The organism is Tardiphaga sp. OK245 (genome assembly GCF_900108575.1).
In the GTDB taxonomy this organism is placed as follows: Bacteria; Pseudomonadota; Alphaproteobacteria; order Rhizobiales; family Xanthobacteraceae; genus Tardiphaga; species Tardiphaga robiniae.
On record NZ_FNWZ01000001.1, the window covers coordinates 860,311 to 1,090,996 of the forward strand.

The 230,686-nt window shown below is 61.2% G+C and carries 211 protein-coding genes, 3 tRNA genes and 1 pseudogene (2 of these 215 running past the window's edge); 72 read left to right on the top strand and 143 right to left on the bottom strand.

The window, feature by feature from the left end; translation table 11 throughout:
* Positions 1-678, bottom strand: the 5' portion of a protein-coding gene (locus BLW80_RS03930; protein WP_170849567.1) for a xanthine dehydrogenase family protein molybdopterin-binding subunit. Its footprint begins 1,497 nt before the window's first position; only the first 678 of its 2,175 coding nucleotides appear in the window; its start codon is at positions 676-678; its stop codon lies off the left edge, out of view.
* Positions 679-689: 11 nt separating this feature from the next.
* Positions 690-1,139, bottom strand: coding sequence for a (2Fe-2S)-binding protein (locus BLW80_RS03935; RefSeq protein ID WP_093756882.1), 450 nt, complete (start codon positions 1,137-1,139; stop codon positions 690-692).
* A 385-nt stretch (positions 1,140-1,524) separates the two neighbouring features.
* Here BLW80_RS03935 and BLW80_RS03940 point away from each other — a divergent pair, with 385 nt between their 5' ends.
* On the top strand, positions 1,525-3,024 hold the full coding sequence (locus BLW80_RS03940; protein WP_093756883.1) for an ATP-binding protein: 1,500 nt from the start codon (positions 1,525-1,527) through the stop codon (positions 3,022-3,024).
* Between the two features lie 7 nt (positions 3,025-3,031).
* Here the strand turns inward: BLW80_RS03940 and BLW80_RS03945 are convergent, their stop codons facing one another.
* Positions 3,032-4,471 carry a helix-turn-helix domain-containing protein gene (locus BLW80_RS03945; RefSeq protein ID WP_093756884.1) on the bottom strand — a complete coding sequence of 480 codons (1,440 nt, stop codon included), beginning with the start codon at positions 4,469-4,471 and terminating at the stop codon, positions 3,032-3,034.
* A 146-nt stretch (positions 4,472-4,617) separates the two neighbouring features.
* Here BLW80_RS03945 and BLW80_RS03950 point away from each other — a divergent pair, with 146 nt between their 5' ends.
* Entirely contained in the window at positions 4,618-6,255 is a 1,638-nt protein-coding gene (locus tag BLW80_RS03950) for an isocitrate lyase (protein WP_093756885.1), read from the top strand.
* A gap of 127 nt (positions 6,256-6,382) precedes the next feature.
* Here BLW80_RS03950 and BLW80_RS03955 read toward each other — a convergent pair whose 3' ends face one another.
* The 10 genes from BLW80_RS03955 to BLW80_RS04000 form a co-directional block, all read right to left on the bottom strand.
* Positions 6,383-6,670 carry a YciI family protein gene (locus tag BLW80_RS03955; protein ID WP_089265505.1) on the bottom strand — a complete coding sequence of 96 codons (288 nt, stop codon included), beginning with the start codon at positions 6,668-6,670 and terminating at the stop codon, positions 6,383-6,385.
* A gap of 65 nt (positions 6,671-6,735) precedes the next feature.
* Positions 6,736-7,707 (bottom strand): sugar ABC transporter substrate-binding protein, encoded by a 972-nt coding sequence (locus BLW80_RS03960; RefSeq protein WP_093756886.1) that lies wholly within the window; start codon positions 7,705-7,707, stop codon positions 6,736-6,738.
* Positions 7,708-7,743: 36 nt separating this feature from the next.
* The gene (locus BLW80_RS03965; protein ID WP_093756887.1) at positions 7,744-8,718 is read right to left on the bottom strand and encodes an ABC transporter permease; all 975 of its coding nucleotides are present in this window, start codon (positions 8,716-8,718) and stop codon (positions 7,744-7,746) included.
* Positions 8,715-9,665 (bottom strand): ABC transporter permease, encoded by a 951-nt coding sequence (locus BLW80_RS03970; RefSeq protein WP_093756888.1) that lies wholly within the window; start codon positions 9,663-9,665, stop codon positions 8,715-8,717. The genes BLW80_RS03965 and BLW80_RS03970 overlap by 4 nt, the downstream gene beginning before the upstream one ends.
* Positions 9,658-11,196 carry a sugar ABC transporter ATP-binding protein gene (locus BLW80_RS03975; RefSeq protein ID WP_093756889.1) on the bottom strand — a complete coding sequence of 513 codons (1,539 nt, stop codon included), beginning with the start codon at positions 11,194-11,196 and terminating at the stop codon, positions 9,658-9,660. Before BLW80_RS03975 ends, BLW80_RS03970 begins: the two co-directional genes overlap by 8 nt.
* Entirely contained in the window at positions 11,193-12,593 is a 1,401-nt protein-coding gene (locus tag BLW80_RS03980) for an FAD-linked oxidase C-terminal domain-containing protein (protein WP_093756890.1), read from the bottom strand. The genes BLW80_RS03975 and BLW80_RS03980 overlap by 4 nt, the downstream gene beginning before the upstream one ends.
* Before the next feature lie 59 nt (positions 12,594-12,652).
* On the bottom strand, positions 12,653-13,537 hold the full coding sequence (locus BLW80_RS03985; RefSeq protein ID WP_093756891.1) for an intradiol ring-cleavage dioxygenase: 885 nt from the start codon (positions 13,535-13,537) through the stop codon (positions 12,653-12,655).
* Between the two features lie 9 nt (positions 13,538-13,546).
* Positions 13,547-14,464, bottom strand: a complete 918-nt coding sequence (locus BLW80_RS03990; protein WP_093756892.1) for an NAD(P)-dependent oxidoreductase — start codon at positions 14,462-14,464, stop codon at positions 13,547-13,549.
* The gene (locus BLW80_RS03995) at positions 14,461-15,828 is read right to left on the bottom strand and encodes an amidohydrolase family protein (RefSeq protein WP_093756893.1); all 1,368 of its coding nucleotides are present in this window, start codon (positions 15,826-15,828) and stop codon (positions 14,461-14,463) included. Before BLW80_RS03995 ends, BLW80_RS03990 begins: the two co-directional genes overlap by 4 nt.
* Positions 15,825-16,904 carry a maleylacetate reductase gene (locus tag BLW80_RS04000; protein WP_093756894.1) on the bottom strand — a complete coding sequence of 360 codons (1,080 nt, stop codon included), beginning with the start codon at positions 16,902-16,904 and terminating at the stop codon, positions 15,825-15,827. The genes BLW80_RS03995 and BLW80_RS04000 overlap by 4 nt, the downstream gene beginning before the upstream one ends.
* 190 nt (positions 16,905-17,094) lie before the next feature.
* Between BLW80_RS04000 and BLW80_RS04005 the strand changes: the two genes are divergently transcribed.
* Entirely contained in the window at positions 17,095-18,237 is a 1,143-nt protein-coding gene (locus BLW80_RS04005) for a LacI family DNA-binding transcriptional regulator (RefSeq protein ID WP_093756895.1), read from the top strand.
* A 99-nt stretch (positions 18,238-18,336) separates the two neighbouring features.
* On the opposite strand, the gene BLW80_RS04010 is transcribed toward BLW80_RS04005, so the two are convergent.
* Entirely contained in the window at positions 18,337-18,855 is a 519-nt protein-coding gene (locus BLW80_RS04010; RefSeq protein ID WP_093756896.1) for a MarR family winged helix-turn-helix transcriptional regulator, read from the bottom strand.
* Positions 18,856-19,018: 163 nt separating this feature from the next.
* Here BLW80_RS04010 and BLW80_RS04015 point away from each other — a divergent pair, with 163 nt between their 5' ends.
* The 5 genes from BLW80_RS04015 to BLW80_RS04035 are packed head-to-tail and all read left to right on the top strand — an operon-like array spanning position 19,019 to position 24,091.
* A complete protein-coding gene (locus BLW80_RS04015) occupies positions 19,019-19,483 on the top strand; it encodes a RidA family protein (RefSeq protein WP_158550404.1) in 465 nt (154 codons plus the stop codon).
* Between the two features lie 56 nt (positions 19,484-19,539).
* Positions 19,540-21,111 (top strand): sugar ABC transporter ATP-binding protein, encoded by a 1,572-nt coding sequence (locus BLW80_RS04020; protein ID WP_093757337.1) that lies wholly within the window; start codon positions 19,540-19,542, stop codon positions 21,109-21,111.
* Entirely contained in the window at positions 21,108-22,085 is a 978-nt protein-coding gene (locus tag BLW80_RS04025) for an ABC transporter permease (protein ID WP_093756897.1), read from the top strand. The genes BLW80_RS04020 and BLW80_RS04025 overlap by 4 nt, the downstream gene beginning before the upstream one ends.
* A complete protein-coding gene (locus tag BLW80_RS04030; protein ID WP_093756898.1) occupies positions 22,082-23,062 on the top strand; it encodes an ABC transporter permease in 981 nt (326 codons plus the stop codon). Before BLW80_RS04025 ends, BLW80_RS04030 begins: the two co-directional genes overlap by 4 nt.
* A gap of 54 nt (positions 23,063-23,116) precedes the next feature.
* Complete coding sequence (locus tag BLW80_RS04035; protein WP_093756899.1) at positions 23,117-24,091, top strand: sugar ABC transporter substrate-binding protein; 975 nt, start codon at positions 23,117-23,119, stop codon at positions 24,089-24,091.
* A 45-nt stretch (positions 24,092-24,136) separates the two neighbouring features.
* Here BLW80_RS04035 and BLW80_RS04040 read toward each other — a convergent pair whose 3' ends face one another.
* Genes BLW80_RS04040 through BLW80_RS04065 form a run of 6 tightly spaced genes read right to left on the bottom strand, consistent with a single transcriptional unit; the run spans position 24,137 to position 29,083 of the window.
* Positions 24,137-25,105, bottom strand: a complete 969-nt coding sequence (locus BLW80_RS04040) for a Bug family tripartite tricarboxylate transporter substrate binding protein (RefSeq protein WP_170849568.1) — start codon at positions 25,103-25,105, stop codon at positions 24,137-24,139.
* Positions 25,106-25,139: 34 nt separating this feature from the next.
* Positions 25,140-25,490: a cupin domain-containing protein gene (locus BLW80_RS04045; protein ID WP_093756901.1), complete on the bottom strand. Its 351-nt coding sequence runs from the start codon at positions 25,488-25,490 to the stop codon at positions 25,140-25,142.
* Between the two features lie 4 nt (positions 25,491-25,494).
* A complete protein-coding gene (locus BLW80_RS04050; RefSeq protein ID WP_093756902.1) occupies positions 25,495-26,514 on the bottom strand; it encodes a quinone oxidoreductase family protein in 1,020 nt (339 codons plus the stop codon).
* 20 nt (positions 26,515-26,534) lie between these two features.
* Positions 26,535-27,419 (bottom strand): beta-keto acid cleavage family enzyme, encoded by an 885-nt coding sequence (locus BLW80_RS04055; protein ID WP_093757338.1) that lies wholly within the window; start codon positions 27,417-27,419, stop codon positions 26,535-26,537.
* Positions 27,420-27,438: 19 nt separating this feature from the next.
* Positions 27,439-28,185: an SDR family NAD(P)-dependent oxidoreductase gene (locus tag BLW80_RS04060; RefSeq protein WP_093756903.1), complete on the bottom strand. Its 747-nt coding sequence runs from the start codon at positions 28,183-28,185 to the stop codon at positions 27,439-27,441.
* Positions 28,186-28,192: 7 nt separating this feature from the next.
* Positions 28,193-29,083, bottom strand: a complete 891-nt coding sequence (locus BLW80_RS04065) for a dioxygenase family protein (protein WP_093756904.1) — start codon at positions 29,081-29,083, stop codon at positions 28,193-28,195.
* Between the two features lie 116 nt (positions 29,084-29,199).
* On the opposite strand from BLW80_RS04065, the gene BLW80_RS04070 reads away from it, so the two are divergent.
* Together BLW80_RS04070 and BLW80_RS30180 are read left to right on the top strand one after the other, a co-directional pair.
* Positions 29,200-30,219, top strand: coding sequence for a LacI family DNA-binding transcriptional regulator (locus tag BLW80_RS04070; protein ID WP_093756905.1), 1,020 nt, complete (start codon positions 29,200-29,202; stop codon positions 30,217-30,219).
* 288 nt (positions 30,220-30,507) lie between these two features.
* Positions 30,508-30,681 carry a hypothetical protein gene (locus BLW80_RS30180; RefSeq protein ID WP_170849569.1) on the top strand — a complete coding sequence of 58 codons (174 nt, stop codon included), beginning with the start codon at positions 30,508-30,510 and terminating at the stop codon, positions 30,679-30,681.
* 393 nt (positions 30,682-31,074) lie between these two features.
* On the opposite strand, the gene kce is transcribed toward BLW80_RS30180, so the two are convergent.
* The 5 genes from kce to BLW80_RS04105 all read right to left on the bottom strand — a co-directional run bounded on the left by kce (position 31,075) and on the right by BLW80_RS04105 (position 37,776).
* Complete coding sequence (gene kce / locus BLW80_RS04085) at positions 31,075-31,998, bottom strand: 3,5-dioxohexanoate:acetyl-CoA acetone transferase (protein WP_068734883.1); 924 nt, start codon at positions 31,996-31,998, stop codon at positions 31,075-31,077.
* A 35-nt stretch (positions 31,999-32,033) separates the two neighbouring features.
* A complete protein-coding gene (locus BLW80_RS04090; RefSeq protein WP_093756908.1) occupies positions 32,034-32,981 on the bottom strand; it encodes a 3-hydroxyacyl-CoA dehydrogenase in 948 nt (315 codons plus the stop codon).
* A gap of 8 nt (positions 32,982-32,989) precedes the next feature.
* Positions 32,990-35,509, bottom strand: a complete 2,520-nt coding sequence (locus BLW80_RS04095) for a branched-chain amino acid ABC transporter ATP-binding protein/permease (protein WP_093756909.1) — start codon at positions 35,507-35,509, stop codon at positions 32,990-32,992.
* A 10-nt stretch (positions 35,510-35,519) separates the two neighbouring features.
* A complete protein-coding gene (locus tag BLW80_RS04100; protein WP_068734877.1) occupies positions 35,520-36,398 on the bottom strand; it encodes a branched-chain amino acid ABC transporter permease in 879 nt (292 codons plus the stop codon).
* A gap of 121 nt (positions 36,399-36,519) precedes the next feature.
* The gene (locus BLW80_RS04105) at positions 36,520-37,776 is read right to left on the bottom strand and encodes an ABC transporter substrate-binding protein (protein WP_093756910.1); all 1,257 of its coding nucleotides are present in this window, start codon (positions 37,774-37,776) and stop codon (positions 36,520-36,522) included.
* Between the two features lie 181 nt (positions 37,777-37,957).
* Between BLW80_RS04105 and BLW80_RS04110 the strand changes: the two genes are divergently transcribed.
* Positions 37,958-38,656: a GntR family transcriptional regulator gene (locus BLW80_RS04110; RefSeq protein WP_093756911.1), complete on the top strand. Its 699-nt coding sequence runs from the start codon at positions 37,958-37,960 to the stop codon at positions 38,654-38,656.
* Positions 38,657-38,681: 25 nt separating this feature from the next.
* Complete coding sequence (locus BLW80_RS04115) at positions 38,682-39,458, top strand: SDR family oxidoreductase (protein ID WP_093756912.1); 777 nt, start codon at positions 38,682-38,684, stop codon at positions 39,456-39,458.
* Between the two features lie 318 nt (positions 39,459-39,776).
* Here the strand turns inward: BLW80_RS04115 and BLW80_RS30895 are convergent, their stop codons facing one another.
* Positions 39,777-39,905 carry a hypothetical protein gene (locus tag BLW80_RS30895; protein WP_256461248.1) on the bottom strand — a complete coding sequence of 43 codons (129 nt, stop codon included), beginning with the start codon at positions 39,903-39,905 and terminating at the stop codon, positions 39,777-39,779.
* Positions 39,906-40,201: 296 nt separating this feature from the next.
* Between BLW80_RS30895 and BLW80_RS04125 the strand changes: the two genes are divergently transcribed.
* The 3 genes from BLW80_RS04125 (at position 40,202) to BLW80_RS30185 (ending at position 44,104) form a co-directional block, all read left to right on the top strand.
* Positions 40,202-42,478, top strand: a complete 2,277-nt coding sequence (locus tag BLW80_RS04125; protein WP_093756913.1) for a glycosyltransferase family 4 protein — start codon at positions 40,202-40,204, stop codon at positions 42,476-42,478.
* A 42-nt stretch (positions 42,479-42,520) separates the two neighbouring features.
* Positions 42,521-43,816: a glycoside hydrolase family 130 protein gene (locus tag BLW80_RS04130; RefSeq protein ID WP_093756914.1), complete on the top strand. Its 1,296-nt coding sequence runs from the start codon at positions 42,521-42,523 to the stop codon at positions 43,814-43,816.
* 111 nt (positions 43,817-43,927) lie between these two features.
* Positions 43,928-44,104 (top strand): hypothetical protein, encoded by a 177-nt coding sequence (locus BLW80_RS30185; protein WP_158596714.1) that lies wholly within the window; start codon positions 43,928-43,930, stop codon positions 44,102-44,104.
* Positions 44,105-44,287: 183 nt separating this feature from the next.
* Here BLW80_RS30185 and BLW80_RS04135 read toward each other — a convergent pair whose 3' ends face one another.
* Positions 44,288-44,491: a cold-shock protein gene (locus BLW80_RS04135; RefSeq protein WP_068734860.1), complete on the bottom strand. Its 204-nt coding sequence runs from the start codon at positions 44,489-44,491 to the stop codon at positions 44,288-44,290.
* 231 nt (positions 44,492-44,722) lie between these two features.
* On the opposite strand from BLW80_RS04135, the gene BLW80_RS30900 reads away from it, so the two are divergent.
* Positions 44,723-44,854, top strand: a complete 132-nt coding sequence (locus BLW80_RS30900) for a hypothetical protein (RefSeq protein ID WP_256461247.1) — start codon at positions 44,723-44,725, stop codon at positions 44,852-44,854.
* 185 nt (positions 44,855-45,039) lie between these two features.
* Complete coding sequence (locus BLW80_RS04140) at positions 45,040-45,228, top strand: hypothetical protein (RefSeq protein WP_093756915.1); 189 nt, start codon at positions 45,040-45,042, stop codon at positions 45,226-45,228.
* 23 nt (positions 45,229-45,251) lie between these two features.
* Here BLW80_RS04140 and BLW80_RS04145 read toward each other — a convergent pair whose 3' ends face one another.
* Both BLW80_RS04145 and BLW80_RS04150 read right to left on the bottom strand, forming a co-directional pair.
* On the bottom strand, positions 45,252-45,458 hold the full coding sequence (locus tag BLW80_RS04145) for a hypothetical protein (protein ID WP_089266057.1): 207 nt from the start codon (positions 45,456-45,458) through the stop codon (positions 45,252-45,254).
* Positions 45,455-45,793 (bottom strand): hypothetical protein, encoded by a 339-nt coding sequence (locus BLW80_RS04150; protein WP_068734854.1) that lies wholly within the window; start codon positions 45,791-45,793, stop codon positions 45,455-45,457. Before BLW80_RS04150 ends, BLW80_RS04145 begins: the two co-directional genes overlap by 4 nt.
* 539 nt (positions 45,794-46,332) lie before the next feature.
* Between BLW80_RS04150 and BLW80_RS29770 the strand changes: the two genes are divergently transcribed.
* The 6 genes from BLW80_RS29770 (at position 46,333) to BLW80_RS04180 (ending at position 50,436) form a co-directional block, all read left to right on the top strand.
* A complete protein-coding gene (locus BLW80_RS29770; RefSeq protein ID WP_139285776.1) occupies positions 46,333-46,548 on the top strand; it encodes a hypothetical protein in 216 nt (71 codons plus the stop codon).
* 838 nt (positions 46,549-47,386) lie between these two features.
* On the top strand, positions 47,387-47,626 hold the full coding sequence (locus BLW80_RS04160) for a hypothetical protein (protein WP_093756916.1): 240 nt from the start codon (positions 47,387-47,389) through the stop codon (positions 47,624-47,626).
* 379 nt (positions 47,627-48,005) lie between these two features.
* The gene (locus BLW80_RS30190; protein ID WP_158596715.1) at positions 48,006-48,152 is read left to right on the top strand and encodes a hypothetical protein; all 147 of its coding nucleotides are present in this window, start codon (positions 48,006-48,008) and stop codon (positions 48,150-48,152) included.
* A 633-nt stretch (positions 48,153-48,785) separates the two neighbouring features.
* Positions 48,786-49,721 (top strand): glycosyltransferase family 4 protein, encoded by a 936-nt coding sequence (locus tag BLW80_RS04170; RefSeq protein WP_210185295.1) that lies wholly within the window; start codon positions 48,786-48,788, stop codon positions 49,719-49,721.
* Between the two features lie 130 nt (positions 49,722-49,851).
* Entirely contained in the window at positions 49,852-50,082 is a 231-nt protein-coding gene (locus tag BLW80_RS04175; RefSeq protein WP_089266274.1) for a hypothetical protein, read from the top strand.
* Positions 50,083-50,175: 93 nt separating this feature from the next.
* Positions 50,176-50,436 carry a hypothetical protein gene (locus tag BLW80_RS04180; protein WP_089266051.1) on the top strand — a complete coding sequence of 87 codons (261 nt, stop codon included), beginning with the start codon at positions 50,176-50,178 and terminating at the stop codon, positions 50,434-50,436.
* A gap of 259 nt (positions 50,437-50,695) precedes the next feature.
* Here the strand turns inward: BLW80_RS04180 and BLW80_RS04185 are convergent, their stop codons facing one another.
* Complete coding sequence (locus tag BLW80_RS04185) at positions 50,696-51,658, bottom strand: Bug family tripartite tricarboxylate transporter substrate binding protein (protein WP_093756918.1); 963 nt, start codon at positions 51,656-51,658, stop codon at positions 50,696-50,698.
* Positions 51,659-51,867: 209 nt separating this feature from the next.
* Between BLW80_RS04185 and BLW80_RS04190 the strand changes: the two genes are divergently transcribed.
* The 3 genes from BLW80_RS04190 to BLW80_RS04200 all read left to right on the top strand — a co-directional run bounded on the left by BLW80_RS04190 (position 51,868) and on the right by BLW80_RS04200 (position 54,968).
* Entirely contained in the window at positions 51,868-52,779 is a 912-nt protein-coding gene (locus BLW80_RS04190) for a LysR substrate-binding domain-containing protein (protein WP_093756919.1), read from the top strand.
* A gap of 102 nt (positions 52,780-52,881) precedes the next feature.
* The gene (locus BLW80_RS04195) at positions 52,882-54,048 is read left to right on the top strand and encodes a CaiB/BaiF CoA transferase family protein (RefSeq protein WP_093756920.1); all 1,167 of its coding nucleotides are present in this window, start codon (positions 52,882-52,884) and stop codon (positions 54,046-54,048) included.
* Positions 54,045-54,968 (top strand): HpcH/HpaI aldolase/citrate lyase family protein, encoded by a 924-nt coding sequence (locus tag BLW80_RS04200; RefSeq protein ID WP_093756921.1) that lies wholly within the window; start codon positions 54,045-54,047, stop codon positions 54,966-54,968. The genes BLW80_RS04195 and BLW80_RS04200 overlap by 4 nt, the downstream gene beginning before the upstream one ends.
* A gap of 261 nt (positions 54,969-55,229) precedes the next feature.
* Here BLW80_RS04200 and BLW80_RS04205 read toward each other — a convergent pair whose 3' ends face one another.
* The 3 genes from BLW80_RS04205 to BLW80_RS04215 all read right to left on the bottom strand — a co-directional run bounded on the left by BLW80_RS04205 (position 55,230) and on the right by BLW80_RS04215 (position 63,321).
* Positions 55,230-55,412: a helix-turn-helix domain-containing protein gene (locus tag BLW80_RS04205; RefSeq protein WP_093756922.1), complete on the bottom strand. Its 183-nt coding sequence runs from the start codon at positions 55,410-55,412 to the stop codon at positions 55,230-55,232.
* 72 nt (positions 55,413-55,484) lie between these two features.
* On the bottom strand, positions 55,485-62,600 hold the full coding sequence (locus BLW80_RS04210) for an MBG domain-containing protein (RefSeq protein WP_093756923.1): 7,116 nt from the start codon (positions 62,598-62,600) through the stop codon (positions 55,485-55,487).
* A 67-nt stretch (positions 62,601-62,667) separates the two neighbouring features.
* Positions 62,668-63,321, bottom strand: a complete 654-nt coding sequence (locus BLW80_RS04215) for a hypothetical protein (protein ID WP_093756924.1) — start codon at positions 63,319-63,321, stop codon at positions 62,668-62,670.
* A gap of 513 nt (positions 63,322-63,834) precedes the next feature.
* Between BLW80_RS04215 and BLW80_RS04220 the strand changes: the two genes are divergently transcribed.
* Positions 63,835-65,418 (top strand): ShlB/FhaC/HecB family hemolysin secretion/activation protein, encoded by a 1,584-nt coding sequence (locus BLW80_RS04220; RefSeq protein WP_170849570.1) that lies wholly within the window; start codon positions 63,835-63,837, stop codon positions 65,416-65,418.
* Between the two features lie 77 nt (positions 65,419-65,495).
* Entirely contained in the window at positions 65,496-66,236 is a 741-nt protein-coding gene (locus BLW80_RS04225) for a response regulator transcription factor (RefSeq protein ID WP_093756926.1), read from the top strand.
* Here BLW80_RS04225 and BLW80_RS04230 read toward each other — a convergent pair.
* From BLW80_RS04230 to BLW80_RS04240, 3 genes are all read right to left on the bottom strand, one after another.
* Entirely contained in the window at positions 66,233-68,926 is a 2,694-nt protein-coding gene (locus BLW80_RS04230; RefSeq protein ID WP_093756927.1) for a hybrid sensor histidine kinase/response regulator, read from the bottom strand. The genes BLW80_RS04225 and BLW80_RS04230 overlap by 4 nt on opposite strands.
* A complete protein-coding gene (locus BLW80_RS04235; protein WP_093756928.1) occupies positions 68,923-69,951 on the bottom strand; it encodes an ABC transporter substrate-binding protein in 1,029 nt (342 codons plus the stop codon). Before BLW80_RS04235 ends, BLW80_RS04230 begins: the two co-directional genes overlap by 4 nt.
* 1,289 nt (positions 69,952-71,240) lie before the next feature.
* Complete coding sequence (locus BLW80_RS04240) at positions 71,241-71,714, bottom strand: MarR family winged helix-turn-helix transcriptional regulator (protein WP_093757339.1); 474 nt, start codon at positions 71,712-71,714, stop codon at positions 71,241-71,243.
* 164 nt (positions 71,715-71,878) lie between these two features.
* On the opposite strand from BLW80_RS04240, the gene BLW80_RS04245 reads away from it, so the two are divergent.
* A complete protein-coding gene (locus BLW80_RS04245) occupies positions 71,879-73,831 on the top strand; it encodes an FAD-binding monooxygenase (protein WP_093756929.1) in 1,953 nt (650 codons plus the stop codon).
* A gap of 381 nt (positions 73,832-74,212) precedes the next feature.
* Here the strand turns inward: BLW80_RS04245 and BLW80_RS04250 are convergent, their stop codons facing one another.
* The 9 genes and pseudogenes from BLW80_RS04250 to BLW80_RS04290 all read right to left on the bottom strand — a co-directional run bounded on the left by BLW80_RS04250 (position 74,213) and on the right by BLW80_RS04290 (position 83,225).
* The gene (locus BLW80_RS04250) at positions 74,213-74,983 is read right to left on the bottom strand and encodes a LamB/YcsF family protein (protein WP_093756930.1); all 771 of its coding nucleotides are present in this window, start codon (positions 74,981-74,983) and stop codon (positions 74,213-74,215) included.
* Between the two features lie 172 nt (positions 74,984-75,155).
* Positions 75,156-76,361, bottom strand: a pseudogene (locus BLW80_RS04255) (ABC transporter substrate-binding protein).
* A gap of 126 nt (positions 76,362-76,487) precedes the next feature.
* Positions 76,488-77,417, bottom strand: a complete 930-nt coding sequence (locus tag BLW80_RS04260; RefSeq protein ID WP_093756931.1) for a dihydrodipicolinate synthase family protein — start codon at positions 77,415-77,417, stop codon at positions 76,488-76,490.
* A 36-nt stretch (positions 77,418-77,453) separates the two neighbouring features.
* Positions 77,454-78,626 carry a M24 family metallopeptidase gene (locus BLW80_RS04265; protein WP_093756932.1) on the bottom strand — a complete coding sequence of 391 codons (1,173 nt, stop codon included), beginning with the start codon at positions 78,624-78,626 and terminating at the stop codon, positions 77,454-77,456.
* Positions 78,619-79,719 carry a mandelate racemase/muconate lactonizing enzyme family protein gene (locus BLW80_RS04270; RefSeq protein WP_093756933.1) on the bottom strand — a complete coding sequence of 367 codons (1,101 nt, stop codon included), beginning with the start codon at positions 79,717-79,719 and terminating at the stop codon, positions 78,619-78,621. The genes BLW80_RS04265 and BLW80_RS04270 overlap by 8 nt, the downstream gene beginning before the upstream one ends.
* Before the next feature lie 4 nt (positions 79,720-79,723).
* Entirely contained in the window at positions 79,724-80,887 is a 1,164-nt protein-coding gene (locus BLW80_RS04275; protein WP_093756934.1) for a M20 family metallopeptidase, read from the bottom strand.
* A 22-nt stretch (positions 80,888-80,909) separates the two neighbouring features.
* Positions 80,910-81,650, bottom strand: coding sequence for an amino acid ABC transporter ATP-binding protein (locus BLW80_RS04280; protein WP_093756935.1), 741 nt, complete (start codon positions 81,648-81,650; stop codon positions 80,910-80,912).
* A 9-nt stretch (positions 81,651-81,659) separates the two neighbouring features.
* Positions 81,660-82,385 carry an amino acid ABC transporter permease gene (locus BLW80_RS04285; RefSeq protein WP_093756936.1) on the bottom strand — a complete coding sequence of 242 codons (726 nt, stop codon included), beginning with the start codon at positions 82,383-82,385 and terminating at the stop codon, positions 81,660-81,662.
* A 12-nt stretch (positions 82,386-82,397) separates the two neighbouring features.
* Entirely contained in the window at positions 82,398-83,225 is an 828-nt protein-coding gene (locus tag BLW80_RS04290; protein ID WP_244527941.1) for an ABC transporter substrate-binding protein, read from the bottom strand.
* A gap of 195 nt (positions 83,226-83,420) precedes the next feature.
* Between BLW80_RS04290 and BLW80_RS04295 the strand changes: the two genes are divergently transcribed.
* Positions 83,421-84,320 (top strand): GntR family transcriptional regulator, encoded by a 900-nt coding sequence (locus BLW80_RS04295; RefSeq protein WP_093756937.1) that lies wholly within the window; start codon positions 83,421-83,423, stop codon positions 84,318-84,320.
* A gap of 341 nt (positions 84,321-84,661) precedes the next feature.
* Here BLW80_RS04295 and BLW80_RS04300 read toward each other — a convergent pair whose 3' ends face one another.
* From BLW80_RS04300 to BLW80_RS04320, 5 genes are all read right to left on the bottom strand, one after another.
* Positions 84,662-85,366, bottom strand: a complete 705-nt coding sequence (locus BLW80_RS04300; RefSeq protein ID WP_093757341.1) for an ABC transporter ATP-binding protein — start codon at positions 85,364-85,366, stop codon at positions 84,662-84,664.
* Positions 85,359-86,141, bottom strand: a complete 783-nt coding sequence (locus tag BLW80_RS04305) for an ABC transporter ATP-binding protein (RefSeq protein ID WP_093756938.1) — start codon at positions 86,139-86,141, stop codon at positions 85,359-85,361. Before BLW80_RS04305 ends, BLW80_RS04300 begins: the two co-directional genes overlap by 8 nt.
* The gene (locus BLW80_RS04310) at positions 86,138-87,082 is read right to left on the bottom strand and encodes a branched-chain amino acid ABC transporter permease (protein WP_093756939.1); all 945 of its coding nucleotides are present in this window, start codon (positions 87,080-87,082) and stop codon (positions 86,138-86,140) included. The genes BLW80_RS04305 and BLW80_RS04310 overlap by 4 nt, the downstream gene beginning before the upstream one ends.
* A gap of 3 nt (positions 87,083-87,085) precedes the next feature.
* Positions 87,086-87,958 (bottom strand): branched-chain amino acid ABC transporter permease, encoded by an 873-nt coding sequence (locus BLW80_RS04315; protein ID WP_068734804.1) that lies wholly within the window; start codon positions 87,956-87,958, stop codon positions 87,086-87,088.
* Between the two features lie 106 nt (positions 87,959-88,064).
* Entirely contained in the window at positions 88,065-89,246 is a 1,182-nt protein-coding gene (locus tag BLW80_RS04320; RefSeq protein ID WP_093756940.1) for an ABC transporter substrate-binding protein, read from the bottom strand.
* Positions 89,247-89,447: 201 nt separating this feature from the next.
* Here BLW80_RS04320 and paaG point away from each other — a divergent pair, with 201 nt between their 5' ends.
* The 8 genes from paaG to BLW80_RS04360 all read left to right on the top strand — a co-directional run bounded on the left by paaG (position 89,448) and on the right by BLW80_RS04360 (position 96,905).
* Positions 89,448-90,239, top strand: a complete 792-nt coding sequence (paaG, locus tag BLW80_RS04325) for a 2-(1,2-epoxy-1,2-dihydrophenyl)acetyl-CoA isomerase PaaG (RefSeq protein WP_093756941.1) — start codon at positions 89,448-89,450, stop codon at positions 90,237-90,239.
* Complete coding sequence (gene paaI / locus BLW80_RS04330) at positions 90,239-90,709, top strand: hydroxyphenylacetyl-CoA thioesterase PaaI (RefSeq protein ID WP_093756942.1); 471 nt, start codon at positions 90,239-90,241, stop codon at positions 90,707-90,709. Before paaG ends, paaI begins: the two co-directional genes overlap by 1 nt.
* Positions 90,710-90,731: 22 nt before the next feature.
* Complete coding sequence (gene paaK / locus BLW80_RS04335) at positions 90,732-92,066, top strand: phenylacetate--CoA ligase PaaK (protein ID WP_093756943.1); 1,335 nt, start codon at positions 90,732-90,734, stop codon at positions 92,064-92,066.
* Positions 92,067-92,089: 23 nt separating this feature from the next.
* The gene (locus BLW80_RS04340) at positions 92,090-92,725 is read left to right on the top strand and encodes a TetR/AcrR family transcriptional regulator (protein ID WP_093756944.1); all 636 of its coding nucleotides are present in this window, start codon (positions 92,090-92,092) and stop codon (positions 92,723-92,725) included.
* Positions 92,726-92,767: 42 nt separating this feature from the next.
* Complete coding sequence (gene paaZ, locus BLW80_RS04345; protein ID WP_093756945.1) at positions 92,768-94,795, top strand: phenylacetic acid degradation bifunctional protein PaaZ; 2,028 nt, start codon at positions 92,768-92,770, stop codon at positions 94,793-94,795.
* 66 nt (positions 94,796-94,861) lie between these two features.
* Complete coding sequence (locus tag BLW80_RS04350) at positions 94,862-95,173, top strand: EthD family reductase (RefSeq protein WP_093756946.1); 312 nt, start codon at positions 94,862-94,864, stop codon at positions 95,171-95,173.
* 36 nt (positions 95,174-95,209) lie between these two features.
* The gene (locus tag BLW80_RS04355; protein WP_093757342.1) at positions 95,210-96,448 is read left to right on the top strand and encodes a cytochrome P450; all 1,239 of its coding nucleotides are present in this window, start codon (positions 95,210-95,212) and stop codon (positions 96,446-96,448) included.
* A gap of 31 nt (positions 96,449-96,479) precedes the next feature.
* Positions 96,480-96,905, top strand: coding sequence for a PaaI family thioesterase (locus BLW80_RS04360; protein ID WP_093757343.1), 426 nt, complete (start codon positions 96,480-96,482; stop codon positions 96,903-96,905).
* Here BLW80_RS04360 and paaE read toward each other — a convergent pair whose 3' ends face one another.
* The 6 genes from paaE to paaX form a co-directional block, all read right to left on the bottom strand.
* Positions 96,906-97,985 carry a 1,2-phenylacetyl-CoA epoxidase subunit PaaE gene (gene paaE / locus BLW80_RS04365; protein ID WP_093756947.1) on the bottom strand — a complete coding sequence of 360 codons (1,080 nt, stop codon included), beginning with the start codon at positions 97,983-97,985 and terminating at the stop codon, positions 96,906-96,908. It lies immediately after the preceding gene.
* 12 nt (positions 97,986-97,997) lie between these two features.
* Entirely contained in the window at positions 97,998-98,498 is a 501-nt protein-coding gene (gene paaD / locus BLW80_RS04370) for a 1,2-phenylacetyl-CoA epoxidase subunit PaaD (RefSeq protein ID WP_502688584.1), read from the bottom strand.
* A complete protein-coding gene (gene paaC, locus BLW80_RS30680; RefSeq protein WP_244527945.1) occupies positions 98,495-99,271 on the bottom strand; it encodes a 1,2-phenylacetyl-CoA epoxidase subunit PaaC in 777 nt (258 codons plus the stop codon). Before paaC ends, paaD begins: the two co-directional genes overlap by 4 nt.
* A gap of 79 nt (positions 99,272-99,350) precedes the next feature.
* The gene (paaB, locus tag BLW80_RS04380; protein WP_089265549.1) at positions 99,351-99,638 is read right to left on the bottom strand and encodes a 1,2-phenylacetyl-CoA epoxidase subunit PaaB; all 288 of its coding nucleotides are present in this window, start codon (positions 99,636-99,638) and stop codon (positions 99,351-99,353) included.
* Between the two features lie 17 nt (positions 99,639-99,655).
* Entirely contained in the window at positions 99,656-100,648 is a 993-nt protein-coding gene (gene paaA / locus BLW80_RS04385; protein WP_093756950.1) for a 1,2-phenylacetyl-CoA epoxidase subunit PaaA, read from the bottom strand.
* A gap of 75 nt (positions 100,649-100,723) precedes the next feature.
* Positions 100,724-101,596, bottom strand: coding sequence for a phenylacetic acid degradation operon negative regulatory protein PaaX (paaX, locus tag BLW80_RS04390; RefSeq protein ID WP_093756951.1), 873 nt, complete (start codon positions 101,594-101,596; stop codon positions 100,724-100,726).
* Positions 101,597-102,457: 861 nt separating this feature from the next.
* On the opposite strand from paaX, the gene BLW80_RS04395 reads away from it, so the two are divergent.
* The gene (locus BLW80_RS04395; RefSeq protein WP_093756952.1) at positions 102,458-103,108 is read left to right on the top strand and encodes an HAD family hydrolase; all 651 of its coding nucleotides are present in this window, start codon (positions 102,458-102,460) and stop codon (positions 103,106-103,108) included.
* 626 nt (positions 103,109-103,734) lie between these two features.
* Here BLW80_RS04395 and BLW80_RS04405 read toward each other — a convergent pair.
* From BLW80_RS04405 to BLW80_RS04450, 10 genes are all read right to left on the bottom strand, one after another.
* A tRNA-Phe gene (locus BLW80_RS04405) sits at positions 103,735-103,810 on the bottom strand.
* Between the two features lie 158 nt (positions 103,811-103,968).
* Positions 103,969-104,133: a DNA gyrase inhibitor YacG gene (gene yacG / locus BLW80_RS04410; RefSeq protein WP_439059750.1), complete on the bottom strand. Its 165-nt coding sequence runs from the start codon at positions 104,131-104,133 to the stop codon at positions 103,969-103,971.
* Between the two features lies 1 nt (position 104,134).
* Positions 104,135-104,758, bottom strand: a complete 624-nt coding sequence (locus BLW80_RS04415) for a Maf-like protein (RefSeq protein WP_093756955.1) — start codon at positions 104,756-104,758, stop codon at positions 104,135-104,137.
* A gap of 74 nt (positions 104,759-104,832) precedes the next feature.
* Entirely contained in the window at positions 104,833-105,300 is a 468-nt protein-coding gene (locus BLW80_RS04420; protein WP_068734774.1) for an arsenate-mycothiol transferase ArsC, read from the bottom strand.
* 74 nt (positions 105,301-105,374) lie between these two features.
* A complete protein-coding gene (locus tag BLW80_RS04425; protein WP_089266102.1) occupies positions 105,375-105,872 on the bottom strand; it encodes a UPF0262 family protein in 498 nt (165 codons plus the stop codon).
* A complete protein-coding gene (gene hisD, locus BLW80_RS04430; protein WP_093756956.1) occupies positions 105,869-107,164 on the bottom strand; it encodes a histidinol dehydrogenase in 1,296 nt (431 codons plus the stop codon). Before hisD ends, BLW80_RS04425 begins: the two co-directional genes overlap by 4 nt.
* Before the next feature lie 103 nt (positions 107,165-107,267).
* On the bottom strand, positions 107,268-107,714 hold the full coding sequence (locus tag BLW80_RS04435; protein ID WP_089266100.1) for a DUF2948 family protein: 447 nt from the start codon (positions 107,712-107,714) through the stop codon (positions 107,268-107,270).
* 21 nt (positions 107,715-107,735) lie between these two features.
* Positions 107,736-109,025, bottom strand: a complete 1,290-nt coding sequence (murA, locus tag BLW80_RS04440; RefSeq protein WP_093756957.1) for a UDP-N-acetylglucosamine 1-carboxyvinyltransferase — start codon at positions 109,023-109,025, stop codon at positions 107,736-107,738.
* A gap of 126 nt (positions 109,026-109,151) precedes the next feature.
* Positions 109,152-109,817: a Rossmann-fold NAD(P)-binding domain-containing protein gene (locus tag BLW80_RS04445; protein WP_093756958.1), complete on the bottom strand. Its 666-nt coding sequence runs from the start codon at positions 109,815-109,817 to the stop codon at positions 109,152-109,154.
* A 42-nt stretch (positions 109,818-109,859) separates the two neighbouring features.
* Positions 109,860-110,795 carry an SDR family oxidoreductase gene (locus tag BLW80_RS04450; protein WP_093756959.1) on the bottom strand — a complete coding sequence of 312 codons (936 nt, stop codon included), beginning with the start codon at positions 110,793-110,795 and terminating at the stop codon, positions 109,860-109,862.
* A gap of 101 nt (positions 110,796-110,896) precedes the next feature.
* Here BLW80_RS04450 and BLW80_RS04455 point away from each other — a divergent pair, with 101 nt between their 5' ends.
* Positions 110,897-111,568, top strand: a complete 672-nt coding sequence (locus BLW80_RS04455; protein WP_244527947.1) for a TetR/AcrR family transcriptional regulator — start codon at positions 110,897-110,899, stop codon at positions 111,566-111,568.
* A gap of 31 nt (positions 111,569-111,599) precedes the next feature.
* Here the strand turns inward: BLW80_RS04455 and BLW80_RS04460 are convergent, their stop codons facing one another.
* The 4 genes from BLW80_RS04460 to BLW80_RS30685 form a co-directional block, all read right to left on the bottom strand.
* Positions 111,600-112,106 carry a hypothetical protein gene (locus tag BLW80_RS04460; protein ID WP_093756961.1) on the bottom strand — a complete coding sequence of 169 codons (507 nt, stop codon included), beginning with the start codon at positions 112,104-112,106 and terminating at the stop codon, positions 111,600-111,602.
* A gap of 158 nt (positions 112,107-112,264) precedes the next feature.
* Positions 112,265-112,573 (bottom strand): UBP-type zinc finger domain-containing protein, encoded by a 309-nt coding sequence (locus BLW80_RS04465; protein ID WP_093756962.1) that lies wholly within the window; start codon positions 112,571-112,573, stop codon positions 112,265-112,267.
* 20 nt (positions 112,574-112,593) lie between these two features.
* Positions 112,594-114,303 (bottom strand): FAD-dependent oxidoreductase, encoded by a 1,710-nt coding sequence (locus tag BLW80_RS04470; protein WP_093756963.1) that lies wholly within the window; start codon positions 114,301-114,303, stop codon positions 112,594-112,596.
* A 35-nt stretch (positions 114,304-114,338) separates the two neighbouring features.
* Entirely contained in the window at positions 114,339-114,704 is a 366-nt protein-coding gene (locus BLW80_RS30685; protein ID WP_093756964.1) for a hypothetical protein, read from the bottom strand.
* Positions 114,705-114,885: 181 nt separating this feature from the next.
* Here BLW80_RS30685 and BLW80_RS04480 point away from each other — a divergent pair.
* Positions 114,886-114,960 (top strand) — tRNA-Thr (locus BLW80_RS04480).
* Between the two features lie 399 nt (positions 114,961-115,359).
* On the opposite strand, the gene BLW80_RS04485 is transcribed toward BLW80_RS04480, so the two are convergent.
* The 20 genes from BLW80_RS04485 to BLW80_RS04580 form a co-directional block, all read right to left on the bottom strand.
* On the bottom strand, positions 115,360-115,875 hold the full coding sequence (locus BLW80_RS04485; RefSeq protein ID WP_089266090.1) for an Lrp/AsnC family transcriptional regulator: 516 nt from the start codon (positions 115,873-115,875) through the stop codon (positions 115,360-115,362).
* Positions 115,876-116,100: 225 nt separating this feature from the next.
* On the bottom strand, positions 116,101-116,862 hold the full coding sequence (locus BLW80_RS04490) for an SDR family NAD(P)-dependent oxidoreductase (protein WP_093756965.1): 762 nt from the start codon (positions 116,860-116,862) through the stop codon (positions 116,101-116,103).
* Positions 116,859-118,367, bottom strand: coding sequence for a class I adenylate-forming enzyme family protein (locus BLW80_RS04495; RefSeq protein WP_093756966.1), 1,509 nt, complete (start codon positions 118,365-118,367; stop codon positions 116,859-116,861). The genes BLW80_RS04490 and BLW80_RS04495 overlap by 4 nt, the downstream gene beginning before the upstream one ends.
* A gap of 24 nt (positions 118,368-118,391) precedes the next feature.
* Positions 118,392-119,381 (bottom strand): ABC transporter ATP-binding protein, encoded by a 990-nt coding sequence (locus BLW80_RS04500; protein ID WP_093756967.1) that lies wholly within the window; start codon positions 119,379-119,381, stop codon positions 118,392-118,394.
* Positions 119,359-120,387: an ABC transporter ATP-binding protein gene (locus BLW80_RS04505; RefSeq protein ID WP_093756968.1), complete on the bottom strand. Its 1,029-nt coding sequence runs from the start codon at positions 120,385-120,387 to the stop codon at positions 119,359-119,361. The genes BLW80_RS04500 and BLW80_RS04505 overlap by 23 nt, the downstream gene beginning before the upstream one ends.
* A gap of 1 nt (position 120,388) precedes the next feature.
* Complete coding sequence (locus tag BLW80_RS04510; RefSeq protein ID WP_093756969.1) at positions 120,389-121,234, bottom strand: ABC transporter permease; 846 nt, start codon at positions 121,232-121,234, stop codon at positions 120,389-120,391.
* Positions 121,235-121,237: 3 nt separating this feature from the next.
* Complete coding sequence (locus BLW80_RS04515; protein WP_093756970.1) at positions 121,238-122,206, bottom strand: ABC transporter permease; 969 nt, start codon at positions 122,204-122,206, stop codon at positions 121,238-121,240.
* Between the two features lie 14 nt (positions 122,207-122,220).
* The gene (locus tag BLW80_RS04520; RefSeq protein ID WP_244527949.1) at positions 122,221-123,795 is read right to left on the bottom strand and encodes an ABC transporter substrate-binding protein; all 1,575 of its coding nucleotides are present in this window, start codon (positions 123,793-123,795) and stop codon (positions 122,221-122,223) included.
* 90 nt (positions 123,796-123,885) lie between these two features.
* A complete protein-coding gene (locus tag BLW80_RS04525) occupies positions 123,886-124,320 on the bottom strand; it encodes a PaaI family thioesterase (RefSeq protein WP_093756972.1) in 435 nt (144 codons plus the stop codon).
* On the bottom strand, positions 124,317-125,330 hold the full coding sequence (locus BLW80_RS04530) for a quinone oxidoreductase family protein (protein WP_093756973.1): 1,014 nt from the start codon (positions 125,328-125,330) through the stop codon (positions 124,317-124,319). The genes BLW80_RS04525 and BLW80_RS04530 overlap by 4 nt, the downstream gene beginning before the upstream one ends.
* Before the next feature lie 21 nt (positions 125,331-125,351).
* Positions 125,352-126,473 (bottom strand): M14 family metallopeptidase, encoded by a 1,122-nt coding sequence (locus BLW80_RS04535; protein WP_093756974.1) that lies wholly within the window; start codon positions 126,471-126,473, stop codon positions 125,352-125,354.
* Entirely contained in the window at positions 126,473-127,333 is an 861-nt protein-coding gene (locus tag BLW80_RS04540) for a VOC family protein (RefSeq protein ID WP_093756975.1), read from the bottom strand. The genes BLW80_RS04535 and BLW80_RS04540 overlap by 1 nt, the downstream gene beginning before the upstream one ends.
* Before the next feature lie 75 nt (positions 127,334-127,408).
* Positions 127,409-128,128, bottom strand: coding sequence for an aspartate/glutamate racemase family protein (locus tag BLW80_RS04545; protein ID WP_089266079.1), 720 nt, complete (start codon positions 128,126-128,128; stop codon positions 127,409-127,411).
* A 619-nt stretch (positions 128,129-128,747) separates the two neighbouring features.
* Complete coding sequence (locus tag BLW80_RS04550; protein WP_093756976.1) at positions 128,748-130,637, bottom strand: feruloyl-CoA synthase; 1,890 nt, start codon at positions 130,635-130,637, stop codon at positions 128,748-128,750.
* A gap of 88 nt (positions 130,638-130,725) precedes the next feature.
* Positions 130,726-131,919: a benzoyl-CoA 2,3-epoxidase subunit BoxA gene (gene boxA, locus BLW80_RS04555; RefSeq protein WP_093757344.1), complete on the bottom strand. Its 1,194-nt coding sequence runs from the start codon at positions 131,917-131,919 to the stop codon at positions 130,726-130,728.
* Between the two features lie 76 nt (positions 131,920-131,995).
* Positions 131,996-133,441: a benzoyl-CoA 2,3-epoxidase subunit BoxB gene (gene boxB, locus BLW80_RS04560; protein WP_093756977.1), complete on the bottom strand. Its 1,446-nt coding sequence runs from the start codon at positions 133,439-133,441 to the stop codon at positions 131,996-131,998.
* 104 nt (positions 133,442-133,545) lie between these two features.
* Positions 133,546-135,234, bottom strand: coding sequence for a 2,3-epoxybenzoyl-CoA dihydrolase (gene boxC, locus BLW80_RS04565; protein ID WP_093756978.1), 1,689 nt, complete (start codon positions 135,232-135,234; stop codon positions 133,546-133,548).
* 111 nt (positions 135,235-135,345) lie between these two features.
* A complete protein-coding gene (locus BLW80_RS04570) occupies positions 135,346-135,840 on the bottom strand; it encodes a DUF309 domain-containing protein (protein WP_244527950.1) in 495 nt (164 codons plus the stop codon).
* Positions 135,841-135,852: 12 nt separating this feature from the next.
* Positions 135,853-136,671, bottom strand: coding sequence for an alpha/beta fold hydrolase (locus BLW80_RS04575; protein WP_093757345.1), 819 nt, complete (start codon positions 136,669-136,671; stop codon positions 135,853-135,855).
* A 21-nt stretch (positions 136,672-136,692) separates the two neighbouring features.
* Positions 136,693-138,243, bottom strand: coding sequence for a benzoate-CoA ligase family protein (locus BLW80_RS04580; protein WP_093756980.1), 1,551 nt, complete (start codon positions 138,241-138,243; stop codon positions 136,693-136,695).
* Between the two features lie 158 nt (positions 138,244-138,401).
* Between BLW80_RS04580 and BLW80_RS04585 the strand changes: the two genes are divergently transcribed.
* Entirely contained in the window at positions 138,402-139,313 is a 912-nt protein-coding gene (locus BLW80_RS04585; protein ID WP_093756981.1) for a helix-turn-helix transcriptional regulator, read from the top strand.
* Positions 139,310-139,783 (top strand): hypothetical protein, encoded by a 474-nt coding sequence (locus BLW80_RS04590; protein ID WP_093756982.1) that lies wholly within the window; start codon positions 139,310-139,312, stop codon positions 139,781-139,783. Before BLW80_RS04585 ends, BLW80_RS04590 begins: the two co-directional genes overlap by 4 nt.
* 4 nt (positions 139,784-139,787) lie before the next feature.
* Here BLW80_RS04590 and BLW80_RS04595 read toward each other — a convergent pair whose 3' ends face one another.
* The 6 genes from BLW80_RS04595 to BLW80_RS04620 form a co-directional block, all read right to left on the bottom strand.
* The gene (locus BLW80_RS04595) at positions 139,788-140,498 is read right to left on the bottom strand and encodes an ABC transporter ATP-binding protein (protein ID WP_093756983.1); all 711 of its coding nucleotides are present in this window, start codon (positions 140,496-140,498) and stop codon (positions 139,788-139,790) included.
* Positions 140,495-141,253 carry an ABC transporter ATP-binding protein gene (locus tag BLW80_RS04600; protein ID WP_093756984.1) on the bottom strand — a complete coding sequence of 253 codons (759 nt, stop codon included), beginning with the start codon at positions 141,251-141,253 and terminating at the stop codon, positions 140,495-140,497. The genes BLW80_RS04595 and BLW80_RS04600 overlap by 4 nt, the downstream gene beginning before the upstream one ends.
* Positions 141,246-142,250: a branched-chain amino acid ABC transporter permease gene (locus BLW80_RS04605; RefSeq protein ID WP_093756985.1), complete on the bottom strand. Its 1,005-nt coding sequence runs from the start codon at positions 142,248-142,250 to the stop codon at positions 141,246-141,248. Before BLW80_RS04605 ends, BLW80_RS04600 begins: the two co-directional genes overlap by 8 nt.
* Position 142,251: 1 nt before the next feature.
* Positions 142,252-143,124, bottom strand: a complete 873-nt coding sequence (locus BLW80_RS04610) for a branched-chain amino acid ABC transporter permease (RefSeq protein WP_093756986.1) — start codon at positions 143,122-143,124, stop codon at positions 142,252-142,254.
* 155 nt (positions 143,125-143,279) lie between these two features.
* The gene (locus BLW80_RS04615) at positions 143,280-144,488 is read right to left on the bottom strand and encodes an ABC transporter substrate-binding protein (protein WP_093756987.1); all 1,209 of its coding nucleotides are present in this window, start codon (positions 144,486-144,488) and stop codon (positions 143,280-143,282) included.
* A 183-nt stretch (positions 144,489-144,671) separates the two neighbouring features.
* On the bottom strand, positions 144,672-145,892 hold the full coding sequence (locus BLW80_RS04620; RefSeq protein ID WP_170849571.1) for a LysR family transcriptional regulator: 1,221 nt from the start codon (positions 145,890-145,892) through the stop codon (positions 144,672-144,674).
* A gap of 166 nt (positions 145,893-146,058) precedes the next feature.
* Between BLW80_RS04620 and BLW80_RS04625 the strand changes: the two genes are divergently transcribed.
* The 8 genes from BLW80_RS04625 (at position 146,059) to BLW80_RS04660 (ending at position 153,676) form a co-directional block, all read left to right on the top strand.
* Positions 146,059-146,892: a transporter substrate-binding domain-containing protein gene (locus BLW80_RS04625; protein ID WP_089266066.1), complete on the top strand. Its 834-nt coding sequence runs from the start codon at positions 146,059-146,061 to the stop codon at positions 146,890-146,892.
* On the top strand, positions 146,889-147,650 hold the full coding sequence (locus BLW80_RS04630; protein ID WP_093756989.1) for an amino acid ABC transporter ATP-binding protein: 762 nt from the start codon (positions 146,889-146,891) through the stop codon (positions 147,648-147,650). The genes BLW80_RS04625 and BLW80_RS04630 overlap by 4 nt, the downstream gene beginning before the upstream one ends.
* A gap of 3 nt (positions 147,651-147,653) precedes the next feature.
* The gene (locus tag BLW80_RS04635; protein WP_199711958.1) at positions 147,654-148,355 is read left to right on the top strand and encodes an amino acid ABC transporter permease; all 702 of its coding nucleotides are present in this window, start codon (positions 147,654-147,656) and stop codon (positions 148,353-148,355) included.
* Positions 148,355-149,014, top strand: a complete 660-nt coding sequence (locus BLW80_RS04640; RefSeq protein WP_093756990.1) for an amino acid ABC transporter permease — start codon at positions 148,355-148,357, stop codon at positions 149,012-149,014. The genes BLW80_RS04635 and BLW80_RS04640 overlap by 1 nt, the downstream gene beginning before the upstream one ends.
* A gap of 64 nt (positions 149,015-149,078) precedes the next feature.
* Positions 149,079-150,458, top strand: coding sequence for a hydantoin-5-propionate amidohydrolase (gene ertD / locus BLW80_RS04645; protein ID WP_093756991.1), 1,380 nt, complete (start codon positions 149,079-149,081; stop codon positions 150,456-150,458).
* A gap of 64 nt (positions 150,459-150,522) precedes the next feature.
* On the top strand, positions 150,523-151,611 hold the full coding sequence (ertC, locus tag BLW80_RS04650; RefSeq protein ID WP_093756992.1) for a thiohydantoin desulfurase: 1,089 nt from the start codon (positions 150,523-150,525) through the stop codon (positions 151,609-151,611).
* Between the two features lie 19 nt (positions 151,612-151,630).
* On the top strand, positions 151,631-153,289 hold the full coding sequence (ertB, locus tag BLW80_RS04655; protein WP_093756993.1) for a thiourocanate hydratase: 1,659 nt from the start codon (positions 151,631-151,633) through the stop codon (positions 153,287-153,289).
* A 312-nt stretch (positions 153,290-153,601) separates the two neighbouring features.
* Positions 153,602-153,676: transfer RNA gene (locus BLW80_RS04660), tRNA-Gln, on the top strand.
* Between the two features lie 346 nt (positions 153,677-154,022).
* Here the strand turns inward: BLW80_RS04660 and BLW80_RS04665 are convergent.
* From BLW80_RS04665 to BLW80_RS04740, 17 genes are all read right to left on the bottom strand, one after another.
* Positions 154,023-154,853, bottom strand: coding sequence for an acetyl-CoA acetyltransferase (locus BLW80_RS04665; RefSeq protein ID WP_210185297.1), 831 nt, complete (start codon positions 154,851-154,853; stop codon positions 154,023-154,025).
* The gene (locus BLW80_RS30575; RefSeq protein ID WP_210185298.1) at positions 154,847-155,170 is read right to left on the bottom strand and encodes a thiolase family protein; all 324 of its coding nucleotides are present in this window, start codon (positions 155,168-155,170) and stop codon (positions 154,847-154,849) included. Before BLW80_RS30575 ends, BLW80_RS04665 begins: the two co-directional genes overlap by 7 nt.
* The gene (locus BLW80_RS04670) at positions 155,167-155,589 is read right to left on the bottom strand and encodes a Zn-ribbon domain-containing OB-fold protein (protein WP_093756994.1); all 423 of its coding nucleotides are present in this window, start codon (positions 155,587-155,589) and stop codon (positions 155,167-155,169) included. Before BLW80_RS04670 ends, BLW80_RS30575 begins: the two co-directional genes overlap by 4 nt.
* A complete protein-coding gene (locus tag BLW80_RS04675; RefSeq protein ID WP_093756995.1) occupies positions 155,586-157,238 on the bottom strand; it encodes a long-chain-fatty-acid--CoA ligase in 1,653 nt (550 codons plus the stop codon). The genes BLW80_RS04670 and BLW80_RS04675 overlap by 4 nt, the downstream gene beginning before the upstream one ends.
* A gap of 35 nt (positions 157,239-157,273) precedes the next feature.
* The gene (locus BLW80_RS04680) at positions 157,274-157,639 is read right to left on the bottom strand and encodes a nuclear transport factor 2 family protein (RefSeq protein WP_139285777.1); all 366 of its coding nucleotides are present in this window, start codon (positions 157,637-157,639) and stop codon (positions 157,274-157,276) included.
* A gap of 23 nt (positions 157,640-157,662) precedes the next feature.
* Positions 157,663-158,976: an aminotransferase class III-fold pyridoxal phosphate-dependent enzyme gene (locus BLW80_RS04685; protein WP_093756997.1), complete on the bottom strand. Its 1,314-nt coding sequence runs from the start codon at positions 158,974-158,976 to the stop codon at positions 157,663-157,665.
* Positions 158,977-159,007: 31 nt separating this feature from the next.
* Positions 159,008-160,579, bottom strand: coding sequence for a hydantoinase B/oxoprolinase family protein (locus BLW80_RS04690; RefSeq protein WP_170849572.1), 1,572 nt, complete (start codon positions 160,577-160,579; stop codon positions 159,008-159,010).
* Entirely contained in the window at positions 160,576-162,576 is a 2,001-nt protein-coding gene (locus BLW80_RS04695; RefSeq protein ID WP_244527951.1) for a hydantoinase/oxoprolinase family protein, read from the bottom strand. Before BLW80_RS04695 ends, BLW80_RS04690 begins: the two co-directional genes overlap by 4 nt.
* 74 nt (positions 162,577-162,650) lie before the next feature.
* Positions 162,651-164,258, bottom strand: a complete 1,608-nt coding sequence (locus tag BLW80_RS04700) for an ABC transporter substrate-binding protein (protein ID WP_093757346.1) — start codon at positions 164,256-164,258, stop codon at positions 162,651-162,653.
* Positions 164,259-164,604: 346 nt separating this feature from the next.
* Positions 164,605-166,080 carry a MocR-like pyridoxine biosynthesis transcription factor PdxR gene (pdxR, locus tag BLW80_RS04705; protein WP_244527953.1) on the bottom strand — a complete coding sequence of 492 codons (1,476 nt, stop codon included), beginning with the start codon at positions 166,078-166,080 and terminating at the stop codon, positions 164,605-164,607.
* A gap of 302 nt (positions 166,081-166,382) precedes the next feature.
* The gene (locus BLW80_RS04710; RefSeq protein WP_093757001.1) at positions 166,383-167,084 is read right to left on the bottom strand and encodes an ABC transporter ATP-binding protein; all 702 of its coding nucleotides are present in this window, start codon (positions 167,082-167,084) and stop codon (positions 166,383-166,385) included.
* Positions 167,077-167,811 (bottom strand): ABC transporter ATP-binding protein, encoded by a 735-nt coding sequence (locus BLW80_RS04715; protein ID WP_093757002.1) that lies wholly within the window; start codon positions 167,809-167,811, stop codon positions 167,077-167,079. The genes BLW80_RS04710 and BLW80_RS04715 overlap by 8 nt, the downstream gene beginning before the upstream one ends.
* Before the next feature lie 2 nt (positions 167,812-167,813).
* Entirely contained in the window at positions 167,814-168,836 is a 1,023-nt protein-coding gene (locus tag BLW80_RS04720) for a branched-chain amino acid ABC transporter permease (protein WP_244528005.1), read from the bottom strand.
* Between the two features lie 80 nt (positions 168,837-168,916).
* Positions 168,917-170,137 (bottom strand): substrate-binding protein, encoded by a 1,221-nt coding sequence (locus BLW80_RS04725; RefSeq protein WP_093757004.1) that lies wholly within the window; start codon positions 170,135-170,137, stop codon positions 168,917-168,919.
* A 4-nt stretch (positions 170,138-170,141) separates the two neighbouring features.
* Positions 170,142-170,999 (bottom strand): branched-chain amino acid ABC transporter permease, encoded by an 858-nt coding sequence (locus BLW80_RS04730; protein ID WP_092149600.1) that lies wholly within the window; start codon positions 170,997-170,999, stop codon positions 170,142-170,144.
* Between the two features lie 35 nt (positions 171,000-171,034).
* Positions 171,035-172,549: an amidase gene (locus BLW80_RS04735; RefSeq protein ID WP_093757005.1), complete on the bottom strand. Its 1,515-nt coding sequence runs from the start codon at positions 172,547-172,549 to the stop codon at positions 171,035-171,037.
* 169 nt (positions 172,550-172,718) lie between these two features.
* Entirely contained in the window at positions 172,719-173,900 is a 1,182-nt protein-coding gene (locus BLW80_RS04740) for a substrate-binding domain-containing protein (protein WP_093757006.1), read from the bottom strand.
* Between the two features lie 173 nt (positions 173,901-174,073).
* Here BLW80_RS04740 and BLW80_RS04745 point away from each other — a divergent pair, with 173 nt between their 5' ends.
* A complete protein-coding gene (locus BLW80_RS04745) occupies positions 174,074-174,511 on the top strand; it encodes a MarR family winged helix-turn-helix transcriptional regulator (protein ID WP_170849573.1) in 438 nt (145 codons plus the stop codon).
* Positions 174,512-174,533: 22 nt separating this feature from the next.
* Here the strand turns inward: BLW80_RS04745 and BLW80_RS04750 are convergent, their stop codons facing one another.
* The 5 genes from BLW80_RS04750 to BLW80_RS04770 all read right to left on the bottom strand — a co-directional run bounded on the left by BLW80_RS04750 (position 174,534) and on the right by BLW80_RS04770 (position 181,241).
* Complete coding sequence (locus tag BLW80_RS04750) at positions 174,534-174,920, bottom strand: RidA family protein (protein ID WP_093757008.1); 387 nt, start codon at positions 174,918-174,920, stop codon at positions 174,534-174,536.
* A gap of 18 nt (positions 174,921-174,938) precedes the next feature.
* The gene (locus BLW80_RS04755) at positions 174,939-177,299 is read right to left on the bottom strand and encodes an acetamidase/formamidase family protein (RefSeq protein WP_093757009.1); all 2,361 of its coding nucleotides are present in this window, start codon (positions 177,297-177,299) and stop codon (positions 174,939-174,941) included.
* Between the two features lie 128 nt (positions 177,300-177,427).
* The gene (locus BLW80_RS04760; protein ID WP_093757010.1) at positions 177,428-178,669 is read right to left on the bottom strand and encodes an acetamidase/formamidase family protein; all 1,242 of its coding nucleotides are present in this window, start codon (positions 178,667-178,669) and stop codon (positions 177,428-177,430) included.
* Between the two features lie 45 nt (positions 178,670-178,714).
* Positions 178,715-180,325 (bottom strand): amino acid ABC transporter permease/ATP-binding protein, encoded by a 1,611-nt coding sequence (locus BLW80_RS04765; RefSeq protein ID WP_093757011.1) that lies wholly within the window; start codon positions 180,323-180,325, stop codon positions 178,715-178,717.
* Positions 180,326-180,374: 49 nt separating this feature from the next.
* Entirely contained in the window at positions 180,375-181,241 is an 867-nt protein-coding gene (locus BLW80_RS04770) for an ABC transporter substrate-binding protein (RefSeq protein ID WP_244527955.1), read from the bottom strand.
* 606 nt (positions 181,242-181,847) lie between these two features.
* On the opposite strand from BLW80_RS04770, the gene BLW80_RS04775 reads away from it, so the two are divergent.
* Positions 181,848-182,381 (top strand): flavin reductase family protein, encoded by a 534-nt coding sequence (locus BLW80_RS04775; RefSeq protein WP_093757013.1) that lies wholly within the window; start codon positions 181,848-181,850, stop codon positions 182,379-182,381.
* Between the two features lie 219 nt (positions 182,382-182,600).
* Here BLW80_RS04775 and BLW80_RS04780 read toward each other — a convergent pair whose 3' ends face one another.
* The 11 genes from BLW80_RS04780 to xoxF5 all read right to left on the bottom strand — a co-directional run bounded on the left by BLW80_RS04780 (position 182,601) and on the right by xoxF5 (position 196,413).
* Entirely contained in the window at positions 182,601-183,878 is a 1,278-nt protein-coding gene (locus tag BLW80_RS04780; RefSeq protein WP_093757014.1) for a flavin-containing monooxygenase, read from the bottom strand.
* A gap of 167 nt (positions 183,879-184,045) precedes the next feature.
* A complete protein-coding gene (locus tag BLW80_RS04785) occupies positions 184,046-184,792 on the bottom strand; it encodes a class II aldolase and adducin N-terminal domain-containing protein (RefSeq protein WP_068734603.1) in 747 nt (248 codons plus the stop codon).
* A 340-nt stretch (positions 184,793-185,132) separates the two neighbouring features.
* Positions 185,133-186,086 carry a LysR substrate-binding domain-containing protein gene (locus tag BLW80_RS04790; protein WP_093757016.1) on the bottom strand — a complete coding sequence of 318 codons (954 nt, stop codon included), beginning with the start codon at positions 186,084-186,086 and terminating at the stop codon, positions 185,133-185,135.
* Between the two features lie 136 nt (positions 186,087-186,222).
* Positions 186,223-187,767, bottom strand: a complete 1,545-nt coding sequence (locus BLW80_RS04795) for an ABC transporter permease subunit (protein ID WP_283805478.1) — start codon at positions 187,765-187,767, stop codon at positions 186,223-186,225.
* Positions 187,768-188,011: 244 nt separating this feature from the next.
* On the bottom strand, positions 188,012-189,346 hold the full coding sequence (locus tag BLW80_RS04800) for an LLM class flavin-dependent oxidoreductase (RefSeq protein WP_093757018.1): 1,335 nt from the start codon (positions 189,344-189,346) through the stop codon (positions 188,012-188,014).
* A gap of 56 nt (positions 189,347-189,402) precedes the next feature.
* The gene (locus tag BLW80_RS04805; RefSeq protein ID WP_093757019.1) at positions 189,403-190,467 is read right to left on the bottom strand and encodes an ABC transporter substrate-binding protein; all 1,065 of its coding nucleotides are present in this window, start codon (positions 190,465-190,467) and stop codon (positions 189,403-189,405) included.
* A gap of 54 nt (positions 190,468-190,521) precedes the next feature.
* Positions 190,522-191,604 (bottom strand): ABC transporter ATP-binding protein, encoded by a 1,083-nt coding sequence (locus BLW80_RS04810; RefSeq protein WP_093757020.1) that lies wholly within the window; start codon positions 191,602-191,604, stop codon positions 190,522-190,524.
* A gap of 557 nt (positions 191,605-192,161) precedes the next feature.
* Positions 192,162-192,725: an S-(hydroxymethyl)glutathione synthase gene (gfa, locus tag BLW80_RS04815; RefSeq protein WP_093757021.1), complete on the bottom strand. Its 564-nt coding sequence runs from the start codon at positions 192,723-192,725 to the stop codon at positions 192,162-192,164.
* A gap of 76 nt (positions 192,726-192,801) precedes the next feature.
* Positions 192,802-193,911: an S-(hydroxymethyl)glutathione dehydrogenase/class III alcohol dehydrogenase gene (locus BLW80_RS04820; protein WP_093757022.1), complete on the bottom strand. Its 1,110-nt coding sequence runs from the start codon at positions 193,909-193,911 to the stop codon at positions 192,802-192,804.
* 97 nt (positions 193,912-194,008) lie between these two features.
* The gene (locus BLW80_RS04825) at positions 194,009-194,500 is read right to left on the bottom strand and encodes a c-type cytochrome, methanol metabolism-related (protein ID WP_244528008.1); all 492 of its coding nucleotides are present in this window, start codon (positions 194,498-194,500) and stop codon (positions 194,009-194,011) included.
* A 107-nt stretch (positions 194,501-194,607) separates the two neighbouring features.
* Positions 194,608-196,413: a lanthanide-dependent methanol dehydrogenase XoxF5 gene (gene xoxF5 / locus BLW80_RS04830; RefSeq protein ID WP_093757023.1), complete on the bottom strand. Its 1,806-nt coding sequence runs from the start codon at positions 196,411-196,413 to the stop codon at positions 194,608-194,610.
* A gap of 444 nt (positions 196,414-196,857) precedes the next feature.
* Between xoxF5 and BLW80_RS04835 the strand changes: the two genes are divergently transcribed.
* Both BLW80_RS04835 and pqqA read left to right on the top strand, forming a co-directional pair.
* Entirely contained in the window at positions 196,858-197,835 is a 978-nt protein-coding gene (locus BLW80_RS04835) for a helix-turn-helix domain-containing protein (protein ID WP_170849575.1), read from the top strand.
* A 120-nt stretch (positions 197,836-197,955) separates the two neighbouring features.
* Positions 197,956-198,036 (top strand): pyrroloquinoline quinone precursor peptide PqqA, encoded by an 81-nt coding sequence (pqqA, locus tag BLW80_RS04840; RefSeq protein ID WP_081421972.1) that lies wholly within the window; start codon positions 197,956-197,958, stop codon positions 198,034-198,036.
* Positions 198,037-198,123: 87 nt separating this feature from the next.
* On the opposite strand, the gene BLW80_RS04845 is transcribed toward pqqA, so the two are convergent.
* On the bottom strand, positions 198,124-198,432 hold the full coding sequence (locus BLW80_RS04845) for an EthD family reductase (protein ID WP_089266006.1): 309 nt from the start codon (positions 198,430-198,432) through the stop codon (positions 198,124-198,126).
* 175 nt (positions 198,433-198,607) lie between these two features.
* On the opposite strand from BLW80_RS04845, the gene BLW80_RS04850 reads away from it, so the two are divergent.
* Together BLW80_RS04850 and BLW80_RS04855 are read left to right on the top strand one after the other, a co-directional pair.
* Positions 198,608-199,480: a DUF6662 family protein gene (locus BLW80_RS04850; protein WP_093757024.1), complete on the top strand. Its 873-nt coding sequence runs from the start codon at positions 198,608-198,610 to the stop codon at positions 199,478-199,480.
* Positions 199,481-199,559: 79 nt separating this feature from the next.
* Positions 199,560-199,769 (top strand): hypothetical protein, encoded by a 210-nt coding sequence (locus tag BLW80_RS04855; RefSeq protein WP_068734580.1) that lies wholly within the window; start codon positions 199,560-199,562, stop codon positions 199,767-199,769.
* 3 nt (positions 199,770-199,772) lie between these two features.
* Here the strand turns inward: BLW80_RS04855 and BLW80_RS30195 are convergent, their stop codons facing one another.
* Complete coding sequence (locus BLW80_RS30195; protein WP_093757025.1) at positions 199,773-200,129, bottom strand: hypothetical protein; 357 nt, start codon at positions 200,127-200,129, stop codon at positions 199,773-199,775.
* A 103-nt stretch (positions 200,130-200,232) separates the two neighbouring features.
* On the opposite strand from BLW80_RS30195, the gene BLW80_RS04865 reads away from it, so the two are divergent.
* Positions 200,233-200,574 carry a hypothetical protein gene (locus tag BLW80_RS04865; protein ID WP_093757026.1) on the top strand — a complete coding sequence of 114 codons (342 nt, stop codon included), beginning with the start codon at positions 200,233-200,235 and terminating at the stop codon, positions 200,572-200,574.
* Positions 200,575-200,600: 26 nt separating this feature from the next.
* Here the strand turns inward: BLW80_RS04865 and BLW80_RS04870 are convergent, their stop codons facing one another.
* Complete coding sequence (locus BLW80_RS04870) at positions 200,601-201,431, bottom strand: quinoprotein dehydrogenase-associated SoxYZ-like carrier (protein ID WP_093757027.1); 831 nt, start codon at positions 201,429-201,431, stop codon at positions 200,601-200,603.
* Between the two features lie 55 nt (positions 201,432-201,486).
* Positions 201,487-202,413: a quinoprotein relay system zinc metallohydrolase 2 gene (locus BLW80_RS04875; protein WP_093757348.1), complete on the bottom strand. Its 927-nt coding sequence runs from the start codon at positions 202,411-202,413 to the stop codon at positions 201,487-201,489.
* 156 nt (positions 202,414-202,569) lie between these two features.
* Here BLW80_RS04875 and BLW80_RS04880 point away from each other — a divergent pair, with 156 nt between their 5' ends.
* Both BLW80_RS04880 and BLW80_RS04885 read left to right on the top strand, forming a co-directional pair.
* The gene (locus BLW80_RS04880; RefSeq protein ID WP_093757028.1) at positions 202,570-203,466 is read left to right on the top strand and encodes a substrate-binding domain-containing protein; all 897 of its coding nucleotides are present in this window, start codon (positions 202,570-202,572) and stop codon (positions 203,464-203,466) included.
* 2 nt (positions 203,467-203,468) lie between these two features.
* Complete coding sequence (locus tag BLW80_RS04885; RefSeq protein ID WP_093757029.1) at positions 203,469-204,023, top strand: PQQ-dependent catabolism-associated CXXCW motif protein; 555 nt, start codon at positions 203,469-203,471, stop codon at positions 204,021-204,023.
* Between the two features lie 127 nt (positions 204,024-204,150).
* Here the strand turns inward: BLW80_RS04885 and BLW80_RS04890 are convergent, their stop codons facing one another.
* Positions 204,151-204,894: a class I SAM-dependent methyltransferase gene (locus tag BLW80_RS04890; RefSeq protein ID WP_093757030.1), complete on the bottom strand. Its 744-nt coding sequence runs from the start codon at positions 204,892-204,894 to the stop codon at positions 204,151-204,153.
* 226 nt (positions 204,895-205,120) lie between these two features.
* On the opposite strand from BLW80_RS04890, the gene BLW80_RS04895 reads away from it, so the two are divergent.
* Complete coding sequence (locus BLW80_RS04895; RefSeq protein ID WP_093757031.1) at positions 205,121-205,564, top strand: GNAT family N-acetyltransferase; 444 nt, start codon at positions 205,121-205,123, stop codon at positions 205,562-205,564.
* A 263-nt stretch (positions 205,565-205,827) separates the two neighbouring features.
* Positions 205,828-206,328 (top strand): GrpB family protein, encoded by a 501-nt coding sequence (locus BLW80_RS04900; protein WP_093757349.1) that lies wholly within the window; start codon positions 205,828-205,830, stop codon positions 206,326-206,328.
* Between the two features lie 142 nt (positions 206,329-206,470).
* Here BLW80_RS04900 and BLW80_RS04905 read toward each other — a convergent pair whose 3' ends face one another.
* Genes BLW80_RS04905 through BLW80_RS04925 form a run of 5 tightly spaced genes read right to left on the bottom strand, consistent with a single transcriptional unit; the run spans position 206,471 to position 210,909 of the window.
* On the bottom strand, positions 206,471-207,079 hold the full coding sequence (locus BLW80_RS04905; protein ID WP_093757032.1) for a hypothetical protein: 609 nt from the start codon (positions 207,077-207,079) through the stop codon (positions 206,471-206,473).
* Entirely contained in the window at positions 207,076-207,924 is an 849-nt protein-coding gene (locus BLW80_RS04910) for a lanthanide ABC transporter permease protein PedC (RefSeq protein ID WP_093757033.1), read from the bottom strand. The genes BLW80_RS04905 and BLW80_RS04910 overlap by 4 nt, the downstream gene beginning before the upstream one ends.
* On the bottom strand, positions 207,921-208,742 hold the full coding sequence (locus BLW80_RS04915) for a lanthanide ABC transporter ATP-binding protein PedB/LutE (RefSeq protein ID WP_093757034.1): 822 nt from the start codon (positions 208,740-208,742) through the stop codon (positions 207,921-207,923). The genes BLW80_RS04910 and BLW80_RS04915 overlap by 4 nt, the downstream gene beginning before the upstream one ends.
* The gene (locus BLW80_RS04920) at positions 208,739-209,731 is read right to left on the bottom strand and encodes a YVTN family beta-propeller repeat protein (protein WP_139285778.1); all 993 of its coding nucleotides are present in this window, start codon (positions 209,729-209,731) and stop codon (positions 208,739-208,741) included. The genes BLW80_RS04915 and BLW80_RS04920 overlap by 4 nt, the downstream gene beginning before the upstream one ends.
* A complete protein-coding gene (locus BLW80_RS04925) occupies positions 209,728-210,909 on the bottom strand; it encodes a lanthanide ABC transporter ABC transporter substrate-binding protein PedA1 (RefSeq protein WP_093757035.1) in 1,182 nt (393 codons plus the stop codon). The genes BLW80_RS04920 and BLW80_RS04925 overlap by 4 nt, the downstream gene beginning before the upstream one ends.
* Positions 210,910-211,039: 130 nt before the next feature.
* On the opposite strand from BLW80_RS04925, the gene BLW80_RS04930 reads away from it, so the two are divergent.
* Positions 211,040-211,552 (top strand): DUF3280 domain-containing protein, encoded by a 513-nt coding sequence (locus BLW80_RS04930; RefSeq protein ID WP_410001845.1) that lies wholly within the window; start codon positions 211,040-211,042, stop codon positions 211,550-211,552.
* 13 nt (positions 211,553-211,565) lie between these two features.
* On the opposite strand, the gene fghA is transcribed toward BLW80_RS04930, so the two are convergent.
* Positions 211,566-212,411 (bottom strand): S-formylglutathione hydrolase, encoded by an 846-nt coding sequence (fghA, locus tag BLW80_RS04935; RefSeq protein ID WP_093757036.1) that lies wholly within the window; start codon positions 212,409-212,411, stop codon positions 211,566-211,568.
* 71 nt (positions 212,412-212,482) lie between these two features.
* Complete coding sequence (locus BLW80_RS04940) at positions 212,483-213,103, bottom strand: response regulator transcription factor (RefSeq protein ID WP_068734560.1); 621 nt, start codon at positions 213,101-213,103, stop codon at positions 212,483-212,485.
* Positions 213,104-213,304: 201 nt separating this feature from the next.
* Here BLW80_RS04940 and BLW80_RS04945 point away from each other — a divergent pair, with 201 nt between their 5' ends.
* The gene (locus tag BLW80_RS04945; RefSeq protein WP_093757350.1) at positions 213,305-214,726 is read left to right on the top strand and encodes a histidine kinase; all 1,422 of its coding nucleotides are present in this window, start codon (positions 213,305-213,307) and stop codon (positions 214,724-214,726) included.
* Positions 214,727-214,832: 106 nt separating this feature from the next.
* On the top strand, positions 214,833-217,250 hold the full coding sequence (locus BLW80_RS04950; RefSeq protein ID WP_093757037.1) for a TonB-dependent receptor: 2,418 nt from the start codon (positions 214,833-214,835) through the stop codon (positions 217,248-217,250).
* Positions 217,251-217,263: 13 nt separating this feature from the next.
* On the opposite strand, the gene BLW80_RS04955 is transcribed toward BLW80_RS04950, so the two are convergent.
* Positions 217,264-217,647: a YkvA family protein gene (locus BLW80_RS04955; RefSeq protein ID WP_093757038.1), complete on the bottom strand. Its 384-nt coding sequence runs from the start codon at positions 217,645-217,647 to the stop codon at positions 217,264-217,266.
* Positions 217,648-217,864: 217 nt separating this feature from the next.
* Here BLW80_RS04955 and BLW80_RS04960 point away from each other — a divergent pair, with 217 nt between their 5' ends.
* The 3 genes from BLW80_RS04960 (at position 217,865) to BLW80_RS04970 (ending at position 222,437) form a co-directional block, all read left to right on the top strand.
* The gene (locus BLW80_RS04960) at positions 217,865-219,640 is read left to right on the top strand and encodes an acyl-CoA dehydrogenase family protein (RefSeq protein ID WP_093757039.1); all 1,776 of its coding nucleotides are present in this window, start codon (positions 217,865-217,867) and stop codon (positions 219,638-219,640) included.
* Between the two features lie 107 nt (positions 219,641-219,747).
* Positions 219,748-220,509, top strand: coding sequence for a crotonase/enoyl-CoA hydratase family protein (locus BLW80_RS04965; RefSeq protein ID WP_093757040.1), 762 nt, complete (start codon positions 219,748-219,750; stop codon positions 220,507-220,509).
* 158 nt (positions 220,510-220,667) lie between these two features.
* A complete protein-coding gene (locus tag BLW80_RS04970; protein ID WP_093757351.1) occupies positions 220,668-222,437 on the top strand; it encodes a bifunctional metallophosphatase/5'-nucleotidase in 1,770 nt (589 codons plus the stop codon).
* Between the two features lie 1,061 nt (positions 222,438-223,498).
* Here BLW80_RS04970 and BLW80_RS04975 read toward each other — a convergent pair.
* Positions 223,499-225,574 (bottom strand): putative bifunctional diguanylate cyclase/phosphodiesterase, encoded by a 2,076-nt coding sequence (locus BLW80_RS04975; protein ID WP_093757352.1) that lies wholly within the window; start codon positions 225,572-225,574, stop codon positions 223,499-223,501.
* 309 nt (positions 225,575-225,883) lie between these two features.
* Between BLW80_RS04975 and BLW80_RS04980 the strand changes: the two genes are divergently transcribed.
* The 4 genes from BLW80_RS04980 to dxs form a co-directional block, all read left to right on the top strand.
* Positions 225,884-226,819, top strand: a complete 936-nt coding sequence (locus tag BLW80_RS04980) for a histone deacetylase family protein (protein WP_093757041.1) — start codon at positions 225,884-225,886, stop codon at positions 226,817-226,819.
* Between the two features lie 92 nt (positions 226,820-226,911).
* Positions 226,912-227,163 carry an exodeoxyribonuclease VII small subunit gene (locus BLW80_RS04985; protein ID WP_089265989.1) on the top strand — a complete coding sequence of 84 codons (252 nt, stop codon included), beginning with the start codon at positions 226,912-226,914 and terminating at the stop codon, positions 227,161-227,163.
* Positions 227,164-227,218: 55 nt separating this feature from the next.
* A complete protein-coding gene (locus BLW80_RS04990) occupies positions 227,219-228,571 on the top strand; it encodes an alpha/beta hydrolase (RefSeq protein WP_170849576.1) in 1,353 nt (450 codons plus the stop codon).
* A gap of 343 nt (positions 228,572-228,914) precedes the next feature.
* Positions 228,915-230,686 carry the 5' portion of a 1-deoxy-D-xylulose-5-phosphate synthase gene (gene dxs / locus BLW80_RS04995; protein WP_089265987.1) on the top strand. Its footprint extends 154 nt past the window's final position, so 1,772 of the gene's 1,926 nt are visible here — the first part of the coding sequence; it begins with the start codon at positions 228,915-228,917; its stop codon lies beyond the right edge, outside the window.

Genomic DNA, 230,686 nt, shown 5'->3' on the forward strand with positions numbered 1-230,686 from the left:
CGCGGCATTCAGCATTCCCGGCAGCTTGATATCGGCGCCGTAGACCATCTTGCCGTTGGTTTTCTCGACCGTATCGAGCCGCTTCAGCGGTTTGCCGGCGATGGTCCAGTCCTTGGGATCCTTCAGCTTGACGTCGGTCGGCGGCTGCAGCTTAGCAGCCGCTTCCGCGACCTTGCCGTAGGTGATGGTGCGCCCCGACGGGACATGGGTGATGACGCCCTTGCTGGTGGCACATTCCGACACGGGCGCGGCCCACTCATCGGCTGCCGCCTGGATCAGCATCAGGCGCGCAGCCGCGCCGCCTTTGCGGACGTAATCATGCGAAGTGCGAACGCCGCGGCTGCCGCCGGTGGAAAAGTCCCCCCAGACGCGCTTGCGTGCGACACTTTGCCCGGGCGTAGGATATTCCGTCGTCACCTTGGACCAGTCGCATTCAAGTTCTTCTGCGACCAATTGCGCCAGACCCGTGAGCGTTCCCTGCCCCATCTCGGACCGCGCGATACGCACGACAACGGTCTCATCAGGCCGGATCACCACCCAGGCATTGACCTCAGGCGTACCATCGGCCGCATAGACTGCGGTCGGCCCGCCAAAGGGAATACCGAGCGCGAGGCCGCTGCCGATAGCAGCAGTTCCCAGGACAAACGAACGGCGATTGAGTTGCGGAGCATGACCCATGACCATCTTCCTCAAGCGCTTGCAGCGGCGTGAATCGCTTCACGGACCTGCTGGAACGTGCCGCAACGGCAGATATTGGTGATGGCGAGGTCGATATCCTCATCGGTCGGCTGCGGCACTGTCTCCAGCAGCGCTGCAACTGCCATGATCATGCCGCTCTGGCAGTAACCACATTGCGGCACATCATGATCGATCCAGGCCTGCTGCACCTTGTGCACGGCCCCCTCTGACGCAAGGCCCTCGATCGTCGTAATCTGCTTTCCGATCGCCTCACTGAGCGCCATGCTGCAGGAACGGACCTGCTGGCCATCGACATGAACGGTGCAGGCGCCGCATTGGGCGACGCCACATCCGTATTTTGTCCCTGTCAGCCCGGCATTTTCGCGGATCGCCCATAGCAACGGCGTGTCCGGTTCTGCATCGATCTCGTAGGTTCGTCCATTGATCGTGAGGCTTGCCATCGCATTTCCCCGGGTCGTGGCGCATATCGCCGTTGCAGCAACCCTCCCCTGAAACTGGAAGAATTCCAAATCAAATGTTTGGTGACTGCGGCGCCCGAAGATTCCAGCGATGTCCCTGCCTTGCTGACGTCACAGTTACGTCACGCGGGATTTTCTGTTTGCTGACGCTCTATCACCGCGGGTCGAACACAACGCGATCATGCAAGGAAACCGCCTGAGATTGCCATTGGCAAAACCGGGCACCGCCGTGTGCAGAACATCGCCGATTCGCTGTCGCGATTTACTTGGTGAGAGTTGCGCGGAACACGGGATGATAGCCGTGCGCCGCTCGACGCGCTGTGGCCGGGTTGGTAAGCCCTCTCTACAAGGAGACCTGAGTCGAGACATGACCGTTGCGATCGAGATGGGGCATACGACGTCAGGCGCCCCGGCGGCTCTGGACCTTGAGGAACTGCTGGCGACGCGTCTGCTCGTACAGGGCAATTCGGGTTCCGGAAAATCGCATCTGCTGCGCCGGCTGCTCGAACAGAGCGCCCCATGGGTGCAACAAACCATCATCGACCCTGAAGGCGATTTCGTCTCGCTGGCGGAGCGATTCGGTCATCTGGTGATCGATGCCGAGGCGCATACCGAACGCGGGTTGCAGGTCGCCGGCGAGCGCGCGCGCATGCACCGCGTCTCCACAGTGCTCAATCTCGAAGGGCTGGATGCCGAGAATCAAATGCGCCGCGCCGCCGCCTTTCTGGGCGGGCTGTTCGACGCGCCTCGCGACCATTGGTATCCGATGCTCGTGGTGGTGGACGAGGCACAGCTGTTCGCCCCGGCCGTTGCCGGCGAGGTGTCCGACGAAGCGCGCAAACTATCGCTCGGCGCCATGACCAACCTGATGTGCCGCGGCCGCAAACGTGGCCTTGCCGGCGTCATCGCGACACAGCGACTGGCGAAGCTCGCCAAGAACGTCGCGGCCGAAGCGTCGAATTTCCTGATGGGTCGCACCTTCCTCGATATCGATATGGCACGCGCCGCCGATCTTCTCGGCATGGAGCGACGGCAGGCCGAATCCTTCCGCGACCTCGAGCGCGGCCAGTTCATGGCGTTGGGTCCCGCCCTCTCCCGTCGTCCGCTGGGCCTGCGCATCGGCGTCACCGAAACAAGTCCGCGCAATGCGACCCCACGCCTGATGCCGCTGCCGGAAGCGACACTCGACGACGTCCGCGCCACGATTCTCGCAGCGCCCCCGCCGGAGCCGGTCCGGCCGCAGCGCCGCGCACCGTCATCGCCGGATCTGCTTGGCCAGCTCATGGCGGCGAAGTCCGCAGCGCTGGAAATTCGGCCGGACGTGGCGGAGACGCCGATCAGCGCCGAGGAATTGGCCGCGCGGCGAGAGCGCGTCGACCGCGTGTTGCAGGCCTTGATGGCCGAGCCCGATGCAGGCTTCCGGGTGGTTGGCGTGCTCTATCAGGAATTCGTGGTCCGCTGCCGCATCGAGGGGCTTGGCGCTGCCGTGCCGGACCTCGACGACTTCCGCCGCATGCTGACGCGCGCCCGCGCCGGGCTCGGCTCCGACATGACCAATGATGACGGGTGGCAGGACGTCTCGGTCCGCGCCTCGATCCTGCCTGAAGATATGCAGGGCGTTTTCATGATGATCGCCCGCGCCGCCAAGGAAGGCTGGCCCTGCCCGAGCAATGCCGCGATCGCCCGCGCCTACGGCTCGCATTCGCTACGCCGCGCACAGCGCCTGCTGAACTATATCGAGGAGCAAGGCCTCATCGTCTGCCAGCTCGATGGCGCCGGTCGGCGCATCGTGACGCTCGTCGAACTGGCCTGGGCTACGGCACCCGGCGATCCCAATGCCGAGGAAGCTGCGGCCGAGCAGGCCTGAGCCCGCATTAGTCAGCCGAGAATCCAAACGGAACGTTCAGCGTCCTGAAATCATCGGGCAGCAGTTCGCGCCCGATCGGAAGCGCCGAGCGCGCAGCACATCTTGGACGATGACAGACACGGCATGCGACGCCGATCGGCGTGGGAGCATCCGCACGCGGTGCCGACGCATCGCGCGTATAGATCAACTGGCCGGCATGTTCGGCTGCGCAACCGATCGCGATGGCGCGCTCGACGCGTTGTGCGCCGTAACCACCACCGCCAGCCGTGACGGTGCGGGCAATCGAAAAGAAGCGCTGGCCATCCGGCAATTCCAGCCACTGCGTGACGATCTGGCGCGGCGTTTTGAAAACGTCGTGCACCGACCACAACGGGCACGCACCGCCGTGCTTCGCGAACGGAAAGCCTGCACCGTCGAGCAGTTTGGAAATATTGCCGGCGGGATCGACGCGGATGAGAAAGAACGGGACTTTCTCGGCGCCCGGCCGCTGCAAGGTCGTGATGCGATGCGCGGTCTGTTCGAAGCTGGCACCGAATTGGCGCGCCAGTGCTTCGAGATCGTAGCGACGGGTCTCGGCGGCGCGCGCGAAAGCCGCATAGGGCATGATCAGCGCCGCAGCGGCGTAACCCGCGAGCGCCCGGCGCGCCAGCAGTTCAGCGCTCTTGGTGGTGAACTGGCCGTCTTCGAGCGCGGTGCCGATCTCGTTTTCCATTTCGAGATAGGCGAGTTGCTGCGCCAACTGGAAATGGAGGCTTGCGGTATCGAGCGAATCCTCAAGTAGCAATTGCTTGCGATGCAGATCCAGTCGCCTGACCGAGCCGAGCATGACGTCCGGCGGTAGATAGCGCACTTGCAGCTTATGCCGGGTCTTGAGACGCTCGACGAAACCGCTCGGCCCCGACGTCGCCTGCACAAGACGTTCGGCCACGTCGTCGATCACAGCGAAATTGTTGCGGCGAGCTGCCAGAAACCGCCTGACCTCGGCCACGGGATCGTTGGCATCATAGCCCTCGCTATCCGAAGACGACGCGCCACCGGTGAGCGCCGGTGCGCGCCGATCCGCCAGCGCGAGCTGCTCCTCGCGATAGGCGGTGTAGAGCCGCAGGAACGCCTCGGCCATGCCGGGATAGCTCACCGCGAGATCGCTGATTTCGAGCGCGGGGATATCGATGTCCGAGAACATCGGCTCTTTCAGGATCGACTGCATCCGCGCCGTATTGTCGGCACCGCCATCGCCAGCCAGATCGGCGAGATCGATCGTGTAGGTGCGCGCCAACCGAAGCAGCATGTCGGCCGTCATCGGCCGCTGGTTGCGCTCCAGCAAAGCGACATAAGGGGCCGAAATTTCCAGATCGGCCGCCATATCGGCCTGGGTCAGGCCCAGATCGCGCCGAAGCCGCCGGATTCGCGGCCCCATGAACACCGAACGACCTGCCGAGGCGGCCATCGCACACTCCAATACCTTGTAACTACTTTACAGCCTTACACGTTCAGTTTGTAAAGTATGACAAGTTATCTGCGTTCCGTCTAGCGGCTGGCGATCCCGCGATTACAACCAAGGACAGGTTTTCGTCAGCCAAAGGGATCGAGACAATGAACTTCCAGCCACGCGGGATCAGCAACCAGACCATCCTCGGCACCGGCTCCTATCGGAGCGAAGTCGAGGCGGCGTCGGCGCTGCTCAAGACCAAGGACACCTGGAACGGCGTGACCGCCGAAGCGGTCGCACGCATGCGCCTGCAGAACCGCTTCAAGACCGGTCTCGACGTTGCACGCTACACGGCATCGCTGATGCGTGCCGACATGGCCGCCTATGATGCAGACACCACCAAGTACACCCAGTCGCTCGGCTGCTGGCACGGCTTTATCGCGCAGCAGAAGCTGATCTCGGTCAAGAAGCATTTCGGCACCACCGACCGCACCTACCTGTACCTCTCGGGCTGGATGATCGCGGCGCTGCGCTCGGAATTCGGCCCGCTGCCGGATCAGTCGATGCACGAGAAGACTTCGGTCCCGGCTCTGATCGAGGAGCTCTACACCTTCCTTCGTCAGGCTGACTCGCGCGAGCTCAACGACATCTTCCGCAGCCTCGACGCCGCTCGTAAGGCTGGCGACAAGGCAAAGGAAGAAGAACTGATCAACAAGATCGACAACTTCCAGACCCACGTCGTTCCCGTCATCGCCGATATCGATGCCGGCTTCGGCAACGCGGAAGCGACCTATCTGCTCGCCAAGAAGATGATCGAAGCCGGCGCCTGTGCGCTGCAGATCGAGAACCAGGTCTCGGACGAGAAGCAGTGCGGCCATCAGGACGGCAAGGTCACCGTGCCGCATGAAGTCTTCCTCGCGAAGATCCGCGCCTGCCGTCACGCCTTCCTCGAAATGGGCGTCGAAGACGGCATCATCGTCACCCGCACCGACTCGCTCGGCGCTGGCCTGACGCAGCAGATCGCTGTCAGCCACAAGCCGGGTGACATCGGCGACCAGTACAACAGCTTCCTGGATTGCGAAGAAATCGATGCTTCAAAGATCGGCAACGGCGACGTCGTCATTACGCGTAATGGAAAGCTGATGCGCCCGAAGCGTTTGGCCAGCAACCTGTACCAGTTCCGCGAAGGCACCGGTCAGGACCGCTGCGTCCTCGACTGCATCACCTCGCTGCAGAACGGCGCCGACCTGCTGTGGATCGAAACCGAGAAGCCGAACATCGAGCAGATCGCCAAGATGGTTGATCGCGTTCGTGAGGTGATCCCGAATGCGAAGCTAGCCTACAACAACTCGCCGTCGTTCAACTGGACGCTGAACTTCCGTTGGCAGGTCTATGACGCGATGAAGGAAGCCGGCAAGGATGTCAGCAAGTACAACCGCGCCGAGCTGATGAAGGTGGAATACGACAGTACGCCGCTGGCGGTCGAAGCCGACGAGCTGATCCGGACGTTCCAGGCTGATTCAGCCAAGCGCGCCGGCATCTTCCATCACCTGATCACGCTGCCGACCTATCACACGGCTGCGCTGTCCACCGACAACCTCGCCAGGGAGTATTTCGGCGAACAGGGCATGCTGGGCTACGTCAAGAACGTCCAGCGCGCGGAAATCCGTCAAGGCATCGCCTGCGCGAAGCATCAGAACATGGCTGGTTCGGACATCGGCGACGAGCACAAGGAATACTTCGCCGGTGAAGCAGCCCTGAAGGCGGGCGGCGCGCACAACACGATGAACCAGTTCGGCTAATCGTTACGGTTCAGCTCATCGTAAAACCAGCCCGGGGTCCCATCAGACCCCGGGCTGATGTCGTTGTCGGTGTACAAATGCCGAACGACTGCCTCACCGACAGGCAGGGCGCCGGCCTCCATTCCGGTTATCCCTGTCGGCGCAGGAAGCCGGTAATCGTGACCGTCTGCCAGATGCCGGCGGCAAAGAACGGATCGGCATGATGAAATCTTTCGACCGCCGCGCGGTCGGCGGCCTCGACGAGAAACAGACTGCCAATCATGGTCTGGCCGTCATCGGCTGTCAGCGGACCGGACATCACGATCGTCACGTCATAGGCCGAGGTGTCGGACAAAAAGGCCTTGTGAGCCTCGTAGTGAGACAAGCGTTTGTCGAGCGCCCCGGCATGATCGACGGCATGGATGGCAAACAGCATGCGTAGCTCCTGGAAGACAGAAGACGGCCGCCGACCTGCGGCGACCGTCCTGATGGCAACAGATGTTATTTGGTGCCGAGCTTAGCAGCCTCGTCCCAGCTCGGGCAGGTCCGCGATTCCAGCGGCACGTCGTAGGGCTGATAGTTCTCCTTGCCGATCACCGTGGGCTTGAGAACGATCTCGGTGATCACCGGCTCGTTGCGCAGCGAACGAATGGCGATCATCATGCCGAGGCATCCCTGCATGAAGCCATTGTAGTCGCCGCTCGCCAGCAACTTCCCGGACTTGATCGCGTCGATTGCCTCCTTGGTGCCATTGACGCCGATGACCTGGGCTTTGCGATTGGCACCATCGAGCGCCTCGATCGCACCGATCGCCATCGCATCATTGGCAGCCAACACACCGTCGATCTGAGTATTCGACTGCATGAGATTCTCCATGACCTGAAGCGCCTGCAGCCGTTGATAGTTGCCGGGTTGCGACGCAAGCAGCTTGGCTCCCGGGTTTTCCTTCAGGGCGTCGTTGAAGCCGCGGACGCGGTCGATGCTCGTCAAGGATCCTTTGACGCCCTCAATGATCACGAAATTGCCCTTGCCGCCCAGCGTCTTCAGCAGATAGCGCCCGGTCTCCAAACCCAGACTGTAGTCATCGGCGCCGACAAAGGCGACAAACTTGCCACCGGCGGAACGATCGGTCACGTTGACCACCGGGACCTTTGCGTCATTGATCTTCTCGACGCCGGGGACCATCGCCTTGTAGTCGACCGGGATGAAGACGATCGCAGACGGCTTCTTCACCACCACATCCTCAATCTGGCTGAGCTGCTCCGGGATGCTGTCCGGCTTTGTCGGAATATAATGCAGCGTCTTTGCCTTCATCGCCTTGGCGGCTGCGTCAGACCCGACTCGCACGGTCTGGAAGTACGGATTGGTCTGGTTTTTTGTAAACACCGCGATCGTCTCGCCGTCGGCGAACGCGTGGGATGAGAGTGATGTCGTCAGAAGCAGTGCAGCAAGCGCGCCATAGGCTTTCTTCATAGTCGTTCCCTCCGTTTGTTTTTTAAGGTCGAACACTTACGCCGCACGGCGCCGTGTTTTCATATCCAGCCATACTGCCAGAATGACGATGACGCCTGTCACCAGTGGCTGCCAACTCGCGTTGACCGACAACAGGTTCATGCCATTGAGGACCAGGGTCAAAATGAGTGCGCCGACGAACGTGCCAAACACCGTTCCGAGACCACCAAACAGCGAGGTGCCCCCGATCAGAACCGCCGCGATCGCCGGCAGTGTCAGGCTTTCGCCGATGTCGGCTTCGGCAGAGTTCAATCGCGCAAGAAAGATGATCGAGGCGAGCCCGGCCATTGCGCCGGACACTGTGTAGACCAGCAGGAGTCGGCGAGCGACGGGAATACCCGACAACCGCGCCGCAACCGGGTTGGCGCCGATGGCGTAGATTTCCTGTCCCCATGTGGTGCGCTGCGCGAAAATGGTTCCGATGGCGAGGAAGACCAGCAACAGATAGACCGGGATCGGAAGACCGAGAAAATAGCCACTGCCGATCTGGCGAAAGCCAGCCGGGAAGCCGTGCATGGTCTCTCCGCCCATGTACCAGTAGGTGATGCCGTGCAGCACCCACAGCATCCCGTAGGTCGCAATGAAGGATGGGATTCGAAGCGCCGTCACCATCACGCCGTTCAGCATCCCGACCGCGCCACCGACGCCGATGCCTGTCAGTACCCCCAAGGTCGGCGAGCCCGTCTGATGAATCACCGTCCCCGCAATACAGGCGGAAATAGCAACATTGGCACCAATCGAAAGGTCGAGGCCACCTGTCAGCACCACCAGCGTCAGACCCGACGCAATGAAGAACAGCAGACTCGCCTGACGCAGGACGTTGAGGATGTTGCCGAGACTGAGGAACGAGTTGGTCAGGATGGTCAGCGCCGCACAGATCAGAAACGCGGCGAGCAGGCGATAGAACACCTGGATCATCTCGTCGGAAAGCAACATTCTGCCGCCTGTGATCGGCTTTGAGATATCGGTCATGATCGGCTCCGCAATCCATCGACGAACAAGGCTGCAATTACCAGCAAGCCGACGCTTGCCACCTGGATCGAAGACGGCAGCGCCAGCAGATTCAATCCGTTGCGCAGCACACCCACGGTGACCACACCGAGCAAGGTGCCGAGCAGCCAACCATTGCCGCGCTCGAACGACGTGCCGCCGACGGCAACCGCTGCAATGGCATCGAACTCAAGACCGAGGCCAGCGGTCGGATGCCCAGAGTTCATGCGCGCGGTCATCAGGAGACCAGCCAGACCGACCATGGCGCCGCCGAGCGCGTAGACGAGGATCAGCAAGCGACGTGCCGAGATACCGGCGAATTTCAGCGCTTCACGGTTGCCGCCGAGCGCGAAAATGTAAGTCCCGAAACGCGTGTGGTAGAGCAATCCGTGGAAGGCAAGGTAGCTTCCCAGTCCCAGCACGATCGGAAGCGGAACGCCGCCGAGCGTCCCGGAATAGACGCCACGAACGGCGGCCGGCATGCCGACAACGCTCTGGCCATCGCTGACGATCAGCGAGAGCCCCTGCGCCATCCCGAGTGTGCCCAGCGTGGCGACAAAAGGGGGAATGCCGACAACGGCCACCAGCCAGCCGTTGATCGTCCCGAACACGATTCCGACGACCAGAGCCGCAAGCAGGCCGAGCAGCAACGAGCCTGTGGCCAAAGCGACGATGGCGACGATCAGCGAGGTCAGCGTCAAGACGGCGCCCATCGACAGGTCGAGACCTTCAGTCATGATGATCAGCGTCATCGGCAGCGCCAGCATCAGCAGGATCGTCGATTGGACGAGCACGTTGGAAATATTCGGCACCGTCAGGAAGCCGGGCGTCATCAGGCTGAAGACAACACATAGCAGCACCAGCATGACGGCAACGCCGGGAATCCGCTGAAGCGGATTGGTGTTCAATACCATCGCTTGTTCACGCATGATGCATCCCCAGCTTCACGATGTTTTCCTCACTCAGTTCGTGGCGAGCCAATTCACCCGCGATCCGCCCGTCGCACATGACATAGGCGCGATCGCAGACGTGGCAGATTTCCGCCTGCTCCGACGAGATCATCAGCGCAGCGGCACCATCCGCGACCAGTCGGTCGATGAGCGCAAAGATCTCGGCTTTCGCTCCGACATCGATGCCGCGTGTCGGTTCGTCGAAGATGAACAGCTTGGCGCCAGCGGCCAGCCATTTGCCGATGACGACTTTCTGCTGGTTGCCACCGGATAGAAGGCCGACGGCCTGCTTGTCCGATGGGGTCGCGATCCTCAACTGCCGGATCAGATCATTGGCAACCTGCCTGGATTTCCCCTGATCGAAGAAGCCACGCGGAAAGATCTTGCGTAGCGCGGAAACGATCAGGTTGTCTCCGACAGAGCGGATCAGAGCCAGACCTTCTGCCTTGCGGCTTTCCGGAATCAGCGCGAGCCCCAGTCTGGCCGCTTCGTCCGGACCACCGGACTTCTCCTGGCCGTTGAACAGGATATGTCCCGCGGTCGCCTTGTCGGCCCCGAAAATGGCCCGTACCACTTCCGTGCGCCCCGAGCCGACCAGCCCACACAGCCCGACGATCTCGCCTTGCCGCACCACCAGGTCGATGCCCGCAATGCCCGAGGCAGAGTAGAGACCCTTCACCTCGAGCATGACCTTGCCAGGGGCCTCAGCGAAATTCCGTGGATAGCTCATGTCGACGCTGCGACCGACCATCATCCGGACCAGATCGTCCGACGACACGGCCCCGGGTTGCACCTCATCGATACGGCGCCCATCGCGCAGCACCGTGATGCGGTCGCCGAGCGAGAACACCTCCGCCATCCGGTGCGAGATGTAGATGATGGCAACGCCATCCGCCTTGAGCCGCGCGATCAGTGCAAACAGCAATTCTGTCTCGCGATCGGACAGCGCCGCCGTCGGCTCATCCATCACGAGAATTCGCGCGTTCTGGCTGATGGCCTTTGCAATCTCCACCATCTGCTGCTGGGCGACGCCCAGCTTCTCGATCCGGATCGCCGGATCGATGTCGAATCCAATTGAAGCCAGCACACGCCTGGCATCGGCCAGAATTTTCTTGCGATCGATCGTGCCGGGAACACGTCCTGCTGGCTCCCGTCCGAGGAAGATGTTCTGCGCGATGTCGAGATAGGGGACGAGCGAAAATTCCTGGAAGATGACGGCGATGCCGAGCTTCTGCGCATCGGCTGGCGACGCGATCTCGACTGTTTCGCCGTTGTAGTGGAACGAGCCGCTATCGGCGCGATAGGCCCCGCACAGCACTTTCATCAGGCTCGATTTGCCTGCTCCGTTCTCGCCAAGCAGCATGTGCACCTCGCCTGGCCAGACCGAGAACGACACATCGTCGAGTGCCTTCACTCCCGGGAATTCCTTGGAGATGCCGCGCAGTTCGAACAGCGGCGGCGCTGCTTGAACGATCGACACGGCCGCCTTGGACTGAGCGAGCTGCGTCATGTCAGCACCGGTGCATTGGGCAAGAAGATCTTGCCGGGGTTCATCATGCCTTTCGGATCGATCGACGCCTTGATGCCACGCATGATATCGACGGCGTCGCCGAGCTCGTCCTGGAGGAATCCGATCTTGCCGGTGCCGATGCCGTGCTCGCCGGTGCAGGTGCCCTCCATCGCGATCGCCCTCGCCACCAACCGCGCGTGCAGCGCCTTGGCGCGCGCGACTTCGTCGGCATTATCCTGGTCGATCAGGATCAGCAGATGGAAATTCCCGTCGCCGACATGGCCCACCACAGGCGCGATCAGTCCGTTGGCATCGATGTCCCGGCGCGTTTCGGTCAGACATTCCGTCAGCCGTGAGATCGGCACGCAGACATCCGTAATCATGGCCTTGGCGCCCGGCTTCAGGCTGAGACCCGCATAAAGCGTGTTGTCGCGGGCATGCCACAGCTTCGTCCGGTCTTCCGCCGCACGCGCCCATTGGAAGCCCTGGCCGTCATGTTCGGCGGCGATCGCCTCCGCCAGTTCGGCCTGCTCCGCGACACTCGCCTCGGTGCCGTGGAATTCAAAGAACAGCGTCGGCGCCTCGCGATAGCCAAGTTTGGAATAACCATTGATGCCGCGCATCATGACTTCATCCAGCAGTTCCATCCGCGCGACCGGAATGCCCGATTGGATCACTTCAATCGCGGCACCGATCGCCTGATCGAGCCGCCCGAAATTGCAGACCGCGGACGAGATCGCCTGCGGCCATGGATGCAATTTCAACGTAATTTCGGTGATCACGCCAAGGGTTCCCTCGGCTCCGACGAACAGCCGGGTAAGATCGTAACCGGCTGACGACTTGCGGGCGCGCTGGCTGGTGCGGATCACCCGCCCATCGGGCAGCACGACTTCGAGCGCAAGCACATTGTCCTTCATGGTGCCGTAGCGGACGGCCATAGTTCCGGACGCGCGCGTCGAGCTCATGCCGCCGATCGACGCATCGGCGCCGGGATCGATCGGAAAGAACAATCCGGTGTCGCGCAGATGCGCGTTGAGCTGCTTGCGGGTGATGCCAGGCTGCACGACGACGTCGAGGTCCTTGTCATGCACCCGGAGCACGCGGTTCATCCGCGCAAAATCGATACAGACGCCGCCAGCCACCGATGCTGCATTACCTTCGAGTGAAGTACCCGCGCCGAATGGAACGACCGGCATGCCGAGTTCGCCGCAGAGCTTCACGATCTCAGCGACTTCCTGCGTGGTCTCCGGAAACACCACGACATCCGGTGGACGACTGGCGTGATAGGCCTCGCTGCGGCCGTGATCATCGAGCACGCCGCGCGCGATCGTCGCGCGCGCCCCAATGATCTCGTTCAGACGGACCACGGCCGTCTCGGCGCTCACTGGCGCTCCCATAGCATCCTCCCCTTCCATATCAGCGCTCAGGCTCTGCGGCCCTTGATGCGCATTGTTAGCTAGACAGCATGCGCCTTATTGGCGTCTGGCTTCAAACCGAAATCGTAATTCAAATGATAGTAAGGCGTGTTCTGCATGCGCCCATCGGGAGCTTCGCCGGCATCTTTCCGGACGAATTCGCGAATGAGCGTATCTTTGACGCCGAAGACGACGTCGGAGTCGAGATACTTGTCGCCCGCAACGAACACATGTGTCACCAGTTGCTCAAAGCCAGGTGCCGAGATCATGAAGTGAACATGGGCAGGTCGCCACGGATGACGCCCCTGAGCCGTGAGCATATCGCCGACCGGCCCGTCATGCGGGATCGGATAGGCCGCTGGCTTGATCGACCAAAAGCGGAAACGGCCCTCGGTATCGGCATGAAACCGCGCGCGCATTGCAAGATCGCCGATCTTGTCGAGCTGCTGAACATCGTAATACCCGTCGTCGTCGGAGTGCCAGACGTCGATTGTCGCATTTGCGATCGGCTTACCATCCGGCGTCGAGACCGATCCCGTCACGATCATCAGATCGCCCTCCATGCCACCGGAGATGTCTTCGCCAAGCTTCTTCTCCGGGGCCGCCTGGACGAAGAACGGCCCGAGCACGGTCGTGTCCGTCACACCTTTTTCGGCACCATGATTGATAGCGTCGACCAGCATCGACACTCCGAGCGTATCCGAAAGCAGGATGAACTCCTGGCGCTTATCGTCGCACATGTGACCGGTACGCGTCAGGAATTCGATGCCCTGCTCCCATTCCCTCTGGGTTGGCCGAATCTCCCGGACGAAGGCATGCAGATGGCGCACCAGCGCCTCGCTGATCTGCCTGATCCGCGGCTGGCCGGCATCCGTGATGCGATCCAGCACGGCGTCGGTGATGGTGTTCTCGTTGAAATTCCGCATGGCCTCCCCTCACCCAAGCTTCGGCTCGCCGAGACCCGACAGTCGCTCGACGTGGCGCACGGTGGCGATGAAATCGGATTCGCCATCTCCTTGCGCAACAAGCGATCCGTAGATTTCTCGCACCTGCGCTGCGAGTTGCAGCGGCACGCCGACGTGATGGCCGGCCCCGATGATGAGGTCGAGATCCTTGGCCATCTGCCGGCACGAGAAAGTGGACTCGAAGTTGCGCGTGGCCAGTGGCGGCGTCTTGTACTTGACCATCGGCGAGGCGACCGCACTATCATCCAGGACCTTGAGGATATCCGGCCAGGAGATGCCGCCCTTGCGTGCCAGCGCGAGACTTTCGGCCATCATTCCGGCAGACACCGCGATCATCAGATTGACCGCGAGCTTGGCAAATCGCGCCTCTTCAGCCACGCCGAGATAGGTTTGCGCGCGGGTGAACGTCGCCAGCACCGGCTGAACCGCATCGAACGCATCGCGCGGCCCCGACACGAAGCAGGTCAGCGCGCCGGTATGCGCGATCGCTGCATTGCCGGACACCGGCGCGCGCAGATAGGCCACGCCGCTCGCCTCTGCCGCAACACCAACTTCAGCCGATACTTCGGCGCTGACCGTGCTCGTCTCGATCAGAACCGCACCACGTGTCAGCTTGTTCAGCAGGCCGTCTGGTCCGAGCACCACGGAACGCAGCGCCGCATCGTCGGGCAGCGATGTGAAGATGATGGCGTGGTTTGCAGCGGCGCCTGCGGCCGAGTTGGCCGTCTGAAGCCCAAGCTGCTGTGCCAACACCAAGCGCTGTTGGCCCGGGTCGTAACCGGTGACGCGGATACCGGCCTCCACCATACGGCCTGCGATCGGCAAGCCCATCTTGCCAACGCCGATCCAGGCCACGGCCTGAGCTTGATCTCTCGACGGGGTTGTCATGCCGCTTTCTCCTGACGTTCGATCTCGGAGACGATGCGCATGCCTGATCGCTCGAGTTCATTCTTTTTGTGGTCGATGTTCTCCGCCAGCAGGCGTCCGCCTCGCTTGCGCCAGATGCCATCGATCATGACCGCCTCGATATTGGTGATGCTGGACTGCATCAGGACCGTGGAAACCGGATCATGGACCGGCCAGAGATTCAGGTCCGTGGCATTAATGACGACCAGATCCGCCTTCTTGCCCGGCGTGAGCGAGCCGATGCTGTCTTCGCGCCCGAGCATGCGGGCGCCCTCGATGGTGATCCAGCGCAAGGCCTCGCGTGTCGTGATTGTCGTCACCGCTGGAATGGCACCCGTGGCCTGCCGGCTCTCGGCATTGTCCAGCGCGCGCTGCATCGACAGTGCGATGCGACCGACGTTGAACATGTCGCCCGGCAGCACGGATTCCAGATCGACCCCGAGCGATGGCCGCGATCCCAGCTTCAACAGCCGCCCGGTGATCGGGTAGCCGTGGCCCTGATTCATTTCATTTTCCGGCGTGACCGAGAACGACACGCCGAGATCGACAAGCTGACGCAGCAGATCGTCGGGAAGATCGTTGCCGTGCACGATGTTGATGCCGGGACCGACGAGGCCGGCTGCAATCAGTCTCGCCCAGCCACCCGGCGTCTTGGCCGGGCCTCCGCCCTGATGCATCGAGGCAATCAGATCGAACTCACGCGCCAATTCGAAATCATGGATGGCAACATCCATGGTCGAATAATGAGGACCAAGAATCGCAAGCCCGAGGGTGACGCGGTCGCTGCGGTTAGACAGCGCCCCTGCCAGGAAGCGCTCGACCTCACGGCGCGGATGCGGAACCTCGGAGAAGTGCGGCTGCCCCGGCGCCGCCTCCGGTTTCGGCGAGCCGTGGAAGAAGGCGGCACGGATGCCGCTCTCTTTCAGCGCTGCGACGGCGCTATCACTGTGCGCAGGCGTTGGATTGTTGTGACACCAATCAACCAGCGTGGTGGTGCCACAATTGATCTGGTTCAGCGCGCCCATCAGCGTGCCGATATGAATATCCTCGGGACGAAAGACCGTGGCCAGTCCCGCATGCATCCGGCGGAAATATTCGGGAAGCGTCCAGTTCGCGGAGAAGCCGCGCAAGGCGGTCTGCCACGTATGCATATGCGCGTTGACAAGGCCCGGAATGACGATGCGGCCACGACCATCGACGATCTCCGCGTCACCGGCATCGAGGCCCGGCCGGATGTCGACGATGCGATCGCCATCAACCAGCAGGTCGGCTTGCGCGAGATCGCCGATCGTGTCGTCCATTGTCAGGATCGTGGCGGACTTGATGAGCGTGCGTGTCGCCGTCATCGCAACGCCTCCGCTACGACCGGAGGTTCGCCCGCCCAGGCCCGCGCGATCAGATCGCGGATGGCATCGCGTTCCAGCGGCCGCGGGTTCCAGTAGGCATTGCTGACGGCAAGGTCGGCGGCGCGTTCTATGCCGTCCTTCGGCATTCCCAGATCGCGCAGCGCGACTTTGGCGCCAAGTCCCTGCGTAAGATCGAACAGTCCCTGCGCGGCCTGTCCGGCGCCAAGCGCGCGCGCGACGCGAGCCGCCGCAACCGGCACGGCGGGAGCATTATAGGCCATCGCATGCGGCAGGATCACCGTGTGGGTTTCGGCATGTGGCAAATTGAACGTACCGCCCAGCGTATGGCAGAGCTTGTGGTGCAGCCCCATGCCGACGGCGCCGAGACAGGCGCCGCACAACCAGGCAGCGCGCAGGGCATCATCGCGTGCCGCCGCGTTGTCCTCGCCAGCCGCAAGCTTCGGCAGCGCGCCAGCGAACAGGCGAATGCCCTCTTCCGCCATCAACGACACGACCGGATTGGCATCGCGCGCATAGAGCGCTTCGACAGCGTGAGCGATTGCATTGACGCCCGATGTCACGGCAAATGCAGGCGGCAATGTGCGTGTCAGGTCGACGTCGTAGATGACCGTTTCGGGGAGTATCTTCGGGCTCGATTGCGTGGTCTTCAGTCCCTCGCGGGTCTCACCCAGGATCGGCGTCATTTCGGACCCGGCATAGCTGGTCGGTACGACGATTTGCGGCAGGTCGGTCCGTAGCGCGATCGCCTTGCCTAGCCCGATGGTCGAACCACCGCCCACCGCGACGATGCCGTCGGCCTGCAGAGCCTTGAACTGCTGCATCGCAAGTTCGGTCACATCAACCGGCGTATGCATCACCGCTCCGGCATAGACGCCCGCCGCTCTGTCACCGATCAGGGCGGCAATCTGCTCGCCGTGAGATTTCTGCTGGTCTGTCGTCAGAACGAGTGCGCGCTTAACGCCGAGTCGGTCGAGCTCGGCGGCCAGATCTGCCAGCCGTCCCGAGCCGAAGACGACCCGCATGGGCACCGCCTGATAGACGAAGCTCTCCATCATTCCATCCCTGATCGTCGACGCCGTTAGGGCGCTTCTGCTGCATTGCACCAAGGCATGCAGCGGATTTTCGCTACCATCATTCCCGTGCACACGTTTGTCAAGAAACTCTGCACACGTTTGTCAATTTGTGCAAAATGAGGCATTCTCACGTGATCGTTAGCGGATACGACGACGCGCGCGAGCAGGCTGGATGGCGATGCCCAAAAAAACCAAGAACACCAAGAAGACGTCACCCGCGCTTCAGGAGCGGTCGTCGCGTAAGACAATCATTGATGTCGCGAAGTGTGCTGGCGTCCATTGGTCAACGGTGTCGCGCGGGCTCAATCCCGAGAAGCGCCACCTGATCTCCCCAGAAATGATCGAGCGCGTCGAAGCTTGCGCAAAGAAGCTGGGATATCGGGCCAACGCCATGGCATCGGCGCTTCGGACCCAGCGATCTCGCACCGTCGGCGTCATCGTTTCAAATCTGGGTGACCCCGTGCATCCGCCGATTGTCCGCGCGATCGAAGACAGTTTCGCCGAGATTGGATACGTCACCATTGTCGGCAACACCGACAACCATCCGCTCAGGCAGGCCGCGCTGATCGATCGTTTCATCCAGCAAGGCGTCGAGGGGCTGATCGTCGCGACCTTCGAGCGAAACGATCCCGGCATCGCAGCCTGCGTCGAGGCGAATATTCCGGTCGTCGCGGTGTTTCGCGATCCTGAAAGCGAATTCATTCCGAGCGTCCGGGTCGACGACGCGAAGGCAATGGAACTGGCGGTTCATCATCTCGCCGAGTGTGGGCACAGGCAAATTGCTCATGTCGGCGGCCCGCAAAATGTGTCGACGGGTTACCACCGCTATCGCGGCTTCCGGCGCGCTTGCAAAGCCCTGGCTCAAGACGGAGTTGCGCCCACTGCCGTCTTCGGTGAGGCCTTTACGGTCGAGGAAGGCGAGTTCGCTTGCGAGCGTTTGCTGACGGAGAACCCCAATATTACGGCGATTGTGGCTGGCAACGACATGCTGGCCGTAGGCTGCCTTCGACACCTGAGAAACAAAGGCATTTCATGTCCCGGCAACATCTCGCTGGTCGGCATGAACGACATGCTGTTCATGGATGCGATAGCACCGGCGCTGACGACCATCAGTACACCGACTGCGGAACTGGGAACGCAGGCGTCTCACATCCTTATTGCGATGATCAAGGGAACGCCGGTTCAAAACGATCGGATCGTACTGAAGCCGGTTTTGCTTGCGCGCGATTCTGTCGCCGCGATCAAGCTGCCGACCAGGACACGTTCATCAGATCTTTCTGACACCACCAAAAGAGAAGTCAGAATACGGCACTGACAAAGCTAAGCCAAACCTGACGCACGCTGCGGCGGTGGCATGGAAAAGTGTCGGCGACTGATCCGAATTTGCTGACAGCGGGGCGTTCAAAGCGATCCGTTACAGATCTGGCTTCTCGACCGAAATCAGAAGTTTCCGCAGCAGCCGCGTGAGCGTTTGACGTTCGTTGGCTGTCAGCACCTCGTCGACCGACCGGGACAGCTTGAAGTGCTGGGCAATCGCCTTGTCGACGGAATTGCGCCCCTTGGCCGTAAGCGTGATCCGCGCGCCGCGGCCATCTTCAGGATCCTGGCGCCTGACGATGAAGCCGTCCTGCTCGGCACGCCGCAGCCGCGCGGTGAGCCCGCCCGACGACAGCAGGCACTCCGCATAGAGGTCAGTCGGTCGAACACCGATACTGCTATCGGCCTCGCGGCGGTAGATCGTCAGAAGCAGGTCGAACAATTCCCAATTGAAGCCCTGCTCCTCGAGTGCGGGCTCGATGGCGCTGCGCATATGCACGGACAGCCGGACAATCCGGCCGACGACGTCGAGGTGACCGGCGTCGAGGTCGGGCCGCCGCCGGCTCCAGCCGGCAATGATCTCATCAATCGAATCGGTAGTCATGCTGATCAGCATATAGGCACGGGGCACCGAATATATGCAAATTCATCTATCTTTCTGCAAAGATATTTTATCTTGACTCAAAGATAGTTTGACTTCACGCTTCGTGACGGGTTGATCGGATGCCCCTCGCGAGAAGGTCACGAGGTTACCAACGCCCGCCATCGAGGAAATGATCATGACAGCCAAGCCGGCCTTTGCGACCTCGCCCACCAATCCGCACGTCAAGGAAATCCAGACGATGCCGGAGCGGAAGCCGGACATGCCTTATGCGCCAGCGATCCGTGTCGAAGTGCCCTGCGGCATGCTTTTCATTTCCGGAGCAACGCCCTCGCCGCTCTATCACAAGCATCCCCATGTTCTGGAGGAGCACGATCATCCGAATTCGATCGAGGACCAGACCCACCGCGCCATGCAGACGATCCAGTCGATCCTGGATCACGAAGGGCTGACCTGGACCGACATCGTCAAGGTGACGAAGTACCTGACCGACATCCGGGACCAGGACGGTATGGTGAAGGTGATGAAGGAATATTTCGGCGACTGGACGCCGGCCAGCACCACCATCTGCATCAACCAGCTCTCGACCCAGGGCGCCCGTGTCGAGCTCGACATGATCGCCGCCATTCCCGTGCAAAAATAGACCGGATGTGACCTCCCGCCGGCCCCGGGTCATCGGGCCGAACGAGGCCGACAATGATGCACGGCACTGAAAATCAAAATGAGCAAGGGGACCGCACGCTGCACGCCCCAAAGGGGTCTGCGCCGCGGGCGACCGGAAGCGAAGCCGATGCGCCGCTGCTGCGTCTGGTCGGTATCGACAAATCCTTTCCCGGCGTGCATGCGCTCAAGAACGTATCGCTCGACGTCTATGCCGGTGAGGTCCATGTCATCCTCGGCCAGAATGGTGCGGGAAAGTCGACGCTGATCAAGACGCTGTACGGCGCCTATGCGGCCGATCGCGGCTATATCGAGATCGAGGGCCGGCGAGTCGCCGTCGCCCGCCCGGCCGATGCCAGCGCGCTTGGTATCGCCGTCATCTTCCAGGAATTCTCGCTGATCCCGTATCTGGACATCGCGCAGAACATCTTTCTCGGTCGCGAAGCCGCATTCAGTCGCTTCGGCCTCGTCGATTCCGCGGCCATGCATGCAGCCGCACGCACCATCCTCGACGATCTCGGCCTCGACTACGACACCCACGCATACGCCGCCGATCTCGGCGTAGCCCAGCAGCAGATGGTGGAGATCGCCAAGGCGCTTTCGCAGAACGCGCGGGTGCTCGTGATGGACGAGCCGACAGCGGCGATCTCCGAGCGTGAATCAGATCGCCTGTTTCAAACCATCGCGCGATTGACGGAAAAGCGCGTCGCCATCGTCTACATCTCCCATCGTATGAAGGAGGTGCAGATGCTCGGCGATCGCATCACCATCCTGCGCGACGGGGCCGTCGTGACCAGCGTGCTGCGCGATCAGAAAAGCCAGGCCGAGATGGTCGGCGCGATGATCGGACGGCCATCGGGATCGCAACTCGCACGGACGCCGCGCCCGCCCGGCGAGCCTGTCCTGCTCGCCAGGGATGTGAACACGGCCAAACTGTCGGACATCTCCATCGAAATTCTCGCCGGCGAGGTGGTGGGGCTTGCCGGCCTCGTCGGGTCCGGCCGGACTGAAGTGGTCCGCGCCTTGTTCGGCGCGGATCCAATCGCCAGCGGCGAGATCGCTCTGTTCGGATCGCGCGCGCCGGCCACACTGGACAGACGGGTGCGTGCGGGCATGGCCCTGCTCCCTGAAGATCGCAAACGGGAGGGATTGGCGCTGCCACTCGATGTCCGCGACAATGCGACGGTCGCCTCGTTGTGGCGCAGCTTCGCCTCCGGCTGGTTCTCACCGGCCAAAGCCGAGCGAGACACACGCGGGCTGATCGCACAGCTCGGCATTGCCGCCCATGGCACGCGCCAGAACGTCCACACCCTCAGCGGCGGCAATCAGCAGAAGGTCGTGCTGGCCAAATGGCTGGCCGCGGGAGCCAAACTGTTTCTGCTGGACGAACCGACGCGCGGTGTTGATGTCGGCGCCAAGGCCGAAATCTATCGCCTGATCGATCAACTGGTCGATGGCGGGGCCGGTGTTGTCGTCATCAGTTCGGAACTGCCGGAGCTCGTTCAGCTCTGCGACCGCGCTTATGTCATGCGCGACCATCGCATCGTCGGGCATCTCGCCGGCGACCAGCTAACCGAGCGGGCCATCCTCGAACTGGCGGTGCATCAATGAGCGTGACGATCCAGCTGCAGCGCAGGTCCGGCATCGGCCAGTTCCTCAGCGCAATCCCCGGCGCCGGCCTCCTGCTGATCCTGATGCTGGTGCTGTTCACGATCGTCAATCCGAGATTCGTGTCCCAGACCAACCTCATCAATGTTGGCTTGCAGACCTCGCTACTGCTGATGCTCGCCCTGCCGATGACGCTCATCATTATGACCGAGGGCCTCGACCTGTCGGCCGGAGCTCTGCTCGGGCTGAGCGGCGTCATCGTCGCCGAGGCGCTTCTTGCCGGATGGGGCGTGCTCGCCGCTTGTACGGCGACGCTGGCGGTGAGCATTGCATTCGGGGCCCTCAACGGCATCCTAATCGCCTATCTGTCGCTCCCTGCCTTTGTTGTCACCCTCGGCACCATGGGGCTGATGCAGGGGATTGCGCTGGTGCTCACCAATGGAGATCCGGTCGGCGGTTTCACGCCTGCCATCGAAACCTTCTATCGCTCCCAGCTTTGGTTCATTCCGACGCCGATCGCGATCGCGGCCGCCCTTTATGCCGCGCTGTGGCTACTGCTCTATCGCACTCGGCTCGGCAACTACGTGATCGCCATCGGCGGCAACAAGGACGCGCTGCGTCTCGCCGGCATTCGCGCCAATCTCGTGCACCTCGCCGTCTATGTGCTCGGCAGCACGATCATCGGCCTTTCGGCGGTGTTGCTGATCGGACGCACCAATTCAGCGCATCCGACCGTCGGCATCGGCATGGAGTTCGAGGCGATCGCCGCAGTCGTGCTCGGCGGCACCTCCTTCGAAAAAGGACAGGGCTGGCTGTTCGGTGCCGTGCTCGGCGCGCTTGCCATCACCGTGCTGCGCAATGGACTCAACATTCTGTCCATCGACTCGTCGCTGCAGGTCGTGTGCATCGGCATCCTGCTCATCCTCGCGTTGCTGATCGACCAGGCGCGCAAGCAATTCGTGAGGCGTACGGCATGACGATCCCCGCAACGCTCGATATCCGCCCATCGTCCCTGTCGCCCGACGCTGCGGCCCTGCTCGGCCGGTTCGTGCTGATCGTTCTGATCGCCGGCGCATTGACCGCGGTGGATCCGGGATTCGCGTCGGTGAGCAATCTGCTGAATATGCTGCGGCAGGCGAGCCTGCTGTTTCTCGTCGCGTCCGGCCTCACACTCGTCATCATCGGCGGTGGGCTCGATCTGTCGGTGGGCGCCAATCTGACGCTGTCGGCCTGTCTCGCCGCAGCCGCGATCAAGACCACCGGCAATCCGTGGTACGGCGTTGCGGTCGCCATCGGCGCCGGCACGCTGATCGGTTACGCTAACGGGCTGATGATCAACCGCCTGCAGTTACCGCCTTTCCTTGCGACTTTCGGCATGCTGTGGGTGGCGCAGGGCATCGCCTACTGGTTCATGGCCGGGCAGACGATCTACGGCATGCCGATGTCGTTTCGCTATTTCGGCACCGGCTTCTTCCTCGGCGTTCCGCTGCCGATCTGGATCACGCTTGTGGTCTGTCTCGCCTGCAGCATCCTCCTGCACCGCACGACCTTCGGCCGCGAGGCGTATTTCATGGGCGCCAACCAGACCGCCGCGCTGCTGTCCGGCGTCCCGGTCGAGCGTCGTCGGCTGCTGCTCTATGTGCTCAGCGGCTTGACGGCGGGCATCGCGTCTCTCGTCTATCTCGCACGCCTCAATGCCGCCGAGCCCGGAATCGGCGAGCCGTTGCTGCTTCCTGCTATCGCCGCAGTTCTGGTCGGCGGCACATCCTTGTTCGGTGGCAACGGCAACATCGTCGGCACCGTGCTTGGCGCCATCCTGCTCACCATCATCGTCAACGGCCTCAATCTGCTGAATGTTGCAGCGACCTGGCATCCCTTCGTCAACGGCGCCGTCGTCCTGGTCGCCATCATTGCGGATCTCGTCATCAGCCGACGCCGATCAGGGAGCGGATAGACCCGGCATCACCAGTTCACCACAGTCTCGTCATTCACAACCAGAGGGGCCATCATGCGAACCACCAGATCTATCCGATGCGTTCTTGCCGCCGTCATATGCGGCACCCTGTTCAATTCGGCGGTGCGCGCCGATGGCGAAGTGATTGCAGCCTTCACGAAGAACCAGGTGGACCCGCATTTCGAGGGTGTGCGCGCCGGCGTCGCGCAGATGGCGGAGAAAATGCGCGCGACGGTCAAATATTACACGCCGACCAAGCCGAACAATATCACCGAAGGCATGTCGCAGCTCGAAGACGTCGGCGTGACCAAGCCCAATCTGATGCTGTTCATGCCAATCGACGCCAAGGCGCAATTGCCAACGATCAAGCGCCTGATCGAGTCCGGCCTGCCGATCATCAACTACAACGACCGCGGCGGCGACGCCCCCTATCTCTCCTTTGTCGGTCAGGACGATTACAAGCTCGGCTATGACATCGCCAAGACCCTGTTCGACCATCTCGGCGGCAAGGGCAATGTGGTGATCCTCGAAGGCGTCAAGGGCTCCACGACGGGTGACGAGCGCAAGCGCGGCTTCGACGCTGCGGCCAAGGACTATCCGAATATCAAAGTACTGGCCTCGCAGCCCGCCAACTTCCAGCGCCTGCTCGGCATGCAGACGATGGAGAACCTGATCCAGCAGTTCAGCACCATCGACGGCGTGATCGCCGCTGCCGACGCGTCCGCGCTCGGCGCGATCGAGGCGCTCAATGCCGCCGGCCGCAAGAACGTTGCTGTGGTTTCGATCAACGGCGTGCCGGAAGCAGTTGAAGCCGTGAAGGCGGGCAGCCTGCTGGCGATCGCCGAATTCGACGGCTTCAAGATCGGCTGCGTCGCCACCGCGGTCGGCCTGAATGCCATTCGCGGCCAGAGTGCGCCGAAGCAGATCACGATCCCCGGTGCGATCATCACCAAGGCCAATTATGCGCCCTGGCTCATCCCCTACAAGGACCGGACTTGCCCGACGCCGGACGCGTATATCGCGAAGTAGCGCTAACGGGCCTGCAGACGCGTCGCGTGCTGCAGGCCTGCCTTCCTACTTGGCCGCCCCGTCCGTCGACATCGCGATGAGCTTGCCATAACGCTCCGCATCGCTGCGCAATTCGGCCTCGAACGCTTCCGGCGTCGAGCTGGCGATGTCGGCGCCCTGCGCGGCGAACTGCTTGATCAGGGCCGGATCGCTGAGCGCCTCGGCGAGATCGCGCGCGATCTGGCTGACGATGGGCTTCGGCACCGCCGCGGCGGCGAGCATGCCGAACCAGCTATCGTAGGTGAATTCGGGGAGCCCTGCCTCGGCGAAGGTTGGTACATCAGGCAGTTGCGCCATGCGGCTCTTGCCGGTGACTGCCAGTGCGCGCAACTTTCCCGACTGGATCAGGTCGCCACCGACGCCGAAGAAAGTGAAGGCAACCGAGGTGTCGCCGCGCATGATGCTGATCTGGGATTCCGGCAGTCCGCGATGCGGAATCAGCACCATCTTGGTCTGCGTGAGATGCCTGAACAGTTCGGCGGCGATACCGGTGGAACTACCGACGCCGGCAGAGCTGTAGCTCAGCGAATCCGGCTTGGCCCTTGCCGCAGCGATCAGTTCGGCCAGCGTCTTGAACGGCGCATCCGGCGGCACGATCAGGATGGACGGCGTCGATCCGACGCGGCTGATCGCAGCGAAATCCTTGATCGGATCGAAGTTGAGGTTCTTGTTGACCACGCCGATCACGCTGTGGCCGTTTGAGGTCAGCATGATCTGCGAGCCATCGGTCGGGCCTTTGGCGACACTGCTGACACCGGCGATGCCGGGCCTGTTCTCGACGATGACTTGCTGCTTCCACTTCGCAGCAAGCTTCTCGGCCACCGAACGGGCAAGGATGTCGGTGAGGCTGCCACCCGAAAACGGCACGATAATACGCACGAGCTGGTTCGGATAAGTCTGTGCAAAGGCTCCGCTGCCCATCAGCGCCGCAGTCGCGGCGAGGCCGGAGCCAATCATGAAGTGTCGGCGATCCATCATTTTCTCCCTTAAAAAACCAAGTGCCGGGCTTTCAGCCTCTGGCGGTGTTGGGCAGCGGCATTGCAAGCAACACCACCGCCGGTCGTTTCGTCTCGTTGCGCAGCGCGCGCGTCTCGTTGGGCGCGATGCGGCAGGAATCCCAGATGCCGAGGGAGGCGATGCCATCCGGCGTCTCGAAGGTTACTTCGCCTTCGAGGACGACATAGAACTTCTCCTCCGGCGAGGCCGAGGGCGTAATGCCGCCGCCCGGCAGAATCTGGCTCATGCCGAGCCACATCACATCGCCCGGCCCGGCGTCGCGGCCCTGCAGGCGGAACATCCGCATGTCATTGTGGCCGGGGGCTTCGTAGCGCGGGGCATCGTTCAGGCGGACGACATGCATGACTTCACCCGTTCGGCTGAAAAACGAGACGGTCGCGCGAAGAGCCGAGCACGGCGACATAGGCCTCTGCGGCGCGCTCCAGCGGGTAGATCGCATCCGGCTTGATCGGAAACGGCTTCAACGCGCCGCTGGCGAAACCCGGCACCAATTCGCGCAGGATCTCGCCGGCTTCCGGCGATGACAGCGACAGCGAGTCGACACCAAAGAAGGTGTGCTTGCCGCGATAGAAGGCGAAGATATCGAACGGCACGGTGGCCTTGGTGGAGGCAATAAAGATCTGGCGGCCGAGATGCGCGAGCGATTTCGTGCCGGCGTCGTAATAGGGCTCGCCGACGGTATTGTAGACGATGTCCGCGCCCTTGCCGCCGGTGAGTTCGCGCACGGTCGCGGCGACGTCATTGCGGCTGGAATCGACGACGGTCACCTCGCCATGGGCATGGCCGGCATATAGCTCGTCCTTGCGGACGACGCCGATCACGCGGGCGCCCTGCCATGATGCGATCTGCGTCGCCGCCTGACCCACCTTGCCGTTCAGGCCGAGGATCAACACCGTCTCGCCGGGTCTCGGCATGCCGCTGCGGCGAAAGCCTTCCTGCGCGGTGACAAAGGGCACGCCGACGCCGGCCGCCTCCGCGAGGCTGATATTGATCGGCTTCTCGACCAGCGCAGACGCTTCGACCACCAGATGCGTGGCATGGGTGCCATCGCGACCGATCCCGAGTTGGCCGGACGAGCCGAACACGTCCTTGCCGATCAGGTCGGCCGGTCCGTCGATCACGACGCCGGCGAAGTCCCGACCAGGCGTACGCGGAAATACCGCATGCGGCATCAGACCGAGCGTCGCCTTGGCGTCCGACGGATTGATCGCGGCGGCCCTTATCTCGACCAGCGCATCGCCTGGCCTGGCGCAGGCGAGTGTGCGTTGCTCGATGCCGAGCGCCACATTCTCGATGCGATCAGCCTTGGCGGCCACCCGCAGGCATTTTGCGGTGACGCTGGAGGAAGTCTTGGCGGCTGCAGTCATTTCAGTCCTCGAATGCTGTGTTATGCGGCGCCCGGCAAATCGAACAGCGCGCGTGCTTCAGCAGGCGTCGCGATCTGCGCGCCGAGTTCTTCGATGATGCGGCGTGCCTTGTCCACCATCACGGCGTTCGACGGCGCCAGGACGCCGCGGCCGAGCATCACCGCATCTTCCAGACCGGTGCGGGCATGACCGCCGGCGAGCACCGATTGCGCCACCATGGGAAATGTGGAGCGGCCGATGCCGATGGCCGTGAAATGCGCATCCCGCGGCAGCAGACCGCGCGCATACAGCACCGTTTCCGGCGACGGCTGGAAGCCATATTTGACGCCCATCACGAAGGACGTGAGCGCCGGGCCGCTGAGTGTACCGTCGGCGAGGAGATCGTGCAGCAGCGCGATATCGCCGGAATCGAACAGTTCGATCTCGGGTTTCACGCCGGCCTCGCGGATGACCTTGGCCATGCGGCGCACATTGCCGGGCGTGTTGATCACCACCTGCCCGCCGGAATTCATGGTGTTGAGATCGAGCGTGCAGATGTCGGGCTTCAACGCCGTGATATGGGCGACGCGTTCTTCCGGGTTCATCAGCGTGGTGCCGGCGGCGGCGACCTTGGGATCGTTCTGCGAAGGCACGAAGCGACCGCCGGGCCCGGTGGTGATGTTCAGGATCAGGTTGCGATTGCGCGCGCGAATGCGTCCGACGACGTCCTGATAATATTCGAGCTTCATCGACGGCGCGCCGGTGCCGGGCTCGCGCACATGGATATGCGCGACTGCCGCGCCGGCTTCTGCGGCACCGAGGCAGGCGTCGGCGATTTCTTCCGGCGTGATTGGCAGATGCGGGGTCTGGTCCGGCCGCGTCAGATTGCCGGTGACGGCGCAAGTGATGACGATCTTGTCGAGCATCGGGCGCATCAATCTCTCCTTATAACGCTCGGCCGCCGTCAACGACGATCAGCGAGCCGGTGGAATAGGTCAGGTGGGTGGCGCAGGCCGCGATTGCGCGGCCGACATCCTCGGCCGTCGCAACACGCTTGAGCGGAATGGTCCCCGCGACCTTTTCAAGCGCGGCCGCATCACGGCCCGGCACAAAGTCAGTGGCCACCACGCCCGGCGACACCGCCATCACGCGCACTGCCGGCGCCAACGCCCGCGCGAGCGACTTGGTCATGGTGTCGATGCCGGCCTTGATCGCCGCATAAGCCAGATTGGAGCCGACGCCATTCAGCCCCGCAATCGAGGAAACGTTGACGATAAGCCCGTCGCCGCTCGCCTTGAGCAGCGGTGCGAAAGCGCGGATAGCCGCGAACTGGCCGCGCCAGTTCACCTTGAACATGTCGTCGATGAACTCGTCGGTCAGCGCGTCGAGATCGCCGATCGGGATCGGCTTCGTGTAGCCGGCGGTGTTGACGAGAATATCGCAGCGGCCGAACGCTCGCTCCACCTCGCCGGCAAGCGCCGTCAGCGTTGCGCTATCTTCAATTACCGCGCGTCTGGCGAGATGGCCTTCGCCCGGAAGGCCGGCCAGCAACACGTTGGCGGCTGCCTCGCCGGAGCGCCAGGTCACGACGACACGCACGCCTTCGGCGGCCAAGGCTTGCGCGGCCGCGGCCCCGATGCCGCCCGAACCGCCGATCACCACGGCTACCTTGTTCGCGAGAATATCCGACATCGACAGCTCACTTGATGGGAGGATGCGGGAGCACGGCTTCGCCGGGCTCCATGACGAATGTGTAGTTGAGGCTGAACCATTCGTCAGCGACATCTGGCGCTGGCGGCGCGCCTTCGCCCTTGCGGAAATCGCCGATCAGCGCGCGCGTCACGCCGAATACGACGTCGCTCTCCAGATGTTCGTCGTCATCGACAAAGATCTGCGTGATCAGCGTCTTGAAGCCTGGCTTGAAGGCAAGCACATGCAGATGCGCCGGCCGGAACGGATGCCGGCGCTGCGCGGCCAGCATCTCCCCGGTCGGACCATGGGTCGGCACCGGATAGCCAGCAGGCTTGACCGAGCGGAACACGAAGCGGCCATTCGCATCGGTCTCAAACACGCCGCGCAAATTCATGTCAGCCTGACCCGCGTCCTGGTTTTCGTACATTCCCGATGGCGAGGCCTGCCAGACATCAACGCTGACACCCGAGAGCGGCGCTCCCAGTGCGTCGGTGATGCGGCAATCGACGAACAGTGGTGCACCGGGCGTCGGCGAACGCAAGATCGAGGCACCATTCTCCACGCGCGGAGCGTTCGCCCGCCAGAACGGCCCGAGCAACGCTGCGGCGGTCTCGCTCGCGCCATCCTGGCCGTTGTTCAACAGGCAGACCAATGTCGAGAGCCCGACTGCATCGCTGAACAACACGCCCTCGTTATGGGTGTCGTTTGTCGCCTGGCCGATGCGGTTCAGGAAATCGATAGCAAACTCGAATTCCGCCTCGGTCAGCCGAACCTCGCGGGCAAATTCGTGCAGATGACGAACGAAAGCGGCCATGACCGTGCGCAACCGCTCGTTCGGCGCACCGCTCATCGCGGCAAGCACAACGTCGGTCACATCCTCCTGACGCGTGATGATCATCGACACTCCCTCACATTGCGAATTTTTGGCTGTCCACGTTGCGCAATCGATTGCACATGTAGTGCAATCGATTGCGCAAGTCAACCGCACCAGCTAGTTTGGAGATCGTGGCAGGGATGACGACAATCAAAGACGTGGCGCGCGAGGTGGGAGTGCACCCCTCCACCGTGTCGCGCGCGCTCGACCCTGCCCGCCGCGGACGGATCGGCGAGCCGGTCGTGCGCCGGATTCTGGAAGCAGCGGAGCGGCTGGGTTACCGCCCGGACACGGTGGCCGCGAGTCTGCGCAGTGGCCGTTCGAACATGGTCGGCATCATCGTCCCGGACATCGCGAACCCGGTCTTCTCGCCGATTATCGGCGGCCTCGAAGACGTGCTATCGGCGCGCGGCTACGCGCTGATTGTCGCCGACCCGCAACCGCAACGGACGGGCACCGACGACATCGTTCAACGGCTCGTGGCGCGCCGCGTGGATGGCCTCGTGCTGGCGAATGTCGCGCTCAAGGATAATTCGATCGAGCGTTGTCTGAGTTGGAAAGTCCCTGTCGTGCTTGTCAATCGCGCGGAGGCTGAGGCGCGTGTGCCTTCGGTGGTCTCGGACGATGTGGCCGGCATGCGGCTCGCGGTTGCGCATCTTCTCGAACTTGGACATCGCCACATCCTCCACCTCGCCGGCCCGCAAATGCTATCGACCGGATCGCTTCGCCGCCGCGGTTTCTTGGAGGCAATGCACGAAGCCGGTTTCGCGCCGGCCGACAATGATATCGAAGAGGCTGAAGCATTCACGCGCGAGGCAGGACGCGCTGCCGCACTCAGACTGCTCGCACGACAGCCTGAGGCCACCGCCATCGTCGCAGCCAACGATCTCCTCGCGCTCGGCATCTATGAAGCGTTGCGCGAAACGGGCCGGCGATGTCCGGAAGATCTGTCAGTGATCGGTCACAACGACATGCCGCTGGTGGATCTGGTGGATCCGCCGCTGTCCACGATCCGCATCAGCCACCGCGAGATGGGTGAACAGACCGGCCAACTCCTGCTCGACCTGATCGAAGGCGTCCGCGGCGATGCGCCTTATGTCGTCACAGCGCCCCTGCTCGTCGTGCGCCGCTCGACACAGCCACCAAGGATCTCGCGATAAGCCAGCGTTGGATCTGATTAATTGAGCCAGCGTGATTCTGGTTTGCCCCTCGCTTTGAACCAACGGCGGACTCGCATACCGGCAAACCCCTCCGACTTTCCTTATCAATTCGGCCAAATCCAGAAGCGGCTACGCCCAAAAGATAACAAGCGAGTGATCAGACCGGAGCGAGTTGCATGACAGATCTGACGTCATATGAGATGCATTGAACATTCATCTGCAGTAATGCGGCGCTATTCCACATTTCGTATGAAGAAGCTGGGCGGTTCCCACGCTAGGGAACGTAAAATGCCTGATGTTTCTCGCCGCGCTCAACTTATCCTGTTGAAAAACGATCTGCACATCATGCGAGGCCGGGCCCAACGCCTGGATCTAAGCGATGTAGCCTTGTTGATCTCAGAAGCTGTTCAGTTGCTCTCCAATCAGCCGGAGATTTCTAAATCTGACCAGCCGCGCGCCTAACCGCATTGTTTGTCATCGGCGCGCTCGGTTGCCAGGACAAACATACCGACAGCCGCTGCGGTCACCAAAAACGGCATAATGATAAGGGCCATTGACGCCTCCTTGTCGAAGTTGATCTTCGAACATGACGCAGCATCTCTTATGCGGCTCGCTACTTCCCTAAAGCGGATGGTGAACAGAACCATACGGAGAGATTTGGTTGAGAAATGCCAAATTCATGAATGATAAAGTATGCGATCCGCGCAACATCCAACGCGCCAAATGTCCGCCTTGCGCCAGGAGCGGTAACGCATCACGTCGACTTTGTGTCAGAAGCGGGCATTCGCCAGCAGGGTTCCCCCAAAGCAGAGCAGGCGGACATCTCTTGCACTGTCCGCCTCCTCCAGGGATAGCTTAGACCTCCAGCTTGTCTCCACCCTTCAGATCAAGCATCTCGCGCGCTTCATCCGGGGTCGCGATCTCAAGACCCAAGCCTTCGACGATCTTGCGCGCGAGCGTGACCTGCTCGGCATTCGAGGAGGCCATGCGACCTGGCGCCGCCCACAGCGAATCTTCCAGACCGACGCGGATATTGCCACCCATGGCCGCGGCCATCGCCGCGATCGGCAGCTGATTGCGACCGGCGCCGAGCACCGACCAGACATACTTGTCGCCGAACAACCGATCCGCCGTGCGCTTCATGTGCAGCACATCTTCGGGATGTGCACCTGTACCGCCCTGCAAACCGAACACCGTCTGGATGAACAGCGGCGGCTTCACCAGCCCCTGTTCGAGGAAGTAGGCCAGATTATAGAGATGCGCAGTGTCGTAACATTCGAACTCGAAGCGCGTGCCCGTCTCCGCCAGCGTCTTCAGCACATACTCAATGTCCTGGAATGTATTGCGGAACACGATGTCCTTGTTCTGCAGGTGCTTCAATTCCCAATCATGTTCGAACTTCTTGAAGCGGTTCAGCATCCCGAAGAACCCGAAATTCATTGAGCCCATGTTGAGCGACGCCACTTCCGGCTTGTAGACCGCGGCAGGCCGTACGCGTTCATCCACCGTCATGGTGGGCGCGCCGCCGGTGGTCAGATTGATCACCGCATTGGTGCGCTGCTTGATGATCTTCAGGAACGGCGCAAAGGCTTCGGGACTTTGATCGGGTTGCCCGGTCTTCGGGTTGCGCGCATGCAGATGCACGATGGCGGCGCCGGCTTCCGCCGCATCCACGGCGGCGTCGGCGATTTCCTGCGGCGTCACCGGCAATGCCTTGGACATTGAGGGCGTATGAATAGCGCCCGTCACGGCGCAGGTAATGATGACTTTGCGGCTCATGTCAGTCTCCGTCTTGCTGTTAAGAGATGGTGTAGTCAGGATTTTTCGCCCTGCGCGGCCTTGTGGGCCGCGAGCGCAGCGAGGCGTTCGTTTCGTTGCTGTGTGAGCGCCGCAATTCGGTCGGGCGACGGCTGATGCGGCCAGGCCGCTATCACCCGGTCGACATTCGGGCTTTGATAAACCTCCGGCCCTGCCGATGCAGCGGCCAGCTCCTTGTAGAAACCGGTGTAGCGCGCGCAGTAATCGGGGATGCCGCCGGGCGCATTGAGCTCGATGGTCTCCAGCGGGCCCAGAAACGACCAGCGCAGGCCAAGGCCATCCTTCACGGTGTGATCGAGATCCTCCGCGGAGACATAACCTTCGCCGACCAGACGGAACGCTTCCGCCAGCAGCGCGCCCTGCAGCCGATTGAGGATAAAACCGTTGATCTCGCGGTTGACGGTCACGGGGACCTGCCCAATCTCGCGATAGATCTCACGCGCGCGGTCGATAGTCTCCTGCGAGGTCCAGGATGCGCCGCATAGTTCGACCAGCGGCACCAGATGCGGCGGGTTGACGGGATGACCGACGAGGCAGCGCGCCCGCCCCGGAAGCGCTTCCGTGAAGCGAGAGGCGACGATTGCCGAGGTGGATGATGCGAGCAGTGCATCCGGAGGCGCAAGACGATCCAGCTCGGAAAAGATGGCGATCTTCTGATCGACGTTCTCCGGGCCATTCTCCTGTACGAAGGAAACGTTCTTCACCGCATCGGCCAGACTTTCCGCTATCGAGATGCGCGCGGCGGCGCCGTCGGGGTCATTGGCAAGTCCGTGGCGGGCGAGCGCATGCAGTTCATCGCGAATAAGCCCGGGCGCAGCATCCAGCGTCGGGCGATGCGGATCTGTCAGCCGCACGGTCCATCCAGCGCGCGCGAAAATCGCGGCCCAGGCGCGTCCGATCAAGCCAACGCCGACGATCGCTACATGTCGATTGTTCAGTGTCATTGATGTTCTCACAGCCACAGCACCTTGCGGCGCAGATCGAGATCGTCACGCAGGGCCTTCGACGGCCCCTGATGAATGACCTTGCCCCGTTCCAGCGCCACCGTCGAATCGGACAAAGCCAAAGCCAGATCGAGATTATGGTCGACGATGATGATGGCAATTTCCTTGCGAAGCCGGTCAAAGGTTTCAAACAACTGCTCCACGACCGCGGGCGCCAATCCTTCGAATGGCTCATCCAGCAACAAGACGCGGACGTCGCCCGACAATGCGCGCGCCACGGCTACCATCTGCTGCTCGCCGCCTGACAGATAATCGGCAGGACTGTCGAGACGCTCACGAATGCGGGGGAAATAGTCGTAGATGCGCTCGCGGGTCCAATGCACACCATTGCCAGTCTGCCGCTTGAGACCACCAAGTTCGAGATTCTGCTCGACGGTCATGCCTGCGAACAAGGCGCGTCCCTGTGGTACGTAGCCGATGCCGAGCCGCGCAGCTTCCGCAGACGACAGGCCGATCAACTCGCTGCCTGCCAGTTGAATAGAGCCATTCGATGCCGGCGCGATCCCGATCAACGACTTGAGCAGGGTCGATTTACCCGCGCCATTGCGCCCGAGCAGTGCGATGATCTCGTTCTCGTGCAGGGTAAAATTGACGTCGTTGAGAATATGGCTCTTGCCATAGAACGTATCGACATTCTTCACCGTCAACAGCGGCTTCGCCCCCGCCGCGGTCTCGCGCGGACGCGCAGCCACAGCCGTCGTACCCGACCCGATATAGACTTCCTGCACCTTCGGGCTGGACCGCGCCTCTTCGACGGAGCCATCCAGCAATACGCGCCCCTCATTCATAACGGTGACGTGGTCGGCCAGCTGGAACACCCGATCGATGTCATGCTCGACCAGCAGAACCGGCAAATCGGTCGAGATGCGCTTGATAATCGCGCCGATACGTTCACGTTCGGCAGCAGCGAGGCCTGCAAGCGGTTCGTCAAGCAACAGGACGCGCGGCGCTGTAGCCAGCGCGACGCCCATATCGAGCAGGCGTTGGCCGCCGTAAGACAGCATGCCTGCCTCTGCCTTCTCGATTCCAGCGAGGCCGAGATAGCGGATCACCGCATCGGTCTCCGCGTTGATTGCGCTAATCGATAGCGCGTTGGTCACGGGATCGAAGCGCCGCGGATGCCGTGCTTGCACCGCGAGGCGGATATTTTCGCCAACACTGAGCGCGGGAAACAGGTTGGTAATCTGGAACGAACGCCCAATGCCGGCCCTTGCAATATCTTCCGGTGTATGGCCTGCGATAGGCATGCCCATCAGCGAAACGCTTCCCTGATCCGGCTTGTACATACCCGACAGCAAATTGAACGCCGTGGTCTTGCCGGCACCGTTCGGACCGATCAGCGCATGCAGCGTGCGATCGGCGATGGCGATATCGACGCCCTGCACGGCCTTGATGCCACCGAAACTTTTCACGATATGGCTGGCAGCGAGTACCGCTCCGTCGACTGACGACTTCGGTCGCAAAAACTCCGGCAGTGGTAGCACTTCGATGCGCCGCGCCGACATTGCCGCGTCTTCTTCCAATTTCTTGCGGAATGGCGCGATCAGCCGCTCGCCCATACCGATTAGGCCGGTAGGCGAGAAGATGATGAAGCCAACGAAAACCAGACCGAACCAGAACAACCAGTTCTCGGAATAGATGCCGAGAAACTCACGAAACAGAATGAAAAACAGCGCACCGAGCGCCGGCCCGAGGAAACTGCGCATGCCGCCGATCACGACCATGGCCAGAAGCTCGCCAGAGAACGCCACCGAAATGGGATCCGCCGACGTCATACGGTTCTTGTAGAGCAGCAGAATGCCGGCCAGCCCGGTGATGGTAGCCGACAGCACGAAGGCGGCGAGCTTGTAGCGATTGGTGGGATAGCCGAGGAAGCGCGCGCGCTGTTCGTTCTCGCGGATCGCCACCAGCACCGAACCGACCGTGGAATTGTGGAAGCGCCACAGCAGGATCAGCACGAGAAACGCGATCAGCGCCACGAACCAATAATAGGTCGCACCCGCATCGAGGTCGAAGCCGAGCAGCATCGGCCGGGTGATGCCGCCAAGGCCGTTCTCGCCACCGGTGACGTCAGTCCAGCGGAACGAAACGCTGTAGAGCATGGCCGCGAGCGCTAGCGTCAGCAGCGAGAAATACACGCCGCGGCGGCGCAGGATCAGGTAGCCGAAGGCAGCCGCCGTGATGGCCACCACGACAAGCGCAAGCAGCGTCGGCCCGACGAATGAATTCGGCATCCAGTTGCGCTGGATCAGCGCTGCAGCATAGGCGGCAAGGCCGAACCAGGCGCCATGACCGAACGAGACGAGACCGGTGTGCCCCACCAGGATATTCAAGGCCATGCAGGCCAGTGCGAAGACGACGATCTCCGTCGCCGACGTCACGGTCAATCCGAGCGCCAGCAAGATCGGCGGCAGGATGAGCAAGCCGACGCCCGCGATCAGCAATGGAACGGGAAGACGATTCAACATTGGCATCGCCTTACTCGAACCGCATGATGCGTTCGCCGAACAAGCCGCGCGGCCGGAACAGCAGCACCAGAAGCATCAACAAATAGATCGCCGCCGTGGACGCCGCCGAATAGCCGATGCCGACCATGACGCCCTTGACCAATCCGACCAGCAGCGCAGCGATTACCACGCCCCAGAACGAGCCGAGGCCACCGATCACGACCACCACGAAGGCGGGGGTGATGATCTCCTGCCCCATCGCCGGATGGATCGAATAGATCGGCGCCAGCAACACGCCCGCGAGTCCCGCCAGACCAATACCCAGCGCAGCCACCACCGACATGTAAGGTTGTAGCGAGATGCCGAGCGCTCCGACCATGTCCGGATTTTGCACGCCGGCCCGGACCACGCGGCCGAATGAGGTCTTCTGCAGCAGCACCCAGAGCCCGACCACACAGGCCACGGCAATGCCGAGCAGCACCACGCGATAGAACGAATAGATGAAACTTCCGATCGCGACCTGACCTCGCAGCGCTGGCGGGATCGAATAGGACAAAGGCGGCGCGCCGAAGATCATGCGCAAGGCCTGCTCGGCGACCATCGCGAGCCCGAAAGTCAGCAGCAGCGAGAGAATGGGATCTGACCGATAGAAGCGCCGGAACAACGTCCGCTCGATGACAACACCGAGCAGCGCAACAACAACGGGCGCTACGACGAATGCACCGCCGAAGCCGAGATAGGGCGAAATAACAAGGGTAAGATAGGCGCCGATCGCATAGAACGCGCCATGCGCGAGATTCACGATGCCGCCGAGCGAAAAGATCAGCGACAGGCCGAGCGCAATCAGAAGATAATAGACACCATCAAGCAGTCCGTTGAGGATCTGCTGGGTGAGCAACATGGCGGACATGATATGGGCTCCGCAGTCGCGCGCTGACGCGCATCTGACAGGGGTCGGAAGGACGAGACCGAAGCAACTTCGCGAGCAGAATGTCGGCGTCTCACCGGAAGGCGAAACGCCGACATTGTTGCTAGCTCGGGAATTTGCAGACGTTCTCTTCCGCGGTGGACGCAATCACTTCGAGTGGTTCATCCGGCCCCGGGACAGCCGGGCTCGATGAGAAGATGTCCCACTGGTTCTTGATCTTGTCCGCAGGCAGCGCCGTCACCGCATACATTTCGTGCATCAGCTGATGATCCGATGCGCGGAAGTAACCGGGACGTGTCTTCAGCAGATCGAACTTCGCGCCCTTCTCGAAATGCTCGATGATCTTCGGCGACTCGGCCGATTTCAGCTCGTTGATGCTCTGCGCCACGATCTTGGTGGCGATGTAGTCGCCCCAGGCCTGATTCTCCGGCGGCTTGTTGTACTTCTTGGTGAAGGCAGCGACGAAGGCCTTGCTGCCGGGCGTGTCCAGCAGATGATGCCAGACCACAGGCCAGGTGCCGACGAAATTGCCCTTGCCAGCAGCCCAGGCCAGAGCCGTGTCGAAGCCGAAACCGCCGACCGGGAAAGTCAGACCGAATTCGGCATATTGCTTGAGGAAGTTGGTGATCTGGTTGCCAGCAAGATTGATCACTACGAGATCGGGCTTGGCCTCGCGGATCTTGAGGAGATAGGCAGAAAAGTCCGTGGCGTCGGTGGGCACCAGGTCGTCGCCGGCGAAATTGCCACCATTGGCCTGCATGAAGCGCTTCGAGACGCTCAACAGGTCATGGCCGAAGGCATAGTCGGCCGTGAGCGAATACCACTTCTTGCCCTTCACGAGACCATCGCGCAGGAACGAGCGGCCGACCGTCTTTACATACATCGAGTTCTGCGACTCGACGTGGAACATATAGCGCTGGCAGTCCTTGCCGCGTAGCGCATCGGAATTTCCGCCGGTGTTGATGAACAGCGTCTTGTTGCGCGTGGCGACCTGCGCAATGGTCAGACATGATGCCGAAGAAATTTCGCCGATGATACAGGCGACCTTGTCGCGCTCGATCATGCGCTCCGCCTTGGTCGAGGCCGTTTGAGGATTGATCGAGTCCTCCTTGAGCAGTTCAACCTTGCGCCCCATCATGCCGCCGGCGGCATTGATCTCCTCAACAGCAAGATCGATGGCCATCACACCATATTCGCCGAGCGGCCCGAGAAAGCCCGTGCGCGGCGTGAGATGGCCGATGCGGATGACGTCGGAGGTCTGCGCGCTCAGAACCGATGGCGCAGAGAGGCCGGAAGCAAGTGCGAGACCGCCCGCGGTCTTCAGCAGACTGCGGCGCGTGAATTGATTGGTGTTCGACATCAGATTCGTCTCCCTGATACGGCCGCGCGGCGCGGCTGTTTCCCCTCCGGCAGGCGCTGCGCTCTTCTGTTGAGAGGGCTTTGTCCGCTTGCCGTGATCTGTGATCACAGTTAGAGTTGCAAAAGACAGGGACTTTGTCGAGTCCCTCCCTGCAATTTCGCGACGATACCCGGAGACCGCGTTGAACCTGCCGACTGCGCTGACCCTTGTGGAGCCGCTCGACCGCCAGACGCTGGGCGAGCGCGCTTATGCGCAACTGGCGGATCTGCTCATCTCGGGCAGGCTCGCGCCTGGCGAAAAGCTGTCGCTGCGTACGGCCGCCGAAGTGCTCGGCGTGTCGATCATGCCGGTGCGCGAAGCGGTGTCCCGCCTCGTCGCCGACAAGGCATTGGAAGTCGCGGCAAACCGTGCCGTGCGCGTGCCCGTGATGTCGGCCACGCAGTTTCGCGATCTGACGAAGGTGCGTATCGCTATCGAGGGTCATGCCGCAGCAGAGGCAGCGCAACTACGTGGAGACCGCAATCTCGCTTCCATCGCGATCGCAGAAGCGGCCATGCGCGCAGAAAGCGAAATGAAGGCACCCGACCTGCCGCGCGCCGTCGAACTCAACAAGACGTTTCACTTTGCCGTCTACGAGGCCGCGCAGTCGCCGATCCTGGTCGAGATCATCCGTGCGCTCTGGCTCAAGGCTGGCCCCGTCATCAATCTCGATCTGCGCGGCAATCCCGATCGTCTCGCCAAGGGTGAAGCCATTCGGTTTCATGCGGACGTTCGCAAGGCGATCGAGATCGGTGATGCCGAAGCTGCCAAAGTCGGGATCGCTGCCGATATCACCAGCGCTGCCAATTTCATCCTGTCGCGCGGCGGCCTCGCCGCCTAGTTCTCACAGAGTCCCCGGAGCCACCATGGATCTCAACATCAAGGGTTTGCGCGTCATCGTTACCGCGGGCGCCAATGGAATCGGCCTGGCCATCGCCCGCGCCTTTGCCGGCGAAGGCGCACGCGTTCATGTCTGCGATGTGGACCAAGCTGCTCTTGCCGCACTCACAGCGAGTGATCCCACAATCACCCAGACCCATTGCGACGTTGCTGATCGTGCGTCAGTTCAAAGGCTGTTCGATGAGGCAACAGCCAAACTCGGCGGCCTCGATGTCCTCGTCAACAATGCCGGCATTGCAGGCCCGACCGCCAAGGTCGAAGAGATGCACCCCGATGACTGGGATCGCTGCCTGAACATCTGCCTGACCGGGCAATTCAACTGCACGCGCCTCGCCGTGCCGCTGCTACGCCAGAGCAGCAATGGCTCCATCGTCAACCTGTCCTCGGCGGCTGGCCGCGTGGGCTTCGCGATGCGCTCGCCCTATGCGGCGGCGAAATGGGGCGTCATCGGCTTCACGAAATCGCTCTCCATCGAGCTCGGCCCCGACAACATCCGCGTCAACGCGATCCTGCCCGGCCTCGTCGCGGGCGATCGCCAGCGCCGCGTGCTGGAAGCCAAGGCGCAGCAGCGCGGCATTTCCTTCGCGGAGATGGAGAAAACGGCGTTCTCCTATACGTCAATCAAGGACTACGTCACACCGGAACAGATCGCCGACCAGATCCTGTTCCTGGCCAGCCAGCGCGGACGCACGATCTCGGGCCAGGCTATTTCGATCTGCGGCGACACCCAAATGCTCGGCTAGCCGTCGATGCTCAAGACTCGAGCAGGCCGGGCGCTCGCCTAGCCATGGCGGCAGCGCTTCCCACTCGGCAGATCTCATCCGACGTTCCTCGCCGCCAACATTGATGAAAACAAACGGTGCATCTTCCTGCCCTGTCTTGGAGCCGGCGAACATCGCTGGTGTGCCGTACGCATCTCGAATGGCCGTCTTGATCGACATGTCTTTCCTCGATCTGCGAACATTTCGATGACGTAACGTTCGCGCATCGTCGCCGCGTGAGCGGGCTCTCTGTTCAACGCCGGACGGGAAACGTCCAGTGCTACCGCGCGAGGAGTGGTACTATTTCTTTCTGACCGCCCCCAGTGCCGGCATGATCTTGGGACCGCCGCCCTTGAGGCTCTCTGCAGCAGCGATCGTCTTGACCGGCACCTTCTTCGGTTTCTTGGTTTCGCGATTTCCCTTGGCCATATCGTACTCCCGCTGTGTGAGCCCGAGCGTTACCACGGCTGGCACTGAAAGACCGATTTATTATCACCGCTCTATCGCCAACCTCCCACCGACTTGTTCCAACTCCCAGCCCTCGAAGATACTGATGGCTATTCGCGAAGAAAGAGCGCACCCTGCGCACGCGCGCATTGATGACCCTGATGGTCCCTGCCGAGCGCGCTGCTTTTGTCACGAAATTGTCCGATATGCCGCGGCTGGCGCAGCATTGCCAATTTTGAGCGATTGCCCTTTCAACATTGAAATCGCGAGGCAGCAGATTGACGGTGTTCAGCCGCATTGCATTCATTGGTAATTCACTTCCACGCCGATGTGGGATCGCCACGTTCACTACCGATCTGCAAAGCGCAGTAGCAGCCGCCCGCGCAGACTCCAAAACCGTCATCGTGGCGATGACCGATCATGGTCATTTCTATGACTATCCAGCCACCGTTGGCATTCAGATCAATGACGAGCTGATCAACGACTACATACGTGCAGCGGAATTCCTGAACAACGGTCATTTCGACGTGGTGTCGCTTCAACATGAATTCGGTATCTTCGGCGGCGAAGCCGGGAGCGATATCATCCAACTTCTCTCGCTGCTCAAGATGCCGATCGTGACGACACTCCATACGGTTCTTGCAGAGCCCACCGCCGCACAAAAGGATGTCTTCACACGCGTTGTCGAGATGTCGTCGAAAGTGGTGGTGATGGCGGAGAAAGGTCGGGAACTGCTTCGGACCATCTATCAGGTCGCCGAAGAGAAGATCGAGATCATTCCACATGGAATTCCGGAATTCGCTTTTGTGGAGCCCGACGATGCAAAGACGAGGCTCGGCTTTGCCGGCAGGTCTGTCATTCTGACCTTCGGCCTGCTTTCACCTAATAAGGGCATCGAATTCATGATCGATGCGATGCCGTCCATTCTGAGCACCTGTCCGGGTGCGGTCTATGTCGTATTGGGTGCAACCCATCCAAATCTGGTACATGACGAAGGCGAGACCTATCGCGAATCCCTCATTGCAAGGGTCCGCGAAGCTGGCGTCGCGGATCACGTTGTCTTCCTTGATCGCTTCGTTGATCAGGAGACCTTGCTCGATTTCATCTCGATGTGCGATGTCTACGTCACGCCTTATCTGAACGAATCTCAGATGACGTCAGGCACCCTGGCCTATAGTTTTGGCTTGGGAAAGGCCGTGGTATCGACTCCCTATTGGCATGCTCGCGAATTGCTCGCCGACGGCCGCGGCATTATCGTCCCGTTCGCGGATGCGAATGCGATCGGCGTTGAGATCGAAAAGCTTCTGATCAACGCACCACTGCGCCAAGCGATGCGCAAGCGCGCCTATGCCAGCAGCCGCTCCATGACCTGGGAACGGACGGCCGAGCGATACATGTCCGTTTTCGAGAACGCGGGTCGCCGCCACCGGCTCAAGACCATTGCAAAGTCGGATACGAGTACGCTCCTGCGAGATAGTCGCGCGCCTCCCGAGATGCAGATTGGTCACTTCCTGTCGATGTGCGACGACACCGGACTGTTCCAGCATGCGGTTCACAGTGTTCCGGATCGCTTGCATGGCTATTGCATCGACGACAATGCCCGCGCGCTACTGCTGGCATGCGCGTTGAACACGCCCGGGGAACTACGTCTGTCGGAGGTCCTGACCTCCCGCTTTGCAGCTTTCGTCCAGCATGCGTGGAATCCCGAAACGCACCGGTTTCGAAATTTCATGGCTTTCGATCGCAGCTGGCTGGAAGAAAGCGGATCGGAAGACAGTCATGGGCGCACGCTTTGGGCACTGGGCGTTTGCGCTCTTTCGGATGCGAACCCCTCTCGGCGGACCTGGGCCGCAGCACTCTTTGCGGAGGCCTTACCAAAGGTCGGCGATTTCCTCTCGCCCCGTGCCTGGGCGTTCGTATTGCTGGGACTCGATGCGTATTGCACGACCGTCACCGACAATAGCCGTGCCAATGCAATCCGGACGGCTCTGGCCGACAGGCTCGTCTCGCTTCTTGAGAAAGTCGAGACGAGCGATTGGGTGTGGTTCGAAAACGGACTTTCCTATGACAACGCTAGACTCTGCCAGGCTTTGATTCTCACCGGCACTGCGATGAAACGGCCGGACTATCTCAATGCCGGGCTGAGAAGCCTGCGCTGGCTGCTGACACAGCAGACCTCAGCCAGCGGTCAGTTCAGGCCGGTGGGCACGGAGGGATTTCACGACATCCGGCGCCAGCCACGCAGCTTCGACCAACAGCCTGTCGAGGCTGCTGCCACCATCGCGGCCAGCCTTGCGGCGTGGCGCGCCGACCAGAACATTGAATGGAAGAGCGAAGCCGCCCGGGTCTTCGCATGGTTCCTCGGCAGCAATGACCTTTCTATCCCGCTCGTCGATCTGGAGACAGGAAGCTGTCGTGACGGACTGCATCCGGACCGTGCGAATGAGAACCGCGGTGGCGAGTCAGTCGTATCCTACCTGCTCGGACTATCCGAAATTCGGCACATGGCACGTATCGCCGAGGATCAATCCAAGTCCGCGACCCGCGTGGCCTGATCACGTTGCACTCCCCCTCTCAGCAGATAATTGAGATTCCTTTTGCCCTCATCTCCGATACTGAATCGCCAAGCGCTCTATCTCCGGCCCGATGCGTCCCGAGTCATCGTTCGGCCGTTTAAACCTGCGACGGAGCCACGCGATCTCAATCCGACAGATAAAACGCGCGCCAATCATATTGTCGACCGGATTCTTGCGCTCAGTCCCGAGCAGGCAGAGCATCAGTTGGCCGACGTGCTTGAAAACTTTCTGGGCCGCCACCGGAATCTGCTTCAGACATTCGAGGCCCGCGCTGACGAAATGGAAGATGCGTTCCGCGACCATAGCCGGTTCACGACGATTCAGCGTCAGCTAGTCGGCGCCTATTTCCTGAGTGAATACTCGTTTGAAGCATCGGCACTCTTCAATCCGAGCATCGTGCCTCACCCCGATCAATCGGGAACAACAGCCGGTGCCCTGCGCTTCATCCTCAGCCTGCGCGCAGTCGGTGAAGGCCATGTGTCATCCCTGACATTTCGCACAGGTCTGGTTGGCGCCGACGGGACTGTCAGCATCGACCCGACCGCACGCCTCGCATCAAATCCAGCAGTTCAGCACCTCGGGTCTGGGCCTGGCGGGGATGTCGCCGTCACGTTTCGTAGCAGCGAGGATATCAGCGAGCGGGTCATTTTTCCGATTACGGAGTCGCAATCTAACGGCATCGAGGATGCGCGCTTCGTGAAATTCGAGGATTCCGAGCGAACGGTCTATTACGCGACGTACACGGCCTATAGCGGCAGGGCGATCCGCTCGGAGATCATCGAGACGTCCGACTTCGTCACGTTTCGCTTTTCAGCCCTCAGAGGCAGCGCATCACATAACAAGGGCATGGCACTTTTCCCCCGGAAAATCGACGGGCGGTTCGCGATGCTCGCGCGGCAAGACAATGAAAACCTCTACCTGATCTATTCGGATGATCTTTATACATGGGATGGCGGCACGCCGATCCTGAAGCCGGCCGCCCCTTGGGAGTTCATTCAAATCGGCAACTGCGGCTCACCTATCGAATTAGATGAGGGCTGGCTATTGCTGACCCACGGTGTCGGCCCGATCCGCAAGTATTCGATAGGAGCAGCACTGCTCGACAAAAACGACCCGACGAAGGTGCTGGGGCGCCTGGACGAACCGCTCCTTCGGCCTGCGCCGTCCGAGCGCGAAGGATATGTGCCGAACGTCGTCTATACATGCGGCGCAATGCGGCATGGCGATCAAATTATCTTCCCGTATGCGATTTCGGACAGTTACTCGAACATCGCGACGATCGATATAAGAAGCCTGCTCGCAGCGATGGACAAATAAGAGCTGACTTAGCTTTACAAGGGCAATCGGACGTGGCCTCTCAGCACGCCCGGCTCGTCCGTGGTTGGCACCTTTCACCAAACGGCAAGTAGAACTTTTGGGAGACGTACAGTGACCGGTGAAAAATCAAGGGCGCTCGTTCTCGGAACGACAGTCTTTTGGAAGAACGATAAGAATGACTTTGGCACCGTCATCGCCAAGGACTGGAGCAGCGTCACGGTCAAATGGGATAGCCGCGCCAGCCAGACAATCATGCACAACGATATGGATAGCTGCACGGCCGCCTGAATTCACTTGGCCCCGATGAGCATTCCTGTCCATCAGTCGCGAAAACCGACGCGACACCCAACCGGCCGCTGAAATCATCGCAAAACGCCCGCCGGGACAAGTCCGACGGGCTGCCAGTTATGTGGTCATTTGGGCGACAGCCGGGCGCCACCAGACTTGCGGCGCCAGCCAAAAGAGGCCCGATCAGCCAACCCGAAGGTTTTCTGCCGACGTTTTGCCACGGTTGGCCACTTCCTCAAAGCTGACCTTGGCCCCTTCATTCAAAGTGCTCAGCCCCGCCTTCTCGACGGCCGAGATGTGAACAAAGACGTCTTTGCTGCCATCGTCCGGCTGGATAAAGCCGAAGCCCTTCGTCGCATTGAACCATTTTACTACGCCAGTGGTCACTTCAGTTCTCCCGGTTGTCTCTCAACGATAGCAACCCTGAATTCAGGAAGGAGTCAATCAGGCAAACTTCCATCTCCTGAATTGATGCGGCTGTCGGCTGCCAGGACGACGGGTGGCGGTCGTCCGCCCGCGATGCCGCGATGCGACAGCGGCTTTAGGCAACATAATCTCCGGGAGACCCAACCGACGTGCTAATGTCACCGAAGCCCAGTGCGGGCGGAGGACCAAACCATGGCCAAAGGCGAACAACGGAACAATCGCGAAGTAAAGAAGCCCAAGAAGGACAAGGCCAAGACGATCGCAGCAGCTCCGACCATGAAGGGCCTGATGCACCCCGAGGCGGAAAAGCCCCGAAAGAAATAGTCGAACAGAGCGCATCGCCAGCATAGCTGCAGCATCTGAGGTCACGGGCACCCGACGCATGATCCATGCGCTCGATAGCGCTACCGCGTTCGCGGTGATCGAGAACCAGAAAATTCAATCAAAATGTCCAATCCCCTTCCGGGGCGCTCCGACGCGCATCGGCGATCATGCCAGATGGAGCAATCATGACACATGAAGACCTGGAACTGATCCGCGAGATCGTCCTGCACGGCGGCGCAAAATATACGGCTGGCAATATCGATCGCAGCAAATACCAGCGCCTTGTCGATCTCGGGTGGCTATCGCCCCTCATCATGAACAAGACAGACATTGCCTATGAGACGACAAAAGCAGGCGAAGTGGCAGCGAGCTGACCCAGCCCCCCCGGGGAACGGCTCTAGCCCCGCGCGACGATTTTTCCGGTCGCGAACTGTTCCAAAGCGTAGAGCGCACTTTCCTCATACGTCGCACCCGGCAGCGGTTCTGCGACCACGATCAACTGGCCAATGGTCAATTGAACCATGCCATCCAGGATGTCGTAACTGGCTTCGTACGTCACGCCGGCCAATACCAGTTCGACATAGCCATGCCAGAAGCCCTTCAACTCCGACTCCCAACCAGATCGATAAACGTCTGAAGTTCTGCAGAAAAGCGCTCGGCCTGCCTGGCATCCAGCCATAGTTTTATCGTCGACGTCGCCGACAGGACAAAGGCAACCCCGAAACCGCCCGCATTTGGCACACACAGCGCCGACCAGCTGTCAGCTTCGCTCACGATCTTCCGTTCGTTGGGAGTTCCCGTTTCCAGGACGTGATTGATTTGGATCTTAAGCTCGATTGCATCGTCGAACGACAGGGAAATCTCCTCTCCGCTGAAGTTCAAAATTAGCCAGCAATCTTTTTGCTTGGATTTGACGTCGGAGGTGAAATTGAAGGCCATGGTGGAACCATGCGCCTATGCCCGTGACGGTCAATCAAATTCGTCGCGACACTATGCGACTTGATGCACAGCCCTTCCGTAATCGCCTAGCTGCCTGCCAATCGGGAGCAAGTTTCATGTGGCAGCCAAGGTCTGCACGCTTTAACTGGACGTTGCGGCCTGGCGTTTGAGTCGCACTGAGGCGCAGACAAAGGGGCGATCAAATGGGCGACGGGTGGCAACCAATCAGCACCGCACCGAAGGACGATGAAAGGATCATCGTTGCGGGTGGAACATGGATACGCGGAAACAAGGACAAGCTGCCTCAGACATTTCCATGCCTCGTCATCTGGGACGAAACCGAGTGGCTCATTTGCGACAATGAAGGGCCGCGAGCGCTCATACGGGGTCCCAAAATCTGGATGGCAATCCCGCCCGCTGACTTGCCTTCAGCATCGGAAGTGCTGAAGACGATCTGACGCATTTCATTAACCATACGATGCTACCCGTCCTGTAGCGCGGGTCTTGTCGAGCGTACTGCGCCAACTCTGGAGTCGCAGATGCAGGTCATCGAAATCACGGACCTCGTCGAGGCAAGGCGCGCTCGCCTGGCTCAATATCACGGGCTGCCGCGCGCACTTCAGCTGAACGGTCAAACAGTCACGGGATCGGTGAGATCCGTCGTGATGGATGCATCGGCAGCAAAGTGGACTGTAAAGCTCGTTGCAACGCCACCTGTCGTCGACAGAAAATATCGTCTGCACCGCTCCGCCTAGAGCCGGACGCAGACCCGCACGACGACATCCGGCTTTCTTCACTCCCGCCATACTGCAGTCGCATGTACCGGTAGGCAGTCCCTATTCCTGAAGCAGCCATCCAAGGCACGCGCAGTCCAGTGGATTGACCTCAGCGATTCCGGCGACAAATCAGAACCTTCGAATTAGGTCGACTCGCGAACATAAGGGGAATCTACTGCACCGCATCATCGGCCGTCCTTAGGCATTCACCGGTGACAGAGAGTTCGGTCGCGCTCCCGCCCAATGTCTCGGGACTGCCATGCCTACCTCCGAATGTACTTTGGAATCGCAACAACACAGGTCCGGACAGCGAAAGCTTCTCACCTCGAAGCTGAGCACGCCGCGATGATCGCGCTTGCGACAGCTGCTCAACTCCCTCACGGAGATGAGCGAACGCTTGCCATGTGAAAAGCTGGACAACTGCAACTAATCGCCGATGCGAAGAAGCATCGGCTACAAACACCGGAAGCGACACAATTCGTGCTTCCAAAATAATATCCTCCATTCGTAATTTCCGACTGGAAGCGTAAGATCTAAAGATCATTGCAAGAACCACGGCTTCTACCGGCGTCTGTAAGCACTGTTTCCCCCTCAACAAGGGGTGGCCATATCAGAGCGTTGGACGATCAATATCCGGGATCGGCCTCTGCCTTTGGTACTACTGTCCCTCCTCTTAGCTCTTCTTAATTGTTGCCGCCGTCGTTATTCAGCAGGGCTAAATCACCTCCGGTCAGAACGCGTCATAATCTGCGTGACGCCAAATCCTCGATTGAACGGAAGCAGATCTTGCACGATCTCAACTTGAGAGGGTTTCTCAATGTCAGAGCTGGAATTCAGTGCCGTGAATGACCTTCAACACACGCCGCAGCACGCCAGATGTAACGAGCAGTCCGAATATGATGCGGCGGTCGAGGTTGCTGCGAAGGCAATCAGAAAGACCTGGGATACGATGGGCGACATGCCATCACCGCTTTACGAAGATGAAGCGCGGCAACTCGGTAGAGCAGCACTCGATGCCATTATCGCTTCGCAACCAGTCATTCGGACGACCACATGACCTCCATCAGGCTGGCAAACACGCAGCATCTAACGACCGCCTTTCCATGAACGGCGCGCGTGCAGCTCGGTACAGACGTTTGGCAACCGCCCAAAGCAGTCCCGAGGTGTACCGGCTACTTATGCTTCTTGCCGACGAAGCCGAAAAAGGAATTCTCTGCATCTCAGCCTTCAAACACCGACGTCCGCCCCACATTGTCGCAAAATCAACATGAGACGCGTGCGCGGCATGTAGTCGTCGCTTCAGGCAAACAATCACCTTTGTTCGCCAACCACTGCAAGGACATGAACCGTTGAATTGGCTACCTATAGACACCGCACCACAAGACGGAACGCCAATATTCCTGGCTGGCGGATACGATGACAATTCGGATCATGCCATGGAATCCGAGGCGGAAAAAATGCGAACCGCCTGCCGCGCATGGTGGAACGACGGCGACTGGATTATTACCCTGGCTGAAGCAGGATGCGTCAACGTCACCCGGATTGATCCCACGCACTGGGCGCCTATTGAAGAACCGCGCTAGCCCAGCAAGATCGGATTGCCTTGCGGGCAAGACCGCGTTGCGGCACTTTTAACAATCAGTCAAACAGAGGCTCAGAGTAAAATCCGCCTGCCAGGACCTCGAAAAGCGCTGCGTTTCCATCATACCGAGCCTTCCACCGCGTGCTGCTGAAGCCACTGTTGAACAGATCACCATCGTCCTGCACCTGCCATTCCCAGAAAAGCAGGGGATGTGGAGTGACTGTGACTTCCAGGTTTGGTTGGCGATACATAGCCACCATGTCGAGCCTCACTTTCGAAACAGCATTTACAAAAGGTCGCTTCCTGCCTGTTTATCTGAAGGCGCCGCGCGCCGTTCTGCAGCGATCGGGGCGCTTGCTCTTGACAGATGACGGGCGGAGCGCCTCTCATTCTGCAGTGATGATGACACCATCGAACCAGCCATCGACGACATTCACCATGCGCTCCTGAGTCGTCGCGTCAATCCAATTTACAGCGGGCCTCCACCAATCCGTCGGCCATATATCCGCCGTGCCCGGATTGACGTAGCTGATTATCCGCCATCCATCCTGCGAGGCTAAACACGATGCGTGTCGCGATGTTAGCGCCTATATCCTGGCGAACTCCTCCCCGGCACTACGGCCCGTGGGAACTCGTGACGAGCTTGCTGACGGAGGCACTGCTCTTGCGGGGAGTTGACGTCACACTGTTTGCCACCAAGGACAGTTTGACGTCGGGAAATCTCGCCGGTGTCGTCCCGGCACCATACTCTGAAGACTCGTCGCTCGACGCCAAGGCGTGGGAACTCCTGCATGTTGCAAATGTCTTCGAGCGGGCCGGCGAATTCGACATCATCCACAATCAGGCAGATTTTGTACCGCTGGGCTTCTCTCGCCTTGTGGACACGCCAGTCGTCACAACCATTCACGGCTTTTCATCAGCCCGTATTGTTCCGGTTTTCAAGGAGTATGAGGATCGTGTCCATTATGTCGCAATCAGCGATGCCAATCGCCATCCCGACCTTCGCTATGCGGCAACGATCCATCACGGCATTCCGATCGACGAGTTTCCCTTCGATCCGCTTGGCAGCGACGATCTTCTATTCTTCGGTCGCATTCATCCCGATAAAGGGGCTGCGGAAGCGATAGCAACTGCCGAAGCGGTTGGCCGCCACCTCATCATGGCCGGTATCGTTCAGGATGCGGACTATCATCGACGTCATGTGGTGCCAGCACTGGGAAGGTCCGCGACTTATCTCGGTTCGGTCGGAGGTCTGGAGCGGACACGCGTTCTGGGATCGGCACGGGCATTGCTTCACCTGATCAATTTCGACGAACCATTCGGGTTATCAGTTGTTGAGGCGCTTGCCTGCGGAACACCCGTGATCGCGCGCAACCGCGGATCGATGCCTGAATTGATCATGGATGGCGTGACAGGTTTCCTGGTCAATAGTGCCCTCGAAGCCGTACAAGCCGTTGAGCGCATTGGCGAACTGGATAGACGCGCCTGCCGGGCGGCGGCTTCTGAGCACTTTACCGTCGATAGAATGGCAGATCGCTACCTGGCTCTATACCAATCTATCCTGGGCTAACCGACGGAGAACCGCAGCGAGAGCGAGATCGCCTTCAGGCCGTTTGCCGCCCTCGTCCACATACATTGAACACATAGACGTCGTAATATTCCTGGAGTTCGGGTTTTCGCCGAGCTTTATGGATCCAAACATGATTGCTATTTCGACACAGGTTCAGGCGCCTGATGACTTTCAGCGCGTGGCGTTCGACATAAGACACGGCAACCGCCGGATTGCGTGTACCCTGACGACCAAGTTTCCAACCAAAGATCAGGCCAAAAGGTACTTCCACGCCAACAGGCCGCTGATCGAGAAACTGGCGCGCGAGCAGATGGAACTGGTTGCAGCCAACGACGGTGAGATCAAGCTGGTGATGATTTAGAAGTCGCCCGCCATACTTGCCGTTTCTGCGAAACTAAAGGCCTGATCTGATCTTCAGGGTTGGCTCAAACGATGACGCAAGGGAATACGCACTATGGCGAAGTCGCTGCTTTCCAGACACGACCTCGAACATGCGGCATTGCTGCAAATCCGCAGCTGCTACGGGTGCGAAGATGTCACGGCCGTGATCATTGACGAGATCGCAGACCCTCGCTTTGAGACGAACTGGGGCATTCTCTCACTTCACCGAGCAGCCGACGTGCAATTGAGGCTCACCGCAGAGCTCAATACAGTCCGCGCGATTGACGGCACGCAAGAAAGATTGCGCAAGCTCTACAACCTCAAGACCAACTGAGCTCGCCTAATCTGCTGATGAAGCGTAACGCGAATACTCCGGCTTGACGTTTTTGATATCCGCTCTGCGCCACAATGAGCCTGTCCAATTCAAAATAACTTAGTGCCTAAGCGTGACGTTAAGTTGCTCGCGGACGCGCATTCGGGCTCAACGGTGCCAATCAGATCCCGCCCATGCAAAGACACTTAACCTTGAGATAGTCATCGATCCCGCCTAGCCGCGCGGCGATCTCGCGAGAGATAAATTCATCTCGCGCGTGTCAGGGTTCGAGCTTCGCTTCCTTCACGATGATCGACCAGCGGTCGACCTCCGAGTTGATAAGTTGCTGCAAGGCCGTGCGGCCTTGCGCAGATGGCGCCTGCGCCGCCAGTTCGGCGAAGCGCGCCTTAACGTCTTCATTCTCGAGCGACTTGGCGAGCGCAACTTCCAATCTGGCGATCACTTCGGGTGGCGTGCCGGCAGGGGCCGCCAGCGCATTCCACACTTGCAGATCGAATTTCGGCAGATTGCTTTCGACGAAGGTCGGCACGTCGGGCGCCTGCACCAGTCGCTGCGGCCCGGTGACGCCGATGGCCCGCACCAGCCCGTTCTGATGCGCCGGAATCATCGTGACGGTTTGGTCGATCACCGCATCGATATTGCCAGCGATCAAATCCTGGATGGCAGGCCCCGAGCCACGATAGGGCACCAGCATCGCGTTGGTCTGCGTCAGATAGAGTAACATCGCTGCGGCGAGCTGCGCGGTCGAGCCCGCCCCGGATTGCCCGAAGGTGATGCGGTTATTCGGCACCTTGAGGCGCTCGATCAGTTGGCTCAGATTCTCGATGCCGCTCTTTTTGCTGACTGAAAGCATCATCGGGACATTCGCGAACACGCCAATGCCGGTCAGGTCCTTGCGCGGATCGAAGCCCAGATTCGGGTACAGTGGCACGATCGCCGCCATCGAGCCCATATTGCCGAAATTGAGCGTGTAGCCGTCGGGTTTGGCCCGAACCACACGCTGGGTGCCGATCGTGCCGCCGGCGCCGCCGACATTCTCGACGATCACTGTCTGTTTGAGTTCGGCGCCGAGCGCCTTGGCGAGAATGCGAGCCAGCACGTCCGTGGTGCCACCGGCCGCATAGGGCACGACTAGCGTGATTGGGCGGTCCGGATAGTTGTCCGCCCGTGCAGACGTAAGCGAAGCTGCGATCCAGAGCAGTGCAATAAACAGACGGCGCACGTGGAGCCTCCCCTTGATATTTGTCGATGCAGCGCTTCGCGCGCCTTTGTTGTCCTTCTGGCATACTCGCCGGGGCTCCGTCCCATAGGCTGTTGCTCTGAGGGGTATAAGATCAGGCGCCGGCCCCATCGCCACCGCTGGCAATGGCCAGCGAAGTGCGGTTCGGTGTAAGCAAATGAGCTTGCCCGCATCTTCACTGGATCGATGCCTTGGAACTGAGACAGCTTCGCTATTTCGTCAACGTGGTCGACATGGGCAGCCTGTCGAAGGCTGCGGTGCTGCTCGCGGTGTCGCAGCCCTCGCTGAGCCAGCAGATCGCCGCGATGGAGCACGATCTGGGCGTGCCGCTTCTGCTGCGGAGCGCGACGGGCGTGAAGCCGACCGATGCGGGCGCCAAACTGTATCGTCATGCCCGCATCGTATTGCGGCAGATGCAGGAGCTCACGGCCGACATTGCTGACGAGGGTAGCGGCGCCGTCGGACCCGTGGCCGTCGGCCTTCCCACCAGCATCGCTTCAGTGCTCGCCGTGCCGCTGGTGGAGCGCCTGCGGCACGACCATCCCCGCGTGAAGCTCCAGCTCTTCGAGAGCTTCAGCGGCTATCTCAACGAGCTGCTGGCCAATGGCCGCCTCGACATGGCCATCCTGTTTCGCGGCTCCGACGCGCCGGGCATGACCGTCAGGCCGCTGTTTACCGAGCAATTGTCCGTATTCGGCGCCCCCGATATAGGCGATCCCGAAGCGACGACCTGCGATCTCGCATCCCTAGCCGATGTCCCGATGGTCCTTCCGGACAGAACCAACGGGCTGCGCCTTCTCGTCGAGCAAGCGTTCTCGGAAGCCGGCGTGCCGCTGAATGTGATGTCCGACATCGACTCCCTGCCGGTTATGATGAAACTTGTGCGCAACGGCACCGCCGCGACGATCAACTCCTCCGGGGTCGCCCGGGTCGCAGAAACACCCATCCTGTCGAGACGGCTGGCGAACCCCGCCATCAATCGCACAGTGGGTCTCTGCCTGCCCACCGGCATTCCGCAGACCGCGGCCGCACTGGCCGCGGAAGAGACCATCCGCACACTGGCGCGCGAACATGCCGCGATCTGGGACAAGGCCCCTGACTGACACGCCATTGGTTCAGCCTATACCGGCAATGGCGAACCAGTATGCCCCCTGCGTGCACCGACGCGGTTAAGAGTGCCCGGAGCAATACTGTCGGGACAGCAGATGGATCAAGAAAAGCGCGCCTTGCCCCTGTCGGGCGTCACCGTGGTATCGCTCGAACAGGCGATTGCTGCGCCCTTGGCCAGCCGACATCTGGCGGATTGGGGCGCCCGCGTTATCAAGATCGAGCGGCCGGGACGCGGCGATTTCTGCAGGGATTACGACTTCGTCCTGAACGGCATGTCGAGCCAGTTCGTCTGGACCAACCGGTCGAAGGAAAGCCTGGCGCTCGACATCAAGCAGCCGCAGGACCGCGACGCGCTGGAAAGCCTGCTCGCCGGTGCCGACGTCTTTCTGCAGAACCTGGCGCCGGGAGCGGCGCAGCGGCTGGGGCTGGATGCCAAGGCGCTGGTTGAGCGCTTTCCCCGCCTGATCGCCTGCGACATCTCCGGCTACGGATCGGGCGGGCCGTATAGCGACAAAAAGGCATATGACCTGCTGGTGCAATGCGAGACCGGCCTGCTCTCGATCAACGGTTCAGAAGACCATCCCGCCAAGGGCGCCATCGCCATCGCGGATATCGCCACCGGCATGTATGTGCTGAACGGCGTTCTGATGGCGCTCTATGCGCGCGAACGCACCGGGCGCGGCACCGCCTTCGAGGTGTCGCTGTTCGATGCGATGACCGAATGGATGAGCTATCCCTCGCTCTATACAGCGGGCGCCGGAAAGCCGCTGAAACGGACCGGCATGCGCCACGCCACGATCGCGCCCTACGGTCCGTTTCGCGCCGGCGACGGCAAGACGGTGTTTTTCGGAATCCAGAACGAACGCGAATGGCTCTCGCTCTGCACGAACGTGCTGGACGATGCCGATCTCGCCATCGATCCGCGATTCGTGACCAATCCGGATCGCATGACCAACCGCGACGAGCTCGAACGTCTGATCGAAAGCCGCATTGCCGGCACCACCAGCGACCAATTGCTGGCCCAGTTAGAGCTGGCCTCGATCGCCAATGCGCGCCTCAACAGCGTCGAGGAATTTCTCGATCACCCGCAACTGCACAGCCGCCATCGCGTCGTCGATGTTGAAACGCCGAACGGTGCTGTCACCAGCTATCTCCCGGCCATCACGATCCCCGGCCTGACGCCGCAGATGGGTCCGGTCCCCGCGGTCGGGCAGCACACCGACGCGATCCTCTCTGAACTCCGAGAACGAGCCCGCTTATGAGCGCCCCTCGACTGACGCGGACCTATCTTGCCGTACCGGCGCATCGCGAACGCATGGTCGAGCGCGCCGCGGGATCTGCGGCGGACGCCGTGTTTCTCGATCTCGAAGACGCTGTCCCCGTCGGCGAAAAGAACGCCGCCTTGCGGACGGCGATCGATGCCATCACGCGGCTGGACTGGGGGCAGAAGACCGTCACGGTTCGCATCAATGCGATCGACAGCCCGTCCATCGCGGAGGAAGTCGAAAAACTGTCCGGCCTCGCAAGACTGGACGCCGTCTTGCTGCCGAAAGCGGAACGCGTGACCGATGTGATCGGCATCGGCGAGCGGCTGTCGCAGCATCGCGGCGACCGAAACCATCCGCTGGAGCTTGAGCTCCTGATCGAAACCGCGCTCGGCGTGGTCAATGTCGATGCCCTCGCCGCTGCGCATGCGACGGTCACCGCGCTGCATTTCGGTGTCGGCGATTTCAGCGCCTCGATCGGCGCGCGCAGCGACGAGATCGGATTGTCCCCGCGCGGCTACAGGCACGTCGCCTCCGCAGCAGAGGAGCACCGGGAAACAGCGCTCGACCTCTTCGCCTATCCAATGATGCGGATTCTGATTGCGGCGCGCGCCTTCCAGCTGAGGGCGATCGACGGGCCTTTTGGCGCATTCCGGGACCACCAAGGCACGCTCGGCTCCGCCGTCAAGGCGGCAAGCATGGGCTATGACGGCAAGCAGGTGATCCATCCCGACCAGATCGAGCCGACGCGGTCCGCATTCGTCCCGTCAGTCAGCGACATCGCCTCGGCGAAACGCGTCATCGAAGCGATGCGCACCGCCGAACGGGACGGGCACGGCGCCGTGACACTGGACGGCCGGATGCTCGATCTCGCCAATGTGAGAATGGCCGAGCGCATCCTTCGCTTTGCGTCATAAAGGACCAGGCCCCGTCCGCTGGCGCTTGCTTCTCGCAAGCACACGTTGCTGCATCGTTGGATGGCTTGCAACAACTCGCTGAGGATGAGAATTGACAGCGGCACGATCAGACACGGCATCATCTCGCGTACTAGGCCGGCGGAATGCGAGTCATATGCGCATCCCCGACCCTCCCCTCATGGAATCGCAAAGGGATCGAATGACGACTTTGCACCAGAAGCGGTCATCCCATGGCACGATCGTTCTTGAAGCAACTGCGGGTTAGATCTTGCGATGCATCGCACGCCAGTCGTTGGGCGTCATCGCCGTCGCATTTCGGAACACGCGATAGAATGTTGCGATGCTGTCGTATCCGCACGCATAGGCAACTCTAGTGCTTTTAAGCTTGGCGTGAGCTAAGAGCGATCGCGCGGCGCCAAGAGTTCCAATCCTTTCTTTCAGCACACGTCTCTCATCACAATTATTCGTTGATTTGAGAGCAGTTCAGAGAACGCGGAGCTGCCGGCGAGAGTCGTTTCACCGACCGTTCCTCCGTTTTCTCTCGTCGCGTCGCTCACCACCGATGGAGTTCGTCACGTCATCATTGGACGATCCGTTGGTGTTGGTTCTCCCGCCAGCACTGCCGGCGACGATTCCGGTTGGAGCCGGCGATCTCGGCGGCTCCTGGAAGAGGCTATCGAAGGAGGACCTCGCACTGCCGACAGGAGACGGCGACATCGTATTGGCCGTTGGCGCGGCCGGGTTGACCACGGCGATCTGACCGGGGGGTGGCGCGAGTGAGACGTTGAACGACTTGATTGTGAAAACCGCCCCGACATAGCTCAGCGCATAGTTCGGCGAAACGCCGAGCGAGCCTAGCCGAATGGCATAGTCGCCCACCACATCACCCAGCGCGCGCTCCAGCGAGCCGGAGAAGCGGTCGCCGTTGAACAGCGTGCCGCCGGTGAGACGATAGGTCAGCGCCGGATCAAGCTCTGCGAACATCTTGCTCTGGGGATCTGCGGTGACTGTCAGCGGCGCGGCCGTCACGATCCAGACGCCACTGTTGCGGGCCGAGATCGCATAGTTCGGATTGGTCAGCGTTCCGGCTACGTCGAGCAAATAGGGATTGCCCGCGACGCCGGTCCGGCCGGTGATGCCGAACGAATTGACGAGCCCGGTCAAAACCTCAATCCCCTGACCGTTCTGCAAACCGATGGCCGACAGGCCGGGATTGAGCGGCGAACTGCCATAGACCGATGTGCCGCCATTGGCCGTGACAACAATGGAGGCTGGCGTGACGGTCCAGCTACCCGGATTGAACGCGGAGACCTGATAGTTTGGATTGGCCAGCGTGCCGAGCACGCTGAGCGCATATGGCCCATGTGCCACGCCGCTGGTCGCGGTAATGCCGAACGAGTTGCGAAGGCCCGCAAGAACGTCGACGCCCTCGTTATTCTGCAAGCCGGTGGCCGACAGACCAGGATTGAGCGGCGAGCTGCCATAGACCGATGTGCCGCCATTGGCCGAGACCACGATAGACGCCGGTGTGACGGTCCAGCTGGCGTCGTTGCGCGCCGCCACGCGATAATTCGCATTGGTCAGTGCTCCCGCCACGCTGAGCGTATACGGACCGCCAGCCACGCCCGTCGTCGGCAGGATGCCGAACGAGTTGCTCAGGCCGGTCAGGGCATCGACATCCTGACCGTTCTTCAAACCATTCGCCGAGAGGCCCGGATTGGACGGCGACTGGCCATAGACCGAGCTGCCACCATTCGCCGACACGATGATGTCCGCCGCAGTGACCGACAGCAAACCGCCGGCATAGCTGATTGTGTAATTGCCGAGGCCATTGCCGAGCGCATTGCTGGCCGTGATCCCGTAGGGCGCGCCCGTCACATTCGCCAATGCATCCGCGCCGAGGCTCGCCAGCGTCACGCCGGTCACGCGGTCGGTGCCATAAAGCGTGCCGCCGATGCTGTAACCGCTGCTGCCGAGGGCGAGCGTATCGCCATAGGTCTTGGACTGGTCGTTCGCCGTGATGGTCAGCGCCGCCTTGGTGATGTTACCGATATTGCGGCTATTGTTGACGACCAGCGTGTAGTTGCCGGCCGCGCTGCCGGTGAGGCCGCCGGAACCGAGATTGAACGAGACGGTCTTGCCGCTTCCAGCATTGGCATTGTCATAGGTGCCCGAGGTCGGCAGGTTCGTCACCGACAGCAGGCCGGAATCGCCCACCACCACATTGCTCAGCGTGAAATTGTTGGTGCCGAGCGCGGCGGTGTTGGTGCCGTCATACTGCTTCTCCACCGTGCCGGTGAGCGACAGCGTCACGGTGCGCTTGGCGATGCTGTAATCGTTCCCGACGAAACTCACCCGATAGTTCGAGGATGCGGCGAGCGAGCCCTGATTGATGGCATAGTTGCGGGCATTCTCGCCCGCGGCGCGGCCGATCGTGCCGGTGAGACTGTCGCCATTCACCAACGATCCACTGGTCACCTGCCAGGTGAGGGCGGAACCTGTGTCGCCATAGGTCTTGCCCTGACCGGCATCGGCCGCCACCGTGATCGCACGCTGCGTCACCGTCAGTTGCCCGCTCGGCAGATTGACGATGCGATAGGTCGATCCGTCATTGCTGACGGGCTGGAGCTGGGTAGGACGGTTGGTCACATACGGCGTCATGCGCAGCCATGCCACGCCATCGCCAATAGTCACGCCCATCGGAACCAGGAAGAAGTCCGACGTACCGGTAAGAACGATCGCACCATTGCCGTTGACCGTGGCGGATACGCCGTTCTGCGAGGTGAACTGATTGATGCGATCCGCGATCTGCTGCGCGGTCGAATTCCGATCCCACAGGATGTCGTTCCCGTTGTTGATCCGCATGCCGAGATATTGCGGTCCAAACCCGCCCTGGCTCGGGGCACCAGCGCCGACAGCCTGCGGCGGCAGGACGGTCATCCCCGCCGTCACGGCATAGGTACCGACGCCCGACGACTGATTGGCGGTAGTGCTCAGGGCAAGCGGAATCTTGTTCGGCGTATCGTAGTTTTTGAGGCCGTAGATCATCGCCGCCAGCGTCGTATTGGCATCGCCATACATGCGCGTGGCATTCGATGTCTCGACGACGGCGACGTGATTGGCCCAGTAGAATTCCGGATAGCGCGCGACGCCGTCCGACTGGCCCGCGCTGTTCGACGGGATCCAGACGTTGCGATAATCCCAGCCGGTATAGACGGTGCGGAACGTGTTGAGATCCTGCATCTGCGCCGTGGTCAGGCCGGTGCCGACGAAGGTCTGGCCACGATTGGGATTGAGCCAGGACGGATTCGAGACGCTGGAATCGTAATACGTATTGGTGACCGTTCCCGTCCGCCCGTTGTCGCTTACATTGCGCCCGACGACCGAGCCGACAAAGTGCACCCCATAGTTCCAGGCTCGGTCGAGCCGCCCGGTCGTATAGGAATTAATGATGGTGCCCGTGCCGTCATTGGTCGCATTGGTACCGACGAGACCGCCGATCGTGCCATTGCCGCGCACGAGGCCCGTCGCATAGGAATTGACGATCCGCCCGGGTCCGCCGTTTTCGTTCACGTTGACGCCGGCGAGGCCGCCCCCTTGGCCGACAAAGGTGACGTAATCAGACTGCTGGCCAACAGCCTCGACCGCGACTGTGCTGTAGGACTCTTCGATCGTGCCGCGATTGTAGCCGACCAGGCCGCCGGCGGCCCAGTTCGAATAGACCCCGCTCGCGTCATCGCTGCGCGACGCCCATGAGCGGAAGATCGTGCCGTCGCTCACGCCAGCGATCGAGCCGGCAGATCCCCAGTCGGCTATGATCCTGCTATCGACGACGCCGAGATTCTTCACCACGCTGCCGGATGCCAGATAGGCAAACACGCCCGCATGATTGCCGTCGGTCATATTCACGAAGAGGTTTCTGATCGCGTGACCCTGGCCGTCCAATGTTCCGGTGAACGAGGCTGCCGTTTTCGCGTAGTCGGCGTACTGTCCCGACTGCGAATATCCTGTCTCGCCCAGCGTATAAACAGTCGTGTAGACCTCGCGCACTCCATTGTTCCAGACCTCATACGAATCGGACGGTCGATTCTCGCCAAATTGCAGGCGCATGAAGTACTTCGTCGTGTAACCGCTATAGCTGATCGGCGAGATCGGCGAGAAGGCGTTGCCCTTCCACATCCCGGTGGACAATTCTGCCGACGCGTTGATGTCGCGCGCAAGCTTGTAACTGGCAGCACCGTTCATATTCACCAGTTGCAACTGGTGCAGGTTCTGGATGTTGGTCGAATATTCGGCCTTCAGGAACGGGCGCGTATAGCCGTCCACCATGTACCAGTGGGAGTGAAAGTTGCCTTCCTGGTATCCATTGAGATAGTTCGGGTCGTTGAAATTGCTGTAGGAGTTGAGCGAATACGGGCTGTTGTCGGAATTCGTGTTCAGCGCAGCAACATATTGAATCTGCTCCGACGTCCAGCCGCCGGGCATGTCGTGATAGGAGCGACCGAAGGCGCGGCTGGTGCCGGACGTGGCCTGATCCCAGTAAACATGCCAGATGCGTGCTGACTGGCTGTGCTGGGAATTGAAGCTTTCCATCGTATCCCAGTCGCGGAACTGGTTGCGCCCGACGATGCCACCCACATTGGTGCCGGACACCACGCCCGCGAAATACGAATCTTGAAGCGACGCGAAGCCCATCACGCTCCATTGATTTTCGCCAACAAGACCGCCGGTCCAGCTCGTGCCGTTCACGCTGGCAAGCGAATAAGTCCAGCGGACCATGGCGCCTTCGCCATTGATGCCGGCAATGCCACCTGCCGTCGCGCCGGTGACCGAGCCGGCCGAATAGGAGTCCTGGATGGTACCGTAATTGTAGCCGGCGATGCCGCCAACAACATAGCCGCGGATGGCACCGGTCGAATAGGAGCCGCCATTGATGATGCCATTATTGCGTGCCACCAGACCGCCCGCGCCCAGCGAACTGGCGATGTTGGTCACGCTCGCCGTCGAATAAACATTCGTCAGCGTGCCATTGTTCTCTGCGGCGATCGAACCGACATAGCTGGCATTGCCACTGAACGAACCGCCGATGATACCGACATTCCGGATCGTGCCATTGTTCTGGTAGAACACGCCGACATCGCCACCGCCGACCTGCCCTTCGCCGCGGCGTTGGTACATGTTCAGGATCGCATAGCCGCGGCCATCGAGCGTACCGGTGAAGCCCTGATAGGGGCGACCATCTCCAAACGCACCGATCGGATCGAAGCCGCGGCAGATGCCGCTCAGACAGGTCCAGGTCGACGTCACGCTGGCATCGATGTCCCGGCCCAGCGCGTAGGTACCGCCGAGATTGGATTCGATTCCCTTCAATTGGTAGACATCATTCACCAGCATATACGCTGCCACGGTCGCGCCGTAGCCGCTCTGCGTGATGCTGGAATAGTTGATCGTATTGGCGTAGCTGCCGGTTGCCGCATAGGGATTGTAAAAGATTTCGACGGGCGTGGCCGTATTCACCCGCGCATTGGACGCGAAGTTGACGAGGCCGTTGTCGGAGCGGAGCGTCACCGAAGTCAGCGCACTGTTGAAGTTGGAAATGTGATCGTTGATCTGGATATTTCCGGCCGACCGCAGATTGATCGTGTCGAACGAGCCCAGCGAGTTGGTGGTGATCGCACCACCCGACGTGATCGATATATTGCCGCCGACAATGCTGCCGATCCTTCCGGCAGTGACGTCGCCCGACGCCACGATCGATGTCGAGGTCGAGGCCGCCGTCCCTGTTGCGCGAATGCTGCCTTCGAAAGTGAGCGAGCCGCCGATCACCAGCGATATATCGCGCCCAATGAGGTCGCCGGTTACCAGATTGCCGTTGTTGGTGAATGCCACCGAACCGGGAGTAAACGGCTGTGGGTCTTCGTTCCCCCAGCCCACACTCGCTGTATCGCTCGACAGCCGGCCGACGACATTACCGGCGCTGGTCAGTGATACCGACGTGAACGTCATCGGGAGCACCAGGTTAGACACCATGATCGGCGCGGTCTGCGAGATGCTGCCGGGCGACGTCAGCCACAGCGTCCCGTTGCGGCCGGATATCGTGCCGTTGATCTGGATGTCGCGATAGGCATTGAGATACAGCGTATTGGCCGATGTCCAGGAGATCGGCGCATTGATGATGATATCGCCGGCGCCCTGCGTCTGGTTGCCCGGGCCGCTCGCGGACGATGCCGTGGTGATCAGCGTGACATTGGCCGCGCCGAGATTGGCGCCGATGGTCGCCGCCGCCGCGGAATCGATGGTCAGTGTGACCGGATCGAGCAGCCAGTCGCCGGTGCGGCCCTTCGGCGCTGACGCATCGACGCGGATGCCAGCGAAATCAAGCTGCTTGCCCGAGGTCTCAATGAGGCCGCCGTCGCCGCCATTGACACCGCCGCGCGCCGACAACGTACTGCGCACGCTGGTGAGACCGTCCGACCACAGCACGATCTTGCCGCCCTTGCCGCTGTCCAGCGCGTCGGCGCGGATCACCGTCGCCGAATCCGCCGTGACCTTGACGGCATGCTGGAAATCGCCGCGACCATAGGCATCGCCACCGATGCGAACGCCGCCGCCGCCGGCCGCGCCCGACGCGTCGATGCGCGCACCGGCCAGCGCGATCTCGGCGCCGCTGATGTCGATCTGGCCGCCTGTCTTTTTGGCAGCCACCTGATTGCGCGACTTGCCGGTCGCCGTGACACGGCCGGACACGTTGACGCGGCCACCCTCGCCGCCACCGAGCACGATGCGCCCGGCGCGGGTGCCGACCGAATTGGCGCGGATCGTGCCCGGGACGTTCACCGCATCGCGCAGGATGTTGTTCGCCGTGGCGGCGCTGAGGAACACCTGTCCGCCATCGGCACGGATCTTTCCGCTATTGGTCACCAGCGCCTTGCCGGTGCCATCGACGAGATTGCCAAGCTGGTTGGACGGTACAGCGACCGACAGGAAGCCGTCGCCGGACAGATCGAGCGTAATCATCTCGCCGGAGCCGAGACCGACCTTGCCGAGCCGCGCCGAAATGACGCCGTCATTGGCGACGCGGCCACCGAGCAACGCTGCGAAGCCGCCGTCGGACACGTTGATGCGGCCGGCATTGGTGACAACAGCCGAGGAGCCGTTACCGGTAAACTTGTATTTGCCCGATAGGAAGTCCTCGTTCCTGATGTCGAGCGTTGAGGCCGCGAAAGAGCCAGTATTGACGACACCCGTATTAGTGATCGCGATACCGTTCGGATTAACCAGCAGCACGGTGCCGGGCGCGTTGATCGTGCCGGCGATGCTGGAGGGCGTGGTACCCGTAACGCGGTTGAGGGTGGCAGCCGCCGCGCTCGGCTGGTTGAAGTTGACGGTGCCACCGGCACCGATCGAGAACGAATTCCAGTTGATGATGGCGCTGTTCGAGGATTGGTTGACGTTCAGCGTCCCGTTCGACGGCGCGGCGATACTCGCGGCGCCATGGGTCACGGTGCCTCCGCCCGGCAGCGTCTGCGCCAGTGCAATGCTGCCACTGAACACCACGCAGCCGAACACCAGCGGTGCGAAAGCCGCCCTCACGCTGCCGCGGATCGGCGTCACGTCATATGTCTGTGTCATGCCCAGCTCCTGTCACCTGCACGGGCGCCGTTGACCGGCGCTCCCGAGGTCGTCTTGTCTGCCCTGTTTAGAATTTGCCGCGCTCGATCCGCGCAATGTCGGGATCGTCGCGTTCAGCGATGTAGTTGATGATCAGCTTCGGCGGCCCCTTCGGGTCCGGCGACGTGGTCTGATTGCCTTCGCGCTGCATCTGGTATTTGACGCCATCGGCGATCAGCCGGACCGCCCCCTTCTTCTCATCCTCGCCGGCGAACAGCACAATCGTATTGTCGCCAACGGGAATGCCGGAGCGGAGCGTGTCCTTCTTCCAGACAAAGCCTGCGAGATAGCGCTCAAGACGCGTGCCGGCAGTGATCATCGCATTGGGATCGACCGGCGGCGTGGAGGCGACCTCGCCCCAGACGACATTGACCTGAATGAGCTTCTTCGACTTGTTGCCGAAGATGTAGGCGACCCGTGCAGCGCCCGGACCAGGATCGAGCGACGGCACAGCGACGGTCAGGACATCCGTGCCCTCGATGCTGTTCACGCTGCTCGCGATGTCGGTCCCCTTGACATTGAATGCCTTCGTCACGATGGCCCGCACCTCCGCCTCCGTCATGCCGAAACGGGCATCGCGGAATCCGGTGACTTCATATTTCGGTGCTTCCTGCTGCGCCCGGGCCGGCAAAACATCGACCACGCCCGCGACAATCGCGGCAACGAGGATCAACCGTGCCATCGCGCGCTTGAGCGCATGCGAAGCGGAATCACAACGAATGGAAGTGCCGAAACGATCTCTCACCTGCTCAACTCCTAAGCGATCAATTGCATTGGTTGAGCGCAGAACCGCCCCGGGCTGCGCAAACGCGGCCGATGCCCATGATACCAGCGTCTTATTAGGGGCTGGATGCAATCAGTTTCGAACACCGTGTGAACGCTCGTTCACATCGGCCATCAACGACCGTTATGGTTGATGCATGCCCAAACTATCCATGCATATATGCGCCGCGTCGCTGCAGCCTGACGATGCCAGTCGTCGGATTGCGCATGACCGACGGATGCATGCGCACTGCACGTGGGAAGTTCTGGGGCTGTCTTGATGTCTATTCGTTCGACAAAGAAATCCTTGGCGTTGATCGCAATCGCCTTGGGATCGCCGTGCAGCGGCGCGCTCGCTCAATCCCCCGCTCCCGCACCAAGCCTCGTACAACCACCCACGATTGCCACGCCGCCCGCATCGACTCGTATTACCTTGCCGCAAATCGCCGCCGGCTCAACCGTGCCGGACGCTGCCAAAAAGCTGACTTTCATCCTAACCGGGATCGACATCGAAGGCGAATTTGATGAGATCGCCATAGCGAGAAAAGAAGCCGCGGCGACGCTGCTGGGAAGGTCCGTTACGGTCGCAGATCTGTTCGGCCTTGCCGACAAGTTGCAGCAAGCCTATGTGCGCGCAGGCTACCCGCTCGTGCGCGTCGTCATCCTGCCCCAGGAACTTGATCGGCGCGCACGTGTAAAGCTGCGCGTCATTGACGGCTATGTCGAGAAATTCGATACCAGCACCCTGTCCGGAACATCGGCTGCTCGCGTTGCAGCCGTGCTGGCGCCGTTGCTCAACAAGCGACGCCTCACGCAGAGCGAACTCGAACGGCAATTGCTGATTGCGGGCGATACACCGGGTCTCGTTCTCAATGCCACTTTTGCTTCCGGCTCGGCCGTCGGCAGCTCTGTTCTGGTGCTTAGCGGCCGGTACAGGCCAGTCTCGGCGAGCCTCTATCTCGACAATGGCATGCCCAAATCCTTTGGCGAGTGGCAGGCGGCAACGTATTTCTCGCTCAACAATCTGACGGGATTTGGCGAACAGATCTCGATCTCCATCGCCGGACTGCCCGACAATGATTTCGTGACGCCCTATCCTACGCGCCGCTATCTCGGTGCAAACCTCGCCGTCCCACTCGGTATCGACGGCTGGCGGTTCGAACTCGGCGTCACCGATGGTCGCACGACCCCGCGGGTTGATGCGATATTCGCATCACAGGGTGTTTTCCGGCAAGGGCGCGCAAAACTCGCCTACGATATTGTCAAACGCCGCGACACCGAACTGAGCTTCAATGCGCGATTTGATCTCACAGATGAACAGGTCAGCACGCTGATTACGACACCGGCCACGCCGCTATCGCTTGACCGTACGCGCGTGCCACGCGTCGGCCTCGACGGCATCCTGCGACTACGCGAAAGCGGAACCACCCTCAGCTACACGGCAACCTATTCTCACGGCATCAATGCGCTTGGGGCCCGCTCCATAGCCGATGCAACGCCGTTGCTCCCACTTTCGCGGCAAGGCGCAGACGCCGAATTCAGCAAGCTCGACGGTCGCATCGACGTCATGCAAACGCTTCCCGAGAATCTGTTTCTCTCGGCAGGACTCGCAGGCCAGACATCATTCGGTCGCCCGATGCTCACATCCGAGCAGTTTCCGATCATTGGCACCAACATGCTGTCCGGCTTCGCCGCCGGCACGCTCGCCGGCGATACAGGCTGGGTGGGACGCGGAGAGTTCGGCTGGAGCACCCAGCTCCCGTTCATCGCCGAACCGCATGCAATCGTACCTTACGTCTTTGCAGCTACTGGCGAGCGCCGCTATGAAATGCCGACCGTATTGGAAATCCCCGTCATTCGCGCGAACAACTATGGTGGCGGTATGCGCTTCCAGCTCGCGCCGCAGGCACCCGACGCCCCGTCGCTGTCCGGCTTCGTGGAGCTGAGCGAACGACGCGCCAGCGCTTCCAGCCTCGACGGCTGGATGGTGTTCGCCGGCGGCTCGATCCGCTACTAGACTCCAGAGATGGCAACAACGGACAGATCACTTGCTTTCGGTCAGATGCCATTCCATTGATACGGCAGGAGCACAAGATGTCGGCGCCGGTCCCTTCATTTAACCGAGATTCGCAGCGCCGCGACCGGCTCCTGATCGTCGAGGACGACCCCGTGACGCGGGCCATGCTGGCCGGTTACTTCACCGATCACAACTTTGACGTCGCCGAAGCGGCAAATTGCGCTGAGTGCCGTCAGAAGATCAGGAAGAACGGCGCCGAGCTCGTTTTCATCGACGTTCAGCTTCCGGACGGCGATGGGTTCGAACTCGCGAGAGAGATCCAGAGCGTAAGCCAGGCCGGCATCATATTCGTCACGCGCCGCGATACCGAAGTTGATCGGATCCTTGGCCTCGAGGTGGCTGGCGATCACTACGTCACGAAGCCGATTAACCTGCGCGACCTGCTCGCGCGCGCTCGCTCGGTCCTCAGGCGCCGCGCGATCGAGCGTGACGCCGCGACCGCCGGCACCACGATCGTCTTCGGACGCTGGATCATCGATCTCGTGCGACGCGAACTGTCCACGCTCGGCGGCGAGCTGGTGCATCTCACGCGCGCCGAATTTGATCTGCTCGCAGCGCTGGTCGGCGCCGACGGCAGGCCGCTCAGCCGGGAGTATCTGATCGAAGTCGTCAGCAATCGGCAGACCGATGTCGATATACGTACCGTCGACGCCCTCGTTGCCAGACTCCGACGCAAACTCGCCAGCGGCAGCAACCAGCCCCTGATCACGACCGTGACGGGCATAGGTTACAAACTCATGCTCGAATCAAAGCGCTAGGCCTGTTCGGACTCTCGCAACCGTTCATTGAGCGCAGCGATAGATTCACGGCAGGTTGCCTCCAGCTGGACGGCAACAGCTTCAAGCGCATCTGCCGGCAATCGCGCCGCATCAGCCTCGATCCCGTTGCATTGGAAGAACAGACGTTCGAGACCGAGCGCACTGGCCGCACTGCCGATCCGATGCGCCAGGCGTTGCATGTGATGCCGATCCCCCATGCTGGCCGCTTCCACCATGCTCCGCGTCAGCGGAAGGCAGGTGTCAAGGAAGATGGTGCGCAGACCACGCAACCGGGGCACCCCTAGCAGTTCTTCCTGATCGTTAAAGAAATCGTCATCGATGAGAGAACCAGCGGTTAGCTCGGACGCACCAACCGGGGCGCCTGGCAGATCGTCGACACCCGCCTGCAAGGCTGATTGCAGCGCCTGTAGCGTGATCGGCTTGCCGACGCGCGCGCGGATGCCATTGGCAGTGAGCCGTCCCTGTGTGCGATCCGACAAGTCGGCTGTCAGTGCGATAATCCGTGGCGATCGATCAAGCTGCAGTTTCCGAATGAGCCTGGCCGTGGCAATGCCGTCCATCTCCGGCATATGCACATCCATGAGTACGACGTCGAAGGCACCTGAGCGAACGAGCTCCAGAGCCATGGCCCCACTCGATGCTACGACTGGCTCGTGACCGAGACGAACAAGGAGGGCATGCCCCACGTCGCGATTGACCGGATCGTCATCGACGAGCAGCACGGACAGCTTCGTCGCCGGAGGTCTCGTCTCGACAACGGCCGGCACCAGTTGCGCCCGATCGAGGGGAATGGACAGAGTAAACGTGCTTCCCTTGCCGAGTTCGCTGCGGACCGAGAGATTGCCGGCCATCAGCCGCGCCAACCGGCGGGAAATGGCGAGGCCAAGCCCCGTCCCGCCGAACCGACGCTCGATATCGCTGTCAGCCTGCACGAAGTCTTCGAAGATGCGCTCCTGAATATCCGGCGCGATTCCGATACCCGTATCCGTAACCGACAGATGGAGCATGCCGGGAGCATCCAGTGTATCGAATGCGAGATCGACCTGGACGCTACCTCGCGCGGTGAATTTGACAGCGTTGCCGAGTAAATTGAGCACCAATCGATTCAGCTTGATCGGGTCGCCGGCGACATCCACGGCCACATCGCCTCGCATCGACAGGCTCAACGTCAATCCCTTCGCCTCCGCCTCCTCCCTCAACAGATCCAGATCTGCTTCGATCAGTTGATCCAGGCGAAAACTGCGGAATTCGAGCTTGTCGGCGCCTGCTTCGAGGCGGGCATAGTCGAGAATCGATTCGATCAGTGCGAGCAGAGTATCGCCCGAGACCTTGGCGGCCGTGAGCAAGCGGATCTGACGCTCGTCCAGGCGGCTATTATCGAGCAATTGCAGCACGCCTATCACGCCGTTGAGCGGAGTCCGCAGTTCATGACTGACGACCGCGAGGAAGCGCGACTTGGTTTCATTGGCCAGTTCGGCCGCCTGTCGCGCGTGATGCGCTTCTGCCCGTTCCTCGATCGCTTGATCGCGCGCCTGCGCGAGCTCGGTCGTCCGCGCCACAACCCGTCCTTCAAGGGTCAGATATGACTCCCGCAGGCGCTCTGCCATCCGGTTGAACTGCTCACCCAAAGTCTGCAGTTCATCGCCCGTCCGAATGACGAGTTTCTGATCGAGATCGCCGCTTCCGATGCGTTCTGCACCTTCCGTCAACGCACGGATCGGATCGGCCATACGACGGCTGAGCAACAGCGCCGCGATAAACGCACAGAACAGCGAGACAAGCAGCAGCAGCGCCGAATTGAGCATCGACGCGTAGAGCGACGCATAGGCTTCGTGAGTTGGCAGTTCAACGAACACCTTCCAGCCGACCGGCGCGATGGATGTGTGAACCGAAAGAACGCGTTTTCCCGCCAGATCGGTGACGACGGAATCCGCATCGCTGCCTGCGCTTCCCGCGAGCGCGGACGCAACCTGCGAAAGCCCCGACAAGTCGGTGTTCTTGAGCACGAGGCGGAGATCGGGATGGGCAATCAGACGCCCCCTCGTATCGACGACGAAGGCATTGCCCTCATTGCCGACCTTGATCTGCGAGACGAGATCCCACATGAAGCGCAGATTGACATCGGCGATGATCACGCCGCCATCCGCGCCGCTCACGGCAACCGTGATATACGGCTCGGTCTCGCGGAAGAAGAAGATCGGCCCGTAATAGATGCCGCGTGCCTTCGCATCGACGAATGCGGGAGACTGCGAAAGGTCCGTATTGCTGCGGACCATGTCACGCACATAGCGCGACACGCGCAATTGCTCGCGACCTTGCGGATCGAGTTGGGCGATTTCGGAGATCGCCGGCGTCAGGCGCAGCAGGCGAATGCCGGTTATGCGCATTTCCTCCGGCGGAAGCATCTGCAGCGAGAGCTGGGATAACCAGACGAGCTGCCGCTCGATCTCCTTGAGGAACTGATCGATCTTGTCCGCCGCGGCGCTGGCCTGCTCGCGCTGCACAGCGATCAGCAGGCGCTGCTGCTCGCGATAGGAGAATATCGCGTCGATCACATTATTGGCGATCAGCGCCGCCGAAACGACCACCAGAAAGGACACGAGGTACTTGCGGAACAGACCGCCGCGCACCGGCGGTCGTGCATCGCGATCGGCGCCGATCACACTCATTCTATGATCTTGTCGGCGCGGGCCAGCAGCACCGGCGGCACCGTCAGGTTCAGTGACCTCGCGGTCTTGAGATTGATGATCAGCTGATAGGTGCGCGGCGATCGCACTGGCAGCTCCGCGGGCTTGGCGCCGCGCAAGATCAGGTCGATATATTCGACCATCGCCTCCACTAGCTCCGAGCGCTCCGACGCCGCCGATTCATACTTGAATCCATAGGAGACCAGGCCACCTTCACTCATGAAGAAGTGATAGGAATAGACCGCCGGGACCGCATTTGCCGCTACAGCGGATACGATCGCCTTGCGGTTGAGGACGGTGAACGCATCCGGTGTCACGACAAGTCCGCCGGCCGGTGCACCGCCGAGCCGGGCAATCTGCGCGGATATGTTGTCCGGATCCGAAATCGGAAGCGGGATGATGTCAACGCCGAAAGATGACGCCATCTCCCTCAACGGATCGAGATAGTAGTCGCCATTGCGCGGCGCGGAGAGCGGATTGAAGATCACACCGACGCGCTTGACGCGAGGTGCAAGCTCCAAAAGGATCTCCAGCCATTTGCTGCCCATCGATGGATGGCTGGTCGTGAAGCCCGTGGCATTTCCCCCAGGGCGCACCAGGCTCTGCACAAATCCGCTGCTGACCGGATCCGCGGCCGTCGAGAAGACGAGCGGAATGGTCTGGGTCTCGTTCAGAATGGCCTGCGCATCGAGCACACCACCCGTGATGATGAGATCCGGCGTCCGCGCCACGATCTGCTTGGCCATCGCCTTGCGTTGGACCGGATCGTTCAGACACGACAGCGCTTCATACTCGATCACGCGCCCATCGACCCATCCAAGCTCGCCAAGTCGGACCTTCATCGCTGCCAGGCGCGCAACGGTCATAGGCTCGTCATAGGCGGTGCTCAGCAGGAATGAGACGCGCCGCCGCTCGGGCGCCACCTGCGCGACGGCAAGGCGCGGCAGGGCCAAGATCGCAGCAAACGCAAGAACACTTCGTCGATCGAGCGCCATAGTCTTCCGCATGAGGAATTTCCCATTACAACAGCGAGACGTTGTCCCCGCGGGGAGCGGACGTCCAAGTACTCACTTTTCTCAAATACCCGAAATGGACGATCTGAGCGAGAACGATCAAAGCAGGTCGGGTTCGCTCGCCGCCGAGCTCTTGGCAGGGGCGGCCCGCCCTCTATCCCTCTATCAACAGGTTCGAGGATCATCCCAGCCAACGGACCTTCCTCGCTACCGAAACTGGCTATAATGGCCCCTGCAAGATCCGGTGGAGCTTCATTCTCTTTAGAGGCAGGGATGCTCCGCCTTTTCCGCCAGCCAGTGAGGGTGATCTCGCGTCGCCGCCCGACGGGAGAGAGCTTTAGACGGTCGAACTCGGCAAGCGCGCCGTGCGATTACGGGAATTACATGCTCGCTGGCTTTGCCAGCACCATCGGCTGGCCTGGAGCGTTGGTGCCCAAGGAGGGATACGCAACCACCGACACGACGAACCGCTGTTTGTCCTCAGTATGATGACGTGAGCATTGTTGGCTTAAGTCCGGTGCTCCGCTACCGCAGAAACACTGTTTTCGATCGGAGGGCAGCCTGATTGGCGGCCAGGTAAAAGCGGGGCACCTCGGTTTGGCACGATGCCAAAAATCGCTCTCCGCCACCGCCGTCCACCCTCCCCCGCATCCCGCCACCCCACGAAGAGACTTCCGATCTGCTCGCGATGGCTCCGAGTGCCCGATACTGACCCGCAGGTAGGTTCAAAGCGCGGACGTGCAACCACCGATACCGACATTCGCTGATCGTGGCCGTATGAAGCGGACGGTCCTTGCGTCTCGAACGCAGTGCATATCTCCTAAGTTGTTGATATTTATTGTTGCGGCAGGTGCTCCCACTACGTTTTGTTCACGGACGTTTCACCCAATTCGTTGCGATTTCGTTGTCGCGTTCTCAGGTAGAACGGAAGTAACGCCTTAGTCAAAATGGCTGATGCACAAACATCCCACTCGCACAATTAGTCCCGGCTGATCCCGGAATCGAAAAGATTTCGTACGATCTGGCGCCTTCGCATAAATCAAAGCGGTTGAACTCGACAAGAGCAGTTGACACCAACATCTCGGTATAAGGAGTACGCTGCCTCATCAGACGCGAGAAGCACGACAATCTTGGTCGGTGCAGCCCATTAAGAGGAAGTTTGGACTAGATCCAGCTCGCGGGAGCTAGCTAGACCTAACCGCACCTCAACGATCGCTTTGCGCTAGAGGGTCGATAAGTCTCTCCGACCCTCCTGAAGCCCGAGTCGGGAGCCCGCCTCGGATCTACTTCTTCCCTACGGTCTTAGCTCGCAGCGGCGCGCGGCTCAATTCGTTGCCTGCGGCAATTGTCTTTTGCAGCAACCGCACCAGTTCGTTCGCCTCGTTCGAATTCAGACCACGCAACATAATCTTCTGGGCCGACCGGACAGCCGGCTCGATCCTTTGGAGTATACTGCGTCCCTCGTCCGTGATGACCAGTTCGCGAACACGCCGATCTCTCTCAGTCGTGCGGCGAAGTACAAGCCCCTTTTGCGCTAGCCGATCGATAACACCCATGATGGTGGTGCGGTCATAGGCGATCAATGCAGCGAGCGTCACCTGATCTATCCCAGGCGATTTTTTGATCGCAGTCAGGGCCGCATATTGAACGGGCGTAAGATCAAAGCCGGCTTTCTCAACCTCGGCATGAAATACCGCGACCGCGACCTGCTGGAACCGGCGGGCAAGGTGTCCTGGTTTGTTAAGGTTATCGCTCATCTGTATACCAAAGCTCCACTTGACACGTATACTGATCATCAGCATGCTGATCAAGTGCGACGTGACGATCCGGCCAGCATAGTGCTCCGGCGCAACGCCACAACAGTGCACTTATCGTACTGTCGACGAAGACGACGAACGGCTACCTGATCCTGGGAGGATCCATGCAGTTTCATCTCAACGGCTTTGAGCCCGGTGATCCGCATATCTCTGACCGGGCGCAGCGTGATGACGCTGCAGGAAGTTCTGGCACTGTTCCTGCCGAGGTCGACGTTTTGATCATCGGATGCGGTCCGGCCGGATTGACGCTGGCAGCCCAATTATCCAAATTCGCGGACATCAAGACCTGCATCGTCGAACAAAAGCCCGGGCCCCTGCTGCGAGGCCAGGCGGATGGAATCGCTTGCCGCACGATGGAAATGTTCGAGGCATTTGAATTCAGCGAGCGCGTGTTGAAGGAAGCCTGCTGGATCAACGAGACGGTGTTCTGGAAGCCCGATGAGGTGCAGCCGGAGAACATTGTCCGCAGCGGACGCGTGCAAGATACCGAGGACGGTTTGTCGGAATTTCCGCATGTGGTGCTGAACCAGGCGCGCATTCATGATTTCTACCTGGACATTATGCGCAATTCCCCAACGGAATTGAGACCGTTCTACAGCCGGCGCCTGATCGATCTTGCGGTCGACGGTACGACCCCCAAGGACACGACACCGCAGTATCCGGTGACCGCCCGCCTCGAGTGGCTGATGCCCAATCAGGAACGGAAGACCGAGACGATCAAGGCGCGTTATCTGGTCGGCTGCGACGGCGCGCGCAGCACCGTGCGTAGATCGATCGGACGCACTCTGCACGGCGACTCGGCAAATCACGCCTGGGGCGTCATGGATCTTCTGGCCGTCACCGACTTTCCGGACGTCCGCTTCAAATCGCTGATCCAGTCCGACCAACACGGCAGCATGCTGATCATCCCGAGAGAAGGCGGCTATCTGTTTCGCTTGTATATCGAGATGGACAAACTTCACCACGGCGAACGCGTATCGGACCGCAAAATCACATCCGACGACCTCATCGCGGCGGCGCAGCGGATATTCAAGCCGTACACGTTGGACGTGAAGGAAGTCCCCTGGTGGTCGGTCTACGAAATCGGCCAACGCCTGTGCGACAAGTTCGACGATGTGCCTGATGGAGACAGCACGCGCCTGCCCCGCGTGTTCATCGCCGGCGACGCCTGTCACACCCACAGCCCAAAAGCGGGTCAAGGCATGAACGTCTCCATGCAGGATGGCTTCAATCTCGGCTGGAAGCTGGCTTCGGTGTTGCGCAAGCGATCCGCGCCCGCACTTCTGCATTCCTACTCCGCGGAGCGCCATGAAATTGCGAAAGAATTGATCGACTTCGATCGTGAATGGGCGCAGGTCATCAGTTCGGCTTCAAGAGCAGATGCGAAACCAGACGACGCATCCAAGCAATTCGATCCCGCCGAGACACAAAGATATTTCGTGCAACACGGGCGTTACACCGCGGGAACCGCCGCACATTACCGCCCCTCGCTTCTCACCGCCGAACCCACTTATCAACACCTGGCCTCGGGACTGACGATTGGGATGCGCTTTCATTCCGCGCCGGTGATCCGTGTCGCGGACGCGAAACCGATTCATCTTGGGCACACCATCAAAGCGGATGGGCGCTGGCGCATCTTTGCATTCGCCGGATTTCAGGATTCGGCGATGCCCGGCTCAGCCATTTGCGCCCTTTGCGAGTTCCTCGCCAGTGCCGAGGCGTCTCCTCTGAGACGATACACGCCGACAGATGACGACATCGATTCCGTCATCGATGTGCGGGCCGTCTTCCAGCAACGCCACGGCGACCTCGCCATCGAAGCCATGCCGCACCTTCTGCTGCCAAGCAAAGGACGCTATCGATTGCGGGATTACGAGAAGATCTTCTGCGCAGACAGCAGCGGTGATCGCGATATCTTCACGATGCGAGGCATTGACCGCGACCAGGGCTGCATGGTCGTTGTTCGTCCCGATCAATATATCGCCAACGTTCTTCCGTTGAACGGCCACGCTCAACTCGCTGCATACTTCGAGCGAATTTTGATATGGCCGTGTTGAACAACAGGGCTTGAGACCCTACGGACTAGAAATTGCGGTCCCTGCCTGATCGACTGCCGCCACGGCATCGCCGATGATAAACGACATCAAATCGCGTCCAACCAGAAGCGGCCCGGCATAAAGGGTACGGGGCCTCATCACGCGTGAAGGCACAGCAACTTCGATCGGTCAGCTCCATCAGGAGAAAATTCGGACCAACTCCAGCCAGTGGAGCCAGCTAGATCTAAACGCGCCTCAACGACCGCTTTGCGCGAGAAGCGGTCACTAAACTAATGGGCCCAATGATCGCTAATCCTCTATCGCTATTGCGCCAGCAAACCACTCTCATCCATCGCGATGCGCTTGCGGACGGCGCGGCGCAATCCGACTCGGTTCTCTGCGTCATTTCGAATTTGATCCGAAAGGCTTCAGGGTCACGCCAGCGTACTCCAGTCGCTCTCGCAGGTGACGCGCGGTTGCAACAGCGTGAACGGAATCGCCATGGACGCAGATTGAGCAGATCGGCGTTGGCAGACGCTTCCCGCGCGCGGTAATGACCGCGCCCGTCTCAACCATCTCGAGCACCCGCGCGGCCGCTAGCTCAGCGTCGTCGATCATCGCGCCCGGCAGGCTGCGCGAAATCAACTGCCCTGTTTCGGTGTAGCCGCGGTCGGCGTAGATTTCCTGATAAACGTCAAGACCTGCTGCATCGCCGGCAGCGACCAGTTCGGTAAGCGCTACCGCCAGCAAAGCAAGGCCGGGGTCAACCGCGCGTACCGCTCGGACCACCGCATCAGCGATATCGCGCTCCTCGCAGGCAATATTGCCGAGAGCACCGTGGGTCTTCACGTAAGTGATGCGATGACCGGCATAGGCGGCGAGTGCCGCGGCGGCGCCGATCTGGTAAGCGACAAGCCGCTCGATCTCGCCGATCGAGAACGGCAGACGGCGGCGACCAAAGCCCCAGAGATCAGGAAATCCGGGATGGGCGCCGACAGCGACGCCGCGCTCGCGCGCGATGGCGAAGGTCCGCGCCATGATCTCGGGATCGCCGGCATGAAGACCGCATGCCACATTGGCTGACGTGACGATCGAGAGCATGGCGTCATCGTCGCCACAACGATAAGTGCCAAAACCTTCGCCGAGATCGGAGTTCAGATCGACGGATGGCATTGTAGCCTCCTTATTTCATTACGCGGGGCTCATGGCGGCGCTACATCAGCCAGACCTTCTCGAGAATCCCTGCGGCATGCGAAAGACGACAGTTTCGAGGGAGCATGAAACCGAGGACAATCGACAAGTCGGGAGGCATCGACCAACGCCGATGCCTCCTCGTACTATATCATCAGACGTTCATCGGCCACACCGGCTCGGCCATCGCCACTGCCGTGGGAAAGATCGTGACGAACGTTCCACCGACATACTGAACCAGTACCGGATCGGCATCGGCGTTCTGCCCGTCAGCGCCGAACTTGACGCGTTTCTACGGCATGATGGTGCGCTCACCCGGGATATCTGTCTCCGCCAGAGCCTCCCGAATCTTCTCGCCATCGGTCGATTTGGCACGGTTGATCGCGTCGGCGAGCACGAGCAGCCCCATCAGTTCACGCGAAGTACTATCGTTCAGGTCACGGTTGGAGCGCGCCTTGTACATATCATTGACTTTCAGGACACTCGGTCGCTTCTGTGCCATATCAAGCGAGAAGCTCGCACGCGAGATGAGGCCGGCCACCTTGCTTCCCATCGCGTCGAGAAACGCCTTGTCAGAAAAGCCGCTCGCCTGGGCCACGATATTCCTGGGCTTATAGCCGAGTTCGCCCATCGTCCTCATCAAGAGGATTGCATCGGTGGTGTAGCTCGAGGGCAGCAGCACATCCGGATCTGCGGATTTAAGCTGCTGCACTTCGGCGGTGAGCGATGGTGAATTGGCTTTGTACTTGAGGTCGACGACGAGCTTGTAGCCGCGCTCCGCGGCCAGCTTGCGTTGGGTATTTGACGAATCGGTACCGAAGATCGTGTCCTCGAAAAGCAGGCCGACGGTTTCGACCTTCTTGCCCTTCGCCTTCTGAGCATCGAGAAAATCGAACATCGCGGCCGAAAACATTTCATCCTGCGCAGCCGGGCGGAAGAAAAATTTGAGGCCGCGGCGCGCCAGACTTGGCGATGAGGAGTCGGCGCACAGGAACGGCAAGCCATAGCGTTCGGCGATGGCGCTGACAGTGGAGGAAACCGACGACAGATAACACCCGATCAGAGCGCACACTTTATCCTGAGTAATCAGGCGTTCGGCTTCCGCCCGCCCCTTCTGGGGATCGGACTGATGGTCGGCGAAGATCAGCTTGATCTTGGCGTTATCCAGCCCGGCGAGACCGGCATTCTTTGCCATCGGCAAATCGAGATCGTAGGAATTGTTGACGATATCTGCCGCCGTTTCCATCGCGTGGCGCGCATCAATACCGATCTGCGCGTTCGCGCCGGACATCGGGAATAAGACCCCGATGACAATCTCCGGACTCGTTTGAGCAAGGACAGGTCGGGCCAGACCCGACATGGCAGCGAAGGACAGAACGGACGCACCACTCTTAAGCAACTGCCTGCGATTCAATTGACTGCTCCTCTGTGTGATGTTTGCGATGGTGTCGTCACGCGTCATGTTCTTGCCGCGCGTGTATTCTGGTCAGGCGGCAAGGTCAGCGCTGAATCCCGAACGCCGATCGGCGGCCAGTTCGCGCAACACCTTGGCAACCGCCGTGATGTTCGCAATCTCAAGATCCCGTAGCGGCGGACGGACCGAGCCACCATCGAAACCACGCAGGTTCATGGCAGCCTTGGTCGTCTGCGGCTGCCCGAATTCTCGCGCCAGAGCCCGGAAGGGATACCAAAGCCGATGCAGATCGCGCGCCACCGCTGCATCGCCGGCTTCGAGCGCCCGATAGGCGGCCAGAATGAGCTCCGGCAGCGCGCAGCTGTTGGTCGAGCTGATACCGTCGAAGCCGCACATCATCGGACCAAGGAAAGCGAGATCGGAAGCGCAGAACAGACGGATACGACCGCCGATCCGATTGGCAATCTGATCGATCGCTGTGGGAGACAGATCCCCCTGCTTCACGCCGACGACGCCGGGAATCTCGGCGAGTTGCTCCAGCGTCGATGGCGACAGGGTGATACCGATGCCGGGTGCGTTGTAGACCAGCACGCCGGTTCGCGAGAGCGGGACCATGTCGCGGAAAAACGCCACGATCTGCGCATCCGTGACTTCCGAAACGAACGGCGGCGTCACCATCGGCAGACCACCAAGGTCGCCGCCAAGCGCCGTCAACTCACGGACGACGCGGACGTCGGATCCGGCGCTGCACAGCATGACAGGAACCCGGTCGCCGACAATGTCCATCACGCGCCGGAACAGATCGGCCCGCTCCTCGGCCGACATGGCCGGAAACTCGCCATAGGTGCCGCCGATCAGAATGCCGTCGAAGCCGAGGCTGATGACCCGCTCGATATTCCGGGCCAGGCCCACATAGTCGAACGCACCATCAGCCTTGAATGGCGTGACGGTGATGTTGAATAGTCCGCGCAACCGCGCATGACACTCAGTGATATCTTCCATAATTCCTGTCCTTCCGAATGTTGAATTGTTGTGGTGTCAGCCGGGGATGCGGAGGATCGGACGATCGATCGCGCTGAGCGCACGGCAGCCGGTTTCGGTGACCACCACCGTCTCGCTGACGCCGACTGTGAACTGACCGAAGACGCGCAGCGCTACCGGGATGTGGAACGCCATCCCCGGCCGCAGCTCCGTGGTGACGCCCGTATAGAGGCTGAGGATGCCGCCCTCGCCCCAATCGGGCGCGAAGGCGATGCCGATGCTGTAGCCCGCGCGCTTCTTGAAGTTGTCGGTATAGCCGGCACGGTCGATCACTTGCTGGCAAGCGATATGCGGCGCCTCGCACAGCGCACCGGGACGGATCGCCTCGATCGCCGCCTGAAGTCCCTCCTGACAGGTTTTCTCCATGTCGACCGCCACTTGCGGCATCGCCCCGACCCAGGCGCAGCGCATCAAGGCGGCGTGATAGCGATCGTGGCTGCTGGCCATTTCGAGGAAGACAGGCTCGTTCATCCCCAGTCTGCCGCGGCGCCAGGTGCCGTGCGGTACGCCCGAGCGCCGGCCGGCGGAGACCAGCGGCTCCATGCCGACATATTCGGACCCCGCCGAGATCGCCGCACCTACCATGGCCGCGACGAAATCATTCTCGCTCGCACCCGCTTTCACCGCCGCAAGCCCAGCGCGCATGCCGGCTTCGACGTAAGAGGCCGCCGCCGCAATCTTCTCGATTTCGGCAGTCGACTTCACGATCCGGAGCTGCTCAATGATCCCGGCGCCGTCATGGAATGCGCCAAGCTTATCCTGCAGCGACTCATAGGTGGCAATCGGAAGGAACCAGCCGCGCTTGTCGATCGCAAGGCGTTTCGACGACCAGCCGCGCGCCTTGATGACGTTGACCAGGAAGTTCACCGGCTGATCGCCGTCCTGATAGATTTCCGCGTTCGCGATGAAGGTGTTTGCGGTGAAGTTGAAATATTCGAGCTGCCGGACGACGAATGCGGGTTTGCCCTCCACCGGCAACACCAGCGCCTGGAAAGTGTAGTAGCCTGGCGTTTGTTGCCCGGTGAGATAGAAGATATTCTCTGGCCCGGTCACGACCATGACGTCGATGCCCGCCGCAGCCAGAAGTTTGCGCGCGCGCGCAATCCGCTGGTCGTATTCCGCTTTCGGGAAAGCTGATTCCGAGCCCTGCCGAATGCCGTTGTTATCCATAGCTGCCGTCTCCGATGAGGTGGGTGGCTGCAGTGTCGAAAGCGACACCGAGGCCAAATGCATGGTCCGTGTACACGGTCCCTGCCATGTACGAGACGCCCGAGACGGGATCGTTGATGAGCCCGTCAGCGCCGTAGAGCTCCGCAAAGGCAGGTGACGTCGCGCAGGCCACGTGCAGCGCTGCGGCGGTCGCGGCACCGCCTTCGTTCATCTGGCCGATCATAAAAGGGATGCCCGCATCTGACAGCCGCCGCGCCGCAGCCACGGTCGGCGCAATGCCACCAAGCTTTACCAGTTTGAGATGCGCAAAAACCCGACCGCCATAAGTGCAGATTCGCGCGATATCATCCGGCGTGGCGACGCTTTCGTCGAGCATCACCGGCAACGGACTTCGATCGGCAAGCAAATCGACGGCCGCCCAGGCTCCGGGTGGAACGGGCTGCTCGACATAAGCGAGGTCGTAGACGGCCAGCGCGTCGAGCTTCTCAAGTGCTTCCTCCGCCGACCAGCGCCCGTTTGCATCCGCGGCAATCTTGACCTGCGTGCCGAAACGCTCACGCAGCATCGCGATCCGGCGCAGGTCCTCGGCGAAATCAGCGGCGGCGACCCGAACCTTGAGATCCCTGAAGCCACGATCGACATAGGTTTGTGCCTGCGCAAGGAATTCGTCGAACGGCGACCAGAACAATGTCTGGTTGGTCTCGTGGACCACCTTCTGCGAGGAGGCGCCGAGCCAGGCGGCCACGGTCAGGTGTTCGCGGCGCGCAACGAAATCATGCAGCGCGCAGTCGATCAACGTGCGCACCGGAGCGATCAAGGGCTCTCCCCAATCTGCCATCGTCGCAAGCAGCTCGACCGGATCGCGCGTCCAGTCCACGGCGCTCATCGCCGCAACAGCGCATTCCACCACGGTGCCTTCAGCGAAGCCGTTGAGATAGACGATGTTGGCCCGCACTTCGCCGATACCGATCGTCTCGCCATCGTCGAGCCGCAGATAAATTTCTTTCAGATACGGAATGCTGCCGGACGACGCCGTGTGTAGCACGAGGCCACCGCTATAATGCAGATCAGTCGAGTGCAGCGAGACACGCACCAGCTCAAGCTCCGTTCTGCAACATGGCTTTCGCCACATCGCGATAGATCAAGCTGGCGGCGACGAACTCATCCACCGGTACGAACTCATCGGGCTTGTGGGCAACGGCGAGATCACCCGGGCCGATCACTGTTCCCTGCGCGCCGATGCTGCGAAAATGCACGAGATCGCAGCCACCCTGGAAACCGAAGGGGCCTGGCTTGGCCGCACCATGGGCCCGGCTTGCGGCGAGGCTCGCTTGCACGATTGGAGTGTCCAGGGCCGTCTCCGTCGCACCGCCGGTCGTTGCGTTGTAACCGATGATCTCGGCACGCACGCCAAAGCGTTCACGGGCGAGCGCGAGCAAGTCGCCGATTTCACGCTTGACCGCCTCTTCGTCCTCGCCCGGCACCATCCGGCGATCAAGCAGAAGATCGCAAGCGCCGGGCAGCACATTATCCGCATGACCGCCATTCATGCGGGTCACCGTCAGGCTTGCCGCTCCCACGAGAGGATGGGTGCGATGACGCACAACGCCTTCATGATGTTCGGCAACAAGACCCAGAAGTTCACCGGCACGGTAGATCGCGTTCTCCCCGAGATGCGGCGTACCGGAATGCGCCGACACGCCGTGCACCCGCACGAGTGGGCGCAGACTTCCCTTATGCGCGGTGAAGATTGCATTGGAGGTGGGCTCGCCGATAACGGCAGCGTCGATCTTCGGAGCACTGGCGGCATAGAACTTGGCGCCTTCGCTGGCGATCTCCTCGTCGGCAACGAAGACGCCTAACAGAGTGCCCGACCAAGCCGCGCGATCCGCAGCGAGCATGCGCATGGCCTCCAGCATCGCCGCAAGCGGGCCCTTGCAGTCGCACGCGCCGCGACCGTAGAGCCGCCCATCCGCCTCCTTCAGGGCAAAGGGGTCGGACGACCAGCCATCGCCCACCGGTACGACGTCAATATGGGTGTTGAAGGCAAAAACCGGGCCGGCGCCGTTCTCGAGCCGCGCGATGACGTTGATCCGCGCCGGCTTGTACTCCTGCAGCGCGACTTCAAATCCCTCAGTCGTCAGCAGACCGCGCAGAAATTGCGCGGCGCGCGCTTCGTTGCCGGGAGGGTTTTGCGTGTCGATCGCGACGAGGCTCGCCAGTTCGCGCTTCATGCGGGCGGCATCGGGGGACAAGGGCATTCAACGGACTCCGAACATGTGCTCAGTGAAGGATCTGATCGAGGAACCGACGCGCCCGATCATTGACCGTCCCGCCGAAGAACTGATCGCTCGACGCGCTTTCGATGATCTCGCCCTGCTCCATGAAGACGATCCTGTCGGCGGCGCGGCGCGCGAACCCCATCTCATGAGTCACAACGATACTCGTCATACCCTCCGCGTTCAGCTCGGCCATGACGTCGAGAACTTCGCGGATCATTTCGGGATCGAGTGCGGATGTCGGCTCATCGTAGAGCATCAACTTGGGACGCATGGCGAGCGCGCGGGCGATGGCGACACGCTGCTGCTGACCACCGGACAACTCGTCGGGGAAGGCATCCGCTTTTTCCGGAATCTGGACTTTCCGCAACAGATCAACGGCAATGTCGTGAGCATCGGCAGAGCTGACGCCAAGGATCTTCACTGGCGCAAGCATCACATTTTCGACCGCAGAAAGATGGGCAAACAGCTCGAAATTCTGGAACACCATGCCTATCTGCTGGCGCAACAGATGCGCCTTCTTGCGTTCGCGCGTGATATTCTCACCGGCGAAGAAAATATCACCGCTGTCGACCGGCTCCAGCAGATTTATCGAACGCAGCAGCGTCGACTTCCCGGAACCGGACGGACCGATGACGACAACGGTCTCCTTCGCTGCAACCGTCATGCTGCAAGTCTTCAGGACCTGCACAGATCCGAAGCTCTTGTTGATGCCGACGATCTCAAGAAAATGCTCCACGACCATTACCTGCGCCTATCGAACAGCGAACGATTTCGATGTCCCGAGCATGCGCTCGGTTAGCGAAACCCGCCGCATGCGCTGACGCTTCTTGGGATCGAGCGCCGTCTCGATCAGTATCTGCAGGCCCATAAACGCCGTGGTCATCGCGAGATAGTAGATGCCGGCCGCGGTCAGCGCCTCGAAGTAGCGGAAGTCGGCGCTCGCGGTCTGGTTCGCTACCAGTAACAATTCTTCGACGGCGATCACCGAGACCAGCGCGCTGAGCTTCAGCATACCTATCATCTGGTTACCGATCGGCGGCAAGACGATTCGTGCCGCCTGCGGAACGACGACATAGCGCATCATCTGGCTGCCGGTCATGCCGAGCGCGAGGCCGGCAGTACGTTGGCCCTTCTTCACTGCCTGCAGACCCGACCGCAAGATTTCCGCCATGTACGCGCCCTCATTCAAGGACAGCGCCAGCACGGCACACACGAATGCCGACAGCTTGATGCCGAACGACGGCAGCACGTTGTAGATGAAGATGACCTGGAACAGCACCGGCGTGCCGCGAAACAGCCACAGGTAAAAAAACGTTACGACATGTCCCGCGCGCGTCCGGCCTTCCTGGATCAGCGCGAGCACGAGACCGATCATGACGCCGAAGAACAGCGAGGTCGCCGTCAGCAGCAGGGTCATCCCGGCGCCGTGAACGAAGCTTGGTGAAACGAGATAGTGCCAGACGAGTTCGATTGACACGACAACGCCCCCTCAGTTGAGCAGCGACACGGAGGCAGGAAATTTCCAGGTCTCGATCAGCGTCTTGTAAGTGCCGTCGGCGACGATCTCCTTGAGCGCGGCCTCGATGGCCGCTTTCATCGCCGTGTCGCCCTTGCGCACTGCGATGCCGATCAGGGTATTCGCCTCGAACTCAGCCCCGACCACGGTGTAGACGCCCGGCACTTTGTCCATCAGTTCGACGGCGCCTGGCGTGGCGTTAAACAGCGCGTCGGCGCGCCCCTGCCGCAGCGTCAACGCCGAATCCTGCGCAGTAGGCAGCGTCATCACGGTGACGCCTGCGAGCCCGCCATCGCGGCATCGCTTGTCGTCCTGCCGCGCGTAGCTCTCCTGTATGCCACCGAGCGTGACGGCGATGGTCTTGCCGCACAGGGAGTTATCGCGCCCCGTGATCTTTCCGGGATTGGCCGCCTGAACGACGACCAAGGTGCCGATCTTCAGATAGGGGATGAAGTCGACCTGAGCAGCGCGTTGCTCATTGATGTACATGGCCGAATTGATGAGATCGATGCGCGCGCCCTGAAGCGCGGGGATCAGGCCCTTGAACTCCATGTTCATCGGCTTCGCCTCGGCGCCAAGCTTTTTGCTCAACGCACCGATCATATCGATGTCGAAGCCCGTCAGCTTGCCGTCCTTCTGATATTCGAACGGCGCGAAGGTGGCGGCGACGCCGTAGGTCAGCGCTGCTTTTTCCACGAGAGTAGCGGCAGAGAGGTCGGCGGCCATGACCTGCCTGGAAAGCAAAGCCGGGCCGACCAGGCAGAGCAGCAATATTTCGCAGACAATGCGCAAGCGTGGCATGGTGGCACCTGTGCTTTGATTGTTTTATTGATACATAACGTACAATCAATGCCCCCAGCTTCGTCAAGCCTCATCGACAGGCAACTCAAGCCTAAGCTTTTATCACCCAGATATTGCTTGGAACATGCGATGGTCATATTGTATTGAATGAAACGTACCGTACTTTAGCTATGAACCTTCGAAACCTCCGCTAAAATGGCGCCTTCCTCCCGTCAGAGCAGCTTCCACCTGGCCAATCAGCTTCTGGACGTCATCCGCGACGCCAAGCTGGAGCCTGGCCATCATCTGCGCGAGCAGCAGCTCGCCGACCTTGTCGGCGTTTCGCGAACCCCGATCCGCTCGGCGCTCAACCTTCTTGCCGAGCGCGGTATCGTCGATACGCGGAAGAACCACGGATATTTCCTGCGCAAGCCGTTCGACTCATTGCATCGCATTGAGATCGAGGTTCCTTCGACGGCAGACGAGAAACTCTATCAGCGGCTGGTGCGTGATCGTCTGGATAACGCCGTTCCAAATTCCATGACCCAGAGCGAAATCGCGCGTCGCTACGACGTCGACCGTGTAGCGCTGACGCGCACCCTGTCGCGACTTGCCGAGGACGGTTTGATCGCGAAGAATAAGGGACACGGATGGACCTTCCTTCCCACCTTCGATTCCCTCGTCTCGTTGCGAGGCAGCTACGAATTTCGGCTCACGCTCGAACCGGCCTGCTTCCTGCTACCGACTTTCAAGCCGGATCTGGCCGCCATCGAACGAATACGCTTACAACATTTGTATCTCATCTCGCATCCTGACATCGCCTCCGTCAGCAGTGCGCAACTGTTCGAGACAGATGCAGCGTTTCACGAAATGTGCGCTGAATTCAGTGGCAACGCTTTCTTCGTTCAAGCGGTCCAGCACCAGAACCGGCTGAGGCGGCTGCTGGAATTCGGCAGCTACACGAACAGCCGCCGCGTCCAGGACTGGTGCCGTGAGCACGTCGCAATCATCGAGGCGATTGCAACAGAAGATTTCAGCCAAGCCTCCGCCAAAATGCGTCTGCATCTCGAACAGGCATTGGCCACAGCGCCAAGCACGCACAAAAAGGGAAACTGACGATCATCGAAGCGATGCGCGCCGCCGAACGGGACGGGCATGGCACCGTGACACTGGACAACCGGATGCTCGATCTCGCCAATGTGAGAATGGTCGAGCGCATCCTTCGCTTTGCGTCATAAAGGACAGGCCCTGTCCGCTGGTGCTTGCTTCTCGCAAGCACACGTTGCTGCATCGTTGGATGGCTCACAACAGCTCGTCGAGGACGAGAGTTGACAGCGGTGCTGTCAGGCGCGGCGTCATCTCGCGTACTAGGTCGGCGGAATGCGGGTCATACGCGCCCCCATGGAATCGCAAAGGGATCGAATGACAGCTTTGCGCCACAAGCGACCATGCTTACGTTATTCCAAGCCAAGATAAGCCGCTTTTACTTTGGGATCTGACAGCAATTGCGATGCGGGTCCGGCATGGACAATATGGCCGGTTTCAATCACATAACCGCGGTCAGCGATTTCGAGCGCTGCCATGGCATTTTGCTCAACAAGCAGTACGGTCATGCCGAGGCTGCGTAACGAAACAATGGCCGCCAGTATCTGATCAACAAGCAGGGGTGACAGACCGAGCGAAGGTTCATCTAGCAGCAGCAGCTTCGGTCTCCCCATCAAAGCGCGACCGATGGCCAGCATCTGCTGCTGCCCCCCTGACAGGCCCCCTGCTATTTGATTTCGCTTCTCGGCTAGAATTGGAAACATGCCGAAGATCCTGTCGCGATCTTCGGCGATGTCCTTGTCGCGCCGCAGATAGGCACCGAGTCGCAGGTTATCCTCCACGGTGAGCGGGCCGAATATCTGCCGCCCCTCTGGCGACTGGAGAATGCCGCGCGCCACGCGGCGATGGGCGGGCAAGCCATCGATGCGTTCACCAAGAAACGTCACTTGACCGTCGCTGATCGGCTGAACTCCGGATAGCGCGTGCAGCAGCGTCGTCTTTCCGGCGCCGTTCGAACCGATCAGCGCAACAACTTCGCCGGTCTGCACGTCGAGACTGATGCCCTTAAGGACTTCGATACGTCCATAGCGACTACGAAGATTGGAGATCTCAAGCACGGGCAGCCTCCCGTGCGCCATGTTTGCCGAGATAGGCTTCAAGCACGGCTGGATTAGCGCGGACCTCGCCCGGACTACCTTCAATGAGCGGCCGTCCCCGCTCCAGCGCCAGAATTCGATCAGAGATCTTCATCACCAGCTTCATGTCATGCTCGACCAGCACCACGGCGATTCCTTTCGCCGCCACCCGGCAGATCAGCCGGTCGATCTCCTCGGTCTCCACTGAATTGCAGCCTGCCGCCGGCTCGTCGAGCAATAACACACGCGGCTCGGCAGCCAGCGCGCGTGCGATCTCAAGGCGCTTGCAGGCCCCATAGGATAGCGCTCCAGCCGGCGTATCCGCATGGTCCCGTAAGCCGACCTCATTCAGGAAAGCAAGCGCAGCCGCGCGGGTCTCCTTGTTCTGGCGCGTCACCGATGGCAGCCGCAACAGATCCGCGAACAGGTTGCACTTTTCCTGCAGATGACGGCCGACCATGACATTCTCCGCTGCGGTCATGCGCTGGAATATCTGCAGGTTCTGAAATGTTCTGGACAGGCCCCGCGCCGCCAGCGCATCGGGTTCGAGGCGAGTGACATCCTGACCTGCCAGTTCGATACGACCCTGACTGGCCTCGTAGATGCCGGAGATCACATTGAACAATGTGGTCTTGCCGGCACCATTCGGCCCGATGATGGAGAATATCTGACCAGCCTCCACCGAGAAGCCGACGCCGTCGATGGCCTTGAGACCTCCGAATGAGATGCCGATGTCGCTGACTTTGAGAATGGTCATGCGCGCCGCCCCGTCATGAATTTCGACAGCACGGGCACGATGCCCTCGCGCATGAAGATCATCGAGACGATGATGATGAAACCCAACATCAGGTTCTCGTATTCCTGGAACACGGTAAGCACCTGCGGCAGCATGATCAACACGGCCGCCCCGACGATACTGCCCAGCACCGAGCCGAGGCCGCCGAGGACGACCATGGTCACGAGTTCGATGGAATGCAGGAAGCCGGCCTGATCCGGATTGACGAAGCCGTTCATCAGCGCGAGCGCAGAGCCCGCCAGTGAGGCGTAGACCGCTGCAATGACGAAGGCCTGCAGCTTGAAACGATTGACGTTGATGCCGGTCACCCTTGCAGCGATCTCGCTGTCATGCAGCGCCCGAAATGCGCGTCCGGTCGGCGTCTCATCGAGATTGAGTGCGATCCATGTACCTGCGAGCAGCAGTCCGCCTGTGATCCAGTACCAGGTATCGGAGCCGCTGGCGCGCCAGCCGAACAGCGTGAGTTTCATCACCGACATACCATCCGGACCTCCGGTCCAGCGGCTTTCTGTGGTGATGACCAGTGCCACCAGCACCCCGAATCCGAGCGTTGCGATAGCGAGATAGTGCCCCTTCAGACGAAGGATCGGGCGGCCGACAAGGAAGGCCAGCAGCGCCGACAGCAGGCAGCCGAGCAGCAGCGCCGCCAGCGACGAGATGCCGAGATGCGTCGGGCCGATCGCCACCGCATAGGCGCCGATCCCGAAAAAACCGGCATGGCCGAGGCTGACCTGCCCGGCCTTGCCCATCAGGATATTCAGGCCGATCGCCGCGAAGGCAGAGACCCAGACCAATGACGCGACCCGGAAATAATAGCTCGACGGAAATGCCAGCGGCAGAACGGCGATGACGATCGCCAGCACCAGCAGAATTCCATAGCGGTGACGCAGGGCTGCAAGCATCGCTCAGACCCTCTCGATGGTACGGCGGCCGAACAGCCCCTGTGGCGCGGCGAACAGCACGGCGAGGATCACGATGAAGGCAAACGCATCCTTGTAGGTTGAGCTGATGTAGCCGGCGCCGAACGCTTCGAGCAACCCGAGCAGCAGCCCGCCAGCAACAGCACCGAGCGGATTGCCCATGCCGCCGAGCATGGCTGCGGCAAAGCCCTTCAGCGCCAGCAACGTGCCGACATCGTAGCTCGTCAGGGTAATCGGCGTGATCAGGATGCCGGCAACACCACCGATGGCGGCCGAGCCGCCGAAAGCCAACGCCATGATGGTCGTGGTGTTGATGCCGACAAGCCGTGCGGCGAACCGATTGGCCGATGTGGCGAGCACAGCCTTGCCGAGCAGGGTGCGTTCGAGAAAGACGTAGAGCAGCAGGACCATCACGGCGGTGCCGCCAATCACCCAGAAGCTCTGCGGCTGAACCGCGGCGCCCAGCATCTGCACCGGCGTATCGCCGGAGAATGCCGGCAGCTTGTGAAACTGCTTGTCGAAAACGATCTGCGCCGCACCGCGCAGCAGGATCGACGCACCGATGGTGATGATGATCAGCGACACGGCCGACGCACCGCGGGCCGGCGCGATTGCGAGCCAGTACAGCGACAGGCCAAGGACGACCGACACGATGACCGCGACCAGCGCCGCAAGCGGCAGCGGCACACCGGCCGCATGAACGAACACCGTGACCATTCCGCCCAGCATGACGAACTCGCCTTGGGCGAAGTTCACCACGTCGGAGGCATTGTAGACCAGGGTAAAGCCAAGTGCGACCAGGGCGTAGACGGCGCCGATCGTCAGGCCCGAGACCAGGAATTGAAAAAACTCGGGCATGCGTGCCAACGGCCTTTCATTGCCACTACAATCTGTTCTGCGTGGAGCGAGAGTGATTGATCTCCGCGGACGACGATATGTGTCGCGGAGATCGCCGTTTGTGACGTCAGGTACCGGGTGGCAACAGGGCCCAGTCGCCGCCCTTCACTTCCAGCATGCGGAAGGCGGATAGATCGAGGCCCAGATGGTCAGTCGGAGACATGGTCACGATGCCACCGGTACCGACAAAGCCCTTGGTCTTCTCGATTTCGTCGCGCACTTTCTTGGCGTCAGTGGAGTTGGCGCGCTTCATCGCCTCAACCATGATGTACAACCCATCATATGCATGACCACCAAAGGTCGAGACCGGTTGCTTGGCCGTCGCCTCGAATGTCTGCTTGTAGTCGACCACGACCTTCTTCTGCGGGTCGCCGTCCGGCAGCTTGTCGCCGACCAGAAGCGCCGCGGCCGGAAGCCGTACGCCTTCCGCAGCTGGACCGGCGAGTTCGATGAAACTCTTCGATGCCACGCCATGGCTCTGATACAGCGGGGTCGCCGACATGCCGAGCTGCGCATAGTTGCGCGTCACGATCGCGGGCCCTTGTCCGAAACCGGGATTAACCACGGCCTGCACCCCGGCAACACCCTTGATCTTGGTGAGCTGCGCCGTCATGTCGCTGTCGCGCGGGCCATAGGTTTCCTCGGCGACGATCTGCACGCCATAGGTCGGGGCGACCTTGACGCATTGCGCCCGCATCGAAGCGCCGAAACCGTCGGTGCCGGAGATCATCGCGATCTTGGTAAAATTGCGCTGCTTGAGATTTTCGAAGATCTTCTCGCACGCCATTTTGTCTGTGTGCGGCGTCTTGAAGATGAACTTGCGCACGGGATCGACCACTTCGATCGCACCCGCCAGCGAAATAAACGGGACCTGCGCCTCTTCGAACACCGGCACCATCGCCATGGTGGTGCCCGTGGTGGAGCCTCCGACCATCGCGACCACCTTGTCGTCCTCGATCAGACGGGTGGCGAATGTGCGCGCCTTGTTGGCATCGCCGCCGTCGTCATAGATCACGAGTTCGATCTTCTTGCCGGCCACGCCGCCAGCGGCGTTGATCTTGTCGACATACATGCGCAGCGTTTTGTCTTCGGGTTCGCCGAGAAACGACGCGGGACCTGTAACCGACAACACTGACCCGATTTTGACAATCTGCTGTGCGAGCGCCGGACTGTAGATGGACAATCCCGACAGCGGCAGCGCGATGGCTGCGGCAATAGCAAGGCTCTTGAAATGCGAGTGGCACGTCATCTCGTTTCCTCCCCTGTGATGGCCGCCCATTTTTGAGCGTGCCCGGCGCTTTGCGTGCATCCTAGCGGCCAAACCGCGCGCGATGGCACCAAATCCCGGGTCGACTTTTATAATTGACCGGACGGTTGGTCAATAGTAACGTCTGCTTCACAACGGCGCAGAGCCGAAAAATAACGACGAAGCAACAATAGGGAGGAAGCGGTGGATACGAGCCTCGTCACGACCGATATCCGCGAAGGCTATCGCGTTCTCACGCTCAACAGGCCGGACCGGTTGAACTCGTTCAGCGCTGCAATGCATGCCGAACTGATGGCGGCGCTGGTGACTGCGGAAACCGACACGTCTTGCCGGGCCATCATTCTGACTGGCGCCGGCCGCGGCTTCTGTGCTGGGCAGGACCTCTCCGACGGCGTGTTCACGCCGGGTGAAACACCGGATCTCTCGGTCACCATTGCGACCTATTACAATCCGCTGGTTCGCAAATTGCGCAGCCTGCCGATGCCAGCGATCTGTGCCGTCAACGGCGTCGCGGCCGGCGCGGGCGCCAATGTGGCCTTCGCCTGCGACATCGTGATCGCCGCGCGCTCCGCGAAATTCATTCAGGCCTTTGCCAAGCTCGGCCTCGTCCCGGATGCTGGCGGCACGTGGATCCTGCCGAGACTGGTGGGCACCGCGCGGGCCCGCGCGCTTGCACTGCTCGCCGAACCCGTTCCCGCGGACCAGGCGGAAGCCTGGGGCATGATCTGGAAATCGGTCGATGACGCCGACCTGATGACCGAGGCGCATCGTCTCGCCACGCATTTTGCGACCCAACCCACGGCAGGACTTGCGCTGATGAAACGGGCGCTCGATGCCTCCGAGACCAACAGTCTCGACCAGCAACTCGACCTCGAATGCGATCTGCAGGGAGAGGCCGGCCGGACGCCGGATTATCTCGAAGGCGTCACCGCCTTTATGGAAAAGCGCGCACCGCGCTTTGTCGGGAGGCAGTGATGGAGTCGCGTGAGGCAGCAGCCGAGACCGCGGCGCAGACCATGGCCCAGGCCTGTGCCGACACGATGTGGCACGATGATCGCGCCAGCAAGGCACTGGGCATGTCGATCCAGCGGGTCGCGCCCGGCGAAGCTGTACTGACTATGAGCGTGCGGCTCGACATGACCAATGGCCACGATATCTGCCACGGCGGCTTCATCTTTACCCTCGCCGACTCGGCCTTCGCCTTCGCTTGCAACAGCTACAATCAGCGCGCTGTCGCGCAACAATGCGCCGTGACCTTTATCCGCGCTGTTGCTGCCGGCGAGACGCTCACCGCCCACGCCATCGAACGCTCGAAGGCCGGGCGTGGTGGCATCTACGATGTCACGGTGCGTGACAGCAATAATATCGTCGTTGCCGAATTCCGCGGCCACTCGCGCACCATTTCGGGCGAGTTGGTGCCGCCGAATTCCACCCTAGCTCAATAAAAAGCCGATCCGGGAGGATTCCATGTTTCAAATGCCGTTGCGCAAGCTGGACCAGCTCAGACCCGAACCGACTGAACTGGACCGCTACGAAGTCGCCGCCACCGCAGACCTGCAGACCTGGCAGCTGAAGCAACTCGCATGGTCGTTGCGCCATGCCTATGACAACGTCCCGCACTACCGCGCCAAATTCGACGCCGCCGGTATTCATCCGGACGATCTCACGAGCCTCGACGATCTCGCGAAATTTCCGTTCACCACCAAGACCGATCTGCGTGACAACTATCCGTTCGGCATGTTCGCCGTGCCCGAGCAACAGGTCGCGCGCATCCATGCCTCGTCGGGCACCACCGGCAAGCCCACCGTCGTCGGATACACCAAGCGCGACCTCGACACCTGGAGCGATGTGGTTGCTCGCTCGATCCGCGCCGCAGGCGGACGCGCCGGCATGAAGCTGCATAACGCCTATGGCTACGGCCTGTTCACCGGTGGTCTCGGCGCGCATTACGGCGCGGAGCGTCTCGGCTGCACGGTGATCCCGGTTTCCGGCGGCATGACCGAACGGCAGGTGCAGCTCATCACCGATTTCAAGCCGGATATCATCATGGTCACGCCATCCTACATGCTGGCAATCCTGGATGAATTCCGGAAGCAGGGCCTGGATCCGCGCAAGTCGTCGCTGCGAATCGGCATCTTTGGTGCCGAGCCGTGGACCAATGCGATGCGCGAGGAGATCGAGGAAGCCTTCGATCTTCATGCCGTCGACATCTACGGCCTGTCGGAGGTGATGGGCCCGGGCGTCGCCAGCGAGTGCGTGGAGACCAAGGATGGGTTGCATATCTGGGAGGATCATTTCTATCCGGAGGTGATCGATCCCCACACCGGGAAGGTGCTGCCAGACGGCGAGGAAGGCGAGCTGGTGTTTACATCGCTGACCAAGGAGGCGATGCCGATCATCCGTTACCGAACGCGCGACCTCACCCGCCTGCTGCCCGGCACGGCGCGCGCCATGCGACGCATGGAGAAGGTTACCGGCCGAACCGACGACATGATCATCCTGCGCGGCGTCAATGTGTTTCCCACCCAGATCGAGGAAAAGCTGCAGACCATCCCTGGCTTGTCGATGCATTACCAGATCGTGTTGACGCGAAGCGGTCGCATGGACGAGATGGAGATTCACGTCGAGGCACGTCCCGAATTCTCTGCGTCAGACCTCCGTCAGGCCGCCGCCAACCGGCTGGAGCAGGCGATCAAGGACACCATCGGCATCACATCGCGCGTCATCATCCGCGACCCCGACGGCATCGAACGCTCGGCCGGCAAGGCTAGACGCATCCTCGACCGCCGGCCGCAGAGCTAGATTCCAAAGGACTTCGATTCAACATGGCCCGTCCTCGCGCCAATAACTACGACGACAAGCGCCGCGCGATCCTCGATCGCTCAGCGGAGTTGTTCTCCGAATACGGCTATGACCGTGCATCCATGAACAAGATTGCCGCTGCATGCGGGGTATCGAAGGCAAATCTCTATCATTACTACAAGGACAAGGATGAGCTTCTGTTCGACGTCATCCGCGTCCATCTCGAAGACCTGCTGCAAGTCGTCGAGGCTGCCGACCACCCCGATCTGGCACCCGCCGCGCGGTTGCGCGAGTTGGTGGCGGCGCTGCTCGAGGCCTATCGCGACGCCGACGCACAGCACAGCGTGCAGATCAGCAGCATGCGGTTCCTGTCCGACGAGCGCCAATCCGCGTTGAAGAACATGGAACGCGAACTCGTGCGCATCTTTTCCAGCGCCGTATCCGGGATCGCCCCGCAGCTCGCGGGCACGACGATGCTCAAGCCGGTGACGATGTCGCTGTTCGGAATGGTCAACTGGCACTACCTCTGGTTCAGGAGCCAGGGCCCGTTCACCCGCGGGGACTATGCCGACCTGGTCACACGGCTGATCACCGACGGCACGCGCGATCTGCTGGCGCAGCCCGCTCCCGTCCCCAAACGTGCCACCGCACGCAAGTAGCGCAGCCTCCCCACTCGGCCACTCACAAAGAAGGGCGATCTCATGAAAATCGAAAGCTTCGTTTGCGGACAATGGGCGGCCCCCGGGCGCGACCTGATCGAGATCGCCAGCGCAGTGTCCGGCGACGTGATCGCACAAGCGATCAGTGGCGGGATCGATATGCGCAAGGTGCTGGACTATGCCCGCGGCACTGGCGGCGCACATCTGCGGCGACTGACCTTTCACCAGCGCGCGGACATGCTGAAGAAACTCGGTCAGTATCTGACCGAGCGCAAGGAGCAGCTTTACAAGCTGTCGTTCCAGACCGGCGCGACCCGCACCGATAACATGATCGATGTCGACGGCGGCATCGGCACCCTGTTCGTCTATGCCGGCAAGGGTCGCCGTGAACTGCCCAATGCGAAATTTATGCTCGATGGCGGCGTGGAATCGCTGTCGAAAACCGGCAGCTTCGCCGGCCAGCATATCGTGACGCCGCTGCATGGCGTCGCGGTTCATATCAATGCGTTCAATTTCCCCTGCTGGGGAATGCTGGAAAAACTCGCCCCCGCATTACTGGCCGGCGTTCCCGTCGTGACCAAGCCCGCGACCGTCACGTCCTATGTGGCGCATGCGCTGGCGCGCATGATTGCCGAGTCCGGCATTCTACCCGACGGCGCCTTCCAGTTTGTCGTCGGCTCGACCGGCGACCTGTTCGATCACCTCACCTGCCAGGACGTGGTGTCCTTCACCGGCTCGGCCGAGACCTCGCAGAAGCTGCAGCGACATCCGATTATTGCCCGGGAGGCGGTTCGTTTCGTGGCCGAACGGGATTCGCTCAACGCCGCTATCCTCGCACCCGATGCCGGGCCTGGCACGCCGGAATTCGACCTGTTCATCAAGGAAGTGGCGAAGGAGATGACGGTGAAGGCGGGACAGAAATGCACCGCAATCCGCCGCGCTATGGCACCATCCGCCCATGTCGATGCCGTCATCGCGGCGCTACGCGAACGACTCGCCAAAATCACCATCGGCAATCCCGAACTGGAAAGCGTGCGCATGGGCCCGCTGGTGGGACTAGACCAGCGGCGCGACGTACTCGCCCATGTAGCGAAGCTGCGCAGCGAAGCCGAACTGGTCAGCGGCGATCCCGACCATTTTTCCGTCGAGGGTGCGGACGCCGCACGCGGCGCTTTCGTGCCGCCTTTGCTGTTGCATTGCGCGAATCCCGCCAGTGCCGTCAGCGTGCATGAGATCGAAGCATTTGGCCCGGTCTGTACCGTGATGGGCTACGACGCGCTGGATGACGCGATCACGCTCGCCAATCGTGGCGGCGGCAGTCTGGTCGCATCGGTCTATACGCATGATACAAAAATCGCATCCGACCTCGTATTCGGCATCGGCAGCTTCCACGGGCGCCTGGTCATGATCGATCGCGATTGCGCCAAGGAACAGACCGGCCATGGCTCACCTATGCCACAGATGGTCCATGGCGGTCCCGGTCGCGCCGGCGGCGGCGAAGAACTCGGCGGCATTCGCAGTCTGCAACACTACATGCAGCGCACTGCATTGCAGGGATCACCTGCCATGCTCACCGGGATCACCAGAAGCTGGTCCAAAGGCGCGCCGATCGTCGAGAAGGAACGACATCCGTTCCGCTATCACTTCGAAGATCTCGATGTCGGGCAGACCTTCATGTCGAAGGAACGCACGATCACGCTCGAGGACATCGAGCACTTCGCCCACTTCACCGGCGATACATTCTACGCCCATATGGATGAGGAAGCGACCAAGGGACATCCGTTCTTTCCCGGCCGCGTCGCCCATGGCTACCTGCTGCTGTCCTTCGCTGCCGGACTGTTCGTGGATCCCGATCCCGGCCCGGTGCTCGCCAATTACGGCCTCGACTCGCTGCGCTTCATCAAGCCGGTGCAACCCGGAGAGGCCATCAAGGTACGGTTGACCGCGAAGGAGAAGTCGCCGCGCAACAAGCAATATGGCGAGGTTCGCTGGGACGTCGAGATCACCACCGCGACCAACGAAACGGCGGCGACCTATGAACTGCTCACGATGAACGCCGTGCGCCCCTGATTCTTGTATTGGGCAGCGCCCATTGGCTGCCCGCCACCACACCCGAAATCTATTCAGGAGACCACCATGATCCTCGTCACAGTGATGTATCCCGCCGGAGCCGAGACGAAATTCGACCTCGATTATTATCTGAGCAAGCATATGCCGCTGGTGAGGGAACGCTGGACACCGCATGGGTTGACCAATACCCAGGTCGTGAAGGGCGTCAGCAAACCCGACGGCAGCGCACCGGACTTCCAGATGATGGCGCTGCTGACCTTCGGGTCGCTCGACAATTTCAAGGCTGCCGGCAAGGCGCATGGCCGCGAGATCTTCGCCGACATCCCAAATTTCACCGATACTCAGGCTACGGTTCAGATCAGCGAGATTCTGGCCTGAGGCCTTCAGCGTCAATGATCGGTGGAGATGCAGCTCATGGCCAGCGCGGCGGCGATCGGTGATGCGGAGCTCGTCCGCGGCTTTTCGTTGAAGGCATTGCCCGACGCCTTTTACGATGACCCCTATCCGACCTACCGCGCCCTTCAGGCGCACGATCCGCTTCACCGGATGGCAGATGGGTCGCTGTTCCTAACACGGCACAGCGATCTGGAGGCCATCTACAAGGACACGACCCGCTTCAGTTCCGACAAGAAGGTGGAATTCGCGCCCAAATACGGCATCGGTTCGTTGCTGTTCGAACACCACACGACTAGCCTCGTGTTCAACGATCCGCCACTGCATACGCGCGTTCGCCATCTCATTGCCGGCGCCCTCAGCCCCCGCACAATCGCTGAAACCGAACCGCGGCTGGTCGCTTTGGTCGACCGCCTGCTCGACGACATCGCGGCCCGCGGCCATGCCGACCTGATCGAGGATTTCGCCTCGGCGATCCCCATCGAGGTGATCGGCAACCTGCTTGGCGTGCCCCATGACGAACGCGGCCCGCTGCGCGGCTGGTCGCTTGCCATTCTCGGCGCCCTTGAACCAACGCTGTCGGCAGAGGTGCAGTCACGCGGCGAAATCGCCGTCGCCGAGTTCCTGGACTATCTGCGCCGCTTGGTCGCGGACCGGCGAGCACGGCCGGGCGATGTCGAACACGACGTCCTGACATGTCTCATCGCCGGCGAAACCGCTGGCGGCGAACGGCTCAGTGAAAGTGAATTGCTGCAGAACTGTATCTTCATCCTGAATGCCGGCCATGAGACCACGACCAATCTGATCGGCAACGGCCTCGAACTGCTGTTGCGCTTTCCGGAGCAAAAGCAGCGTCTGATCGACGAGCCGGCGCTGATCCGCCCCGCGATCGAGGAATTCCTGCGGTTCGAAAGCTCCAATCAGCTCGGCAACCGCAGCGTCGCGGTCGAGACCGAGCTCGGAGGCATCGCACTTCCGAGGGGCACGCTGATCACGCTGTGCATCGGCGCCGCGAACCGCGATCCCGCGCAATTTGCTACGCCTGATCAACTCGACATCAGCCGCGCGCCGAACCGCCATCTGGCTTTCGCTTCGGGCGCCCATGTCTGCGCGGGTCTCAATCTCGCCCGCATGGAAGGCCGCATCGCCATCGCACGCTTCATGGCTCGCTTCCCCGATTTCGCCGCCTCCGGTCCTGCACAGCGGGCCCGGCGCGCCCGGTTCCGCGGCTTCACATCATTGCCCGTAACGCTTGGATGATTTCTTCACATCGAATGCAGGATGCTCCGTGATGACGACCTTCGACGCCTCTACTGCCACTCATCTGCTGCAGACCGTTTTTGCCCCATGGGTGCAGGACCTCGACCTCTCAATCGAAAGCATCGGCGGTGACGGCGCTATCTTGCGCATGAAGTTCTCGGACAGGCTCTGCCGCGATAACGGCGTGGTTTGCGGACAGGCGCTGATGTCTCTGGCCGACACCGCCATGGTGTTCGCGATATCTTCGGCAGCGGGCGGCTATCTGCCGATGACCACAGTGGATCAGACTATCCACTTCCTCAAACCGGCCATGCGTTCCGATCTGCTGGCTCAGGCACGTGTAGTCAGGCTCGGGCGCACCATGGCGTTCGGCAGTGTAACGATCGAAACCGCAAGCGACGCAAAGCCAGTCGCGCTGGCCCAGACCGCCTATGCGATCATGCGCGACAGCAAGTAATCAGACCTGATCATAGTCGACGGTGATGCGCGCAGACACCGGATGTGCCTGACAAGTGAGCACGAAGCCCGCCTCCAGCTCCCACGGCTCCAGCGAATAATTGACATCCATCTGCGTGTCGCCCTCGACGACTTTCGCGCGACAAGTGCTGCACATGCCGCCCCTGCAGGCATAGGGCAGATCCATGCCCGCGCGAAGCGCCGCATCGAGAATGGATTCCCCCTCGACGATCGGCACGTCCTTGCGCTTGCCGTCCACGATGAGCGCCGCGACCGCCTTAGGGGGCGCCTTCGGAGCCACGACCGGCTTCGGCCGTGGCTTGCCACCCAGGCCCGAGACGAAACGCTCGACATGAACATGCTCGGCTGCGACGCCGAGTTCGGCACAGGTCGCCGCGATCTCCTCGCTCATGGCCACCGGTCCGCAGATGAACACATGATCGATCGCCTTCGCCGGCACCATCGCACGCAGCAGGATGGAGACCTTGTCGTGATCCAGCCGGCCATACAGGATCGGCAGGTCCTGTTCTTCCTGAGATAGGACGTGGAACACGGACAGACGGCCCATGAACCGGTCTTTCAATTCCTCCAGTGCTTGAAGAAACAGAATGCCGGAGGCCGTCCGGTTGCCGTAGAAGAGAAAGAAGCGGCTCTGTGGCTCACGCGCGAGAATGCCGCGAATGATCGACATGATCGGTGTGATGCCGGAGCCCGCCGCGAAGCCCACATGGATGCGCGCCTGCTCCGGCGCATGCGCGATGCCGAAGCGGCCGGTCGGCGTCATGACGTCGAGCTCGTCTCCCGATTTGATCTGCTCGAGCGCCCAGTTCGAAAAGGCACCGCCGTCGACCTTCTTCACGGCGATGCGCAGTTCGCGATCATCAGGACTGGAGCAGATCGAATAGGACCGGCGCACCTCCTCGCCATCCATCATAGTCCGCAGCGTCAGATACTGCCCCGGCGCAAACGCGTAATCCTGTTCGAGATCTTCGGGAATTGCGAACGTCATCGACACCGCATCGGAGGTCTCGCGGCGCAGATCATCGACCGCGAGGCGATGGAATTTGGGAGTATGGGACATCGGGCAGTCGTCCTAATGACACTTGAAATAGTCGAAGGGCTCGCGGCACGCCGTGCAGCGCCACAGCGCCTTGCAGGACGTCGAGCCGAACTCGGACAGCACTTCGGTATCGGTCGATCCACATTGCGGACAGGCCACACGCTGTTCACCAAACAGCGCCCGGCGGCCGCTCCCGGTCTGCGGTGGCGCCACACCGTATTCCCTGAGCTTGCGGCGGCCATCGTCGCTCATCCAGTCGGTTGTCCAGGCCGGCGACAATACCGTTCTGACCTTCGAATTCCGAATGCCTTCGCGCGCCAAGGCCAGTTCTATTTCCAGCGCGATCATGTTCATTGCCGGACATCCCGAATAAGTCGGCGTGATCGCGACCTCGACCTGTCCGTCCACAATGGATACGTCGCGCAGGACGCCAAGATCCGCGATGGTCAGCACCGGAATTTCCGGATCGACTACTTCGGCGGCTGCAGCCCATGCACGCGCCCGCAACACACTGTCATTGGTGTCGGCGATCACCACGTTGCACCCGGGAACGAGCGCTGCAGCGACTGCAGCTCGCTGAGAAGGTGGCCAAGATGCTCGCTGTGGTGTCCCGAACGCCCGCCTTTCTGCATCCAGCTTTTGTTCGGGCATGCCAGCGTCGCCGTCTGCAAAACACCGGTCACGTTGTCGGTCCAGCCAGCGCGCAGGCTTTCCGGATCGACCACCAGCCCATCGGCGATCAATGCGGCATCGCTGTCATCGGTATGGAACAGCTCGCCGGTGAAGGCCCAAAGATCGTCAACTGCGGCTTGCGCACGACTGTGGCTCTCGGCCGTGCCGTCGCCAAGGCGGATCACCCATTCGGACGAATGCCGGACATGATAGGCGCTCTCTTTCTCGGATTTCGCGGCGATCGCAGCCAGGGTGGCATCTTTTGAACCCATCATGGCGCGCCAGTAGGAATCGGCAAAGGCCGAGTAGAAGAACTGCCGGACGATGGTGCGGGCGAAATCGCCGTTCGGCTGCTCGACCAGCAGACAATTGCGATACTGGCGGACGTCGCGCAGATAGGCGTAGCGGTCCTCGTCATTGCCGTTGCCTTCGACCTTTGCCGCGTAGCTATACAGCTCACGCGCCTGGCCGATCAGATCGAGGCCCATATTGGCGAGCGCCATATCCTCTTCCATCATCGGTGCATGGCCGCACCATTCCGACAACCGGTGTCCCAGGATCAGCGCGTCGTCGGCACGACGCAACGCATAGAGCACCAGGGGGCTCTCAGTTACCGAGATCGAAGCTGCGGCCATGGCCTGTGATCCTGCTGGCAAGAATTCTGTTGCTGTAAGAGCATGATGCGTGCGCGAGAGAAGCAGCGCGGGCGCTTGCTCACATGTGGCCAACTTCGTCCGGCACATCGTAGAATGTCGGATGCCGATAGATCTTCGACAGTGCCGGCTCGAACATCATGTCCTTCTCGGCGGGATCCGAGGCGACGATGGTGTCCGACGGGACGATCCAGATGGACAGCCCCTCACCGCGGCGCGTGTAGATATCGCGCGCCGCCTGCATCGCCAGGGCGGCATCCGCGGCGTGCAGCGATCCGACATGCTTATGTGCCAGCCCGTTGCGGCTGCGAATGAAGACTTCCCAAAGCTGGATGTTCGGCGTGCTCATGATCAGCTCCTGTCCGTTCAAGCCGCGACAGCTGCGCGGCGTGCCCGCTGCTTCTCCGCATAGGCCGCGGCGGCCTCGCGGACCCATGCGCCATCGTCATGTGCCTTGCGGCGCGCGGCGAGACGATCACGATTGCAGGGGCCATTGCCGGCCAGCACGTCCTGGAATTCCTTCCAGTCGATGGCGCCATAATCCCAATGGCCCGTCGTTGCATTCCACTTGAGATCCGCATCCGGGATCTTGAGGCCGAGATAGTCGGCCTGGGGAACAGTGGCGTCGACGAATTTCTGACGCAACTCATCGTTGGAAAAGCGCTTGATCTTCCAGCGGGTCGACTGATCGCTGTGCTGGCTCTCGCCATCCGGCGGGCCGAACATCATCAGGCACTGCCACCACCAGCGATCCAGCGCACTCTGCGCCATCGCCTTCTGTTCGGGCGTCCCGTGCGACAGCGTGACCATGATCTCGTAACCCTGGCGCTGATGAAACGACTCTTCCTTGCAGACGCGGATCATCGCGCGCGCATAGGGGCCGTAGGAACATCGGCACAGCGGAATCTGGTTCATGATGGCGGCACCGTCCACCAGCCATCCGATCGCGCCGATATCGGCCCAGGTCAGCGTCGGATAGTTGAAGATGGACGAATACTTCGCCTTGCCGCTGAGCATCTGATCGACAAGTTCCTCGCGCGAGGTGCCGAGCGTTTCCGCGGCCGCGTAGAGATAGAGGCCGTGCCCACACTCGTCCTGCACCTTGGCCAGCAGTGCCGCCTTGCGACGCAGGGTCGGCGCACGCGTGATCCAGTTGCCTTCCGGCAGCATGCCGACGATTTCGGAATGCGCATGCTGGGAAATCTGCCGCGTCAATGTCTTGCGATAGGCAGCAGGCATCCAGTCATTGGGCTCGATGCGCTCCTCATTGGCGACGCGGGCCTCGAAACGAGCGGATTTATCAGCGTCTTCCAGATGCCGGTCGTCGGCCTGCGGCGCATTCAGGGCCTGCGTATACATGCCTCGTCCTCCCGTATGTTTCCCATAACATATAACGGAAAAAACGAATATCAAGATATTTTTGTAACATAATGGCTACTGGTCCGAGAACCTGCGGGCGAGTTCCATGCCAGGCGCTGGCAATGGTCCGCCCGCGCTTGCGCCGTGTTGGTCGAGCCACTGCTCGGCGGCTGAGAGCAAGGCCCGGTAGATCCGTCCGCACAGCGCACGAGCCTCTGCGGCGGGCCAATCCGCCGGTAGCAGCGCCGATGGCAGCAATGGGTCGCGCAGCAGGACACGGCGGTACTGATGAATCAGCAGGACGCGCGCCAGCATCGCATCTGCCGGCGGCAGTGCATCCGCGCCGGCGATCCACGCCTCGAGCGGCGCGAAAGTCTTCAGAAAATCCCGATACGAATCGGCGATCCGCGGCAGCAGCCAGGACTCCCCGATCAGGCGTCGCCCCATTTCGTTATCGGCCGATACTTCCAGCCGGATCGCACCGGCCGCTGCCGATGGCACGGCGGTGCCGGATGGCGCGACCCAGACACCCGGCATCGGATTGCCGAACCCCGCCTCGGTCAAGGCGGCGCGCGACACCTCGCGATCCCCGCCATTGGAGATCAGGAGCAATTCAAGAAGCCCCTGCCACTCGGAGGGCTGCGGGTTGTAGACATGCGCTACGGCTGACGCGAAGCGCTCCTGCCCGTCTGGAGCCAGCTTGTAGAAGCTCTTGCGGCCGACCTTCTCGCGATCGAGCCAGCCATCTGCTGCGAGCCGGGACATCGCGGTGCGCACCACGCCGCCGTCGATCTCGAGCATGTCCAGAAATGCCAGCAATGTGCCGAGCCATACCGATCCGCCACGCGGCAAGATTGCGTCGCCATAGAAGGTAATGATCAGTGAGCCAGTGCGCGAGGGTTCACGCTTGAATCGGCTGATAATGCGAAAGAGCGGATGCTGCGACATGCCACATCCGTAAAACATTCCGGGGCAATCACCAACCTGCTCGCCCCTGCACTTTGATTGGTAGAATGAGATCCGACATGCGCCGGCGGCCCGGCGCAAAGAGCAGAATCCGGCGAAGTACTGAGTGCTGAGCGCAAAACACAGTGCACCCGCGCCGACCATTCGAAGGACTCGCGTCGTGGTCAGCGGCGGCGACCTGCCGATGATATCGATTGGTAGCGATGCATGGCAAATGCCAACGCAGCAAAACCTGCAGAGCACGGCACAAAAGCGATAAGGTGATTCATGCTGCTCTTTCTCGGGCGCGACCGCGACACACCCGTGCAATGTATGGAGGACGACACCCCAAGAGTGCTCGTAAGGCGGGCTCTATGGTGGGAGGTGTTGCCATCCATCACTCAATGCCATCCTTCATGCTAATCATGATGGTGCGCAGCAGCCACGGGCATGTTGGGGGGTGGGGGGCAATGGTCTTGGTGGATCCCCCCCGAGGCAGGACTTCATTTGCAACCTTCAAGTCGGTGAGGGAACGTGGTCGAAACCTGATCGAGGCCCACCCTCATGATCAGAGGCTCCAGTTTTGGGAGCTTGAATCGCCTCCACGGCACACCATCAATCCGCAATATGTGGCGCAAAGCCGCCACTGCTATGAATTGACTTCCGCTTCCGGCGGCCTAGCGGAAATGGGCAGACTTGCCGCTGGTTCACCCTTGTAGCGACCGACCCGACCCGGACTCATCGTCGCTCCTGTATTGGCGAGTATATCAAGAATTTCGTACTTGTCGCGAGCAACGGTGAATGGTCCTTTGCCTACATAACGCATCAAGTACTATCTGGCATCGGACCTCATACGGATCGAAGATGAAAGCCTACCTATTTGACTTGGACGGCACTCTTGCAGCCAGCGAGGCTTTGAAAGCACGAGCACTAGCTCAGGCCTGCGCGTCCTATGGAGCGAAAGCCAACCACCTGATCTATGCTGACGTGATGGGCGAAGACTGGCCCACGGTCACCGGGCATTTTCTCAAACGATACGATCTAAGACCGCCATTTGATGAGTTCAATGATCGCTTCCGCGGCTTCTATCTCGATCTGATCGAGGCGGAAGTCTCTGAAACGCAGGGAGCCCGCCAATTCGTTCTTGAAACGCGGAGCAGCGGGACAAAAATCGGAGTGGTCAGTTCGGCTGCCACCTGGATGGTTGAGAAGGTGCTGGCGAAGCTCGATCTACAAAACTCCTTCGACCTGGTCATCACTCAGGAAGATGTGGCGCGTCATAAGCCCGATCCGGAAGCCTATCTGTTAGCGCTTTCCCGATTGCGGGTGAGCGCGAAGGATACCCTCGTCTTCGAGGATTCTTCCGCGGGCATGAAGGCGGCGAAAGCTGCCGGTTGCCACTGCGTTGCAGTTCGCCATGCCTTTAATGGAAAACACGACTTCTCCGGCGCTCTCCGCCAGATTGAGAGCTTTAGTGAGGTTCTCGGAGCGGCAGCGCAGGACTGGGATTCATAGAAACGGCTACGAATCTCTGTGCTTCTACGCACAGCAGGCCAATTCTAATATCAAGATTTTGCCGCAAATTGGGGTAATGCGAGATTCGTCGGCAAGTCTACTCGTGGGCACATAGCGTCAGTTCTTGTTTTACAGCGGCATGTTCGTTGTCAGCGAAAACCCGGAAGGCACGTGCTCCGGGCGAGTATTTCGCATCTTGACCCACTGCGGAACGGCTTAATTAAACGCGATAAATTTGTCCCTGCTCGGAAGGACGTTACCATGCTGAATAGATCGGGGAAGGCGCTGCTATTCGATATTGATGGCACACTTGCCGATAGCCGCCTGTAGGATTTTGACTTGAGCAGGATCATCAGTCCCAAGCGAAAAGGTGATCGACTGGGCACGCGCAGTTGGAGTGACGAACTTGACGCTGTCGCCGAATGGTATCGCGAGCCTTTGCCCCACGACCCTGCCCTTTATATCGGCTGGAATGCGCTGCACGAAGTAGGCAGATCGCGAGCTTTTCCGCTTCATTGGACGTACCACCCGAAACAGCATTGTTGCGCACCCTTGTTAGGCAGTCGGGCAAGCGCAACGCACTGATAGGGTTTAACTTATTGAAGGGAAAGATATCTACAATGAGATGGTGCCCAGGGGCGGGATCGAACCACCGACACTGCGATTTTCAGTCGCATGCTCTACCAACTGAGCTACCTGGGCGCCGCCCCGGATCAGGTCCAGGGAGCGCCGGTTTATAGTCAGGCAAATCGGCCCTGTCCACCCGCCCGATGGCATTTCTGTGAACGAAGATTTTCCCGTCAAAACAATGGGAAATGATCGCTTCGGACCGGCTTGGACAGCGCGAATGCCCGTCAAGCCTATTCGGCGTCCTCGTCATCCGTCGGTTTGCCGGGAATCGCATAGGAACCCGACAGCCAGCGATTGAGATCGACGTCGCGGCAACGCTCGGAGCAGAACGGCTTGGAGGCCTCCACCGCGGGCTTGCCGCAGATCGGGCACGGTTTTTCGCCGGATTTGGACACTTTAGCTTGCATTCAACCAACCGAAACGGATCGGGAAGCCTTCGCCGCCCAGCAGGGAGACGGTCTCATAGAGCGGCAGGCCGACGATATTGGAGTAGGAGCCGACCATCTTGACCACGAAGGAGCCGGCAATGCCCTGCACGGCATAGCCACCGGCTTTGCCGCGCCACTCGCCGGAGCCGATATAGGTCGAGATGTCTTCTTCATTGAGGCGCTTGAAGCGCACCTTGGTCTCGATCAGCCGCTGCCGGAAGCTTTCCTTGGGGGTGACGATGCAGACCGCCGTATAGACACGGTGGTTGCGGCCCGACAGCAGCCGCAGACACTGCGAGGCTTCATCGACCAGTTCCGCCTTGGGCAGGATGCGGCGGCCGACGGCGACCACGGTATCCGCCGCGAGAATGAACGCGCCGCGGAGTTCGTCGTCGAGCTGGACCGACTTCAGCGCCGCTTCCGCCTTGGCTCGGGCCAGACGATTGGCGCAGGCGCGCGGCAACTCGCCCCGCTTCGGGGTCTCGTCGACATCGGCAGGACGCAGCGCATCGGGCTCGATCCCGGCCTGATTGAGCAGGCTGAGGCGGCGGGGCGAACCGGAGGCGAGAACGAATTTGGGGCGGCCGAGCATGCGGGCTGATGATCCTGGAAATGCGCGGGGAACCTATCGGAAGCCCCCTGCTTCGACAACCGCGGTGCGGTTATTTAGCCGCTGGCGGCGCCGCCTTTCGCGAAACGTTTGCGAATCCGCAGCAGCAGCCCATCGCAGACCTCGCGATAGGCCGCCAGTTTCTGGTCGCGGTTACCTTCGGTTCCCGTGGGATCCACCGTCGGCCAGTATTCGACCTCGGCGGCATCGGTGCGCGTCAGGTCCAGCGCCTTGTGATGCGCCTCCGGCGACAGCGTGATGATGAGATCGAAATTGAGCCCTTCCCAGTCCTCGAGTTCCTCGAAGGTCATGGGCTTGTGTCTGGAGATGTCCTGGCCGAGTTCGGCCATCACGGCCACCGCAAAGGGATCGAGCTCGCCCTTCTTCACCCCGGCGGATTTCACATACAGCGCCTGCGGAAACATCTGCTGCAGCAGGCTGGCGGCCATCGGCGAGCGCACGCTGTTCTGGCCACAGGCAAACAACACCGCCTGCGGCGTACGCGCGCGTGGCGGCGCGGCCATGCGCTTACGCTCGCTTTTTCTGGCGCATGATCGGGTCCGAAAACCGGAATCCACTTTTCGGGATCATGCGCTGCTCAGCCCTTCCAATGAAGGACAGAGATCAACGTAAAAAGCCGTCGCGACGTTTCGAAATCGACGCGCACCTTGCCGGCCAATCGTTCCTGCAGCGTCCGCGAGCCTTCGTCATGGATGCCACGGCGGCCCATGTCGATGGCCTCGATCTTGTCAGGCGTAGCGGTGCGGATCGCCTGATAGTAGCTGTCGCAGATCATGAAGTAGTCCTTCACAATGCGGCGGAACGGCCCCAGCGACAGAAGGTGCGCAACGACAGGCGTACCGTCCTCGCGGCGGATGTCGAACATCAGCCGGCTGCCGGTGATGCCGATATGCAGCGTAAACGGGCCGACGTGTGCGCCTTCCGGCGCGAACAGGTTCTGCTCGATCAGGTCGTAGATCGCGATCGCGCGCTCATGCTCGATATCCGGCCCGGAACGGCCGATCGATTCCTCATCGAGCGTCACCGCGACGATGCGGTTGTTGCTGTCATCCTCTGGTGGAGGGGCATTACTCATCGCAAATTGAGGCGCAATCCGACCGAACGTGCGTGGGCATCGAGGCCTTCGGCCTTGCCCAGCGTCATCGCAGCCGGTCCCAGCGCCCGCAGCTGATCCGGCCCGCACTTCAGGATCGATGTTCGCTTCATGAAGTCAAGTACGCCGAGGCCCGAGGAGAACCGCGCCGAGCGCGCCGTCGGCAGCACGTGGTTGGAGCCGCCGACATAGTCGCCGATCGCTTCCGGCGTATGGCCGCCGAGGAAGATGGCGCCGGCATTGCGTATCTTGAGCGAGAACGCCTCAGGATCGGCCGTCATGATTTCGAGATGCTCGGCGGCGATGGCGTTGGCGAGCGGCACGGCGTCATCGAGCTTATCGACCAGAATGACAGCGCCGAAACTCTCCCACGACGCACGCGCGATCTCGGCGCGCGGCAGTGTGGTGAGCTGGGCCTCGACGGCAAGGATAACATCGTCCGCAAGGCGCTCACTGTCGGTGATCAGGATCGACTGCGCGTTGGCGTCGTGCTCCGCCTGCGCCAGCAGATCCGCCGCAATCCAGTCGGCATTGGCGGTATCGTCGGCGATGACCAGGACTTCCGACGGACCGGCGATCATGTCGATGCCGACCTTGCCGAACACCTGGCGCTTGGCAGCGGCCACATAGGCATTGCCGGGACCGACGATCTTGGCCACCGGCGCGATGGTCGCGGTGCCGTAAGCGAGCGCGGCCACGGCCTGCGCGCCGCCGACGCGGTAGATTTCGGAGACGCCACCGAGCTTTGCGGCGGCCAGCACCAGCGGGTTGAGCTTGCCGTCCGGCGACGGCACCACCATCACCATGCGCTCGACGCCGGCGACCCTGGCCGGCACGGCATTCATCAGCACCGACGATGGATAGGCGGCGGTGCCGCCGGGCACATAGAGACCGACAGCTTCAATGGCGCTCCAGCGCCAGCCAAGCTCGACGCCCAGCGCATCGGTGAAGCGGTCGTCCTTGGGCAGCTGGCGCTTGTGGAACAGCTCGATGCGATCACGGGCGAATGTCAGGGCCTCGACGGTCTCTGCGTCGCAGGCGGCCACGGCGGCATCGATCTCGGCAGGGGTCACGCGCAGAGCCGAGGCCTTGAGGTCGAGCCGATCGAACTTGCGGGTCGCCTCCAACAGCGCCACGTCGCCGCGAGCGGCGACATCGTCGACAATGGCGCGGGTGGCGGCTTCGATATCGGCCGCGACTTCGCGCTTCATGGTCAGGAAGGCATTGAAGCGCTGGGTGAAATCGGCGCTGGCGGTATCGATACGAATTGGCATTCTGGTGTTCCGGCGGGGCCTTGCCGGCCAAGGCCCCCTGCTCAATGGCGCGGCGGCAAAGGGCCGTCAACCCTGTGCTGCCATGGAAAGGATGAATAGCGGATCAGGCGTCCAGACCGGAGGCCTCGGTGCCGGCATCGCTGGTCAGATCGTCCGGGCCGAGATCGGCCAGTTCGACCTCGAGACACTCGACATCCAGCCGGAGTGCGCCCCCACCGGCGAAGATCAGGACGACGCTACCGCCAGGAGGCTCGGCGGCATGGAATTCGATGCCGAACAGTTCCAGCGCGATGTCGGGCGTTTCGAGATCGATATCGCGGGACTTGCAGGCCAGCACGCGGTCGAAGCGCAGCGCCGAGACCAGCCGGCGCGGCGTGACTTCCCCTGAAATCGTCTGATCCCAGTCGAGCCGACTCATGCCGACCACGAGCCGCTTCTCGCTCTGCCGCCAGATAATGTCGCCGACATTGACAGCCGCATCCTGAACATGCGCGGAAATCACCGCGAGGTCGTCGGCATCCAGTGCAATCAGCTTGCGTTGACCCGTCACGGCGACCCCTTTGAGAGAATCCTATCCGCTGATGCGCTCGATGGTAGCGCCGCAGGCGGACAGCTTTTCCTCGAGCCGCTCGAAGCCGCGATCGAGATGATAGATGCGGTTGACCATGGTCTCGCCTTCCGCGACGAGGCCGGCGATCACCAGAGAGACCGAGGCGCGCAGATCGGTCGCCATCACGGGCGCGCCGCGCAGCTTGGCCGTACCGTCGATGGTCGCGGTTTCACCGTCGAGGTGAATTCGCGCGCCGAAGCGGGCCAGCTCCTGCACATGCATGAAGCGGTTCTCGAAAATTGTCTCGGTGATATGCGAGGAGCCCGTGGCTGTCGTCATCAGCGCCATCAGTTGCGCCTGCAGATCGGTCGGAAAGCCGGGGAATGGCGCCGTCGACACGTTCACCGGCTTGATGCCCGCGCCGTTTCGCGAGATGCGGATGCCGTCGTTGTTCGGCGTCACCGTCGCGCCGGCCTCGACCAGTACGTCGAGCGCCGACTGTAGCAATTCAGGCCGTGCGCCTGAAAGTTGCACATCGCCGCCGGTCATGGCCACGGCCATGGCATAGGTGCCAGTCTCGATACGATCCGGCAGCACGGTGTGGCGCGTGCCATTCAGCTTGGCCACGCCCTCGATCGTGATCGTCGTCGTGCCAGCGCCGGAGATGCGCGCGCCCATCTTGTTCAGGCAGTCGGCGACGTCGACGATTTCCGGCTCGCACGCCGCGTTGTTGATAATGGTCGTGCCCTTGGCCAGCGTCGCGGCCATCAGCGCGACATGGGTGCCGGAGACGGTGACCTTGGCGAAATCGATCTCGGCGCCCTTGAGGCCGCCGGGGGCCTTGGCAATGACATAACCGCCGTCGATGGTGAGTTCTGCGCCGAGCTTCTCCAGCGCCATGATCAAGAGATCCACCGGACGGGTGCCGATGGCGCAGCCGCCGGGCAGAGACACCTTGGCTTCGTGCATACGCGCCAGCAGCGGCGCGATCACCCAGAAGGAGGCGCGCATCTTCGAGACCAGTTCGTAGGGCGCTGTCGTGTCGATGATGTTGGCGGCGGAGATATGCAGGGTCTGGCCCTGATATTCATGGTCGCCCGGGCGCTTGCCGGCCGACATGATGTCCACACCGTGATTGCCGAGGATGCGCTGCAACTGCGCGACGTCGGCCAGACGCGGCACGTTGTCGAGAATCAGCGTCTCGTCGGTCAACAGACCGGCGATCATCAATGGCAGCGCCGCGTTCTTGGCGCCCGAAATCGGGATCGTGCCATTGAGTTTGCTGCCGCCGACGATGCGAATGCGATCCATACCGATTCCCGCTGATTGCTGTGCCCTGACTATAGGGCGGATGGCCTCTTTAAAGCAAAAGCGTCGAAATTTGCGGTTTTTCGATGAGGCCGGCAGCAAATCTGAAAAAGGGCCGAATCGGCCCGTTTACGCTCCCACCTGATTGATATCCGGGGTTTCCAGGATTGGCTTGGAATAACCGTTACGAACCACCCGGATCATGGCGCGGCCGACTTTCTCCGTCGTGGTGACGTCTTTTGGCGCGATCCGGACCAGCAGCTCCCAGAGAGGCGCGGTCGCGGTGTAGATCGCCTGAACCCACGCCGTCTTCGAGCGCACACCGTGCAGCGGCTGGATGCCACCGGGGCGAAACATATAGGCCGCCTTGAACGGCAGCTTGAGCAAGTCGTTCTCGGTTTTGCCCTTGACCCGCGCCCACATCACGCTGCCCTGCTCGGTGCTGTCGGTGCTCTGGCCGGTCACGTAGACGAAGGTCATGCCAGGATTGAGCCGCGCCAGCGTGTTCGCCACCGCGAGGGTGATGTCGTAGGTGATCCGGCGATAGTCCGGCTCGCTCATGCCCAGCGACGAGACGCCAAGGCAGAACAGGCAGGCGCCATAGCCCGTCAAGTCGGGCGCGATGGCCGACAGATCGAAAAAATCCGTATGCGTGATCTCACGCAACTTGGCATCGCGTTGCCCGGTAGGACTGCGGCCGACCACGAGCACGGCTTCGACATCGGGATCGAGCAGACACTCGCGTAGCGCGCCTTGCCCAACCATGCCGGTCGCACCGAACAGAATGACTTTCATGAGACTTCCTTTGGATGACTGACAGTCGATCGCGCGACGCAATCAGGCGGCAATTGCGACCTGATCAAACGACATGCCGGTGAGCGCAGCTGAGACCTCCCACAGCCGCGCGCCGACGGCGGCATCCTGAGCTCGCGGCATGATCTTCGCGGGAGCCGGCGGCCCCTTCATTTCGTAGACGCCGTTCGGGCCGTAATAGCCAGCTGGCTTCGCATCGGGTGAGGTGGCTGCAAACAATGTCGGCAAGGCACCGGCGGCGGCTGAATGGCTCAGCGGACGCAGCAACCGGCTTCCGAGCCCCATCAAGCCACCGCTGCCGGGACCGTTCGGAATGAGATCGGTGAGTGCGAAACCGGGATGCGCGGCATTGCTCATCAGACCCCAGCCCGCGGCATCGCTGCGCCGCTGCAACTCGATCGCGAAGATCAGCATCGCGAGCTTCGACTGCTGATAGGCTTTCCACGGCTTGTAGAATGTCGCGCCCTGAAGATCGTCGAAATCGATGAGGCCCGAACGATGCGCAAGACTGCTGAGATTGACCACACGCGGCGCCTTGTTGCGGCGAAGCACAGGGAGCAGACGCGCCGTGAGCGCATAGTGACCGAGATAATTGGTACCGAGCTGCATCTCGAAGCCGTCGGCGGTGGTCTGGCGCGTCGGCAGCGCCATCACGCCGGCATTATTAATCAGCAGATCAAGCGACGCGTACATCGCATCGAAACGGCGTGCGAAAGTAGCGACGGCGTCCAGGCTGGCGAGATCGAGGTGCTCATAGCTGATGATCGCGTCGGGATGTCGCTCGCAGATGCGCTCGATCGCAGCGCTCCCCTTGGTGTCGCTACGGCCGGTCAGCACCACTTCGGCGCCGGCTCCCGCAAGCGCAATTGCCGTCTCGAAGCCGAGGCCGCCTGTCGCCCCGGTCACCACGGCCAGTTTGCCGGTCATGGGCGGAATATGGTCGATGCTCCAGTCCGTCATGCTTATATCTCCCCAGGATCGAGAATCGTTGCGCGGCGCGGCCGCCGGACATAAATGTGCACTCAGTGCAAACTTGCAATAGGTGCAGATCGAGGATTGTTGTGACCGCCAGGATGCCGGCTAAGCCGAGGAAAACAGAAGCGGAATCGGTTGCGGCACCTGCTGCGCCGCCGACCGGCCTGCGCGAAAGGAAGCGCCAGCAGACGCGAGAGCGGCTCACCAAGGTCGCGATGGAGCTGTTTCTTAAGCGCGGTTTCGAGGAAACGACGCTGGACGACATTGCGGCCGCCGCAGAGATCTCGCGCCGCAGCTTCTTCCATTATTTCGCGTCGAAGGAAGACCTGGTGCTGGCGTGGCAGGATGCCAGCACGGATTTCCTTGTGGCCGCGATCGCCGCAAGGCCCGCGGACGAGCCGATGCTGCTGGCCGCGGAAAATGCTTTGCTCTCGATGGCACAGCAGCTCGAGAGCTCCGAGGCGATCGCCATTGCGCGATTGAAGCACGGCAATCCCGCGCTGCGCGCGCGCGACCACGTGAAATACGAAAAGATGGAGCGCGCCATCGCTGCCGCGCTCGGCAACCGTGCCAAAGACAAATCCGGGCAATTACAAGCACGGCTGGTCGCCATGATCACGACGGGCGCGATGCGGATCGGCGGCGAGATCTGGCTGGCGCTGGACGCAAGCGAGAGGCCCGAGGCGCTCGTGAAGCGCACCTTCGGCGAGATACGGGCGATCCTCCGGGAATCGCCCGCCCGAAAAGGCAAAGCCTAGCGGCTATCGGCGGGAGATCGCCGCGCTACGATCAGGCGAAGCCGCCGGGCATCGGGCGAAACTTCCTGATCGCAAGGAAGGTCGTGACGACGAAGAACACCAGCACGATGCCCTGAACGATCGCAAAAGGCGGCTCACTCGGCGGCACGCTCGGCGCCAGCGCGTGCAGGGGCGGCACCTTCAGGAAGCTCTGGATCACCAGCACGAACACATTGAGATAAAGCGAGATCATCGCAGTCAGCACGTAAATCCAGCGCCAGCGCCCCGCCAGCTTCTGGCCATAGAGCGCCAGGCAGGCGATCGCCAGCAGCACCAGCGAAATGATGCCGATGACATGCGACGGCAGCAATTTCTCGACCGGGAAGAAGAAGCCGGTCACGCTGGTCAGGATCGTCGTCAGCAGAAACAGACCGGTCCAGCCGGGCAGCGACTTTGATTTCAGCAGGCCGACCATTGCGACCAGGCCCGCGACGATGCCGATCAGGCTGACCACCACATGAAGCAACGTGAACGTTGCCAAGCTCATTCCCAAAACCATGATGCACCCCTGCTTTAGAACTTTTCAAATCTTAGAGTGCAGCGCGGGAACTTGCCAATAGTTTTTGGCTGATAGTCATCATATAGATTTGCGTGCAAGGCGCCGTTTCGTTCAAGACGTTCGCGCTCGATCAATAGAGCCGCGTCGGGACGATTGTTTCAGTAGTAGCGCGGAATCGGCCCGTTGTGCGGAGTCTTTCGATCCGACAAATCGAACATGACTTCATCGACATAGCACCAGCCCCAGCCTTCGGGCGGATCGTAGCCTTCGATAATCGGATGCTTCGTGGCGTGGAAATGCTTGATCGCGTGCTTGTTCGGGGAGTCGTCGCAGTAGCCGACGTGACCGCAGGTCCGGCAGATCCGCAAGTGCACCCACATACTGCCCGTTTTCAGGCATTCCTCGCAACCGAGTGCGCTGGGTGTCACATCGCGAATGCCGGAAATATGCGTGCAGCCTTTGGGCATGATGATCTCCCGTTATCGGCTCAAAGGGTCGGCGTGGCCGTATCGCCGAGAAAACCATGCAGCGCCGCCACCACCTGGGCGCCCTCGCCGATCGCGCCACCGACACGCTTCACCGAACCCGAGCGCACATCACCGACCGCAAAGACACCGGACACCGACGTCTCCAGCGCCTGCACGCTGCGGCCATTGGCGGGAATGCCGGTGATGATGAAGCCATGACGATCGAGGGTGACGCCGCAATCCGCCAGCCATTCGGTGGCGGGATCGGCGCCGACGAACAGGAACAGATTGCGGATGTCAGCGCAGGACTCCTCGCCGGACAGCCGACTACGGGTACAGATCCGTTCGAGCCCCACTTCCTGCGTCCCCTCCAGCGCCACGACTTCGGTGTTGAAGACCAGCTCGATATTCGGTGTCGCCTCGATGCGCTCGATCAGATAGCGCGACATGCTGGCGCCGAGGCCGCCGCCGCGGATCACCATATGCACCTTGTTGGCATGGCTCGCGAGAAACACCGCCGCCTGACCTGCCGAATTGCCACCGCCGACCAGGTAGATTTCCTGCTCCCTGCAGAGCCGGGCCTCGATCGGAGATGCCCAGTACCAGACGCCGCGACCTTCGAAATCGGCGAGCCGCTCGATATCCGGCCGGCGATAGCGTGCGCCCGATGCCACTACGATGGCCTTGGCACGCATGACATCGCCGTCGTCAAGTTCAAGAGCGAACAGTCCGTCCTTGCGTGAACAGTCCAGCGACTTCACGGCCGCCGGGATCATGATATCGGCGCCGAACTTCTGCGCCTGATTGAAAGCACGCGCCGTGAGTGCCATCCCGGAGATGCCGGTGGGGAAGCCGAGATAGTTCTCGATCCGCGCGCTGGCGCCGGCCTGTCCTCCGAATGATTTGGCATCGCACACCGCGATCGACAGGCCTTCGGACGCGCCATACACCGCGGTGGACAGGCCCGCAGGTCCGCTGCCGACGATGGCAACGTCATAGGTCTTGCCCTTGGCGATATGGCTGATCATGCCCATCGCGCGAGCGAGTTCGGAGAATGACGGATTGCGCAGCACCGTGCCGTCGGCCACCACCACCAGCGGCAGATCCTCCGGCGACGGCGTGTAGCGCGCGATCAGATCGGCGGCGTCCTTGTCCGTTGCTGGGTCGAGCAGATGATGCGGATAACCGTTGCGGGAGAGGAAGCCCTGCAGGCGGATGACATCGCTGGAATTGGCTGCGCCGATGAAAGCCGGACCGCCAGCGCTGCCCTGCAGGAGGTTCACCCGACGCAGGATCAGCGCGCGCATGATGCGCTCGCCCAGATCCGCTTCCGCGATCAGCAGTGCGCGCAGCCGTTCCGGCGGAATCAGCAGCGTCTCGACATCGCCTTCAGCATGACCGTCAACCAGCGCGACGCGGCCCGACAGTTGCGCGATCTCGGCGACGAATTGTCCGGTGCACTGATCGGCCACCGGCGTGATACGGCCGAAACCGTCGCGCTGGGTGATCGTCACATGTCCGGACAACACCACGAACATGCCGGGACCGGGCTTGCCGGTCTCGAACAGGCAATCGCCATCCTTATAATGCCGGATCTCACCGAAGCGGCGCATCCGCTCGATCTCCGCCGCCGTCAGCGCGGGAAAAGTCTGATCGTGACGCGGCAGCGCCGCCCGCGGCGCGTAGGCCGGCAGCTCGGCGCTGGATGATGCCTGGGATTCTGATGACATTTAAACTCGCATGCTCACGCGGCGGACAGGTGCCATCAATCCCGATCGGGATCGACGGGTCTTGAACAGAAGTCCTGTATCTTATCGGCGTCCGATGACGCCTCGACTGCGACGGCATCGCCGGCCTGACTGGCGCGCCCGCGCATTTGCACCTTCCGGCGCTTGAGATTTTCACGCAGCGCCTGGCGCAGCCTGTCCTGACGGGCAGTTGCACTTTCCTTGGCGGGTTTGCTCGGCTTATCGGTCATGGGCTGCCATGGTCGATCGAATGGCGTGCACAGATGCGCCAGATTGGATCCTGTGACCCCATACATAACCGCCTTCAACGCGTCAGGCGAGCTGATCGACTTCGAGGTGATGATCCGGCCAATGAAGGCTCTGCCGGCGGCTATCGAGGCCATGGGGAACCGGATCGACTCGCCAATGGCGAAACGCAAGGCGGCTGCAACCGCAACAGGCCGACCACACCCCTGTTATAATGATGCATTCTAAGTGCCACCCGCGCTTGCGCCGCCCGTGACCTTGTGGCAAGGATCGCCCCGCTTGGTAGGCGCCCTCGAGGCTGATTCCTGCACCCAGCATGCTGCCGTAGCTCAGTGGTAGAGCACTCCATTGGTAATGGAGAGGTCGACAGTTCAATCCTGTCTGGCAGCACCATTTTCCCCTGTTAAATCAATAAGTTCTCCCGACCGAGGCACCTCAATCAGGCAGCTCGCGGCAGAACAGAACGCGAAATCGCGGTTCAATACGGGAATATCAGGGGCTCTGTTCCCTGCCCGTTCCAATCGCCCGGCATAAGCAGCCATATCACCGGACTCAAACGAACTTGAAACAGCCCCCTTCGCGGGGGGCGGTACGCTTGTGGCTTTGAATGATGGACCAAAATCGAGATGACCGCTGAATCCCGCCCTAACCGGCGGGTTTTTCGTTTGGCGCACATAATGCCTCTGCCAACCCCCGTCGAACCGTAGAAGACGCAGATGCGATCGGCCGGCACGTACCGCCGCAGCACACGACCGATTACACTCCATGCGGCAGCTTCGGAGCCGCGGCGTCTCAATGTGACAGGGAATGCGCCGCCGACGAGATATCGCCCCGCCCCTGCTTCACCAAAGCATTCATGAGTGGCAATTCGGTCGTCGACTTGATCTGCTCCATCGTGAACATCGACGACACATCATGCAGATCAATCTTGGCGATCAGCCGCTGATAAAGATCGTCGTAGGCCCGGATATCCGAGACCACAGCCCGGATCAGATAGTCCACGTCACCGCTCAGGCGATAGAAATCGACCACCTCGGGGAAGCTGACGACGATTTTCCGGAAACGCTGAACCCACTCCGCGTTATGCTGGTTCGTTCGCACGGCGATGAAAACGCTGACACCCAGATTCAGCTTATCTGCATCGAGAAGTGCAACGCGTCGCTTGATGTAGCCAGAGCTTTCGAGCTTCTGGATGCGGCGCCAACACGGCGTGGAACTCAGACCTACGCGATCGGCGAGGTCCTGCATGGAAAGGCTACTGTCTACCTGGAGTGCCGCGAGAATTTTGCGGTCGAGCTCGTCGAGCATGTTGGCCTCCGATGAAGGGTGCACGCAGAATATTTCTGCCGTTCATTGCCATCGTGACGCAATGGTATTGCGAGATTTGGAAGTTCGCGAGCATAAACAATTGTCACCGCTGCGCATTCGAGCAGCAGCCTGGCGTCAAAAGCGACGCCTTCGCTGACGCGGCACTAAGGTGAATCCGCCACCGCGTGTCGCGCATACCGGTTTGTTGATTGAACGCGTGGCCCGTTACAGTCGCTGGCCACCGCTGGCATCGATCTGCTGGCCCGTGACCCAGCCCGCTTCGTCCGACGCGAGAAAGGCGACGACCCTTGCGATATCGTCGGGTTGCCCGACCCGGCCGAGCGCGATGGTCTCAGCCACTGCGCGGCTCGCCACCGGATCGCGCGCGACGATGTTCATGTCCGTCGAGGTCGCACCGGGCATCACGGAATTCACCGTGATCTGTCGACCACCGAGATGAACGGCCAGCAAGCGGCTCAGCGCTTCCAGACCCGCTTTGGCGGGCGCATAGGCGGCCATGGTCGGATAGGCCGAACGCGTCCCCATCGACGAGATATTGATGATACGTCCGCCATTGCGAAGATGTGGCATCAGTGCCTTGATCAGAAAGAACGGCGATTTCAGATTGGTCTGCAGCAGAAGATCGAAGTCGTCCTCGGAAATATCCTCAATGACCGCGCGTTTTCCGACGCCGGCGTTGTTGACGAGAATATCGAATGCAGGGCTGCCATAACGCTTGGTCAGTTCGGCACCTAGACCAGCGGCCAGGGAAGTTGCGCCACTGCGTTCCGAGAGATCGGCCTTGATGGCAAAGGCATTGCCCCCAGCAGCGGCAATGGCCGCCACAGTCTCATTCGCCGCATCAACCGAGGCGTTGTAATGGATCGCGACGGTTGCGCCGTCCTTCGCCAGGCGAAGCGCGATAGCCTGACCGATCCCCCGGCTTGCACCGGTGACCAGCGCGATCTTCCCTGTTAGCCCGCTCATGCGGACCAGCCGTGACTGGCTTCCAGGCTTCGCGCCCGGTCGATCAGCGCCTTGCGGTCGATCTTGTTAGTGCCCGCCCAAGGCAATTCATGGACGAACTCAACGCGGCGCGGGTGCTGATATGCCGGACCATTGGCGATGGCGAACTGACGGATATCGTCGAAGCTCGGCGTGGGCTGCTCGCGCGTGACAATAAACGCAACCGGCACCTGGCTCCGTTCCTCGTCGGGCAACGGCACTACTGCCGCCTGCTGGATCTGCGGGTGACGCTCCAACAGCTTTTCGACTTCGCCCGGATAGATATTTTCGCCGGAGCAGACAAACATGTCGTCGGCACGGCCTACGAAGAAATAGAAGCCGTTGGCATCGCGGCGCATCACATCGCCACTGTAATACCAACCATCGGTCAGCACCTTGGCGGTCTGCTGCGGCAGATTGTGATAGTGATCCAGCACTGCTGGATTCCGCATCAACAGCACGCCTTCATTCTCGGTACCATTGACGAGCCGGACATCCTCCACGCGGATCGGATAGCCCAACCCTAACGGCGGCGTCGGGATCTTGTCGGGATGCGGACCGAACACCGCCGGCCCCGCTTCCGTGGTACCATAGCCCATCGTCATCACGACGTTGGGCAGTGCCTGCTTGATCCTGTCCCACAGACCCATGGTCATCGGCGCCGATCCAAGCATCAGGCGACGAACCGAGGTTATATCATTCTTCGCCAGCAGTTCCGTTTCCTTGACGACACGGGCCCACATGGTGGGAACGGCCGTGGCGGCGGTCACCTTGTACTTGGCGATGGCCTCAATATAACTGCGGGTCTCGAATGACGGCAGCACCACCACAGACGCATTCTGAGCGAAGATCGTCTTGATGGCGAACAGGCCATTCATGTGAAACAGCGGCTGCGCGATGATGTAGCGATCATCCTGATTGAGCGCACCGCTGGTCCGTGTCGAGATCGCCCAGAGTTGTCCGTAATGCGATAGCGGCACGCCTTTGGGCCGGCCGGTGGAGCCGGAGGTGTAGAGCATTTGCCCGACCTCCTCCCGCGTGGTTTCGACCGCTGTAAACGAGGCGGGCTTGATCGTCGCGGAAAAGCCCTCCGGGCCATTGTCATCGAAATTGATGACGGGAATGCCGCCGCGCACCATCGGCCGATTGGCATTGTCGACGAAGGCCAACGCGATCTTCGCATCGTCCATTACAAAATCGACCGTGTCGCGCGCAGCCTTGATATTGACCGGAACAGCGATGCATCCGGCGCGCATAATGCCGAAATAGCAAATGATGTATTCGGCGCGGTTAAACGACAGAATCGCGACATGCGTGCCGCGCTTGTAACCACTATCGACAAGATACTGGGCGACCCCGTTTGCCATCTCGTCGATCTGGCGGTGCGTGTAGCGCCTGGGATGCGCGGGATCGATCAGATCGATGACCGCCTCCCGATCAAGGTCACCGCTGCGATCGATCAGGTCACCGAGATTATTCCACCGCATTGGCAATGCTCCACTTCTGAGAACTCAATTGGCCACCCGCGCGACACGCGGCAGCGCCGCGGGTTGTTCAAGCAGATCGTAGTGACAGGCCACCTTGCGGCCATCGGAGACATCGCGCAGCATCGGTCGCTCCTCGCGGCAAAGCGCCTGAGCGTAGGGGCAGCGCGTATTGAAGCTGCAGCCTGGCGGCGGATTGAGCGGGCTGGGCAACTCACCCTGCAGCACGCTGCGGGTGCGGCTGCGTGCGGTGCGCGGATCGGCGATCGGCGCGGCGGCAAGCAATGCCTCCGTATAAGGATGCGCCGGTCTATCCCAGACGTCCTCGCTGCGGCCTGTTTCGACGATCCGACCGAGATACATCACGATCAGCCGGTCCGAAATATGCTCGACGACCGAAAGATCGTGCGAGATGAACAGATACGACACGCCCGTTGCCTGCTGCAGGTCCTCGAGCAGATTGATGACCTGCGCGCGCACCGAAACGTCCAGCGCAGATACCGGCTCGTCGCAGATGATGACCTTGGGCTTGAGCGCAAGTGCACGCGCAATGCCGAGACGCTGGCGCTGGCCGCCAGAGAACTCATGCGGATAGCGCCGCATCGCGTCGGCCGGTAGGCCCACCTGTCCCATCAGCTCGATGACACGATCCTTGATATCACGGCGCGACCAGCCGGCGACGCTGAGCGGTTGCCCGACGATGGTGCCGACATCGTGGCGTGGATTGAGCGATCCATAAGGATCCTGGAAGATCATCTGCATCGACTTCCGCGAGGCCTTCAACGCGCCGGCCTGCATCCGCGTGACATCGTCACCATCGAGGAAGACGCGTCCGTCGGACGTCGGCACCAGACGCATGATCGCCTTGCCGAGCGTGGACTTGCCGCAGCCGGATTCCCCGACCAGCCCCACAGTCTCGCCGGGCTCAAGGTCGAAACTCACATCGTCGACCGCCCGCACGACACCCTGCGCGCTCTGGTATTGGACACAGAGACTAAGCACCGATAGCAGCGGCATCGCGCGATAACTCCTTCTCGGCAGCAAAACAGGCGGCGGAACGGTGCGGTAGCAACGGCGCCAGCTGTGGTCGCTCGGCACGGCAGCGATCGAGTACATCGGGACAACGGTTCTGGAAGGCGCAGCCCTGTGGCAAATCGGACAGCGCCGGCACGTTGCCTGTAATTTCGACGAGACGACTGCCACGTCGGCGCTGTGCCGACGGCGTCGCCCCCAGCAGCCCCCGCGTGTAGCGATGCAGCGGCCGCTCGAACAAAGCCTCCACCGGCGCTTCCTCGACCTTGCGGCCGGCATACATCACGGCCACCCGGTCGGCGACTTCGGCAACCACGCCGAGATCATGGGTGATAATGATAAGGCCCATATCGGATGAGGACTGCAATTCCTTCATCAGCTCGATGATCTGCGCCTGGATGGTGACGTCGAGCGCCGTGGTCGGTTCGTCGGCGATCAGGAGCTTCGGCCCACAGGCAATCGCCATGGCAATCATGACGCGCTGGCTCATGCCGCCGGACATCTGGTGCGGATAATCCTTAAGGCGGCGCTCCGCATCCGGGATGCGTACGCGGCGCAACAACTCCACCGCACGGTCCCTCGCCTCGTGACGCGACACGTCATTGTGGCGCCGGATTGCTTCGATCAGCTGATCCCCGATGGCGACCACAGGGTTCAGCGATGTCATCGGATCCTGGAAGATCATCGAGATGTCCTTGCCGCGAACCCGCTGCATCTCGCGCTCGGACAGGGCAGCGAGATCACGCCCCATGAAGCGGACAGCACCGCCGACGATCTTTGCCGGCGGGTTCGGCAACAGCCGCATGATCGCCAGCGCCGTCAGCGACTTGCCACAGCCGGATTCACCGACGATGGCCAGCGTCTCGCCGGCCAAGACTGTCAGCGACAGGCCATCGACCGCAGGCAAAATGCCACGGCGCGTGAACAATGACACCTGCAGGTTCTCAATGGAGAGGATTGGCGTTGGAACGGCTTTGCTGCCCACGATCATCTCAGCGATCCCGCAGCTTGGGGTTAAGCGCATCGTTGAGGCCATCGCCTACAAGGTTGAGCGCCAGCACAGTGAGCATGATCGCGAGACCCGGCACCGCGCAGATGTACCAGGACGAGCGGATGAGCGTCCTGCCGTCCCCGATCAGCTGTCCCCAACTGGTGACATTGGGATCGCCGAGCCCGAGGAATGCCACAGCGGACTCGAACAGAACGGCCCCGGCAACGACCAGTGATGACAGCACGATCACCGGCGGCAGTGCATTCGGCAGTATCTCGCCGAACATGATCCGCAGGCTGCCCATCCCCATGGCGCGGCAGGCCTGCACGAATTCGCGATCGCGCAGCGACATGAACTCTGCACGCGTCAGCCGTGCGATCGGCGTCCAGGTCACGACGCCCACGGCGATTGTGACATATTCGATCTTCTGCCCGAGGATCGACACGATGGTCAGCACGAAGATCAGGTTCGGAATGGTCTGGAACAATTCGGTCAGACGCATCAACAGCTCGTCGACCCAACCGCCGACATAGGCCGCGGTGGCACCAACAGTGATGCCGATGATGGTGGCGGTCAGACTCGCGCAGAGGCCGATCAGGAGCGTGGTGCGGGCGCCGTGGGCAATCATCGCTGCAATGTCACGACCCAGAGAATCCGTGCCAAGCGGATAACGCGACGACATGAAGGGCCAGATCTCCGGCCGCCCGACAATACGAAGCGGGTTGCGCGGGAACCACCATGGCGCGGCAATAGCAACACCGACGACGACCAGGACGAGAAACAGACCGACCAGCGCCGCGCGGTTGCGGGCGAAGCGCCGGGCGAAGTCGAAGAACAATGTCAGCATGACCTACCTCGCCTTGATGCGGGGATCGAGCCGCAGATAAAGCAGGTCGACCGTGGCATTGCAGACCGCGACCAGCAGCGAGCCGAGGACGAGCACGCCGAGCACCATGGGGAAGTTGCGACTCATCACGCTGTCGAACAGCAGGCTGCCGATGCCGGGCCAACTGAACACGGCCTCGATGACGACGCTGCCGCCAAGCATGGTGCCAAGCTGCAATCCGAGCAGCGTGACGATCGGCAACATCGCGTTGCGCATCACATGCGCCATGACCACGCGTCCGCCCGACAGGCCTTTGGCACGCGCCGTCCGCACGAAATCCAGCCGGGCCACCTCCAACATGGAGGCCCGCATCACGCGCGCGAAGGTCGCCGCGTAGAACAGTCCTAGTGCCGTTGCGGGAAGGACGAGATGATGCATCACATCCAGAACGGCACCGAAGGCACTTTCGTCGACGCCGATGGTGCGCATGCCGCCCACCGGAAACCAGCCGAGCTTCACCGCAAACATCACCGTCATCATGATGCCAAGCCAGAAGCTCGGTGCAGCGAAGAAGAATACCGCACCGAGCGAGATCAGATTATCCCAGATTGTGTTGACCTTGATCGACGCCAGCACGCCGGCCGTGACGCCAACGAGCAAAGCAATTCCGATTGCCGCCAGCATCAGGATCAAGGTCGCTGGAAGCTGTTGCATGATCACATCAAACACCGGCGCGTTCTGCCGGTACGAATAGCCGAGATCGAGCCGCATCACCGACCAGATATATTTGGCAAGCTGCACCGACACCGGCTGATCGACGCCGTAGGTGTGACGCAGCTGATCCAGCATCTTCGGGTCGGTGATCTGCTGTTCGGACGTCATCACGTCGAACAGACTCCCCGGCGCCAGATGGATCAGAACAAAATTCATCACAATGACCGCGAAGATCAGCGGAATGATTTGCACGAGCCTGCGGATGATGATGCGACGCACGTTTGCCTCCGCTCTCAGCGGTCCAGCCAGACCTCGGCCCAGCTTTCGCCCATGAAGTCCGCTGTCAGCGAATGATCGCGGACATCAGAACGAGCGATCGTCACGGGTTCAAGGTCGACCATCGGAAGGACCGGCGCGTCGCTCGCTGCGAGCTTGTCGAACTCGTGCACCAGCGATACGCGCTTCTTCTCATCGGTCTCGATCGCCATCTTGCTGACGGTTTCGTCCATCTTCGGATTGGAATAGCCGGTGGCGTTGCGGAAGGCCGCCCCCTTCACGATACCGTCGGTGGTGTAGTATTGCGTTGTCTGCGGGATCGGCTCGATGCTGGCTGAATTGTTCGACACCGCGACGTCATAGTCATAGTCGGTGTAGATGCGTTTCAGCGAGGTCGCGCGATCGGGGATCGCCAGATCGACGGTGATGTCGACGTCCTCGAAGGCCTGCTTCAGATACTGACCGATCTTGACGTTTTCCTCGAACCATCCGGCCGATACCAGGCTCATCTTGAAGCGCGAACCGGCCTTCACCGGATAGCCGGCAGCATCGAGCAACGCGGCCGCCTTTCTAACGTCGAACGGATAATCCTGAACGTCCTTGGTGAAGAAGATCGAATTCGAGAAGTGGAGAGCACCAAGCGAGGGACGCGCGCGACCGAAGAAAACCGTATCCGCGATGAAGCTGCGGTCGATCGCATGAAGCAGGGCCTGACGCACCTCGCGCTTCTTGAAGATCTCGCGACGCTGGTTGAACTCGACACTCGTGATCCACGCCGAATTCGAATAGCCCTTGGTCTCGGCAACGAACTTCTTGGTGGCCGTCAGGCGCGCGATGTCCGGCGCAGGAATCGGATTGAATGTGCCTATATCAAGCTGGCCAGCCTCGAACGCAGCCGACCGCGACGCCGGATCTCGCCACCAGCGGATCACCAGCTTGTCGAGATAGGGCAAGCCCGAATTCCAGTAATTGTCATTGCGGGCATATTCGACATGGCTGCCGCGCACCCACTCCTTGACCTTGAAAGGACCGGTGCCGATCGGCGTGTTGTTGATCGGATTGGTAATGATGTTCGACCCGTCATAGATATGCTTGGGAATGACGAGACCGGCTTTGCCGGCCAGCACGGACTTGAGGAAGAACTCTGGCACCGGCACTTTGAATTTCAGCACCACGGTCAGCGGATCCACGGCCTCCGCGGTCAGCAGAGCATCGAGCGTGACGCCAGCGGAGATCGGCTTCCAGTATTGGATCGCATTGAAGACCAGATCGTCCGAGGTCAGTGGCTTGCCGTCATGCCAGGTGACGTTCGGACGTAGCTTGATCGTGTAGCTGCGGAAATCCTCTGCCGGTTCGATCCCGAGAGCCAGCACCGGCTCGAATTTGAGATCGGCGGTCAGGCGGATCAGCCGCTCGAACACCTTGGTCGACGTGAAATACGGACTGGAGCCGCCACCCGCTGGAACGAACAGCGATTGCGGCTCAAATCCACCCCATGTGCCGACCAGCGTGCCGCCGCGCTTCGGCGCCCCGGTTGCCGCCTTGGAAGAACCGGCAAAGCCGGAGGCTAAAGCAGCGCCGGCCGTCGTCATCAAAAAATCACGTCTGCTAAAACCGCTCATTGTTCTTCCTTTGTTGCAGACAGGAACCGGTCCGCCATCGTGCGCCGCCCGGCCCTGCTATTATTTTGCTTCAAGCGTCGAATAGGTGCCGCGGCCGATGGCGAGCAGCGCCCCCTTTTCGTCAAACACATCGACGTCAGCGACACCGACGCTCTTGCCGGCACGGCGCACCCGCGACACGGCGACCAAGGCGGTATCAACAGCCGGCTTCAGGTAATCGACCCGGAAGTTCACGGTCGGAAGGCCGCGCCCGACCATCATGCCGACGGCGAAATCGCCGACTGTGTCAATGACCGAGGCAATGACACCGCCATGCCATTGCTTGGAGCCCGGCCGACGTTCGAATTCTGGCCGCATCGGCGAGCGCATCGTCACTTCCTGCGTTGCCGGATCGGCCTTGATCACCTCAAGGCCGAGGAACAGGTTGAACGGCGACACATCCAGCATTTGCTGAATCTCGGCAGCCGTCAGAATCTTGACGTCGGGCTTGCTCACGGCGTCACCACGACTTTGCCGAATACCGCACGATCTTCAATGATGCGCACAGCCTCCTTCGCTTCCTCCAGCGGATAGGTCTTGTCGATCAGTACCTGCAGCTTCTTGGCGGCGACGAGATCGAACAGTTTTGTGATATCGTCACGTTCCCAGCCGTTGGAGCCCTTGATCTCCAGTTCGAAGGTCCAGATGAAGCGAAGATCTTCAGTAGGCGAGTAGCCGGCAGTCGCACCGCAAGTCAGAATGCGGCCGCCGAGCTTCAGACAGCGCAGCGATTTGACCCAGGTATCACCGCCGGTGAAATTGACGACCACATCGACACCGCCACCTTCGACGAAGCGACGACGATGCGGCTTGCCGTGGCGCTCATAGATCGTCTTCATGAAATCGGACTGGGTGTAGAGGATGATCTCGTCCGCGCCGAGCTCCGTGAGCCTCTTGCCCTTCTCCTCGCTGCCGGCGCAGGCGATCACGTAGGCGCCGGCCAGCTTGGCGAGCTGAACACAACACACGCCGACGCCGCCGCTGGCGCCCAAAATCAGAACCTTCTCGCCGGCCTTGATCTGTCCGATGGTGTTCATCATGCGGATTGCGGTGCCATAGGCGACCGGCAGCGCGGCCGCCTGCTCAAAGCTGACACCTTCCGGAATCTTGACGAGCTGATGCGCCTTGGCGCGACAGAATTCGGCGAGTCCGCCGTCCTGGGTCTCGCCCATCAGGCCACCTTCGACGCGGTTGACCGGATCGATCAGCACGCGATCACCGATGCTCCAGCCAGTGACGCCCGTGCCAAGTTCGGTGATCTCACCGACCACGTCGAGGCCAATGATGACAGGCAGAGGCACCTTGATGCCGGGCATACCGCGGCGGGTGAAAACGTCGTGATAGTTGATCGACGATGCCCGCACGCGGATAACAACGTCGCCCTCGCCGGCCTTCGGCGTCGGATAATCCGCCGTGAATTGCAGCTTATCGTTATCGCCGTGTTCGTAAAGGACAACTGCTCGCATGATCTATCTCGCTCCGTTGGTTCAGGCTGCGGCAGAGAGGGACCAGCTTGCCAGCCCCTCCACCGCCTGTTGAGTGATGGAAATGGCTTGTTCTGTAGTCTCTTCACGCCAGTGCGACGACACCGGGACAAAGCAATCGTGCAGGTCTGCGCGCAGCATGCGAACGCGCTCGCTGTCTTTCTCGGCCTTGAACTTCAGCCAGAGGTCGAGCTGCAAGGCGCGGCGGACCTTGGTACCGCGCGTGCCAAATTCGATCACAGCGCCGACCATCGGTCGCGCGCCGAGAAACCTGGTCATGCCGTGAAACACGAGTCCCTGATAATTGGGCCGTGCAAAATTGTTCGGCTTCTGGCCGGCGATGCGGTCACGCCCCCACCAGCGCACAGCTTCCGCATGAAGCGCGCCACCTTCGGGATTGAAGCACAGGAAGAAGGACTCGCCGAAATCGCCGATGCCAGTATGCCAATCGATGAAGCCGATGCGCTCGGCCGCGCCGAGATGATCGGCGACGATGGTCTCCAGAGTCAGATTGGACCACTCGCGCCCGGAGCCGCCATAATTGGAGCCATCCGGAAAATCGTACTGCCCGCGCGCCAGCGTGTCGAATAGACCGTCGTCCCCATGCGCGTCCTTGAAGGCTTCCACAGCATCGGCGTAGGTCTGCAGCGTTGCCGGCGTCCAGTCCTCCGGAAGCAGATGCGGATAGAGCTTCGCATAGCCCGGATTGCCCGGACGGGGCGTAGCAAAATCGATGAAGTTGCGATTGAGATCGACATTGTTTTCAGTGGTCCGCGTCCCCCAGGCAAAGCCGTAGGGATTGATCGCGTGAACGAAAAGAATCGACACGCCGCGCGGAAGGGCGCGTGCAAAACTGCTCTGCATCCAACCGATCTGCGCCGCCGAACCGCTGAGGCCTTCAAGGCCGTGCGTACCGCTGAGGATCACCAGTTGCGAAGCTGCGCGCGGATCGCCGAGCCGCGCCACGTCGATGCACAGATCCTGGCCATTCGGGCCCTTGAGCGCCGGATGGGTGTAGGTGGTCAACGCAGCGCCGACGTCATTCGCAGCGTTGCGAAACTTCACGCGCGCGCCGTCATAGTCGAGCGCAAAACTCCGAGTGAAATCATTAGGGAGCGCTACCATCACACCGTGAACCCCAGAGCGACATTGGCTGCGTCGGCATGCGACACAATGATTCCGTCAGCATAGGGCTTGAAGGAAACGCCGGCCGCATCGAACACGGCGCGCGGCGTATCGAGCGACGCGACCTTGAACACCAGCGCGACCATGCGATCAGTGCCATCCTCGCTGGCAAGCGCCGCACCGGCATAGCGATCCGCGACCGCTGCAGGATCGAGCACGACAATCGATGCGGCACCGGCATTGAACGAAAAGCCGCCATCCGTCGGCGTCAGAAGCGGTGCGCCGAACATGCGTTCATAGAGCGCTGCAGTTCGCGCCGGCTGCTGCGAGGCGATGACAAATTCGACGATTTCAGTGGCACCATTGGCATGCGTCTGCCATTCGGGGCGCCACACCAGTTCCGGCGTATCATGATGGCAGAAGAACGTGCGGCCGTTTTGCACTTCGTCGCCCGCCACGCGGATGACCTTGAAACGCGCGTCTTGGGCGCCGCCCGGCAATTCGACCGGCCGCGCGAAGCTCATTGGCTCCATGACGGGAACGGCGTTGTCCTTCAGTGTCGCATAAACCAGATCGGCATCGACAGACTTGAAAACCAGACCGCTCAATCCTGGTGGATGCGCCCAGAGATCAGCACGCATCGTTTCGCGCCCCGGCAGATAGCCAAGCAATTCGAGATAGTTCGTGCCGAAGATCGCCAGGTTGTTACTGGAGCCAAGTGTATGGTGGCCGCGCTCCGTCAACTGAAAGCCGAGGCGTATATATTGCGCAGCAGCCTCATCAAGCTGGCCCATCACGTTGATGACCACGTGATCGAGGACCGGCGAGATCTTACGTTGCGCAGTACGCATATCACTCATACGAAAGCCTCATTGCCTTCCAGGTTAGAGAGACCAGCAAGATCGATGCCAATCCAAAGAACAATCAGGCCGATGTCATGCAGCACGTGGTCGCGGTTCTTCCTTCGCCATGGAAAAGGCGAGCGCAGCATCCGCGTGAAGAAGTGTTGAATCAAAGACGGGAAGATCGATGTGCTCGGGGCCGATCAGCAGACAGATCTCGGTGCAACCAAGAATTACGCCGTCAGCGCCACGCTCTTTTCCTCGTGAAATTGCATCGAGATAGAGTCGACGCGACTCCTCGCGAACAACACCTTGGCATAGTTCATCGAAGATGATGTCGTGAATGAACACACGATCGTCCTCAGCGGGAATAACGGGATCTAGCCCGAACCCCTCGCGCAATCGCGTCACATAGAAGTCCTGCTCCATGGTGTAGCGCGTTGCCAGAAGTAGCGGCCGCTGTAGCCCTGCAGCCTTCACGGCAGCGCCGGTAACGTCGGCAATGTGAAGAAGCGGGATCGACACTGCTTGCTGCACTTCGTCGGCAAGCTTGTGCATTGTATTCGTGCAGATCAGAATGCAACCAGCACCGCCCCCTTCCAGATCGCGCGCGATGTCAGCGAGAACCTGACAGGCCTCGTCCCAACGCCCCTGTTTCTGCAAGCTGACAATCGCGTCGAAGTTGATCGAACGCATCAGAATATCCGCGGAGTGGAGCCCACCGAGCTCGGCGCGGACTTGCTCATTCAGCCGGCGATAGTAAACAGCAGTACTTTCCCAGCTCATTCCACCAATCAAACCAATCGTCCGCATTACTATTGCTCGCCCTGTCCAGTCGATGTGCTTGACGGAACGATAGCATCGGCACCGCGCAATCCGATTGCGGATCGCGGCCATCATACTCAGTTTGCCTGAGAAGAAACTTCATAGTTCGAGCGATCGGCGGAATAGGATTTCAAATTTTTCCGATCCGTCGCATCAACGGTTCTTCGCTCGACCCTGACAGACCAGAATGATGCAGCGACGTGCAGCGCCGGGAGTTGCCGTGTGCGTCGCGTGAAATCTCACTGTGTGAGAAGAATGCCGGATTTCGGTCTGCACCGGGAGTAGAACTCAGTGCAACTTAACACGCATGCGGATCAGACACGTTCCGCGAACACTCCGCATGAGCCGTTCATCGAAAACAAACGAGGTCGCCTCCTGGAGGGAAAGGCGACCTCGTGGAGCGCGCGAATGCCCTCGCGCCGGTCCATGTGCTCTGGGGAAGAGCGCCACATTTGACCACGGCGGCCGCGCTGGGGTGTGACGACGGCATGACACCGCATGTGACAGTTGATCGCATCGGCAGATTCTTGCGTGTGGCCGCTCGACCTGATGCCTTCCATCAACGCAATATTTTTAATCCCGAAGCATCGTTCGGATTCTGAACGTCCTAGGCATGACGGGTGTATTGCTCGACACTCGCGCAGATTATCAGACGACCCGAGACCCCTCTGTTCAGATCTTCGACGTCGACTGCACGGCGCGCCAGAACGGCGCGCTGGTTGACGTAGCCCTTGTCAGTAATTTCGCCGCCATCGACAGATAGCGGCTCTGCCAGCAAAAGCGCGCAAGTTGCATGGGTGGAAGACCCTCCGCCTGCCGCCTTCAGTCTCGCGAGCCCTTCCCCTACGGACGAACGCACATTTTCGCAGCCAAGCACGGCATCGATGCTCGCTGTTTCCGGCAGGCCGGACACAGCGCGGCAGGCAGCCAGATTGGGAACAAGAAGGAAGCGCACATCCTCGCCGCCATGGCCGGCTACGACAATATCCTGAACCAGCGGCGCCAACGCGGAGATTCCTGCCACGCGCAGCGTTCCGACGTTGACCCATGTGCCTGATGTCAGCTTGAAATCCTCGGCGATGCGCCCGTCGAACAGCAAGCCTTGCGCCGGATCATCCGGATCTGCAAATGCAACGGCATCGCCGATCAGATAGAAGCCGTCCGCATCAAAAGCTTTCGCGGTGAGGTCCGGCGCCTTCCAGTAGCCCGGCGTCACATTAGGCCCGCGCACCCGCACCTCGAACTTGCCGTCCGATGGCACGAGCTTTAGCTCCGTACCGGGAATCGGCACGCCGATATTACCTGATCTCGGCGCCTGAAAATGACAATCGGTCGCGAGCGGCGATGTTTCCGTCGATCCCCAGGCGGAGACCATCGGCAGCGAGCGCCCGATTGTTTCGATGGAAAGTGTCTCCAGCGCCGACCATGTGCTCTGCGGCAGAGCCGCGCCGGCATAGAAGACGAACTTGACCTCGTTGAAGAATGGCGCTCGCAACCCATCGTCGTTCCGCAGGGCTGCGATAAGCATGTCGAAGCCACGCGGCACGTTGAAATAGACCGTCGGCATGACGCTGCGCAGATTGGCAATGGACGTCGCGAACAATCCGGGCGCGGGCTTGCCGCTGTCGATGTACAGCGTTCCGCCATTGCGAAGCACCATATTGAAATTGTGATTTCCGCCGAAGGTATGACTCCAGGGCAGCCAGTCGAGAAGAACGAGTTCGCTCTGTTGAGTTTCGAGAAACGGCCAAGTCTGTGCCTTGGCCTGCTGGCTCGAGGTCAGCATGCGCTGAGTATTGATGACCGCCTTCGGCGCGCCGGTCGATCCCGACGTGAACAGGAATTTGGCGATCGTATCGGCATCGACCGCTGCGAAGGCATGATAGATCGCCGCGCTCGCCGGCGTCGAGATCACATCGGCGTATGAGTATCCCACCCCGGCAGCCGCGCCACCGCCGATGATGGCGGCAGTGTGAAACGGGCCTATCGCAGCGAGGGCCGGACCGAACTGTTGCAAGTCCGAGACGTAGATGGCACCGGGATCGAGAAGCTGGATCGCGCCACGCAGCTTTTCGAAATCCTTCGACATCAGCGAATAAGCCGGCGAAATCGCAGCGACGGGCACACCAACATGCATCGCTGCCAGGGCCAGAACCGCATGCTCGATGCCGTTGTCCGATAGCACTGCGAGGGGCCGCTGCGCACTCATCTCCTGTGCAAGAATCCAGCTAGCCGCGCCGCGCACCCGCCGAAGCGTCTCTGCATAACTCAGCGTCACCCAAGGCACATCCGGACTGGACCGCTCCGCCAGAAAGATCCGCTCCGGTGCCTGTTGTGCCCAATGTTCGAGCCAGTCCCCGACACAACGCGCATAGGGACGCAGTGCTGTATCGGATCGAAGAAGGATCGTACCGTCGGATCGCTGTTCTGCGTCAACCGACGGCGTCAGAAAAAATGGACTGCCCGAGCCAGCCGCATTGTCGCGGTCCAGAACCATCGCTTCTCTCCCCCACAACTTACCCGTCTTTGTTCTTGTTCGGGCTGTTCAGTCGAACCGGTCGTTGCCAGTTCGGATGCAACATCGATCAGTAAGTCTCGACGTGATATCTTCCACCGCCGCGCATCGCCGCTTTCAGATCCGACCAATCCATCGACGCGGCGCGGCAAATATCGGCGAAGGCCTCTTCAACGCCGCTTTCCATGCCTTTCAACCCGCAGATATAGACGTGGGTCTGCGCGTCGCACAGCAGCGACGTGATCGCAGCAGCTTCGCTGCGGATACGATCCTGCACATAGATCCGTGGCTCGCCCGGCACGCGCGAATAGCAGAAGTGCTTGCCCAGCAACTCCTCTGGGACCTTTTGCAGCGGACCGAAATAGGGCAGCTCCTCGGGGCGGCGCGCACCGAAGAACAGGAGCAGCCGCCCGGGCGCGCCAGGCATCGCGCGGCGCCGACGCTCCGTGAAGCCGCGGAATGGCGCAGAGCCTGTGCCGGTACAGACCATGAGAACATTCGCCGACGGATCGTTCGGCAGCAGGAAGGTGGCACCGAATGGCCCGGTGACTTCGACCTTTGCGCCACGCGGCAGATCACAGAGATAGTTCGAGCAAAGCCCACCGACTTCACGCTTCACGGTCAGCGCCAGATTGTTGGTATTCGGCTTCTCGCCATCGCGCGAACTAGCGATCGAATAGAGCCGCACCTGATGCGGCTTGCCGTCCGCGCCCAGGCCCGGCACGACGATACCGATGCTCTGGCCTTCGAGGATGGGAAACGGCTGCTCGCCGAAATCCAGGATGATATGGCGCACGTCGGAGTCGGCCGTCGCGTGGGTGAGCCGGAAATTGCCGGTCACCGTGGCCAGTGCGGGCTTGCCGCGGTTATAAAGATTGACCGACGCCTTGCTCGATGACAGCGGCGCGACGGGCTTACCGCCTAGCCCTTTGCGTGCTTCTTCGAGCAACGCGCCGATCTCATCCTCGAGCGCCTCGATGGCGCCCGCGCCAGCGCCGTTGTCCGCGATCTCTTCCTGCGCCGGCAGGTCACTCCAGGAGAACTGCTCGTCGAGCGAATATGGCGCCGCGACGACGCGCCAATTGTCGATCGCGCCGGTCGGACATGGCGAGATGCAATCCATGCAGTAATTGCAGATCTCTGCGTTGACGACATAGTTGTTGTCGTCATGCGTCACCGCATCCACCGGGCAGCTCTCTTCGCAGGTGTTGCACCTGATGCAGATTTCCGGATCGATCAGATGCTGTTTGAAAGGGGCGTTCATGGCAAATCCCGCACGTGCCATCGAGGACTGACAGCGACGGGGGGAGCTGGAAATCCCTCCGCCGCGTCCGCTCGTTTCAGGCCGCAATCTTTACGTATTCAAAGTCGCCCGGCTTGTTATCGATGCCGACCTTCGGCGCCGATATCCAGCTGGCGAACTTGCCGGGCTCGCTGACCGGCGTCATCAGCGATGCGATGAAATCACCGTCGTCAACGGACGGTAGATAGTCGTTCCTGGCTTTCGCCCAGGCGGCATCGCTCATGATGATGCCCTTCGGCGAGGCGTTCACATCGCGGAATTCACCGATCTGGCGATGGAACGCGGTGTGAGGCAGATCGAAGCGGAAATTGACGCCGGCTTTCTCGATGATCTTGTTCCAGCGCTCGACGCCCTTGGCACAATCCGCGGTGTAATCGTCGCGCAGCCGCATGTTGAGCGCGGTCAGCGCCGGCTCGTCGACCAGCTTGATTTCGCCATCGACGAATTTCAGGACCTGATAGATGTCGTTAGTGAGCTGGTGATCGTCCTCGATCTTGGTCTCCTGGAAGCGGCCCTTCAGTCCGGAATTGTAGAAATTCGCGGCATTGGTCGAGACTTCCGAGCCGAACAGATCGAGCGACAGCGAATAGTGCAGGTTGATCTTCTTCTGCATGGTCGGCAGGTCGATCACGCCGAGCGCACGAATTTTTTCTATGGCGTTGGGATCCTCGATCCCCGCCGCCTTCATCGCTTCGCAGGTTCGCTGCAGCACGCGGCCGACGCCGGTCTCGCCGACGAACATATGATGCGCCTCCTCCGTCAGCATGAAGCGGCAGGTCCGCGACAGCGGGTCGAAGCCGGATTGCGCCAGACTCTCCAACTGCATCTTGCCATCGCGATCGGTGAAGAAGGTGAACATGAAGAAGGACAGCCAGTCCGGCGTGGCTTCATTGAATGCACCGAGCATGCGCGGCGCATCGGCATCCCCCGAGCGGCGACGGAGAAGATCGTCGGCCTCCTCGCGGCCGTCGCGGCCGAAATATTTCTGCAGCAGATAGACCATCGCCCAGAGATGGCGTCCCTCCTCCACATTGACCTGGAACAGGTTGCGCAAGTCGTAGAGCGACGGCGCGGTCTGACCGAGATGACGCTGCTGCTCGACCGACGCTGGCTCCGTGTCACCCTGAATGACAACGAGACGTCGGAGCATCGCGCGATATTCGCCGGGCACTTCCTGCCAGGCGGGTTCGCCCATATGTCGTCCGAAGTTCACCTTGCGCTCGGCGTCCTGCGGCGCCAGCAACACGCCCCAGCGATATTCAGGCATCTTCACATAGTCGAACTTGGCCCAGCCTTTGGGATCGACCGATATCGCGGTGCGCAAATAGACCAGGGATTCCTGAAAACCTTCAGGCCCCATGTCGTTCCACCAATCGAGATAGCCGGGATGCCATCCCTCCAGCGCCTTGAGCACCTGGCGATCCTCGGCCAGATTCACGTTGTTCGGAATCTTGGTGCTGTAGTCGACATTCATGATGTTCATGACTGAGATCTCCCGCTGTATTTCTGATCGTTCGAATTGGGCAAGCCACCGACTTGCATTTATCCAAAGAGTGACACATGGCCGCGCTGTTCCAGTTGCGGACGCTATACGCGCGTCATGTCGAACTGCGCCTTCTGGCCGGTGCCGTAACGTCCAAGCGCGCCGTTCTCGCCGACCGCATTGGGCCGCTGGAAGATCCAGTTCTGCCAGGCGGTCAGCCGTGAGAAAATTTTCGATTCCATCGTCTCCGGCCCGACAAAGCGCAGATTGGCTTCCATGCCTGTGAGGCTGTCGGGTGAGAAGCTGCAGCGTTCTTCGAAGAACACGCGCACCTCGTCATCCCAGTCGATATCATCGAGCGCGAAGGTGACGAGCCCGAGCTGCTCCGCGGCTTCCGCATCGAGCGGCTCGCCGATCCGCGCTTTCGCGCGGGTGACATCCTCCGGATCGGCCTGGAAGCGCGACTGTAGCCGCGTCAGCCCGTGGCTCATCGGGTAAGGCCCGAAATTCATCGCGCTCAATACGATAGCCGGCGGCGCGCGGTTGTCGCCCTGTTTTTGGCCGACCAGCATGTAGGAGCGGTCCGCAGCGAAGACGAGTTCGGCCAAGGTGCCGACAAAGCACGAGCCCGGCTCGACCAACGTCACCAGCGTGCGCGAGGTCACATCGATGCGCTTCAACACCCGCTTCCAGTATTGCCGGATCTCGTTGACCAGCCAATGCGCCTTGTGCGTTTCGAGGAAGGCGTCATGAGCCAGCACATTGGCGCCTTCGCCATGCGACTTGAACACCAGCATGGCTGTCTCGAGTTCATTGATTCGCAGATGCAGAATGGCGTCGTCCAGCTCGCGCGCCACCTGCAGCGGCCAGAAGGAAGCGCCCTGCGCCATCATGCCCTCGACATCCGACGGCGCCGCAGCGTCAGGCGCTTTAATCGAGATGGTAGCAATTCGCTCTGCGCGATTGATATCGACATTGACCAGACCGTAACGAATACCGCTGTCATCGAAGCGGCGATTCAGCGGTGCCAGCTTGAGACCATCGCCGGCGCCACTACGTTTCGACGTCGCCAGAAACTCTTTGGCCCGCTCCGCGACCTTGGCTTCAAGCTTGCTGTTCGGAATGATGTCATCGACCAGCCGCCACGCCACTGCGCGCTTGCCTTTGATGCCTTCCTCGATCGTGCAGAAGTAATCTGCGTGATCGCGGCGCACCTTGCGCTTGTCGACCACGCGCGTCAGACCGCCAGTGCCCGGCAGCACCGCCAGCAACGGCACTTCCGGCAGCGCCACCGCCGCCGAACCATCGTCCGCCATGATAATATGATCGGTGGCCAGCGCCAGTTCATAGCCGCCGCCTGCAGCTGTCCCGTTGATCACTGAAATGAAGCGCTGGCCGGAATTTTCGCTCGAGTCTTCAAAGCCGTTGCGAGTCTCGTTGGTGAATTTGCAGAAGTTGACCTTATGGGCGTGGGTCGCGCCGGCCAGCATGCGGATATTGGCGCCAGCGCAGAACACGCGGTTCTTGCCGGAGCGCAGTAGCACGACCTTGACCTCGGGATATTCAAAACGAAGCCGCTGCACGGCATCCGCCAGTTCGATATCGACGCCAAGATCGTAGGAGTTCAGTTTGAGCTGATAGCCCTCGAACAGACCGCCATTCTCATCGACATCCATGGTGAGCGTCGCCACGTGGTTATCAACACTGAGCTTCCAGTGGCGGTAGCGCGACGGATCGGTTTGGAAGTCGATAAATTTGGCGCCGTTCGAGAGAACGCGTTGCTCTGCGGCCATGCTCCACCCTTTGACAGTCTTGATTTATGCGCCGTGCGCCTTGGTTATATGCACAATAATTCATGATATTGGGGGCGTCTAGGGAAATCCGATAGAATTATGCATTTTCTTTCATGTTCCGGTGATCTTGACCGGACCCCGCTCGGCCTCGTCGACCGCCAGTTGATGCGCGAGCGCAGACGCCAGCATCGCGACCGGAAAGTGCTCGGAAAAGCTTCCGGCAATACCCGCCGGCGGGCGCATGGCGAGTTCATCGAGTTCGGACAGTGCGTCCTGTAGCAATCGATGTGCCGCGCGCGGCCGCTGCAGACTGAGTTTCAGATTGGCATTGGCAACCTGAATACAGGCGCGAAGCAGAATCCGGTCGCGCCCTCTTTGCGGCGCGACCTTCCAAACAGCCTCGAGAATTTCGTGAGCCTCCCAGAAGAAGCCGGCATCGTTGAGCGCGAGCCCGTAGCGCAACGCCGGATCATCCGCCGGGACGAACCGGGCATAGCGCAGCGGGACCAGCGCCTTGGCCTGCGTCAGCGTGTCGTGATCAGCCTTCGTCTGCTTGCCGAGCCGATAGGGCCAGCGCGGCATCGCAAGAGAGGGAGTGACAGTCACGATCGTGCCCGCTTACGCAGCGCGTAATTCGCCCTCGCCGTGAAAATGCAGCAGGCGATTGGCAAAATCCGCCACGGCCCGCAAGGTTGCCTCGGGGGCTTCGCGATGGGGCGAATGCGCAGCGCCGGGAATGATCTCGACATCCACCGGGCAATAGCATTCGACCTCGGCGATCTCGATCTGCTTCATGGTGCCGTACTGATCGTCGGCTCCCTGCAAAATCTGCACGGGCACGCGCACATAAGCGAGATAGTCGGAAATATCCCAGTCGCGGAACTGCGGATCGAGCCATGCGCCGTTCCAGCCATAAAACGCGTTGTCGACGTCATCATGCCAGCGCGCGAGCTTGGCTTTCAGGTCGTCCTGTTCGTACGCCCTCTTGATATCGGCGATGGACGCTACGGAAATATCCTCGACGACGAAATGCGGCGCGATCATCGAGACGCCGCGGATGCGATGGTCCTGAATGCCGCCGGCATAGATTGTCGCGATGGATCCGCCATCGGAATGACCGGCCAGCAAGCCGCGGCGAAAGCCGATGACATCGAGCAGTCGCGGCAACACCTCCAGCGCTTCCACATGCATGTAATCGAGTGGCCGCGGCAACGTCACCGATGTCGAGGACCCGTAGCCGGCGCGTGAATAGACGAAGACGCCTGCGCCGGTCGCCGCCTGAAGCTTGTCCGGGAAGTCGCCCCACAGCGCGACCGAGCCCAGCCCTTCATGCAGCAGCACGATTGTCGGCGCCACGTCGGGTTGCGGACCGATCATGCGATATTCGAGTTCGGACGCACCGATGGTCAGCCGTCCCGCAGATTGCAATGCGCTCATCTTGTCATCCATCTCTCGGTTTCAGACCGCCGCTCCGTCGCGCAATTTGTAGCGCTGGATTTTTCCGGTGGCTGTTTTGGGAAGGGAATCGACAACCTCGATCCAGCGTGGATATTTCCACGGACCGATCCGTTGCTTGACGTGATCCTTCAAGGATTCGCGTAGGCCCTCGACCACGGCATTCGGCTTCAGCACCACGAAGGCCTTCGGCTTCAACAGCCCCTCGGCGTCGGCCTCCGGTACGACCGCCGCTTCGGATACGGCGGGATGCGCGATCAGCGCGCTCTCGACCTCGAAAGGGGACACCCAGATGCCGGACACCTTGAACATGTCATCGGCACGTCCGCAGAACGTATAGCGCCCGTCGGCATCGCGGACATATTTGTCACCGGTGCGTGTCCAATGCCCCTCGAAGGTGCGACGACTCTTGCTGCGTTGATTCCAGTATCCCTCACCGGCAGACGGAGCATCGACGAGCAACTCGCCGATTTCTCCATCGGCAATATCGAGGCCCGCATCATCGACGAGCCGCACACGATAGCCTGGCACCGGCCGGCCGGACGTGCCGTATTTGATATCGCCGGGAGCATTCGACAGAAAGATATGCAGCAGTTCGGTTGAGCCGACGCCATCGAGAATATCTACGCCGAAGCGGCTCTTCCAGCCGTTCCCCACCGGCTCCGGAAGTGCTTCGCCAGCGGAGGTACAAATGCGCAGGCGCGGGAGGCGAGCCTCCGTTTTGAACCCCTCATCGTTCAGCATCGCTGCGAACAATGTCGGCACCCCGAAAAAGATGCTCGGCTGATATCGGCGCATCAGGCCAAACATGGTGGCCGGCGTGGGTCGCTCCGGATTGAGCACCGTCGTGGCGCCAACCGACATGGGAAATGTCATGGCGTTGCCGAGGCCGTAGGCGAAGAACAATTTGGCCGCAGACAGTCCGACATCGTCCTCGCGGATGCCGAGAACCTGCTTGCCATAGGTGGTCGCCGTTGCCTCCAGACTGGCGTGCAGATGGCGAACGCCTTTCGGCATGCCCGTGGATCCGGACGAATACAACCAGAAGGCAGGTTCGTCCGCATGGGTCGCGACCGTGGCGAAGCTTGTGCTCTCATTCCTGACTTCGTCAGCCAGACTCTTGCGGCCATTGCCAGCGCCACCGACCACAATCACATGCTCAAGATCCGGCAAACGACCGAGCATCTCGTCGACCGCCGGCAACAACGCCGCGGAAATGAACAACACGCGCGCCCTGCAATCGGCCAGCACATAGGCATATTGGTCCGAGGTCAGCAGAGTGTTGAGCGGCACCGGGACGATGCCGGCCCGGATCGCGCCGAGGAACACGACAGGAAAGTCGACGGTGTCGAGCATAATCATCGCGACGCGCTCTTCGCGCCGGACACCGAGCCGCTTCAGTAAATTGGCCAGTTGGCAGCTTTTTACCTGCAGGTCGCCATAGGTCAGTTCGGTCACGGTATCGGTGAAGGCGAGCTTGCTGCCACGGCCCTCATCGATGTTGCGGTCGAGAAGCCAGGTCACCGCATTGTAAGAACTGGACGGCCCACTCATGATGCGTCTGCACCTTGGGCGATTCCACAACCGTTGCTCACGGTGCTCTCCCTATCGTCTTTTTTGAATTATAATTCATATAAAGTCACCAACTCCGGTTGCTGTCAATCGCATCCGGAATTATCTTTCCTGAAATCCTCTGCGAGCACGCACGCCACATGACCGACCAGGCCGATCCCGAAACCGCCTTTCTTGAACAGCTCGGTCAGCGTGTCCGCACCATGCGCGGCCTGCGCGGCATGTCGCGAAAGGTGCTGGCAAAAGTGTCTGGAATTTCGGAGCGCTACATCGCGCAACTGGAAAGCGGCAAGGGCAACGTGTCTATCGTGCTGCTGCGCCGGGTGTCCGGCGCCATGGGTGCCCATCTCGAAGATCTGATTCCGGCGGACGAACCGACAACGGAGTGGCCGGTCATTCGCGACCTCGTTCGTAACGCGACACCGAACCAGATCGCCCAGGCCAAGGATGTTCTCGCCGGACGCGGGAACGGTCAGTTCCAGAATTATATGTCATTCAGCGGCATCGCCCTGATCGGGCTGCGCGGCGCCGGAAAATCGACCCTCGGCAAATTGCTGGCGGACAAGATCGGCTGGAGCTTCGTCGAACTCAACAAGGAGATCGAGCAGCACAACGGACTATCGGTCGCCGAGATCATCGCCCTCTATGGACAGGAGGGCTTTCGCCGCATGGAACAGGCCGCGCTGAACGGCCTGCTGGGACGCAAGGAGCCCATCGTCCTTGCGACCGGCGGCGGCATCGTCTCGGAACCCGTAACCTTCGATCGGGTATTGTCGTCGTTCTACACGATCTGGCTCAAGGCCAAGCCCGAGGAGCATATGGCGCGCGTCCGCCGCCAGGGTGACTTGCGCCCGATGGCCGACGACCGCTCCGCCATGCAGGAATTGCGCACAATCCTGCTGAGCCGCGAACCGCTTTATTCCCGCGCATCCGCCATTGTCGATACGGCCGGTCTCAGCAAGGACAAGGCTGCCGCGCAACTGGTCGGCGCGGTGTCGCGTGTGTTGAACACCAATGCCCAGGCCTTCGGACTGAGAAGCGCTGCGTCGTGACACTGGGCGAGCTTCTGCAAGCACGCGGCTTCGATCCTGTCGGTGCGATGGCGATCCGCAATACCCTGCACGCCGAAGATATCTCAAACGATTTCCGCGATCTCGCCGATGTCATCAGCGCCAATGCGCTGCCGATGTATGACCGGATGCAGGACGGACCACGCATCGCGCATCAGACAGCCGTGCTCTCCTTTGCCGCAACAGACGGCGGGCAGGCATGCCTGACAAGCCTGCGAACCTTCCTGCTGCGCAAGCCGGGAAGCGTTCCCGGCGACATCGTCTATGACTACGACGCCGCGCACCTGCTGCACAGCTTCATCGCGCGCGCAACGACGCCCTGTTTTTATGACGTCATTGACCGGGAAGAACTCAACGATCTGTTCGGCTGTCTGGTCGTGCAATGGCCGGAGCCGCTTTCCGACAATATTCTTGCGGCCGATGACGATGCGCTGACCGTCGTCGTGGCCTAATCGCTCAAACGCCGAGATGGCGCTCCAGCACGCCGGGCTGCGCAGCCAATGCCGTCGGCGTTCCGTCAAATACCACGCAGCCCTTCGACAGGATCACCATTCGGTCGGCGACTTTTGCCAGACTCCGGAAATCCTTGTCGACGACGATGGTCGCGATGCCCTCACCCCGGACGATCGCTAGCGTCTGCCAGATCGACTGCGCCACCAGCGGCGCCAGACCTTCGGTGGCTTCATCGATCATGATCATATCGGGATTGGTCATCAACGCGCGACCGATGGTCAGCATCTGCTGCTCGCCTCCCGACAGTTGATGCCCTCCATTGTTGCGACGTTCGTGCAGACGCGGAAACAGCTCAAATATCTTCGGCAGGGTCCAGGATTGACGACCATGATTTCCTTGTCGCGCGGCCATCACCAGATTTTCGGTGACCGACAGCGAACCGAAAATGCCCCTCCCCTCCGGCACCAGCGCCATGCCGCATCGCGCGATCGTTTCGGGTGCTGCATTGCGGATATCACGGCCGTGGAAACGCAAACTGCCACGGCAAAGGGGCATCAATCCCATCAGCGAGCGCAGCAGTGTGGTCTTGCCCATACCGTTGCGACCGATTAGCGCCACCTGCTCGCCCGGCACGAAGGTCAGATCGATGCCGTGCAGAATCTGGCTGGTGCCATAAAACGCATCGAGCTTTTCCACCTCCAGCAAGGCCGTCATGCGATGCCTCCATCAGCACCGAGATAGGCGGCGCGCACGCCGGAATCCACGCGCACGTCCTGAGGCAAACCTGTGGCGATGACACGACCGTCCTGCATCACCGTCAACCGGTCCGCGAGTTCGAACACCGCATCCATGTCGTGCTCCACCACCAGCAGCGCACGGTCGGCCTTCAGCGACGCAATCAATCCGATGATGCCTCGCGCTTCCGATGGCCCCATGCCCGCCAGCGGCTCGTCGAGCAGAATGACTCGTGGATTGGTCGCCAGCACCATCGCGATTTCGAGCTGGCGCTGTTCGCCGTGACTCAGTTTATCGGCAACGATCTGCGAGCGCGCGGATAACCCAACCCGGTCGATCGCATCGGTGACCAACTGGAGGTATGGCCGGTCGGACCGCGTGCCGCCAAACATCCGGAGCGGCGCGGTTGAACGAGCCTGCGCCGCAAGACGCACATTCTCGTGCACGCTGAATTGCGCAAACAACGTCGTCTTCTGATAGGCGCGGCCGAGACCGGCGCGCGCACGGCGGTCCGGCGACAACGACGTGATATCCTCGCCATTCAGCAAGACCTCACCCGAGGTTGGCAGAAGCTCGCCGGCCAGCAGATTGATCAGTGTGGATTTTCCGGCACCGTTCGGGCCGATCACCGCATGGATCTCGCCGGCGCGAATGTCGATCGACACATCGGAAACGGCCAGCAGGCCTCCGAAGCGCTTCTGCAATCCAACGGCACGCAGCGCAATGTTATGCATGACGAGCTTCCGCAGCTGCAGGCTTGATTTCGGCCGCGCGTTGCGGCGACGCCCCGAACACCATCGACCAAATCTGCCGGACACCGTTGGGTAGCAGGATAACGATGCCGATGATGATCAAGCCTTCGACAAGCTTCCAGTTGTCGAGATGCGCCTTCAGCACCTCTTCCATACCGATCAGAACCAGCGCACCGACCAGCGGCCCGGTGACCGAGCGCAGGCCACCGATCAGCACCATGACCAGGATTGTCGCCGACTGGTGCCATCCCAGCATCTGCGGCGCGACGAAGCCGAACTGGGCCGCGGCCAGATAACCGGCAACGCCCGCCAGCGCGCCAGACAGGGTGAACGCCGTCAGGCGGAGGCGGAAGATCGGAAAGCCGAGCGACCGTGCCCGGCGCTCATTGTCCCGGGCTGCCGCCAGCGCCCGCCCGAACGCTGAGCGGACCACCATCGTGAGCAAAGCGATCACGCCCACCAGGAAACCCAGCACGACAAAGTAGAAAGTCATGGGCTTGTCGAGATCGAGCAATTGGCGGCCGGCAATGGCGATCTCGGGCCGGATATTGATGGAGATACCGTCCGATCCACCCGCGAATTTGGTATCGTGGAAGAAGAAGAACAGCATCTCGCCGAAGGCGAGCGTCACCATGATGAAATAGACGCCGCGGGTGCGCAGTACCAGTGCGCCTATCAGCAGGGCCGCAGTGCCGGAGCACAGGATCGCAATTGGAAGCGTCGTTAACAGCGACGCCGCATCATAACGAGGCGACAATAGCGCAAGCACGTATCCTGCGAGACCGAAAAAGGCGGCATGACACAGGCTCACCAAGCCGCCATGGCCGACCACGAGATTCAGTGACATGGCCAGCATGCCCATGATGAGCGCCTTGGCAAAAAACTGCGTGTAATAGGTCGATACGCAGAATGGCAGCGCAATCGCCATAGCCAGGCAGGCGATGCCGAACAATCGGACCCGCAGATTGGGCATGCTCATATCAAGCATCCTGGCGTCCGAGAATTCCGCTGGGCCGCCACAGCAACACGGCTGCCATCACCACATAGATCAGAATGCTGGACACACTGGGAAAGAACACCTTTCCGAACGTATCCGTGAGGCCGATCAGCAGTGCGCCGACGGCTGCGCCAGCGACCGAACCGATGCCGCCGAGCACGACCACGACAAAGGACAGGATCAGCATGCCATCCCCCATGCCGGGAAACACTGTTGAGATTGGCGCGATCAGGATCCCGCCGAGCGCCGCCAGTGCAATGCCGGCGGCAAAGACGTAGCGATTGACCCGGTCGAACTTGATGCCGAGCACGCGCGCCATCTCGCGATTTTCCGAACCTGCCCGCACGATCATGCCGATTTTGGTGCGCGTGATCACGAAGAAGATGACGAGTGCCGCCATCAGGCAGAACACACAGATCGCCAGCCGGTAAACCGGATAGGACAAGTTGTCGGTAAGCTGGATCGATCCCGACAGCCATGCGGGTGGAGCAACCGCATGCACGTCCTTGCCGAACAGCAACTGCCTGATTTCGTCGATGACCAGAATGAGACCGAAGCTGAGCAGCACCTGTGCCAGATGATCCCGGCCATAGAGAAGACGAACGAAGACGGTCTCAAGCAGAATGCCGACGACAAAGGCAATCAGCACGCCGCCAAGCAGGGCGACGGCAAAACTGCCGGTCATCAACGTGATCCAGTAAGCCAGATAGGCGCCGAGCATATAGAACGCGCCATGGGCGAGATTGATGACCCCCAGGATGCCGAACACCAATGTCAGGCCGCTCGCGACAAGGAACAGGACTGCGCCATACTGAACCGCATTCAGCAACTGAACGCCTAGCGTGATGAGGTCCATCAGATCAATCCAACCACGGCGGGCCACCTTCAGTCGCCGGCGCAATCAAGCATGAGGCCGGACCTGGCTGCGCTGCGCCACCTCCTTCACGGACGGCCTTGCACGCAACAGGCTTCGACGATTCGATCTCCATCAAAAGACCGCGCAACGATGCGTCAGGTCATCTTGCAGCCCCGCGCGGGATCGTCGACATCGGCCTGGGCGACCGAGATCATCTCGTTACGCCCGTTGCGGACCTCGCGCAGATAGATGTTCTGGATCGGGTTATGCGCCTTGTTGAAGGACAGCGGCCCGCGCGGGCTGTCGATCTTCGCAGCCCCCATCGCCGCGATCATCTTGTCGCGCGCATTGAAGTCGCCGCCGACGGCGGTCAGCCCGATATCCAGCAGCGCCGCGCCATCGTAGCCCTGTACGGCGTAGATATCGCCATCCTTGCCTGTCTTGGCCTTGAAGGCTTTGAGGAAGGCGAGATTGGCGGGATTATCGAGATTGTCCGCGTAGTGCAGTGTCGTCCTGATGCCCTTGGCGGCTTCACCCTGCGCTTCGATGGTGCCGTCGGTCAGAAAGCCTGCGCCATAAAGCGGAATGGTCTTGTTCAGGCCCGCCGCCGCATAGTCCTTGACGAACTTCACCGCACCACCGCCTGCAAAGAAGCTGAACACGGCATCGGGCTTCAGCTGCGCGATCTGCGTGATCAGTGCCTGAAATTCCACCTCCGGAAATGGCACCGTCAGGTCCGCGACGATCTTGCCACCGTTCTTGGTGAAGTTTTCAGCGAAGGCGCCGATCATCTCGGCACCGGCCGTGTAACGCCATGTGATCGTGACCACGTTTTTGATGCCGGCATCGGCCATCACCTTGCCCATCGGGTAGGTGCTCTGCCAGTTCGAGAACGACGTGCGGAAGATGTTCGGCGCGCAAGCAGGACCAGTCGCGTCATTGGCGCCAGCATTCGGAATGATCAGCAGTGTCTTGGTGTCGCGCGCGACCTTGACCATGGCCATGGCCACGCCGGAATGAACGGTGCCGACAACGACGTCAGCCTTCTCGCGGCCGACCAGCCGGTTCATGTTGTCGGTGGCTGCTTCCGGCTTCGATTCATCGTCCACCTGCACGAACGCAATGTCGCGCCCGCCGAGCTTGCCACCCTTCTGCTCGACATAAAGACGGAAGCCGTCATCGATGAATTGGCCGAGCTTCGCATAGGTCCCGGTGTAGGGAAGCATCATCCCCACCTTCAATGGCGCGTTCTGCGCGATGGCCGGGCTATGAAGCGGCGACGTCGCAATGAATGTTGCTGCACCGGCGGTCCCGGACAGCATGGCGCGCCGCGTCAACGGACGCAGAAACCCCTTGGTGGTCATCGGCTCGTCTCCCCTCGGAATAATTGATGACCGGTTGATCCGGCCTACCAATGCAGGTTGACGCTAGGTGGGAGCATTGCCCTCCACCCGCGCTCGCATCTCTGCAGCATAATGCACGAAACTGGAAAAGATCAAGAATTATAATTCATGATCTGCGACAGCGGATAGACACGCTCATTCAAATCAATCGCTGTTCACCATCATGGCGGCGGCTGGCGTTGCCGGCGCATAGTTGCGCAGGGCAGCAAGAATGGAGCGGGCGCCGCGCCGCGCGCCTTCGGTCTGTACCCAGACCAGCGACAGGATAAGTTCAAGCCCGGGATCAACCGGCAGCGCCACGAGGCGTGCATCGAACGAGACGAGTGCGCTTTCGGGGAGTACTGACACGAAGCCGAAATCCAGCATCAGGTTGGCAATGATCGGGATCGAGTCGATTTCCGTGATTGTCAGCGCATCGATCTCTGCCTGAGGCAGCAATTGCGCCAGCAGTTTGTGCGCGGCTTGGCCGAGCCCGGTACGTCGGCTGGGTAGCGCTAGCGGCTGTTGCCGAAGCACCTGCATGACATCGGGCTGGTCACCCAGCACCCCGCGCGCGCCAACGACCACAAGTTTCGATCGCACCAGCGCGCGCGACGAGACATCGGCGGGGATCGTGTCGCTGTCGATCAACGCGACGTCGCACCGCTTGTCTTTCAGGCCGGTCAGCAGATCCTCGGCAGTACCATTGGTGACAAACAGCGGCTGCGTCGGCCGATCCCGCTGCCAGGCGGCGACCAGAAAGGCGAGCAGCCGCGCGACATTGCTTTCATGGCCGAGCGGCATCACCGCCCCGAGCCTGATCGTGGCATTGGTCGAACGGAAACGTTCGCGCGCGCGCCGCGACAGTCGCTGCATGGTTTTTTCAAGTTCAGCCAGCGACGTGACCAGCAACTGGCATGCCGGCGTCGGCGTGACGCCGATACGGGAGCGATGAAACAACACGCTGCCGAGTTCATCTTCAACGCGTGCAATCTGTCGCGCGAGTTGCGGCTGACCGAGACGGATGATGCGTGCGGCACGACGAACGCTGCCGGTTTCCGCCACCAATGCGACACGCTGCAAGGCTGTGAGACTGACATCACACTCGGCGCAGAAAGCCCGCGCTGCATCGCCTGCCCTATCGGGCGCGATCATCCCCATCGCGACATCCGCTGCGGCTTCAATCTCATCCAGCATGCGCCGCGCCTCGAGCGTGAGAAAGCTCGCGGCACCCACGCGATTCAACAGCGGCGCCGCAATGGAGCGCTCAAACCGTTTCACCGCTGCCGAGAGCGTACTGGGTGCGCGTCCAAGTTGACGCGCGGCCTCGCGCACATTTCCGCAACGGAGCACCACGGCTGTCATCACCAACGTCGCAATGTCCATTCCATTGTCATCCGGGTCTGTAGTCGATTTTTCCGCGCTGCAGCGAGAGCGTATAGGATGTCCACCAAATGGGATATCCCCCCGATGCGCAATTGCGTTAGCCTTCATGACAGGGACCGCGGAGCCAGATGCCGGCTTGGCCTGGCCGCACCAATGGAGGTGTTCGATGAAAGCAATGATCCTTGCCGCCGGGCTTCTGGCCCTTGCCAGTCCCGCATTCGCTCAGACTCAGGAACCGCTGAAGTCCGCGATCGACTCGACCTTCGCGCCGCATGCCATGCCCAAACTGTCAGGCGGGCTTGAAGGCTTCAATATCGACGTCGTTGATGAAATGTCGAAGCGCATCAAACGCCCGATCACGGTGGAAGGCGCGCAGTTCGCAGGCCTCCTTCCGGCACTTCAGGCCGGCACCTACGACTTCCTCGCCGCTGTGGTGACCGTCACGCCCGAGCGCGCGCAGCAGTTGCTGTTCATGGAAGGCTTCGTCGACGCCGACTATCGTTTCATGACGCTGGCTTCGGCACCTCCCATCACCAAGCTCGAAGATCTCTCCGGCAAGACCATCGCCGTGCAGAAAGGCGCGATCTACGAGAAATGGGTCAACGACAACGCGGCCAAATATGGCTGGAAGTCGGAATCCTTCGCCACCAGCACCGACGCGGCGCAGGCCGTGCTTGCCGGCCGTGCCGACGCCAACATCTCGGCCGCAACCGTCGTCGCCTGGATCGTGAAGAACAATCCGCGGCTGAAGAATGCCTTTCTCTACAAGACGGGCCTCGTTTGGAGCATGCCGCTGCGCAACGGCAATACCGAATTGCGCAACAAGCTCGAAGACGCGCTCGTCTGCATGAAGCAGGACGGCACGCTGAAGAAGCTTTACGTGAAGTGGTTCGGTGTCGAGCCCGAGGCCGGATCGGCGACCACCACCATCTATCCCGGTTATGGCGCACCAGGCGTTGCCGGCTATGACGCGACCGAGCAGAAGCCGACCTGTTCATGAGTTCGGCAGCAGCAGCGCCTGTACCCCGCTATCTGCTCGAAGCACGCGGCGTCCGGAAGAGCTTCGGCACCACCGAAGTCCTGAAGGGCGTCGATCTTCTGGTTGAGCCGGGCAAGCTGGTCTTTCTGATCGGCCCATCCGGTTCGGGCAAGAGCACCTTGCTGCGCTGCTGCAATCGTCTGGAGGAGCCGGATGGCGGCTCCATCATCATGGACAATGTCGACCTTTTGTCGCCGCGCACCGATATCAATGCCGCACGGCGACAGATCGGCATGGTATTCCAGAGCTTCAACCTTTATCCGCACCTCACCGTGCAGAAGAACATCACGCTGGCCCTGCGCAAGGTCGCCGGCATGAGCACAGCCGACGCCAATGCCCGTGCCGCGGAGATGCTGGCGCTGGTGGGTCTGCCCGACAAGGCTGCGGCCTATCCCGCGCAACTCTCCGGCGGCCAGCAGCAACGCATCGGCATCGCGCGTTCGCTCGCGCTCAATCCCAAGATCATCCTGATGGACGAGCCGACCTCGGCGCTCGACCCGGAACTCGTCGGCAGCGTGCTCGCCGTCGTCAAGGATCTGCGTGCCCGCGGCATCACCATGGTGATCGCCAGCCACGAGATGAATTTCGCCCGCGAGGCCGCCGACAAGGTCGTGTTCCTCGATGGCGGTCTCGTCATCGAACAAGGCAGTGCCGAAGACGTTTTCCTCCGGCCGCAGGAAGATCGCACCAAACGTTTCCTCGCGCAGATCAGGCACTAGGTCATGACCGCCGCCGACGCGATGAGCAACTGGGACCGCTTCGTCTTCACCTTCTTCAATGCGGATATCGCGATGAAGTACGGCTGGGAGATTTTGCAGGGCGCCGGCGTTACCATTCTTGCCGGTCTCGCAGTGGTCATCACCGGTATCGGCGCCGGCTTCGGCCTCGCGGCGCTCCGGGCGATCGGCTGGAAGCCGGTCAATTTCCTCATCATCGTGTTCGTCGACATTTTCCGCTCCCTGCCGCCGCTCGCAATCATCCTGGTATTATTCTTCGGCTTCCCAAATATCGGCATCGTCCTGCCCAGCCTCATCGTGCTGTGGATGTCCCTCGGTGCGGTGCTTGCGGCCTTTGCCGAAGAGATCTTCTGGGCCGGCATTACCTCAGTGCCAAAAGGCCAGTGGCTGGCCGCGCGCTCGACAGGGCTCACCTTCGCTCAGACGCTGCGCTATGTGATCCTGCCGCAGGCGGTCCGCCTCGGCATTCCGCCGCTCACCAACCGCGCGATCTCCATCACCAAGAACCTCGCGCTTGGCAGCGCCATCGGTGTCAACGAGATTCTTGGCCGCGCCAATTCCGCGCTGTCGATGTCCGCCAATGCGACGCCGCTGACCATGGGCGCGCTACTTTACGTGCTGGTCTTCATTCCACTGGTGATCGCCTCCCGTACGCTCGAACGCAACTATCGGTGGGGTGAGCACTGATGGAGCAGTTCACGCAGGAATTCTTCAATCTCGACGTCATGGCGAAGGTCGCACCGTTCCTGCTGCAGGGCTTGCTGCAGACGCTTCTGCTATGCTTGTTCCTGATCCCGATCGGCCTCGTCAGCGGTATCCTCGTGATGTTGCTGACCACCAGCCCCTATCGCCTGCTGCGCTGGCCGGCGATCGCCGCCGTCGATTTCTTCCGCGCCTTTCCGCCGCTGGTGCTGCTGGTCTTCGTCTATGCGGGCCTGCCCTTTATCGGGCTGCGCGTGCCGGCGCTGGTCGCTGTGGCCGTCGCCTTCCTGATCAATTCGGCAAGTTACTACGGCGAGATCTATCGCGCCGGCATGGTTAGCGTGCCGAAGGGCCAGCGCGAGGCCGCGCGGTCGACCGGACTCTCCGCCACACAGACATTGCTTTACGTGACGCTGCCGCAGGCGATCCGCAACGTGCTGCCCGATCTGCTCTCGAACACGGTCGAACTGGTGAAGCTCACGACGCTGGCCAGCGTCATCTCGGTGCCGGAGCTGCTGCATTCCGCCAATCTGGCGCGCTCGCTCACCTACAACTCATCGCCGCTGATCCTCGCGGCGATCATCTATCTGCTCCTGCTGTTGCCGGTCGTGCGCCTGATCGCGCGGCTGGAACACAGGCTCTAGAACATACGGTCCGGCAGGGCCATCACGAAAAGCCGGCTCGCCGGCGGCGAATGTGGAGTTACACATGGATTTCGATCTGGTTCTCACCGGCAAGGTGATCGGTCACGACAACATCATCGAGAACGGCTGGGTCGCGGTCCGCGACGGGCGCGTGGGTGCCGTCGGCGAAGGCACGCCGCCTGCCGCGCGCGAGCGGCAGGATTTCAAGTCAGGCATGATCCTGCCGGGCGCCATCGACGCACAGGTCCACTCGCTGTCCCAGCGTAATCAGGAAGACTTCGTCTGGTCGACGCGCTCCGCCGCAGCCGGCGGCGTGACCACCATTGTCGACATGCCCTATGACGAGGGCGATCTGGTCTGCTCGGCTGCTGCAGTCGAGCGCAAGATTGCCCATGCCAGCAAGCAGGCGCGCGTCGACTTCGCACTCTATGGCACCATCGATCCCGAGGAGGGTCCGGCACGCATCGCCGAACAGGCGAAGGCCGGCGTCGCCGCCTTCAAGTTCTCCACCTTCGGCACTGACCCCAAGCGCTTTCCGCGCATCCCCGCGCCGCTGCTCGCCGACTGCTTCGCCGCCATTGCGCCGACCGGCCTCGCCGCCGGTGTCCACAACGAGGACGACGAATTCATCCGCGATGCCGTCGCCAAGGTGAAGGCCAAGGGCGTCACCGACTGGCGTGCCCATGCCATGTCGCGCCCGCCGCTCGCCGAAATCCTGGCGATGCTGCAGATCTATGAGACCGGCGCCGAGACCGGTTGTCCCGCCCATGTGGTGCATTGTTCTGTCGCACGCGGTTATGACATTGCGGCGTGGTATCGATCCGAGGGTCATCACGCCACGGTGGAATGCTGCATCCACTATCTCGTGCTCGACGAGGAGAACGACGTCTCCCGCCTCGGCGGCAAGGCCAAGATCAATCCGCCGGTGCGCCCGCGTGCCGATGTCGAAGCGCTGTGGGCAGAGCTTGCAGCCGGACGCGTCTCGCTGGTCTCGACCGATCACGTCAGTTGGTCGGAAGATCGCAAGATCAATCCGGACATGCTTGCCAATGCGTCCGGCGTCCCCGGCCTCGAAGCCATGGTGCCGCTACTGGTAAAGGGCCTCGTCGAACGCAAATTACCGCTGATCCATGCCGCGAAGCTGATGTCGTTCAATCCGGCGCGGCACTTCCGCATCGACGATCGCAAGGGCGCGCTGGCGCCTGGCCTCGACGCCGACATCACCGTGCTGGTGGACAAGCCCATCGTCTATGACGGCGCGGCAAGTGGCAACAACGTGGTCGGCTGGTCGCCCTATAACGGCATCACGCTGCCATGGACCGTGGCTGCGACCTACGTGCGCGGCCAGCTTGCTTTCGATGGCAGCAAGGTTCTCGCCGAACCCGGCAGCGGACAATTCGTGCGGCCACCGCTGCTTCTCTCGGAACGACTGCCGGTGGCGTGACGCCCGCCGTTCCGATCACCGACCACGTATCGAACACAAGAACATCTGCCGAGGAGACATTCCGATGGGACGTATTCTGACCGAACGCGATATTGAAGCCGCCGTGCGCGGCGGCGGTATCTATGCTGCCGGTGGCGGCGGCTGGGCGGATCACGGGCGCATGCTCGGCCGCGCCGCGATTCTCGTCGGCAAGCCTGAGCTCGTGTCGATCGACGAACTCGACGATGACGACTGGGTCGCCACAGCCGCTGCGATCGGCGCGCCGGCGTCGACCACCGCCTGGGAGATGCAGGGCAAGGATTACGTCCGCGCCGTGCAACTGCTGCAGGACGCGCTGGGTGAACCGCTGAAAGGCCTCATCATCGGCCAGAATGGCAAGTCGTCCACCATGAATGCGTGGCTGCCATCGGCACTGCTCGGCACCAAGGTGGTCGATGCCGTCGGCGATATGCGCGCGCATCCGACCGGTGACATGGGGTCGATCGGCCTTGCCGGCTCGCCCGAGCCGATGATCCAGACAGCTGCCGGCGGCAACCGCGCCGAGAACCGCTATATCGAGCTCACTGTGCGCGGCGCCACCGCCAAGGTCTCGCCGATCCTGCGTACCGCGGGCGACATGTCTGGCGGCTTCATTGCCTCCTGCCGCAATCCGGTGCGCGCGTCCTATGTGCGCGACAACGCTGCTCTCGGCGGCATCTCGCTAGCGCTGCGCCTCGGTGAAGCCATCCTCGCCGCCGAGCCAAAAGGACCGACTGCCGTGATCGATGCGATCTGCAAGGACACCGGCGGCTCCATCCTCGGCAGTGGCAAGATCACTGCGAAGAATGTGGTCTACACACCGGAAGCCTTCGACATTGGCACCCTGACCATCGGCGAAGGCGACCGCGCCATCACGCTGCATGTGATGAACGAATATATGGCCATCGTCGATGCATCGGGCAATCGTCTCGCGACCTTCCCGGACATCATCGCCACACTGTCCGACGAGGCTGAACCCATGAGCGTCGGCCATCTCGAGGTCGGCATGAACGTGCATCTGTTCCATGTGCCGAAGAGGATCATTCCGCTTGCCTCCAGCGTCAAGGATCCGGCGGTCTATCCCTCCGTCGAACGCGCCATGGGCATCGAGATCGCGCGCTACGCACTGGCCTGAGACACGACAGGAGTCCGCCATGACATCAGCGAATCCACGGCACCCCGATTTTCCGATTCCTGGCGGCCCAAAGCTGCGCGCCAAGGGCTGGCGGCAGGAAGGTCTGTTGCGCCTTCTGGAAAACGTGCTCGCGGTCGGTGAGGATCCGTCGAACCTCGTCGTCTATGCGGCGCTGGGGCGCGCGGCCCGTAACTGGCCAGCACACAAGGCGATCGTGCAGGCGCTGACGACCATGGAGGAAGACCAGACGCTCGTCATCCAGTCCGGCAAGCCGGTCGGCCTGCTGCGCACACACGCCAAGGCGCCGCTGGTCATCATGGCAAATTGCAACATCGTGGGACAATGGGCCAAGGCCGAGATCTTCTACGAACTCGAGCGCAAGGGTCTGATCTGCTGGGGCGGCCTTACGGCCGGCGCCTGGCAGTATATCGGCTCGCAAGGTGTCATTCAGGGCACCTACGAGATCTTCATGCGTATCGCCGAACGTCGCTTCGGCGGCACCCTCGCTGGGCGCTTCGTGCTGACAGCCGGGCTCGGTGGCATGGGCGGTTCGCAGCCGCTCGCAGGCCGCATGGCCGGTGCGGCGATCCTCACCGTCGACATCGATCCGGAGCGCGCGCGCAAGCGCAAGGAGATCGGTTATCTCGAAGTGATCGCCCCCGATCTTGATTCTGCGCTGGAGATGATCGCCGCCGCGAAGACGGAGCGTCGCGCGTTGTCGGTCGGCCTCGTCGGCAATGCCGCCGATATCTATCCGGAAATCGCCCAGCGCGGCGTCATCCCCGATGTGGTGACCGACCAGACTGCAGCCCACGATCTTGTGTTCGGCTATGTACCTCGGACCCGATCGCTCGAGGAAGCGCGCGCCATGCGCAAGTCAGCGCCAGAACAGTTGATGGCGGAGAGCCGTGCGTCGATTGTCGACCATGTGCACGCCATGCTGACCTTTCAGGCGCGCGGCGCCGAGGTGTTCGACAACGGCAACCTCATTCGGACCCACGCCAAGGAAGGCGGCGTCGCGAATGCCTTCGACATCCCCATTTTCACGGAAGCCTATCTGCGCCCGCTATTTGCGCGCGCCATCGGTCCGTTCCGCTGGATGGCGCTTTCGGGCGACCCCAAGGATATCGCTGCCATCGACGATCTCGTGCTGCGCCTGTTCGGCAACAATCAGATCGTCTCGAACTGGATCAAGCTCGCTCGCCAGTATGTGCCTTTCGAAGGCCTGCCGGCACGCATCGCCTGGCTCGGTCATGGCGAGCGCAGTGAACTGGCGCTGGGCGTGAATGAACTCGTTGCCAATGGCACGCTCAAGGGACCGGTCGCCTTCTCGCGCGATCATCTCGACGCCGCCGGCATGGCGCATCCGAACATCATGACCGAGAACATGCGCGACGGTTCAGATGCCATCGCTGACTGGCCGCTGCTCGACGCGATGGCGCTGTGTTCATCCCAGGCCGATCTCGTCGCCGTTCATTCTGGCGGCGGCGGCTATGCCGGCTACATGACCAGCGCCGGCGTCACCCTGATCGCCGACGGCACGGCCGCCGCGGCAGAACGCCTCGCCATGAGCCTCGACAACGACACCGGCCTCGGCGTCATCCGCTACGCGGATGCGGGGTATGGCGAGGCCATCGACGAGGTCTCGCTCAAGCACATCCCGCATATACAACTCTAGAACGGTCGTTCCGAACACATTCTATGGCGTGTTGGGCGAGTGCCCGCGCCCGCGGACAGGCTTCGGGAACGTCGCCGAGCGCCAGCTCCCAGTCCGTATCGCGCATTATGCAACCGTGACAATCGGAAAATTCAGGGCGTCGGGGGCTCACGCGCACCGGCAGACGCCGACACCCGCAATTGCACAAAAGTCAGTCGCATCCGGAAGCGGGGAACACCGCTGGCAGGTGGTTGAAATTGCGGAGCTCTCTCTATAGACCGACGGAGCCAAAGCGATCCGCGGGCCCAGCCCGCCCTTTGTCGCATTGGCCTTTGGGGCGTCGCCAAGTGGTAAGGCAGGGGATTTTGATTCCCCCATGCGGAGGTTCGAATCCTCCCGCCCCAGCCAAATTCAACAATAAAATCAACTACCTAAGTTTTAGAACCATTCCATTCCAGAAAGTGGTCCCCTGCCCATTCCGGAAAACTGTTGTCAGAACGTTCTCGGATTGAGCCAAAAAAGAGCGCCCGCGAGGGCGCTTTTTCGTCAATTCCATAACGGCTAAACACGCGATGGCTCGGCCCGTTTGAACGCCTCGTGTACCTGTTTCGCCAGACGGCGACGCAAGCCGATGAAGGCTGTAATTTCGACTTCACGATCGATAGGAAGAACTAAGGGCACTATCGGCAACACCGCGTGTGGTCACACATGATCGCCCTTTATCCACAAGGTGTGGACATCAACAGATCCGTCATTACAGCGTGTTGGCGCTGCCAAGCACGGCCGTAAATTCATGCGAGAAGGTGCAGCCATTGCCATGAGCGATCGCGATCTCGGCATCCGCGATCTGCCGTGCGCCGGCATTGCCGCGCAATTGCTCCGTCGCTTCGATCAGCGTGAACAGCCCATACATGCCCGGATGCGCAAACGACAATCCACCGCCATTGGTATTGACCGGCAGAGCACCACCCGGCGCGATCCGACCGCCGGAGACAAACGCGCCGCCCTCGCCTTTCTTGCAGAATCTCATGTCTTCCAGGAACATGATGACATTGATGGTGAAGGCGTCGTAGAGCTGCAACACATCGACATCAGCCGTGGTGATGCCCGCCATCTCAAACGCGCGCGGCGCGCATTCGGCCGTCGGCGTCGTACAGAAATCCGGGATCTGCGAGACCTCGCGGCTCCAGCTCGCCCCGGCGCCGCCGAGGAAATAGACCGGCTTGTGCTTCAGCGCTTTCGCACGATCGGGACTGGTGACGATGACCGCCGCACCGCCATCGCTCATCAGACAGCAGTCCAGCCGCGAGAGCGGATCAGCCACCAGCGGCGATGCCAGCACGTCGTCGATGGTCAGCGGCGCCTTCATCGTTGCGTCAGGGTGCAGCTGTGCCCATTGCCGCGCGGCCACCGCAACTTCCGCCATCTGCGCGCGCGTGGTGCCGTATTCATACATGTGCCGCGCGGCGCACATCGCGTAGCCGGGCAGCGGCGACATCAGGCCGTAGACTTTCTCGAAGGTCGGCAGTTCGTGGATGCCGAAGGTGCCGGCCTGTTTGAGGTTGGAGCCATAGGCGATCAGCACCGTGGTGCAGAGCCCTGCCTCGTGGCCATGGTCGCCTGCAGGAGATGCGACAGGAAGGACGAGCCGCCGGTCATGTCGGAGCAAGCCCATTTCGGGCGGATGCCGAGATACTCACCCATCGAGAGCGTCGGGAACATGTGATATAGCGTGCCACCGCAGATGCCGTCGATGTCCTTCAACTGCAGACCCGCATCGGCGACCGCGCGCGCAGTGGCGCCCGCCATCAGATCCATCGAGGACAGACCGGGCGCACGGCCGAGGCCGTAGGTGCCGATACCGACGATGGCGCTCTTGCCACGCAACGAGGATGCGGTCATGGCGCGGCTCCCACGGGACGAAACAGCACGATGGGCTGCTCGCTATTGGCATAGGTGCCGAAATCCACCGGCGCGATCACGGCCCGCACGCGCATGCCGATATGAACCTCATCCGGCGCGCACGCGATGACGCGGCTAAGCATGCGAACGCCCTCGTCGAGCTCGACGACGCAGACGTTGGTGTCGCCGCCGTGCTTCGCGGGACGGCGCATGATGGTGGTCGAATAGACCGTGCCGAACCCGCTGATTTCGACGAATTCGAGATCGTCTGCGCCGCTGCGGGGCGCGATCAGGCGCGGATAGAACACATATTCGCCGGTCGAGCGCGAACGCTGGATCATCAGTCTGCCGGCGCGCAGATGGGCCCAGAACTGTCCTTCGGGACCAAGCTCGGCCGCTGGCGAGGTTGCTGTCGTCATGTCCACTCCGCTTCCTGCAGCGACCGCCAGCTGATCTTGTTGCTCTCTGAGCGCGGCAGGCTGTCGACCAGCACCACCGAGCGTGGCGTCTTGTAGTTGGCCATGGCCCCACGCGCCCAGCCGATGATGTCGTCTGCCGTTGTCGACGTTTTGGCCGCATCATGCAGGACCACCAGTGCCTTCACCGACTCGCCGCGGTAGCTGTCCGGCGTCGAGATGATACAGCACTCCTTGATGGCGGGATGGCCATACATGATGGACTCGACTTCCGCCGGCCACACCTTGAAACCACTGACATTGATCATCCGCTTCAGCCGATCGACAGCAAAGAAATAGCCGTCGCGATCGTGATATCCGAGATCGCCCGTGCGCAGGAAGCGCTTGCCACCCAGCGTGACGAATGCGGCCTCGTTCGCTTCGGGCTTGTTCCAGTAGTTCTGCAGCACCTGCGGGCCGTTGACCACGATCTCGCCGATTGCGTCAATGCCGAGCTCGGTCAGCGTGTCGGGATCGATGATCCGCGCGTCGGTCTGGTACACGGCGATGCCGAGGCACTGGCGCCTTGGCGCTTCCATCGGATTGATGTGGGTCGGCGACATGGTCTCGGTCATGCCGTAGCCCTCGACGAATTCGAGGTTGAAGCGGGTCTTCAGCCGCTCGGCCACCGCCTCCGGCATCGCCGCGCCGCCGCCGGTGATGACCTTGAGCTTTGCAAAACATTCTTCGCGGAATGTCGGGCTGGAGAGCACGTCGACGATCATAGTTGGCGCCGCGTTCCAGAACGTCACGCCATGGGCCTCGAACAGATCAGGGATCAGGTCCTTGTCCCAGCGCGCCATCAGCATCAGCGTCGCGCCGACCGAAATCGCCGCGTTCATCGAACCTTGCATGCCCGCGACATGAAAGAACGGTTGCAGGCCGGTCATTACGTCATCCCTGCCGAGCCGGTACCAGCGCGCCTGCAGAACCGCCGTGAACAGCACGCTCGAGTGCCGATGTATGCAGGCCTTCGGCTTGCCCGTGGTGCCGGATGTGTAAGGGAACAGGCAGAGATCGGCCGGCGTCGCGGTCATCGGCGACGGCGTCTCGTTGCGAGCGATCACATAGTCCCAGGCGCGCCAACCCGGCGCCGTGGGACACGATCCGTTTTGCGTCACGCAGGCTGGCAGCGTGTAAGACGATGTCTCGGGTACATAGTCGTGATAGTGCGCGACGATGATGCTGTTGATGGCGTTGCCAAGCAGCGGTGCAAAAACATCGACGAGATCGCTGCCGATGATCGCCACACCCGCGCCGCTGTCGGACGCGATATAGTCGAGTTCGGCGGTCTTGTTCATCGGGTTGATCGGCACGACCACCGCATCGGCCCGCATGGCCGCGTAATACGAGATCACATATTGCGGCGAATTCTGCAGCGCGACCATGACGCGGTCGCCGCGCTTCACGCCGCAGATGTTCTGCAGATAGCCGGCGAGCGCATCGACCTGCTGCAACAATTCCGCATAGGTGACAACACCGCCATAGAACAGTGTGGCCGGGTGATCCGGCCGTGCGGTCGCCGCCCGCACCAGCGCGTCGTAGAGGACGCCCTCGGGCAACGGCAGCGTGTGCGGCTCGCCGGGCGGCCAGAACGGAGAGACGTCACTCACGGCAAGCCTCCTGACAGGTACATTTCAGCAATTAATCAGGCGAAGAAGTGCCAGACCTTGGCTATGATCTGCCAGCGGCCATCGATCTTGATGAAGGAGAGTTCGTTGACGAAGCGCTTCGGCAGATACATGTCCTTGACGCGGGCATGGGCGGTGGTCGGCGATGCTACGGACACGCTCACGATCTCGTCCTCGCGCGGATCACCCCGCGACGCCGATGATGGCCGCGCGGCAACCATGCCCATATAGGTTTCGAGATCGAGATTGACGAGCGTGCCATCGGTTGCCGAGAATAGTCGCACCTGCGGATGCAACACCCGACGGAAGCCGGCGACATCGCCGTGATACAGCGCTTCGAAATAGCCGGCGATGACGGCGCGGATGTCCTGTTCGTCTTGCATCTTCACGTCTCTGTTGTCGTGTGTCAGTTGAGGCCGCCGGAACGCTCGTGTTCCTCATCGGCAAGTTCGAGCCCATGGTCGAGCGCTGCGAGCAGCCGCTCGGCATCCTGCTCGCTGATGATCAGCGGCGGCGCCAGGAACAGTGAGGTCTGCTCGCCGCTGGTGCCGATCACTGCGCCGGCTTCCATGGCCCGTGCGGCGACGCGTGAGGCGATCGGATTTTCCATGGTGTCGGCAGCCCATGAACGCCAGTCGGGCCCGTGTAGTTCGACGGTCCAGTGCAGGCCCTGGCCTGCAACGCGGCTGACGCTCGGATGGCGACGGGCGATTTCCAGCAGGCGCTTGGTGAAGAACACTTCCATGGCGCGCACGCGTGCCAGAATGTCCTCTTCCGTCACCACATTGAGATAGGCACTGATGGCGGCCATGCTGATCGGATGGCCACGCAGCGTGCCGTAGTTCTGCCAGCTCGATCCCTTGAGCTGCTCAACGATCTTCTTGGACACGATCACGGCCGCGACCGCCGCAGCGCCGCCGCCGAGCGACTTGCCCATGGTCACGATATCCGGACGGCTCTGCGCGCCCTGGAAAGCGAACCAGCGGCCGGAGCGGCCGGCGCCCGTGACGACTTCGTCGGCGATCCAGATCGAATTCGCCTTGGCGGCGTGATCAGCGACTTCGTCCTGATAGTCGCCGTCGTAGTAGTTGCCGCCTTGCGTGTAGTCGATGATGGTCGCCGCCGTATCCGCCAGAACGGCGCCGGCATCGGCGAGCACGTCCTTGACCGGCTGGTTGCTCAGCGGCGCGCCATAGATCGCCCCGTCAGGTGCGGGCAGGATCTTCACCGGCGCCATCGGGGCCGGCAGACGCGAACCGCCGGCCTGCACGGCAAGCCCACCATGCCAGTGCGGCTGCACGGTCATGCTGCGCGACAGACCGACGAGGCCATGATAGGCGCGCTCGCGCGTCGCCAATGCCGTCTTCTGCGACAGCGCCTGACACAGCGATAACGCCATGTCGTTGGCCTCGCTGCCGCTGATGCAGAAGCGTACCCCGCCGACCCAATCCTCTTCGCCCGCAAAGGCGGTGCCGATCAGATCATCGGCGGCTTTCTCGCGGCCGATCCAGGTCCAGCCTTCGTTGACGACCGGCGTATCCGCGGCTGCACGAATGGCTTCCACCATTTTCGGGTGGCGATGGCCGAGCCCGCCGCCGGTGTTGCTGCCGTCGATCAGACGACGCCCATCCTGCAGATGGAAATAGACGCCTTCGCCGCCAACCACGGTCAGGGGTGCGCTGTCGCCGGCATTGAGGCCCGTCCGCAAAAGTCTGCTCATCGATTATCCTTTTTGTCCTTGCGGAGGTGCATCACGCGCGGCCATAGCCGCCGCCGCCGCACATCTCGATGGTGATGACATCGTCCCGTTGCAGCACGAGGTTCGACTTGCCCTCGACATCGATCACCTCGTCGCCGCGCGTGAGCGTAAGGCGTGCGGTCTTGCCCGGTGCGCCGCCCTTCAGGCCGAACGGGGGAATAATCTTGCGCTCGACACAACTGGTCAGATGCATGCTGGGTGCGAGAATCCGGTAGCTGCGCACGACACCGTCACCGCCCGGATATGCGCCTGCCCCGCCGGAGCCCCAGCGGATCGCCTGCTGCTCGACGCGAATATTGTAGTTGGCCTCGATGGCCTCGGCCGGCGTGTTGGAGGTGTTCGTCAGGTGCACGCGGGTCGCCGCGCAGCCGGCCCGGTTGTACCGCGCGCCCTCGCCGCCAGCATGGACCTCGTACAGCATCTTCCAGGAGCCATCCTGCCGCGGCTCGGCGAAAGAGAGCATGCCGGACGTGGTGGCGCCGCCCGACGACAGCCGCTCCGGAATCACGTCCTGCATGGCCAGGAAGATCGCATCGACGATGCGCAGCGAGGTCTCGTGATTGCCTGCCGCCACCGGTGCGGTGAGACCGGGTTCGAAGATCGAACCCGGTCGGGTGATGATGGTGAGCGGACGCAACGCGCCGCCATTCTGCTGCATATCGCGCCCGCTCATGATACGCGCGCTATAGGCCACCGCAGATTTCGCGATAAAGGATGTAGTGTTACAGAAATTCGAGACTCGGTCGCAACTGCCGGACAGATCGAACGTCGCTTCGTCGCCCTTGATCGTGATCTTCACATGGATGCGCGCCGGCTCGTCGCCGGGGCCGCCGTCGTCGAGGAAATCCTCGCCCTCATAGACACCGTCAGGCAATGCCAGGATCGCTTCGCGCATCTCGGCTTCGGAGAGATCGTGCAGCCGCGACAGCGCCGCCACGAACATTGCCTTGCCGTGCTGTTTGCACAATTCGACGATGCGTTTTTCGCCGGCCAGCGTGCAGGCGATCTGGCCGAGCAAATCGCCCTCGCAGGATTCCGGATCGCGAACATTGACCTTGAGAAACTGGACGATGGCATCGCTGACGCCTGCTGCCGTGGCGATCCTGATCGGCGGAATCCGCAGTGCTTCCTGGAAGGTATCGATAGCCTTGGCGAGATAGCTGCCCGGCCATGTGCCACCGATGTCCGGCCAATGCGCCAGGCTGACGGCGAAAGCGACGATGTCGCCCTCGAAGAACACCGGGCGCACCACCTTGACGTCGTTGAGGTGATTTCCGCCGAGCGCGCCCAGATTGTAGATCAGCACGTCGCCTTCGCTCAGCGTCGCAGCCGTCACGACTTTCAGCAATTCGCGGATCGTATAGGCCATGGCGCCGAGATGCACGGGGATGTCACGGCCCTGCCCGACCAGTTCGCCCTGCGCGTCGGTGATCGCCGAGGATAGATCGCCGGCTTCGCGGAGCAGCGGTGAACGCGCCGAGCGTGTCATCACCAGACTCATCTCTTCCGCTGCGGCCGACAGGCCATGGCGGATCACTTCGACGGCAAACGGGTCGAGCTTCATGATGCCACCTTCGCGACATAGAGATTGCCGTTGCTGTCCGGCGTCGCCTGCCATTGCGGCGGCAGCACCACGGTGGACCAGGCATCTTCGATGATCGCAGGGCCAATAATGGTGTCGGTCATCGCGCTGCGATCGATCACATCGGTCATCACATCCAGTGCGCCATCGAACGAACAGCGGCGTTTGGGAGTCGCCATGGTGCGCAGCGCCGTCTTTGGACGGCTGACTTCGGTGGTCGAGGGCTGGCGGGCCTGCGCGCGCACGGATTCAATCACGCAGCTCTCGCTGGTCGCATAGCCGAACAACTCGCGATGCTTGACGAGAAAGTCTTGCCGCAATGTATCAACATCGAGTGGCATCGTGAAAGGTACGGGGATCGCATCGGCCTGCGCGGCATAGCGCATCAGCGCGACCAGTTCGATCTGGATGGAGTCGCGCGGGATCGCATTGGCAAGCAGAGGCACGAGGGTTTGCTCGACCAGCGCTTCGATACGCTGCGTGACTTTGGCCGGATCGATGCTATCCAGCGCAACGCGCAACGTCTGCTGCTGCAGGAAGCTGAAATCGGCAGTCAGACATCCCAGCGCGGAGAAGGCACTGGACGCAGCGGGCACCACGATCTCTGTAATCCCGTAGAGTTCGGCGAGACCCGCCGCATGCATCGGGCCACCACCGCCAAACGCCAGCAGCGTACAGTCGCGGCCATCGATGCCGCGTTCGACCGTCACGCGACGCAGTGCCCGCGCCATGGTGGCATTGGCGACGCGGATAATGCCGAGCGCGGTCTCAGTGAGACTGAGCCCGAGGCCCTGCGCGATCGGTTCGATGACACGGGCTGCGGCGTCGACATCGATGCCGATGCGGTCGCCGAGCTTGGTTTCGGGGTTAAGATAGCCGAGCAGCGCATTGGCATCGGTGATGGTTGGCTTGGTGCCGCCACGGCCATAGCAAGCTGGACCCGGCTCGGAGCCGGCACTTTCCGGCCCGACAGTGAGGCCGCCCGCGCCGGCACGTACGATGGAGCCGCCACCGGCGCCGATGGAATGCACCGCGAGCATCGGCTGACGCAGCGGGCGATCGCCAAGCATCTTGCCGTCGGCCATCTCGGCCTGGCCATCGACGATCAGACAGACATCGGTTGTTGTGCCGCCCATATCGAAAGTGAGCACGCGGGATTTCTTGAGCTGGCGCGCGATGCTGACCGAGGCCGCAACGCCGGCGGCCGGGCCGGACATCGCCATCACCAGCGGACGGCGCTTGACGGCCGAGATCGGGATCATGGCGCCGGCGGAGTGAAACACCTGCAGGCCCGGACCGATGGGCAGGCGCTCTTCAAGCTCGCTCAGATATTCCACCGCAATCGGCATCGCCGCTGCATTGAACGCCGTCGACGACGTGCGCTCATACTCGCGCGCTTCGGGATTGATCTCGTGCGACAGCGAGACATACGGCACGATGTCCTTCAACCGTTCGGCCAGCATCTGCTCATGGATGGGATTGGCATAGGCATGCAGCAGCGAGACGGCGACGCTTTCCACGCCGGTCTCCTTCAGCCAGGCGATCAGGCGCTCGATTTCTGCTTCGGCCAGTGGCTTCAGCACCTGACCCTCGTGATCGAGGCGCTCGTCGAGCGCGAAGCACAATTCACGCGGCACCAGCGCCTTGGCCTTTGGCGCGATATCCAGGCGATAGAGATCGCGGCGACGATAGCGCGCGATCTCAAGAACGTCCTCGAACCCCTTCGTCGCGATCAGCGCGATCTTCGGCAAGCGCTCCTCGACAATCGCATTGGTGATCCGGGTGGTGCCGTGAATGAAGCGCTTCACGTCGCTCTTGCGCAGACCAACAGCCTCGATGGCTTCGAGCATTGCCTGCACCGGCGCGTGGGGGCGCGACGGCACTTTGGCGATCCGCGTCTCTGACGTGTCGCGCCGGATGGCGATGATATCGGTGAAGGTGCCACCGATGTCGGTTCCGATTTCCCAGATATTCGTCACGCGCGTTGGTCCCGCTTTCATTCAGGGCCGGCGATGCAGCACAAGGGCTACATCGCCGGGTCGTTCGTCTTCGCTTACTTGCGGGCGAGATCGCGGAAGTCGACCTGGCGGTGAAACCAGTAGGTGTAGCCATCGAGTTGCGGGATCATCACGGCGTCCTGATTGGCCTGCCACAACAGCACCAGCGGCACTTCCTTGACGTATTCCGCGATCATCTGCTTGCCCATCTCGTCATACTTGGCCTGATCCTGCTCGAACCGAGCCTGATTGGCCAGTTTCACCACCAGCTCGTCATTCCAGGAGCTGTAATTCCAGCGCTGGTTACCGGTGAAGAAATTGCGGAAGAAGTAATCGGTGGTCGGCAGCCAGGCGGTGGAGCCTTCGGTGAAGAACGGCAACTTCTTCTCGGTGATCTGCGTCGACATCTGCGAGTCCGGAAGCTTCTGCACGTCGACCTCAATGTTGAGCTTCGCCAGCGCCTCCTTCAGCAGCGCCGCCATCGGCTCGGTGACCGCGGCGGAGCCGACATTGATGCTGAAAGTGGTCTTGAAGCCGTTTGGAAAGCCGGCGTCGGTCAGGAGCTGTTTGGCCTTGGCCATATCGGTCTTCGCCGGCATCGGCTGCGGGAAATCGCCATTCGGCGGCGACGTCCACGATGCACCGAACAGCGGAAAGCCACGTTTGAAGATTGCTGCGCTGAACATATCGTTATAGGGCAGCGCCATGGCGATGGCCTGACGGACCTTGAGATTGTCGAACGGCGCCATCTGCGTGTTGAAGGCAATCATGGTGAAGCCGTTGGTCTGCGGTGACGATTCCACCTTGACCTTGCCGCGCTGCTGCAGCGACGGTACGTCGCTGGCCTGCAGATCGGTGGCGATGTCGGCATCGCCCTTCTCGATCAGATTGGCACGCGTGGCGGGATCGCCGATGGTCTGTTCGATGACGCGCTTGAAGTAAGGAAGCTTGCCGTCACGGCCGCTCTTCCAGTTGTCGTTGCGCTTCAGGATCAACTGTTCACCCGGCTTGAACATCTCGACCGTGTAGGCGCCTGAGCCGGCGGTGTTGGTCTTCAGCCATTCCTGCGCCCAGGGATCCTCGGCTGTCGCATGCTGCTTCGCGAGCTTGCTGTTGAAGATCGGCGCCAGCGGCGTGGCGAGATTGGCCAGCGCCAGACGATCCGCCTTGGGCAGCGTCACCGTGACGGTGCGCTCATCGACGATGGCGAACTGTTCGGCCTTCGTCAGGGAGCCGGTGCCCATCTGTCCCGCGGCAATGGATTTGGCCGTGACGGCACGATCGAGCGACCATTTCACGTCTTCTGCGGTGACGGGCGTGCCATCGTGCCACTTGGTATCGCGCAGCTTGAAGGTGATCTTCAGCCCATCCGGGCTAACCTCATAACTCTCCGCCAATTCGCCGCGGATCTTGCTGCGGTCGAATACCCAGACGCCGTTTTCGTCGCGCTTGCGGTCGAAGGCCACAAGGCGGTCATAGATGCTGGTCGAGACACCGAACGCCTCGCGCGTCGCACCCGGCGTGGTCGGGTCCAGCGTCGGGATGTTGTTACCGGTCACCTGACGCAGGGTCTCGGCCCGCGTCTGCGCCTGTGCCGCCGCTGGCGTGAGCGCCATCAGCAGCACGCTGCCCGTCAATCTCAACAAACGCCCGCGATCAGCCATCATCTGCCACCGTCCCCTGTCGAACCTCGTTCTGCAAATCTTGGCGCGTCGCGCGCATCCGGATAGAGCCAGACTCACTGGAAACGACTAGGCCAGATTGCCGGACGCAGCGTAACGCGCGAGCGATGGGCCAAGGTGCTTGGTTACAGTGCAAATGCTGCACGCGAATGCAGCAACGATCTCATCGGCGCGCCGATCCATTCAGATGCAGGATGTGCGGCAGTTATCGCGCTATCGATGGTTCGACGAGATCGCGCCTGTGCGGCGGCAAGGGAGCTACCCGCCGAAGATTGCGCAACTCGCAGGCGCGCCCGCCATTGCTGGGAACCGCATATGGCGGGTCGGATTATTTTTTCGCTGCAGATGGCTCCACACCGAGAATCTGCGCCATTTTCGCGATCAGACGCGTCGCATCGGTGGGCTTGAGGCGACCATAACCCAATACGAGGCCGGCATAGATCGGCGTCTCTAGATGATTCTGCGATAGCGGCTGCACGTGGAGACCCCCTTGCTTCAACAGCCGTGCCGCCTCCACATCGCTCATCCGCGCCTTCAGGCGCTCGGTGAACAGAGCGACGAGATGAAGACCGGTTGCACAGGGAGCGACAGTGAGATCATCAGGCAAATACTGACGGATCGCATCCATCAGAGCCTTCTGCCGCTCCGCATAGACTTTTCGCATGCGGCGGAGATGGCGCAGCAGATGGCCCTCGCGCATGAATTCGGCGAGCGCGCGCTGGCCGATGCCGGAACTGTGCACGTCGATACGCGCGCGGCCCCTGGTGAAGATCTCGACGAAGCGCTCCGGCGCGACGATGTAGCCTAAGCGCAAGCTCGGCATCATGATCTTGGAGAAGGTGCCGAGATAGATCACGCGCTGCTCGCGGTCGAGCGACTTCAGCGACGCGATCATACTGTCCTGATGCCGGAACTCGGAATTGTAGTCGTCCTCGACAATCCAGACGTCGTTGCGATTGGCCCAGTTGAGCAATTCCAGCCGCCGCTCCAGCCCCATGCTGACGCCGAGCGGATATTGATGCGACGGCGTCACCACGATCAGCTTCGCATTCGGCGCGCGGCGAATGCCCTCGGTGACGCACAGCCCCTTGTCGTCCACCGGTATCGGCACCAATTTACCGCCTGCCGCCGTCAGCGACCACTGCGCCTCCACGAAGCCCGGTTCCTCCACCCAGACTTCGTCGCCATGATCGAGGATCATGCGGCTGCACAGGTCGAGCGCGCTGGAAGTACCCGAGGTCACGACGATCTGCTCAGGCGTGCAGACGAGACCGCGTACCGCGCCGAGGAAATCCGCGATCTCGCGCCGAAGCTCGGGAAGCCCGGCGGGGGACAAATCGAGGCATTCCTCCTTGTCGGGGTGCAGCGACGTCTGGCGCAGCAACCGAGCCCAGTCGCCAAACGGAAAGGTCGAGATATCGGGCGCACCGGGGCTGAAATCGGACGCCCAATTGGTCTCGTAGGTGAAGCCAATCAGCGACTGCCAGCGCTGAGAGATGGGACCGGCGATGCGAGACGTATCCGCAGACGCGCCCGCCGGCGATGCCGCGTTACGGCTGACTGCGGCGACCGAGACACCGCCGCGCGGCATCGATTCCAGATAGCCTTCGGCGTAGAGGATGTCCCAGGCACTCAGCACCACCATGCGCGAGCAACCGAGCTCGCGCGCAATCTCCCGCGAGCCGAGAAACTGGGTGCCCGCCGGCAGCGTCCCATGCAGAATCCCGTCGCGCATCTGCGCCGCGATTTGCTGGGGCAATGCCACTGACGAAGCCCGGTCGAGACGGATGCCCGCCAGCGACATCCGCCTCCTCTGGCCAGTGGAATTCTGCATGCGAAACGGGGCCCGGACAAACGATCAAGATGAATGCGACCGAACAAGTAGCAGCACGGAAGGCTGGACGTCCACATCGCACCGTACAGCCCAAATGGCGGAGCTTGCCAGGCGCCCTGCACACGGTTTGAGATCCGAGCCAAGACGCTTCCAGCGCGCTAAAATCCCGATCGCAGTACCGGCCCTCGCAATATGCGAGACGCCAAAAGCGGAAATTATTCACTCTGAAGCAAAGGCTGCAAAGAGGTAGGTGCCAACGACCTTGCTTGGCTCTAAGGCGCCAAATACTGCACCAGTCTCGGATCGTCGCGAATCTCGCCGGCCGAACCTGTCAGCGCAACCCGGCCGCGATCCAGCACGTAAGCGCGGCTCGCGACCCGAAGCGCGAGATCGAGATGCTGCTCGACGATGACGACGGCAATGTCCTTCGCCAGCAGGATCAGGCGCTCGGTAATTTCCTCGATGACACCGATCCAGACGCCCTCAGTCGGCTCATCCAGCAGCAAGATTTTCGGATCGGACAGCATGGCGCGCCCGATCGCCAGCATCTTGCGCTCACCGCCGGACAATGTGCCTGCAAACTGATCGAGCCGCTGGCCGAGCTTCGGAAAGATCTCCAGCACGCGGTTGACTGCCCCGCTGTCGCGATTGGTCAGCGCGCCGACGGCGAGATTGTCCCGCACCGACAGTTTCGCGAACACCGAATGTTCCTGCGGGACATAGCCGACGCCGCGGCGGATGCGCTGCTCGGTCGGCAGTTTGCCGACATCGCGGCCATCGAGGCTCACCGCACCGCCGAGCACCGGCAACTCACCGACAATAGCCTTCATCAGCGTGGTTTTGCCGGCGCCGTTGCGGCCGAGAATGGCGACGCCGCCGCGCCACGGCACGCTGAGCGTGACGCCGAATAGCACCTGGCTACGGCCGTAACCGGCATCCAGGGACTGGATATCGAGGAATTTATCGTCAGGCACGGCGGAGATAGACCTCCTGAACTTTGGGACACGACTGCACATGCTGCACCGAGCCGGTCTGCAGGATCTGGCCCTGATCCAGCACCGTGAGGCGGTCGCAGATATCGCGGATGAAATCGAGATCGTGCTCGACGATGACGAGCGAACAGCGCGCCTTGATCGGCTGCAGCAATTCGCCGGTGACGCGGCGTTCTTCCAGGCTCATGCCGCCGGTCGGCTCGTCGAGCAGCAGGAGCTTCGGCTCGGGCGCCAGCGCCATGGCGATCTCGAGCCATTGCTGCTGGCCGTGGGACAGAGCGGATGCCGGCTCGTGGGCGCGATCGACGAGACGAAACTGTTCGAGCATCGCCATGACTTTGTCATGCAGCACGCCGCGGGTGCGTGACAGCGCCAGATTGAGCAGTGATGTCTGTGCCTGCAGCGCCAGCAGGATGTTGTCATACAGCGTCAGGGCCGGCAGCACGCTGGTGATCTGGAACTTCAGGCTCATGCCGGCGCGGGCGCGCTCCGCTGGCGAGGCCTGCGTGATATCGTGGCCGCCGAAAGTGACGGTGCCCTGCGTCGGTGTCTCGGCGCCGGCGATACATTTCATCAGCGTGCTCTTGCCGGAACCATTGGGTCCAATCAGGCCGTGAAATTCATTGGCAGCGATGGTGAGATCGGCGCCGTTCAGCGCCGTGAGCTTGCCGAAGATCTTGATGAGTCCTTTTGCTTCCAGAAGCGCCATGACTATCGCTTTCCCGGACGGCCGAAGCTGCCGACGCGCTCGCGCTCTGACAACAACAGACTGACCAGTCCTGCGGGCCGGAACAAGATGACCAGCAGGAGCAATACGCCGAGGATGATCGGCCAGATGTCCTGATAGCTGTTCGACAGCCAGAAGCTGACGGCCTCGATGACAATGGTGCCGATCACAGCACCGATCAGCGTGCCGGAACCGCCGAACAACACATAGAGCACCACCTGGGTGGAAATCACGACGCCCAGCATGTTGGGCCAGACGAAGCCTTCATGAAACGCATAGAGACTGCCGGCGAGCCCGGCGATAGCCCCGCTCAGGGAGAAAATGATCGCCTTGAGGTGCTGCACCTTGTAGCCGAAGAAGGCGATGCGCTGCTCGTTCTCGCGCAGGCCGGCCAGAGCGAGGCCGAATTGCGAGCGCATCAGGAAACGACAGAGCAGATAGACCACGATCAGGAAACCGATCGCCATGTAGTAATAGGCAGGTCCCTCTGTGAGCTCATAGCTGCCGATTGTCATCGGCGGGATCGAGGGAATGCCGTTCTGGCCGCCAAGATAATACCACCCCCGCGCCAGACGATCGCAGGCATAGGAGCCGGTCAGCGTACCCAGTGCCACGAAGATGACGCTGGCGGGATGGCGACCAAGCAGCAGAAAGCCGCCGAGCAGCAGCGCAAAGGCAAAGCCGATCAGAAGGCCGGCGGGCAGCACGAGCAGGATGGACGTAATGCCGAGATCGCGCGCCAGCAGCGCCACGCCATACCCGGCAGAGCCGAAAAACACGGCCTGGCCGAAACTCATGATGCCGGCATAGCCCCAGACCAGATCGAACGACAGCGCGAACAGGCAGAGGATCAGCACGCGCGTGGCGTAGACGGTGAGATAGTCCTGCAGCACCAGCGGCAGCAGCAGGCCAATGACCAGCACCGTAATTTCGATCATCGGCAGCACGCGCCATTGGCGCGATGCGCTGATGCCTCGCGTCAGGGATACGGCAGAGAGTGGCGTCATCTCGGTCATCAGGTCGCCGGCATGAGAGAAAGAGAAGCGGGAGTGATATCGGCCACTCCCGCGAGGTTCAAACTATCGACTCAGCATTCCTTGGGATCGACGAGACCGGCGCTGCGCGCGACGACTTCATACTTTCCGCCCTTGGCCACTGCCGTGTACATCTTCATCTTGCAGTGCCGCTGACCGGGGACCATCTCGGCCGGACCGCCCGGGCCTTCGGCGATCTTGGCATGGTCGAGCGCCTTGGCAACGGCATCGCGATCGACACTGCCCGCTTCCTTGACGGCCGCCTCCCACAATTTCAGGCCGCGATAGGTGCCGGTCGCGGCGCTGCCAGCCGCGAACAGGAAGTTGCCCGGGAACTGTTTTTCGTAGGCCGCCTGGAGCTTGGCACTGAACGGATCTTCCGGCGTCAGCGCCTTGAAGTAATCGAGGCAGCTTGCGAGGCCCTCGATTTCGGCCGGCTGATTGATGCTCAGCGTGTTCTCATCGTAATAGACGCAGGCCAGCCGTCCACCATTCTTGAGGAAGCCTGCTTCGGAGAGCTGCTTGAAGAATGGCCCGACACCTGGCGGAATGACGGTGTTGAAGACGACATCGACCTTGTTCGAAATGATGCGGTTCACGGTCGACGAAAAATCGATCTGGTCGAGCGGGTAGTATTCCTCGAACACGACCTCGCCGCCATTGGCCTCGATCACCTTGCGGGCATAGACGTTCAGCGTATGCGGCCAGACATAATTGGCACTGGGCAGCGCAAACTTCTTGCCGCCATTCTTGATCAGCCATGGGATGAATTCATCACATTGCTGCGCCGGGGTCGGTCCGGTGCAGAACAGATAGGGCGTGCATTCCTTGCCTTCATAGAGCTGCGGATAGATGTAGAGCGTCTTGCCACGGGAGACGATGACGTCCTTGATGGCGTTGCGCATCGACGAGGTAATGCCACCGATGACCAGATCGACCTTTTCGCGCTGGATCAGCTTACGGACATTGCCGACCGCGACGGATTCATTGGATGCGGTGTCCTCGATATAAAGTTCCAGCGGCCGGCCAAGCAGACCGCCGGCATCGTTGATGTCCTTGATCACCATCCTGGCCACATTGGCGTCAGCATTGCCGGCATAGCCCATCGGCCCGGTCAGATCGGTACCGACACCGACCTTGATCGGTCCGGCAGCCGCGTTGGCCCAGCCTGCGGGGATGACCCAGCTGCCGACGCCGGTGGCGACGGCCGTACCGAACAGCGCCGCATTGCCGAGAAAGCGGCGACGGCTGAGAGTGTTGGCGTCTTGAGACATTGGACTAAACCCCTTTTCCTGCAACGAGGCCCTGCGGCCGGAATTTGATGAAGATGATGGCGAGCACGAATACGGCGACATCGGCGATAACGGGCGAGATGACCCAAGGCAGCGCCGCACTCAGCGTGCCGATCAGGCCTGCGCCAGCCACCGGACCTGCAAAAGAGCCGATGCCGCCGACCATGACGGCCACGAAGCCCTGAATCAGAAAGCGAATGCCGAGATCGGCGAACAGCGTGAACACCGGCACGATCAGCGCGCCGGCCAGACCTGCGAGCGCGGCGCCGAAGGCGAAGGTTGCGCCATAGATTGCGTTGGTCGAAATGCCGGAGGCCCGCGCCAGCGCCGGGTTCTCCAGCGAAGCGCGGATGCGCAGGCCGAACGCGGTGCGCGCCAGAAGCAGATAGCTCCCTGCCATCACCAGTGCGGTGATCACGATGATCACCAGACGCCAGGTTGAGAAATGCATGCCGCCGATGGCCACCGAGCCGCCGACCGGCTCCGGCACCGAGAGATACAGTCCGCCGATCAGGCCGCGCACGATCTCGCGAATGATCAGTCCGAGCGCATAGGTACCGAGCATGGCGACGATCGGCGCGGCATAGAAGCGCCGGACAATCAGCCGCTCCAGCACGAAGCCTAAAGCACCAACCACGAAGGGTGCAGCGATCATGCCCAGCCACACCGGCGCGCCGGCGGAATGGACGATATAGGTGACATAGGCCCCGAGCAGAACGAACTCGCCCTGCGCGAAATTGAAGATCCCCATCATGCTGGCGATGATCCCCAGCCCCAGCACGACCAGCACGACGATCGCCCCGAAACTGGCGATCTCGAAGACCGCCATGATCAGATTATCCATGCGTGATCACCGATCCTCGCTTCTGCATGGATGCCTCACATCGTCTTCCAATCGGCGGACTGCTCGAAGGCATGAGCCGCGCGATAGATGGTCATCTCGTCGAAATGCTTGCCGACCAGCATCAGCCCGACCGGCAGACCATCGACCATGCCGCAGGGGATCGACATCGCCGGATGATGCGAGATATCGAACGGCGAGGTGTTGGAGATCATTTCGAAGGCGCGGCCGACGACTTCTTCACGCGGCGCGCCGGGCGCCGGCAGCGGTGTCGCCTTCATCGGCGTGGTCGGCATCAGCAACAGATCATAGCTCGCCAGCGCCTTGTCATAGGCAGCCGTGACGCGACGCGAGATATTCAGCGCCTTGCCGTAAAAACGAGGGCCGAAATTATTGTTGATATAGGTGCCGAACAGCAGCAGCAGCTTGGTGGTTTCGGACAGCGAGTCCGCCTGCCCGCGCCAGCCACGATGGGCGTCCATCAGCGACGTCGAATAGAGATCCGACCGGCTGAGGCCATAGCCGTCGCCCACCATCATGGTCTGCGTCATGCCTTCGGTGCCGATCGGAGTCCACACCGCCGCCGCGGTGAGATGCATCGGGATCGAGATCGTCTCCACTGTCGCGCCGAGATCGGCGAAGCGCTTGGCGGCTTCGCGAACGCTGCGATTGACCGCGTCTTCGGCGCCGAGCTGCTCGAAACCTTCCTTGACGATGGCGATCTTCATGCCCTTGACGCCGGTGCCGAGCGCCTTGGTGTATTCCGGCACTTCCGGCGACTTGATCCGCGGATCATAACCGTCATCGCCGGCAAGCACTTCCAGCAGCAGCGCATTGTCAGCGACACTGGATGTCATCGGGCCAGTGTGATCGACGAATATCTCGATCGGCATGATGCCCGTATAAGGCACCAGACCCCAGGTCGGCTTCATGCCATAGGTGCCCGAGAAGGACGACGGCATGCGGATCGAACCGCCCTGGTCACCGCCAATCGCCATGTCGACTTCGCCGAGCGCGACAACGACCGCACTGCCGGACGACGACCCGCCGGCGGAATAGCCCATCTTGTGCGGGTTATGCACGTTGCCCGTCGAATTGGTGTGGCTGCCGCCGGACATGCAGAAGGATTCGCAATGCACCTTGCCCATGATCTCGGCGCCGGCGTCCAGCATGCGCGTGACGATGGTGGCGTCGAAATCCGGCACATAGCCTTCCAGCGTGGAGGAGCCGTTCATCATCGGCACGCCGGCCAGCATGATGTTGTCCTTCAGCGCGACGGTCTTGCCTTTGAGCTTGCCGCCGGGCGCGCCCTTCACCACCGACTTGCGATACCAGGCGTTGCGCGTGTTCTCTTCCGGCGCGGGCCGATAGCCAGGCGTACGCGGATATTTCACTTCCGGTACTTCGTCGGGCATCGCCGCCACGACGTTGTAGGCATCGACGGATCCCTGCATCAGCGCTCGGAACGAGGTGACGTCCTCATCGGACAGCGCGAGGCCGCACTGATCGGCGACGGCGAGGAGTTGATCGGGAGTGGGAAGTGAAACGGCCACGATGATTTCTCCTGATATCCACGATGCAACCGGCACGGCATTTCTTCGGGATGCCCACGCCGTCAAGGCGACGACGGTGTCGCCTTTCGCGCATCATTAGAAAGAGAAATACTTTCCTTTTCAAGTATTATTTTTCGGGATCGTCCCGATCGGATCGTCTGCGACTGACCTAGAATGTCCGGATGAGCCTGAAATCCAGACCGTCTGCTTCGGCAAGATAGATCGGCATTTTCGCCCGCCCGCCGCGCATGCTGACCTCACCGCGGGCGCCATGATAGGCCACACTGGACGCCGCGTTCAGCATCGGCCGGACGTCGAATGAGCCCGCCTTGGTCGCCACGGATTCGAGAAACCGAAGCCCCTCGTAGTTCGACTGCGCGACCGATCCCGGCACAGGCGCACAGCGTCCAAACGATGCTTCATATTGCGCGCGGAATGCATCATTCGCCGCCGATGCACGGTCGACGAAATAGCCCGATGCACAATAGAGCCCCTCGGAACTATCCGCGCCCATGCCGAGCAGCAGCGTTTCATCCATGGCCCCCGCCAGTCGGAGAACCTTCGACGAGAGACCATGTTCGGCGAAGGCGCGGTTAAACACGATGCTGTCGGTACCGATCAGCGAGATGACCACGACATCCGGCTTGGCGGCCCGGATGCGGGCGATCTGGGCATCGTGATTCTGCTCGCCAAGCGCAACGAATTCCTCACCGACCACGCGCCCTCCGGCGCCGGCGATATATGTCTTGGTGGCCTTGTGGGCCAGCCACGGCCAGACGTAATCGCTGCCGATCAGATACCAGCGCTTCGCCTTCTTTTCATTCGCCAGCCATTCGATGGCCGGGCGGGACTGATCGCGCGGCGTCTCACCGATCGCCATCACGCCGGGCGTGCGTTCTCCGCCCTCATAGACAGGCGTGTAGATATAGGGCACGCGCCCGGCGATAACCTTGCGCAACGCGACGCGGACCGCGCTGATATGAGAGCCCATGATGACATCGGCATCACCAGCCGCGATCATGTCGGCTGCCGTGCGGACAACGCCATCGATATCGCCGCCGGCGTCATGAAACACCGGCTCGATCTCGCGCCCGAGAATGCCGCCGCGCCGATTGATCTCCGATGCCGCGAGCATCATGCTATTGGTGCCCGCCAGGCCCCAGATCCCGGCCGGGCCGGACAGCCCGATAAAATTGACGACGCGCAGCTTTTCGCGATTGCGACGCCGCGGAAACAAATCGGGACGTGCAATAGCGGCACGACCTCCCCCGCTGTCCTGAAAGCCCTTCAGCAACCATGGCGCCGGCATCGGCAGCGCACCGGTCGTTGCAATCTGCAGTGACGAGAGCATGTCGCTCTCCTTTCGACGTTGTCAGCGGCGGTGCGGCGTCAATTTATCGGCAGTAAAATCGTGCGAAAGAAAATATCGTAGAGGAAAATATTGAACATTCAACGATTCCCGTGCATATGGATCAGGCAAAGTCGCTTAATATTCATCACCCCTTCCAGCAAAGTTTCCCAACCGTGGCCAGAACGCCGAGCACGCCCATCACCGAACACCTCGCTTATCTGCTGGCGCAGGCGAACCGGGAAATTAATCGCCAGCTCGATGCGCGCTTCAAGAAGGAAGGCGTGCCGGTCGAACAGTGGCGCATTCTGAAAGTGCTGTCCGACGGCAAGGGCCACTCCATGGGCGACCTCGCCGATACGGTTCTGCTGAATCATCCGACCCTGACCAAGATGGTCGATCGCATGGTGTCTGATGCGCTGGTCTACCGGGTGCAGGACCCCGACGACCGCCGCAAGGTGGTGATGTTCATTTCCGACCGCGGCAAGACACTGACCCAGCGGTTGAACTCGCTGGCGCTGAGCCAGGAAGCCCATATCGCCGAGAACTATGGCAACAAGGCAACTGCCGACCTGAAGCGCCTGCTGGAAAGCCTGATCGAAAAGGCGAACTAGGCTTTCCATCTCTTCGCACCGACTATGTGGGCCGTCGACAAACCAGGTCGATTTCGATCAGAGCGTCATAAGCGAGGCCCGTGACGCCGACACAGGTCCGCGCCGGCAGGCGATTCGGCGGAAAATAGCTGCGATAGGTCTCGTTCATCGCTACGTAGTCGCGCTTGAACTCGGTGAGATAAATCCGCGTCATGGTGATGTGCTCGAAGCCGAGATCGAGCCCCGCGAGCACCACGCGCAGATTTTCCATCACCGCTTCGGTCTGTGCCACGATGCCATCGGGCAGCACGCCCGGCATTGCCGGCGTGTCCGGCATCTGCCCGGTGACGAACACGAAGCCGTCGGTCTCCACAGCATGGCTGAACGGCGCGACCGGCTTCGGCCCGCCGGAGATCATGTGGAATTGCAACAGCGCGTCTCCTGGACCTTATGATTTTGACGTGTGATCGAACACCCGCTTGCTCAGAATGGCATGGACGCCCCAATTGCCATCGACGACCTGCGTCACGCCGAAGTCGACCGCGACCGACATCAACGCGATCGCCTCATCCTCGGTGAGACCTTTGATGTTCATCAGGAAGCGCCGCATCTTGCGAAAGGCGTCCTTCATTGCAAGATCGAGCGACGAGGTCGCATAGACCTCGCTCTGCCCCTTGGCGCCGAATTCAGCGAGATAGTTCGGATGGCTGAAGCCCATCAGCACCCAGTCACTCTCGGTCTCGATCAGCGGATAAGTGAGATCGGCGAACGCCTGGCCGGCAAGATTGCCCTTCTTGTGCAAGACCACCTGGAACGTTCCGGTCATCGAACATTCGATCGCCGTGCCGCCAAGCTCGCCGTCGCCCTGCGCGGCATGGGGATCGCCAACCGACAGCAATGCGCCAGGCACAGAGACCGGTAGATAGACCGTCGATCCCTTGCCGAGCCGCCAATTGTCGAGATTACCGCCAAAATAGGCTGGCGGCACTGAATCGACGAGATCGGCCTCTCGCGGCGCCACGGCAATGACACCGAAATGCGGGCGCAGTGGAATGCGAATGCCGTCGAGCACGTCATGCCGACGCCGTACAGAGGCCGGCGTAATCGGAATGCCCGGATAGTCGTAGGTGTTGTGCACGATGCCGAACGGATCGGTCTGCGGCTCCCAGCGATACGAATAGAGCGCGCGCGCATATGGCACGTCGTCGTGATCGAGAATTTCGTAGATCGTCACCGCCTCACGCGCATTCTGCTCGGCGAGAAATTCCTTGTAGTGATAGCCCCACCATGCCGCGACGCTGCTGCCAAAAACCTGACCGTCGAAATCCGGATTTCGACTGGCGCGCGGCACGATGTCGAGGATGCGGATTTCCAGCACATCGCCGGGCTGCGCGTCCCTGATCGCCACCGGCCCCGTGCAAATGTGGACGCCAAAGCCCTCACCGGCACCGCGGCCATAGATCGAGGCGTCCATCGGACCGGCACCGCGGCGATCGACATTCTTCTGATCGCGCGTCCAGCGGAACACGCTCTCAGCGCCGATATCGCCCTTGATCATCCGCTCGGGATCGTCGGATGCGTGCTGCGTCAGTGTTTCGATGGTGATCGTGTCGCCGGAATTGATCTCGATCTGCGGCGGCAACGAGCGGCTGAAATAGCCCCAGTGCACGCGAGATGCATCGGCGGCAAGATGATGGTGCCGGAGATTCTTCGAAGCATCCGCGATGCCGTGCGTGATCGTCGCGGCCGGCGCCGGCTGCGCAATCTTCCCCGTAGTTGACGGCGCGTGCTGGCTGCGCAACTGCGCCAGCGCTTCCTGCGGCCAGCCGCGTTGTCCCGCCGCCGTCGCCGATGCCGTCAGGCGCTCGGCTTCATTCTGGCGGAATTCGCGCGGCGACAGGCCGAAGCGGTGACGGAACGTGCGGCTGAAATGCGCGGAGTCATTGAAGCCGGCACGAAAGGCAATCTCGGAAATCGAGTGATGCGCCTCGGACGGATTCGACAGATCGGCCCAGGTGCGCTGCAGCCGGCGCTCGCGGAGATAATGTGTAAAACTGCTGCCGGTGCCTTCGAACAGTTTCTGCAGATAACGTTCGGAGATGCCCTCAGCCTGCGCCACCCTGGCCGGCGTCAGATCCGCATCGTCGAGGCGTCGTTCGATGGTCTGGCACAGCCGATGCAAGGTCGCAGCCTTGGTCGCCGTGCCGCTGTTGAGATCAGCCGTCGGCTCGGCCAGTTGACGTGTAAAGGTCGGTAACAGATCGGCAAGACTTTGTGCGATCGCCGACCATTCGGCATCGGACAATGTTTCGAGGTTGCGGGCCGCCTGTTCCATCATACGCGCGAACACGTCGCCGAAGCCGCCGGGGCCTACGATCTGGACATCGGCGATGGCGGGTGCACTGGCGCGGCGGCTGTGCAGCGGATCCGACGTCACCGAGAGCACCACCGCGCGCATGTCGCGCTGGAATGCGACGCTCCAGTCCCCTTTGCGGGGCAGCAGCAGCAGATGCCCGACGGCGACGATCTGATGCCCCGCGGCGGTCTTCAGCGCGACGCCATCCTCAAGCGGCAGCAGCACCAGCGGATGGTCGCTGGCGAGATCCGACAGCGGCGAGATTGCCTGTGCGCCGGCAGACAGTTTGGCCAGAGCAACACCTTCGAAGGTGCGACGAACTGCGGTGGCATGCCCGTGATGCGTGGTCGTCGCAGCCGTCGGCTGCAGGCCAATCGAACTCAGGACGTCGCGCCATGCTTCGGGGCGGTCGTCTTCAGAGTAGGATTCACTGGTGAACGGACGGAGGCTCATGCATCGACCTTCATAGCCGAAGCGAAGCAACCTCCGTGCCATCCCGAAGGACGCAGCGCCCTGCCCTGCAACTTCCCCGATCACCGCGCCATCGTCCTCATAGCCGAATTCAGTGCAATTTCATCCGCTTAGTCGCAGCGGAAGACGTTCTTGCGGATTGTGCCGTGGACGCCCCAATTGGCATCGACCACCTGCGTCACCCCGAAATCCGCACCGACCGACATCAGCGAGATCGCCTCGTCTTCACTCATCTTGTGCACCGTCATCAGGAAACGCCTGAGCTTGCGGAACGCATCGCGCATGGCCCGATCGAGGCTGGAATGATTGGCGACGTCGAGCTGCGCATTGGCGCCGAGTTCGGCGAGATAGTTCGGGAAGGTGAAGCCGTAGACCGACCAGGCATCGGCGGTTTCCAGCATCGGATGCGTCAGGCCTTCGAGGGGCGTACCGCCGAGGTCGCGATGCTTGTGCAGGATGAACTCGAAATCGCCGGTCAGCGACGTCTCGATCGCCGTGCCGCCGAGCTCGCTGTCGCCCTGCGCGGCATGGGGATCGCCGACCGAGAAGAACGCGCCGGGCACCGCCACGGGATAGAACATCTTGGCGCCCTTGCCGACGCGCCAGTCGTCGATATTGCCGCCTGTGTAACTCGGCGGGATCGACGACACGAAATCCTCCTCGGATGGCGCGAGGCCCATGGTACCGAAATGCAGCCGTGCCGGCACCCTGACATTGGGCAGAATGTTTTCGCGTTTCCTGATGGTCGCGTGATCGACGCGTACGCCGGGATAATCGATGGTCGGATGCAGGATGCCATCGGGATCAATCTGCGGCGTCCAGACATAATTATAGACCGCCCTGGCGAAGGGTTCGCCCGATGTATCGAGCTCGAAGATCGTCACGACCTCGCGCGGCTTCGGCTCCTCGATCAGGTCGTGATAGTGGAAGCCCCAATTCGCGGCGACGTTGGAGCCGAAACACTTGCCGGCATAACAGGCCTTGCAGGCCGGCCGCGGGCGCACGTCGAGAATACGCACTTCCAGCACATCGCCCGGCTCTGCGCCTTCGATCGCCACCGGCCCGGTGAGCAGATGCACGCCGACGCCTTCGCCTGAGCCGCGAATGAACGGACCTTCCGTCGGGCCGGAGCCGCGGCGGACGACGGCCTTGTGCTCGCGGGTCCATTTGAACACGCTTTCGGCGCCGGGATCGCCTTCGATCATGCGCTCGTAATCGTCATTGGCATGATGCGTCAGCGTTTCGATGGTGGCACGGTCGCCCGACTTCAGCGTCAGCGCGGGTGCCACGATCTTGCTGAAATAGCCCCAGTGAACGGTCTTCGGCGACACCGGAAGAAGATGATGCTTCATGCTGAGGCCCTCATAGACATTGAACGAACTTGCGACGCGTAGCGATCACGAGACTTCCGCCTCCATCGCATTGAGGAAACGCTGCGCGACGGGATTGCGCGGATTGGTCAGGACTTCACTGGCTGGGCCTTCCTCGATGATCGCGCCTCCGGCGAGCAGCACCACACGGTCGGCCACTTCGCTGGCAAAGCGCAGCTGATGCGTCGAGATGATCATGGTCAGACCGTCCTCGACGGCGAGCCTGCGGATCACTTCGAGGACCTCGTTGACCAATTCGGGATCGAGCGCCGACGTCGGCTCGTCCAGCAACAGCACGCTTGGATTGGGCGCGATGGCCCGGGCGATGGCGACGCGCTGCTGCTGGCCGCCGGACAGATGCCGCGGCAGCGCATCGGCGCGGTGGCTGAGACCGACGCGCGCCAGGAGTTCATCGGCACGACGCTCGGCATCGGCGCGCGCGACGCCATGCACCCAGCGCAGCGGGCCGGCGATGTTCTCCTTGGCCGTGAGGTGGCCGAACAGGTTGAACTGCTGGAACACCATGCCGACGCCTACCTCGGCGCGGGCATTCGCCAGCAGCCGCGGCGACAGCGGCTTGCCATGCGCGTTGAAGCCGAGCTGGCGGCCGGCGACCTTGATGGCGCCGCCGTTCCACAGTTCGAGATTGTTGATACAGCGGAGCAGCGTGCTCTTGCCGGAGCCACTTGGTCCGAGCAGCGCGATCACTTCACCGATCCTGACCGTGATGTCGACGCCGTCGAGCACCACGTTCCTGTCGTAGCTCTTGCGGAGATCGGAGACCTCGACGGCGACATTGTTGCGCGCCAGCATCTCCGCGCGTTTGATGGGATCGCCGCGTTCCGGCCGCAGTCGCGGCGGCGGTAGTTCGGCGACACCGCCATCGGGCAGAAGCTCCGGCGGAGCGCCAGCATCCGGAACCAAGGGATCGTCGATGCCCGGGGCGCGGTACCACGGCAGGAAGCGCATGAATGTAGTTTGCTTTGCCGTGCGATCGAGGTCGAACTTCCATTCCAGAAGCAGTTGGATGCCGGCGATCGCCGCTGTGAGTAGGAGATAGATCAGACCCGACGCGAAGAAGATCGAAAAGAAATCGAAGGTCGAGGACGCGAGTTGCGTCGAGCGCAGCGTCAGCTCCTGCACGGCGATGACGGAGGCTAGCGACGAATTCTTCAGCGCGCTGACCGCTTCGTTGCCGAAAGCGGGGATCATCGACCGGATCGCCTGCGGCGCGATGATCCGGCGCATCAGGACGCCCGGGGTCATGCCGAGCGCCTGACCGGCCACCACCTGACCGCGGTCAACGCCGAGCACGCCGGAGCGCAGCATCTCGGCGATGAATGGCGCTTCGTTGCAGGCCAGCGCCAGGCCGGCTGCGAGAATGGCGGGAAGCTTAATGCCAATCTGCGGCAGGGCGTTATAGGCAAACACCATCTGCAGGATCAGCGGGGTGCCGCGAAAGATCACGGCATAGACCCGGGCGAAGGATGCCAGCGGCTTGAACCTGCTGAGCTGCATCCATGCCAGGATCACACCGAGGATCAGCCCGCCGCACAGACCGAGGGCGGTGACCTGCAAGGTCGCCTGGATGCCCTCGATCATATACGGCATGCTGAGATAGTGGAGGAACAGCTCCATGGAGGCAGAAAGCCCTTACGTGAGAGTGATCCTTGCTTGCGGGCCGGCGTTACTTCACCGTCAGCAGGCCGGGCTCCATCAGGTTTTCCGGATCGAGTTTCCACTTCTTCAGCAGTGCGAGCTGATCACCGGACTTGTAGATCTCGGTGAGTGCGGCCTTCACCGCATCGCGGAACTTGGGCTTGTCCTTCGGCACGGCAATGCCGACCTGATAGGGGATCGTCACCGCGACCGCCTTCTCGAGCTTGTCCGGATAGGCTTTCACCGCGTTGTCGACGGTGTTGACGTCGTTGATATAGGTGTCGGCGCGGCCGGCAAGGATCGCCTGAATGCAGTTGGCATTGTTGTCATAGAGCTGGATGGTCGGCTCCGCTTTGCCTTCCTTCTTGCATTCCGGCCCCAGCGCCTGGATCAGCGGCACTTCGACATAGCCGGTGTTTTCCGCCGCAGCCGTGCCGCACAGCGAGGTGTTGATACCGGTGATCTTCTTCGGATTACCCTTGGCGACGAGCACGCCGTCGAACACCTTGGAATAGGTGATGAAATCGGCGGCCTTGGCGCGCTCCTCGGTGGCATAGATGTCGGAAATCACGATGTCCGCCTGGCCCGATGCCAGCGTGGTCAGCAAGGCCGCGAAGGTCACAGCTTTGTAGGTCAGCTTGAAGCCAAGGCATTCGCCGATCTGCTCACCGAGATCGATATCGAAACCGATATATTTGTTGGGATCCTTGGGATCGATCGATTCATAGCCCGGTGTATGCGGATTAATGGCGTTGACGAGTGTCTTGCCTTTCCAGTCCGGATATTTCGCCTGCAACTCGGCGCAAGCCGCCGGCACGGCCGCCTGCGCCGACATCGGAACAAAGGTGCCGACCGCCAATAGCGCGCCCACTGCCGCCGCACGCCATCCGATCATCGCGCCCGTTTCAGGCCAAAGCCTACGGATGTCAGCAAAATGCAACTTGACCATTCGATCGCTCCTTCGACGTTGTCATGGCCTGAACCATGTTCCTAACCTCGAAGAAGCCTACGGGCGCATGTCCGCAGAAAGCTTGTCCCGGGACGTACAATAATTTGGATCGTCCGCTCCCATGATTTGGGCAGAGCTGCCACATTAATGGGCGGCGGGGCTCTTACCAGGCAGATCGTATTCACCAAATGACGGCTGCGCGCCAGAAGCGGCGTCGAGCCATCGGCTCCGCAGTTTACATCGATCGGTTAGATGGAAAGATGATCGGCGGCGCTCGCGCGTACAAGGACGACCAGCGACCCTGGTATGATTGCATTAGCTTCTGCAATTCACGATGAGAGATGCACCGGCCACACGCCCGTTTGGCTACCGCAACTTGGCACTTTTGAAAATCAGAAGCATCGCTCTCAAAACCGATAATTTATCGCAGTCATGGGTTGGGCAACTCTAGGGAGCAAGATACGCATCCGCGGATCGGCGGCGAGCAGCTTAAGGGTGCTCGTGAAGGATACCGCTCGCTCCGAGCGGTCAGCTCCTTAGAGGTCCATAACCATGGTACTGCGCGATCAGTTCTTAGCCGGCATGAGCAATGCGGCTTGCACCGTCAGTATCGTAACGACAGATGGCACAGCTGGCCGCCAGGGCGCGACGGTATCGGCAATGTCATCCGTCTCGGCCGACACGCCGCAGCCGACCTTGCTCGTCTGCATCAACGAGACCAGTGCGACCGCCCAGGCGATCAAGGTGAATGGCGTGTTCTGCGTCAACCTGCTGCGGGACGATCAATCCGGCATTTCGGACTGTTTTGCGAAGCGATGGACCACCGGAGACGGCGACAAATTCTCGTGCGCGACCTGGGCTCCCGACGTCAACGGCTCTCCCCGTGCGGTCGATGGACTGGTCGCCTTCAGCTGCACCCTGTCGTCGTGGAAGAAGATCGGCACTCACTACGTTTTCTTCGGCGAAGTCCAGGACGTTGCGCTCGCCACAGAAGGATCGCCTCTGATCTACGCGAACCGCGCCTATCGGTCTGCCGTGCCCATCGCCCCGCGATCGGCCCCGGCATCCGGTTGCAACGCCAGCTGACGATTGGTCATCAGCGCGTAAGATACATGCGTGCCGTGACCGGACTACTCGCTCATCGATCATGTCGAGAAGCTCGCGCGGACGGAGCCCTCCGCCCCGCCTGTTCCGGAATAACTGCCGTACCGTCGATCTCCACAAGCCATTCTGGCCGCGCCATGGCCTGAACCGCGAGCCTTGTCGACACGGGGACGAACCTGCTCGGGAACCTGCCAGTACGGACTAGCTTGCGTGCCCGACCGCGCGTCGCGCCGACGTATCGTAATCGGTGTAGCGCCGCTGCGTTGAGATGCGGTCCGCCAGATGCTTCGCATCGTGCCAGACGCCCCAGATGAATGCAGACCCACGGCGCGACTGCCAGGGAAGTCCCAGAAAATAGATCCCGGGTTCGGAAGACACGCCGCGCTGGTGCCTCGGCTTGCCCACCGTGTCGAATGCATCGACTTTCAGCCAGCTATAGTCGGTGGCAAAACCCGTGGCCCAGACAATCGATGTGATGCCGGCTGTCGCGAGATCCAGTTCGCGCACTGGATCAGTTATGCAGTTAGGATCGGGCCTGACGATGCGCGCGTCCGGCTCGGGCGGCAAGTCCAGCCCGAACCGTGCGATATAGGCATCGGCCTCGTCCAGCAAGCTTCTGTAGGACGCATCGCCCAGGGCGATGTTATCGGCGAGGTCGTTCGCGAACAGCACCTTGCCCTGATCATACGACGCTGTCGAACCGACGAGATGCATGCCTTCGGCCGCCAGTCGCCGGAAATCGACGGTTTGGCCGCCACGCGCGCCGCTCACCGCAATCGTGACGTGCTCGGTGCCCGGCTGCTTCGTTTCCAGATCCCATTTTCCGAGCACGCCGAGCCACCAGCAGAAGTCGCGGCCGCGATAGGCCCGCGGCGGACGTTCGTGCGGCCCGACCGACAGATAGACGCGCCTGCCCGCACGCAACAATTCGTCGGCAATCTGACCGCCGGACGAGCCTGCACCAACGACTAGGACGGCGCCTTCCGGCAACTGGCCGGGATTGCGATAGTCGTTGGAATGAAGCTGGATAACGCCTGCGCGTTGCGGAACGATCTGAGGAATGACGGGCACCTGAAACGGCCCGGTCGCCGCGACCACGTTCATCGCTTCGAAATTGCCCGCGGAGGTCCTGACCATGAACCCCGGCTGTCCGGCCATCCGTTCGACCGATGTCACATCGACGCCGCAGCGCACCGGCGCTGCGATCATTTCGGCATAGGATACGAAATAATCCGCGACGCTTTCCTTGCCGGGAAACGAGTCGGGATGCGCACCGGGAAATTCCATCCCCGGAAAGCGATCGTGCCATGCTGGGCCGTTGGCGACCAGCGAATCCCATCTGGCCGTCCGCCAGCGGTCGGCAATCCGATGCCGTTCGAGCACCAAATGCGGCACGCCCGCCATGCCCAGATGTTCGCTCATGGCGAGACCAGCCTGGCCTCCGCCCACCACAATCGTGTCTACGCGCTCGATCGACATCCCTGTATCCACTTCTGACCGCCCGAAACGCTCCACGGCCGGATCATCCACGCATCGATGTTGAAGCAACGCACCAGCACGTGAACATTATTATTTGGCTTCCCAGTGCTTGGGCTCGACCGACGTGAAGGCTCCCCGCGCACCGATCGACGCATGACGACAAACGCTCAATGCGCGTAGGACGGATCTTCCGCATCGAGCAGCTTTTTCATTTCGGCGAAGTGCGCTTCGGAAAAATCGGTGAGACCTTCCCAGTCGTGCGCGGTGCGTTCGGCAATATCGTCGGGCAGCACGTTCAGCGGCTGACCGGTGGCATAGGCCTGCACCAGGGTCTGGCACGCACGCTCGATGGTATACATGTCGTCAAACGCTTCGCCGACCGTCCTCGCGGCAATCATCACGCCATGATTTCCCATCATCAGGCGCGAGCGGTTGCCCAGCAGCTTTGCCAGACGCGCGCCCTCCTGCTCGCTGTCGGCCATTCCGGAATATGCGGCATCCAAAGCGACACGATTGAAATAGCGCGCCGTATTCTGGTCGATCGGCTTGATGTCAGGATTGGCCAGCGTGGCAATGGTCGTGACGAAAGGTGGATGCAGATGCAACACGACGCGCGCCTGCGGAAGCAGGCTGTGCATCTGGCTGTGGATCGACCACGCAGTTGGATCTACGGATGCCTGACCTCCGAACGAGCCATCTGCATCGAGATCGAACAACACGAGATCGCTGGCCTTGATCCGCGAGAAGTGTCGCCACTTCGGATTCATCAGGAATTTGCGACCATCGCTCGACACTGCCGCGCTGAAATGATTGGCGACAGCCTCGTGCATGCCCAGCCTTGCAAACAGGCGGAAGGCAGCCGCGAGATCAATTCTCAGCTGACGTTCGTTGGAATCATTCGGTTCGGTGGTCAATGACTGTCTCCGATTTGCGAAACATATGCTGCGCACCGCCGCGGGCTGCGACGATCGTCTGTCGAGGCTTCGGCTTCGACGCACCAACGTTGATCGACGCTGTGAAGACGCGACCCGACGGCGCGTACCGAAAACCGGACGTTTGTCATCACATCTGGATGATGCGGTTCGAACGCTGCTCGGCGGATGCGCTGGACTTGTGATTGAGCTTACTGAACCTGCCGGTTTCGGCCTAATTTGCTTTCGCGAAGGGCGCCTTCCGCTTTTCCGAGGCATGCCTGCATAGTCGGCAGCATTGATCCTGAACCAGGCAGGATCGGCGCGAGCCGGCGCGCCCGGCTCACTTCTTTCCGGATACCGGATGATCGACGCCGGGGGCCACCATGCCGGGTATGTAGTCTTCAGAAATCAGCGCTTGGCAATGCGCCTGAAACGTTTCGATCAGGCGCGACTTGGTCAGTTGCGCCAGTGTCGCGACGCCGATCACCATCGGGCGGTATTCACCGACGAGCTTCACCCGGACGACCTTCCTGCCGTCAAGCGCCGTATCGGATCTCGGCCTCACATTGGCCAGCGTATAGCCATAGCCATTCGCAACCATCGTGCGAATGACATCCTGATATGCTGAACGTCCGCCGATGCGCGGCTCGAATCCCTCGCCCATGAATAAAGCGAGGAAATATTCGCGGCTTAGCGGGAGATCCAGCAGCAGCAACGGCTCGTCGATGAGCTCGGTAAGCGATACGGCCGATCTAGATGCAAATCTGTGGTTTTCGCTGACCACGACATGCACGGGCAGCTGGGCCAGCGGCGTGAATGCGATCCCCGACGGCAACTGCAGGTCGTAAGTGATGACGACATCGATCTCCGCACAGCGCAGCCCTTCGAGAAGCTGCTCCTGGTTGAGCTCGATATGCCTGATCTGGGTATCCGGAAATGCGGTGGTGAACGAATGCGCCAGTTCCGGCATGACCATCGGCGCCAGTGTCACCAGACAGCCAACCGTGATCTGGCCACGAACCTGCCCGTCGACATCGGAGGCGACCGAATAGAGCTGCTCGGCCTGATTGAGTACGTTCTTTGCTTCCCTGAGCAGACTTCGCCCGGCCGGCGTCAGCGACAGACCGAGCGCGTGATGCCGGACGAACAGTTGGACGCCCAGCTCTTTCTCAATGTGTGAGATGGCCGTCGAAATCGACGGCTGCGATATGTTGATGCGTTCGGACGCGAGCGTAATGCTGCCCGTCTCCCCGGCAGCTACGAAATATTCCAGCTGTCTTAACGTAAAACGCATTGCGGACCCGCGATCTTGCCGTCGGCATCACGGGCCACCATATCGGCGCGAGTGTTTCCAAGCAGGCCCGGACGCTCGCATCCAGGCTTCCGCGATCCGATGCACGCTTTTTATACACCTGTCCCGATGGGCGCGGTCAAGCCGGCTTTCGCCAATAGCTGATGACCTCCATCAGCAGGAACAGCACCGTCACAACGCCCAGCACGACAACGGACGCAGCCGCCAGGGTCGGGTTGATCTGGAGGAAGATGTCGCTCCAAAGCTGTTTGGGGAGCGTCGTGATCAGACCGCCGCCAATGAAAAGTGCGATCGTCAACTCTTCGAAGGAGATGAGGAATGCCGTGATCAGCCCCGCAACGATGCCACCGCTGATCAGTGGCAGCGTGATCCTGAAAAACGCTTTGCGAGGTGAGGCCCCGAGCGTGAGCGCCGCGTCGTCCAGCCGCCAGTCATGCCCACGCAGGGTCGACAGCACGATGATGAAGACGACGGGCGTCGCGATCACGCTGTGGCCGAGCACGAGGCCGACATCTGTCGCGATCAGCGACATCTGCGCGAACAGGTAGAACAGGCCTATCGAGATGACGAGATGCGGCACGATCATCGGCGACATGAAGAAGATGAAGATGGCGCCCGCCAGTCTGCTTCCCGAGCGGACGACCGCAAAGGCAACGGTCCCCGCCACCACGATCGTCAGCGCCGCGCAAGCCACGCCGATTCCGAACGACCGCGCGGTGGCAGCCATCCAGATCGGCGACGCGAAATAAGTGTCGAACCAGCGAAGACTGAAGCCAGGCGGCGGAAAGGCAAGAAAGCTCCCGCTCGTAAACGCCATCGGGATGATCGCAATCACGGGGACGAGCAGGATGGCGATCACGAGCACACTGTACAATCCCAGCAGGCGGGATCCCGGCAGTCCACGAAACGTATTACGATAACTGCGCGCCACCGGGTCGAAGATGTTGCCGATGCGGCCGGCGAGCCTGAGGCCGAAGCGACGAACAGGGCTGGCCGGCTGCGATTGCCCGCTGCCGCCCCCCATGCCCGAAAGACCGAATACGCGGTCGAACAACACCACTGCGATGACCGCCCCGGCGAGCAGGATCACACCGAACGCGCTCCCCTGCTGAAGATTCTGCAATTCGTTAATCTGCTCGATGATCAACTGCCCCACCATCGTCTCACGCGGGCTGCCGAGCAGCGACGGGGTGATGAAGAAGCCCAGCGACGTGATGAAAATCATCAGGCCGGCGGTCGCTACGCCGCGCATCGAAAGCGGAAGAAAGATCCGCCAGAATGCCTGCGTCGGACTCGCACCCAGCGTCGTCGCAGCAGAGAGAAGCGATTTGTTGACCTGGTTCAGCGTCGGCATCATTGCGATAACGCAAAGCGGCACCAGCGTGTGTACGATGCCGAACAGCACGACCGTTTTGTTGAACAGCAGCCGGTCGCCGGCTCCGCCCATCGACATGATCAGCTGCGCAAAACTGCTGTTCCGGCCGAACAGGACGAGCCATGCAAAGTTCTTGACCAGAGCGCTGGTCCAGAATGGCAGCAGGATCAGCATCATCATCAATCGCTGGCGCCTCGCCGAATGCCGGCTTAGCCAGTAGGCCAACGGATAGCTGATCAGCACGCAAAGCGCCGTCACCTGGATGGCGACGGTGAACGTGGTCGTCATGACGCGGCTGTAGGACGGCGATGTGAAGACCACCAGCAGGGCCTTCAAAGAGAAGCCGCTGTCGCCTCCCCATATGGCCGACACGAGTATGTGCAGCGTTGGCCACAGGAAGAAGATCAGAAGGAATGCCACGCCTGGCAAAGCAAGCCAAATAGGTCCGAAACGAAAGCTCGGCTTCTCCGTCACCGGGAGGATTTCTGAAGATAGGTCTAACGACGTCACGTCCCCCCCCGATCGCTGACTGCTACAGCGAATTCTTGTTGGCGACGGGATAGAGCCCGAGATTCTCTCTCAGAGTCTTCCCCTTGTAAGCCGTCTTGTAGATGCCACGCTCCTGAAGGACCGGCACGACCTCATCAATGAACTCCTTCAGCGAGCCCGGAACAACCGCAGGCGACAGCATGAAGCCATCGCAGCAGCGCTGCTCGATCCAGCTCTCCATGAAGTCAGCGACTTCGTTGGCCGTGGCGCACATGGCCTTCGATCCCCTAGTATATTTATTGGCCATCTCGCGCAGCGTGAGCTTCTGGCCGCGGATCATGTCCGCGATCTGATTGAAATAGGCCTGATGCAGATTGGACGAGGCCGGAATGCGATCGACGGGCACCGGCTCGTCCAGCGGCAGATCGAGCAGATTGACCTCCAGATCATTGCTGAGCGCCATGACCTTCACTTCGACCGGTACCAGCGACTGCAGATATTCAAATTTTTCCTTCGCTTCCTCGCGGGTCCGGCCAATCACCGTGCTCAATCCGGACAGAATGAAGAGCTGCGATTCATCCCGGCCGAACTTCGGCATCCGGCCCTTGAGATCGCTGTAGAACGCCTTGGCTGCCTCGGGCTCGGCGCCTGTCCCGAACACGATTTCGGCGGTCTGCGCGGCCAGCTCCTTGCCGCTCTCAGATGCGCCAGCCTGGATGATCACAGGATGCCCCTGCGGCGGTCGCGCGATATTGAGGCCGCCATGCACCGTGAAATATGCGCCCTTGTGATCGACGGTGTGAAACTTTTTGGGATCGAAATAGATCGCCTTCTCCTTGTCGAAGACAAACGCATCCTGATCCCAGGTGTCCCAATAGGATTTCACGAGTTCAAGGCATTCGCGCGCTTTGGCGTAGCGCTCGCCATGCGGCGGCAGCCGGTCGAGGCCGAAATTGCGGGCTGCATAGTCATTAGCCGACGTCACCACGTTCCAGGCGGCGCGTCCGCCTGTGATGTGATCGAGCGACGCGAACTGCCGCGCGATATTGTAGGGTTCGAAGAAGCTGGTCGAAACCGTCGCCCCGAGGCCGATCCGTGACGTCGCGCCGGCCAGCGCTGCAAGCAGCGTCACTGGCTCCATTACGTTCTGGAACAGCGGCGATCGTGTCCAGATGTCGAGATTGTCGGTGCGCGCCGCAGGCGTATCGGCGATAAAAAAGAGGTCGAGCAAACCACGCTCGCAGAGCTGCGCGACCTCCTTGTAGTATTCGACATCATTGACGCGACCGGCCTCGGCGTCCGGATGCCGCCAGGCGCCCTTATAGATGCCATGCGGATGGACAAGCGCCGATAGCACGATCTGTTTTTTTGATGTCATCGTCAGTACCAGTTCGAATTCACACTAGCGAGGTTGGGCGTTGCGGCGAACTCGGCTCAGGTGAGCAACCATTCGTCCATGCGCTTCTTGACCATCTGCCTGTTGGATTGCGACCACCAGCGCGGATCCAGCGGCACGAGACCGGCGAAGTTCGCCGGATTGGTCGCAAGAATCTTCGCGCGCTCCGGCGCGATCGAGTCAAAGGCCTTCTTGTTGGTCGGGCCATTCGCCACCAGATTCGAATAGGCGGCCTGCCGGTCCGGACGCATGCAGAAGCGGATGAATTCTTTGGCCAGCGACTGTTTGGGGCCATTGATCGGCATGGCCCAGCCATCCACCGAATACAGTCCCTGCCAGACGGGCGTGAGCTTCGCGCCACCCTGGATCGCGCTATAGACGCGCCCCGACCAGGTATCGGCCATGTCAACCTCACCGCTCTGCAGTATCTGGGTGTTATGCGCACCGCTGGTCCACCAGACCGACACGTTCTTCTTGATCTTCTCGAGCGACCTGAACGCCCGATCGACGTCGATCGGATAGAGCTTGTCCGGCGCGACGCCGTCTGCCAGCAACGCCATTTCCAGCGAGCCCCAGCCCGCGCGATAGAGGCCACGCCGGCCGACGAATTTTTCAGTGTTGAAGAAATCGGGCCAGCTTTTCGGTCCGTTGTCGCCGAATTTCTCGGTGTTGTAGGCCATGAGAATGCCGAACACGGAGAAGCCGAGCCAGTTCTCGGTCAGCATGCCCGGGACCAAATCTCCGGTTTCATCCTTCAGATCAAGCGGTGCGATATAGTTCTTTCCCTCCTGAAGGCGAAAGATGTAATCCGGGATCATCATGCAGGCGTCCCAGAGATAGGTCTTCGTGTCGACCATCAGCTTGAACTGCGTGACGGGATCCGGGTCATGCGCGACATTGACGACCTGAACGCCGGTTTCCTTCTTGAACGGCTCACAGAAGGCCACGCGAATCGCGTCGCCGGCCGCACCCCCGACATCCGCGACGGTGAGAGACTCGGCCGCAAACCCTGACTTTGTCAGAATCGATGGCATCGCCAGTGCGCTGCCTCCGAGGACGGTGGCCTTGAGGAGCGTGCGTCGGTTCAACGTGGTGCGCTTCATGAGGTGTTCCTTGATGATCGACTCGGATGAAAAGATGGGCCGCGTCCTGGCAGGCTAGCTCTCGAGGATGCGAATATGCTGGGACTCCCACACTAACGAGACGCGTTCGCCCAACCGACCACGCTGCGCGCCGCCAGGAACACGAACCGTGAAAACCGAGCCATGCGGCAACTCGACCATCATGCGCGTCTCGGAGCCGGCATAGATCTGCTCGATGATCGTGCCGTCCAGGAGGCCTGCCCCGCTGTCGCCGATGCGGACATATTCGGGCCGGATCGCAACGCTGCAGGCTCGACCGGGAGTCGCATTCTTGGGCGCGCCACCGATATCGATCGGCCAGTCGCTGATGTCCGACCGGATCTGCGTCGCGTTTACCATTTCGCCGCTGATGACATTCGACGTCCCGATGAATGTCGCCGCGAAAATACTCTTCGGCTTGTCATACAGTTCGAGCGGCGTCCCGAGCTGCTCGATCGCGCCGTCATTCATCAGACAGATGCGATCGGACAGCGCGAGCGCTTCCTCCTGATCGTGGGTCACGAAAACGATCGTCGAGCCGGTCTCCCGGTGGATCCGCTTGATCTCGACTTGCATGGCCTCGCGGAGCTTGCGGTCGAGCGCCGAGAGCGATTCATCCATCAAGATCAGCGACGGCTTATAGACAAGGCATCGAGCCAGCGCGACGCGCTGCTGCTGGCCGCCTGACAGTTCGTGCGGAAAGCGCTTGCCGAACTTTTCAAGCCCGACCATGTCGAGCGCACCGGCAACCTGCGTTGCGGACACCCGGTCCGACTGCCCGCGCATCTGCAGCGGAAATGCGATGTTCTCCTGCACCGTCAGATGCGGGAAGAGCGAGTAGTTCTGAAACACGACGCCGATATCGCGCTTGTAGGGCTCCAGATCGGTCTGATCGCGACCGTCGATGATCAGCCGACCGCTGCTCGGCTTCACGAGGCCCGAGATGAGCTGCAGCAGCGTCGTCTTGCCGGAGCCCGACGGTCCAAGAAGTGTGAGCAGTTCGCCGGTGAAGATTTTGAGTTCGATCGGATTCAGCGCTGCCGTGGCATCGTAGAATTTGCAGATACCCTGAGCATGCAGCTTTACTGCATCGCTCGCAGAGGATGATGTCGATGCCATCGGGACCAGGCTTCCATGCACTAAGTCAAACCTCTTCTCTGCCGCTCTGAACGAAAGCTAGCCGTGCCTCATCTTCGGGTAAATTAGGAAAAACCGCCGCTGTTCTTTGGATTTGCCGAAACGCGTTTTTTTGCTCAATTAGGAAGCCGAAGCGTTCGACAAATGCTCACTCTTTGAGCCTGAAGCTCATATACCGGCGATCTTGTTGGACAATCGTGGCGTCAATTTAATCGCGAGGAAGGGACCTTGCTGTCGCTCAATCCTGACATTCTGCAGGCCAGTTGGCAGAGTTGGTGAGGGATGACCTTCGTCTTAGCGCGTCCACACCCCGTGCCTGGTGAAAGAAGGAGCATGACGAGCCCTTACGGGCTCTCCTTCTTCGTGCAGTCAACGCTGTGAGTATTGTCGCGACAAAGCAGCGGGCCGATCGCAGCGAGGCCGAAGCGCGATTATTCGGGTGACCCACAAAGTCGAAGCCCCTTGCCGGGGCAAATCTACCAATAGCAACGCCGGTGGCGACATGTCGCCACCGGCGGATGCTCATATGCTGTGTTGACTCAGGCCGCTTTGGCCGTTGCCACGTGATTGGCGAGGACATCCATCAGCGCAGGCGAAAGGCAATCATAAGGCTCGAGTCCCAGTTCCTTGAGGCGTGACCGTATGGCGGTCATGTCGCTCGGCTTCACGCCGGATTCAATCACCGACGAGACGAAGGCGGCAAAGCCCGGTGCGGCCGAGCCGGATTCTTCGAACAATTCGGGATGAATGAAGTCGAGGCCATAGAACGCATGTCCCTTGTTCTCGATGCGGCCGAACATGTGGGTGCCGCATCCGGTGCAAGCATGGCGCTGAATGGTTGCGGCCTGATCGACGATGCGCAACTTGTCGCCGTTTTGCAGTACGGTGACGTTTTCGCGCGGAACCACCGCGACGACAGAGAACGTCGCGCCGCTCGGCTTCCAGCATTTGGTGCAGCCGCAGGCGTGATTATGAGCGACGTCGCCTTTGACACCGACCTTGACCGGCTTGTCGCTGCATTTGCAGACCAGCGTTCCGCCGGCAAAATGGCCCGAACCTTGTTTGACACCGCCGTCAACGGACGGGTGGATATGAACAGTCATCAGTCTATCCTCCTGGTATGATGCGTCACTTGTGTGAAGCATTGTTGTATTGGCACTCTGGTGTTGCAGCCTGCATTCAGAACACGACCACCGATCGGATCGATTTTCCTTCGTGCATCAGATCGAATCCCCTGTTGATCTCATCCAGCTTGAGCACATGCGTAATCATCGGATCGATCTCGATCTTTCCGTTCATGTACCAGTCGACGATCTTGGGAACGTCGGTACGACCGCGCGCGCCACCGAAGGCTGTGCCTTTCCAGACGCGCCCCGTGACGAGCTGAAATGGCCGGGTCGCGATCTCTTTTCCTGATTCTGCGACGCCAATGACAACGGAGACACCCCAGCCGCGGTGGCAGGCTTCAAGCGCCTGGCGCATGACCGTGGTATTGCCGGTGCAGTCGAAGGTGTAATCGGCGCCGCCATCGGTCAGCCCCACCAGATGCTGAACGATGTCGCCATCGACCTTCTTCGGATTGACGAAATGGGTCATGCCGAAGCGGCGGCCCCATTCTTCCTTGTCGTCATTGATGTCGACGCCGACGATCTTGTCGGCCCCGACCATCCGTGCGCCCTGAATGACGTTGAGGCCGATGCCGCCAAGGCCGAACACGACGACATTGGAGCCCGGCGTGACCTTCGCCGTATTGACCACGGCACCGACACCGGTGGTGACGCCGCAGCCGATATAGCAGCTCTTGTCGAACGGCGCGTCGTCGCGGATCTTCGCCACCGCGATCTCCGGCAGCACCGTGAAGTTCGAAAAGGTTGAGCAGCCCATGTAGTGGTAGATCGGCTTGCCCTGATAGCTGAAGCGCGAGGTCCCGTCCGGCATCACGCCCTTGCCCTGGGTGGCGCGGATCGCGGTGCAGAGATTGGTCTTCTGGCTCAGGCAGCTTTTGCATTGCCGGCATTCCGGCGTGTAAAGCGGAATGACATGATCGCCGGGCTTGACCGAGGTGACGCCGGGACCGACCTCACGCACGATACCTGCACCCTCATGGCCAAGAATGGAAGGAAAGATGCCTTCGCTGTCGAAACCATCGAGCGTATAGGCATCGGTGTGGCAAATGCCGGTCGCTTTGATCTCGACCAGAACTTCGCCTGCCTTCGGCCCTTCGAGATCGACGTCGACGATCTCAAGCGGTTTCTTTGCTTCGAAGGCGACTGCGGCGCGGGTCTTCATTCTCAACTCCCTCGGTCATTTGATCTTGCGTCATCCGGTCCCGCGCGGTCCGAGCCCGCGTCATCCGGGATTGCAGGTCAGCGGCTTGCGATCCGCATCAGCGTGGTTTCCCCATGCAGGCGCTCTCGGCCTCGGTATAGGCCGCGGGTTTTTCCTCACGCTTGCCCGGGCGCACACGGCCGACTGCATCATTCGCGCGCGCACGCAGATAGACGTAGAGATCGTCCATATAGCAGGCGACATTGGTGTTATCGCCAAAGGCCGGCATGACGCTTTCCTGCGACGTGCTGACATTCTTGCGACCGCTGGCGACAACGCCGAGGAAATCGCCATAGCTCATCGTTTTCAGCGAATCCTTCAGTGCCGGTGCGTAGGTCGATCCCATCCCATCCGGGCCATGACAAACGTGGCATTCCGAGTGATAGCGCCGGTAACCCGAATATGTGTACCAGTCGATGGTGCCATCGGCGGCAACGTTGAAGGTCGGATTGCCCTCCTTGTCCAAATACTTGCCGTCTTCGGATTTAACGGCTTTCGGATCGCCGGCATTCTCGGCGAAGCTCGTATTCCCAGAGGCCACGACAACAATCGTGGCAATGACAGACCAGATGTGACGCAATAGCTTGTCCTCGGCATGCGATTTCAGAAAAGACCGGCGCATGGACGAAGCCATGCGCCGGTGACTGATGCGTCAGTTCACTGTGGGAGTGCAAAGACCGTCAGCGCGCCGCCGAGTGCGGTATAGTTGGTCAGGGCTGCGTAACCACCGACGGCACCGAGACCGGCAGTCGGATCCGTCAGACCCGCTGCGAGACCAATGCCGGCCCAGCCGCCGACGCCTGACAGGACGGCGATATACTGCCGGCCATTGTTTTCGTAGGTGGTGACGTTGCCGATGATGCCGGACGGAGTCTTGAACTTGTAGAGTTCCTTACCCGTCTTGGCATCGACTGCCTTCAGGTAACCTTCCAGCGTCCCGTAGAACACCACGCCACCGGCAGTGGCGAGCGCTCCCGACCAGACCGAGAACTGTTCCTTGTTGGACCAGACGATCTTGCCGGTCTTGTTGTCCCAGGCAATGAAGTTGCCCATATGGGTTTCGCCCGGAGGCGGATACATCGACAGCGTCGCACCTACATAAGGCTGGCCGGCGGTGTAGTTCACCTTGAACGGCTCATAGTCCATGCAGACATGGTTGGTCGGCACATAGAACAGCTGGGTATCCGGCGAATAGGCTCCGGGTTGCTGATCCTTGGTGCCGAGTGCCGCCGGGCATACGCCCTTGGTGTTGACGTCCTCACCTTGCTTCTCGGTCGAGTACTGATCGACCACTTTCGGGCGACCATAGGTCGGCGACGACTTGTTCATGTCGACACCGGTGGTCCAGTTCACCTTCGGATCGTATTTTTCGGCAACCAGCAATTCGCCGGTGACACGGTCCATGGTGTAAGCGAGGCCGTTACGATCGAAATGCGTCAGCAGCTTGCGGTTTTGGCCGTTCATCTGCTGATCGCTGAGGATCATTTCGTTGACGCCGTCATAGTCCCATTCGTCATGCGGAGTCATCTGATAGACCCACTTGGCCATGCCTGTGTCGGCATCGCGCGCGAAGATGGTCATTGACCACTTGTTGTCGCCCGGCCGTTGCTTCGGATTCCAGGTGGAGGGATTGCCCGAGCCATAATAGACGAGGTTCAGCTCCGGATCGTAGGAGGTCCAGCCCCAGGTGCAGCCGCCGCCGATCTTCCACTGATCGCCTTGCCACGTCTTGATGCTGGAGTCCTTGCCGACGGGCTTGCCGAGTGCGGTGGTCTTCTCCGGATCCACCATGATCTGGTCGTCCGGTCCTTCCGAGAAGGCGCGCCAAGCGAGCTTGCCGGTCTTCAGGTCATAGGCGGTCATGTGGCATTGAACGCCGAATTCGCCGCCCGAGATGCCGATCAGGACCTTATCCTTGACCACGAGCGGGGACGACGTGCCCGTTGCACCCTTGCCAGGGTCGCCGTTCTTGACGGTCCAAACTTCCTTGCCGGTCTTGGCGTCGAGTGCGACCAGCGTGGTATCGGCCTGGTGCAGGAAGATCTTGCCATCCGCATAGGCGACGCCGCGATTGACGGTGTCGCAGCACATCACCGGAATGACGTTCGGATCCTGCTTCGGCTCATACTTCCAGACGATCTTGTTGTCCTGCGACAGGTCCATTGCGTAGACCTTGTTCGGGAACGGCGTATGCACATACATCATGTTGCCGATGATCAGCGGACCGCCTTCGTGGCCGCGCAGAACACCGGTAGAGAAGGTCCAGGCCACCTGCAGCTTGCCGACATTAGCCGCCGTGATCTGGTTCAGCTTCGAATAGCGCGTATTGGCGTAGTCGCCCGCTGGCATTACCCAGTCTTTCGGGTTCTGCGCCATTTTTGTCAGTTCATCATTGGCGATGGCAACGCCTGCGGCAGAGGCCGCCATTGTGCCAAGACAGGTCGCAAGCAGCACCTTTCGCATCGTGATGTCCTCCCAGACATAATGCCGGGTCTCGTCAAGCGGCCCAGCTTCATTTTGGTATCTATGAGTAGCAAGATCCGCTGCTGCATACTTGCCCAAGAGCGAAGCAGGCTTGCTCGACAGAGAACCCGTGCAAGATAATTTTCTCGTACATTGACGAAAAACCTGAACGGTATCTGGAAAGCCCGCGCCTTTCGCACTGCACACGGATCGCCGCACTGCGACCTAAGGGTGATGTTTCACTTGACGGGGCTGGTATCGAGTCAGAGGATCGACAAGAAGTGAGTTACTCCGACCACAATTCACGAGCTGCGGGCTGTGCCGTTACATATTGTTTCGCACATTTTTCCATATGTGCTTCGTTCGATATGCGCTTCGTTCTGTAAGTATAGTTCCGTCCCGTGACGAATTGTTACGTGATGGCCTTTCATCGGTGAATTGTTCATGTCCGATACGCTTAGTTCTCTCAGCACATCCGGATTGACGCCGACAAGGCAGATCCAGGTTTGGTCAGATGCCCTGACCGATCTGTGCGGGCGTTTTGACATCGATCCGCTGGAAGCATCAACATTCGATGCGCTGATCAGCTGCACATCGGTTTCGCGGCTGAAATTGTGTCACATCGAAGCGAGCCAGCATCGAATCGGCCACGCGGCCCCGCGAATTCGGCAAAGCGATCATCCCTACGTGAAGATCGTGTTCCAAACTTATGGCGTCTCGCATTTCGAACAGGACAGTCGCCGGATCGATATCGGGCCAGGCGATTGCCTCGTCTATGATGTATCGTGCCCGCATACCATCGTCAGCCCGGCCTTTACACGCCATGACGTCGTGATCGTGCCCAAGGAGCTGCTGCATGAGCGCGGCCTCGGTGCGGGAAATCTGGCCGCCTGCAAACTGTCGGCGCGCGCCGGCACCGGGCGCATCGCGCACGAATTTGTACAGGCCGCCTTCCACGAAGCGACCAGACTATCGCCCAACAGTGCCATCGGTGTTGCCGATTCACTGATTGATCTGTTGCTTTTGCCGCTGCGGGAAGTCGACATGACGCTTGATCGCGTCGGTCCGGAAGCCATGTATGTCCGCGCGCAGGGTTTCATTCGGGAACACTTGCGCGACCCCGAGCTCAGCATCGATCAGATTTCGTCTGCACTGCACTGCACCAAACGTTATCTGCATATGCTGTTCAGCGACCGCGGAATAACCGTCAGCGACTATATCTGGCAGGCGCGGCTGCAGAATTGCCGGCAGGAACTGGAAGCGCAGAACGGAAAGACGATCACGGACGTCGCATTTTCCTGGGGCTTCTCAAGTTCCTCGCATTTCAGTCGCGTGTTCCGGAAATATTTTGGCGTGGCTCCATCCGCGATACACAAAGCGCATCACGGCCATCAGCGGCCTGCTCTCACCGAGGAAGTGTAGTTTCACTTCGGTTGCACGTGCACATTTCGCGCCGCAACCTGATGAGTTAAGTTGAAAGACGTCGCCTCACTGCTTATCGTGCGGCGGCGCAATCATCGCGCAAACTCTGAGGAGACCAAGATGAGCTGGAAGACTCCGAAGATCGTGGAAGTGCAGGTCGGCATGGAAATCAACATGTACGCCTGCGCGGCCCGTAAGTAACAGATTGATCGTCTTGATCGATCTCTCCCGGCTCGCAGACTGCGGTTTGTGAGCCGGGCAGAGGCCGCTGAACCCGCGTTGCGGCTGTCAGGCGTCCTTCGTATCGAAAATCAGAAGCTCTACGCCGCCATCCGCAAAATTCGCGAGGTCGCCTGCTGCAGCCTGCCCTTCCGGCGAGGCGAGGCCCAGCTTGAGCGCTGCAACCGTTTCGAAATCCAGCGCGGCGACCAGATGAATATCGCTGTCACCCGTCGGCGTTGTGACGCCCCCTGTGCTGACACCATAGTGTCTCAGCCCCGGAATCTTCTTTGCCAGCGGGATATGTACAGATTGATAGTATTTGTCGAAGGCTGCGGGCTTCTTCGGTGTTTTGTAGAGGACCAGGAGTCTCGCCATGGACATATCCTTCCCTGACTATTGGCACTAACGGCGCGCCGCATGCGTATAGCAACCGATCCTGGTGCGATGTTCAAGTCAATCGCAGAGACGTCTTCGCGGCTGGGCCAATTTCGACTAGGCTCGCGCGGTGCATTATCTCTATATATACGCCTCTCTTCGATGACAGGATTGGATGCAGGTGCAGCGCGGCGTCAGGACAGTCTACGCGGCGATTCTTGCATTCAGCACGCTGGTCGTGCCGCGCGCACAGGCCGGTGACATCGATACCGAGCATATTTTCGGCTTCATGATCGGCAGTGACGTCGGCCGGGTGGGCGAGCGGGAATTCCAGAGCGAGACGACCGGGCGATTCGGCAAATCCGGCGGTCGCTATCGCGCGGGCGAGCAGGAATTCGAACTGGAGTTCGTTCCCGCCAAGGACATCCGCATTGAGATCGGCAGCAGTTTCTCAGCCCATCGGATCACTGGTGTTCCCGGATTCGCCGATCAGCGCACGCTGGCCTGGCAGGGGGCATCGCTGGACTTTCGCTACAGATTTCTTGATCGCGAGACGGCCCCCGTCGGCATGACGCTCGCGATCGACGCGCAGTTCAACGGGATCGACGAAACGAGCGCAGCGCGGGTCAGGAGCTACGGCACTGGGCTGACGCTGGCCTTCGATCGAGAGATCGTCCCTGACGTTGCTGTTGCGGCACTCAATCTGATCTATCAGCCGGAATGGACGCGCTATGTCGATACCGGAACGCGGGAACGCGAGGCGAGCATCGGAGCGGCGCTCGGCGTCATGATGCAGGTGCGCCCCGGCATCCTTCTCGGCGGCGAAGCGCGCTATATGCGCCGATATGAAGGGATCGGCCTTAGCGAACTGGCTGGTCAGGCGCTGTTCGTCGGGCCAACCGCCTATGTCCAGCTTTCGGACCGATCACGACTGACTGCAAGCTGGAGCACGCAAGTGTGGGGCCGCTCCGAGGTGCCGGGATCGTCGCTGGATCTGGTCAGTTTTGAGCGTCACCAGGCCCGTCTGGTTTACGGGATCAATTTTTAGCCTGGAAATCGCCGAAACTTCGCGCTGACGGGCGCGTATTTCAGATGTTATCGTCCGGTGAACGATCTGGGATGCCGACATGAATATGATCAATCTGGTCCTGACAGTCTGCGCGGTGATGTCGCCAAACACCTGCGAAGAGCGGAACCTGTCGTTCACGGCAGACTTCTCGCTGCATCAATGCGCGATGGCGGCGCCGCCCTACATCGCCCAGTGGATCGGCGAACACCCGAAATGGACCGCGGTGAAGTGGCGCTGCGAATATCCGCATAGCCACGACAAGGCATGATCGCTACTTGTTGCAGTCCTGCAGGTCCTTGTCCGCAATCGAGAATACCGCATCGGCCTTGATCTCGATATTCCTGACCAGACATTGGCGCGCCTCGGAATAGCTGACCTTGGCGTCGTAACTGCCGGGCTCTATCCCCGTGATGCGCAGCCGCTCGTCGTGATCGACTTCCTTATCCTTGTCCGCCAATGTCAGATTGGCGCTCCATTGCTGCTTTCCAGCTGGGGATAGCTGGAACCCGGTAATGGTTGATGTCGTCAGGTTCCAGAGCCGAATGCCCTTGCCGGCTTTGCCCTGGGCATGAGCATGGCCTGCGATGAGCAGCAGTATGACAGCCATCGATAGAGATGCGCGTGACATGTCCCCTCCATATCTGTTCGGCTTATTGAGCCGTTTCGTTTTCTTAGTATAGTTTGCCAGTCGTCTTCGCCAGCTTTGCGAGGCTCTCGTGGGACCCGATCGAATGACAGGATATCTCGTCGCGTTTGCGGCCGTCGCCGTCTTGTCGGGGGCAGCAAGAGCGGCGGAGGTCAATGACTATCCGACCTCCGCGCGCGCCGAATATGTCTTCGGCTGCATGAAAGCGAATGGCGAGACCCGCCAGTCGATCGAGCAATGTTCGTGCTCGATCGATGTCGTGGCGTCGCTGGTGCCCTATACCCGCTATATCTCGGCGGAAACGGCGCTGAGCATGTCGCAGGTGCGCGGCAATCTGAGCGCCCAGTTCCGGACCTCGGAGCAGGCCAACAGCGCCATCAATGATGTCAGGCGCGCCCAGGCCGAGGCTGAGGTGCGCTGCTTCTAGCGCTATGCTCTGCATGATGCGCTGCGTTACATGCCGGAGCCATTGACCTTCCACTCATGCCTGAACTGATGTCCATCGGTGTCCTTGGCCTCGGCGCGGAACGTCTTTGCGCCATTTGAGACGTAAGTGAATCGAATATTCGGGTCTTCGGAGATCGAGATCCCGCCCTCCACCGACAGGACCGGGCTGTTGTCCTGCCAAAGCTGGAGCCGGTCGACATAGAGGGCCGGGATATAGAGTTGCGTGACCTGATCCATCTGCAGGCCGGAATTATTGGGGTGGCCGATCATGACCTGCGCCTCGCGCGTACCGCTTTTTTCCTCGTTTTGCGCTCCGGCAAACTCCCTGTAGCGCATCTGGCCCAACCGGCCCTTGGCCTCTTCGGCATTCTTCGCCGCAGGCGCAGAGCAGCCACCGGACGCCTTCACATAGGTTTGCACCACATGGAGTTTGCCGTCACTGGTCTCCGCGACGGCATGGACGTTGGTGTAATTGTTGATCCGGACACGGGTTGAAATCTCCGAGACATTTGCGTCGGCCCCGAGCTTGAATTTCGCGGCCATAGGCGCCGGGTTCTGGTCGATCACCAGCGTGATCGTCACCACCCGCGGGCGCGCGTCGAATGTCGGCTTGAGGCGCAACGTCACCGGCACGATGGCGGCATCCTCCGCGCGCGTCGGCATCTCAAGTGCGATCAGGTTGCTGCCGTCTTCCATCGGTCGGCTGTCGAAAATATCCTGCACCAGCCCCGGCCATGGATCGTAAGGCTCCGGACCGGCCGCGGACACAGAATGCGAACTGAGTAAAGCGCTCAGCAGGATGGCGGCACAGACGCTGCGGATTGCAAATTCCGGCATGGTACGGCCCTCGCAAGGGAAGAAGCGACGCGCTTGATACTACCCCAACCGACGGTCATTCCCATTCAAATTGTGAGTATGCTGCAGTTGCGTTGCGGACGTTATAATCATCAAAAAGCTCCCATTTGCCGCGTTCGGCTTCTGCCGCGTGTTTCGTAGCTTCCGCGATCGGTTTGCCATCGATGACGTCCTTGCGGATACCGGACGCGAGTGTTTCGAGATACCGGCGTTCGCCGGCGAGGGCTTGCGGCCAATCGCTCACCGGACCATGGCCGGGAACGACGCGTTCGGCCGGCAGCGCCGCGAGATCGTCCAGCAGCTTGAGCCACGCCTGGATGCTGCCATCGAGCACGGGAATATGGCGGAGAAAAACCAGATCTCCAGCGAACAACGTCTTCGTCGCCGTGTCGAATACCGTGACGTCGCTATCGCTATGGGCGGTGGGCCAGGCTTTCACGACAAGTGTGCGCCCGCCGAGATCGAGGACGAGCTCTCCATCGACGAGCCGGGTTGGCGGTACGATACGGACGTCATCGATCAGCGCGTCGCCCATGCTGCGCCTGAATGCGTCGAGATAATACTGGCCGCGTGTCGCCAGTGCCTGCGGCAGCCTCATATGACCGACGAACTCGGTTCCGTCAGCGACGAAAGCGGCGTTGCCGAACATATGATCGGGATGACCATGGGTGTTGATGACGTAACGAATGGGCTTGTTTGTATGTGCGCGAATGGAAGCCAGCAATTGTCGCCCTTCCCGCACGCTGCCCCCGGTGTCGATCACGGCAACCGCCCGATCGCCGATCACGACGCCGATATTGGCGACGGCGCCGTCATTGTCCGACGACATCAAGGCGATGCGCCCCTGATGCATGAAGACGCCCGGCGCGATTTCACTGATCGCCAAAGTCTGTTGTTGCGCGCGAGCAGATGCGAGCATTGCCAGCATGATGAGCGCTACATGCATCGCAAAGCGAGATGACATTTGCATCTCCATATCACTCCGGGGCAAGCAGCGATTCTGCAATCACCCGGAAAGTGCGGCGCAACATCGGAAGCGCCCCATTGCATCTTGCACGCTTAAAACGAGAGGCCTAGGTTTTTGTCGTGTCACCCATCAAATGTGAACGGCAGGTAGCGCATGCACCACAGAGCGGAACGATCCGGAAAACGTCGCGCGCTACTCACGTCGCTCGTTGCGAGTGCGCTGCTGCTTGAGGGCCTATGCACCGCGCTTGGCCAGACTGCTGCCACCGACGATCTCTCGATCGAGCTGGTCGATCCGCAGTCGCTGCGTGTTTGCGCCGATCCGCGTAACATGCCGTTCTCGAATGAGAAGGGCGAGGGCTTGGAGAACAAGCTCGCCGAGCTGTTCGCAGCCAAACTGCAGAAGAAGCTCGATTACGTCTATTTCCCGCAGGCGACGGGCTTCGTTCGCATGACTCTCGGCGCGCATCGTTGCGATGTCATCATGGGCTTCCCGCAGGGCGACGACCTCGTCCAGGGCACCAATCCCTATTACCGGACGGCCTATGCCCTGGTATCGAAGACCGGCGCCGGTCTCGATGATGTCACGACACTGGATGACGCCAGGTTGAAGAGCAAGCATATCGGCATCGTGGCGGGGACGCCGCCGGCCACCAATATGGCGGTCAACGGCTTGATGGTGAATGCGAAGCCCTATCCGTTGGTGATCGATACCCGCATCGATTCATCGGCACTGGCCATGATCAAGGACCTCACAGCTGGCGATATCGACGCAGCGATCCTGTGGGGGCCTATGGCGGGCTTCTACGCCAAGAACGCCAATCCTCCGCTTCATGTCACGCCGCTGGTCAAGGAAACCACCGGGCCGCGCCTCGTCTATCGCATCGGCATGGGCGTGCGCTCCGCGGATCAGAACTGGAAGCGGCAGCTCAACCGGCTGATTCAGGAAAACCAGCCGGCCATCAACAAGGTCCTGCTCGATTTCGGTGTTCCCATTCTCGATGAGAACAATCGTCCGATCGGGCCGGAGGCGGCGGCCAAGTCGCCGTGACCATGCGTTACGCCATCCTTCTCGCGATGGCACTGGTGATGGTCACGACGGCCCGGGCCCAGGATATCGTCCCCGAGCCCGACGACTATCGCACCGACAATTATCGCACGCCGGTGCCGGCGACGCTGAAAGGCGGACGCGTCATCACGACGAAAGACGCGGAGGCGATCTGGCGCGACAAACGCGGCGCCTTCATTGATGTCATGCCGCGTCCGCCGAAGCCGGCCAATCTGCCGCCGGAAACGGTCTGGCGCGACAAGCCGCGGCACAACATTCCGGGCAGCCTGTGGCTGCCCGACACCGGCTACGGCAGGTTGGCCGCCGAGACCGAGGCCTATCTGCGGGATGGTCTCGCGCGCGCATCGGCCGGCAACCGTGCTGCGCTTCTGGTGATCTACTGTCAGGCCGATTGCTGGATGTCCTGGAATGCAGCGAAGCGTGCGCTGTCCTATGGCTACAGTAATGTCGTCTGGTATCCGGAAGGCACCGACGGTTGGGAGCTGGAGGATCTACCGCTGGCGGATGCGCAGCCTGAACCGCGGTCCCCGGCGAACTAGGGCGTGGACTCACAAATGGAGCCTTTGGCCGGACCGAAGCAACGATGTCCGCTCCTAGGCTTGGCACCGACGTCGCCCCCCGTTGCAACAGTGCTAACAACGGACGGAGTCGAGACGCGACTTCGACCTACGCCTTTCGAGCCACAATGAGAAAGTTCTCGGCGAAAAATCCCGGGACCTTGAGGCTTCGGCATACCTTTTCGAATGGTTGGACCAGCACTTCACAGAGGCGCGGAAGGAAACGACCCGGTCGCGGGAGATAGCCGTAATATGTGCTCTCCACTACCTCAAATCCCTCATCCGACAGCACTCTCGAAAACTGGTCTAAGGTTAGGGTGTTTCGAGGCTTTCTCGGATATGCTCGGTTCAGGATACGACTAACCAATCCGATCGGCGATGATGCATTCAGTTGGATGTTGCACACCAGCACGCCGCCCTTGCGGAGGTGCCGATAGATCGCCCGCAATGCATCGCGCCTCAGCGCGTTCTCTGCATTCAGGAAAAACCGAAACGCGGTGGCGACGTCAAAGGTCTGTTGGCCAGTGGCATTCGTGATGTCGATGCATAGCAGTGTCACGTTGTCGGGCACTGACGCTGCCAGTAGCATAGCTTCTGACACGTCGACCCCGACAACCGAGCCGAAGAACAGGGCTGCGACCTTGGCAATGCGTCCGGTTCCGCAGGCGAAATCGAGGCTTGTTCGGTCTGGCCCTCCGAGCGGACGCAGAATGCTTTCGAGCAAGGGCTGCTCGACTTTCCGCCACAAGGCCGCGCAATAGCCTACCTCGAAGGTATTGATATAGTCGGCAACGATATCCGCCGACTGGTGGCTCGTGCGATAGCTCTCGCTGGACGTGTCTCCGTTGAGCATAAGGATGCGTCCCGTGAGCCGAACGGCCGGACGCTAACCACTATGCGTGGACGAGGTCTTCATGCATTTGAATGACAGCGGAATGCGCAGCGAAATCGTCTGTCGGGCACGGTGGTCCAACTCCCTTCGATCAGACTACGGCTCGACGCCACTGCCACCACGTTGTCAGCAGGGTTCTGATATAGTTTTCGCTGCAGCGCATAACTATTTGGGGCGGAGTGAATTGATGACTAAACCCAGTATCGTCGTCGCAGACGATATCACCGCGGATATGCAGAGCGCGATAGGCGGCGGCCTTGATGCGTTTAACGACGAAGTAACGGGTTATGGTGACCGGCTCCCTTTAGCAGTGCTGGCCCGACATCCGTCCACCAATACGATTATAGGGGGAGCGCTCGGCCGATCATCGCTTGGGCTGCTGTTCCTCGATCTATTTTACATACATCCAGAACATAGGCGCGGCGGTCTCGGCACGAAAATTCTTCAAGCCTTCGAGGCGGAGGGAGAGCGGCGCGGCTGCGTTGCAGCCGTCCTGTATACAATCAACTTTCAGGCGCCAGGCTTCTACGCACGTAATGGATGGCAACCTTTCGGCGAAATACCCTGCTTGCCGCGCGGTACGAGCCGCATCTTTATGTCGAAACAATTTATTCGCACCCGGCTGTCGTAACATTGGCATTCATCCGGCAACTGTCAGCAATTGGCCTGCTGTTGGTCCGAACGGATATGGCGCGCCGGGATAACGGCCATGGCAGCTTTTGGCCCATCGCGATCTTTGCTGCGGTTGCACATAGGCGAGCGGAATCGCAGTGAAGCAGAGATCGAATTGCCCGCAGCCACCGCTAAACCTGCCGCAAACGCCCCCCAAGTGGCCGAAGCTCCTGCCTCTCGGTGCGATCTATGCGGAAATCGTGTTTGTGCCTAATGTATAGAATGTCGCTCACCAGCCCTATCAAGCCTTATGATCCAACATGGCCTCAGCAGTACGCCGAAGAAGAGGCGCGGTTGAAACTCATTTTCGGTCTCGTGCTGATCGAAATTCATCATGTGGGCAGCACCGCTGTACCCGATTTAGCGGCCAAGGGAGAAATTGACGTGCTTGCCGTAGTGAAGTCAGACAGGGGGCTGGAAAATTGGAGCCGATCATTGGCGGAGCTAGGCTATCGTCGTGGAGGCGACCTCTCGCTGGGCCACCATTTCTTCAAGCGGGACTTGAACGGAGTCCGCACTCACAAGCTTCATGTTTGCCTGGACGGGCACCGACAGATTGGACGGATGCTGAAATTTCGAGACCATCTGCGCAGGAATGGAGGGGACCGTTCGAGATATCAGGAGTTGAAGCTAAGGCTGGAGCGCGAAAATGCCTCGGGTATTCAACAATACCTAGCTGCCAAAGACCCGTTCATCCAAGACATCCTGGCCAAGCTTGATTGAGCGGTTCCTCAACAAGATCAAGCAATGCCGACATAGTGCCACCCGCTATGGCAGGTTCGCCGCCAATTAACTTGCCTTTGTCAAGCTCGCTTCGATCCATCTCTGGATACGGGCTTATGAGTCCACGCCCTGCCACGCGATATCATTCCATCTCCTGCTGGATGGTGCGGCTAAGCGCGAACAGCCGCTGGTCGATCAGCGTCGGCACCTCGCAGACGAAGGTGGCGACGCGGCGTCGGTCGTCGAAGATGCGGGCTTCCCATAGCAGCTTGTTGTTGAGTTCGTCGATCTTCGCCTGATCGGGTGGTGACGCACTCTGCAGCGTCTGCAGCATGGCCGTGTCGGCGCGGACCCGGTCGGCGGCTTCGCGCTGTTTACGCGTGACGCGTTCGAGACCGGCCAGCACTGTCGCGCGCTGCGCGTTCAGACTGTCGAACAGCCCGGCGAAGATCAGTTTGCCTGACCTGGCCTTGTCCGGCGATCGCGACAGAAAATCCGTGATCGCCTTCTGCGCTTCCTCAACGGGTACGCGCCGTGTCGCCAGACGTTCGACAAGTGCGCTGACCTCCGCGTCGTCCTTCCAGGCGCTGGCGACATCGTCGATCGGCGGTCCGGCCCAGACGGCGGCCAGCGAGATTTCCGGCACTTTGGCCTGAATGCACGGCCAGTCGGGATAACGCGGATCCGCGGCCTGCGCAGTGCCCGACCAGATCAACAAGAGTGCTGTGATGATGCCGATCGCTCTGTTCATGTCTCGCCCCCGGCTGGTGCCCGGCGGGCAAGGCCGCGACCGGGATCGTAAGCAATGATTGCACCGATCATGAATACGGCGGTACAGCCCGCGACAACGGCAAGGGAGACCCAGTTGACCTTGTCATAGAGCGCGAAGCGGATCAGTTCGACCGCATGGGTGAAGGGATTGAACAGGCAGAGATAATAGAGCATCGGGCTGCCCTCCTGCACGCGCCACAAAGGATAAAGCGCGGACGACGCAAAGAACATCGGGAAGATCACGAAGTTCATGACCCCCGCAAAATTCTCCAGTTGCTTGATGCGCGACGATATCAGCATGCCCAGCGATCCCAGCATCAATCCGGACAGGATCAGTGCCGGTAGAACAGTGAGATAGCCGATGAGCGGCGGAGCGATGTCCCAGAACCACGCGATCAGGAGAAACGCATAGACCTGCAGGAGGGAGACCACTGTCCCGGCCAGCAGTTTGCACACCAGCAGGAACCAGCGCGACAGCGGGCTGACCAGAAGCGTCCGCATGTTCCCCATCTCGCGGTCATAGACCATCGACAACGACGACTGCATGCCATTGAACAGTTGGATCATCGCGATAAGGCCGGGCGCGATATAGACCTCATAGAGAATATAGGTCTCGTAAGGCGGGATGATCGAAATACCAAGCACCTGCCGAAAGCCAGCGGCGAAAATGAACAGCCAGACCAGCGGACGCACCAGCGCCGAAACGAAACGCTCGCGCTGATGCAGGAAGCGCAGCGCTTCCCGCCACAGGATGCCGTTGAGGCAGGTTAGATAATTGCCGAAACCCAGCTTGCGACGCTCATGCGTGACGAATGTCGTACTCACAATGACCTCCCGCGCTGGTCGGCTGCCTCGGTCATGCTCCGGAAAGCCATGTCGAAATTGGCAGCGCCGGTTTCGCTCAGGATCTGCGTCACGGAACCGCGTGCAAGCACATGGCCGCCATGCAGAACGACGAGATCGTCGCTGGCGGCGATCTCGTCAAACAGATGTGTTGCCCACAGCACGCCGATGCCTTGTTCCGCGACCAGCATCCGGACATGCGCAAGAATATCGGCACGCGCCTGCACATCGAGGCCAACGGTTGCTTCATCCAGCAACAGCAGCCGCGGCCGGTGCAGCAATGCGCGGGCGATCTCGAGACGTCGCATCTGTCCGCCGGAGAGATCGCGCACCCGGCTGTTCACCCGGTCGGCAAGGCCGATGCGTGCAATCACCTCGTCGCCGCGCAGCCGGGCCTCGCGCCGCGCGATGCCCTGCAGTGCCGCATGATAGAGCAGGTTCTGCATGACAGACAGATCGAGATCGAGCGTACGTGGCTGAAACACCACGCCAAGCAGCCGCAAGGCATCGCTCGGCGTATCGCTGATGTCGTGGCCGAATACGCTGATCCGTCCAGTTTGAATGCCGAACAGCCGGGTGATCAGCGCTATCAGCGTACTCTTGCCCGCGCCATTGAGGCCGAGCAGAGCCGTGAAACTCGCCGGTGCGACATTGAAAGAGACATCCGAGAGCGCCTGCCGACGACCATAGCAATGGCTGATGCCTGCGACCGACAGAGCGGGTGTCAACGCCGGCGCGTCAATTGGCTCCGGCGCGTCGTGCGCGATCTGGTCAGGGCGGGATGTGTCGATCGTGGTCATGGCCGTGCCATGGCGATGCCCCAGGGCAATTCGCCGACCTGAATGGTCTTGATGACCTTTTGTGCCGCCACGTCGATCACCGAGACATCGTTGGAGACGCCATTGGTGACCAGCAGATATTTCTCATCGGGGGTAAACGCCATGTGCCAGACCCGCTGGCCCACCAGCAGATACTTGATCACTTTGTGGGTCGCCGCATCGACGACCGCGATCCGGTTGGCGGGGCCGAGCGCGATGAACGCGATCTTGGCATCCCGGGTCATGCCGATGCCGACCGGCTGAATGGCTTCGCGCCGCAGACCGGGAATGTTGAACTCGATCTTGTCGGTCACCACCCGCTTGGCGGGATCGATCACGGATACGGTGCCGCCGATCTCGGACGACACCCACAGTTCCGAGCCGTCGCGCTTGAATTCGGCGAAGCGCGGGCGTGCGTCGACCAGGACATTGGCAACGATCTCGCGCGTCGCGGTGTCGATGAAATGCGCCATGTTGGTGGTTTCGGACGTGTTGATCAGGATCTTGCCGTCAGGGCTGATCGCCATGCCTTCGGGCTCGACACCGACCTGCACGTCGCCCATGCGCACGCGTTTTTCGAGATCGATCACGGTCACCGTGTTGTCGTTCTCGTTGGCGACATAGAGAACCTTGCCTGCGGCATCCTGGGTGAAAAGCTCAGGATCAGGACCGGACGGCAGCGAGTCGACCACCTTCTGGCTGGCGACGTCGATGATCTGGATGGTGTCGTCGTCGCCGACCGCGACCAGGACCGATTTGCCATCGCGCGTCAGTTCGATGCCGCGCGGACGCTGACCGACCTTGATGGTCGCGGTGACGGTCCAGCTATCCGTGTCGATCACCGAAACGGTGTTGCTCTTCTCGTTCGACACATAAGCGAGAAAGGCCGATGCAGGTACTGCCGTCGCAAGCCACGTCGCTGCTCCACACAGCCAGACACGACACAGCATCTTCGATCTGTTCATCATCATTGCAGCCTGCATTTGCTTTCCGGACGATCTATACCGAGCGTGTCGAGCTCCGAAACCTGATGCAGGAAGCCGTCCTGCGGCGAGACCGAGATCACCATGCGCCCGTCGACCAGCAGGATCGGCTGGCGTAGCTGCAGGTTCCAGTCGCGGATCGTGAGCCGCTGCCCCTTGAAACCGGCGATGGAGAAATCGGGCGACTTCAGAAACGCCAGAATGGCTTTGCCGTCGCCCGAATTCGTGCGGGACGCGGCTTCGCCGATCATGCGGGTCGCAAGCCAGGCCTGCATGTCGCGCGCTGTCATGCGGCGCGCATTCAGTTTGGTGAAGCGGTTCTGGATCTGCACGGCGCCCCATTGATCCTGTGCAGCATGCCAACTGGTCGGCACCAGACCCGCCGATCCCGCAACCGGCCGCGGATCCCAGGTGCGATAGGGCAAATAGGAGGCGAAGACTTCGCTCTCGTCGGCGGCGATCATGACGTCATAGGCCGGTGCTTGTTGCGTGAAAATCGGGATCTGGCGCTGGATCAATGTGACGCCGCTATCGGTGCGCCGCGCGCCGCCCGTGTCCTCGAAGACGCGTTCCTGCACGATCTTTGCGCCGAACCGGGCGGCGGCCCGGCGATAGGCGTCGGCTTCAAGCCGATCGTCGTCATGCGAGCCGACCACGAGTAGCCAGCGTTTCCACTGCTTCCACACCAGATACTGCGCCAGCGCATCCGCCAGCATCGATCGCGTCGGCGCAATATGGATCACATTGGCACGGCAGTCCGCCTCGCGCAGCCGATCGTCGGCGGCACCCACATTGAACAGGATGCCGCCGCGGTCACGCACCGCGTCGGCCGCCTGCAGCAATGCATCGGGCGGCAGGTCGGCAATGATGAAGGTGCTGCGGCTCGCGAGTTCGCGCGCGGCTGCGGCGACATCGTCGCCCTCCTTCACACGAATCTCCTCCAGCCCGAACTGCTGCTTCAGGAACTTGCCCGTGGTGTTGTTGTCCTCGATGGCGAGCCGCGCGCCGGCGATGCCATCGTTCTCGGACGGTAATTCGACCAGCGAAAGAGTTGCCTTGATGCCGGCCTGACCGAGATAACCGATGCTGATCGTCAGCGGTTCGGCCGCCAACGCAGACGACGTCACGGCGCAGAGACTGATCGCGCCGATCAACCACCGTATCATGTTCCCTCCGGCTACTCCTTCCCGGCTTGGCGCCGGTGAAGGGTCTCGTGCTTGAAACATGAACCAATTATCGTAGCTTGCAACCTCGGATTCTGCCGACGCGTTGCATTTTAATGATGCGAGGTCCGCGATGAGAGCCCTATCGATCACCGTGCTGTTACTGATGATGACAGCGACGGCTCACGCCGCAGCGCCTAAAGTGGCGGTGTTCAATTTCGAATGGCTGGATACGAGCCTCGAAGGCGAGGTGAAGGGACGCCGCAGCGACGAGCAGGCAAGACTGCTCCATGCTGCCGATCAGCTTCGCGAGGAGATGAAGCAATCCGGCCGTTTCGAGCTGCTGGATATGTCATCGCTCAATGTTGCGGCGCAAGGCCGGAACTTGCAGGCATGCGGCGGCTGTGACGTACAACTCGCGCAGCAGATCGGTGCCGACCTCGTCATTACGGGGCTCGTACAGAAAGTCTCGAACCTGATCCTCAATATGAACATCACCTTGCGAAATGTTCACACCGGGCGGCTGGTCGCCACAATGAGCGCTGACCTGCGCGGCAACACCGATGAAAGCTGGTCGCGCGCGACGAGCTATCTGGTGCGCAACCGCCTGCTCGCTCCGAATTACGGTGCGCCGCAGCCGCAGTAACGCGAGCCGCAGCTCACCCTTTGAGCCGCGCCGCGTGCCAGCGCAGATGATCGGCCATGAAGGTCGAGATGAAATAGTAGCTGTGATCGTAGCCGGGCTGGTGGCGCAACGTCAGCGGAATGCCTGCCTTTGCGCAGGCATTCTGCAGCAGTTCAGGCCGCAATTGTTCGGCCAGAAAATTGTCGGCGTCGCCCTGATCGACCAGCAATTCGGGGAATCGCGCGCCGTCCTCGATCAGGGCAACCGCATCATGCTTTCGCCAGACAGCCTTGTCGTCGCCGAGATAGCCGCCGAGCGCCTTGATCCCCCACGGCACTTGCGACGGCGCCACGATCGGCGCGAAAGCGCTGGCCGCGCGATAGCGATCGGGATGACGCAGCGCAATGGTCAGTGCGCCATGCCCGCCCATGGAATGGCCGAGAATCGACTGACGACCGCTATCGATCGGGAATTGGTCGGCCACGAGCTGCGGCAGCTCCTCGGTCACATAACTCCACATGCGATAGTTGCGCGCATACGGCTCCTGGGTGGCATCGACATAAAAGCCGGCGCCCAGTCCGAAGTCATAGGCATTGTTGGCGTCACCGGGAACATCGGCACCGCGCGGGCTGGTGTCCGGTGCAATGAAGATCAGCCCCAGTTCGGCGCATGCGGCGCGAAACTCGCCCTTTTCGGTGACATTGGCGTGGGTACAGGTGAGGCCCGAGAGATACCAGACCACAGGCAGCCTGGCGCCGTCTTGATGCGGCGGCACATAGACCGAGAATGTCATGTCAGTTCCGGTCGCGCGACTGGCGTGTTTGTAGACGCCCTGTGTGCCGCCATATGATCGATTGAGCGAAACTGTCTGCATGGTCATGACTTTACAGGTTGGGTGCGGCAGCGATGCGACACCGCCGAAACAAGTGATGTCTGGTCAGGGACGCCCGGTCAGGCGATGCCACGCTCGATGGCGAAGCGCACCAGTTCGACTGAGCTGCGGACGCCGAGCTTTTGCCGCATGAGTGACGATGTATTGGCGACCGTCTTGTAGGAGGCGTGAACCATCCATGCAATCTCGGCAAGGCTCTTGCCGGCACCGAGCAGTCGCAGGATCTCCATCTCGCGCGAATTCAGCTTCGACAGCGGGCTCTGCGTCAGCGCAGGTCCGGCAAAGGCTAGGCTTCGCGCCATCGCCGGTGGCAGATACACGCCGCCCCGCGCAACCTCGTAGACGGCCTCCAGCAGATCGTGTGGATCGCCGGTCTTGGAGACATAGCCCTTGGCGCCACTCTCGATCGCACGGGCAGCGAAGATCGGGTCGTCATTCATGCTGAACATGATGATGCGCATCGTGTCGTCGCGCAGCAGAATGCGCCGCGCCAGTTCATATCCGGACACTGTCGGCAGATTGATATCGATGATGCAGATATCGGGATCGCCGGTCAGGAAAACCTGCTCGCCACTGGCGGCATCGGAGGCTTCCAGCAGTTCGATCTCCGGATCGTCCGCGAACACCGCGCGGCAGCCCGATGTGACGATGGGGTGATCATCGACGATCAGAACGCGCATGGGTTAACCCCGTAAACTCTGTCAGCAGGTCCAGGCCTGCTCCTCGATTGCTGCGCTGCATCAGTGGTACAGCAATCATACGCCTTCGGAGTGACATGATTGACAATCGGAGGTCGCCTCGATCCGATATGATCGCCGTCGAATTTCGCTGTCAAGTTCATAGTCGCGGCATGCAGGCGAGATGCGAGTGAAAGCATGGTCATGTGGCAGAAACTTTCGCTGCGCGCGCGGATCAATCTCCTGGTAGCGCTCGTGCTCGCTCTTGGCCTGGTCGCCAATGTCGTGCGGCTCGCGCTGGAAGCTGGCCCGCGCGTCCAGGCCGAGGATCAGAGCGTGATCCGGCTGACGCGTGAAGTCATCGAAAGTATCGGAACTGGCCTGAGCGAAGCGCAGGATCCAAATGCGCGGCTCGATAAAATTGTCGCCGATCTCAATCGATTGCGACATGTCAGTATTGTCAGGCAAAGCGATGGGAACATGCCGTCCCCGAAGAGTGACGGTCAGGATCGGAGCGACGGTGCAGGCTCTCCGCCATCGTGGTTCGTATCCTTGATTCACCCGGAGCGGATATCGGAGTCGGTGTCGGTGATGGTTGGCGAGAAGCGGCAGACGCTGCTGATCACCTCACATCCCGATGACGAGATGCGGGAGATATGGGACGGCATCGTCACCCAGCTGACACTCAGTCTGATCGTTGCAATGGTGCTGTTCGTCGTGACTAGCCTGGTCGTCAGGCGGGCGCTGGCGCCGCTTGATGCATTGTCGCAGGCCATGGTCGATATCGAAGCGGGGAACTATCAGGCGCGCGTCGCCCCCGCGGGAGCGCCGGAACTCGCCGCACTCTGCATCCGGCTCAATCATCTCGCTGCCACATTGGGCGATGTGCTCGAGGACCGGCGGCGTCTGGCGCAACGGGCCGTCTCGCTGCAGGATATCGAGCGCAAGGATATCGCGCGCGAACTGCATGATGAGTTCGGGCCGTATCTGTTCGCCCTGCGCGCCCATGCAGGCGCAGTGATGCGTCTTGCCGATCACGATCCGTCGGGCACGGGTGCCTTGTCGAGGCATGGCACGGCCATTCTGGCGCAGGTCGATGTCTTGCAGCAGTTCAATCGCCGCATTCTCGAGCGATTGCGACCGGTCGGGCTGACAGATCTCGGTTTGTCCGGTGCCATTACGGTCTTGCTGCGTCTCTGGCGCGAATCCCATCCGGAGGTCATGATCGAGAGCCTGGTATCCCCGACGCTTGCTCCGCTTGGTGAGGTTGCCGAACTAACCGCCTATCGTGTCGTTCAGGAGGCACTCACCAATGTGTTCCGCCACGCGCAAGCCTCTGCCGTGAGCGTGATCATCGAACCGGTGATGGGAACAGCGACGAAGCCTGAATATGACAATGTACTGGTCCGCGTGCGCGACAATGGCCGCGGCCTCGATCCCGATCGCAATGGCGGCTTTGGTCTGGTCGGTATGAGAGAGCGGGTCTGGGCCCTGGGCGGGACGCTCGCGGTCAGATCTGATGTGGACGGTGTGACTGTCGAGGCTATCATTCCCGTGACTGATTCACTGCAAAATGCGCCTGTGACGCGCGATCGGGAATTTGTCCCGACTTTATCGGGAAAATAACTGAACCGGATTTCGACATTTGCAGATAGCGCAGTCCTCCTCACTCGCTAGTATCACACTACCGGACGGTGCCATCAGAGCGCCGACGCGGAATGGGGTGAAACAGATGCGCGTAAGAGTGCTGGTCGTGGCTTCGCTGTCGACGGGTCTTCTACCGGTTTCCGAAACGGCTTTTGCGCAAAGTCCGCCTGGAGAGCCGCAGGTGCTGCCTCCGGTCGTGGTGTCCGCCCCCGCCACCGCCAGCAAACGCGGCCCGCGGCGTCAGACCACCCAGCGGGTCGCCGAGCGGCCGCGTACGGTCTACGTCTATCCGACCACGCCGACGTCGCGTTCCGGCATCGACGTCGACAAGGTCACGGCGAGTATCAATTATGTCGATGCCCGCGCGATCGAACGTGCCAATTCCCTGAACGTCACTGATGCGCTGCAGCAGCAAGTGCCCGGCATTCTGATCAATGAAGTCGCGGGCAATCCCTTCCAGCCCGATCTGCAATTTCGCGGCTTCGTGGCGTCGCCGGTGGCCGGTACGCCGCAGGGGCTCGCGGTCTATCAGAATGGCGTGCGTATCAACGAAGCCTTCGGCGACACCGTCAATTGGGACCTGATCCCGACCGCGGCAATCCGATCGGTCACCGTGGTCACCAACAATCCCGCCTTCGGCCTCAACGCGCTGGGCGGCGCGGTCAACATCCAGATGAAGGACGGCTTCAACTATCAGGGAGCCGAGCTCAGCACGATGGGCGGCTCGTTCGGCCGCATCCAGGGCTCGGCGCAATGGGGCAAGCAGGTCGAGGGTTTCGCCGTCTATGGCGCGCTTGAAGGCCTGCATGACAAGGGCTTCCGGAACTTCGCGACATCGGACGTCCGACGCTTTTATGGCGATGTCGGCTATCGCAGCGACAATAGCGAGCTTCACCTCAATATGGGCGTCGCCAACAACAAGTTTGGCGCCTCGGCGACCGTTCCGGTCGAACTGCTGCAGCAGAATTATGGCGCCACCTATACGACGCCGCAGACCTCGAATAACCGCGTCGGCTATCTCAATTTCACTGGCAAGGTCGAGGCCACGCCAACCTGGACGGTGGAGGCGGCGGCGCATCTTCGCTTCTTCCGGAACAAGACCCAGGATGGCAATCCAACCGGCACCCAGCCCTGCGAAGATCCGACCCTCCTGTGCTTCGGCGATGACGACACGCCGGCCAATGGCCTGAACGGCGCGCAAATTGCCAATCCTTTCGCGCCCGGCGCGGTTCTTGGCGAGAATGATCGTACCTCGACGCGCTCGACCACGGTGGGCGGCTCCCTGCAGGCGACCAATACCGATCAGCTGTTCGGCCATAACAACCGCTTTGTCGTCGGCGCCAGCTATTCGTCCAGCGCCAGTCACTTCACGGCCAGCGCCGAACTCGGCACCATCGGCCCGGATTACATCGTCACCGGCAGCGGGATTTCCCTCGGTCAGTCCGGCGACCCGATCGCGATCGGCCCGGTGTCGCTGCGGACCACCAACCGCTATGGCGGCATTTACGCGCTCGACACCTTCGATGTGACCAATGCCTTTTCGATCACCGGCGGCGGCCGCTTCAACACGGCGCAGATCGTGCTTGAGGATCAGATCGGCACCGCGCTCAACGGTGACCACACTTTCAACCGTTTCAATCCGATCATCGGCGGTACCTACAAGATCACGCCTGAGCTGACGGCCTATGCCGGCTATTCGGAAGCCAACCGCGCGCCGACCCCGCTGGAACTCGGCTGCGCCGATCCCGCCAATCCCTGCATCGTCGGTGCCTTCCTGATCTCCGATCCGCCGCTCAAGCAGGTGGTTTCGCATACGATAGAAGCTGGTCTGCGCGGCACCAAGGAGCTGAATGCGGGCACGCTGGGCTGGAAGCTCGGCGCCTTCCGCGCCACCAACAACGACGACATTCTGGCGATCCCGAGCCCGGTGCTGCAAGGCTACGGCTATTTCCAGAATGTCGGCTCGACGCGCCGCCAGGGTATCGAGGCGGAGGTCACGCTGCGTGCACCGACCCTGCAGCTCTATGCGAGCTATGCCTTCGTCGATGCGCGCTTCCTTGATCCGCTCGCGATCGGATCGAACAGCCCGTTCAAGGATGACGACGGCAACGTCCAGATCCTGCCCGGCAACCAGATTCCGGCGATCCCGCGTCACCGCGTCAAGGCCGGGTTCGACTATGCGCTGACCGACGCTTTCAAGGTCGGGGCTGATGCGCTGTTCGTCAGCAGCCAGTATTTCGTCGGGGACGATTCCAACCAGGCGCCGAAACTTGAGGCCTATACCGTGTTCAACGCCCACGCGTCGTATCAGATCGACAAATCCGTGCAGGTCTTCGCCCGCGTCGACAACCTCCTCGACCGACGTTATTCGACCTACGGGACTTTCTTCGAGACCGACTCGGTGCCGAATTTTGCCAATGGCGGCGCCCAGTTCACGGACGCACGTTCGGTCAGCCCGGCGCGGCCCCGCGCCTTCTATGCCGGTGTGAAGGTCAGGTTCTGACGGGCCTGGGCGATCAGGCCTGCATCCAGTAGCGATAGCCGAGCCACCCCATCAGCAGTGCGCTCGCCAGCCACAATACGATGATGGCGATCATGCCCGATCTGCTGGTCGGGCGTTCTGCGGCCTCGAGCGCCTTGATCCGGTACTCCGCCATCACCTCGCCCGGGACCAGCGCCACCACGAGCCAGATACCCAGCGGCACGATGATCAGGTCGTCGAGATAGCCGAGGACCGGCACGAAGTCCGGAATGAGATCGATCGGCGACAGCGCATAGGCGGCGACAGCGATCGCGAGCACCTTCGCAAACCATGGCACCCGCGGATCGCGCGCGGCGAGATAGACGGCATGCGTGTCCGTCTTGATGTTCCGGGCCCAGCTTTTGATCCGCATCAACATGGATGCGTCGTATCGCACAAGTCAGCTTCAAGATAGCCATTGATATTGCAGCAGAAGTCGGCGGATTTCGTTTCCCCATACGGAGGCTCGGATCTTGCCGCCCCAGCCATAGAGAGCCCCGGATGCGCCCTTTGGCGTGTTGAGGAGCCGCCCGTTTCGTGGGAAGACGGCGGAAAGCTGAAAAGTGTACCCAAAGAATTTCTGGGAGCGAGATGCCATGACCTACCGAGCACCGATCAACGACATGCTGCTGGCCCTGAATCATGGTGCCGGCCTGCAGGCGGCCCTGAAAGCCGGCCATTACGGCGATTTCGACGCCGATATGACCGCTGCCGTGCTCGAAGAAGCCGGCCGCTTTGCCAGTGACGTTCTGGCGCCGCTCAATACCGTGGGCGACAAGAACGGTATCAAGCTCGCAGATAATAAAGTCACCACCGCCCCCGGCTGGCCCGATGCCTATGCGCGCTGGACTGCCGCCGGCTGGAACGGCGTCTCCGGCCCCGAAGCCTTCGGCGGCCAGGGCCTGCCGCTGGCGATCAATGCCGCCTGCACCGAAATCTGGAGCGCGTCGAACATCGCCTTCGGCCTTTGCCCGCTGCTGACACTGTCGGCCATCGAAGCGCTCGACGCCCATGGCAGCGATGAGCTGAAAAAGATCTATCTGGAAAAGCTCGTCACCGGCGAATGGACCGGCACCATGCAGCTCACCGAGCCGCAGGCCGGCTCCGATGTCGGCGCCCTGCGCTCGCGCGCCGAGCGCCAGGCCGACGGCAGCTATCGCATCTCCGGCACCAAGATCTTCATCACCTATGGCGATCACGACATGACCGATAACATCGTGCATTTCGTGCTTGCGCGATTGCCCGATGCCCCCGCCGGTACCAAGGGCATCTCGCTGTTCCTGATTCCGAAATTTCTCGTCAATACCGACGGCTCGCTCGGTGAACGCAACGACATCCATGCCTCCGGCGTCGAGCACAAGCTCGGCATGCACGCCTCCCCTACCTGCACCATGACCATGGGCGACAAGGGCGGCGCGGTCGGCTACCTCATCGGCGAGGAAAATCGCGGCATGCTGTGCATGTTCACGATGATGAACCAGGCCCGGCTCGGCGTTGGCCTTGAAGGCGTCGGCATCGCCGACCGCGCCTATCAGCAGGCACTGGCCTTTGCGCAGGAGCGTAAACAAGGCCGCGGCATCGGCAGCAAGACCGCGGGCATGGACCCGATCATCGTGCATCCCGACGTCAAGCGCATGCTGATGCAGATGCGCTCGCTCACCGCCGCTGCGCGCACCATTTGCTACGCCACCGCCGTGGCGCTCGACGTCGCCGCGCGTTCGCCCGACGCAAAGGTGCGCACCGAAGCGGCGGCACGCGGCGCACTGCTGACGCCGATCGCCAAGGCCTTTTCCACGGATATCGGCAATGAAGTGACGTCACTGGGCGTGCAGATCCATGGCGGTATGGGCTTCATCGAGGAGACCGGCGCTGCGCAGCACTACCGCGATGCGCGCATCACCGCGATCTATGAAGGCACCAACGGTATCCAGTCGATCGATCTCGTCACGCGCAAACTCGCGGCATCGGGCGGCGAATCCGTATGGGCACTGCTGGACGAACTCGGAGGCATCGTGTCGCGCGTCGAGGCCTCCAACGATCCCGCCTTCGGCACCACCGGCGCAAAACTCCGCGACGCGCTCGGCTCGCTGGAGCGTTCGAGCAAGTGGCTGCTGGAGAAGCTGGCCTCGGCGCCGAACGACGCACTGTCCGGCGCCACGCCCTATCTGCGGCTGTTCGGCTCCGCACTCGGCGGATGCATGCTGGCCAACGAAGCCCTTGCCGCACGCGATGGCGACGGCGACGCTGCACGCTATGTGACAGTTGCGCGGTTCTTCGCGGAGAATGTTGCGGTGCAGGCTGGTTCGCTTGAACGCACCGTGATGGACTCCAGTGAATCCGTGATGTCCGCCGACGCCGTTTTGCTGGCATAAACCATCGCCCACCATATCGGCCGCAGCGGATTGATGTAATATCCGGCAGAGGAAACGTGCCAACCGCGCTTTTTGCGGGGCGCTATGGGCTATGCCAGGGAATTGACATGACCGAACATCTGATCGTGACCGACGACGAGGCCACGCGCGTGATCACGCTGCGCCGGCCGGAAAAGAAGAACGCGCTGACGCAGGACATGTATCACGCCATGTCGGACGCGATCGACACCGCGCAGAACAATCCCGATATCCGCTGCATGATCATCACCGGCGGCTCCGGCGCCTTCACCGCGGGCAACGACCTGCAGGATTTTCTGAAGGACAGCGCCGAAAAGGCCGAGTCCCCACGCGCGTCGAACGCCGTGAAGTTTCTGTATTCGCTGGCGCAGAACACCAAGCCGATCATCGCCGCGGTGGATGGCATTGCCATCGGCATCGGCACGACCATGCTTTTCCACTGCGACTATGTGCTGGCCTCGACCACCGCAACCTTCTCAACGCCGTTCATTCATCTCGGCCTGGTGCCGGAAGCCGCCTCCAGCCTGCTGTTCCCGCGCACCATGGGTCATCAGCGGGCCTTCGCCGCGCTGGTGATGGGCCGCACGATGACGGCGGAAGATGGCCAGGCCGCTGGTTTCATCAACGAAATCGTGCCGCCCGGTCACACCGAAGTCGAGGCGCGCAAGGTCGCCCGCGAGATCTGCGCACTGCCGGTGGAAGCCGTGGCAATCTCGCGCCGGCTGCTGAAGCTCCCGCCCGAGGATCTCACGCGGCGCATCGATCAGGAGAGCCATCTGTTCGGCGAGCGCATGAAGTCGCAGGAAGCGAGCGCGGCGTTCAAGGCGTTCTTCGCGCGCAAGAAGGCGTAATCTAACCTCTCCCCGTGCTTACGGGGAGAGGTCGACGCGTCTTCGCGGCGGGTGAGGGGCATGGCACCATGCCAGCATCGATGGAGATCTAGCGGATCACATCGCTGTCGCACTGAGACGCCAAAGTCCTCAATCATCGATACAAGATGCTCAAAATCATGCGACCCGATAGCTCTCCCGAATGGCAATGCCCTTGCGCCGCCCCTCACCCGGATCGCAAGAGCGATCCGACCTCTCCCCGTAAAGCACGGGGAGAGGTTAAGACGGCGCGCATCGCATCTCTCGCTCTCTTGATCTCACTTGCGTGTGGCGCAACCGCCCACGCCCAGACATCCCCCACCCCCGTCGACGTCACCGTCCTTGCCATCAACGACTTCCACGGCAATCTGCGCCCTGCCCCCGGCGGTATCAGTATCGACGATCCCGCCGACAGGACGAAGAAGATCACCGTGCCCGCCGGCGGCGCCGAGCATATGGCGACGCTGGTCAAGCAGCTCCGCGCCGGCAAGGCGAACAGCGTATTCGTGGCCGCGGGCGACCTGATCGGCGCCAGCCCGTTTCTCTCCGCGCTGTTTCATGATGAACCGACCATCGAGGCACTATCGATGATGGGCCTTGAGATCGCCTCGGTCGGCAATCACGAATTCGACGAAGGCCGCGAGGAGCTGCTGCGCATGCAGAACGGTGGCTGCCATCCCGTCGATGGCTGCCAAGGCCCGCATCCGTTTGCCGGCGCGACGTTCAACTATCTCGCCGCCTCGACCATCGATACCAAGACCGGCCAGTCGCTGCTGCCGTCCTATCAGATCAAGACATTCGACGGCATTCCCGTCGCCTTCATCGGCCTGACGCTGAAAGGTACGCCCGGCCTCGTGGCGCCGCCCGGCATTGCCGGTCTCGAATTCAGGGACGAAGCCGAGACGGTCAATGCGCTGGTGCCCGAACTGAAGGCCAAAGGCGTCGAGGCCATCGTGGTGCTGATCCATGAGGGCGGCTTCCCCACCGGCGACTACAATGAATGCCCGGGTATTTCCGGACCAATCGTCGATATTGTGAAGAAGTTCGACAAGGCGGTCGATGTCGTGGTCAGTGGTCACACGCACCGCGCCTACACCTGCCAGATCGACGGACGCCTCGTCACGTCAGGCGACAAATACGGCACGCTGGTCACCACCATCGACCTCAAGCTCGACCGTACGACGCGCGATGTCATCAGCGCCAAGGCCGACAACGTCATCGTGCGCACGGCGACCTATCCCGCCGATCCCGCGCAGACCGCCTTGCTCGCCGCCTATGACAAGGTTGCCGCGCCGATCGCCCGCCGTCCTGCGGGATCGATCACCGCAACGCTGTCGCGCATGCCCGACATGACGACCGGCGAAAGCCCACTTGGCGATATCATCGCCGACGCACATCTCGCCGCGACATCGGCCGGCAATCTCGGCGCCGCCGTGATCGCCTTTACCAATCCCGGCGGCATCCGCGCCGACATCACCAAATCGGCCGACGGCAGCGTGACCTATGGCGACGTCTTCGCAGCGCAGCCGTTCCGCAACCAGCTGGTGACGCTGACGCTCACCGGCGCGCAAATCAAGGCGATGCTCGAGCAGCAATGGAACACGCCGAGCCGGCCGCGCATCCTGCAGGCCTCGAAAGGCTTCAGCTACGCGTGGGACAACACGGCGGCGGCGGGTCAGCGCGTCCCGCCCGGGCGCATGATGCTGGATGGCAAGGTGATCGATCCCACGGCCAACTATCGCGTCACCGTGAACGGCTTTCTGGCCGTCGGCGGCGATGGCTTCACGGTATTGAAAGAGGGCAAGGAGCCGCTGGTCGGCGTCTACGATGTCGATGCGCTGAACGCTTACATGAAGGCCAACAGCCCGGTGTCGCCGATGCCGCTGGGGCGGATTGCGCGGGTGGATTAGCGGAGCGCCTGTCGGCCCCAAGCTGTCATTCCGGAATCATCATGGCTCGTCATTCCCCGGCCCCGGAATCTCGATCCAAGCTCGTCATTCCCCGGCAAACCAATTGGTTTGCCTGAGGGCGCACGAAAGCGGCGGAGCCGCTGTAGTGCGAACCCGGAATCTCGATGTGTTTGGCACGATCAGAGACTCCCATGCCGAGATTCCGGGTTCGCGATACGCCGCCTGCGGCGTCTCCTCGCGCCCCGGAATGACAGTTTGGGGCGCCCAAACATTTTTTCCTATCCCCCGTTGACAATATCCCTGCATTGATTATATTCCCCCTCGTCCTGCCCCACCGAGAGGGGCGATCGCGATCGTCACGTTCGCGGGGTGGGATGCGGTGGACGCCGGAGATGCGGCGTCACGCGGTTTGGGGGTGACGTCTGTCTTCGGGCAGGACGGATCTGCGCCAGCACTGCCACTGGCAAGGAGACGTTTGGCCTTGGGATGGAAAGACTCCGGGACAGTGTGACGGACGACCAAATCGAAACGCGTTCGGCCAAGTGCTTTGCGGCTACCCTGTCCCTCCGCCCTGGGACATTAATTTTGGTGATGGGACCGTTCGCCATGGCAGATGTGCAAGCAACCGAAAAAACACCGCAGGCGGAACGTCGGGCAATCGCCCGACGCCTCCGAAAGTCCTGATGCACTCTCAATTGCGGAAGACCGCATTCGCATCAGGCCCAAGGGTGCAACGGGCACCCGGCGTTCCGCACGCCCTCTCACAAGGGGGTGGGAATGCAAAGGACGACGGCGCCCCGCGCCGCAAACAATGGGGGCGATGACGCATGTCTGAAGAGCAGTGGCTGTTTGAAATTTGAATCTGCGATGGAGGCGCCGCACCCACAGGTGTCATCCCCGGGCTTGACCCGGGGATCCAGCTTGGCCCGCACACCGTCGCACAAGAAAGATGGATGGCCGGGTCAAGCCCGGCCATGACGTGGGGAGAGGCCTGGGATTATTGCGAAGCTCGCTTCGCGCCATCTGGCCATGACGATCATGAAATTCAACCGCTCCACCTTCTACGCCACGTTTCTCCGATCGATCTCGCTATGGACATCGAACGGCTCCGGCCGGCCCACCGCATATCCCTGCGCAAAGTCCACGCCGATCTCGGTGAGCGTCGTGATGATCTCGTCGCTCTCGACAAATTCCGCCACCGTCCGCTTGCCCATGATCTTGCCGATATGGCTGATCATCTCGACCATGGCGCGGTCGATCGGATCGGTGAGCATGTCCTTGACGAAGGAGCCATCGATCTTGAGATAGTCCACAGGCAGGTGCTTGAGATAGGCGAAGGACGACATGCCGCTGCCAAAATCGTCCAGCGAGAAGCGGCAACCGATCTGCTGCAGCGCCTGGATGAATTTATTGGCATCGGCGAGATTGGCGATGGCGCTTGTCTCGGTGATCTCGAAGCAGATGATGGTCGGCGGTATCCGATAGATGCGGAACTGCTCGCGGACATAGTCCAGAAAGCTTTCATCCTTGAATGTCGCGCCGGACAGATTGATGGCGCAGGTCGAGACCGGCGTCGCACCTTCGACCAATCGCGCGGCGAGAATGATGAACGCATTCCTGACCACCCAGCGATCGATCGGCGTCATCAAACCATAACGTTCTGCCGCGGGAATGAAATGGCCGGGCGCAACCAGTTGCCCCGCCTCGTCGCGCAGCCGCAACAACAGTTCGACATGCAGAGTGCCATCCTCGCGCTCGCTGAGCGGAATGATCTTCTGGGCATAGAGACAGAAGCGATCCTGTTCCAGCGCATCGTGAATGCGCTGTACCCAGTTCATTTCGCCGAACCGCTGCAGCAATTCGGAATCGCTGGGCTGATGCAGTGTAACGCGATTGCGGCCTTTCTCCTTGGCCATGTAACAAGCTGCATCGGCCGCGCGCAGCGCTTCTTCCAGTGTCACCTCGGGCTGCGCGATACAGACGAGGCCGATACTGACGGTGACGTTGAACGAACGTCCGTTCCAGACGAAGTTCAGCTCTTCGACCGTCCGCCGCAATCGCTCGGCGGTCGCCGCCGCACGATCCGGCTCGCAGCGTTCCAGCAGCACAGCGAATTCATCGCCGCCGAGGCGGGCCAACAGATTGTCCGGGCGCAGATGTTTTTTCAGTATGCCCGAGACCTGCCGCAGCAGATGATCGCCGGCAGCATGGCCACAGGTGTCGTTGACGATCTTGAATTGATCGAGATCGAGGAACATCAGTGCATGCGGCCGCGCATCGGCGTCGATCCGCGGCAATACGTATTGGACCCGACGCTCGAATTCGCGGCGGTTCGCCAGCCCCGTCAGTGCATCATGCGAGGCCTGGAACGCGAGACGTGAGATGTATTTCTGCTCACGCTCCTTCTCGATCTTCAGCGCCGTCTCGAAGCGCTGACGCTGGATCAGCAGATTACGTGTCCGCCAGATGCCGAGCAGGATCAACAGCGCCGCGGTGAACACATTGGCGACCAGCAGAATGCCTTGAATGGCGCGGGAGCCGATGCCGAGGCGTCGGGAGAACTCCACTGCCAGCGGCGAGGTCTGTTCATTGATCTGGTCGATTTGCGCCTTCAGGGCTGCAAGGCGCATCGATCCCACCTTGCCATCGGTGACGCTGGCGTGAATGGCGTCGGCCGTATCCACCAAATTCTGGATCACGGGATCGGTGGCGTGCCAGGTCTCGATGGCTCGGGCGAGATAGACGACCTTGCTGAAATTGCGAAACAGCGAGATCATGCCGGGGATGTCTGCGGCATCGTTGCCGCCTTGCAGGAATCCGTCATAGGCAGCCCGCAGATCCGGCACCGCCTGTTCGAGCGCGCGGCGCGCGATGAGATCCCCGAGCGGCACGGCGATGCTCGCCTGATAGAGACGATAATATTTGTCGTCGCCGGTCTCGGCATAGAGGCTGAGCGAATGCACCGCCTCCATCTGCCCCTTCGACCATCGGCTTTCGCCGGTGACATAGGCGCGGACCGACGACAGGATGTGGATGCTGGTGCCGGCGAGAAATGCCTGCAGCAAGACGATGGCAACGAACGGCCACACCGAACGCAAGAGATGGGGTACGCGCCTTGGATATTTCGATTCACTCATCGCGTACGAACCCACCCCAGACGCGAGCGCAACTGCGGAGTCCGACGATGGAATATGCGCACCTTCTCCGCAGAATGCCGCGGCCTCCACCGATAGCAGCCGCGACTTAACGCGCATTTCAATTCCGCGGCGTCAGGCGGTGTCGATGAAACGACATGAATCGAATGTGAAGAAAGCGATCCATAATTCTGATCGGTAGCTTTGTTAGGGGACAACCGCACCAGCGATGCCCCCCTATCGGAACCTGACCTGACCGGCTAGGTTATCGTCTCATCATACCAGCGCACCCTGCGCTTGCGGACCATTTGCATGACGACACTTCTTCTGAGCCATCCGGCCTCGCTCGATCACCTCACCCCGCCCGGTCATCCCGAACGCCCCGACCGTATGCGCGCGGTGGCGCAGGCACTCAGCGAAGACCGCTTCAACGCGCTGGTGCGGGGCGAAGCGCCGGAGGGCAATCTCGACGTCGTCAGCCTCTGTCATGACAATCATTACATCGATGAGCTGCGCCATGTCGCGCCGAGCAGCGGCCTCGTCTATCTCGACGGCGACACGTCGATGTCCCCCGGCACCTGGGAAGCGGTGATGCGCGGCGTCGGCGGCGCAATCGCGGCGACCGACGCGGTGATGAAAGGCGAGCACACCAATGCCTTCGTCGCGACGCGCCCGCCCGGCCATCATGCCGAGCACAACAAGCCGATGGGCTTCTGCTTCTTCGATCAGGCGGCGATTGCAGCGCGGTATGCGCAGCGCACCTACGGCATTACCCGCGCGGCCGTCGTGGATTTCGACGTCCACCATGGCAATGGCACGCAGGACATTTTCTGGGCCGACCCCACCGTGATGTATTGCTCGACACATCAAATGCCGCTGTTTCCCGGTACCGGTGCATCCCAGGAGCGCGGCGAGCACGACACAGTCGTCAATGCCCCGCTGCATGACGGCGACGGCAGTGCAAAATTTCGCTCTGCCTTCGACAATCTCATCCTGCCGCAACTCCAGAAATTCGCACCGGAACTGCTGATCATCTCTGCCGGCTTCGATGCGCATCGTCGCGATCCGCTCGCGTCGCTTAATCTGGACGCCGAGGATTTCGGCTGGGTGACGCGCAAGCTGATGGATCTCGCCGACAGCACCGCCGGTGGCCGCATTGTCTCGGTACTCGAGGGTGGTTATGATCTGCAGGGCTTGAAAGAATCGGCCGCGGCCCATGTCTCTGCGCTGATGGGGGCATCGCGCTGAAAGGGGCGCAGGTCGCAAAACGTACCCGCCACAATACGCCCTCAAACATATCTTTGACTCCGTCCTTCCAAAATGCGCACACGGGAAACCGAATGGCCGAGAACACCCATGCTGACGTCAAGAAGCTGACGTTTGAGACCGCGATCGAAGAACTGGAATCGATCGTGAAGCGCCTCGAAGACGGCAAGGTGCCGCTGGAAGAGTCGGTCGCCATCTATGAGCGCGGCGAGGCGCTGAAGCGGCGTTGCGACGAATTGCTGCGTCAGGCCGAAGCCCGCGTGGACAAGATCACCACGGATTCGAACGGCAAAGCGGTCGGCACCGAACCGCTGGACGTCCAGTAGGAAATCGCGCGGCTGAGACCTCGCACCACCCCGCGGCCGAATTAGCGCTTGGCGCATGGCGCGGCCTGTTTATAGTCCGCCGTCAGTCCGGGGAACCAGCGTGCGCGTCCAGCACCGTCATGTCATCTATGTGCAGGGATACGATCCGCGGGGACTCTCGCAGTATTACCGCATGTTTCGGACCGAACTGCGCAAGTTCGGCCGCCTTTATGGCCTGACCACCTCGGTCAGCCGACCGAAAGGTCATACGGACGGCGAATTCGCGCATGAATCCGCCTCCTGGTGCATCGAAACCTCCGGCGACGGCTGGCAGACCACGACCGATTACGATTTCCTGCGCTGGGAAGACATGATCCAGCGCGATCTGGCCGTGCCGATCTGGCGCACGCTGATCCACGCCATCGCCATCTATTGGGGCCTTGTCTTCTCCGGCACGATGGGCCGGTTCTGGAAGGCGCATTGGCGCTTCGCCACCTTCATCAGCTGGCCCCACGTCCTGCTGCTCAACGGAGCGATCTGGTCGGCGGGCATCGCCTGGCTGTTCGCGTTGGGGCTGCAGGCGCTTGGAATACACGGATTTCTGGTGGGCTGCGGCGCTGTGGCGGTGTTCGTGGCCGTCCTCGGCTCGCTGCTGAAATACACCGAAAAGCACACCTATCTGCTCTATCTGATGGCCGACACGATCTTCACCTGGCAGTTTTCCCACGGCAACCGGCCGGACTGGGACGCCCGGATCGACCGCTTCGCGCAGCATCTGGTCCAGGTCGCCAAGTCTACCAAAGCGCAGGAAATCGTGCTGGTCGGTCACAGCTCCGGATCGTTCCTTGGCTCCGAAATCCTCGCCCGCGCGCTGAAACTCGATCCGGAACTCGGCAGCCACGGCCCTCGCGTCGTGCTGCTGACGCTCGGCGGGAATATGCCCATCGTCGGCTTCCATAGAGTCGCGCAAGGCTTTCGCGACAATTTGCGGCTGCTGGCCGTGGAGCCTTCCATCGACTGGATCGACTGCCAATCCCGCAAGGACGTGATGAACTTCTTTCCGTTCGATCCCATCGCCGGTCACGGGATCGACGCCGGCCCGGCCCGGCGGAATCCCACCATCGTCCCCGTCCGGTTCCGCGAAATCATCCGCCCGGAACATTACAACCGGTTCCGCTGGAAGTTCTTCCGGGTGCACTTCCAGTTCGTCATGGCCAATGAGCGGCCGCATGCCTACGATTTCTTCATGATCGTTTGCGGGCCTGTGCCTCTCAGGGGGCGTGTCAGTCAGCCGGCCACAACTTTGGCGTTGGTGGACGGCACCCCCACTACCCGCGAAAACGCATGGAAAAAGCTCGATTTGGGCGCGAAGAGCCCTACCCACACGGGTTCCCATGAGACGGAACCGGTCGCCCGGCGCATCGGCTAGGCACACCGCGCGAATGTCCATAGCGCCTTTGTGCTGCCACCCCCGCAGGCACAGCGGTTGGCTTTGGCCATCGCTTTGGTGTAAAGGGACTAGGACTATGCGCTGACGAGCAGGCTGAAACGCCGGCCGTTAACGTAGATAAGCGCTTCATTCATCTGGCAAAAATGATCAGATGAAGTCGCCGCCAAGCATGTTAGATATCACACTGAAAAATCGAAGCCCATTATAAGGCCTCGAAACAGGCTTCCCGGTTCTGGAGGCTGCGGTTGTCCGGTGGGCGCGCGGAAACGCGACGGCCCCGAAGCCAGACGCAGTCCCGGACATGTAAAATTGGAATAGTGCCGTGACCGATTTTAGTAAGACACCGTTGCTCGATACCATCAAGACTCCGGAAGATCTCCGGAAGCTGAAGATCGAGCGGGTTCGTCAGGTTGCCGACGAGCTTCGTCAGGAAACCATCGATGCGGTGTCCGTCACCGGCGGCCACTTCGGCGCCGGCCTCGGCGTTGTCGAACTGACCACCGCCCTCCACTACGTCTTCGATACGCCGCGCGACCGCATCATCTGGGACGTCGGCCATCAGGCCTATCCGCACAAGATCCTCACCGGTCGCCGCGACCGTATCCGTACGCTCCGCACCGCCGGTGGTCTGTCCGGCTTCACCAAGCGCAGCGAGAGCGAATACGATCCGTTCGGCGCCGCGCATTCCTCGACCTCGATCTCCGCCGGCCTCGGCATGGCGGTCGCCCGCGACCTCTCCGGCGGCAAGAACAACGTTATCGCCGTGATCGGTGACGGTTCGATGTCGGCAGGCATGGCTTATGAAGCCATGAACAACGCAGGCGCGATGAATTCCCGCCTCATCGTCATCCTCAACGACAACGACATGTCGATCGCGCCGCCGGTCGGCGCCATGTCGGCCTATCTGTCGCGCATGTATTCGGGCAAGACCTACCGCTCGCTGCGCGATGCCGCCAAGCAGCTCGGCAAACATCTGCCGAAGCTGATCGCCGATCGTGCCGAGCGCGTCGAAGAATATTCGCGCGGTTTCATGGTCAACGGCGGCACGCTGTTTGAAGAGCTCGGCTTCTATTATGTCGGTCCGATCGACGGTCATAACCTCGATCATCTGCTGCCCGTGCTGCAGAACGTCCGCGACATGGAGACCGGCCCGATCCTGCTTCACGTCGTGACCCAGAAGGGCAAGGGCTACGGTCCGGCCGAAGCCGCCGCTGACAAATATCATGCGGTCGTCAAATTCGACGTCGCCACCGGCACCCAGTCGAAGTCCAAGCCCAACGCCCCGGCCTATCAGAACGTGTTCGGCCAGAGCCTCGTCAAGGAAGCCGAGAAGGACGACAAGATCGTCGCCATCACCGCGGCCATGCCGTCGGGTACAGGCGTCGATATCTTCAACAAGGCGTTCCCGAACCGCACCTTCGACGTCGGCATCGCGGAGCAGCATGCGGTGACCTTTGCCGCGGGTCTTGCGACCGAAGGCTACAAGCCGTTCTGCGCCATCTACTCGACCTTCCTGCAGCGCGGCTACGACCAGATCGTCCACGACGTGGCGATCCAGAATCTGCCCGTGCGTTTCGCTATCGACCGCGCCGGACTGGTCGGTGCGGATGGTGCGACCCATGCGGGCTCATTCGACAATGCCTATCTCGGCTGTCTGCCGAACATGGTCATCATGGCTGCCTCCGACGAGGCCGAACTGGTCCACATGGTCGCGACCCAGGTCGCCATCAACGATTCACCGAGCGCCCTGCGTTATCCGCGCGGCGAAGGCCGCGGAGTCGAGATGCCGGAAGTCGGCATTCCCCTGGAAATCGGCAAGGGCCGCATCGTCCGCGAAGGCAGCAAGGTTGCTCTTCTGTCGTTCGGCACGCGCCTTGCCGAATGTGAGAAGGCCGCCGACGAACTCGCCGCCCACGGCCTGTCGACCACGATTGCCGACGCGCGCTTCATGAAGCCGCTCGACACTGACATGATCCTCAAGCTCGCCCGCGATCACGAGATCCTTCTGACCGTCGAAGAAGGTTCGATTGGTGGATTCGGCTCGCATGTGATGCAGCTGCTCGCCGACAACGGCATGCTCGACGGCGGTCTGCG

Coding starts and splice junctions, on each gene's coding strand:
- BLW80_RS03935 (WP_093756882.1), bottom strand. CDS start 1,139: ATGGCAAGCCTCACGATCAATGGACGAACCTACGAGATCGATGCAGAA.
- BLW80_RS03940 (WP_093756883.1), top strand. CDS start 1,525: ATGACCGTTGCGATCGAGATGGGGCATACGACGTCAGGCGCCCCGGCG.
- BLW80_RS03945 (WP_093756884.1), bottom strand. CDS start 4,471: ATGGCCGCCTCGGCAGGTCGTTCGGTGTTCATGGGGCCGCGAATCCGG.
- BLW80_RS03950 (WP_093756885.1), top strand. CDS start 4,618: ATGAACTTCCAGCCACGCGGGATCAGCAACCAGACCATCCTCGGCACC.
- BLW80_RS03955 (WP_089265505.1), bottom strand. CDS start 6,670: ATGCTGTTTGCCATCCATGCCGTCGATCATGCCGGGGCGCTCGACAAA.
- BLW80_RS03960 (WP_093756886.1), bottom strand. CDS start 7,707: ATGAAGAAAGCCTATGGCGCGCTTGCTGCACTGCTTCTGACGACATCA.
- BLW80_RS03965 (WP_093756887.1), bottom strand. CDS start 8,718: ATGACCGATATCTCAAAGCCGATCACAGGCGGCAGAATGTTGCTTTCC.
- BLW80_RS03970 (WP_093756888.1), bottom strand. CDS start 9,665: ATGCGTGAACAAGCGATGGTATTGAACACCAATCCGCTTCAGCGGATT.
- BLW80_RS03975 (WP_093756889.1), bottom strand. CDS start 11,196: ATGACGCAGCTCGCTCAGTCCAAGGCGGCCGTGTCGATCGTTCAAGCA.
- BLW80_RS03980 (WP_093756890.1), bottom strand. CDS start 12,593: ATGGGAGCGCCAGTGAGCGCCGAGACGGCCGTGGTCCGTCTGAACGAG.
- BLW80_RS03985 (WP_093756891.1), bottom strand. CDS start 13,537: ATGCGGAATTTCAACGAGAACACCATCACCGACGCCGTGCTGGATCGC.
- BLW80_RS03990 (WP_093756892.1), bottom strand. CDS start 14,464: ATGACAACCCCGTCGAGAGATCAAGCTCAGGCCGTGGCCTGGATCGGC.
- BLW80_RS03995 (WP_093756893.1), bottom strand. CDS start 15,828: ATGACGGCGACACGCACGCTCATCAAGTCCGCCACGATCCTGACAATG.
- BLW80_RS04000 (WP_093756894.1), bottom strand. CDS start 16,904: ATGATGGAGAGCTTCGTCTATCAGGCGGTGCCCATGCGGGTCGTCTTC.
- BLW80_RS04005 (WP_093756895.1), top strand. CDS start 17,095: ATGGCGATGCCCAAAAAAACCAAGAACACCAAGAAGACGTCACCCGCG.
- BLW80_RS04010 (WP_093756896.1), bottom strand. CDS start 18,855: ATGCTGATCAGCATGACTACCGATTCGATTGATGAGATCATTGCCGGC.
- BLW80_RS04015 (WP_158550404.1), top strand. CDS start 19,019: ATGACAGCCAAGCCGGCCTTTGCGACCTCGCCCACCAATCCGCACGTC.
- BLW80_RS04020 (WP_093757337.1), top strand. CDS start 19,540: ATGCACGGCACTGAAAATCAAAATGAGCAAGGGGACCGCACGCTGCAC.
- BLW80_RS04025 (WP_093756897.1), top strand. CDS start 21,108: ATGAGCGTGACGATCCAGCTGCAGCGCAGGTCCGGCATCGGCCAGTTC.
- BLW80_RS04030 (WP_093756898.1), top strand. CDS start 22,082: ATGACGATCCCCGCAACGCTCGATATCCGCCCATCGTCCCTGTCGCCC.
- BLW80_RS04035 (WP_093756899.1), top strand. CDS start 23,117: ATGCGAACCACCAGATCTATCCGATGCGTTCTTGCCGCCGTCATATGC.
- BLW80_RS04040 (WP_170849568.1), bottom strand. CDS start 25,105: ATGGATCGCCGACACTTCATGATTGGCTCCGGCCTCGCCGCGACTGCG.
- BLW80_RS04045 (WP_093756901.1), bottom strand. CDS start 25,490: ATGCATGTCGTCCGCCTGAACGATGCCCCGCGCTACGAAGCCCCCGGC.
- BLW80_RS04050 (WP_093756902.1), bottom strand. CDS start 26,514: ATGACTGCAGCCGCCAAGACTTCCTCCAGCGTCACCGCAAAATGCCTG.
- BLW80_RS04055 (WP_093757338.1), bottom strand. CDS start 27,419: ATGCTCGACAAGATCGTCATCACTTGCGCCGTCACCGGCAATCTGACG.
- BLW80_RS04060 (WP_093756903.1), bottom strand. CDS start 28,185: ATGTCGGATATTCTCGCGAACAAGGTAGCCGTGGTGATCGGCGGTTCG.
- BLW80_RS04065 (WP_093756904.1), bottom strand. CDS start 29,083: ATGATCATCACGCGTCAGGAGGATGTGACCGACGTTGTGCTTGCCGCG.
- BLW80_RS04070 (WP_093756905.1), top strand. CDS start 29,200: ATGACGACAATCAAAGACGTGGCGCGCGAGGTGGGAGTGCACCCCTCC.
- BLW80_RS30180 (WP_170849569.1), top strand. CDS start 30,508: ATGCCTGATGTTTCTCGCCGCGCTCAACTTATCCTGTTGAAAAACGAT.
- kce (WP_068734883.1), bottom strand. CDS start 31,998: ATGAGCCGCAAAGTCATCATTACCTGCGCCGTGACGGGCGCTATTCAT.
- BLW80_RS04090 (WP_093756908.1), bottom strand. CDS start 32,981: ATGACACTGAACAATCGACATGTAGCGATCGTCGGCGTTGGCTTGATC.
- BLW80_RS04095 (WP_093756909.1), bottom strand. CDS start 35,509: ATGTTGAATCGTCTTCCCGTTCCATTGCTGATCGCGGGCGTCGGCTTG.
- BLW80_RS04100 (WP_068734877.1), bottom strand. CDS start 36,398: ATGTCCGCCATGTTGCTCACCCAGCAGATCCTCAACGGACTGCTTGAT.
- BLW80_RS04105 (WP_093756910.1), bottom strand. CDS start 37,776: ATGTCGAACACCAATCAATTCACGCGCCGCAGTCTGCTGAAGACCGCG.
- BLW80_RS04115 (WP_093756912.1), top strand. CDS start 38,682: ATGGATCTCAACATCAAGGGTTTGCGCGTCATCGTTACCGCGGGCGCC.
- BLW80_RS30895 (WP_256461248.1), bottom strand. CDS start 39,905: ATGGCCAAGGGAAATCGCGAAACCAAGAAACCGAAGAAGGTGCCGGTC.
- BLW80_RS30900 (WP_256461247.1), top strand. CDS start 44,723: ATGGCCAAAGGCGAACAACGGAACAATCGCGAAGTAAAGAAGCCCAAG.
- BLW80_RS04140 (WP_093756915.1), top strand. CDS start 45,040: ATGACACATGAAGACCTGGAACTGATCCGCGAGATCGTCCTGCACGGC.
- BLW80_RS04150 (WP_068734854.1), bottom strand. CDS start 45,793: ATGGCCTTCAATTTCACCTCCGACGTCAAATCCAAGCAAAAAGATTGC.
- BLW80_RS29770 (WP_139285776.1), top strand. CDS start 46,333: ATGCAGGTCATCGAAATCACGGACCTCGTCGAGGCAAGGCGCGCTCGC.
- BLW80_RS04160 (WP_093756916.1), top strand. CDS start 47,387: ATGTCAGAGCTGGAATTCAGTGCCGTGAATGACCTTCAACACACGCCG.
- BLW80_RS30190 (WP_158596715.1), top strand. CDS start 48,006: ATGGAATCCGAGGCGGAAAAAATGCGAACCGCCTGCCGCGCATGGTGG.
- BLW80_RS04175 (WP_089266274.1), top strand. CDS start 49,852: ATGATTGCTATTTCGACACAGGTTCAGGCGCCTGATGACTTTCAGCGC.
- BLW80_RS04180 (WP_089266051.1), top strand. CDS start 50,176: ATGGCGAAGTCGCTGCTTTCCAGACACGACCTCGAACATGCGGCATTG.
- BLW80_RS04195 (WP_093756920.1), top strand. CDS start 52,882: ATGGATCAAGAAAAGCGCGCCTTGCCCCTGTCGGGCGTCACCGTGGTA.
- BLW80_RS04200 (WP_093756921.1), top strand. CDS start 54,045: ATGAGCGCCCCTCGACTGACGCGGACCTATCTTGCCGTACCGGCGCAT.
- BLW80_RS04210 (WP_093756923.1), bottom strand. CDS start 62,600: ATGACACAGACATATGACGTGACGCCGATCCGCGGCAGCGTGAGGGCG.
- BLW80_RS04215 (WP_093756924.1), bottom strand. CDS start 63,321: ATGGCACGGTTGATCCTCGTTGCCGCGATTGTCGCGGGCGTGGTCGAT.
- BLW80_RS04225 (WP_093756926.1), top strand. CDS start 65,496: ATGTCGGCGCCGGTCCCTTCATTTAACCGAGATTCGCAGCGCCGCGAC.
- BLW80_RS04230 (WP_093756927.1), bottom strand. CDS start 68,926: ATGAGTGTGATCGGCGCCGATCGCGATGCACGACCGCCGGTGCGCGGC.
- BLW80_RS04235 (WP_093756928.1), bottom strand. CDS start 69,951: ATGCGGAAGACTATGGCGCTCGATCGACGAAGTGTTCTTGCGTTTGCT.
- BLW80_RS04240 (WP_093757339.1), bottom strand. CDS start 71,714: ATGAGCGATAACCTTAACAAACCAGGACACCTTGCCCGCCGGTTCCAG.
- BLW80_RS04245 (WP_093756929.1), top strand. CDS start 71,879: ATGCAGTTTCATCTCAACGGCTTTGAGCCCGGTGATCCGCATATCTCT.
- BLW80_RS04250 (WP_093756930.1), bottom strand. CDS start 74,983: ATGCCATCCGTCGATCTGAACTCCGATCTCGGCGAAGGTTTTGGCACT.
- BLW80_RS04260 (WP_093756931.1), bottom strand. CDS start 77,417: ATGGAAGATATCACTGAGTGTCATGCGCGGTTGCGCGGACTATTCAAC.
- BLW80_RS04265 (WP_093756932.1), bottom strand. CDS start 78,626: ATGGATAACAACGGCATTCGGCAGGGCTCGGAATCAGCTTTCCCGAAA.
- BLW80_RS04275 (WP_093756934.1), bottom strand. CDS start 80,887: ATGCCCTTGTCCCCCGATGCCGCCCGCATGAAGCGCGAACTGGCGAGC.
- BLW80_RS04280 (WP_093756935.1), bottom strand. CDS start 81,650: ATGGTCGTGGAGCATTTTCTTGAGATCGTCGGCATCAACAAGAGCTTC.
- BLW80_RS04290 (WP_244527941.1), bottom strand. CDS start 83,225: ATGCCACGCTTGCGCATTGTCTGCGAAATATTGCTGCTCTGCCTGGTC.
- BLW80_RS04295 (WP_093756937.1), top strand. CDS start 83,421: ATGGCGCCTTCCTCCCGTCAGAGCAGCTTCCACCTGGCCAATCAGCTT.
- BLW80_RS04305 (WP_093756938.1), bottom strand. CDS start 86,141: ATGACCATTCTCAAAGTCAGCGACATCGGCATCTCATTCGGAGGTCTC.
- BLW80_RS04310 (WP_093756939.1), bottom strand. CDS start 87,082: ATGCTTGCAGCCCTGCGTCACCGCTATGGAATTCTGCTGGTGCTGGCG.
- BLW80_RS04315 (WP_068734804.1), bottom strand. CDS start 87,958: ATGCCCGAGTTTTTTCAATTCCTGGTCTCGGGCCTGACGATCGGCGCC.
- BLW80_RS04320 (WP_093756940.1), bottom strand. CDS start 89,246: ATGACGTGCCACTCGCATTTCAAGAGCCTTGCTATTGCCGCAGCCATC.
- paaI (WP_093756942.1), top strand. CDS start 90,239: ATGGAGTCGCGTGAGGCAGCAGCCGAGACCGCGGCGCAGACCATGGCC.
- paaK (WP_093756943.1), top strand. CDS start 90,732: ATGTTTCAAATGCCGTTGCGCAAGCTGGACCAGCTCAGACCCGAACCG.
- BLW80_RS04340 (WP_093756944.1), top strand. CDS start 92,090: ATGGCCCGTCCTCGCGCCAATAACTACGACGACAAGCGCCGCGCGATC.
- paaZ (WP_093756945.1), top strand. CDS start 92,768: ATGAAAATCGAAAGCTTCGTTTGCGGACAATGGGCGGCCCCCGGGCGC.
- BLW80_RS04350 (WP_093756946.1), top strand. CDS start 94,862: ATGATCCTCGTCACAGTGATGTATCCCGCCGGAGCCGAGACGAAATTC.
- BLW80_RS04355 (WP_093757342.1), top strand. CDS start 95,210: ATGGCCAGCGCGGCGGCGATCGGTGATGCGGAGCTCGTCCGCGGCTTT.
- BLW80_RS04360 (WP_093757343.1), top strand. CDS start 96,480: ATGACGACCTTCGACGCCTCTACTGCCACTCATCTGCTGCAGACCGTT.
- paaE (WP_093756947.1), bottom strand. CDS start 97,985: ATGTCCCATACTCCCAAATTCCATCGCCTCGCGGTCGATGATCTGCGC.
- paaC (WP_244527945.1), bottom strand. CDS start 99,271: ATGGCCGCAGCTTCGATCTCGGTAACTGAGAGCCCCCTGGTGCTCTAT.
- paaB (WP_089265549.1), bottom strand. CDS start 99,638: ATGAGCACGCCGAACATCCAGCTTTGGGAAGTCTTCATTCGCAGCCGC.
- paaA (WP_093756950.1), bottom strand. CDS start 100,648: ATGTATACGCAGGCCCTGAATGCGCCGCAGGCCGACGACCGGCATCTG.
- paaX (WP_093756951.1), bottom strand. CDS start 101,596: ATGTCGCAGCATCCGCTCTTTCGCATTATCAGCCGATTCAAGCGTGAA.
- BLW80_RS04395 (WP_093756952.1), top strand. CDS start 102,458: ATGAAAGCCTACCTATTTGACTTGGACGGCACTCTTGCAGCCAGCGAG.
- BLW80_RS04415 (WP_093756955.1), bottom strand. CDS start 104,758: ATGCTCGGCCGCCCCAAATTCGTTCTCGCCTCCGGTTCGCCCCGCCGC.
- BLW80_RS04420 (WP_068734774.1), bottom strand. CDS start 105,300: ATGGCCGCGCCGCCACGCGCGCGTACGCCGCAGGCGGTGTTGTTTGCC.
- BLW80_RS04425 (WP_089266102.1), bottom strand. CDS start 105,872: ATGAGTAATGCCCCTCCACCAGAGGATGACAGCAACAACCGCATCGTC.
- hisD (WP_093756956.1), bottom strand. CDS start 107,164: ATGCCAATTCGTATCGATACCGCCAGCGCCGATTTCACCCAGCGCTTC.
- murA (WP_093756957.1), bottom strand. CDS start 109,025: ATGGATCGCATTCGCATCGTCGGCGGCAGCAAACTCAATGGCACGATC.
- BLW80_RS04445 (WP_093756958.1), bottom strand. CDS start 109,817: ATGAAAGTCATTCTGTTCGGTGCGACCGGCATGGTTGGGCAAGGCGCG.
- BLW80_RS04450 (WP_093756959.1), bottom strand. CDS start 110,795: ATGACGGACTGGAGCATCGACCATATTCCGCCCATGACCGGCAAACTG.
- BLW80_RS04460 (WP_093756961.1), bottom strand. CDS start 112,106: ATGGTTTTGGGAATGAGCTTGGCAACGTTCACGTTGCTTCATGTGGTG.
- BLW80_RS04465 (WP_093756962.1), bottom strand. CDS start 112,573: ATGCCCAAAGGCTGCACGCATATTTCCGGCATTCGCGATGTGACACCC.
- BLW80_RS04470 (WP_093756963.1), bottom strand. CDS start 114,303: ATGTCATCAGAATCCCAGGCATCATCCAGCGCCGAGCTGCCGGCCTAC.
- BLW80_RS30685 (WP_093756964.1), bottom strand. CDS start 114,704: ATGGCCTCGATAGCCGCCGGCAGAGCCTTCATTGGCCGGATCATCACC.
- BLW80_RS04485 (WP_089266090.1), bottom strand. CDS start 115,875: ATGCTCGACGAGCTCGACCGCAAAATTCTCGCGGCACTCCAGGTAGAC.
- BLW80_RS04490 (WP_093756965.1), bottom strand. CDS start 116,862: ATGAGCGGGCTAACAGGGAAGATCGCGCTGGTCACCGGTGCAAGCCGG.
- BLW80_RS04495 (WP_093756966.1), bottom strand. CDS start 118,367: ATGCGGTGGAATAATCTCGGTGACCTGATCGATCGCAGCGGTGACCTT.
- BLW80_RS04500 (WP_093756967.1), bottom strand. CDS start 119,381: ATGCCGCTGCTATCGGTGCTTAGTCTCTGTGTCCAATACCAGAGCGCG.
- BLW80_RS04505 (WP_093756968.1), bottom strand. CDS start 120,387: ATGATCGTGGGCAGCAAAGCCGTTCCAACGCCAATCCTCTCCATTGAG.
- BLW80_RS04510 (WP_093756969.1), bottom strand. CDS start 121,234: ATGCTGACATTGTTCTTCGACTTCGCCCGGCGCTTCGCCCGCAACCGC.
- BLW80_RS04520 (WP_244527949.1), bottom strand. CDS start 123,795: ATGACGACGGCCGGCGCTGCTTTAGCCTCCGGCTTTGCCGGTTCTTCC.
- BLW80_RS04530 (WP_093756973.1), bottom strand. CDS start 125,330: ATGCGAGCAGTTGTCCTTTACGAACACGGCGATAACGATAAGCTGCAA.
- BLW80_RS04535 (WP_093756974.1), bottom strand. CDS start 126,473: ATGGTAGCGCTCCCTAATGATTTCACTCGGAGTTTTGCGCTCGACTAT.
- BLW80_RS04540 (WP_093756975.1), bottom strand. CDS start 127,333: ATGAGTGATATGCGTACTGCGCAACGTAAGATCTCGCCGGTCCTCGAT.
- BLW80_RS04545 (WP_089266079.1), bottom strand. CDS start 128,128: ATGCGGACGATTGGTTTGATTGGTGGAATGAGCTGGGAAAGTACTGCT.
- BLW80_RS04550 (WP_093756976.1), bottom strand. CDS start 130,637: ATGGTTCTGGACCGCGACAATGCGGCTGGCTCGGGCAGTCCATTTTTT.
- boxA (WP_093757344.1), bottom strand. CDS start 131,919: ATGAACGCCCCTTTCAAACAGCATCTGATCGATCCGGAAATCTGCATC.
- boxB (WP_093756977.1), bottom strand. CDS start 133,441: ATGAACATCATGAATGTCGACTACAGCACCAAGATTCCGAACAACGTG.
- boxC (WP_093756978.1), bottom strand. CDS start 135,234: ATGGCCGCAGAGCAACGCGTTCTCTCGAACGGCGCCAAATTTATCGAC.
- BLW80_RS04575 (WP_093757345.1), bottom strand. CDS start 136,671: ATGAGCGCATTGCAATCTGCGGGACGGCTGACCATCGGTGCGTCCGAA.
- BLW80_RS04580 (WP_093756980.1), bottom strand. CDS start 138,243: ATGAGTGGGCCGTCCAGTTCTTACAATGCGGTGACCTGGCTTCTCGAC.
- BLW80_RS04585 (WP_093756981.1), top strand. CDS start 138,402: ATGACCGACCAGGCCGATCCCGAAACCGCCTTTCTTGAACAGCTCGGT.
- BLW80_RS04595 (WP_093756983.1), bottom strand. CDS start 140,498: ATGACGGCCTTGCTGGAGGTGGAAAAGCTCGATGCGTTTTATGGCACC.
- BLW80_RS04600 (WP_093756984.1), bottom strand. CDS start 141,253: ATGCATAACATTGCGCTGCGTGCCGTTGGATTGCAGAAGCGCTTCGGA.
- BLW80_RS04605 (WP_093756985.1), bottom strand. CDS start 142,250: ATGAGCATGCCCAATCTGCGGGTCCGATTGTTCGGCATCGCCTGCCTG.
- BLW80_RS04610 (WP_093756986.1), bottom strand. CDS start 143,124: ATGGACCTCATCACGCTAGGCGTTCAGTTGCTGAATGCGGTTCAGTAT.
- BLW80_RS04615 (WP_093756987.1), bottom strand. CDS start 144,488: ATGACCACCAAGGGGTTTCTGCGTCCGTTGACGCGGCGCGCCATGCTG.
- BLW80_RS04620 (WP_170849571.1), bottom strand. CDS start 145,892: ATGGACATTGCGACGTTGGTGATGACAGCCGTGGTGCTCCGTTGCGGA.
- BLW80_RS04625 (WP_089266066.1), top strand. CDS start 146,059: ATGAAAGCAATGATCCTTGCCGCCGGGCTTCTGGCCCTTGCCAGTCCC.
- BLW80_RS04630 (WP_093756989.1), top strand. CDS start 146,889: ATGAGTTCGGCAGCAGCAGCGCCTGTACCCCGCTATCTGCTCGAAGCA.
- BLW80_RS04635 (WP_199711958.1), top strand. CDS start 147,654: ATGACCGCCGCCGACGCGATGAGCAACTGGGACCGCTTCGTCTTCACC.
- BLW80_RS04640 (WP_093756990.1), top strand. CDS start 148,355: ATGGAGCAGTTCACGCAGGAATTCTTCAATCTCGACGTCATGGCGAAG.
- ertD (WP_093756991.1), top strand. CDS start 149,079: ATGGATTTCGATCTGGTTCTCACCGGCAAGGTGATCGGTCACGACAAC.
- ertC (WP_093756992.1), top strand. CDS start 150,523: ATGGGACGTATTCTGACCGAACGCGATATTGAAGCCGCCGTGCGCGGC.
- ertB (WP_093756993.1), top strand. CDS start 151,631: ATGACATCAGCGAATCCACGGCACCCCGATTTTCCGATTCCTGGCGGC.
- BLW80_RS30575 (WP_210185298.1), bottom strand. CDS start 155,170: ATGACCGCATCCTCGTTGCGTGGCAAGAGCGCCATCGTCGGTATCGGC.
- BLW80_RS04670 (WP_093756994.1), bottom strand. CDS start 155,589: ATGACGACAGCAACCTCGCCAGCGGCCGAGCTTGGTCCCGAAGGACAG.
- BLW80_RS04680 (WP_139285777.1), bottom strand. CDS start 157,639: ATGCAAGACGAACAGGACATCCGCGCCGTCATCGCCGGCTATTTCGAA.
- BLW80_RS04685 (WP_093756997.1), bottom strand. CDS start 158,976: ATGAGCAGACTTTTGCGGACGGGCCTCAATGCCGGCGACAGCGCACCC.
- BLW80_RS04690 (WP_170849572.1), bottom strand. CDS start 160,579: ATGAAGCTCGACCCGTTTGCCGTCGAAGTGATCCGCCATGGCCTGTCG.
- BLW80_RS04700 (WP_093757346.1), bottom strand. CDS start 164,258: ATGGCTGATCGCGGGCGTTTGTTGAGATTGACGGGCAGCGTGCTGCTG.
- pdxR (WP_244527953.1), bottom strand. CDS start 166,080: ATGTCGCTGGCGGGCATCCGTCTCGACCGGGCTTCGTCAGTGGCATTG.
- BLW80_RS04715 (WP_093757002.1), bottom strand. CDS start 167,811: ATGGCGCTTCTGGAAGCAAAAGGACTCATCAAGATCTTCGGCAAGCTC.
- BLW80_RS04720 (WP_244528005.1), bottom strand. CDS start 168,836: ATGACGCCACTCTCTGCCGTATCCCTGACGCGAGGCATCAGCGCATCG.
- BLW80_RS04725 (WP_093757004.1), bottom strand. CDS start 170,137: ATGTCTCAAGACGCCAACACTCTCAGCCGTCGCCGCTTTCTCGGCAAT.
- BLW80_RS04730 (WP_092149600.1), bottom strand. CDS start 170,999: ATGGATAATCTGATCATGGCGGTCTTCGAGATCGCCAGTTTCGGGGCG.
- BLW80_RS04740 (WP_093757006.1), bottom strand. CDS start 173,900: ATGCTCTCGTCACTGCAGATTGCAACGACCGGTGCGCTGCCGATGCCG.
- BLW80_RS04755 (WP_093757009.1), bottom strand. CDS start 177,299: ATGAGCCTCCGTCCGTTCACCAGTGAATCCTACTCTGAAGACGACCGC.
- BLW80_RS04760 (WP_093757010.1), bottom strand. CDS start 178,669: ATGAAGCATCATCTTCTTCCGGTGTCGCCGAAGACCGTTCACTGGGGC.
- BLW80_RS04765 (WP_093757011.1), bottom strand. CDS start 180,325: ATGGAGCTGTTCCTCCACTATCTCAGCATGCCGTATATGATCGAGGGC.
- BLW80_RS04770 (WP_244527955.1), bottom strand. CDS start 181,241: ATGATCGGATGGCGTGCGGCGGCAGTGGGCGCGCTATTGGCGGTCGGC.
- BLW80_RS04775 (WP_093757013.1), top strand. CDS start 181,848: ATGGTACTGCGCGATCAGTTCTTAGCCGGCATGAGCAATGCGGCTTGC.
- BLW80_RS04780 (WP_093757014.1), bottom strand. CDS start 183,878: ATGTCGATCGAGCGCGTAGACACGATTGTGGTGGGCGGAGGCCAGGCT.
- BLW80_RS04790 (WP_093757016.1), bottom strand. CDS start 186,086: ATGCGTTTTACGTTAAGACAGCTGGAATATTTCGTAGCTGCCGGGGAG.
- BLW80_RS04795 (WP_283805478.1), bottom strand. CDS start 187,767: ATGACGACCACGTTCACCGTCGCCATCCAGGTGACGGCGCTTTGCGTG.
- BLW80_RS04800 (WP_093757018.1), bottom strand. CDS start 189,346: ATGACATCAAAAAAACAGATCGTGCTATCGGCGCTTGTCCATCCGCAT.
- BLW80_RS04805 (WP_093757019.1), bottom strand. CDS start 190,467: ATGAAGCGCACCACGTTGAACCGACGCACGCTCCTCAAGGCCACCGTC.
- BLW80_RS04810 (WP_093757020.1), bottom strand. CDS start 191,604: ATGGCATCGACATCATCCTCTGCGAGCGATGCAGTAAAGCTGCATGCT.
- gfa (WP_093757021.1), bottom strand. CDS start 192,725: ATGACTGTTCATATCCACCCGTCCGTTGACGGCGGTGTCAAACAAGGT.
- BLW80_RS04820 (WP_093757022.1), bottom strand. CDS start 193,911: ATGAAGACCCGCGCCGCAGTCGCCTTCGAAGCAAAGAAACCGCTTGAG.
- xoxF5 (WP_093757023.1), bottom strand. CDS start 196,413: ATGCGAAAGGTGCTGCTTGCGACCTGTCTTGGCACAATGGCGGCCTCT.
- BLW80_RS04835 (WP_170849575.1), top strand. CDS start 196,858: ATGTCCGATACGCTTAGTTCTCTCAGCACATCCGGATTGACGCCGACA.
- pqqA (WP_081421972.1), top strand. CDS start 197,956: ATGAGCTGGAAGACTCCGAAGATCGTGGAAGTGCAGGTCGGCATGGAA.
- BLW80_RS04845 (WP_089266006.1), bottom strand. CDS start 198,432: ATGGCGAGACTCCTGGTCCTCTACAAAACACCGAAGAAGCCCGCAGCC.
- BLW80_RS04850 (WP_093757024.1), top strand. CDS start 198,608: ATGCAGGTGCAGCGCGGCGTCAGGACAGTCTACGCGGCGATTCTTGCA.
- BLW80_RS04855 (WP_068734580.1), top strand. CDS start 199,560: ATGAATATGATCAATCTGGTCCTGACAGTCTGCGCGGTGATGTCGCCA.
- BLW80_RS30195 (WP_093757025.1), bottom strand. CDS start 200,129: ATGTCACGCGCATCTCTATCGATGGCTGTCATACTGCTGCTCATCGCA.
- BLW80_RS04865 (WP_093757026.1), top strand. CDS start 200,233: ATGACAGGATATCTCGTCGCGTTTGCGGCCGTCGCCGTCTTGTCGGGG.
- BLW80_RS04870 (WP_093757027.1), bottom strand. CDS start 201,431: ATGCCGGAATTTGCAATCCGCAGCGTCTGTGCCGCCATCCTGCTGAGC.
- BLW80_RS04875 (WP_093757348.1), bottom strand. CDS start 202,413: ATGTCATCTCGCTTTGCGATGCATGTAGCGCTCATCATGCTGGCAATG.
- BLW80_RS04880 (WP_093757028.1), top strand. CDS start 202,570: ATGCACCACAGAGCGGAACGATCCGGAAAACGTCGCGCGCTACTCACG.
- BLW80_RS04885 (WP_093757029.1), top strand. CDS start 203,469: ATGCGTTACGCCATCCTTCTCGCGATGGCACTGGTGATGGTCACGACG.
- BLW80_RS04890 (WP_093757030.1), bottom strand. CDS start 204,894: ATGCTCAACGGAGACACGTCCAGCGAGAGCTATCGCACGAGCCACCAG.
- BLW80_RS04895 (WP_093757031.1), top strand. CDS start 205,121: ATGACTAAACCCAGTATCGTCGTCGCAGACGATATCACCGCGGATATG.
- BLW80_RS04900 (WP_093757349.1), top strand. CDS start 205,828: ATGTCGCTCACCAGCCCTATCAAGCCTTATGATCCAACATGGCCTCAG.
- BLW80_RS04905 (WP_093757032.1), bottom strand. CDS start 207,079: ATGAACAGAGCGATCGGCATCATCACAGCACTCTTGTTGATCTGGTCG.
- BLW80_RS04915 (WP_093757034.1), bottom strand. CDS start 208,742: ATGACCACGATCGACACATCCCGCCCTGACCAGATCGCGCACGACGCG.
- BLW80_RS04920 (WP_139285778.1), bottom strand. CDS start 209,731: ATGATGATGAACAGATCGAAGATGCTGTGTCGTGTCTGGCTGTGTGGA.
- BLW80_RS04925 (WP_093757035.1), bottom strand. CDS start 210,909: ATGATACGGTGGTTGATCGGCGCGATCAGTCTCTGCGCCGTGACGTCG.
- BLW80_RS04930 (WP_410001845.1), top strand. CDS start 211,040: ATGAGAGCCCTATCGATCACCGTGCTGTTACTGATGATGACAGCGACG.
- fghA (WP_093757036.1), bottom strand. CDS start 212,411: ATGACCATGCAGACAGTTTCGCTCAATCGATCATATGGCGGCACACAG.
- BLW80_RS04940 (WP_068734560.1), bottom strand. CDS start 213,103: ATGCGCGTTCTGATCGTCGATGATCACCCCATCGTCACATCGGGCTGC.
- BLW80_RS04945 (WP_093757350.1), top strand. CDS start 213,305: ATGTGGCAGAAACTTTCGCTGCGCGCGCGGATCAATCTCCTGGTAGCG.
- BLW80_RS04950 (WP_093757037.1), top strand. CDS start 214,833: ATGCGCGTAAGAGTGCTGGTCGTGGCTTCGCTGTCGACGGGTCTTCTA.
- BLW80_RS04955 (WP_093757038.1), bottom strand. CDS start 217,647: ATGTTGATGCGGATCAAAAGCTGGGCCCGGAACATCAAGACGGACACG.
- BLW80_RS04960 (WP_093757039.1), top strand. CDS start 217,865: ATGACCTACCGAGCACCGATCAACGACATGCTGCTGGCCCTGAATCAT.
- BLW80_RS04965 (WP_093757040.1), top strand. CDS start 219,748: ATGACCGAACATCTGATCGTGACCGACGACGAGGCCACGCGCGTGATC.
- BLW80_RS04970 (WP_093757351.1), top strand. CDS start 220,668: ATGCGACCCGATAGCTCTCCCGAATGGCAATGCCCTTGCGCCGCCCCT.
- BLW80_RS04975 (WP_093757352.1), bottom strand. CDS start 225,574: ATGAGTGAATCGAAATATCCAAGGCGCGTACCCCATCTCTTGCGTTCG.
- BLW80_RS04980 (WP_093757041.1), top strand. CDS start 225,884: ATGACGACACTTCTTCTGAGCCATCCGGCCTCGCTCGATCACCTCACC.
- BLW80_RS04985 (WP_089265989.1), top strand. CDS start 226,912: ATGGCCGAGAACACCCATGCTGACGTCAAGAAGCTGACGTTTGAGACC.
- BLW80_RS04990 (WP_170849576.1), top strand. CDS start 227,219: ATGGCGCGGCCTGTTTATAGTCCGCCGTCAGTCCGGGGAACCAGCGTG.